The sequence below is a fragment of the Duganella sp. CT11-25 genome (assembly GCF_047302815.1).
Classification (GTDB): domain Bacteria; phylum Pseudomonadota; class Gammaproteobacteria; order Burkholderiales; family Burkholderiaceae_D; genus Rugamonas.
In genome coordinates this window covers 1151208-1379089 of the sequence record NZ_JBKBFD010000001.1, presented here as the reverse complement: position 1 = coordinate 1379089, position 227882 = coordinate 1151208, and the positions used below count along the sequence as shown (strand labels likewise).

Annotated in this window: 209 protein-coding genes, 2 tRNA genes and 2 riboswitches (2 of these 213 cut by a window edge); of the genes, 110 read left to right on the top strand and 101 right to left on the bottom strand. The window is 64.6% G+C overall.

Annotation, left to right across the window (positions count from 1 at the left end; genetic code table 11):
* A protein-coding gene (locus ACEN9F_RS05570; protein WP_413418642.1) for a putative bifunctional diguanylate cyclase/phosphodiesterase crosses the window boundary here: on the bottom strand, positions 1-1767 show its 5' portion. Its footprint begins 126 nt before the window's first position; the window shows 1767 of its 1893 coding nt (coding positions 1-1767); the start codon lies at positions 1765-1767; its stop codon lies off the left edge, out of view.
* A 200-nt stretch (positions 1768-1967) separates the two neighbouring features.
* The gene (locus tag ACEN9F_RS05565) at positions 1968-3533 is read right to left on the bottom strand and encodes a CehA/McbA family metallohydrolase (RefSeq protein WP_413418640.1); all 1566 of its coding nucleotides are present in this window, start codon (positions 3531-3533) and stop codon (positions 1968-1970) included.
* A gap of 181 nt (positions 3534-3714) precedes the next feature.
* Between ACEN9F_RS05565 and ACEN9F_RS05560 the strand changes: the two genes are divergently transcribed.
* The 4 genes from ACEN9F_RS05560 to recD are packed head-to-tail and all read left to right on the top strand — an operon-like array spanning position 3715 to position 15972.
* On the top strand, positions 3715-6864 hold the full coding sequence (locus tag ACEN9F_RS05560; RefSeq protein ID WP_413418638.1) for a CHASE domain-containing protein: 3150 nt from the start codon (positions 3715-3717) through the stop codon (positions 6862-6864).
* A 36-nt stretch (positions 6865-6900) separates the two neighbouring features.
* The gene (gene recC, locus ACEN9F_RS05555; RefSeq protein WP_413418636.1) at positions 6901-10308 is read left to right on the top strand and encodes an exodeoxyribonuclease V subunit gamma; all 3408 of its coding nucleotides are present in this window, start codon (positions 6901-6903) and stop codon (positions 10306-10308) included.
* Entirely contained in the window at positions 10305-14015 is a 3711-nt protein-coding gene (recB, locus tag ACEN9F_RS05550; protein ID WP_413418634.1) for an exodeoxyribonuclease V subunit beta, read from the top strand. Before recC ends, recB begins: the two co-directional genes overlap by 4 nt.
* Positions 14008-15972: an exodeoxyribonuclease V subunit alpha gene (recD, locus tag ACEN9F_RS05545; protein ID WP_413418632.1), complete on the top strand. Its 1965-nt coding sequence runs from the start codon at positions 14008-14010 to the stop codon at positions 15970-15972. Before recB ends, recD begins: the two co-directional genes overlap by 8 nt.
* 218 nt (positions 15973-16190) lie before the next feature.
* Here the strand turns inward: recD and ACEN9F_RS05540 are convergent, their stop codons facing one another.
* The 3 genes from ACEN9F_RS05540 to ACEN9F_RS05530 all read right to left on the bottom strand — a co-directional run bounded on the left by ACEN9F_RS05540 (position 16191) and on the right by ACEN9F_RS05530 (position 18665).
* Positions 16191-17063: a serine hydrolase gene (locus ACEN9F_RS05540; RefSeq protein ID WP_413418630.1), complete on the bottom strand. Its 873-nt coding sequence runs from the start codon at positions 17061-17063 to the stop codon at positions 16191-16193.
* 230 nt (positions 17064-17293) lie between these two features.
* A complete protein-coding gene (locus tag ACEN9F_RS05535; protein WP_019919846.1) occupies positions 17294-17515 on the bottom strand; it encodes a TOBE domain-containing protein in 222 nt (73 codons plus the stop codon).
* A gap of 118 nt (positions 17516-17633) precedes the next feature.
* Positions 17634-18665 (bottom strand): sulfate ABC transporter substrate-binding protein, encoded by a 1032-nt coding sequence (locus tag ACEN9F_RS05530; protein ID WP_413418628.1) that lies wholly within the window; start codon positions 18663-18665, stop codon positions 17634-17636.
* A 290-nt stretch (positions 18666-18955) separates the two neighbouring features.
* Between ACEN9F_RS05530 and ACEN9F_RS05525 the strand changes: the two genes are divergently transcribed.
* Positions 18956-19486, top strand: coding sequence for a GNAT family N-acetyltransferase (locus ACEN9F_RS05525; protein WP_413418626.1), 531 nt, complete (start codon positions 18956-18958; stop codon positions 19484-19486).
* Here the strand turns inward: ACEN9F_RS05525 and ACEN9F_RS05520 are convergent.
* Positions 19483-20289, bottom strand: coding sequence for a class II glutamine amidotransferase (locus tag ACEN9F_RS05520; RefSeq protein ID WP_413418624.1), 807 nt, complete (start codon positions 20287-20289; stop codon positions 19483-19485). The genes ACEN9F_RS05525 and ACEN9F_RS05520 overlap by 4 nt on opposite strands.
* A 155-nt stretch (positions 20290-20444) precedes the next feature.
* Here ACEN9F_RS05520 and ACEN9F_RS05515 point away from each other — a divergent pair, with 155 nt between their 5' ends.
* Positions 20445-21272 (top strand): EAL domain-containing protein, encoded by an 828-nt coding sequence (locus ACEN9F_RS05515; protein WP_413418622.1) that lies wholly within the window; start codon positions 20445-20447, stop codon positions 21270-21272.
* A gap of 15 nt (positions 21273-21287) precedes the next feature.
* Here ACEN9F_RS05515 and ACEN9F_RS05510 read toward each other — a convergent pair whose 3' ends face one another.
* Complete coding sequence (locus tag ACEN9F_RS05510) at positions 21288-21644, bottom strand: energy transducer TonB (RefSeq protein ID WP_413418620.1); 357 nt, start codon at positions 21642-21644, stop codon at positions 21288-21290.
* A 325-nt stretch (positions 21645-21969) separates the two neighbouring features.
* On the opposite strand from ACEN9F_RS05510, the gene ACEN9F_RS05505 reads away from it, so the two are divergent.
* Both ACEN9F_RS05505 and ACEN9F_RS05500 read left to right on the top strand, forming a co-directional pair.
* On the top strand, positions 21970-22401 hold the full coding sequence (locus tag ACEN9F_RS05505) for a hypothetical protein (protein ID WP_413418618.1): 432 nt from the start codon (positions 21970-21972) through the stop codon (positions 22399-22401).
* Between the two features lie 57 nt (positions 22402-22458).
* Positions 22459-23208 (top strand): YcbK family protein, encoded by a 750-nt coding sequence (locus tag ACEN9F_RS05500; RefSeq protein WP_413418616.1) that lies wholly within the window; start codon positions 22459-22461, stop codon positions 23206-23208.
* A 13-nt stretch (positions 23209-23221) separates the two neighbouring features.
* Here ACEN9F_RS05500 and ACEN9F_RS05495 read toward each other — a convergent pair whose 3' ends face one another.
* Complete coding sequence (locus tag ACEN9F_RS05495) at positions 23222-23440, bottom strand: DUF3460 family protein (protein ID WP_413418614.1); 219 nt, start codon at positions 23438-23440, stop codon at positions 23222-23224.
* A gap of 63 nt (positions 23441-23503) precedes the next feature.
* Between ACEN9F_RS05495 and ACEN9F_RS05490 the strand changes: the two genes are divergently transcribed.
* The 4 genes from ACEN9F_RS05490 to ACEN9F_RS05475 all read left to right on the top strand — a co-directional run bounded on the left by ACEN9F_RS05490 (position 23504) and on the right by ACEN9F_RS05475 (position 27675).
* The gene (locus tag ACEN9F_RS05490; protein ID WP_413418612.1) at positions 23504-23914 is read left to right on the top strand and encodes a hypothetical protein; all 411 of its coding nucleotides are present in this window, start codon (positions 23504-23506) and stop codon (positions 23912-23914) included.
* 23 nt (positions 23915-23937) lie between these two features.
* Positions 23938-24726, top strand: a complete 789-nt coding sequence (locus ACEN9F_RS05485) for a transporter substrate-binding domain-containing protein (RefSeq protein WP_413418610.1) — start codon at positions 23938-23940, stop codon at positions 24724-24726.
* Between the two features lie 2 nt (positions 24727-24728).
* A complete protein-coding gene (locus ACEN9F_RS05480; RefSeq protein ID WP_413418608.1) occupies positions 24729-25385 on the top strand; it encodes an amino acid ABC transporter permease in 657 nt (218 codons plus the stop codon).
* 100 nt (positions 25386-25485) lie between these two features.
* The gene (locus ACEN9F_RS05475) at positions 25486-27675 is read left to right on the top strand and encodes a putative bifunctional diguanylate cyclase/phosphodiesterase (protein ID WP_413418606.1); all 2190 of its coding nucleotides are present in this window, start codon (positions 25486-25488) and stop codon (positions 27673-27675) included.
* Positions 27676-27688: 13 nt separating this feature from the next.
* Here ACEN9F_RS05475 and ACEN9F_RS05470 read toward each other — a convergent pair whose 3' ends face one another.
* The 12 genes from ACEN9F_RS05470 to flgB all read right to left on the bottom strand — a co-directional run bounded on the left by ACEN9F_RS05470 (position 27689) and on the right by flgB (position 37722).
* On the bottom strand, positions 27689-28732 hold the full coding sequence (locus ACEN9F_RS05470) for a hypothetical protein (RefSeq protein WP_413418604.1): 1044 nt from the start codon (positions 28730-28732) through the stop codon (positions 27689-27691).
* Between the two features lie 20 nt (positions 28733-28752).
* Complete coding sequence (flgL, locus tag ACEN9F_RS05465; RefSeq protein ID WP_413418602.1) at positions 28753-29664, bottom strand: flagellar hook-associated protein FlgL; 912 nt, start codon at positions 29662-29664, stop codon at positions 28753-28755.
* A gap of 11 nt (positions 29665-29675) precedes the next feature.
* Entirely contained in the window at positions 29676-31046 is a 1371-nt protein-coding gene (flgK, locus tag ACEN9F_RS05460) for a flagellar hook-associated protein FlgK (RefSeq protein WP_413418600.1), read from the bottom strand.
* A 92-nt stretch (positions 31047-31138) separates the two neighbouring features.
* Entirely contained in the window at positions 31139-31561 is a 423-nt protein-coding gene (locus tag ACEN9F_RS05455; RefSeq protein WP_413418598.1) for a hypothetical protein, read from the bottom strand.
* A 9-nt stretch (positions 31562-31570) separates the two neighbouring features.
* Positions 31571-32692, bottom strand: a complete 1122-nt coding sequence (locus ACEN9F_RS05450; protein ID WP_413418596.1) for a flagellar basal body P-ring protein FlgI — start codon at positions 32690-32692, stop codon at positions 31571-31573.
* A gap of 35 nt (positions 32693-32727) precedes the next feature.
* Entirely contained in the window at positions 32728-33396 is a 669-nt protein-coding gene (flgH, locus tag ACEN9F_RS05445; RefSeq protein WP_413418594.1) for a flagellar basal body L-ring protein FlgH, read from the bottom strand.
* The gene (gene flgG, locus ACEN9F_RS05440) at positions 33396-34187 is read right to left on the bottom strand and encodes a flagellar basal-body rod protein FlgG (protein WP_413418592.1); all 792 of its coding nucleotides are present in this window, start codon (positions 34185-34187) and stop codon (positions 33396-33398) included. The genes flgH and flgG overlap by 1 nt, the downstream gene beginning before the upstream one ends.
* A 33-nt stretch (positions 34188-34220) precedes the next feature.
* Entirely contained in the window at positions 34221-34946 is a 726-nt protein-coding gene (gene flgF, locus ACEN9F_RS05435) for a flagellar basal-body rod protein FlgF (protein ID WP_413418590.1), read from the bottom strand.
* A gap of 27 nt (positions 34947-34973) precedes the next feature.
* Positions 34974-36236: a flagellar hook protein FlgE gene (locus tag ACEN9F_RS05430; RefSeq protein ID WP_413418588.1), complete on the bottom strand. Its 1263-nt coding sequence runs from the start codon at positions 36234-36236 to the stop codon at positions 34974-34976.
* Positions 36237-36250: 14 nt separating this feature from the next.
* A complete protein-coding gene (locus tag ACEN9F_RS05425) occupies positions 36251-36922 on the bottom strand; it encodes a flagellar hook capping FlgD N-terminal domain-containing protein (protein WP_413418586.1) in 672 nt (223 codons plus the stop codon).
* A gap of 3 nt (positions 36923-36925) precedes the next feature.
* Complete coding sequence (gene flgC / locus ACEN9F_RS05420) at positions 36926-37348, bottom strand: flagellar basal body rod protein FlgC (RefSeq protein WP_413418584.1); 423 nt, start codon at positions 37346-37348, stop codon at positions 36926-36928.
* Between the two features lie 11 nt (positions 37349-37359).
* Positions 37360-37722 carry a flagellar basal body rod protein FlgB gene (gene flgB, locus ACEN9F_RS05415; protein ID WP_413418582.1) on the bottom strand — a complete coding sequence of 121 codons (363 nt, stop codon included), beginning with the start codon at positions 37720-37722 and terminating at the stop codon, positions 37360-37362.
* Positions 37723-37961: 239 nt separating this feature from the next.
* Between flgB and flgA the strand changes: the two genes are divergently transcribed.
* Entirely contained in the window at positions 37962-38609 is a 648-nt protein-coding gene (gene flgA, locus ACEN9F_RS05410) for a flagellar basal body P-ring formation chaperone FlgA (protein ID WP_413418580.1), read from the top strand.
* Here flgA and ACEN9F_RS05405 read toward each other — a convergent pair.
* The 17 genes from ACEN9F_RS05405 to ACEN9F_RS05325 all read right to left on the bottom strand — a co-directional run bounded on the left by ACEN9F_RS05405 (position 38590) and on the right by ACEN9F_RS05325 (position 52755).
* Complete coding sequence (locus ACEN9F_RS05405; RefSeq protein ID WP_413418578.1) at positions 38590-39360, bottom strand: glycoside hydrolase family 73 protein; 771 nt, start codon at positions 39358-39360, stop codon at positions 38590-38592. The genes flgA and ACEN9F_RS05405 overlap by 20 nt on opposite strands.
* A complete protein-coding gene (gene flgN, locus ACEN9F_RS05400) occupies positions 39347-39793 on the bottom strand; it encodes a flagellar export chaperone FlgN (protein ID WP_413418576.1) in 447 nt (148 codons plus the stop codon). Before flgN ends, ACEN9F_RS05405 begins: the two co-directional genes overlap by 14 nt.
* Positions 39790-40074, bottom strand: coding sequence for a flagellar biosynthesis anti-sigma factor FlgM (gene flgM / locus ACEN9F_RS05395; RefSeq protein ID WP_413418574.1), 285 nt, complete (start codon positions 40072-40074; stop codon positions 39790-39792). The genes flgN and flgM overlap by 4 nt, the downstream gene beginning before the upstream one ends.
* Before the next feature lie 39 nt (positions 40075-40113).
* Positions 40114-41142, bottom strand: coding sequence for a flagellar motor protein MotB (locus ACEN9F_RS05390; RefSeq protein ID WP_413418572.1), 1029 nt, complete (start codon positions 41140-41142; stop codon positions 40114-40116).
* The gene (gene motA, locus ACEN9F_RS05385) at positions 41126-42046 is read right to left on the bottom strand and encodes a flagellar motor stator protein MotA (RefSeq protein ID WP_413418571.1); all 921 of its coding nucleotides are present in this window, start codon (positions 42044-42046) and stop codon (positions 41126-41128) included. The genes ACEN9F_RS05390 and motA overlap by 17 nt, the downstream gene beginning before the upstream one ends.
* Before the next feature lie 57 nt (positions 42047-42103).
* Positions 42104-42841 (bottom strand): FliA/WhiG family RNA polymerase sigma factor, encoded by a 738-nt coding sequence (locus tag ACEN9F_RS05380; protein ID WP_413418569.1) that lies wholly within the window; start codon positions 42839-42841, stop codon positions 42104-42106.
* A 41-nt stretch (positions 42842-42882) separates the two neighbouring features.
* On the bottom strand, positions 42883-43371 hold the full coding sequence (locus ACEN9F_RS05375) for a flagellar basal body-associated FliL family protein (protein WP_413418567.1): 489 nt from the start codon (positions 43369-43371) through the stop codon (positions 42883-42885).
* A gap of 8 nt (positions 43372-43379) precedes the next feature.
* Complete coding sequence (locus ACEN9F_RS05370) at positions 43380-44876, bottom strand: flagellar hook-length control protein FliK (RefSeq protein WP_413418565.1); 1497 nt, start codon at positions 44874-44876, stop codon at positions 43380-43382.
* Complete coding sequence (locus ACEN9F_RS05365; protein ID WP_413418563.1) at positions 44873-45151, bottom strand: hypothetical protein; 279 nt, start codon at positions 45149-45151, stop codon at positions 44873-44875. Before ACEN9F_RS05365 ends, ACEN9F_RS05370 begins: the two co-directional genes overlap by 4 nt.
* Positions 45152-45182: 31 nt before the next feature.
* On the bottom strand, positions 45183-45572 hold the full coding sequence (gene fliS, locus ACEN9F_RS05360) for a flagellar export chaperone FliS (protein ID WP_413418561.1): 390 nt from the start codon (positions 45570-45572) through the stop codon (positions 45183-45185).
* Positions 45573-45625: 53 nt separating this feature from the next.
* Positions 45626-47050, bottom strand: coding sequence for a flagellar filament capping protein FliD (gene fliD, locus ACEN9F_RS05355; protein ID WP_413418559.1), 1425 nt, complete (start codon positions 47048-47050; stop codon positions 45626-45628).
* Between the two features lie 100 nt (positions 47051-47150).
* Positions 47151-47582, bottom strand: coding sequence for a flagellar export protein FliJ (fliJ, locus tag ACEN9F_RS05350; protein ID WP_413418557.1), 432 nt, complete (start codon positions 47580-47582; stop codon positions 47151-47153).
* Positions 47579-48889: a flagellar protein export ATPase FliI gene (fliI, locus tag ACEN9F_RS05345; RefSeq protein WP_413418555.1), complete on the bottom strand. Its 1311-nt coding sequence runs from the start codon at positions 48887-48889 to the stop codon at positions 47579-47581. Before fliI ends, fliJ begins: the two co-directional genes overlap by 4 nt.
* Positions 48886-49596, bottom strand: coding sequence for a flagellar assembly protein FliH (fliH, locus tag ACEN9F_RS05340; protein ID WP_413418553.1), 711 nt, complete (start codon positions 49594-49596; stop codon positions 48886-48888). Before fliH ends, fliI begins: the two co-directional genes overlap by 4 nt.
* Positions 49593-50636, bottom strand: coding sequence for a flagellar motor switch protein FliG (locus ACEN9F_RS05335; RefSeq protein WP_413418551.1), 1044 nt, complete (start codon positions 50634-50636; stop codon positions 49593-49595). The genes fliH and ACEN9F_RS05335 overlap by 4 nt, the downstream gene beginning before the upstream one ends.
* On the bottom strand, positions 50620-52383 hold the full coding sequence (fliF, locus tag ACEN9F_RS05330; protein WP_413418549.1) for a flagellar basal-body MS-ring/collar protein FliF: 1764 nt from the start codon (positions 52381-52383) through the stop codon (positions 50620-50622). Before fliF ends, ACEN9F_RS05335 begins: the two co-directional genes overlap by 17 nt.
* 21 nt (positions 52384-52404) lie before the next feature.
* Positions 52405-52755, bottom strand: a complete 351-nt coding sequence (locus tag ACEN9F_RS05325) for a flagellar hook-basal body complex protein FliE (RefSeq protein ID WP_413418547.1) — start codon at positions 52753-52755, stop codon at positions 52405-52407.
* A 189-nt stretch (positions 52756-52944) separates the two neighbouring features.
* Here ACEN9F_RS05325 and ACEN9F_RS05320 point away from each other — a divergent pair, with 189 nt between their 5' ends.
* The 7 genes from ACEN9F_RS05320 (at position 52945) to ACEN9F_RS05290 (ending at position 57602) form a co-directional block, all read left to right on the top strand.
* Positions 52945-53127, top strand: coding sequence for a hypothetical protein (locus ACEN9F_RS05320; protein ID WP_413418546.1), 183 nt, complete (start codon positions 52945-52947; stop codon positions 53125-53127).
* Between the two features lie 222 nt (positions 53128-53349).
* Positions 53350-54231 carry a FliM/FliN family flagellar motor switch protein gene (locus tag ACEN9F_RS05315; RefSeq protein ID WP_413418544.1) on the top strand — a complete coding sequence of 294 codons (882 nt, stop codon included), beginning with the start codon at positions 53350-53352 and terminating at the stop codon, positions 54229-54231.
* Positions 54232-54233: 2 nt separating this feature from the next.
* Positions 54234-54605 carry a FliM/FliN family flagellar motor switch protein gene (locus ACEN9F_RS05310; RefSeq protein ID WP_413418542.1) on the top strand — a complete coding sequence of 124 codons (372 nt, stop codon included), beginning with the start codon at positions 54234-54236 and terminating at the stop codon, positions 54603-54605.
* Positions 54602-55372, top strand: a complete 771-nt coding sequence (fliP, locus tag ACEN9F_RS05305) for a flagellar type III secretion system pore protein FliP (RefSeq protein ID WP_413418540.1) — start codon at positions 54602-54604, stop codon at positions 55370-55372. Before ACEN9F_RS05310 ends, fliP begins: the two co-directional genes overlap by 4 nt.
* A 20-nt stretch (positions 55373-55392) precedes the next feature.
* The gene (locus ACEN9F_RS05300; RefSeq protein WP_413418538.1) at positions 55393-55665 is read left to right on the top strand and encodes a flagellar biosynthetic protein FliQ; all 273 of its coding nucleotides are present in this window, start codon (positions 55393-55395) and stop codon (positions 55663-55665) included.
* A gap of 10 nt (positions 55666-55675) precedes the next feature.
* On the top strand, positions 55676-56470 hold the full coding sequence (locus ACEN9F_RS05295) for a flagellar biosynthetic protein FliR (protein WP_413418536.1): 795 nt from the start codon (positions 55676-55678) through the stop codon (positions 56468-56470).
* Complete coding sequence (locus ACEN9F_RS05290; RefSeq protein ID WP_413418534.1) at positions 56463-57602, top strand: flagellar biosynthesis protein FlhB; 1140 nt, start codon at positions 56463-56465, stop codon at positions 57600-57602. The genes ACEN9F_RS05295 and ACEN9F_RS05290 overlap by 8 nt, the downstream gene beginning before the upstream one ends.
* Here ACEN9F_RS05290 and ACEN9F_RS05285 read toward each other — a convergent pair.
* A complete protein-coding gene (locus tag ACEN9F_RS05285; protein WP_413418532.1) occupies positions 57589-58662 on the bottom strand; it encodes an RNA-guided endonuclease InsQ/TnpB family protein in 1074 nt (357 codons plus the stop codon). The two genes, ACEN9F_RS05290 and ACEN9F_RS05285, sit on opposite strands and share 14 nt — an antisense overlap.
* Before the next feature lie 122 nt (positions 58663-58784).
* Here ACEN9F_RS05285 and ACEN9F_RS05280 point away from each other — a divergent pair, with 122 nt between their 5' ends.
* Entirely contained in the window at positions 58785-60872 is a 2088-nt protein-coding gene (locus ACEN9F_RS05280; RefSeq protein WP_413418530.1) for a flagellar biosynthesis protein FlhA, read from the top strand.
* 29 nt (positions 60873-60901) lie between these two features.
* Here the strand turns inward: ACEN9F_RS05280 and ACEN9F_RS05275 are convergent, their stop codons facing one another.
* The 5 genes from ACEN9F_RS05275 to ACEN9F_RS05255 all read right to left on the bottom strand — a co-directional run bounded on the left by ACEN9F_RS05275 (position 60902) and on the right by ACEN9F_RS05255 (position 65619).
* Positions 60902-61237, bottom strand: a complete 336-nt coding sequence (locus ACEN9F_RS05275) for a hypothetical protein (protein ID WP_413418528.1) — start codon at positions 61235-61237, stop codon at positions 60902-60904.
* Positions 61234-61641, bottom strand: coding sequence for a hypothetical protein (locus tag ACEN9F_RS05270; RefSeq protein WP_413418526.1), 408 nt, complete (start codon positions 61639-61641; stop codon positions 61234-61236). Before ACEN9F_RS05270 ends, ACEN9F_RS05275 begins: the two co-directional genes overlap by 4 nt.
* A gap of 66 nt (positions 61642-61707) precedes the next feature.
* On the bottom strand, positions 61708-62673 hold the full coding sequence (locus ACEN9F_RS05265; protein WP_413418524.1) for a hypothetical protein: 966 nt from the start codon (positions 62671-62673) through the stop codon (positions 61708-61710).
* A 102-nt stretch (positions 62674-62775) separates the two neighbouring features.
* On the bottom strand, positions 62776-63678 hold the full coding sequence (locus tag ACEN9F_RS05260) for a flagellin (RefSeq protein WP_413418522.1): 903 nt from the start codon (positions 63676-63678) through the stop codon (positions 62776-62778).
* 264 nt (positions 63679-63942) lie between these two features.
* Positions 63943-65619, bottom strand: coding sequence for an electron transfer flavoprotein-ubiquinone oxidoreductase (locus ACEN9F_RS05255; RefSeq protein WP_413418520.1), 1677 nt, complete (start codon positions 65617-65619; stop codon positions 63943-63945).
* A gap of 203 nt (positions 65620-65822) precedes the next feature.
* On the opposite strand from ACEN9F_RS05255, the gene ACEN9F_RS05250 reads away from it, so the two are divergent.
* A complete protein-coding gene (locus tag ACEN9F_RS05250) occupies positions 65823-66599 on the top strand; it encodes an SDR family oxidoreductase (RefSeq protein ID WP_413418518.1) in 777 nt (258 codons plus the stop codon).
* Between the two features lie 98 nt (positions 66600-66697).
* Here ACEN9F_RS05250 and ACEN9F_RS05245 read toward each other — a convergent pair whose 3' ends face one another.
* A complete protein-coding gene (locus ACEN9F_RS05245) occupies positions 66698-67258 on the bottom strand; it encodes a LuxR C-terminal-related transcriptional regulator (RefSeq protein ID WP_413418516.1) in 561 nt (186 codons plus the stop codon).
* 128 nt (positions 67259-67386) lie between these two features.
* On the opposite strand from ACEN9F_RS05245, the gene ACEN9F_RS05240 reads away from it, so the two are divergent.
* Both ACEN9F_RS05240 and ACEN9F_RS05235 read left to right on the top strand, forming a co-directional pair.
* Positions 67387-68085, top strand: a complete 699-nt coding sequence (locus tag ACEN9F_RS05240) for a CoA transferase subunit A (protein ID WP_413418514.1) — start codon at positions 67387-67389, stop codon at positions 68083-68085.
* Between the two features lie 18 nt (positions 68086-68103).
* Positions 68104-68754 carry a CoA transferase subunit B gene (locus ACEN9F_RS05235; protein WP_413418512.1) on the top strand — a complete coding sequence of 217 codons (651 nt, stop codon included), beginning with the start codon at positions 68104-68106 and terminating at the stop codon, positions 68752-68754.
* A gap of 48 nt (positions 68755-68802) precedes the next feature.
* Here ACEN9F_RS05235 and ACEN9F_RS05230 read toward each other — a convergent pair whose 3' ends face one another.
* Positions 68803-69843 (bottom strand): HAF repeat-containing protein, encoded by a 1041-nt coding sequence (locus tag ACEN9F_RS05230; protein WP_413418510.1) that lies wholly within the window; start codon positions 69841-69843, stop codon positions 68803-68805.
* A 224-nt stretch (positions 69844-70067) separates the two neighbouring features.
* On the opposite strand from ACEN9F_RS05230, the gene ACEN9F_RS05225 reads away from it, so the two are divergent.
* A complete protein-coding gene (locus ACEN9F_RS05225) occupies positions 70068-72476 on the top strand; it encodes a DUF3857 domain-containing transglutaminase family protein (RefSeq protein WP_413418508.1) in 2409 nt (802 codons plus the stop codon).
* Here the strand turns inward: ACEN9F_RS05225 and ACEN9F_RS05220 are convergent.
* The 6 genes from ACEN9F_RS05220 to tssK all read right to left on the bottom strand — a co-directional run bounded on the left by ACEN9F_RS05220 (position 72466) and on the right by tssK (position 79850).
* Entirely contained in the window at positions 72466-73008 is a 543-nt protein-coding gene (locus tag ACEN9F_RS05220; protein WP_413418506.1) for a PEP-CTERM sorting domain-containing protein, read from the bottom strand. The two genes, ACEN9F_RS05225 and ACEN9F_RS05220, sit on opposite strands and share 11 nt — an antisense overlap.
* A gap of 83 nt (positions 73009-73091) precedes the next feature.
* Entirely contained in the window at positions 73092-73586 is a 495-nt protein-coding gene (locus ACEN9F_RS05215) for a hypothetical protein (RefSeq protein ID WP_413418504.1), read from the bottom strand.
* A complete protein-coding gene (locus ACEN9F_RS05210; protein WP_413418502.1) occupies positions 73583-74905 on the bottom strand; it encodes a hypothetical protein in 1323 nt (440 codons plus the stop codon). Before ACEN9F_RS05210 ends, ACEN9F_RS05215 begins: the two co-directional genes overlap by 4 nt.
* Before the next feature lies 1 nt (position 74906).
* Positions 74907-77720, bottom strand: a complete 2814-nt coding sequence (locus ACEN9F_RS05205) for a type VI secretion system Vgr family protein (RefSeq protein WP_413418500.1) — start codon at positions 77718-77720, stop codon at positions 74907-74909.
* Entirely contained in the window at positions 77720-78484 is a 765-nt protein-coding gene (gene icmH / locus ACEN9F_RS05200) for a type IVB secretion system protein IcmH/DotU (protein ID WP_413418498.1), read from the bottom strand. The genes ACEN9F_RS05205 and icmH overlap by 1 nt, the downstream gene beginning before the upstream one ends.
* Before the next feature lie 16 nt (positions 78485-78500).
* A complete protein-coding gene (tssK, locus tag ACEN9F_RS05195; RefSeq protein WP_413418496.1) occupies positions 78501-79850 on the bottom strand; it encodes a type VI secretion system baseplate subunit TssK in 1350 nt (449 codons plus the stop codon).
* A 255-nt stretch (positions 79851-80105) separates the two neighbouring features.
* Between tssK and ACEN9F_RS05190 the strand changes: the two genes are divergently transcribed.
* Genes ACEN9F_RS05190 through tssH form a run of 8 tightly spaced genes read left to right on the top strand, consistent with a single transcriptional unit; the run spans position 80106 to position 89408 of the window.
* Positions 80106-80708 (top strand): tetratricopeptide repeat protein, encoded by a 603-nt coding sequence (locus ACEN9F_RS05190; RefSeq protein ID WP_413418495.1) that lies wholly within the window; start codon positions 80106-80108, stop codon positions 80706-80708.
* Between the two features lie 35 nt (positions 80709-80743).
* Complete coding sequence (gene tssB, locus ACEN9F_RS05185; RefSeq protein WP_413418493.1) at positions 80744-81250, top strand: type VI secretion system contractile sheath small subunit; 507 nt, start codon at positions 80744-80746, stop codon at positions 81248-81250.
* Position 81251: 1 nt separating this feature from the next.
* On the top strand, positions 81252-82736 hold the full coding sequence (tssC, locus tag ACEN9F_RS05180; RefSeq protein WP_413418491.1) for a type VI secretion system contractile sheath large subunit: 1485 nt from the start codon (positions 81252-81254) through the stop codon (positions 82734-82736).
* Positions 82737-82791: 55 nt separating this feature from the next.
* Positions 82792-83283, top strand: coding sequence for an Hcp family type VI secretion system effector (locus tag ACEN9F_RS05175; protein ID WP_413418489.1), 492 nt, complete (start codon positions 82792-82794; stop codon positions 83281-83283).
* Between the two features lie 15 nt (positions 83284-83298).
* Positions 83299-83790 carry a type VI secretion system baseplate subunit TssE gene (gene tssE, locus ACEN9F_RS05170; RefSeq protein WP_413418487.1) on the top strand — a complete coding sequence of 164 codons (492 nt, stop codon included), beginning with the start codon at positions 83299-83301 and terminating at the stop codon, positions 83788-83790.
* 2 nt (positions 83791-83792) lie between these two features.
* Positions 83793-85637: a type VI secretion system baseplate subunit TssF gene (gene tssF, locus ACEN9F_RS05165; RefSeq protein ID WP_413418485.1), complete on the top strand. Its 1845-nt coding sequence runs from the start codon at positions 83793-83795 to the stop codon at positions 85635-85637.
* Positions 85601-86689 (top strand): type VI secretion system baseplate subunit TssG, encoded by a 1089-nt coding sequence (gene tssG, locus ACEN9F_RS05160; RefSeq protein ID WP_413418483.1) that lies wholly within the window; start codon positions 85601-85603, stop codon positions 86687-86689. Before tssF ends, tssG begins: the two co-directional genes overlap by 37 nt.
* Before the next feature lie 25 nt (positions 86690-86714).
* Positions 86715-89408 carry a type VI secretion system ATPase TssH gene (gene tssH, locus ACEN9F_RS05155; RefSeq protein WP_413418481.1) on the top strand — a complete coding sequence of 898 codons (2694 nt, stop codon included), beginning with the start codon at positions 86715-86717 and terminating at the stop codon, positions 89406-89408.
* On the opposite strand, the gene tssA is transcribed toward tssH, so the two are convergent.
* The 6 genes from tssA to ACEN9F_RS05125 are packed head-to-tail and all read right to left on the bottom strand — an operon-like array spanning position 89409 to position 98458.
* The gene (gene tssA / locus ACEN9F_RS05150; protein ID WP_413418479.1) at positions 89409-90455 is read right to left on the bottom strand and encodes a type VI secretion system protein TssA; all 1047 of its coding nucleotides are present in this window, start codon (positions 90453-90455) and stop codon (positions 89409-89411) included. It lies immediately after the preceding gene.
* 9 nt (positions 90456-90464) lie between these two features.
* Complete coding sequence (locus ACEN9F_RS05145; RefSeq protein ID WP_413418477.1) at positions 90465-91229, bottom strand: OmpA family protein; 765 nt, start codon at positions 91227-91229, stop codon at positions 90465-90467.
* Positions 91230-91232: 3 nt separating this feature from the next.
* Positions 91233-92219, bottom strand: a complete 987-nt coding sequence (gene tagF / locus ACEN9F_RS05140; RefSeq protein WP_413418475.1) for a type VI secretion system-associated protein TagF — start codon at positions 92217-92219, stop codon at positions 91233-91235.
* Positions 92216-96115, bottom strand: a complete 3900-nt coding sequence (gene tssM / locus ACEN9F_RS05135) for a type VI secretion system membrane subunit TssM (RefSeq protein WP_413426974.1) — start codon at positions 96113-96115, stop codon at positions 92216-92218. Before tssM ends, tagF begins: the two co-directional genes overlap by 4 nt.
* 40 nt (positions 96116-96155) lie before the next feature.
* The gene (locus ACEN9F_RS05130; protein ID WP_413418474.1) at positions 96156-97604 is read right to left on the bottom strand and encodes a hypothetical protein; all 1449 of its coding nucleotides are present in this window, start codon (positions 97602-97604) and stop codon (positions 96156-96158) included.
* A gap of 14 nt (positions 97605-97618) precedes the next feature.
* Positions 97619-98458: a M15 family metallopeptidase gene (locus ACEN9F_RS05125; RefSeq protein ID WP_413418472.1), complete on the bottom strand. Its 840-nt coding sequence runs from the start codon at positions 98456-98458 to the stop codon at positions 97619-97621.
* A 208-nt stretch (positions 98459-98666) separates the two neighbouring features.
* Between ACEN9F_RS05125 and ACEN9F_RS05120 the strand changes: the two genes are divergently transcribed.
* From ACEN9F_RS05120 to ACEN9F_RS05095, 6 genes are read left to right on the top strand one after another with little or no spacing between them, the layout of a single operon-like run.
* Positions 98667-99482, top strand: a complete 816-nt coding sequence (locus ACEN9F_RS05120; protein WP_413418470.1) for a hypothetical protein — start codon at positions 98667-98669, stop codon at positions 99480-99482.
* Positions 99479-102346, top strand: a complete 2868-nt coding sequence (locus ACEN9F_RS05115) for a type VI secretion system Vgr family protein (RefSeq protein ID WP_413418468.1) — start codon at positions 99479-99481, stop codon at positions 102344-102346. Before ACEN9F_RS05120 ends, ACEN9F_RS05115 begins: the two co-directional genes overlap by 4 nt.
* 2 nt (positions 102347-102348) lie before the next feature.
* Positions 102349-103233: a DUF4123 domain-containing protein gene (locus tag ACEN9F_RS05110; protein WP_413418466.1), complete on the top strand. Its 885-nt coding sequence runs from the start codon at positions 102349-102351 to the stop codon at positions 103231-103233.
* 15 nt (positions 103234-103248) lie between these two features.
* Entirely contained in the window at positions 103249-103716 is a 468-nt protein-coding gene (locus tag ACEN9F_RS05105) for a hypothetical protein (RefSeq protein WP_413418464.1), read from the top strand.
* A gap of 19 nt (positions 103717-103735) precedes the next feature.
* Positions 103736-105784 (top strand): T6SS phospholipase effector Tle1-like catalytic domain-containing protein, encoded by a 2049-nt coding sequence (locus ACEN9F_RS05100; RefSeq protein ID WP_413418462.1) that lies wholly within the window; start codon positions 103736-103738, stop codon positions 105782-105784.
* A 9-nt stretch (positions 105785-105793) separates the two neighbouring features.
* Positions 105794-106315 carry a hypothetical protein gene (locus ACEN9F_RS05095; protein ID WP_413418460.1) on the top strand — a complete coding sequence of 174 codons (522 nt, stop codon included), beginning with the start codon at positions 105794-105796 and terminating at the stop codon, positions 106313-106315.
* A 54-nt stretch (positions 106316-106369) separates the two neighbouring features.
* Here ACEN9F_RS05095 and ACEN9F_RS05090 read toward each other — a convergent pair whose 3' ends face one another.
* Both ACEN9F_RS05090 and ACEN9F_RS05085 read right to left on the bottom strand, forming a co-directional pair.
* Entirely contained in the window at positions 106370-107677 is a 1308-nt protein-coding gene (locus ACEN9F_RS05090) for a dicarboxylate/amino acid:cation symporter (RefSeq protein WP_413418459.1), read from the bottom strand.
* A gap of 125 nt (positions 107678-107802) precedes the next feature.
* Positions 107803-108597: a 3-hydroxybutyrate dehydrogenase gene (locus tag ACEN9F_RS05085; RefSeq protein ID WP_413418458.1), complete on the bottom strand. Its 795-nt coding sequence runs from the start codon at positions 108595-108597 to the stop codon at positions 107803-107805.
* Positions 108598-108732: 135 nt separating this feature from the next.
* On the opposite strand from ACEN9F_RS05085, the gene ACEN9F_RS05080 reads away from it, so the two are divergent.
* From ACEN9F_RS05080 to ACEN9F_RS05070, 3 genes are read left to right on the top strand one after another with little or no spacing between them, the layout of a single operon-like run.
* Positions 108733-109611 carry an alpha/beta fold hydrolase gene (locus ACEN9F_RS05080; protein ID WP_413418456.1) on the top strand — a complete coding sequence of 293 codons (879 nt, stop codon included), beginning with the start codon at positions 108733-108735 and terminating at the stop codon, positions 109609-109611.
* Positions 109612-109637: 26 nt separating this feature from the next.
* On the top strand, positions 109638-109988 hold the full coding sequence (locus tag ACEN9F_RS05075) for a RidA family protein (protein ID WP_413418454.1): 351 nt from the start codon (positions 109638-109640) through the stop codon (positions 109986-109988).
* 7 nt (positions 109989-109995) lie between these two features.
* Entirely contained in the window at positions 109996-112245 is a 2250-nt protein-coding gene (locus ACEN9F_RS05070; protein ID WP_413418452.1) for a RelA/SpoT family protein, read from the top strand.
* Here the strand turns inward: ACEN9F_RS05070 and gstA are convergent.
* Entirely contained in the window at positions 112242-112841 is a 600-nt protein-coding gene (gstA, locus tag ACEN9F_RS05065) for a glutathione transferase GstA (protein ID WP_413418450.1), read from the bottom strand. The genes ACEN9F_RS05070 and gstA overlap by 4 nt on opposite strands.
* A gap of 92 nt (positions 112842-112933) precedes the next feature.
* On the opposite strand from gstA, the gene ACEN9F_RS05060 reads away from it, so the two are divergent.
* A complete protein-coding gene (locus ACEN9F_RS05060) occupies positions 112934-113797 on the top strand; it encodes a LysR family transcriptional regulator (protein WP_413418448.1) in 864 nt (287 codons plus the stop codon).
* On the opposite strand, the gene ACEN9F_RS05055 is transcribed toward ACEN9F_RS05060, so the two are convergent.
* Both ACEN9F_RS05055 and ACEN9F_RS05050 read right to left on the bottom strand, forming a co-directional pair.
* Entirely contained in the window at positions 113792-114436 is a 645-nt protein-coding gene (locus tag ACEN9F_RS05055; RefSeq protein ID WP_413418446.1) for a CatA-like O-acetyltransferase, read from the bottom strand. The genes ACEN9F_RS05060 and ACEN9F_RS05055 overlap by 6 nt on opposite strands.
* Positions 114437-114463: 27 nt before the next feature.
* Complete coding sequence (locus tag ACEN9F_RS05050; RefSeq protein WP_413418444.1) at positions 114464-115399, bottom strand: cation diffusion facilitator family transporter; 936 nt, start codon at positions 115397-115399, stop codon at positions 114464-114466.
* Positions 115400-115539: 140 nt separating this feature from the next.
* On the opposite strand from ACEN9F_RS05050, the gene ACEN9F_RS05045 reads away from it, so the two are divergent.
* The 12 genes from ACEN9F_RS05045 to ACEN9F_RS04990 all read left to right on the top strand — a co-directional run bounded on the left by ACEN9F_RS05045 (position 115540) and on the right by ACEN9F_RS04990 (position 126315).
* Positions 115540-115616: transfer RNA gene (locus tag ACEN9F_RS05045), tRNA-Val, on the top strand.
* 46 nt (positions 115617-115662) lie between these two features.
* Positions 115663-115739: transfer RNA gene (locus ACEN9F_RS05040), tRNA-Val, on the top strand.
* Between the two features lie 206 nt (positions 115740-115945).
* A complete protein-coding gene (gene thrS, locus ACEN9F_RS05035) occupies positions 115946-117853 on the top strand; it encodes a threonine--tRNA ligase (RefSeq protein ID WP_413418442.1) in 1908 nt (635 codons plus the stop codon).
* A gap of 20 nt (positions 117854-117873) precedes the next feature.
* Complete coding sequence (gene infC, locus ACEN9F_RS05030; RefSeq protein ID WP_071658961.1) at positions 117874-118413, top strand: translation initiation factor IF-3; 540 nt, start codon at positions 117874-117876, stop codon at positions 118411-118413.
* A gap of 213 nt (positions 118414-118626) precedes the next feature.
* Positions 118627-118824 (top strand): 50S ribosomal protein L35, encoded by a 198-nt coding sequence (gene rpmI, locus ACEN9F_RS05025; protein WP_363496604.1) that lies wholly within the window; start codon positions 118627-118629, stop codon positions 118822-118824.
* 26 nt (positions 118825-118850) lie between these two features.
* Complete coding sequence (gene rplT, locus ACEN9F_RS05020; RefSeq protein WP_056156032.1) at positions 118851-119210, top strand: 50S ribosomal protein L20; 360 nt, start codon at positions 118851-118853, stop codon at positions 119208-119210.
* 109 nt (positions 119211-119319) lie between these two features.
* A complete protein-coding gene (gene pheS, locus ACEN9F_RS05015; protein ID WP_413418439.1) occupies positions 119320-120339 on the top strand; it encodes a phenylalanine--tRNA ligase subunit alpha in 1020 nt (339 codons plus the stop codon).
* Between the two features lie 124 nt (positions 120340-120463).
* A complete protein-coding gene (gene pheT / locus ACEN9F_RS05010) occupies positions 120464-122890 on the top strand; it encodes a phenylalanine--tRNA ligase subunit beta (protein WP_413418437.1) in 2427 nt (808 codons plus the stop codon).
* A gap of 152 nt (positions 122891-123042) precedes the next feature.
* Positions 123043-123390, top strand: a complete 348-nt coding sequence (locus ACEN9F_RS05005) for an integration host factor subunit alpha (protein WP_019919772.1) — start codon at positions 123043-123045, stop codon at positions 123388-123390.
* A 17-nt stretch (positions 123391-123407) separates the two neighbouring features.
* Entirely contained in the window at positions 123408-123824 is a 417-nt protein-coding gene (locus ACEN9F_RS05000; protein ID WP_413418435.1) for a MerR family transcriptional regulator, read from the top strand.
* A 133-nt stretch (positions 123825-123957) separates the two neighbouring features.
* Positions 123958-124590 carry a response regulator transcription factor gene (locus ACEN9F_RS04995; protein WP_092271760.1) on the top strand — a complete coding sequence of 211 codons (633 nt, stop codon included), beginning with the start codon at positions 123958-123960 and terminating at the stop codon, positions 124588-124590.
* Positions 124591-124707: 117 nt separating this feature from the next.
* Positions 124708-126315: a CHASE3 domain-containing protein gene (locus ACEN9F_RS04990; RefSeq protein WP_413418432.1), complete on the top strand. Its 1608-nt coding sequence runs from the start codon at positions 124708-124710 to the stop codon at positions 126313-126315.
* Here ACEN9F_RS04990 and ACEN9F_RS04985 read toward each other — a convergent pair.
* Entirely contained in the window at positions 126212-127021 is an 810-nt protein-coding gene (locus tag ACEN9F_RS04985) for a Crp/Fnr family transcriptional regulator (RefSeq protein WP_413418430.1), read from the bottom strand. The two genes, ACEN9F_RS04990 and ACEN9F_RS04985, sit on opposite strands and share 104 nt — an antisense overlap.
* 227 nt (positions 127022-127248) lie before the next feature.
* Between ACEN9F_RS04985 and ACEN9F_RS04980 the strand changes: the two genes are divergently transcribed.
* The 9 genes from ACEN9F_RS04980 (at position 127249) to ACEN9F_RS04940 (ending at position 138774) form a co-directional block, all read left to right on the top strand.
* Entirely contained in the window at positions 127249-127929 is a 681-nt protein-coding gene (locus ACEN9F_RS04980; RefSeq protein WP_413418428.1) for a response regulator transcription factor, read from the top strand.
* Positions 127922-128962 (top strand): sensor histidine kinase, encoded by a 1041-nt coding sequence (locus tag ACEN9F_RS04975; protein ID WP_413418426.1) that lies wholly within the window; start codon positions 127922-127924, stop codon positions 128960-128962. The genes ACEN9F_RS04980 and ACEN9F_RS04975 overlap by 8 nt, the downstream gene beginning before the upstream one ends.
* Before the next feature lie 109 nt (positions 128963-129071).
* Positions 129072-129497: a type IV pilin protein gene (locus tag ACEN9F_RS04970; RefSeq protein ID WP_413418424.1), complete on the top strand. Its 426-nt coding sequence runs from the start codon at positions 129072-129074 to the stop codon at positions 129495-129497.
* A complete protein-coding gene (locus ACEN9F_RS04965) occupies positions 129485-130138 on the top strand; it encodes a Tfp pilus assembly protein FimT/FimU (RefSeq protein WP_413418422.1) in 654 nt (217 codons plus the stop codon). The genes ACEN9F_RS04970 and ACEN9F_RS04965 overlap by 13 nt, the downstream gene beginning before the upstream one ends.
* Positions 130135-130572 (top strand): type IV pilus modification PilV family protein, encoded by a 438-nt coding sequence (locus ACEN9F_RS04960; RefSeq protein ID WP_413418420.1) that lies wholly within the window; start codon positions 130135-130137, stop codon positions 130570-130572. Before ACEN9F_RS04965 ends, ACEN9F_RS04960 begins: the two co-directional genes overlap by 4 nt.
* Positions 130573-130585: 13 nt before the next feature.
* Entirely contained in the window at positions 130586-131800 is a 1215-nt protein-coding gene (locus ACEN9F_RS04955; RefSeq protein WP_413418418.1) for a PilW family protein, read from the top strand.
* A 2-nt stretch (positions 131801-131802) separates the two neighbouring features.
* Complete coding sequence (locus ACEN9F_RS04950; RefSeq protein ID WP_413418416.1) at positions 131803-132387, top strand: hypothetical protein; 585 nt, start codon at positions 131803-131805, stop codon at positions 132385-132387.
* Between the two features lie 28 nt (positions 132388-132415).
* Positions 132416-137002, top strand: a complete 4587-nt coding sequence (locus tag ACEN9F_RS04945) for a PilC/PilY family type IV pilus protein (protein ID WP_413418414.1) — start codon at positions 132416-132418, stop codon at positions 137000-137002.
* Positions 137003-137106: 104 nt separating this feature from the next.
* Positions 137107-138774 (top strand): peptide chain release factor 3, encoded by a 1668-nt coding sequence (locus tag ACEN9F_RS04940; protein WP_413418412.1) that lies wholly within the window; start codon positions 137107-137109, stop codon positions 138772-138774.
* Here the strand turns inward: ACEN9F_RS04940 and xth are convergent.
* Complete coding sequence (gene xth / locus ACEN9F_RS04935) at positions 138771-139556, bottom strand: exodeoxyribonuclease III (RefSeq protein WP_413418410.1); 786 nt, start codon at positions 139554-139556, stop codon at positions 138771-138773. The genes ACEN9F_RS04940 and xth overlap by 4 nt on opposite strands.
* A 249-nt stretch (positions 139557-139805) precedes the next feature.
* Between xth and ACEN9F_RS04930 the strand changes: the two genes are divergently transcribed.
* Genes ACEN9F_RS04930 through ACEN9F_RS04920 form a run of 3 tightly spaced genes read left to right on the top strand, consistent with a single transcriptional unit; the run spans position 139806 to position 142518 of the window.
* Positions 139806-140198, top strand: coding sequence for a GntR family transcriptional regulator (locus tag ACEN9F_RS04930; protein WP_413418408.1), 393 nt, complete (start codon positions 139806-139808; stop codon positions 140196-140198).
* Entirely contained in the window at positions 140195-141070 is an 876-nt protein-coding gene (locus tag ACEN9F_RS04925) for an ABC transporter ATP-binding protein (protein WP_413418406.1), read from the top strand. Before ACEN9F_RS04930 ends, ACEN9F_RS04925 begins: the two co-directional genes overlap by 4 nt.
* Positions 141067-142518, top strand: coding sequence for a hypothetical protein (locus ACEN9F_RS04920; protein ID WP_413418405.1), 1452 nt, complete (start codon positions 141067-141069; stop codon positions 142516-142518). The genes ACEN9F_RS04925 and ACEN9F_RS04920 overlap by 4 nt, the downstream gene beginning before the upstream one ends.
* Here ACEN9F_RS04920 and ACEN9F_RS04915 read toward each other — a convergent pair.
* The 3 genes from ACEN9F_RS04915 to ACEN9F_RS04905 all read right to left on the bottom strand — a co-directional run bounded on the left by ACEN9F_RS04915 (position 142515) and on the right by ACEN9F_RS04905 (position 144030).
* Positions 142515-143201 carry a hypothetical protein gene (locus ACEN9F_RS04915; RefSeq protein ID WP_413418403.1) on the bottom strand — a complete coding sequence of 229 codons (687 nt, stop codon included), beginning with the start codon at positions 143199-143201 and terminating at the stop codon, positions 142515-142517. The genes ACEN9F_RS04920 and ACEN9F_RS04915 overlap by 4 nt on opposite strands.
* A gap of 74 nt (positions 143202-143275) precedes the next feature.
* Positions 143276-143662: a cupin domain-containing protein gene (locus ACEN9F_RS04910; RefSeq protein ID WP_413418401.1), complete on the bottom strand. Its 387-nt coding sequence runs from the start codon at positions 143660-143662 to the stop codon at positions 143276-143278.
* Positions 143663-143694: 32 nt separating this feature from the next.
* A complete protein-coding gene (locus tag ACEN9F_RS04905; RefSeq protein WP_413418399.1) occupies positions 143695-144030 on the bottom strand; it encodes a hypothetical protein in 336 nt (111 codons plus the stop codon).
* Positions 144031-144136: 106 nt separating this feature from the next.
* Here ACEN9F_RS04905 and ACEN9F_RS04900 point away from each other — a divergent pair, with 106 nt between their 5' ends.
* Together ACEN9F_RS04900 and ACEN9F_RS04895 are read left to right on the top strand one after the other, a co-directional pair.
* Entirely contained in the window at positions 144137-144574 is a 438-nt protein-coding gene (locus tag ACEN9F_RS04900) for a cache domain-containing protein (protein WP_413418397.1), read from the top strand.
* Between the two features lie 21 nt (positions 144575-144595).
* A complete protein-coding gene (locus tag ACEN9F_RS04895; RefSeq protein ID WP_413418395.1) occupies positions 144596-146227 on the top strand; it encodes a methyl-accepting chemotaxis protein in 1632 nt (543 codons plus the stop codon).
* On the opposite strand, the gene ACEN9F_RS04890 is transcribed toward ACEN9F_RS04895, so the two are convergent.
* The 6 genes from ACEN9F_RS04890 to gcvT all read right to left on the bottom strand — a co-directional run bounded on the left by ACEN9F_RS04890 (position 146213) and on the right by gcvT (position 151884).
* Positions 146213-146629 (bottom strand): hypothetical protein, encoded by a 417-nt coding sequence (locus ACEN9F_RS04890; RefSeq protein WP_413418393.1) that lies wholly within the window; start codon positions 146627-146629, stop codon positions 146213-146215. The two genes, ACEN9F_RS04895 and ACEN9F_RS04890, sit on opposite strands and share 15 nt — an antisense overlap.
* A 21-nt stretch (positions 146630-146650) precedes the next feature.
* Complete coding sequence (locus ACEN9F_RS04885; RefSeq protein ID WP_413418391.1) at positions 146651-146887, bottom strand: hypothetical protein; 237 nt, start codon at positions 146885-146887, stop codon at positions 146651-146653.
* Positions 146888-146895: 8 nt separating this feature from the next.
* Positions 146896-147228: an ArsR/SmtB family transcription factor gene (locus tag ACEN9F_RS04880; protein WP_413418389.1), complete on the bottom strand. Its 333-nt coding sequence runs from the start codon at positions 147226-147228 to the stop codon at positions 146896-146898.
* A gap of 92 nt (positions 147229-147320) precedes the next feature.
* Positions 147321-150215 (bottom strand): aminomethyl-transferring glycine dehydrogenase, encoded by a 2895-nt coding sequence (gene gcvP / locus ACEN9F_RS04875; RefSeq protein ID WP_413418387.1) that lies wholly within the window; start codon positions 150213-150215, stop codon positions 147321-147323.
* Between the two features lie 121 nt (positions 150216-150336).
* Positions 150337-150717, bottom strand: coding sequence for a glycine cleavage system protein GcvH (gene gcvH / locus ACEN9F_RS04870; protein WP_413418385.1), 381 nt, complete (start codon positions 150715-150717; stop codon positions 150337-150339).
* A gap of 45 nt (positions 150718-150762) precedes the next feature.
* Positions 150763-151884 carry a glycine cleavage system aminomethyltransferase GcvT gene (gene gcvT / locus ACEN9F_RS04865; protein WP_413418383.1) on the bottom strand — a complete coding sequence of 374 codons (1122 nt, stop codon included), beginning with the start codon at positions 151882-151884 and terminating at the stop codon, positions 150763-150765.
* A gap of 75 nt (positions 151885-151959) precedes the next feature.
* A riboswitch (glycine riboswitch) is annotated at positions 151960-152079 on the bottom strand.
* A gap of 4 nt (positions 152080-152083) precedes the next feature.
* Positions 152084-152182: riboswitch (glycine riboswitch) on the bottom strand.
* A gap of 129 nt (positions 152183-152311) precedes the next feature.
* Here gcvT and ACEN9F_RS04860 point away from each other — a divergent pair.
* Positions 152312-152872, top strand: a complete 561-nt coding sequence (locus tag ACEN9F_RS04860) for an ATP-dependent Clp protease proteolytic subunit (RefSeq protein WP_413418381.1) — start codon at positions 152312-152314, stop codon at positions 152870-152872.
* A gap of 49 nt (positions 152873-152921) precedes the next feature.
* Here ACEN9F_RS04860 and ACEN9F_RS04855 read toward each other — a convergent pair whose 3' ends face one another.
* Both ACEN9F_RS04855 and ACEN9F_RS04850 read right to left on the bottom strand, forming a co-directional pair.
* The gene (locus ACEN9F_RS04855) at positions 152922-153125 is read right to left on the bottom strand and encodes a hypothetical protein (protein ID WP_413418379.1); all 204 of its coding nucleotides are present in this window, start codon (positions 153123-153125) and stop codon (positions 152922-152924) included.
* 157 nt (positions 153126-153282) lie between these two features.
* Positions 153283-154965, bottom strand: coding sequence for a methyl-accepting chemotaxis protein (locus ACEN9F_RS04850; protein ID WP_413418377.1), 1683 nt, complete (start codon positions 154963-154965; stop codon positions 153283-153285).
* Between the two features lie 227 nt (positions 154966-155192).
* On the opposite strand from ACEN9F_RS04850, the gene ACEN9F_RS04845 reads away from it, so the two are divergent.
* Positions 155193-157811 (top strand): DUF1631 family protein, encoded by a 2619-nt coding sequence (locus ACEN9F_RS04845; RefSeq protein WP_413418375.1) that lies wholly within the window; start codon positions 155193-155195, stop codon positions 157809-157811.
* 2 nt (positions 157812-157813) lie between these two features.
* On the opposite strand, the gene ACEN9F_RS04840 is transcribed toward ACEN9F_RS04845, so the two are convergent.
* Positions 157814-158479: a LysE family translocator gene (locus tag ACEN9F_RS04840; protein ID WP_413418373.1), complete on the bottom strand. Its 666-nt coding sequence runs from the start codon at positions 158477-158479 to the stop codon at positions 157814-157816.
* 21 nt (positions 158480-158500) lie between these two features.
* Positions 158501-159124, bottom strand: coding sequence for a glutathione S-transferase family protein (locus ACEN9F_RS04835; RefSeq protein ID WP_413418371.1), 624 nt, complete (start codon positions 159122-159124; stop codon positions 158501-158503).
* 120 nt (positions 159125-159244) lie between these two features.
* On the opposite strand from ACEN9F_RS04835, the gene ACEN9F_RS04830 reads away from it, so the two are divergent.
* From ACEN9F_RS04830 to ACEN9F_RS04800, 7 genes are all read left to right on the top strand, one after another.
* Complete coding sequence (locus tag ACEN9F_RS04830) at positions 159245-159868, top strand: phosphatase PAP2 family protein (protein ID WP_413418369.1); 624 nt, start codon at positions 159245-159247, stop codon at positions 159866-159868.
* Between the two features lie 72 nt (positions 159869-159940).
* Positions 159941-163468 (top strand): chromosome segregation protein SMC, encoded by a 3528-nt coding sequence (smc, locus tag ACEN9F_RS04825; RefSeq protein ID WP_413418367.1) that lies wholly within the window; start codon positions 159941-159943, stop codon positions 163466-163468.
* The gene (locus tag ACEN9F_RS04820; protein ID WP_413418365.1) at positions 163465-164613 is read left to right on the top strand and encodes a cell division protein ZipA C-terminal FtsZ-binding domain-containing protein; all 1149 of its coding nucleotides are present in this window, start codon (positions 163465-163467) and stop codon (positions 164611-164613) included. The genes smc and ACEN9F_RS04820 overlap by 4 nt, the downstream gene beginning before the upstream one ends.
* 14 nt (positions 164614-164627) lie before the next feature.
* Entirely contained in the window at positions 164628-166961 is a 2334-nt protein-coding gene (ligA, locus tag ACEN9F_RS04815) for an NAD-dependent DNA ligase LigA (protein ID WP_413418363.1), read from the top strand.
* 3 nt (positions 166962-166964) lie between these two features.
* A complete protein-coding gene (gene galU / locus ACEN9F_RS04810) occupies positions 166965-167861 on the top strand; it encodes a UTP--glucose-1-phosphate uridylyltransferase GalU (RefSeq protein ID WP_413418361.1) in 897 nt (298 codons plus the stop codon).
* Between the two features lie 2 nt (positions 167862-167863).
* The gene (def, locus tag ACEN9F_RS04805) at positions 167864-168400 is read left to right on the top strand and encodes a peptide deformylase (RefSeq protein WP_413426971.1); all 537 of its coding nucleotides are present in this window, start codon (positions 167864-167866) and stop codon (positions 168398-168400) included.
* 3 nt (positions 168401-168403) lie between these two features.
* Positions 168404-169369: an ion channel gene (locus tag ACEN9F_RS04800; protein WP_413418359.1), complete on the top strand. Its 966-nt coding sequence runs from the start codon at positions 168404-168406 to the stop codon at positions 169367-169369.
* Here the strand turns inward: ACEN9F_RS04800 and ACEN9F_RS04795 are convergent.
* From ACEN9F_RS04795 to ACEN9F_RS04785, 3 genes are all read right to left on the bottom strand, one after another.
* Positions 169366-169791: a hypothetical protein gene (locus ACEN9F_RS04795; protein WP_413418357.1), complete on the bottom strand. Its 426-nt coding sequence runs from the start codon at positions 169789-169791 to the stop codon at positions 169366-169368. The two genes, ACEN9F_RS04800 and ACEN9F_RS04795, sit on opposite strands and share 4 nt — an antisense overlap.
* A gap of 46 nt (positions 169792-169837) precedes the next feature.
* Entirely contained in the window at positions 169838-170935 is a 1098-nt protein-coding gene (locus ACEN9F_RS04790) for a DNA topoisomerase IB (protein ID WP_413418355.1), read from the bottom strand.
* A gap of 73 nt (positions 170936-171008) precedes the next feature.
* Positions 171009-171236, bottom strand: a complete 228-nt coding sequence (locus tag ACEN9F_RS04785; RefSeq protein ID WP_413418353.1) for a hypothetical protein — start codon at positions 171234-171236, stop codon at positions 171009-171011.
* A 185-nt stretch (positions 171237-171421) separates the two neighbouring features.
* On the opposite strand from ACEN9F_RS04785, the gene ACEN9F_RS04780 reads away from it, so the two are divergent.
* The 6 genes from ACEN9F_RS04780 to urtE all read left to right on the top strand — a co-directional run bounded on the left by ACEN9F_RS04780 (position 171422) and on the right by urtE (position 178184).
* Positions 171422-172543 carry a porin gene (locus ACEN9F_RS04780; RefSeq protein ID WP_413418352.1) on the top strand — a complete coding sequence of 374 codons (1122 nt, stop codon included), beginning with the start codon at positions 171422-171424 and terminating at the stop codon, positions 172541-172543.
* Positions 172544-172635: 92 nt separating this feature from the next.
* Positions 172636-173835 carry an urea ABC transporter substrate-binding protein gene (gene urtA, locus ACEN9F_RS04775; RefSeq protein ID WP_413426969.1) on the top strand — a complete coding sequence of 400 codons (1200 nt, stop codon included), beginning with the start codon at positions 172636-172638 and terminating at the stop codon, positions 173833-173835.
* Positions 173836-173939: 104 nt separating this feature from the next.
* On the top strand, positions 173940-175547 hold the full coding sequence (gene urtB / locus ACEN9F_RS04770; RefSeq protein WP_413418350.1) for an urea ABC transporter permease subunit UrtB: 1608 nt from the start codon (positions 173940-173942) through the stop codon (positions 175545-175547).
* Entirely contained in the window at positions 175544-176626 is a 1083-nt protein-coding gene (gene urtC, locus ACEN9F_RS04765; RefSeq protein ID WP_413418348.1) for an urea ABC transporter permease subunit UrtC, read from the top strand. Before urtB ends, urtC begins: the two co-directional genes overlap by 4 nt.
* Positions 176623-177480: an urea ABC transporter ATP-binding protein UrtD gene (urtD, locus tag ACEN9F_RS04760; protein WP_413418346.1), complete on the top strand. Its 858-nt coding sequence runs from the start codon at positions 176623-176625 to the stop codon at positions 177478-177480. Before urtC ends, urtD begins: the two co-directional genes overlap by 4 nt.
* Before the next feature lie 5 nt (positions 177481-177485).
* The gene (urtE, locus tag ACEN9F_RS04755) at positions 177486-178184 is read left to right on the top strand and encodes an urea ABC transporter ATP-binding subunit UrtE (protein ID WP_413418344.1); all 699 of its coding nucleotides are present in this window, start codon (positions 177486-177488) and stop codon (positions 178182-178184) included.
* On the opposite strand, the gene ACEN9F_RS04750 is transcribed toward urtE, so the two are convergent.
* A complete protein-coding gene (locus tag ACEN9F_RS04750; RefSeq protein ID WP_413418342.1) occupies positions 178181-178963 on the bottom strand; it encodes a substrate-binding periplasmic protein in 783 nt (260 codons plus the stop codon). The genes urtE and ACEN9F_RS04750 overlap by 4 nt on opposite strands.
* Before the next feature lie 75 nt (positions 178964-179038).
* Positions 179039-180322 (bottom strand): DUF445 domain-containing protein, encoded by a 1284-nt coding sequence (locus tag ACEN9F_RS04745; RefSeq protein ID WP_413418340.1) that lies wholly within the window; start codon positions 180320-180322, stop codon positions 179039-179041.
* A 139-nt stretch (positions 180323-180461) separates the two neighbouring features.
* Here ACEN9F_RS04745 and ACEN9F_RS04740 point away from each other — a divergent pair, with 139 nt between their 5' ends.
* On the top strand, positions 180462-181313 hold the full coding sequence (locus tag ACEN9F_RS04740; protein WP_413418338.1) for a hypothetical protein: 852 nt from the start codon (positions 180462-180464) through the stop codon (positions 181311-181313).
* 6 nt (positions 181314-181319) lie between these two features.
* Here the strand turns inward: ACEN9F_RS04740 and ACEN9F_RS04735 are convergent, their stop codons facing one another.
* The 7 genes from ACEN9F_RS04735 to ACEN9F_RS04705 all read right to left on the bottom strand — a co-directional run bounded on the left by ACEN9F_RS04735 (position 181320) and on the right by ACEN9F_RS04705 (position 191736).
* A complete protein-coding gene (locus tag ACEN9F_RS04735; protein ID WP_413418336.1) occupies positions 181320-182243 on the bottom strand; it encodes a response regulator in 924 nt (307 codons plus the stop codon).
* Complete coding sequence (locus tag ACEN9F_RS04730) at positions 182227-185634, bottom strand: ATP-binding protein (protein ID WP_413418334.1); 3408 nt, start codon at positions 185632-185634, stop codon at positions 182227-182229. Before ACEN9F_RS04730 ends, ACEN9F_RS04735 begins: the two co-directional genes overlap by 17 nt.
* A gap of 76 nt (positions 185635-185710) precedes the next feature.
* Positions 185711-186385, bottom strand: a complete 675-nt coding sequence (locus ACEN9F_RS04725; RefSeq protein ID WP_413418332.1) for a flagellar brake protein — start codon at positions 186383-186385, stop codon at positions 185711-185713.
* A 204-nt stretch (positions 186386-186589) separates the two neighbouring features.
* Positions 186590-187339 (bottom strand): pseudouridine synthase, encoded by a 750-nt coding sequence (locus tag ACEN9F_RS04720; RefSeq protein WP_413418330.1) that lies wholly within the window; start codon positions 187337-187339, stop codon positions 186590-186592.
* A 43-nt stretch (positions 187340-187382) separates the two neighbouring features.
* A complete protein-coding gene (locus ACEN9F_RS04715; protein ID WP_413418328.1) occupies positions 187383-189950 on the bottom strand; it encodes a [protein-PII] uridylyltransferase in 2568 nt (855 codons plus the stop codon).
* Between the two features lie 22 nt (positions 189951-189972).
* Positions 189973-190794, bottom strand: a complete 822-nt coding sequence (map, locus tag ACEN9F_RS04710; RefSeq protein ID WP_413418326.1) for a type I methionyl aminopeptidase — start codon at positions 190792-190794, stop codon at positions 189973-189975.
* A 132-nt stretch (positions 190795-190926) separates the two neighbouring features.
* Positions 190927-191736 (bottom strand): MHFG family PEP-CTERM protein, encoded by an 810-nt coding sequence (locus tag ACEN9F_RS04705; RefSeq protein WP_413418324.1) that lies wholly within the window; start codon positions 191734-191736, stop codon positions 190927-190929.
* Positions 191737-192102: 366 nt separating this feature from the next.
* Between ACEN9F_RS04705 and rpsB the strand changes: the two genes are divergently transcribed.
* The 17 genes from rpsB (at position 192103) to ACEN9F_RS04620 (ending at position 208838) form a co-directional block, all read left to right on the top strand.
* Positions 192103-192855 carry a 30S ribosomal protein S2 gene (gene rpsB, locus ACEN9F_RS04700; protein ID WP_413418322.1) on the top strand — a complete coding sequence of 251 codons (753 nt, stop codon included), beginning with the start codon at positions 192103-192105 and terminating at the stop codon, positions 192853-192855.
* Between the two features lie 109 nt (positions 192856-192964).
* Complete coding sequence (gene tsf / locus ACEN9F_RS04695) at positions 192965-193882, top strand: translation elongation factor Ts (RefSeq protein ID WP_413418320.1); 918 nt, start codon at positions 192965-192967, stop codon at positions 193880-193882.
* 125 nt (positions 193883-194007) lie between these two features.
* The gene (gene pyrH, locus ACEN9F_RS04690) at positions 194008-194724 is read left to right on the top strand and encodes a UMP kinase (RefSeq protein ID WP_413418318.1); all 717 of its coding nucleotides are present in this window, start codon (positions 194008-194010) and stop codon (positions 194722-194724) included.
* 27 nt (positions 194725-194751) lie between these two features.
* Positions 194752-195312, top strand: a complete 561-nt coding sequence (frr, locus tag ACEN9F_RS04685) for a ribosome recycling factor (RefSeq protein ID WP_413418316.1) — start codon at positions 194752-194754, stop codon at positions 195310-195312.
* A 165-nt stretch (positions 195313-195477) separates the two neighbouring features.
* Positions 195478-196230 carry a polyprenyl diphosphate synthase gene (gene uppS, locus ACEN9F_RS04680; protein WP_413418314.1) on the top strand — a complete coding sequence of 251 codons (753 nt, stop codon included), beginning with the start codon at positions 195478-195480 and terminating at the stop codon, positions 196228-196230.
* Complete coding sequence (locus ACEN9F_RS04675) at positions 196230-197072, top strand: phosphatidate cytidylyltransferase (RefSeq protein WP_413418312.1); 843 nt, start codon at positions 196230-196232, stop codon at positions 197070-197072. Before uppS ends, ACEN9F_RS04675 begins: the two co-directional genes overlap by 1 nt.
* A 23-nt stretch (positions 197073-197095) precedes the next feature.
* Positions 197096-198277 carry a 1-deoxy-D-xylulose-5-phosphate reductoisomerase gene (gene ispC / locus ACEN9F_RS04670; protein WP_413418310.1) on the top strand — a complete coding sequence of 394 codons (1182 nt, stop codon included), beginning with the start codon at positions 197096-197098 and terminating at the stop codon, positions 198275-198277.
* Entirely contained in the window at positions 198274-199662 is a 1389-nt protein-coding gene (rseP, locus tag ACEN9F_RS04665) for an RIP metalloprotease RseP (protein WP_413418308.1), read from the top strand. Before ispC ends, rseP begins: the two co-directional genes overlap by 4 nt.
* A gap of 44 nt (positions 199663-199706) precedes the next feature.
* Complete coding sequence (gene bamA, locus ACEN9F_RS04660) at positions 199707-202043, top strand: outer membrane protein assembly factor BamA (RefSeq protein WP_413418306.1); 2337 nt, start codon at positions 199707-199709, stop codon at positions 202041-202043.
* Between the two features lie 70 nt (positions 202044-202113).
* Positions 202114-202617 (top strand): OmpH family outer membrane protein, encoded by a 504-nt coding sequence (locus ACEN9F_RS04655; RefSeq protein WP_413418304.1) that lies wholly within the window; start codon positions 202114-202116, stop codon positions 202615-202617.
* 17 nt (positions 202618-202634) lie between these two features.
* Positions 202635-203687 (top strand): UDP-3-O-(3-hydroxymyristoyl)glucosamine N-acyltransferase, encoded by a 1053-nt coding sequence (lpxD, locus tag ACEN9F_RS04650; RefSeq protein WP_413418302.1) that lies wholly within the window; start codon positions 202635-202637, stop codon positions 203685-203687.
* Positions 203684-204169: a 3-hydroxyacyl-ACP dehydratase FabZ gene (fabZ, locus tag ACEN9F_RS04645; RefSeq protein ID WP_413418300.1), complete on the top strand. Its 486-nt coding sequence runs from the start codon at positions 203684-203686 to the stop codon at positions 204167-204169. The genes lpxD and fabZ overlap by 4 nt, the downstream gene beginning before the upstream one ends.
* 2 nt (positions 204170-204171) lie before the next feature.
* Positions 204172-204963: an acyl-ACP--UDP-N-acetylglucosamine O-acyltransferase gene (gene lpxA / locus ACEN9F_RS04640; RefSeq protein WP_413418298.1), complete on the top strand. Its 792-nt coding sequence runs from the start codon at positions 204172-204174 to the stop codon at positions 204961-204963.
* A complete protein-coding gene (lpxB, locus tag ACEN9F_RS04635; RefSeq protein WP_413418296.1) occupies positions 204947-206101 on the top strand; it encodes a lipid-A-disaccharide synthase in 1155 nt (384 codons plus the stop codon). The genes lpxA and lpxB overlap by 17 nt, the downstream gene beginning before the upstream one ends.
* A 106-nt stretch (positions 206102-206207) precedes the next feature.
* On the top strand, positions 206208-206828 hold the full coding sequence (gene rnhB, locus ACEN9F_RS04630) for a ribonuclease HII (RefSeq protein ID WP_413418294.1): 621 nt from the start codon (positions 206208-206210) through the stop codon (positions 206826-206828).
* Entirely contained in the window at positions 206825-207610 is a 786-nt protein-coding gene (locus ACEN9F_RS04625) for a TrmH family RNA methyltransferase (RefSeq protein ID WP_413418292.1), read from the top strand. Before rnhB ends, ACEN9F_RS04625 begins: the two co-directional genes overlap by 4 nt.
* 31 nt (positions 207611-207641) lie before the next feature.
* The gene (locus ACEN9F_RS04620; RefSeq protein WP_413418290.1) at positions 207642-208838 is read left to right on the top strand and encodes an EAL domain-containing protein; all 1197 of its coding nucleotides are present in this window, start codon (positions 207642-207644) and stop codon (positions 208836-208838) included.
* Between the two features lies 1 nt (position 208839).
* Here ACEN9F_RS04620 and ACEN9F_RS04615 read toward each other — a convergent pair whose 3' ends face one another.
* Entirely contained in the window at positions 208840-210165 is a 1326-nt protein-coding gene (locus tag ACEN9F_RS04615) for an amidohydrolase family protein (protein ID WP_413418288.1), read from the bottom strand.
* A gap of 1 nt (position 210166) precedes the next feature.
* Positions 210167-211015 (bottom strand): pyruvate, water dikinase regulatory protein, encoded by an 849-nt coding sequence (locus tag ACEN9F_RS04610; RefSeq protein WP_413418286.1) that lies wholly within the window; start codon positions 211013-211015, stop codon positions 210167-210169.
* Positions 211016-211168: 153 nt separating this feature from the next.
* Between ACEN9F_RS04610 and ppsA the strand changes: the two genes are divergently transcribed.
* From ppsA to ACEN9F_RS04590, 4 genes are all read left to right on the top strand, one after another.
* Positions 211169-213610 (top strand): phosphoenolpyruvate synthase, encoded by a 2442-nt coding sequence (gene ppsA, locus ACEN9F_RS04605; RefSeq protein ID WP_413426967.1) that lies wholly within the window; start codon positions 211169-211171, stop codon positions 213608-213610.
* A 165-nt stretch (positions 213611-213775) separates the two neighbouring features.
* Complete coding sequence (locus ACEN9F_RS04600; RefSeq protein WP_413418284.1) at positions 213776-214213, top strand: NfeD family protein; 438 nt, start codon at positions 213776-213778, stop codon at positions 214211-214213.
* Positions 214214-214236: 23 nt separating this feature from the next.
* Positions 214237-215187 carry an SPFH domain-containing protein gene (locus tag ACEN9F_RS04595; protein ID WP_413418282.1) on the top strand — a complete coding sequence of 317 codons (951 nt, stop codon included), beginning with the start codon at positions 214237-214239 and terminating at the stop codon, positions 215185-215187.
* 9 nt (positions 215188-215196) lie between these two features.
* Complete coding sequence (locus ACEN9F_RS04590) at positions 215197-215607, top strand: DUF4259 domain-containing protein (protein WP_413418280.1); 411 nt, start codon at positions 215197-215199, stop codon at positions 215605-215607.
* Between the two features lie 99 nt (positions 215608-215706).
* On the opposite strand, the gene ACEN9F_RS04585 is transcribed toward ACEN9F_RS04590, so the two are convergent.
* The 5 genes from ACEN9F_RS04585 to ACEN9F_RS04565 all read right to left on the bottom strand — a co-directional run bounded on the left by ACEN9F_RS04585 (position 215707) and on the right by ACEN9F_RS04565 (position 220056).
* A complete protein-coding gene (locus ACEN9F_RS04585; RefSeq protein WP_413418278.1) occupies positions 215707-216783 on the bottom strand; it encodes a TIGR03118 family protein in 1077 nt (358 codons plus the stop codon).
* A gap of 69 nt (positions 216784-216852) precedes the next feature.
* Complete coding sequence (locus ACEN9F_RS04580; RefSeq protein ID WP_413418276.1) at positions 216853-217548, bottom strand: TorF family putative porin; 696 nt, start codon at positions 217546-217548, stop codon at positions 216853-216855.
* Complete coding sequence (locus tag ACEN9F_RS04575; protein ID WP_413418274.1) at positions 217545-218858, bottom strand: S8 family serine peptidase; 1314 nt, start codon at positions 218856-218858, stop codon at positions 217545-217547. Before ACEN9F_RS04575 ends, ACEN9F_RS04580 begins: the two co-directional genes overlap by 4 nt.
* The gene (locus ACEN9F_RS04570; protein WP_413418272.1) at positions 218855-219517 is read right to left on the bottom strand and encodes a zf-HC2 domain-containing protein; all 663 of its coding nucleotides are present in this window, start codon (positions 219515-219517) and stop codon (positions 218855-218857) included. Before ACEN9F_RS04570 ends, ACEN9F_RS04575 begins: the two co-directional genes overlap by 4 nt.
* Positions 219514-220056, bottom strand: a complete 543-nt coding sequence (locus tag ACEN9F_RS04565; protein ID WP_413418270.1) for an RNA polymerase sigma factor — start codon at positions 220054-220056, stop codon at positions 219514-219516. The genes ACEN9F_RS04570 and ACEN9F_RS04565 overlap by 4 nt, the downstream gene beginning before the upstream one ends.
* Before the next feature lie 133 nt (positions 220057-220189).
* On the opposite strand from ACEN9F_RS04565, the gene ACEN9F_RS04560 reads away from it, so the two are divergent.
* Entirely contained in the window at positions 220190-221026 is an 837-nt protein-coding gene (locus ACEN9F_RS04560; RefSeq protein ID WP_413418268.1) for an NAD-dependent protein deacetylase, read from the top strand.
* A gap of 6 nt (positions 221027-221032) precedes the next feature.
* Here the strand turns inward: ACEN9F_RS04560 and ACEN9F_RS04555 are convergent, their stop codons facing one another.
* The 3 genes from ACEN9F_RS04555 to smpB all read right to left on the bottom strand — a co-directional run bounded on the left by ACEN9F_RS04555 (position 221033) and on the right by smpB (position 222896).
* Positions 221033-221587: a FlgO family outer membrane protein gene (locus ACEN9F_RS04555; protein WP_413418266.1), complete on the bottom strand. Its 555-nt coding sequence runs from the start codon at positions 221585-221587 to the stop codon at positions 221033-221035.
* Positions 221588-222280, bottom strand: coding sequence for a hypothetical protein (locus tag ACEN9F_RS04550; RefSeq protein WP_413418264.1), 693 nt, complete (start codon positions 222278-222280; stop codon positions 221588-221590).
* Positions 222281-222446: 166 nt separating this feature from the next.
* On the bottom strand, positions 222447-222896 hold the full coding sequence (gene smpB, locus ACEN9F_RS04545) for an SsrA-binding protein SmpB (RefSeq protein ID WP_413418262.1): 450 nt from the start codon (positions 222894-222896) through the stop codon (positions 222447-222449).
* Positions 222897-222970: 74 nt separating this feature from the next.
* Here smpB and ACEN9F_RS04540 point away from each other — a divergent pair, with 74 nt between their 5' ends.
* Complete coding sequence (locus tag ACEN9F_RS04540; protein WP_413418260.1) at positions 222971-223405, top strand: type II toxin-antitoxin system RatA family toxin; 435 nt, start codon at positions 222971-222973, stop codon at positions 223403-223405.
* A complete protein-coding gene (locus tag ACEN9F_RS04535; protein WP_413418258.1) occupies positions 223395-223673 on the top strand; it encodes an RnfH family protein in 279 nt (92 codons plus the stop codon). The genes ACEN9F_RS04540 and ACEN9F_RS04535 overlap by 11 nt, the downstream gene beginning before the upstream one ends.
* On the opposite strand, the gene ACEN9F_RS04530 is transcribed toward ACEN9F_RS04535, so the two are convergent.
* Positions 223670-224887, bottom strand: coding sequence for an esterase/lipase family protein (locus ACEN9F_RS04530; protein WP_413418256.1), 1218 nt, complete (start codon positions 224885-224887; stop codon positions 223670-223672). The genes ACEN9F_RS04535 and ACEN9F_RS04530 overlap by 4 nt on opposite strands.
* A gap of 188 nt (positions 224888-225075) precedes the next feature.
* Here ACEN9F_RS04530 and ACEN9F_RS04525 point away from each other — a divergent pair, with 188 nt between their 5' ends.
* Positions 225076-225891 (top strand): substrate-binding periplasmic protein, encoded by an 816-nt coding sequence (locus ACEN9F_RS04525; protein WP_413418254.1) that lies wholly within the window; start codon positions 225076-225078, stop codon positions 225889-225891.
* Between the two features lie 17 nt (positions 225892-225908).
* Here ACEN9F_RS04525 and ACEN9F_RS04520 read toward each other — a convergent pair whose 3' ends face one another.
* Positions 225909-227882: the 3' portion of a beta-glucosidase gene (locus ACEN9F_RS04520; RefSeq protein WP_413418252.1), read on the bottom strand. The gene runs 285 nt beyond the window's last position; the window shows 1974 of its 2259 coding nt (coding positions 286-2259); its start codon lies beyond the right edge, outside the window — the gene reads right to left on this strand; its stop codon occupies positions 225909-225911.

Here is a 227882-nt window from a genome sequence, read left to right as displayed (position 1 = left end):
GCAGCCCAGTTCCTGCAGCACTTCCAGCTGCAGGCGCTCGTCGACGCCCAGCGCGACCACGCGCATGGACAGCGCGCGCGCAAAGTGGATGACGGCGGCGACGATGTCGGTGCCGCCGTCGTCGTTGCCGATGGCGTGGACAAAGGCGCGGTCTATCTTCAGGACGTCGAGCTGCCAGCGTTTGCAGGCGGCCAGCGACGAGCGCGCGCTGCCGAAATCGTCCAGCGCGGCGCGCACGCCGGATGCCTGCAGCTGCGCCAGCAGTTGCGCCAGCGGTTCGGCGGCGCCCAGCAGCAGCTTTTCATTCAGTTCGATGCCGATGCTGCCCGGCGCCAGCTTGTGCTTGCGCATGGCCGGCAGCAGCATCTGCAGCAGGTCGGCGTGCAACTGCGGCGCCGCCAGGTTGATCCAGATGCACAGCGGGTCGCCGGCCGGATCGCCGGCGTGACCGGCGACGCCCTGCCACAACGCGGCCTGCGCACAGCTTTGCGCGATCACCCAGGCGTCGACGCGGTCCAGCAGCGCGCGCTCCTGCACGTGCGGGAGGAAGCGTGCCGCGTCCAGCAGGCCGTGGATGGGATGGTGCCAATACAGCAGCGCTTCGGCGGCGACGATGGCGTTGGTCTTGATGTCGGTCTGCGGCTGGTAGCGCAATTCCAGCTGATCGGCCGCCAGCGCCTTGCGCAGTTCCAGCGTCCATTGCTCGCGTTCGCGCTCGCGCACATTCAGCGCCTCATGGAAGAACTGCACCGGCGCCGCCGCATTCTGCTTGGCGTGGTACATCGCGGTATCGGCATTGCGCATCAGCGCCTGGGCGTTGACGCCGTCCTGCGGATAGATGGCGATGCCGATGCTGGCCGCCGTCTTGATGCGGTGGCTGCCGATGTCGAAGGGCAGGGCGCAGGCCAGTTCGATCTTGCGGCCCACGCGCGCGGCGTTGGCGGCGGCGGCACGGCCTTCGATCAGCACCACGAATTCGTCGCCGCCCAGCCGGGCGACGATGTCGGCCACCCGTACCGCCGCCGTCAGGCGCGCCGCCACCTGGCGCAGCAGCTCGTCGCCGGCCTCGTGGCCGTAGTTGTCGTTGATCTGCTTGAACTTGTCGAGGTCGAGGAACAGCAGCCCGAAGCCGACGCCGCTGCGGTCGGACGTGGCGACCGCGTGCTCCAGCGCCTGGATCAGCGCGCGCCGGTTGAGCAGGTTGGTCAGCGCGTCGCGCGTGGACAGTTCGTGGGCGCGCTGCTCGGCCAGCTTGCGGTCCTTGATTTCCTGCGCCATCTCGGCGTTGATGCGTTCCAGGTCCTGCAGGCGCTGCACACGCAGGTCCTGGTTCAGGCGGGCCAGTTGTTCGCTCTTTTGGCGCAGCTCGATATTCCGCTTCGTCATTTCGACGAACACCGCCACCTTGGCTTGCAGGATCTGCGGGATCACCGGCGTGAACAGGTAGTCGGCCGCGCCTTTCTGATAGCCCTTGAGCCGGTTGATTTCATCGGCGTAATGGGCGGTGATGAAGATGATGGGCACGCCGGCCGAGCGGGGATGGGAATGGATCGCCTCGGCCGTCTCGAACCCGTCCATGCCGGGCATGCTGACATCCAGCAAGATCACGGCGAAGTCATGCAGCAGCACCTGGCGCAGCGCCTCCTTGCCCGAAGCGGCGACGATCAGCTCATACAAGTGCTGATCGGCCGCGTCCAGCAGCAGGCTCTCCAGCGCATACAAGCTGGCCGGATCGTCGTTGACGAGGAGAACTTTGGGGATCTGCACGGCGGCTGATGGGTTGAAGATAGCGGTCTCTAGGAAGGTAAAAGATACTCCTGTGCCTGCTGGAGTCAAGCAATATTGTGCATTGCCACAAGTTGACGGCGAGTATCATTTTAACTATTTAATAACTGCATTTCTAGTTTTTCTATCCTAAAAAATATTATCGGAACTAAATTTTCCACAGCGCACGATTGACTCCCTGTTCAGCGCGGTAATTGGCTCACCCAAACCGGCGCGCTCCACAGCATTTTGCCGTCGTCCTGGGTCACGCGCGCATAGTAAAAGTGCTCGCCCGGCTTGGGGGTGATGGCGCTGCTGGCCTTGTTGCTGAGGATGGACACCTGGCCGTTGCGGCCCGGCACGCCCTGGAAGATGGTCACCGCCGCCGCGCTGCGGCCGTTGGCGCTGGCGTAGGCGGCCTTGAGCGTCAGCTTGCCCTGGTTGCTGAAACGCTCGCCCATGACGCGGCCGTTGGCGGTCAGGATCAGTTGCGCCTGCTTGTCCATCGTGGCGTAGACGCGACGGGCCCGGAGCGCGGCGAGGAAATGCTCGGAGGTCAGCGGCACGCCCTTGGGCAACAGCACGGCCGTGCGATTGGTGTAGGACGCGCCCCAGTTGGCGCAGTGGTTGTCCTGGTTGCTGCTGAAGGCGAGGTGGTAGCCCGCCTCCAGCAAGGCATTGCATGCGGCCTCGAAGTTGCTGCGGCGCGGTTCGCTTTCATCGGTGCTGCTGGAAAAGGCGTTGCTGTTGACCACCTCGCACAGCAGCATGGCCTCGTCGCCGTCGGCGCTCCACGCCAGCGGCTGGCCGGCGATGGCGAACTGGCCTTTCTGCGGATGGTTGAACTGGCCCAGCCAGCCGCGCTGGCGCATCAGCGCGTACAGGCCGGCGTAGTCGTTTTTCGGCGTCTCGGTGTCGGCCAGCAAGGCGTGTTGCGCGTTGCGCTCCCAGCCCAGCAGTTCGCCGCTGTTGAGGATGTTGAGGTGGCCGCCGTTGCTGATGACGCCCCATTCCTGGCCGTACAGCGCGAGAAAGCCGGCGTGCGCCAGGTTCCAGGTGTCGGCCTGGTGCAGGCCGTTCTGGAACAGGGCGCGCACGGCGGCCGGATCGGCGTCGGCGTTGGTGCCGTCCGAGCCGTCGTACAGATGGTTGTGCTCGGACGTCATCAGGAAATCGAGGCGCCGCTGTTGCGCGTAGGCATAGGCGTCCGTCGGCCCCAGCGGTGTGCTTTGCGGCGCCTGCGCGCCGCTGCACTGGCCCAGCGCGCCGCCGCCGTCGCTGTGGCCGGTCTGGCTGTGCAGGTTGCCGAGGTAGATGTCGTAGGGCGCGGCCTCGGCCAGGGGCGCGGCGGGTTGTAACGGCGCGACCGATGGCGCGACGGTCGCCGCCGTGCCCACCGCCACCGGCCAGGCTTGTTCCGTGTGCTGATCGTCATCCAGGCTGGCGCGCAGGCGCAGCCGGTACATGCCGCTGGGCGTCGCCGCGCCCGCCTGCCAGCGCAATGTAACCGTGCCGCCAAGCGCGCGCTCGCCACGCCAGCGCCGGATGACGGTATCGCTGCCCGCGGCCAGCAGGTCCAGCTGCCAGCGTATGCGGCCCTCTTGCTGCGAGAAATACAAGGCCACGAGACGCGCGCCGCTGCTGTCGGCATGGAAAGGTGCTTGCAGGACGGCATCGAATTCCTGATGGTCAACAGTTGTCGCACCACTGGCCGGCGCCATGGCGCAGACTGCGGCCAGGGCCGCCTTGATCAAAGAATGTGCACGCATGATGGCTCCAAAATACAAACTCATCATTTAGAGCGTGCCTTGCTGTATAAGGTTCCCTTCTCATCCGCAAGCCGTTGACCCGAATTCTCTCCAATTCTTTCTCTGGTTCCCGCGCGGCATTAATAGTATGCTGCTGTGATGCAAGAATTTCCGTTTTTTAAAGTCCAAAAAGTGATGGCGCATGCTCAAACCGGGTAACACGAAAAAGGCAGTCAGAAGATCGCGCTTGCTGTTCTGGAGTGCGGGCTGCGCCGTGGCCCTGGGCGTGGGGGCGCTGCTGTACGGCGCCGCCGCCAAGACCGTCGACGACGACGCCGGCCAGCGCTTCGAGAACCTGGCGCGCAGCACGCAATACGGCATCTCGGCCCGCATCAAGTCCTATTCCGATCTGACGCGCGGCCTGGTCGCGCTGTTCCAGGCCAGCGACGTGGTGACCCGGCTGCAGTTTCACCAGTACGTCGCCAGCCTGGATATTCCGCGCTACTTCCCGGCCATCGAGGCGCTGACCTGGGCGCCGCACGTGACGGACGCCCAGCGCGACGCCTTTGTGGCCGCCGTGCGCGCCGACCGCGGCCTGGAGGCGGGCGGTTATCCGCAATTCGACATCACGCCGCCGGGCCGCCGCGATCATTACGCGGTGCTGACCTACCTGGAGCCGGCGCCGATGCTGCAGGAGCGGCTGGGCGTGGACATCGCCGTCAATCCGCTGGTGGACAAGCTGATGGCGGCCTCGCGCGACAACGGCCAGGTCAGCGCTTCCAGCCTGCCCATCGTGGTCAAGCTGCCGACGCCGCACTTCGGCCTGGGCGTGCGCCTGCCGGTGTACCGCCGCAACGCGCCGGTCGACGATGTGGCCCAGCGCCGCGCCGCCTATCTCGGCACGGTGGGGGCGGGCTTCAGCATTCCCAAGCTGGTGCAGGGCGCGATCGACGAGATGACGGTGCGCCAGGTGCACCTGATGCTGTACGCGGACGGCAGCGCCGATGTCGAACAGCGCCGCCTGGTGATCGAGAAGACCGACCGGCTGCTGTTCAACGACAACGGCTCGATGACGGCCACGCCGCTGCCGGCGGCGCGGCGCGCCGACTATTTCGAGACGGTGCTGCCGATCGATTTCAACGGCAGCCTGTGGAAGGCGCAGTTCCAGGTGCGGAAGGCGGATCTGCTGACCGGCTTCGACCTGTACTTCCCGTGGATCGCCGCGCTGACCGGGTTTGCCGGCACGCTGCTGTTGTACAGCTATGTGTTCGTGCTGTATGCGTCGCGCCGGCGCGCCATCAAGCAGGGGGTGCTGCTCGATACGGTGCTCAACAACGTCGATGCCCACGTCTACATGAAGGACCAGCACAGGCGCTACATCTACGTCAACGCCAAGATGGCCCAGTCGATGGGATTGCCGGTGCACGAGATCGTCGGCAAGCTGGATCGCGAACTGATGCCGGCGCCCGCCGCCGATGCCGCGTGGGCGCTGGAGCGGCCGGTGTTTGCCGATAAGGTCAATCGCTCTGGCGAGACGCAGTCCGTCGGCAGCGACGGCGTGGTGCGGCATTTGTGGACCGTCAAGGTGCCGGTGGAGATCGACCGCGCCGTCACCGCCGTGATCGGGTTGTCGACCGACGTCACCGAGCTGCACCAGTTGAAGGACGAGGCGGATGCGGCCAACCAGGCCAAGAGCGACTTCCTGTCCAATATGAGCCACGAGATCCGCACGCCGATGAACAGCATCATCGGCATGGCGCACCTGGCGCTGAAATCGGTCACGCATCCGAAGCAGCGCGACTACCTGCAGAAGATTTATCACTCCGGCCAGCATCTGCTGGGCATCATCAACGACATCCTGGACTTCTCCAAGATCGAAGCGGGCAAGATGGACCTGGAGGTGCTGGACTTTACGCTCGACGCGCTGCTGGCCAATATCTCCAGCCAGCTGGGCGAGAGCGCGCAGGCCAAGGGGCTGGAGCTGGTGTACGAAATCTGGCCCGGCCTGTCGCACCAGCTGCGCGGCGATCCGCTGCGGCTGGAGCAGGTGCTGCTGAACTTCGCCAGCAATGCGATCAAATTCTCCGAAAACGGCAAGGTGACGATACGCGCGCGGCCGCTGGAAGACCGCGACAACTACATCATGGTGCGCTTCGAGGTGGTCGACCACGGCATCGGCATGACGGTGGACCAGGTGGCGCAGCTGTTCCAATCCTTCCACCAGGCCGACACCTCGACCACGCGCCGCTACGGCGGCACCGGCCTGGGACTGGTGATCAGCAAGCAGCTGGCCGAGCTGATGGGCGGCGGCGTCGGCGTCGACAGCAAGCCTGGCGCGGGCAGCACCTTCTGGTTCACCGCGCGGCTGGCCAAGGGCGTGCAGTTCCTGCAGGCGCGCGACGAGTCGGTGCAGCCGGATGTGCTGGACAGCATACGCGGCGCGTCCATCCTGCTGGTCGAAGACAATATCTTCAGCCAGCAGGTGGGGCAGGAGTTGCTGGAGGATGCCGGGGCGACGGTGTGCGTGGCCAACAACGGCAAGGAGGCGATCGACCTGCTGCTCAAGGAGCGTTTCGATTGCGTGCTGATGGACGTGCAGATGCCGGTGATGGACGGTTACGAGACCACGCGCCTGATCCGCGCGCATCCCAAACTGTCGGCGACGCTGATTATCGCGATGACCGCGAACGCGGGCCGCGACGACCAGGAACGCTGCCTGGACGCCGGCATGGACGAATTTGTCACCAAGCCGATCGCGCCCAAGCTGCTGTTCAACATGCTGGCCAAGTGGATGAGCCAGCGGGCCAGGGCGGCCAGCATGGAGCGCAAGGTGGCGCCTCCGCCGCCCTCGTATTTCACGATGGCCGATGGCGGCACGCCGCCGGCGGCGCTGAAGATGTACGCGGCACGGGTGGCGGTGCCGCCAGGGCCTGTGGTGGCGCCGCCCGCTATCGTTTCCCGGTCCACCGCCGCACCGGAAGCGGCGCCGGCGCCCGCGCCGGTCGAGCTGTTCGACGTGGCGGCGCTGGCGCTGACCTTCAGCGGCAAACCTGACAAGATGCGCAAGTACGCGCTGCTGTTCCTGCAGTCGGCCCGCGACGGCATGAAGGAAGTCGACGCCGCGCTGGCGCGGGATGACCTGGCGCAGCTGTCCGAGCTGGGGCATCGCATCAAATCCTCGGCGCGCGCGGTGGGCGCGATGCAGTTCGGGAACCTGTGCCTGGGGCTGGAGCACCTGCGCAAGGATCCGGACATCGGCAAGGCGCGCCAGCTGGTGCAGCAGATGCACGCCATGCTGGCCGTACTGGATGAGCACATCGAACAGGAACTGCTGGCTTACGACCCGGGCTAGAGCGATAATACGGCTTCGATCTTAACGAAGAGCCCTATGCACCCGAGCATCACCCCCGGCCTGCTGATTTTGCACGGTAATCAAATGGAGCAGTTGCGCGCCGCCGTGTTCCAGTGGCTGCGCAACCACCCGCTCGGGGCGCTGGAATCGGACATCTTCCTGGTGCAGTCGAACGGCGTGGCCGAGTGGCTGAAGATCGCGCTGGCCGAGGAAATGCGCATCTGCGCCGCCGCCCGCGTGGCGCTGCCGGCGCGCTTTCTGTGGGAAACCTATCGCGGCATGCTGGGCCGCGACCGCGTGCCGGTGCGCTCGGCCTTCGACAAGGGGCCGCTGACCTGGCGTTTGATGCGCTTGCTGCCCACCTTGCTGGCCGATCCCGTGTTCACGCCGCTGCGCCACTTCCTGGCCGACGGCGAAGCCGAGCGCCGCCTGCAATTGGCCGAACGGCTGGCCGACTTGTTCGACCAGTACCAGGTGTACCGGGCCGACTGGCTGGACGACTGGGAGCACGGCCGCGACCAGATGCGCAACGCGCGCGGCGAAGCGGTGCCGTTGCCGGAAGACCAGCGCTGGCAAGGCCAGCTATGGCGCGCCGTGCACGCCGACGTCGAACCGCACGAGCGTGGCCTGGGCCGCGCCACCGTGCACACCGAATTCGTGCGCGCCAGCGCCGCCGGCGAGGAACCGCTGGGCCGCCTGCCGCGCCGCATCGTGATCTTTGGCGTGTCCGCGCTGCCGTACCAGAGTTTGCAGGCGCTGGCTTCGCTGGCGCGCTACACGCAGGTGGTGCTGGCGGTGCCGAATCCGTGCCAGTTCTACTGGGGCGACATCATCGAAGGACGCGACCTGCTGCGTTCCGCGCATCGCCGCCAGCAGCTGCGCAACGGCCAGGACCTCGGCGCCATCCCGCTGGAAGAGCTGCACGCGCACAGCCATCCGCTGCTGGCCAGCTGGGGACGCCAGGGGCGCGACTTCATCCGCATGCTGGACGAATTCGACGAGGCCTCGGCCGCAGCCGCCGCCAGCGAAGACGACAGCGTCGCGCCGCTGCGGATCGACCTGTTCAGCGAAGGCGAGGGCGATACGCTGCTGTCGCAGGTGCAGGCCGCCGTGCGCGACCTGCTGCCGCTGTCCGAGCATCCGCAGGCCGCGCCGCCGGACGACGACCGCTCGATCGAATTCCACGTCACCCACAGCGTGCAGCGCGAGGTCGAGGTGCTGCACGACCAGCTGCTGAAGATGTTCGCCGACGACGGCAAGCTGCGTCCGCGCGACGTGGTGGTGATGGTGCCGGATATCGACACCTTCTCGGCCGCCATCCACGCGGTGTTCGCGCAGCACCGCCGCAGCGATCCGCGCTACATCCCGTTCGAGATCGGCGACGTCAACGACCGCAGCGTCAATCCCTTGCTGGTGGCGCTGGAATGGCTGTTGCGATTGCCGCAGCAGCGCTGCCGCCAGAGCGAAGTACGCGACCTGCTGGACGTGCCGGCGCTGGCCGCGCGTTTCGGCCTGTATCCGGAAGACCTGCCGACGCTGGGCCTGTGGATCGAGGGCGCGGGCGTGCGCTGGGGCCTGGACCAGGAGCACCGCAGCGGCCTGGGCCTCGGCCCGGCTGGCGAACAGAATGCCTGGATCTTCGGCGTGCGCCGCATGCTGCTCGGTTATGCCAGCGGCGACGGTGAAAGCTTTGCCGGCATCGAGCCGTTCTCCGAGGTCGGCGGGCTGGATGCCGCGCTGGCCGGCTCGCTGGCGCAACTGGTCGAAGCGCTGCTGCATTGGCGCGGCGTGCTGGCAAAATCGCGCACGCCGGCCGAGTGGGGCGTGCAGGCGCGCGCGCTGCTGGCGGCCTTCTTCAAAGCCAACGAGGAGGGCGACCGCCTGACCTTGGCGCAGCTCGACGATGCGCTCAACAACTGGCTGGAAACCTGCGAAGGCGCGGCCTTCGAGGAGGCGGTGCCGCTGGCGGTGCTGCGCGAAGCCTGGCTTGGCCTGCTGGACGAGCCGACGCTGAACCACCAATTCGTCTCCGGCGGCGTGACCTTCTGCACGCTGATGCCGATGCGCGCCGTGCCGTTCCGCGTGGTCTGCCTGCTGGGCATGAACGACGGCGACTTCCCGCGCCGCGCGCCCAAGGCCGACTTCGACCTGCTGGCGCAACCGGGACAGGCACGTCCCGGCGACCGCTCGCGCCGCGACGACGACCGCTATCTGATGCTGGAGGCATTGCTGGCCGCGCGCGACAAGCTGTATATCAGCTGGGTCGGCCGCAATGTGCGCGACAACAGCGAGCAGCCGGCGTCGGTGCTGGTGTCGCAGCTGCGCGATTACCTGGTCAACGGCTGGAAGCTGGACCTGCATGCGCGCACCACCGAACACGCGCTGCAGCCGTTCAGCCGGCGCTATTTCGAGGAGGGCGGCCTGCTGACCTATGCGCGCGAATGGCGCGAGGCGCACGGCGAGGAAGCCGCAACGGGGGAAGACGCCGAGCTGCCGTCGTACGAAATCGACGATAAATTCCGCCTCAAGCTGGCCGGCCTGACCAACTTCATGCGTCAGCCTGCGCGTTTCTTCTTCCGCCAGCGCCTGGGCGTGATGTTCGGCGAATCGGCGCTGGTCGGCGAGGATGAAGAACCTTTTTCGCTCAACGGGCTGGAACGCTATCAGCTGGAAGACGAGATGCTCGGCGGCGATGCGCAGGAAGAGGAGCTCGAACAGGTCTACGACAAATTGGACGAACGCGCGGAGGAACTGGTACGCAAGGGCGTGTTGCCGATCGGCCTGATCGGCCAGCAGTATCGGCATCAACTGGTGGAAGCGCTGGCGCCGGTGCGCAGCGCCTGGCTGACCTTGCGCGCGCACTATCCGCTGGCCGCCCCCAAGGTGGCGCTGAACCTGGTGCTGGCCGGCGTGCCGCTGGACGACTGGATCGATCAGCTGCGCAGCAACGGCGGCGAGACCGTATGGCTGATGCAGATGTCGTCCAAGGTCACGGACAAGCAGGGCAAGCCGCGCGGCGACAAGCTGATCGCCATGTGGCTGCGCCAGTTGGCGGTGGCGGCGGCGGGCATGCCGGTCACCGGCTACCTGGTCGCGCGCGACGCCATCGTCACCATGAAGCCGCTGGACCAGACGCAGGCGCAAGAAGCCTTGCGCGAGCTGGTCTGCCTGTGGCGCGACGGCATGAACCGCCCGCTGCCGACCGCCTGCAAGACCGCGTTGGCGCTGGCGCAGGGCGGCGATGCGCGCGCGGTCTACGATGGCGGCTTCGAGATCTCAGGCGAGAACGAGGACTTGTGCCTGGCGCGCCTGTGGCCTGACTTCGCGGCACTCAGCGCGCAGCCGGACTTCGCCGACGTCTCGGGCGCGCTGTATGGCCCGCTGGCGGACTGGCTGGAACAAGACATCACGATAGCCGCGATCAGCGGCGAGGACGCAGCATGAGCACCACCGCAAACCAGCTGGCCCCGCTGACTTTCCCGCTGCACGGCTCGCGCCTGATCGAGGCCAGCGCCGGCACGGGCAAGACCTGGACCATCGCCGCACTGTATGTGCGGCTGGTGCTGGGCCACGGCGGCGAGAACGGCTACCGCCGGCCGCTGCTGCCCGCCGATATCCTGGTGATGACCTTCACCCGCGCCGCCACGCGCGAACTGTCCAACCGCGTGCGCGAGCGGCTGGTGGAGGCGGCGGCTTACTTCCGCGGCCACGAAGAGCGCGAGCAGCGCGACGAGTACCTGGACGAGATCCTCGAATCCTACCCGGACCACAGCGCGCAGCAGCAAGCCGCGCACCGTCTGCAGTTGGCGGCCGAGACGATGGACGAAGCGGCCATCTTCACCATCGACGCCTGGTGCCAGCGCATGTTGCGCGAGCACGCGTTCGACAGCGGCAGCCTGTTCGACGAAGAACTGGTCAGCGACGAACAGGCCTTGTTCGAGGACGCGGCCCACGATTACTGGCGCCAGCAGGTCTACCCGCTGAACGCCGTGTCGCTGGATGCGCTGCTGTCATGCTGGGGCGACGTCGGCGCGCTGAAGAAATCCATACGCGAACTGGTCAAGCGCGCCGACATCATCGGCGACATCGATCCGTCGCAATCGCTGGCGGCGCTGATCGCCGCCGTCCAGCGTGCGCAGCAGGCGCAGCTCGCCGCATTGAAGGAAGGCTGGGTACAGCGCGCCGACCGCATGGAGCAATGGATCGCCAAGGAGCGGGTGCTCTCGCCCAAATGCTTCAATGGGAACAAAATGCGTCCCGACTCGCTGGCCAGCTGGTTCAACGGCCTGCGCGATTGGGCGCAAAATCCGGCCGCCGTCATGCCCGACATCTCTGACACCGCCTGGAAGCGCCTGACGCCTCACGGCCTTGAAGACGCTTTCTCCAAAGGCTATACCGCCACCGTGCCGGATGACTTCGACGCCATCGAGCCGCTGAAAAAAGCGCTCGACGACATCGAGCCGCTGTCGCACGCGCTGTACCGCCATGCCGCCGCCGCCGTCGCGCTGCGCATGGCCGAGTTGAAAAAGCGCAGCCGCCAGTTCGGCTTCGCCGACATGCTGGACCGCTTGAACGCAGCGCTGCAAGGCGAGAACGCCGCCGCGCTGCGCAAGCGCATCACCGACCAGTACCCGGTGGCGATGGTCGATGAGTTCCAGGATACGGCACCCAACCAGTACCAGATCTTCAACCTGCTGTACCGCGTGGCGGACAACGATCCCGAGACAGGCCTGTTCCTGATCGGCGATCCCAAGCAGTCGATCTACGGCTTCCGTGGCGCCGACATCCACAGCTACCTGTCGGCGCGCAAGGCCACCGCCGGCCGCCACTACCAGCTGGGCACCAACTACCGCTCGACCAAACCGGTGGTGGAAGCGGTCAACCGCTTGTTCCTGCACGCGGAAGGCGAGCCGGCGCAAGGCGGTTTCCCGCGCGGCGCGTTCCGCTTCCGCGATGTGATGACGCGCGAGAATCCGTTGCCGTTCGAGGCGGTCGGCGCCAAGGGCCGCAAGGAGCACATGGTCGATGCCGACGGCGATGCGCCCGCGCTGGTGCTCGCCTGCAGCGCGGCGCAGGAACTGAAAGCCGACGGCTACCGCGAATTCTTCGCGCATCACTGCGCCGAGGACATCGTCGCCAGGCTGAACGACGAGCGCGCCGGCTTTGCCGGTGGCCCGGATGGCTTTGTGCGCCTGAAGCCCGCCGATGTGGCCGTGCTGGTGCGCGACCGCAAGGAGGCTGCGGCCATACGCCGCGCGCTGCAGCGGCGCGGCATCCCCAGCGTGTATTTGTCGGACAAGGACTCCGTCACCGACAGCGAGGAAGCGGCCGACGTGCTGCGCTGGCTGTCGGCCGTCGCCAATCCGCTGGACGGCGGCCTGGCGCGCGCGGCCTACGCGACACGTACCAGCGGCTTGCCGCTGGCCGAGCTGGCGCGCCTGTCGTCGGACGAACTGGCGTGGGAAGAGCGCGTCGAACAACTGAAGGCGCTGCACATCGTCTGGCAGCGGCAGGGCGTACTGGCCATGCTGCGCCGCTTCATCCACGAACTGCAACTGCCCGCGGCCTTGCTGCAGCAAGCCGGCGGCGAGCGCCGCCTGACCAATCTGCTGCACCTGGCGGAACTGCTGCAATCGGCCAGCCGCCAGCTCGATGGCGAGCAGGCGCTTATACGCTGGCTCGCGGAGCAGATCGAAGGCGGCGAGGGCGCCGGCGACGAGCGCGTGCTGCGCCTGGAAAGCGATGCGGAGCTGGTGAAGGTCGTCACCGTCCACAAATCGAAAGGCCTGGAGTATCCGCTGGTGTACCTGCCGTTCGCGGTCACCGCGCGCAAGGTGGAGCGCCGGAACCGCAGCTTCTTTGAGTTCAGCGATGACGACGGCGTGCGCCGGATCGATATGGCGCTGACCGACACCGCGATGGAACTGGTCGAACGCGCGCGCCTGCAGGAGGACCTGCGCCTGATGTATGTGGCGCTGACGCGCGCGCGCCATTTCCTGTGGCTGGGCGTGACCGCGCTGTCCAGTCGCAAGGCGGGCGACAATACGCTGCACGAATCCGCGCTGGGCTATCTGCTGACCGGCGGCGCGCCGCTGCCGTCGGAGTTGATGATGGAGCGCTGGGAGCACGCCTGCCAGGGCTGCGACGCGATCAGCATCGCCACGCTGGATATGGGCATGCAGCAGTTCACCCGGTTGAGCCGTGTCGAACAGCGTCCGCCGTTGCTGGACACCCCTCAATACAACGGCCGCTTCGAGCGCGATTGGTCGGTGGGCAGTTTCAGTTCGCTGGCGCGGCGCACCGGGCCGACCGGCACGATAGGCGCGGCCGGCCCGGCGCCGGTGCCGCGCGACGCCGCGCAGGAAAAGCTGCTGGAGGGCGCCGGCCTGCCAGCGAGCGCGCTGCCTGGCCGCGTCGAGGACGCGCCATGGCATCGTTTCCCGCGCGGCTCGGTGCCGGGTAACTTCCTGCACGAGCAGCTAGAGTGGATGGGGCAGGAGGGCTTTGCCATCGTCGAGCAGGAGAATTTCGAATCGCGGCTGACGCGCCGCGTCGAGCGCGCCGGCTGGGGCAACCGCCTGGACGATACGCTGGCCTGGCTGCGCGAGATCGCCACCACGCCGCTGCCGCAGCTGAACGCGCCGCTGAGCCGGATCGCATCTCCGCTGCCGGAAATGGAATTCTGGTTCCCGAGCGAGCGTCTGAGCACCGGCGCGCTGGACAGCCTGTGCGCCTCGCACTTGCTGGGCGGCGTCGCGCGGCCCGCTTTGCCGGAACGGCAACTGCACGGCATGCTGAAAGGTTTCGCCGACCTGGTGTTCGAGCACGAGGGGCGTTACTGGGTGCTGGATTACAAATCGAACGCGCTGGGCGCGGGCGACGCCGCTTACCACCAGCCGGCGCTGGTCGCGGCGATGGCCGAGCATCGCTACGATATCCAGGGCGCTATTTATATGTTGGCGCTGCACCGGCTGTTGCAGAGCCGCCTGGGCGAGCGCTACGATCCGTCCGCGCATCTGGGCGGCGCGATCTTCCTGTTCCTGCGCGGCATCGCCAACACGCAGACGCGCGGCTGTTACTGGATGGAACCGGATCCAGAGCTGCTGGACGGGCTGGACCGCTTGCTGGACACCGAGGCACACCATGAGTAATGCATTGCTGGCGCAGGTCGACGCCTTGACTGAAAACGGCCAGCTGCGCCGCCTGAGTGGTGCTTTTGCGCGTTTTATCGCGACCGTTGGCGGCAGTTCGCCGCAGTTGATGGTGGCTTGCGTATTGCTATCGGAGCTGGAAGGGCGTGGGCACAGCTGCCTGATGCTCGACGAGTTGTCTGGCGATCCCGCCGCCCTGCTGGGCTGGAGCGCCGACGAATGGCGCGATCTGCGCGACACGGTCGGCGCCTGGCCGAAGAACGCCGCCGCCTGGCGCACCTTGCTGGCGGCTTGCGACCAGGTCTGGCCGGTCGGCGACCTGGATTTCCAGCAGCCGCTGGTGCTGGACGGCGAACGCCTCTACCTGCGCCGCTACTGGCGCGACGAAACGCAGGTCGCCATCGCCGTCCGCAGCCGGGCGCTGGGCGGCGTGCTGCCCGTCGATGCGGACGATGACACCGCCGAAGTGCGCCGCTGGCTGGATATTCTGTTCCCGCACCCGGCGCGGGGCGGCGCCACCGACTGGCAAAAAGTCGCTTGCGCGGTCGCCATGCGCGGCAAGCTGGGCATCATCACCGGCGGTCCCGGCACCGGCAAGACCTACACGGTCGCCCGTTTGCTGGCCCTGTTGTTCGCCACCGCCGGCGAGCGCCAGTCCGGCTTGCGGGTGGCGCTGGCCGCGCCGACCGGCAAGGCGGCGGCCCGCCTCAAGCAATCGATCGACGTGGCGCTGGACGACCTGGCGGAAAAAGTCGGCTCGGCCTTGCCGCTGCGCGAGCTGGCCAGCCGCATGGGCGCGGCCCGCACGTTGCACAGTTTGCTTGGCGCGCGGCCGACTACCCGGGCCTTCCAGCATCACGCCGGCAATCCCCTGGATGTCGATGTGTTGATTGTTGATGAAGCGTCAATGATTCACCTGGAAATGATGTCGGCGCTGCTGGCGGCCTTGCCGGCCAGCGCCACGCTGATCCTGCTCGGTGACAAAGACCAGCTGGCGTCGGTGGAGGCGGGCGCGGTGCTGGGCGACCTGTGCCACAACGCCGAGGCTGGCGCCTATCTGCCGGAAACCTTGTCGTATGTGCAAGCCAGCACCGGCCAGGATATCCCGGACGGCTACGCCGGCGATGGCGGCCCGATCTCGCAGCAGACGGTGATGCTGCGCGAAAGCCGCCGTTTTGGCGGGCCGATCGGCGCCCTGGCGCTGGCGGTCAACGCCGGCGATGCGGCAAGCTCGGTTGAAGTGTTGCGTGCAGGACAAGACGGCAAGGTCGCCTGGATCGATCCGGCGCAGTCCTGGGACCTGTTGCAACTGGCTTTGGCCGGCCGCGCCGGCGCCGCCGGCGGCTACCAGGCTTACCTCAAAATGATCAAGGCCGGACCGCCGGAAGGCGAGGAGATCGTACATCTTGCTTGGGTGAAATCCGTGCTGGAAAGCTTCGAAAGCTTCCGCATCTTGTGCGCGGTGCGCGAAGGCGAGTGGGGCGTCGGCGGATTGAATGATGCTATTGAGAAAAGATTGCAATCGGCGGGTTTGCTCAAGCGCAGCGGCGAATGGTATGCCGGGCGGCCGGTCATGGTCACCCGCAACGATTACGGCACCGGTGTTTTCAACGGCGATATCGGCCTGACCCTGCCCGATCCGGCGCGTCCGGGAGCGTTGCGCGTCTACTTCTCGGAGGGGGAAAAGGTCCGCAGCGTGCTTGCCACAAGATTAAGAAACGTCGAAACCGCCTTCGCCATGACGGTGCATAAATCACAAGGTTCCGAGTTCCTGCACACGGTGCTGGTGCTGCCTAAAGAGAAGGGCGGCATGCTGGCCAGGGAACTGATTTATACCGGCATCACCCGCGCCCGCGACTACTTTACGTTACTCACTCCGAACGGCCAGGTGCTGCTCGACGCCATCGCCCTGCGCACCCAGCGCGCCAGCGGGTTGCGCAGCCTGCTCGGCAACTAGACCCGCACCGCCAATCCGGGGTCAGATCCCGTACCGGGCCTGGCCCCGCCTTTCCGGGTTCTTGCGCGCCTTAATCATGCCGGAAATTGGCATGTTGCTACTAATTCTTGGCTTGCAGGCACGGTGGAATGCGGGCTGGCGGGGCGGCGGCTCAAACCGCTGGACGAAAAAAAAACCGGACCCTCAGGTCCGGTTTTTGGTGCCGACAGCAGCGTCTATTACATCGCGCGGCGATTGCGTTTGCTTTGCTTGACGGCTTTTTTCTTGCTGCTGACCGAAGCTTTCATGACTTTCGGTTTCTCGTCCGGGCCGGCGACGAAGCGGCGGATGTTGAACGCATCCATCAAGCGGGCCGAGTTGGCCTTGGCGTTCAGCAGCACCAACGTGGCATTTTTGCCGGCGGATTTGAAGCGCATGATCAGGCAGCGGCCGGCTTCTTCGGTGTAGCCGGTCTTGGACAGGCCGACGTCCCAACCCTTGGCGCCGACCAGGCGGTTGGTGTTGTGGTACTCGACTTTGCGGCCCTTGATGTTGATCACATCCTTGGTGTCGGTGGTGATGCGGCGAATGTCCGGATAGGCGGCTGCGGCGCTTGCCATTTTGATCAGGTCGGTCGCGGTGGACTTGTTATGCGGCGACAGGCCGGTCGGTTCTTCGATCACGGTCTGGGTCAAACCCAGCGCGCGGATCTTGGCGTTGACGGCGGCCTTGAAGCTGGCCTGGCCGCCCGGATAGGTGCGCGCCAGCGATGCGGCGGCACGGTTGTCTGATGACATCAGGGCCAGTTGCAGCACATCGCGGCGGGCAATCTCGGCGCCGACCGGCACCCGCGAGGTGCTGTGCTTGAGCATGTCGACGTCGGACTGGTCGATGCTGATCGGCTCGTCCATGTTCTGTTTGGAGTCCAGCACCACCATCGCGGTCATCAGCTTGGTCAGCGAGGCGATCGGGACTTGGACATTGGCATTCTTTTCCAGCAGCACCTTGCCGGTGTCGTCTTCGACGACCAGCACGGACTGCGAGCCGAGCGGTACTGCGAACGCGGCCGCAGTAAACGTACTCAGCAATACAGCAACAATTTTCTTGAGCATGGCAGGTATTCAGTTGGGGTCTGGAGTCTATCGGGCGTCTTGGGCGACGCGGCGCAAAGTAATCTAGCTATGCGGCAATATTTCCTAAGGATAGACAATAACATTAAAGTGGTTTCTCGTCTATTGAATGTAACTCCGCGATTCCATTATTTTGTTTCTGAACTACGTCGCACGCAAAAAAGCCCTGAGACGGCGGTTCTCAGGGCTTCGGGAGGGGGCGGGCGTGTTGTTTAGCTGCTGATCTTGGCGATCGAGACCTCGGTGGATTTGACCAGGGCGATCACTTCGCTGCCCACCTTCAGGTCCAGGTCGTGGATCGAGCGCGAGGTGATCACCGAGGTGACGATGCCGTGCTGGGTTTCCACATCGACTTCCGAGACGACTGGCCCAAAGATGATTTCCTTGATTTTGCCGCGGAACTGGTTACGTACGTTAATTTCAGAAATGGCCATCGTGCTTCCTTTATCTGGTTGAGTTGCTACATTTCCAGATTACGGGCACGGCGGCCATTTGCAAACGAATCGATACGTATATCCTTATTTGCTGCTTATTTGCCGCCTGTTTCCCGGGTTATTTCTGGTAGATCTTGTCGAACTCGCCGCCGTCGTCAAAGTGCTTCTTCTGGGCCGCTTTCCAGCCGCCGAAGACGTCGTCCACCGAGAACAGGCTGATCTGGCGGAAATTGGCGTTGTACTTCTTGAAGGCCTTTTCCGAGCGCGGGCGCAGCGAATGCTTGGCGATGATTTCCTGGCCTTCTTCGCTGTACAGGAAGTTCAGGTAGGCGGTGGCTTGCTTGCGCAGGCCGCGGCGGTCGACCACCTTGTCGACCACGGCGACCGGCGATTCGGCCAGGATGGAGACGGCGGGGTAGACCACGTCGAACTTGTCGCCGAATTCCGTGCGCACCAGGTTGACTTCGTTCTCGAAAGTCACCAGCACGTCGCCGATTTCACGCTGGGTGAAGGTGGTGGTGGCGCCGCGGCCGCCGGCGTCCAGCACCGGCACGTTCTTGAATATCTTGCCGACCAACTCGCGCGCCTGCGCCTCGTTGCCGCCTTTTTTCAGCACCGAGCCCCAGGCCGCCAGATAGGTGTAGCGGCCGTTGCCCGAGGTTTTAGGATTGGGAATGATGACCTGCACGCCAGGCCTGGCCAGGTCGTCCCAGCTTTTGATCTGCTTCGGATTGCCCTTGCGCACCAGGTACACAACGGTGGAATAGAACGGCGCGGCGCCGTTCGGGAATTTCTTGGCCCAATCGGCCGTCACCACGCCGCGATCGACCAGGATGTCGATGTCGTTGGCCTGGTTCATGGTCACCACGGCCGCTTCCATGCCGTCCGCCACCGAACGGGCCTGCTTGGACGAACCGCCGTGCGATTGGTTGACATCGACGGTCTCGCCGGTGGCTTTCTTGTATTGGGCGACGAAGGCCGGGTTGATGTCCTTGAACAGTTCGCGCGTGACGTCATACGAAGCGTTCAGCAGCACGGTGTCGGCGGCGCTGGCTTGCAGCGGCAGGCCCAGCATGGCGGCCGATGCGGCCAAGAACCAGGAGAGAAGCAGGGAGGTAGTCAGTGCGCGGCGTTGTTTTTTGTTGGTCATAATGAGCTTTCGTAATAACAGACGTCCATGGTGTAAAATTTCGCCCGGAAAAGATACGAATTTTTCGTAATATGCTTAGAAGCTATGTTTGACACGAGGTTTTCAGTAAAAACCGCATATCGATTTTTGAAAACATTCGTGGGCAAAAGTGGTGCCAGACCCTAGCCTGTCATAGCGCGATACGGTCACCAAGGGTGTGCCCGTACCGGTTTCGGCGGCTTAGTGTATAGTCGGTTTGAGGCACTGAGGAGGCGACTTCCTTTTGCTATCGGGAATATTTGTGAGCGTACATGAGTCTTGAAATTCGTATTGCTGCTTCGACAGATGCGGAGGCGGCGTGCAAGGTGTTGCGCCGCTCGATTACGGAATGCTGCGAACTGGATCATAAGAACGATCCCGCCATTCTGGACGCCTGGCTGGGCAACAAAACACCGCAGATGGTGGCTAACTGGTTTAGTTCGCCGACCAATTTTTCGCTGATCGCCGTCAGCGAAGGCGAAGTCGTCGGCGTGGCGCTGCTGACCGGCGCCGGCAAGCTGGCGCTGTGCTATTTGCTGCCGGAAGCGCGCGGCCAGGGTGTCGGCAAGGCCTTGCTGACGCGGATGGAGGAACAGGCTTGCGGCTGGGGCGTCAAGGCGTTGCAGCTGCACAGCACGGCCACCGGCAAGGATTTCTTCGCGCAGCGCGGCTATATCGACGCCGGCAAGGTGCGCTCGCCCTACGGCGTGGAGACGGTGTTCTTCTGGAAACAGCTGGATGCCGACGCCGAGGCGCCGGACGGCGCCAAGCGCAAGCGCTTCTGCAACTGCAATTCAATCTAGCAGCACACTTCCAGCTGCCATTGCTGGCGCGCCACGGGCGCCGATCCCACTTCCTTCCCGCCGGCGAACAGTTTCAGTTCGCCCGGCGCAAACCTGGTCCAGGCCTCGTTCGAGGTCAGCGGCTCGGTCGCGATCACCGCGATGCGGTCGTCCAGATGGTTGTGCTTGCTGAAATCGATGCTCAGGTCGCAATCGATCAGCTTGGCCACCGAAAACGGATACTCCCTCACCACCACATGCAAGTCGGTACTGCAATGGGCGAACAGCAGCTCGCCGTTGGAGAGGATGAAATTGAAGGTGCCGTGGCCGGCGATCTCGCCGGCCAGCGTTTCCAGCGCCGCATACAGGAGGTGCCGCTCCGGCTGGGCGTCGAAGCGCAGCGCCAGGCCGGACAGCAGATGGCAGAAGGCGCGCTCGCTGTCGGTGTCGCCCCACGGCGAGTACAGGCTGGGATTCGGATCGAACAGTTTCAGGTCGCCGTTGTGGGCGAAGGACCAGGTCTGGCCCCACAGCTCGCGCGTGAACGGATGGCTGTTTTCCAGCGAGATGCGGCCCTGCGTCGCCTTGCGGATGTGGGCCACGACGTTCCTGGCCTTGATCGGGTTTTGCTTGAGCTGCGCCGCCAGCGGCGAATCGGCCGAGGGCAGGTAGTCGGTGTACAAGCGGCAGCCGCTGGCGGTGTGCAGGGCGATGCCCCAGCCGTCCCGGTGTTCGCCGGTGCGGCCGCCGCGTTCGGAAAAGCCGGCGAAGGAAAAATCGACGGCGGCGGGTTTGCTGCTGCTCATAGCAAGTAATTGGCACATGGCGTAGGCGACATAGTTAAACGATGTCCCACGATAACGGCCGCACTGCCATGGCGGAACGAATGTTTTGGCATAACCATAGGCGAAAGCATTCCTTCTGCTTTGGCGTCCACGGGCATACGCTGTCGACATTCTCAGTACCCATCGAGGAGTATATGTCATTCCCCATCCTGCAAAAGTACCTGGCGCGCTTATCCGACGCGACCGGCGCCGCTTCCAGCATCTGGCTCGATCACGAGGGCAAGGCGCAGGGGCGGTTTTTCAATTGCACCATGAGCAGCGCGTTCCAGCCCATCCGGCAACTGGACAGCTCCGCGGTGCAGGCCTACGAAGGGCTGGCGCGCAGCGTCTCGGCCCAGGACCTGGGCCTGTCGCTGTGGAAGCTGCTCGACCATGCGGCCAGCGACGACGAGTCCATCGAGCTGGACCGGCTGTGCCGCATGCTGCACTCGATTAATTTCTTCCGCCAGGCCGAGGCCGCGCCGAACGCGCATGCCGACCTCTACCTGAACGTGCACGACCGCCTGCTGAGCGCGGTCAGCAGCAACCATGGCCATGCCTTCCGCCGCATCCTCGATGCGCTGGAATTGCCGCTGGAGCGCGTGGTGCTGCAATTGCCGGCGGCGACGCCGCAGCAGGGCTGGCTATTGAACTATGTGTCGGACAACTACCGGCGCAACGGTTTCCGCTTCGCGGTCAATGTGGCGGGCCCGCGCGACGCGCTGCACGTGCTGGGGCGCTTGCGGCCGGACGTGTTCAAGCTGGACGCGCGCGACTTGCATGAGGAACCGGCCTTGCTGGAATTGCTGCAGCGTTGCGCTGCCGACAAGGTGGCGGTGGTGTTCAAGCGGCTGGAGACCCAGCAGCAGTTGACGGCGCTGCGCCAGCTGGGCGACACGGCGGGCGTGCCGCTGCTGGTGCAGGGCTATCTGCTCGATGAGCCGCGTGCCGCGCTGCTGGAGCCGGCACGCCGCGCCGCATGAGCGGGATGGCGGGGATCAGTTCAGAACCCAGTTGTACTGCACTTGTGCCCAGACTGGCGCGTTGCCGCTCTCTTTGCCGACCGGCTTGAACTTGCAGGTGGCGCCGGCGCGCAGGGAAGCCTTGTCCAGCGCCAGGTGGCCGCTCGACGAGATCACTTTGGTTTCTTGCACATTGCCGCTGGCATCGACCAGCACGGCCAGCTTGACCGCGCCCTGGATGTCATCTTCCAGCCAGGAATTGCGGTAGTTAGGGACGTCGCAATCGGCGGCTGCCAGGCGGGTTGGGGCGCTGACGGCGCCGGCGGCGAAGGCTGGGCCGGCGAAGGCGGACAGCAGCAGGACGGTAGCGGCGGCGAGGGTACGAGTGTTCATGGTGGGCTCCAGGTAGGTTCGGTTAAGTGTCAAAAGACAGCTGGTACGAAGCCAATATACTGCGCCGCATCATATATTGAAAATTTATTGTTGGAATAGCAGCCATGCGCCAGTCGCATAACTTATCCGTTTTCATAGACAAAACTAGTTGCCCATAGGCACCATCATGTTACCGCTAACTTTTTGCGATACAGATATTTTGACTCGCATGTGCATCCGCATCATTTTTCAAACGCAGAGGCCTGCCGCGCTGCGATAACGATATTGAATTTGTATTTTCTGGTGCGGCTGCTTAAATATAAACCTCAGGTTTAAGGAGATCATCATGAAGATAATCCATTTGGCAGCGGTGGCGGGCATGCTTACGGTTGTGCCCGCTATACAGGCGCAGGAGGACACGGTTTCTGTACCGGTCAGGGCAAACGAGGTGCGCATCGACTTACCGGACAATCATAAAAAGATGTGGCCGGCCGATTATGACGACTATAAACGCGACTATAGCCTGTCGAATGGACAAACACTGTCCATCATCAGCCGCGGAACCAATATGTACGCTTATGTCGGCAATGACAAATGGCATAAGATCGCCGCCGTCGCGCCGAATACTTTTGTCGCGCTGGACCGGAAATTAAAAATGGAAATCAACCTGCTGGGCGAGGAGCAGGCGAACGGCTGGGTCACCATGGTGGTGCCGGCGCAGCAGCTTTCCAGCGGCGAGATTGTGCCGGAAAAGATCGTGTATTTTGCAATGCACTAGTTTTTCATTTCCCTCCGCATAGGCTATAGTATCCATATTGTTTTAGACGGATGGGCTATGGCATCGCGCAGAGATTTTATACAGCAGGGTTTAGGCCTGACGGCCGCAAGCTTTTTGTCGGTGCCGCTGATCGGCTGCTCGTCCGGCAGTCCGGTGCGGCAGGCCGGCACGGCGGCCAAGCCGGCTCCGCATCCGGCGCCGGTGCTGGCGCAAGCCAGGCCCGCCGCCAGCATGCCGCGCGCATCGGAACAGCCGGCGCCGTCCATCGCCAGGGGCGAACCGGAGCCGCCGCCCGATATCTTCGACGCCCAGGCGCTGGACCTGGAATTCTGGCTCAAGCCGCGCACCATCGAGGTGTTCCGCCCGGCCAGCAACGAGCGCGCCAAGCTGCTGTACTGGCGCGACGGCGAGATCATCGAATCGGCCTACCAGGACTTGTGCCATTTGCTGCGCGACGTCAACGGCAAGGAAACCGCGCGCATCGATCCCAAGCTGTTTGAAACGCTGTGGGGCACGCAAGCCTTCGTGCAGCGCTACGGCATCGATACGCCGCTGGAAATCCTGTCCGGCTACCGTACCTCCGCCTCCAACAACAAGCTGCGCGAAGCCGGCGTGCCGGCCGCGCGCCAGTCGCTGCACATCGAGGGCCGCGCCGCCGACATCCGCATCGCCAACCTGAATTCCGAAGTGCTGGGCGGCTTGGTCAAGAGCTTCCGCCAGGGCGGCGTCGGCTTCTATTACCGTGCCGGCGCGCGCGGCGGCTGGATCCACGCGGACACCGGCCTCAAACGCACCTGGAAGGGCTGAGCGCCGCTCCGGCCTACTCGTAATAGTAGGAGTGGTAGGGCAGGCGGGTCAGGTTGGCCTCGATCTGCCGGTCTATCTCCTGCGCGTTGACGTAGCGTTCCCACCAGATGCGCCATCCCAGCATCTGGTCGCGCCGCACGTCGGGATGCTCGCGCAGGTAGCCGTCCATGAATCGCGTGAATTCCGAGACGTATTCCTTGCGCCCCGGCCCGGGGCCATAGAGATATTTCATGGTAAGACCTCCCATCGATTACACTGGCGGCTTGGCCAGGCAAGATCAGGAAACAGGATTTGTATGCAAGACAATAACGAGCCGCCGCGCTTCCGTCCGGTGCCGTGGAGCGGGCTGGAAACGCCCGCCGATGTGGAACTGTGGATCGCGGAACATAATCTCAGCCTGCAGGAAAACATCGGCAAGCATGAAACCGGTTATGGCGTCTGTTTCACGCTGGCCGAGGGCGGCGAGATCTATATGCAGACCACGCAGGACGGCGCCTTGATCCTCGATGTTACGCCGGAAGCGGCATGGGTGGCGCCGCTGATCATGGCGGCGGCCCGCATCGACGAAGCGCCGCAGGGTTCGCTGTGGGTGTTGCCGGACGATAAACTGATACAGTTGATGATAGGACTGAGCAGCCTGATCGCCAGTTCGATGCTGGTCGTGGGCCACCATTTCGGCCTGCGCCGGCGGATGGGCGCCTGGTAGGACCAACCAATACAAGGAATTTCATGCACAAACGCGATTTCACGTTCAAGGTGGCCCTGCTGGCCATCGCTTTGGCGGCGTTGCCGGCCGCCGCCGCCGACCTGCTGGCCAGCGTCAAGGCGCGCGGCACGCTCAAGGTGGCGCTGGAAGGCACGTATCCGCCGTTCAACTACAAAGACCAGAAGAGCGGCGAGCTGGCCGGCTACGATGTCGACGTGGCGCGCCTGATCGCGGGCAAGCTGGGCGTGAAAGTGGAATTCGTCAGCAGCGAGTGGGCCAGCATCCTGGCCGGGCTGTCGGCCAACAAGTACGACGTGATCATTTCCCAGGTCGGCATCAATCCCAAGCGCGAGCAAGCCTTCGATTTTTCCGTGCCGTACATTTACTCGATGCCGCAGCTGATCGTGCGCAAGGACGACAAGGCCGCGTATAAAACGCTGGCCGACCTCAAGGGCAAGAAGCTGGGCGTGGGACAGGGCAGCGTCTACGAGCAGCAGGCCAAGGCGGTGCCGGGCATCGAGGTGCGCAGCTATGCGGCGGCGCCCGACACCATGTCGGACCTGGCCAGCGGCCGCCTCGATGCGGCGCTGAACGACAGCCTGATGTCGGCCTACCTGCTGAAGATCTCGAAATTGCCGATCAAGGCCGGCGCCCAGGTGGGCGCGGTCGAGCGCATGGGCATTCCTTTCCAGAAGGGCAATCCGCAATTCAAGGACGCGCTCAACAAGGCGCTGGCCGCCGCCGCCGCCGATGGCAGCCTGAAAGCCATTTCGCTGAAATGGTTCGGCACCGACGTCAGCAAGGCGCCGTAAGCATGGAGTTGCTGGAGCTGTTGCGCGAGGCCGCGCCGGTGATGCTGCGCGGCGCCGGCTATACCGTGCTGTTCGCGCTGGCCGCCATGCTGGGCGGGCTGCTGATCGGCTTCCCGGTGGCGGTGATGCGCATCCTGCCGTACCGATTGCTGCGCTGGCCGGCCGGCGTGTATGTCAGCCTGATGCGCGGCACGCCGCTGCTGGTGCAGATGTTCGTCATCTACTACGGCCTGCCCAGCGTCGGCGTCGAATTCACGCCGGTGACGGCCGGCATCCTGGCGCTGAGCCTGAACTCGGGCGCCTTCCTGTCGGAAAGCCTGCGCGGCGCCATCGGCGCGGTCAGCAAGGGCCAGTGGGCGGCCAGCTACAGCCTCGGGCTCGGTTATTGGGCCACGCTGCGCCATGTGGTGATGCCGCAGGCCTTGCGCATCGCCGTGCCAGCCATGAGCAACACCCTGATCAGCCTGATCAAGGATACCTCGCTGGTCTCGGTCATCACGCTGACCGAGCTGATGCTGTCGACCAAGGAAGTGATCGCCACCACCTTCCAGCCGCTGCCGCTGTACCTGGCCGCCGCCGCCATCTATTGGGTGCTGAGTTTGCTGTTCGAGGCGCTGCAACGGCGCGCCGAACAACGCTTGAACCGCGCGCACCGCTGAAGCGCCGCCCATTGCTCGACATCGCCAGGCTTAAATGTTAGTCTGAAGACATCAGCAAAGGGGTGGTATGGAGAAGCCAGCGCAATCATCCAGGACCGAATTGCAATCCCGCAGGCAGCCGATCTCCGAGGCGCGCCTGGACGGGCTTGCCGGCATCGCGCTGGTGGCCGAGGCGGCCGCGATGGCGCCTTACGAAGCCATGATGGCCACCATGGGCGACAGCGGCGCCCCGGACCACGAGGCCGTGATGGCCGACCAGGACTATTTCAACGATATCTACCTGCTGGCGCCGGTCGGCTATTTCGTGCTCGGCTTCGACACCGCCATCCTGCAGATGAACGTGGTCGGCGCCGACTTGCTGGGCCTGCCACGCAACAACCCCGAGCATGTGCCGTTCCGCCAGTTCATCGCGCCGCGCTTCTTCGAGGACTTCGACCGTTTCCTGCGGCGCGCCGTCAACAGCAGCCAGCCCGAGCATTGCGACCTGCAGATGGTGCGCGCCCGCAACCAGCAGGGCTTCCCGGTGACGCTGCGCGCCAGCGCCGACAGCAGCGGCCAGGCGATCCGGGTGGTGCTGGAGCTGGCCGAGGGCAAGCTGGCGGCGCTGGAGCGCAGCGAGGAGCGTTTCCGCCGCATCGTCCACAGCGCCGAGGAAGGCATCTGGGAAATCGATGGCGCCGCGCGCACCAGCTTTGTCAATCCGAAAATGGCCCACATGCTGGGCTACGGCATCGAGGAGATGCTGGACCAGCCGCTGGTGGCCTTCATGGACGACGAGGGCCGCGCCATCCTCGAACGCAATATCGCGCGCCGCCAGCAGGGCGCGGCCGAGCGCCACGAATTCAAGTTCCTGCGCAAGGACGGCGGCGAGCTGTGGGCCACGCTGGTCACCAATCCCATCTTCGACGCCGACGGCGGCTACCTGGGGGCGCTGGCGCTGGTGACCGACATCACGGCCACCCGCGCCTCGGCCGACCTGATCTGGCAGCAAGCCAATTTCGACACGCTGACGGCGCTGCCCAACCGCCATATGTTCCAGGACCGGCTGGGGCAGGAGGTCAAGAAGGCGCGCCGCGAGGGCCTGCTGCTGGCGCTGCTGTTCATCGACCTGGACGGCTTCAAGCAGGTCAACGACACGCTGGGCCACGAGCAGGGCGACGCCCTGCTGGTGGAGGCGGCGCGCCGCATCGGCGCCTGCGTGCGCGCCTCGGACACGGTGGCGCGGCTGGGCGGCGACGAGTTCACGGTGATCTTGTCCGGGCTGGACCAGATGACCGGCATCGACCGCATCACGCAAACCATGCTGGCGCTGCTGAACCGGCCGTTCGCGCTGGGCGCGGCCACGCCGTCGATCTCGGCCAGCGTCGGCATCGCGCTGTTCCCGTCGGACGCGGTGACGCCGGAAGAGCTGCTGCGCCACGCCGACCAGGCCATGTACGCGGCCAAGCAGGGCGGACGCAACCGCTACAGCTATTTCACGCCCGACCTGCAGCTGGCGGCGCAGGCGCGCCAGCAAGTCACGCTGGACCTGCGCTCGGCGCTGTCCGGCCAGCAGTTCGAGCTGTACTACCAGCCCATCGTCAATCTGCAGACCGGCCAGATCGAGCGGGCCGAGGCGCTGCTGCGCTGGCGCCATCCGCAGCGCGGCCTGCTGGGGCCGGCCGATTTCCTGCCGTTCGCCGAGTCCGGCGGGCTGATGATGGAGATCGGCGACTGGGTGTTCCGCCAGGCGGCGCGGCAGGCGCGCCTGTGGCAGGACGAGTTGGGGCCGGGCTTCCAGGTCGGCATCAACCAGTCGCCGGCGCAGTTCCGCGGCGACACCGCGCTGTACGTCGGCTGGCTGAACTACGCCACCCAGCTGGGGCTGCCGCCGCGCAGCATCGTCATCGAAATCACCGAGGGCGTGCTGATGGACGGCACGGCCCAGGTGGCGGACCGGTTGCGCGACCTGCGCGAGATGGGGGTGCAGGTGGCGCTGGACAACTTCGGCACCGGTTATTCGTCGCTGGCCCACCTCAAACACTTCGGCATCGACCTGCTCAAGCTGGACCACAGCTTCATCCAGCACCTGGCCAGCGACAGCGGCGACCTGGCCATGTGCGAGGCGCTGATCGTCATGGCCCACAAGCTGGGACTGCGGGTGGTGGCGGAGGGCGTGGAAACGCCGGCGCAAAGCGGCTTGCTGGCGATGGCCGGCTGCGATTTTGCCCAGGGATATGTGTTTGCGCAGCCGATGCCGGCCGCCGAATTCAGCGCGCTGGCCAGGCGCGGCCTGATGCTGCCGAACTAGGCCGGGTTGGCGTTCAGCGCAAGCTCAGCAGGGAGATCACGCGCTCGCGGCTGATGCCGGCCAGCGCCGAGGTGATCGACAGCAGCGACTGGTAGCCGGGCTGCCTGGTGGTGGAGACGAAATTCTGCGCGACCTGGTCCATGCCGGCCTTGCTGGCGCTGGGCGCCGCGCTTTGCACGCGCGCGCTGACCTGGTTCAGCGCCAGGTGCACGGCGGCGATCGACTGCTCGACCTGCGCCAGCGCCTGCACCACTTGCTGCAGCGTGGCGCGGATCGCTTCCATGTCGGTGGTTTGCCAGTTGTCCGGATCGATCGCCGGCGTCTCGGCCTCGGCCTTCACGCGGTTCAGCTGGCCGGTCGGGAAGCGGATGCCGCTGCCCTGCACGGCGATGGTGTCGCGCACGTTCGACCATTGCGCTTCCGGGGTGGAGAATTCCAGCTGGCCGTCGTCGTTCAGCTTGGCGCGCACGCCGGCCGGCGCCAGCGCGTCGTCGAAGCGCTGGGCGATCTGGTCGTCGCTCAGGCCCGGCTCCAGCACCACCGAGCGCAGGTTCTGGCCGCCGCCGATGGAGATGGCCAGCACTTCGCGGCCGCCGGTGCGCAGGTTGGGCAAGTTCATGCCGCGCACCGTGAAGTTGGTGCTGGTGCCCTTGTTGCTGAACTTGAGGCGGGCGTCGAGCGTGCCGCCGGAGGCGTTGCTGCGGTTGCGCCAGCTGTTGCTGAACTGGCGCACGCGGGCGTCCAGCGTGCCGTCGGCGCGCTGGCGCGCGGCCAGGCGCGCGCTCAGGTCGGCCTTCAGGTTGCGCAGCTGGGCCGCGCTTTGCTCCAGGAAATCGAGCGCCTGCTGGGCGCCGGAGATGTCGCCCTGCAGCGGCTGGTCCCAGTTGCCCAGGCCGCGGCGCAGCGGCGCCGCCGAGTTCGGCGTCGGATTGACCGGCGTGGCCGTGGCCGCATTCTCTCCATTCAACCCCAGAGAGGTGCCGTCCACCGCGCTGGCATTGCCGGCGTTGGCGCCGGGAACAATGACGGGTGGCGTGGAAGTGGAAGAGATCTGCATGCTATGGACTGGTCAGGGGATTACAGCATGTTAAACAGCGACAGGTTGCTGATCTTCGAGTACGCCTTGTACGACGCCTGCAGCGCCAGGTTGTAGCCGTTCAGTTCGGTCGCGGCCTCGCCCATGTCCAGCGAACCGAGGTCGATCAGCGCGGTCGAGTTCGACAGGCTGACGTTGGCGTGGTTGTTGTCCAGCGTTTCCATGACGTTTTGCGCGCCGCCGAAGTTGGCGATCTTGCTGGCGACCAGGTCCAGCGTCGCGGTGGCGCCATCCATGTTGGCGCCCAGCGCGTCGCGCAGGCTCTGCGTGCTCGACGTCACGCCCGGCTGCGACAGCTCGAAGATGGTGGTGTCCATCTGGTTGAGCAGTTTTTCCATGCCGGACACGTCGACGTTGACGGTCTGCGTGATGCCGTTGCCGACCACCGATTTTTGCTCGTTGGTGTTGCCGGTGAAGGTGTAGCGCGAACCCATGGCGGCGGTGGCGTCGTAGGTGATCGACGGCGTGCTGGTCAGCGTGCCCGAGAAGATGTAGCGGCCTTCCTGGTCCTTCTCGTTGCTGCTGTAGTAGAGACTGTCGCGCAGCGAGCTCATGGTCTGGACCATGGACTTCAGGTCGTCCGGCGTGTTGCTGCCGTCGGCCGCCCAGACCAGCAGGTCCTTGCTCTGGGTGATGTCGGCCACCATGCTGCTCAGGTAGGTCTCGTTGGTCGACAGGCGGATCTTGATGGCGGAGATGTTGCTGCGGTACTGGCCGATGATGGCTTCCTCGCGGGTCAGGCGCGACAGGCGCACATTGGTGACCGGATCGTCCGACGGCACCTGGATCTTCTTGCCGTTGGCCATGGCGGCGGTGATGGCCGCCAGGTGGCTTTGGTTGTCTTGCAGGCCGCGGTTCATGGTGGCCTGGAACTGGCTGGTAGCGATGCGCATTCAGGCTCTCCTTAACCGAACATTTGCAGTGTCGAGTCGAACAGGGTGTTGGCGACCGCGATCACCTTCATGTTCGCCTGGTACATATTCTGGAACTCCACCAGGTTGATCGCTTCCTCGTCGGTGTTGACGGCGCTGGTCGATTTCCAGTCGTCTTCCGATTGCTGGCGGATGGTGGTGGCGGTGTTCAGCTGCGACTGGTTCTGCTGGCTGTCGATGCCCAGCTTGCCCACCAGCTGGGTGTCGGCGTCGCCCAGCAGCACATTGCCCAGCGTGGTCAGCGCGATCGGCTGGCCCTTGATATCGATCAGTTTCTGCAGGTTGCCGCTGTCGCCGGGCGTGCCGTCGCTGGAGAACGCCAGGTCGGTGGTCTGGAAGCCGTCGGTGATCTGCAGCAGGCCGGTGGCGCTGGCCGGATTGAATTTCAGCAAGTCGGTGCCGGCCGTGGTGCCATCCTTGAAGCCGAGCGCCAGTTGGGCGTTGACCTTGTCCGCCATCTGCTCGGCGATCTCGGCGATCGACTTTTGCAGCGGCAGCAGGGTGTTTTTCTTGTAGTCGCCCAGGCCGCCGAGCTGGCCGCCGATCTTGGTGTCGTCCAGCTTGAACTTGGAGCCGGCGAAGGCGGCGGTCAGGATCGGGGTGCCGCTCGAGGTGTCGTAGCTCAGCTTGGCCGACAGGTTGCCCACCACCAGCGGCTGGCCGCTCTTCATCGAGACCGTCGAGGTGCCGTCGGGATTGTTGATGACTTCGATCGCCACCTGCGAGGCGACGCCGTCGATCAGCTGTTCGCGCTTGTCGATCAGGGCCGAGGTGTTGGTGCCGGCCGAGCCGACTTCGATGATCTTCTGGTTCAGCGCGGCGATGTCGGCCAGCGACTGGTTGAGCGAGGGCAGGATCGCCGATTGCTGCTGCTGGACCGAAATCAGCTGGTTGGCGGTGACGTTGTAGATGCTGTTGAACTGCTGCGACATCGAGTCGGCGGCGGTGATCACCTGCTGGCGCAGCGGGCTCGAGGTCGGATCGACGCCGGCCGCGTTGAGCGCCTTGAAGAAATTGTCGATGCCGTAGCTCAGGCTCGACTTGTCGTCGCTCATGACCTTTTCCAGCTGCGTCAGATACGGCTGGGTCTGCGAGTGCGAACCCAGGTCGGACGCCGCGCGCCACATCTGCTGCGACTTGTAGGAATCGCTGAAACGCAGCAGCGAGCCGACCTGCACGCCGTTGCCGGGCGATTTGGTGCCGGGATCGGACGCCATCGCCACCAGCAGCGCGCCTTGGCGGGTATAGCCCTTGGTTTGCGAGTTGGCGATATTCTGGCTGACGGTGTTCAGTGCGGCCTGGGCGGCCAGGGCGCCCGACAGTGCGTTGTAAGTGATGGTCATGTAGCGGGTCTTTCCTGGTGAAGGCCGGAGGACCAGTTGCTCGCAGCGTCTAGGCTACCGCCACCGGTCCGTTATCTGTAGAAGGCGACCGCTTACTTGGAGCGATTAAGCGTTCCGGATAAATTTTGCGTTGAGGCAACTGCGGCGCCGGCGGGCGCGCTGGCCGGCGGCAACAGCTGGCGCAGGATGGCGTCGGCCACGCCGAAGGCGCGCTTGCCGGCCAGCTGGTCGGCCACCAGGTTGTCGGCCATGTCCAGCATGTCCTGGTTGATGCGGTCCTTGCTCGGGCTGTCGTCGGCGGCCAGCGCGCGGGCGCCGTCGCGCATCTGGTGCAGCATGTGGCCGATGAAGAAACTCTCGAACTTGACCGCCGCCTCGGTGGCCTTGGCGCGGTAGGCCGGATCGACCGTGTCGCCGGGGGCGGCCGGGGCCGGCACGGCGTAGCTGTCGCTGAGCTTGTCGGCCACGCCCAGGCGCAGCTTGCTCGGATCGAATTCGGTGGGAAGGAGGCTCATGGGGATTCCTTAGATGACAAGCAGTTCGCCTTCGATGGCGCCGGCCTGGTCCAGCGCCTGCAGGATGGCCATGATATCGTCGGGCGAGGCGCCCAGGCTGTTGACCACGTCGATGATGGATTGCAGCTTGGCGCCGGCCGGCCACTTGAACATCTGCGCCGCGCCCTGGTCGGCGCTGACCTGGGATTGCGGCGTGGCCACGGTGGTGCCGCCGGCCAGCGCGTTCGGCTGGCTGACCTTGGTGCTTTCGGAAATCACCACCTTGAGCGAGCCGTGGGTGACGGCGGCGGCGCGCACCCGCAAGCCTTCGGCGATCACCACGGTGCCGGTGCGGGAATTGAACACCACTTTCGGGGCGTCGTCGCCGACGTCGATGTTCAGCGATTCGAGCTTGGCCATGAAGGCCACGCGCTGGGTCGGATTGGCCGGCGCCACCACGTCGACGCTGGTGGCGTCGCTGGCGGTGGCGATGTCGCCGAAGCGCTTGTTGATCGAGTCGACGATGTTGATCGCGGTCTGGAAATGCGGATGGCGCAGCGACAGGCGCACGGTGGGCTTGCTGGCGAAGTCGGTGGCGATCTCGCGCTCGATCGCGGCGCCGCTCGGGATGCGGCCGGAAGTGGGGGTGTTGACGGTGATCGAGGAGCCGCTCTTGCCTTGGGCGCTGAAGCCGCCGACCACCACGTTGCCCTGGGCCAGCGCGTAGACTTCATTGTCGGCCGCGCGCAGCGGGGTCAGCAGCAGGGCGCCGCCGCGCAGGCTCTTGGCGTCGCCCATCGACGAGACCACGACATCGATGCTCTGGCCCTTGCGGTAGCCGGGCGGGAACACCGCCGACACCATCACGGTGGCGACGTTTTTCGATTTGGCGTCGGTGCCGTCGGGCACCTTGACGCCGAACTGCTTGAGCATATTGATCACCGACTGGCTGGAGAACTTGACCTGGGTCGAGTCGCCGCTGCCGTTGAGGCCGACCACCAGGCCGTAGCCGACCAGCGGATTGTCGCGCATGCCCTCGACGGCGACCAGGTTGCGCAGCACTTGCGCCGCCTGCGCCGGCACGGCGGCCGTCAGCGTGAAGCACAGGGCGAAGGGCAAGGCCAGGAGACGGGACAGCTTGCGGAAATTCATGAGATTCACCCGAAAAAGAAGGACAACAGGACTGCTTAAAACGGCATGAACGGGCCGTTGAAGAAGCGCGACAGCCAGCCGGCCGATTGCGTATCGGCCAGCGTGCCCTGGGCCGAATAGGCGATGCGGGCGTTGGCGATGCGCAGCGACGACACCTGGTTGTCGGCGTCGATGTCGGCCGCGCGCAGGTAGCCGCGCAGGCGCACGAATTCCTCGCCCTGGTTCAGGGTCAGGGTTTTCTCGCCGGACACCCGCAGCAGGCCGTTCGGCAGCACTTCCTGCACGATCACGGTGATGGCGCCGGTCAGCGCGTTCTGCTGGGTGCTGGTGGCGTCGCCGGTGAAGGTGTTGGAGGCGCCCAAGCCGACGGCGGCCTTGCCGAAGGTCTTGCCCAGCAGGTTGGGGGCGTTGATGGTGTCGCTGGAATCCTTGGAATAGCTGGTGCCGGCCTTCTTGCTGGCCTGGGTGGTTTCCTGCAGGTTGACGGTGACGATGTCGCCGACCCGGAAGGCGCGGCTGTCCGACGTCAGCGACAGGCCGAGGTCGGAGCTGAAGACGCCGCCGGAACTGCCTTTCGGGCCGATGACGCGCGACACCGTGGGCGGCTCGTCGGACGGGCCGGGGCGCACGGCGGGCGGCTGCAACGCGGCACAGCCGGCCAACGACAAGGTCGCCAGGACCAGGGCGGGCAGTGCGGTTTTCATCAGCGTGCTGCCTGCGACAGGTATTGCAGCATATTGTCGGCGGCCGACAGCACCTTGGTGTTCATTTCATAGGTGCGCTGGGCGGCGATCATGTCGACCATTTCCTCGACCACCTGGACGTTGGAGCCCTCCAGCGTGCCTTGCTTGAGCTTGCCCCACTGGGCGGTGCCCGGCGTGCCTTCGGTCGGCGTGCCGCTCGACGGCGTCTCGGCGAACAGGTTCTCGCCCAGGGCCAGCAGGCCGGTCGGGTTGATGAAGCTGGTCAGGGTCAGCTGGCCCAGCTGCTGCGGCGTGGTGTTGTCGGCGATCTTGGCCGAGACGGTGCCGTCCTCGCCGATGGTCAGCGCGGTGGCGTTGGCCGGCACGGTGATCTGCGGGATCAGCGGCAGGCCGTGGGCGTTGACCAGGATGCCGTTGGCGTCGACCTGCAACTGGCCGGCGCGGGTGTAGGCGGTGGTGCCGTCGGGCTGGCGCACCGACAGGAAGCCGTTGCCCATGACCGACACGTCCATCTGGTTGCCGGTGGTCTGCAGCGTGCCCTGGGTGAACACCTTCTGGGTGCCGACCATGTGCACGCCGTTACCCAGCTGCACGCCGGACGGCGCCAGCGTGTTGTTGTCGGCGCGCTGCGCGCCCGGCTGCTGTTCCACCGAGTAGAACAGGTCTTCGAACACCACGCGGTCGCGCTTGAAGCCGACGGTGTTGGCGTTGGCCAGGTTGTTGGCGATCGCCTGCAGTTTCTCGTCCTGTGCCTGGACGCCGGTTTTGCTGATCCACATTGCTGGATTCATGAATTTCTCCCTGTTGGTGTAACGTGGACCGGCTTAGCCGCCGACCAGGCGGTTACCGGATTCGGCCATCGAATCGGTGGCCTTGAACAACTTCATCTGGATTTCAAACGTGCGGTTCAAGCTCATGGTGGCGACCATTTCCTCCACCGCCGAGACATTGCTGCCCTCGAGGTGGCCGGGGCGCACCGTCACCGTGGCGTCGGTCGCCAGCGGCTGGCCGTTGCGCGCCACCAGCAGGCCCGCTTCGTTCTTGGTCAGCTCCGAGGCTTCGGCCTTGACCAGGCGCAGCTTGTCGATGGTTTGCATGGTGGTGGTGCCGGGCGCCTGGATCGAGATGGTGCCGTCGTTGCCGATGTCGATCTTGCTGTACTCGGGGATCACGATCGGCCCGCCTTCGCCCATCACCACATTGCCGTTGATGCGCAGCGTGCCGGTTTCATCGAGCGCCATGGCGCCGGCGCGGGTGTAGGCCTCGCCGGCCGGTCCCTGCACGGTCAGGAAGCCGGCGCCGGACACCGCGACGTCGAGGTCGCGCCCGGTGGATTTCAGCGTGCCCTGGCGGGTCGACACCGAATTGGCCTGCAATTGCGACATATGGCGGTCGTCGTAGCCGTAACCGTTGACGGTCTGGGCGGTCGACAGTTCCATATTGGCGCGGAAGCCGCCGGTGTCGATGTTGGCCAGGTTGTTGGCGTGCACCTGTTGGCCGCGCAGGGCCCGTTCGGCCCCGCTCATGGCAGTGTAGATCAGCGCGTCCATAGCTTGGTCTTATCCCTCGGTCTGGCCTTAGATCGCTTGCATCAGCGATTGCAGCATGGTGCTTTCGGTCTGGATGACCTTGGAGTTGGCCTGGTAGTTGCGCTGCGACGTCATCAGGCCGACCAGCTCGGAGGTGATGTCGACGTTCGACTGTTCCAGCGAGCTGACGTTGATGGTGCCGCCCATGCCCACGCCCGGCGCGTTGACCAGCGGCTCGCCCGAGTCGATCGAGGAAGTCCAGCTGGTGTCGCTGATCGAGGTCAGCGCGCCTTCGTTCGGGAAGGTGGCGATCGCCAGGCGGCCGACGGTCTGCTTCTGGCCGTTGCTGTAGCTGGCGATGACGGAACCGTCGGAACCGATGGCGACGCCGGAATAGGTGCCCGAGCTGTAGCCGTCGGCGTTGTTGGCCGAGGTGGTCGCCTCGCCGGCGAAACCGGTGGTGCCGGTGTAGTCGATCACCACGTCCTTGAGCACGGCGCCGTTGGCGCCGGCCGCCAGGCCCGACAGGGCCAGCGTGTTGGTGCCGGCGGTGGTCGCGTCCGGGGTCAGCATGTGGCCGTCGACGGCGGTGTCGAAGGTCATCGTCAGCGGCGTGCCGAGGTCGGCGCCGTCCAGCAGGTAATGGACGTCGACGCTGCCGGCCACGCCCGGGACGCTGCCGTCCGGGGTGCGCGAGAAGTACTGCGTCAGCGTGTGCTTGCCGCCCAGCGTGTCGTACAGGATGGTGGCCTTGGACATGCTGAAGGTCTGCGGGTCTGGCGGGTTGGCGGCGTCGATCGGCGGCGTGCCCCAGGTGCCGGTCGGCGCTTCCCAGTCGGCCGACAGGTTGCCGACGTAGGTCATGTCCTTCGAGGCGACGGCCGGGATCGCGCCGGTCGGGATCGCCAGGTCGCCCAGCGCGCCCAGCGTGGTGGTGCCCGGGCTGACCGCATAGCCCTGCACCTTGCGGCCGGAGGCGTCGATCAGGAAGCCGTCCTTGGACGAGTCGAAGATGCCGACGCGGGTGTATTCGGTCTGGCCCGACTGCGCATCCTTGGCGATGAAGAAGCCGCGGCCGTTGATCGAGGCGTCCAGCGAGCGGCCGGTGTTCAGGATGCCGCCGGACAGGCCGACGTTCTGCGTGGTCGAACCGACCATCACGCCGGTCAGCTGGCTGCCCGCCACCAGGGTCGAGAAGTTGGCGCGGCTGGACTTGTAACCGTAAGTGCCGGCGTTGGCGATGTTGTGGCTGGTGACGTCCAGCGAATCGTTAATGGCCTGAATGCCAGACAATGCGATATCGAAACTCATGATGGATACCTTCCTTAGAGAGTGGCGGTGGACTTACCGTTGAAAGCGGTGATGGCGGTGGTGGCGGCTTCGCCGATGTTGGCGATGTTCAGCACCACGCTGCCGCCGGGCGACAGGCGCACGCTGTTCAGGCGGCCCTGGATGTCGATCGCCGGGGTTTCCTTGGTGCTGGTCTCGACCGACATCGTGTAGGTGCCGGCCGGCAGCTTCAGCTTGGCCGGGTCGATCGAGAACGCGACCTCGCCCGGCGCCTGCGTGCCGAGGCCGATTTCGTGCTTCTCGCCGTCGGCGCCGGTCAGGATCAGCTTGGTGCTGGTGCTGGACGCTTCCAGCGTGACCTGGCCGCTGACCTTGGTGCTGCCGTCCAGCGTGACGCTCTTGGTCTCGGCCATGACGTCGGAACCGACCTGCGCGCCCAGCGCCAGCACCTGCATGCTCTGCAGCACGCTGGCGTTGTTGCTGGTCAGGTTGGCCAGGTTTTGCAGCGATTCGGTTTGCGACAGCTGGGTCAGCTGCTGCACGAAGGCGGCCGGATCGGTCGGCGACAGCGGATCCTGGTTCTGGATCTGGGCCACCAGCAGCTTGGTGAACATTTGCGACGTCTCGCTCGCGGTGTTGCCGACGATGCTGGACGTGGAGCTGTTGTTGGTGCTGCTGCTGTTGTTATCGAGGAGACTGACTGTCATGGCTTAACCTTCACCGAGTTTAAGGAGGGACTGCTGCATCGTGCGGATGCGGCCGAGGACTTCGACATTGGTCTCGAAGGCGCGCGAGGCCGACATCATGTCGGTCATCTCGGCCACCTGGTTGACGTTGGGGTAGTACACCATGCCGTCGGCGTCGGCCATCGGATGGCCGGGCTCGTAGACCTTGCGCAGCGGCTCGGCCGATTCGACCACGTCCAGCACCTGCACCTTGCCGCCGGCCGAATTCATGCCGTCCGGGCTGTCGCTCATGACGGCGGCGAACACCGGCTTGCGCGCGCGGTAGGTCTCGGCCTCGGTGCCGGCCACGGAATCGGCGTTGGCCAGGTTGCTGGCGATGGTGTTGAGGCGGACCGACTGCGCCGCCATCGCCGAGCCGGCGATTTCTGAAATATTCTTGAACGACATGCGGGCTCTCCTTACTGACCGTTGATGGCTTTCGCCAGGCCCTTGAGTTTCAGGTTGACGAAGGTCAGGCTGGTCTGGAAGTCGGTGGCGTTCTGCGAGAAGGCGGCCTGTTCGACGCCGATCTCGACCGTGTTGCCGTCGCGGGTGGGATGGTAGGGCACGCGGTACATCAGCGCGCTGTCGCCGCCGTCGCCGATGTCGCCCATGCCCTCGGCCTGGGTGTTGGCCAGCGTGGCGGCGAAATCCATGTCCTGGGCCTGGAAGCCGGGCGTGTTTTCATTGGCGATATTGGCCGCCAGGATGCGCGTGCGATCGGACCGCAAATGCAGCGCATCGGCGTGTACGCCCGCCGCGTCTTTGAAGTTAATGCCCATAATCTTCCCCTGTGGTGACATTGCGGTAAAACCGGTATTCCGTTATTGCATGAGTGCAAACCGCTACGCCCAATGTAGAATGGCGGCCGAGTGCATTACGCGCCGCCGCTCTCGGCATCATAGTAGAGGTATTGCTCATGTTCAACAAATGTATTGTAACTGGTTTGGGTGGAATGTTGCTGTTTTGCACTTCATTTTCTCCCGTCTTTTCCGCCCCGGTTGCCATAGCGGCGGAGCAGGTGCCGGGCATCGTCGAAGCGGCCGCGCGCCAGCACGTGCAGCGCTGGGCCGACAGCAGCGGCCTGGTCGAGCCGACCTTTAGCGTCAGCGTGGTGCGCGGCAGCAGGCCGCTAGCCCCGTGCGGGCGCGCCGTCACGGTCGAGGCGGCCGATACGCGGCAGCCGGCCCGCATGCGCTTTGTCGCCGTCTGCGCCGGCGCCGACGGCTGGCGGTATGAATTCATCGTGCGCGCGCAAGTGTCGGCGCGGATTGCCGTCATGGCATCGGATGTGCCCGCAGGAAAAATACTGGCAGATGAAGATGTGTTGCTGGAGCGCCACGACATCTCTGGCATCGCCGACAGCATTGCCGATCCGCAAGACGCGGTGGGCATGAGCGGCAAGCGCGTCTTGCGTAGCGGCGAGGTGCTGCGCGCCACGCTGCTGACGTCGCCGACCATGGTCAAGCGCGGCGAACCGGTGCGCATCGTCGCGCGCCGCGACCAGATCGAGGTCAGCATGGCGGGCGAGGCGCTCGACAGCGGCGCCCGCGGCGCCGGGGTCAGGGTGCGCAACGCCAACGGCACCGTGATCCGCGCCCGCGTGACGGGCGCGGCAACGGTGGAACCTGTCGACATGCCCGTTTCCACTAGTCCGCCGACGGAGTGACGCCGGCCAGGCCGCCGCCGCGTTGCAACTGCGCGGCCAGCTTGCTGAGCTTGTCGGCGTAGTTGGGATCGGTGGCGTAGCCGCCTTGCGCCAGGCCGCTGGCGAAGGCGCGCGCGTCGCTGCCGGTGTTCAGCGCCGCCTGGTAGCGCGGGTTGCTGGTCAACAGGTTGGCGTAGTCGCGGAAGGCGCTGGCGGTGTCCGGATAGCTGCGGAAGCGCTCGGTCTTCCTCAGCATCGCGCCGTGCTCGTATTCGGTGGTGCTGGCGGCGGCCACCGCGCCTTGCCAGCCGCTGCCGGCCTTGATGCCGAACAGGTTGTTGGTGCTGGCGGCGCCGCTGCGCACCGGTTGCCGGCCCCAGGCCGATTCCAGCGCCGCATGGGCGGCCACCACATCGGCCGAGACGCCCAGCCGGGCGCCGGTTTCCTCCGCCCACGGCTTGATCGACGCCAGGAACTGCTGCTGGAGCTCGCTGTCGGCGCCTTCGCCGTCGCCGTTGACGGCGCCGCCGGCGCGGTTGCGCAAGGCCATGGCCTGCAGGCTCATGGCCTGGGAAGAGGGGGCTTCGCCGCGCAGGCCGCCGTCGCCCTTGGCGATGTAGGCGGCGACGTCGTTCTGCACTTGCTGGAAGGTCGCGCTGAAGTTGCCGGACGACGCCATGGCGCCGGTCGCCGCGGCGGGGCGGCTGGCGCTCATATTCGATACGGTTGCGGCAGTGGGTGCGGTCGGCTGCATCCCGTTAAGCTGGCGCATAAATCTGCTCCTCGCCATGCAGCACGCGCTGCATGATGCTGTATTGCTCCACCAGCAAGTCGCCGTTGCGCTTGCTCAAACGCTTGCATTCAATTACCGACTGTTCCAGCGTTTTCCAGTCCGCCTCCATTCTCTCCCGCGCCGTATTTTTCAGCAAGGCAAAAGCCTGCATCATGGTGGCCGTTGGCCCCAATAAACGTTGTACCAGCGCCACGCGCTGCTGGCGCCGCAGCTGCAGCACGTCCACCAGCGCGGAAATCGATTCGGCGACGGCGCCCAGCTCGGCCGCGCGGTGGCGCAGGGCGGCCTCGAATTGCTGCTGCAGCATGCCTTGCAAGCTGCGATAGGCGAGCAGGTCTTCCGCGATGCCGCCCAGCAGCTGACGCATGGCGTCCTGGCGGGTCATGCCCGCCGTGCCTGCCGCTTCGCTCACTGCTCGCTCCCGTGGAAACGCTGGATCAGGCCGGCAAGCTTGGCCGGATCGAACGGCAATTCGCCCTTGGCCAGCGCGTCGCGCAGCATGTCGACTTTTTCCTGGTCGATTTCCGGCATCTCGCGCATCGCCTGCAGCGCGGGTTGCATCACGGCCGACTGCAGCGGGGCCGGGGCCGAGGCCGGGGCGGGCGCGGCGGCGGCTTCGGCGCCATCCGCCGCGCCGCTGTCGGCCACCTGCTGGACGGCCATGCCGCCCGGGTTCGATGTCGGGATTCTCATACGTGTGCCTCTGGTTGGCTTGGTTTCCATACGAATATCTTATTTGTTGCGGCGCGGGTCGCGCAGCGGGCTGTCGCCGCCGCCGTTGAGCTGGTTGCGCAGTTTCTGCAGCAGGCCGGCGTCCGGCAGCGCGGTATCGACATCCTGGATCAGCATATTGCTGTTTTCCGGCATGCCGAACATGGCGGCGACGGTCTTGGCCTGGGCCGTGGTCAAGATCAGCAGTTCGATGCGGCGGTTGATGCCGGCGTCGGCGCGCTTGGTGTCGAGCGGCGCGCGGTCGGCCATGCCGACCACCTGCAGCACCGATTCCGCATTCATGGTGCCGGCCAGCAGCTGGGCGCGGGCCGACATGGCGCGGTTGGCCGACAGCGTCCAGTTGGAGAAGGCGGCGTAGCTGGTGTCGGCGTACTGCAGCGAATCGGTGTGGCCGACGATCAGCATCTGGTTTTCCATTTGCCGGAACAGCGGACCCATCTTGCGCAGCAGGGCGCGGAACTTGTCGGTCGGCACGGCGCTGCCGCGCACGAACATGCCCTGGCGGTCGGTGTCGTGCAACATCACGCGCAAGCCGTAGGGCGTGATGATGGCCTCCAGGTTGCTGGTCAGGCCGAAGTCCGAGCTCATCTTGGTCAGCGCCTTGGACAGCGCTTCCAGGTCGGACGGCGTGTCGTACTTGACCTTGGCGTCCTGCGCCACCTCTTCCTTGTCGCCGGTGGTGCGGGTGTTGGCCTCGCCGCGCGCCTTCTTGTCGCCCGGCTCCTCGGTGCTGCCGGTGTGCGGCATCGGGAAGCGGTCGATCAGGCTGCCGCGCGGACCGCCGACCTGCTCGGGCATGACGCCCTTGCCCTGGTCGGTCTTGGCGCCGTCGGCCTCGGTCAGGATCTGCTGCAGCGACTCGGTATTGCGCGCCGCCATCAGCCACAGCACCAGGAATAGGCACATCAGCGCCAGGCAGAAGTCGGCGAAGGCTACCTTCCAGGCGCCGCCGTGGTCGTCGTGCTTGTGCTTGCCGCCACCGCGCTTGACGATGGTCTGGTCATGGGCCTTGTCATGCGACTTTAGCACCGCGGCCTCCTCTGCGTGAGCTGTCCTCGGCCGGCGCGCTGTCGCGGCCTTCCAGGTCGTTGATCCAGCGTTCCAGCTGGGCGAAGCTTGGCTTGATGTTCAGCGGCACCAGGCGGCGGCCGGCGTCGATCGCCAGCAGCGGCGGCTTGCCGGCCACGTGGGTGACCAGCACCACCTTGACGCATTCCTTGTTGGACGCTTCTTGGTTGACCAGTTGCTTCATCATGTTGGAAATCGGGTCCAGGATGCCGTAGCAGAAGAAAATACCGATGAAGGTACCGACCATCGCCGCGCCGACGTGCTCGGCGATCTCGCCCGAGGTCGCGCCTTCGCTGACGGTGTTCATGGTGATCACGATGCCCAGCACGGCGGCCAGGATGCCGAAGCCCGGCATCGCCTCGCCGATCTTGGCCAGCGACTTGGCCGGCTGGTTCAGCTCTTCATGGATGGCTTCCAGTTCCTGCTCCAGCACGCCTTCGAGCTCGTGGGCGTTGATCTTGCCCATCGCCATCAGGCGGAAGTTGTCGACGATGAAGGCCAGCAGTTTCGGCTCTTCCAGCACGCGCGGGTAGCGCTGGAACAGCGGGCTGTCCTTGGGCGCCTCGACGTGGGCGTCGAGCGCCTTCAGGCCGCCGGCGGCCAGTTGCAGCAGTTCGTACATCAGCAGCAGCAACTGGCGCTGGAATTCGGAATCGTATTTCTTGCGGAACACGATCTTCTTGATCTGCGTGATGGTTTCCTTCAGCACGTGGGGCGGGTTGCCGATCACCAGCGCGCCGAGGCCGGCGCCGGCGATCACGATCAGCTCGATCGGCTGCCAGATCTGATGGAAGGCCCCGCCCATCATGAAGAAGCCGCCGAAGACGCTGCCCAAAACGATAATGATGCCGACTATTTGCTGCATGATGATTCCCTTTTACGCGTCATTTTTCAATCCCTGCCGCCCAGCGCCCGTTCTGGATCAGGCGCTTTGCAGTACTGCCTTCATCTTGCCCAGCGCCGCCTTGTTGAGCTGGCAGACGCGGGCGTCGGTCAGGTCCAGCACGGCGGCGATTTCCTTGTAGCTCAGCTCGAATTCGTAATACATTTGCACCACCCGCTGTTCGCGCTCGTCGAGGCCGCGCAGCGCCTGCTCCAGGCTGCGCCTGACCATCAGCTGGTCTTCGGGGCTGGGCGCGCTGTCGTTGCTGACGCTCTCCTGCAGCACTTCGTCGAAGCTGGCGATCAGTTCGGCGTTCTCGTCCATCTGGTAAGCCTGGTAGGCTTCCGGCGTCAGCGCCAGGCCGGCCATGATCTCCGCCTCGCTCGGCTCGTGGCCCAGCTTGCGGGTCAGCGCGCGCACGGCGTCGCGCAGCTTGTGGCTCTGCTGGCGCACCGCGCGCGGACGCCAGTCCTGGCGCCGCAGTTCGTCGAGGATGGCGCCGCGGATGCGCAGGCTGGCGTAGCTGCCGAAGGCGCCGTCGGGCTCGCCGTAGCGGCGCAGCGCTTCGAGCAGGCCCATCAGGCCGATCTGTTCCATGTCGTCGCGGTCGATGGCGCCGGCGATCTGCGAATTGAGCTGGCGCACGATGCGCTTGACCAACGGCGCATAGGCCATCAGATGCTTTTGTTCGTCGGCTACGCTGTGCGCGGCCGGCGCCAGGCCGTTCGCGCCGTAGCTTTCGGCATAAGCGTCTGCGAATTCCTCTACGTATCCCATGCCCGCTCCACTGGTATTCATGCTTGCTTGCTCAATGGCGCCTACTCGATGATGAGTTTGCCAATCATGACCTCGGTAAATGGCTTTTCCCGGCCCTCGTGCTCAAACGTGACGTCGTATGCCTTGTTCAGCTCGGCCGCGAACTGGTCGATGGTCATCACCTGCGCGGTCGCCATCGGCAGGTTGGACAGCGTGCGCACCGCCACGCTGCGCAGCAGCGGCAGGTTTTCCTTGGCTTCCTTTTCCAGCTTGGCGTCGGTGGTGATCACCAGGTCGGCCGACAGGTAATGGGTCAAGGTATCGCCGGGCTGGCGCTTGAGCATGATGACCACCTTGTCCACCGTCAGGTACTTGGGCGGCAGGCCGTCGTCTTTCTTTTCCTTCTTGGCGACCTTCTTGGCCGCCTTGCCGTCCTTGGCTTCGGCCGCCGGCTCGTCGCCCTTGGACATATACCAGACTGCACCGCCCGCAACCGCGGCGCCGACCACGGCGACCAGTGCAAACGCGATGATGATTTTCATGTTCTTCATTTAACAGATTACTCCCGCTCGTTCATGGCAAAGGTGGACGTGGTCTCATCTTCGGTCAGGGCGCGGCCCGGCGTGCGGCCCTCATCCTGGTTGCGCTGCTGGCCGCCGCGGCCGGCGGCACCGCCGTCCGATTGGGCCTGGGCCTGGGCGCGCGACGACGAGACGGTCACCGCGACATCGGCGAACTGGCGGGTCGACAAGTCCTGGCGCACGCTGTCGCCGATGGTGTTGAGCTGGCGTACCACTTCGCTGTTGCTGGCCGTCAGGTTCACCTGCAGCGCGCCGGCGCTGTGGCGGATCGAGATCTCGATGCTGCCCATATTGGGCGGTTCCAGGCGGATCACGGCATGGTCGTTATTGCGCTGCAGCTGGACTTGCAGGCGGTCGCCCAGCGCTTCGCGCAGCGGCTGCTGCCATTGCTCCGGCGCGCCGGCCAGCTTGACGGTGGCGGCGGCCGGCGTGGCGGCCGGGGCCGCCGGCGCGAAGCCGACCGTGTTGCCGGTGCCGCCGGCGGTGGCGGTGGCGCGGCTGTCGTCCTTGGCCGTGGCGATGGTGGCCGGCGTGGCGGCGGTGTAGTCGGGCGCATTGCCGGCGGCGCTGTCGGCCGCGCGCACCTGGACCCGCGGCGCGGCCGCGACGGCGGCGGCCGGCAGCGCCGGTGCCGCCTCCGCCACTGGCGCGGCGGCAGCCGGCTGGACGGTGGCATCGGCCTCGGCCGCCGGGGCCTCGGCCGGCTGGTTCTTGGCCAGCGCGGCCAGCGCCGCATTGGCGGCCTGGTTGTACACGCCTTGCGGCGCGGCCGCTTGGGCACTGGTGGTGGCCAGCGCGGCGGCGGCCTGGGTCGCGGCCGCGGCGGACTCGGCGGTTTCGGCGGCGCCTGGCTGCGCGGCCGGCGTCACGGCGACACCGACGGCCGCCAGGTTCAGGCGGGTGGCCGAGGCGTTCAGCGTCGACACGGCGCTGACGGCGTCGCTGCGCGCGCCGCTCTCGTAGCCGGGGGCGTTGAAGGAGGTCAGCGGCGCGTTGAGCATGCCTTGCGTCATGGCCGGCAGCGCGTCGGCGGCGCTGACCGCGGCGGTGCCGTTGCCGGCATCGCTGGCGTCGCTCTCGGCCTGGCCGTCGGCGGCGCTGTCGGCGCCGTTCTGGCCGGCTGCGGCCAGGTCGGCCAGCGTCAGCAATTGGGCGAACAGCGGGGCGGCCGTCACGGCGTCCTCGGCGGCGTCCTCGGTGCTGTGGCCGGCCTGCTCGCCGGCGGCGGCCTTGCCGGCTTTGCCGGTCTGGGCGGCCTGGCTGGCCGGGGCGCTGCGTGCCGGGGCCGGGGCGGGCGCGCTGCGCTTCGGCGCCTCGGCCTGCGGCTGGCTGTTGCGGACCGGCTGTTTGGCTTGCTGGGCGGCGCGGCTGTCGGCGGCGCTCTCGGCCTGGCCATTGTTGCCGGCCACCGGAGCGGTCAGGTCGGCTTTTGCCGCTTTGGCCGCAGCCGCGGCGCTGGAGAGTGTCATGCTCATGCTTGGATTCCGGTTTCTGCGTGTTCGCTCTCGAGGGCGTAAGCCAGCCAACCCTCTTTGTTTGCCTGCATTTCGTGCAACCGGCGCCCCAGGTCCCGGGTCGCGAGGTCGCAGCGCTTGACTGCTTCGTTGTGCATCTGGTGCAGGGCCGACAGCGCGGCGCGCTCGGCGCTGCTCCATGCGCCTTGCGCCGCCATCTGCGGCAGCGCGGTGGCCATTAACGTGTTAATCGCCGCCAGCATCTTCCAGTCCTCGGAAGCGATGGCGGCGCTCATTTTTTGCGCCATCTGCAGCAAGGTGCGTTGCCTATCCATTTTTGGCCTGTACGCCCAGCCAGCCTTTCTTGATCGTGGTGAGCAGGGTCGTCACTTCATCGATGATGGCGGGGTCGAGGCTGACGCCGGCCGTGTACAGGCGGCCGGCGCAGTATTCGTACAGCCGGCCGAGGTTTTCCACCACTTCGCCGCCGTTGTCGAAATCAAGCGAGCTCGACAGGCCGTTGATGATGTCGGTGCACTTGTTCAGGCTGATGGCCTTGAGCTCGTAGCGCTTGCCGACGATGTGGCCGCGGGCGCGCGCCAGCTCTTCGAGCAGGCCGTCGGTGAGCACCAGCACCAGTTCGATCGGCGACGCCCGTGCCACCTGGGCGTCCAGATTGGTGGAGTGGTAACTGCTGTAGGCTTCCTGGTTCAACATGGTGTTCACCGTACTGGTAATAAAACGTGGAGCGATTGCTGGGGACTGCGGGTTTAACTGTCGCTGCTGGACGAGAACATCGCCGTGAACATATTCGAGGTGCTGGTCATCGACGCCTGCAGCGACTGCAGCAGGGTAAATTGCGTCAGATAACGCTTGTAGGCGTTGTCGAACTGGTTCTTGACCGCGACCTGGCGGTCGGCCAGGTCGCTTTGCAGGCGGCTGTTCTGTTCCTTGCGGGTGCTGATGTAGCCGTTGGCGCCCGAGGTCCAGGAGCTGACCAGCTTGTTCATCGCGCCCAGCGCGCCGGAGTCGACGCCGATGCCGGCGCGGCCGAACAGGGTGTCGATCTTGCCCGGGTTGCTGGCGATGGTCTTGTTCAGGCGCGCGCTGTCCAGCGTCAGCGTGCCATCCTTGGCGGCCGTGATGCCAAAGCTGATCAGCGAGACGCCGCCGGTCACCGAGCGCAGCGTGGCGGCCAGGCGGTCGCGCAGGCCGGTGACGCCGGCGTCGTTGTAGAAGGCGGCGTCGCTGGAGGTCGGCTTCACATTGCCGTCGGCGTCGGTCGGCTCGACCACCGTATGGTCGCCGGGCGCGGTCAGCGTGTTGAGCGCGGTCAGCAGGGTGTTGTAGGCGGTGATGAAGGATTGCACATTGGCCGCGGTGCCGGTGTTGTCGGCGGCCACCGTCATCGTCACCGGCGTGGCGCCGCTGGCCTGCGCCTGGGTGATGGTGAACTTGACGTCGTCGACCACCGAGAAGGTGTTGGAGGCTTGCTTGACCTCTTCGCCGCCCTCTGCGCCGAGGTTGATGATGGCGTCCTTGGCGGCCGTCACCACGGTCTGGCTCGACAGGTCCGAGGCCAGCGAGGCGCTGCCCAGGCCGGCGACGCCGATCGAGGCGACCGCGTTGTCGGCGCCGGTGTCGGCCGAGGTCAGCACCAGCTTGGAGACGCCGTTGACGGTCATGGTCGAGGCGGTGATCTGCGAATTGTTGGCGGCGGCGACGTTGATGGCGGCGGCGATTTCCTTGGCGGTCAGGGTGCCGTCGCCGTTGCTGTCGGCGTTGGCCAGGTCGACCTGGAACGAGGTGCCGTCAGCCAGCACGATGTTCATGGCGCCGGCGCCGGTGGCCGAGCTGTCGGCGACGTTGTACGAAACCTGGCCGGCGGTGGCCAGCTGCTGGACATAGAACGAATAGGTGCCGGCCACGGCCTTGGAGCTGGCGGTGGCGGTGGCGACCGCGGTGTTGCTGAAGGTGGCGGTGTTGGCGGTGACCGACTTGGTGCCGGTCGCCAGCGACGACAGTGCGGTCTGGAAGGCGCCCAGCGCCGAACCCAGCGTGGTCAGGCCGGTGGCGACCGCGGTCGCCTTGGCGTCGCGCGCGTCGATGATGGCCTTGGTCCCCGCGACATAGGCGTTGGCCAGGTTTTCCGCGGTGGTTTTCGGGTCGTAGACCGGACTGCTGATGACTGCCATGATCGTGCTCCTGGAAAGGATGAATGAAGTGTACCCTGTTATAGGGCGACCTTAATCGTTTCCGTATGAAAATATTTCTAACTATTTTTTGTAACCGCGCTTATTTCTGGCCGCGCAACCACAATTGCGTCGCCAGGTCGTCGTGCTGCTTGCGTTCCTTGGCGTTTTGTTCTTTTACCACGATTTTTTGTTGCTTATCCAACACCTTGCCCAGCACTTCGCGCTTGGCCCAGGCCGCGTTGAGCGCCTGCTGCGACACCGCCATGTCGGCCTCGTGCATGTGCAGGTCGAGCCGGTGGTTGTCCGCCATCTGCATCACGGCCTGCTTGTAGTCGCCGCAATTGCCGGCCAGGGCGGGGTGCAGGTTGCCGCTGGCGCCGCTGTTGGTGTACAGCCCGGTCAGGCGCTCCAGGTTCTTCTGGTAGCGCTCGCGCACATTGGCCTTTTCCGCCATCTCGGTCTGCAGGCGCTCGACTTCCGTGTTGCGCAGGGATACCAGGGTGGTCAGGTTGCGGATATTGTTTTGGCTCATGTCATCAGCTTTTCAAGTTGCGCGACGCAGGGGGCGTAGGGCGCCTCTTCCTTGGTGCCCTGGCAGAGGAAATCTTCGACGCGGGGATGCAGTTGCACCGCCTTGTCGGTGACCGGATCGGCGCCCGGCACGTAGGCGCCGAGCGGGATCAGGTCGCGCACGCGGTCGTGGCGCGCCATGCTGGCCTTGAGCGCGCGCGCCGCCAGCATGTGCTCGTGCGTGATGACCTGGCTCATGCAGCGGCTGATCGAGGCGGCGACGTCGATCGCCGGATAATGGCCGCGCTCGGCCAGCTCGCGCGTCAGCACGATGTGGCCGTCGAGGATGGCGCGGGCGGTGTCGACCACCGGATCCTGCTGGTCGTCGCCCTCGGCCAGCACGGTGTAGATGGCGCTCATGCTGCCGGACTGGTTCTCGCCGTTGCCGGCCGATTCGACCAGCTGCGGCAGCGCCGAGAACACCGACGGCGGATAGCCCTTGGTGGCCGGCGGCTCGCCCAGCGCCAGCGCCACTTCGCGCAGCGCCATCGCATAGCGGGTCAGCGAATCGACCAGCAGCAGCACGTTCTTGCCCTGGTCGCGGTAGTGCGCCGCGATCGAGTGGCACAGCTCGGTGGCCATGATGCGCATCAGCGGGCTCTCGTCGGCCGGCGCGATCACCAGCACGGCCTTCGACAAGCCTTCCTTGCCCAGCGACATGTCGACGAATTCGCGCACCTCGCGCGAGCGTTCGCCGATCAGGCCGACCACCACCACGTCGGCCACGGTCTGGCGCGTCATGATGCCCAGCAAAACGGATTTGCCGACGCCGGAGCCGGCCATCAGGCCGACGCGCTGGCCCTTGCCCAGGGTCAGCATGGAATTGATGGCGCGCACGCCGACGTCGAGCGCCTCGGTGACCGGTTTTTTCTTCAGCGGATGGATGCGCGGCGGCTGCGGTTCCAGCGGGAAGTCGCCGCCCAGCTTGCCGAGGCCGTCGATCGGCTCGCCGAGGCCGTTGACCATGCGGCCCAGCCAGCCCGAGCCGATCTGCAGGCTGACTTTTTCCGGTGTGGGCAGCACGCGGGCGCCGGTGGTCAGGCCGATGGCCTTTTTGAACGGCATCAGAAAGGAAAGCTTGTCACGGAAGCCAACCACCTGGGCGTCCAGCCATTCGCCGCCGACTGTCTCTATCTGGCAACGCTGGCCCGTGTGCAAAGGGCAACCTACGGCCTCAAGCAACAAACCGGACGCACCCACCAGGCGGCCCGTCGGGGTCGCCATGGGTACGGAACCCAGTTCGAGATTGCGTAAGGCATCTGCGATCACTCTTCGATCTCCGGTTCGTCGCCGCCATCGGCAGCCTGCAATTGATTATCGACCTGTTCCATGACAGCCGCAAGACGTTGATGACATCCGGCATCAACTTCATTGTCGCCGGCCTTGATGCGGCATTCGCCGGCGTCGAGGCGGGCGTCCGGGATCAGGTTCCAGCGCTTGGAGCGTTTCGGATCCAGCTCGGCGATGCGTTTCAGTTCTTCCGGGTTCAGGAAGACGTCGATTTCCTCGCGCGTCGGCGGCATCGACGCCAGCGTTTCCTCGACCAGGGCCATCAGCTGCACCGGCTGCAAGGCCAGTTCGGCGCGGATCACCTGGCGCGCCACCTTGGCCACCAGGTCGACCACTTCCTTGCGCTGCGCGGCGCGGTAGTCCGAGCGCAGCTTCTTCAGGCTTTTCAGCATGGCGTCGACCGGGCGCGCCATCTGGTCGTAGGCCACCAGGGTTTCATGGCGGCCTTCTTCGCGGCCCTGTTCCTGGCCGGACGCCCGGCCCGCTTCGAAGCCGTCTTCCTGGCCGCGCGCGAGGCCGATCTCGTAGCCGTCGCGCTGGCCCTGTTCGAACCCCTCGCTGACCGAGGCGGCCCACTGGGCGCCGCCGTCGCCGCCGTTGCCGTGGCTGTGCGCCGCGGCGCGCTGGTGCGCCAGGTTGGTGAACTGCGCCAGCGGCGGGAAGCGGTAGGGGCGGAACTGCTTCATTCGACCACCTGTTCGGCGAACAGCTGGATCTCGATTTCGCCGACGTCGGCCAGCGCCTTGACGGTGGCCATGATTTCCTGGCGGGTTTGCTCGATGCGCGACATCGGGATCGGGCCGGCGCGCCGCATCATGTCCTCGAAGGCCTGGGCCTGGCGTTTCGGCATGGTCTTGAGGATGGCGTCGCGGATCGACACTTCGGCGCCCTTGAGCGCGATCGCCCATTGCTCCAGCGGCACTTCCTCGATGATGCGGGTGATCGCCACTTCGGACTGGTTGCCGAGGATGAAGAAGTCGTACATCGACAGCTCGATCTGCGCCACCACTTCCGGGTCATGGGCGCGCAGCAGCTCGACCATCTGCGCGCGGTTGCTCGGCAGGCGGTTGAGGATCTCGGCGGCCTGGCGGATGCCTTCGACGCTGGTGCTTTGCGAATCGAAGGAACTCAGGCAGCGCACCACCAGCTCGTCGAGCTCCTGCAGCAGGTCGCGGTCGATCTCGTCCAGGCGCGCCAGGTTCAACAGCACCAGGTCGCGGCCCTCCTGCGGCAGGGCGTCGATGATCTGGCCGGCCAGCGCGGCCGGCAGGAAGGCCAGGAACACCGCCTGCATCTGCACGTGTTCGTTGGAAATGTATTCGGCCAGCCACTTCGGCGAAGCCCACTGCAGGCGCGCCATTTTCGGCCGCAGCTCGTCGCCGTAGATGTTGTTGAGCACGGTGTTCGCGAGATCGCCGCCCAGCGCCAGGTCCAGCGAGCGCTTCAGGTAGCTGCGCGAGGCGCCATGCACGCCGGACTGCTGGCGGTAGTCGTCGAAGAAGGTCTGCATCGCCGATTTGACGGACTCGACCTTGATGCCGCTCATGCGCGACATCACCTGCGTCACCTCCAGCAATTCCTCGCGCGACAGGCAACGCAGCACGGCCGCGGCCGGTTCCTCGCCTATGCTCAGCAGGACGATGGCTGCCTGCTCGACCGGCGTCAGCTTTGCCGGCGCGTGGTTGTATTCGGACGACTCGTCGTCCATGTTATTGGGTTCGGCCATTTTTCTGCATCCATTGTTTGACGACTTCGGCGACACGTTCCGGTTCTTTCGCGGCCAGGACTTTCAGATGGTCGACCATGACGTCGACGGCCGAGCCTGGTGGCGGCAGATCGTAGTTTTCCAGCAGCGGCACCACCGGCATGCCCGGCTGGGCCGCGCCCGGCAGGGCAGGGGCGCCGGCCGCGCCCGGCGTACCGGCCAGCGCCGGGTTTTCCTTGGCGGCGGCCTCCTTGGCTTCCTTGGCGGCGGCCACGGCGGCCGCCTCGGCGGCGCGGCGCTCGGCGGCGACGCGCGCCACTTCCTTCGGATCCGGGGTGAAGCGCACGGTGACCAGGCGCATCAGCGGACGCAGCAGCAACAGGTAGCCGAGCAGGGCGGCCACCGCGTAGATCGCGTAGGTGCTCATGTCGACGATGTTGTCGCGCTCTTCCCACCACTGCGGCACGGCGGCCTTCGGCGGGAAGTTCATGGCCGACACCACCAGCTGGTCGCCGCGCTCGGCGTTGATGCCCAGGCCGTTGCGCAGGATCTTGTCGATGTTGGCGATTTCGTTGGCGCTCCAGCCGGTCTTGGGCGTCGGCGCGGCGGCGTGCGCCAGCACCACGGCCACGCTCAGCTTTTCAAGGCGGCCACGGCTGCGCTTGGTCTGGGTGATGCTGCGGTCGTAGGCGTACTGGCGGGTGGTGGCGTTCTTGCGCGCGGTGCCGTCCGGCAGCGCGTTTGGATCGGTGGCGCCGCCGGCGGTCGGCGTGGCGGCGGCGGCCGGGTTGGCGGCGGCCGGCGGCGGCCGGTTCGACAGCGTGCCCGGCACGCCCATCACCATGCGGTTGCGGTCCTGCTCCTCGCGCATCGCCTCACTGGTGACCTTGGGATCGGCGCCGTATTTCTCGACCGTTTCCTCGACCTTGTCGTTGTCGACCGCGGCCGCGACCGACATGCGGAAGTTGTCCTCGCCGATCACCGGACCGAGCAGATTCTTGACGTTGGCCTTGACCTCTTCCTGGAAGCGCTTGCTGGCATCGTTGCCGTTGGTGCCGGCGTCGAAGCCGTCGGCCAGGTCGATGTGGGCCGACAGCAGGTTGCCGGCCTGGTCGACCAGGCTGACGCGCTGCGGGCTCAGGCTGGCGACGCTGCCCGACACCATGTTGATCACGGCGGCGATGGCTTCCGGCGACATCGTGTGGCCCGGTTTCAGCGCGACCACCACCGAGGCCGACGATTTTTCGCCGTCGGAGGAGACGAACGAGGTCGACTTGGCGATCGACAGGTGCACGCGCGCATGCGAGATTGCATCCAGAGTCATGATCGATTGCGCCAGCTCGCCCTCCAGGCCGCGGCGGAAACGCACGTCCTGGACGAACTGCGACACGCCCAGCGGGTCGTTCTTGTCCATCAATTCCAGACCCGCCGGCAACTGCGCAGTCACGCCTTTGGCGGCAAGCAGCATGCGTACCTTACCGAGCATCGATTGCGGCACCAGCACCTGGCCGCTTTCCGGGTGCAGGCGGTAAGGGATGTGGTCGGTGTCCAGCACGGCCATCATGTCCGGCGCCGAGACTTTTTCGCGCGCGCCAAACACCGGCTTGTAGCCGGACTGGTCGCTCCACAGATACATCAGCACCATCGCCGTCACGCCGATCGCCAGCAACAGCAGCGGGTACAGGTTCTTCAGCAGATTGGGAGGCAGCGACAGGGCGGCCGGACTCGCGCGCCAACGCTCGAAGGCGGACTTGATGGTGTTGATCACTTTGTTGGCTTTCGCGGTGGCTTACAGCGGTAATTTGATGAGTTCGTCCAGGCCGCCCATCACTTTGTTGCGCACTTGCATCAACATCGAGAAAGACAGGCCGGCTTCCTGGCTGGACAGCATGGCGCCGACCAGGTCGTCGCTCTTGCCGGAATCGACATCGGCCATCAATTGGCCGGCCTCGACGTCCTGGCCGTTGACCTTGCCGACCGCGTCCTTCATCGACTGCGCGAAGGAGAACGCCGGCTGCGCGTCCTGGGTGCCGAACTGGTTGGCGGCGGCGATGGTGCCGCTGCTGTTGGCCAGCGTTTGCGCCGCATTGGTCAGCGACGCCAGGTCGGCCTGTATCAGGCTGGAGAATCCGTTACTCATTGCTACCCCCGTTATTGCGACGTTAGTCCCATCTACCATATCCAGATTGCCGGAAAGCAGCAAGCCCTCCGTTGTATATCTGCTGGCGGCTTATTGCTATCGTGCTACACCCCCGTCATCCATGTCACAGTCTTGTAAGAAAGATAGTGTAGGAATGTCGGTCAAACGCTGACGCCGAAAGGTGAGCACATGCTCGGCGAGCGGGTTTTTTCTTTGCTGGAAGTAAATTTATTGCGCTGTGCGGCAACGAAGCCGCAGGAACTGTTTTATTTAAGCAAATCTCGTTACGAATCATTCACTAAGCGCCATTTGTTCATGTTTGTTGCGGAGCAGCGTAGCCCGGTGACAGGCTGGGTGAAGCTTACCGGCTAGCAACATTCTTGTAAAGTGGAATTTGCCGCCAGTAAATTTACAATCCAAAATATTGTTGAATAGCAATAATGTGAATTTTGATGTATCCTGTGCTACCGATATCGTCCTTCTTTACGTTACGATAGGGTACAGAGCCAAAAAATTGCGCTGGAAGTAACCAGTTTTTAGCTGGATAGTGCGATGATGGAGGAGTAGCGAAGAATTATCCGACATGGCCCATACATGACAACGACAAAACAGACGCAACATCAAGTTCTGGATCCATGCCTGCTGGGGCGACCGGTGCACCTGCTGCATATCTTTGCGGCGCAGCTGCGCGACGACCTGGCGCAGGCCATGCGACTGAATATGAACCGCCGCTACTGGGGCGGGTTCCGGGTCGATGATGTTGTATTCAGCCGGCTCGACGGCGGCGAAACCCGCAGCCGCTGGCTCAGCTTTGCGGCGCCGGCCGGCCAGATCGCCTTCTCGCTGGAACGCAAGGTGCTGCTCAGCGTACTCAATTTCCGCTACGGCCGCACCAAGGCCGGCGACAGCGCCGACGCCGTGGACGAGAATACGGTGCGCGTGACCGCCACCGAAGAGCGCCTGGCTGTGGTGCTGGGGCAACAGTTGGCCGGCACCCTGGCCGGCCGCATCGAACTTAACCTTCCCGTCATCGACAAGGTCGCGCCCGCCGAAGGCGAGCAGGAAGCGGCCGACACCGAATTCAAGCCAGCCCCCGGCTCGCCGCCGCCCAAGGGCACCTGGACCATCGCCGTCACGCTGGCCGACATCGCCAGCGGCGTCACCGGCCAGTTCTGGTTCGCGCTCGACAAGCAACTGATGGCCAGCGTGCTGCGCGGCCTGCTGCGCGACCGCGACGCCGGCAAGAAGGCCAAGCCCGCCGCGCCGCTGGCGCAGCGCCTGCAGGTCGGCCTGATCGGCCGCCTGGCCAGCAAGGAAGTGCAGCTGGGCAGCTTGTACGATTTGCAGGTTGGCGACGTGATCCCGATCAGCCTTGCCAGGGCAGACGTCTTGCTCGAGGATTCCCGCCTGTTTACGGCCGCGGTGACCGAGCACAAAGGCAAACTCTGTTTAACCTCTTTTGAAGACGCTGAATAATGATGAACATGAACGTAGCCAACCCTAGCGACGCCCTGCTGGAAGACCTGTCCGAAGAGATGATCATCGACCAGGTCAGCACCGAGCTGACCGACGTGCCGGCCGCCGCGCCGCGCCGCGACCTGCCGGCCATGATGCGCAAGATTCCGGTGACGCTGACCCTGGAGGTCGGCTCGGCCCGCATCTCGCTGCAGGACTTGATGGCGATCGGCCCCGACAGCGTGGTCGAGCTCGACGTGCTGGCCGGCGAACCGCTGGTCATCAAGGTCAACGGCACCGCCATCGGCCGCGCCGAAGTGGTGGTGGCGGGGGAAAACTACGGCCTGAAAGTAATCGACCTGGACGGCCTGAATCTCGACATGATGACTCCATGACCTGGAGCGTGAACCTGCGGTGGCGCAAGCGCCTGCTGGTGGGCGCGCCGGCCGCCGCGATGTTGCTGGGACTGGCCATGGCGCCGGCCCAGGCGGTCGACCTGCTGGCCAACGTGGTGCCGGGGGCGAAGACGGAATTGACGGTCAAGATGCAAATCCTGATCATCATGACCTTGCTGGGACTGCTCCCGGTGATGGTCATGATGATGACCAGCTTCACCCGCTTCGTCATCGTGCTGTCGCTGCTGCGCCAGGCCCTGGGCCTGCAGCAGGGCCTGCCCAACCGGGTGATCACCGGCGTCGCCCTGATCCTGACCCTGCTGGTGATGCGCCCGATCGGCGACCAGATCTGGACCGAGGCCTTCGTGCCCTACGACCAGGACAAGATCGGCCTGGAAACCGCGCTGCAGATCGCCGAGAAGCCGGTGTCGCGCTTCATGCTGGCCCAGACCAGCAAGGCCGCGCTGCAGCAGATCGCCCACCTGGCCGGCGAAGACAAGATCACCACGCCGTCCGAGCACGCCTTCACCGTCAAGCTGGCGGCGTTCGTGCTGTCGGAGCTGAAGACCGCTTTCCAGATCGGCTGCATGCTGTTCATCCCCTTCCTGGTGATCGACCTGGTGGTGTCGTCGGTGCTGATGGCGATGGGCATGATGATGCTGTCGCCGCTGGTGATCTCGCTGCCGTTCAAGCTGCTGCTGTTCGTGCTGGTGGATGGCTGGACCCTGACCGTCAATACGCTCGTCACGAGCGTGCAGGCGTACTGAAGAACTGATAGGCGAGCCGTATGCTGACTCCTGAAATAGCCGTCGACCTGGTGGTCGAATCGCTGCACATCGTCATGCTGCTGGTGGTGATCCTGGTCGTGCCGGGCCTGATCATGGGCCTGGTGGTGGCGCTGGTGCAGGCCGCCACGCAGATCAACGAGCAGACGCTGAGTTTCCTGCCCAGGCTGCTGGTCACCTTGCTGGCCATCATCCTGATGGGGCGCTGGATGGCCACCTACCTGATGGACTTCTGCGTCTCCATCTTCACCCGCGCCGCCACCCTGGTCGGCTAGCCGTCCCGCCATGGAATCCGTCCTCGCCCAGCTGCTGCCGATGCTCACCGCGATCTGGTGGCCGTTCTGCCGCATCCTGGCGATGTTCATCGGCGCCCCGGTGCTGGGCGAGGCCGTCACGCCGGTGACGGTGCGCATCCTGATCGCGCTGGTGCTGGCGATCCTGATGCTGCCGCTGACCAGCGGCGCCGACTGGGGGCCGGCCGCGATCAACCCGTTCTCGATGGCCGGCGTGGTGGCGACCATGGAGCAGGCCATCATCGGCTTCGTGCTGGGCCTGGCCTTCCATTTCGCCATGTCGGTGATCGGCGTGCTGGGCTTCATGGTGTCGTCGCAGATGGGCTTTTCGATGGCGGTGATGAACGACCCGATGAACGGCCAGTCGTCGGACGTGGTGTCGGCGCTGCTGTCGACGCTGGCCATCATCGTCTTCTTCGCCATCGACGGCCACCTGGTGATCGCCAACGTCATCGGCCAGAGCTTCAAGGCCTGGCCGCTGGGCCACGGCTACAGCCGCATGCTGCTGGAGGCGGTGGCCTACAACATCGCCTGGATCTTCTCGGCCGCCATGCTGCTGGCGATCCCGGTGGTGTTCTCCACGCTGGTGGTGCAGCTCGGCTTCGGCTTCCTGAACCGCGTCGCGCCCAGCCTGAACCTGTTCGCGCTGGGCTTTTCCGTGATCACCATCTTCGGCCTGATGATGCTGGCCCAGGTGGTGCGCTTCATTCCCGAGCACTATGTGCGCATGACCAATATGGTGCTGGAGCTGATACGCCAGCAGATGCAGGTGGCCGCCCATGGCTGACCAGGATTCGGGCGACAAAACAGAAAAGGCTTCACAACAGAAGCTCAAGAAGTCGCGCCAGGAAGGGCAGGTGGTGCGTTCGCGCGACCTGTCGACCGCGATCGGCATCCTGGTCAGCCTGAAGCTGTTCGTCTACCTGCTGCCGAGCTACCTGGCCGAGTTCAACGAGCTGTTCCACCAGAGCTTCGCGCCGTTCGACAGCGACGGCGCGATCGACAACGCCATGTCCACCGTGTTCAGCAGCTCGATGTGGCTGCTGATCAAGATGGTGCTGCCGCTGTTCGTGGTGCCGCTGTTCATCGTGCTGGGCGCGATGGTGCCGGGCGGCTGGGTCGCCAGCACCAAGAACATGGAACCCAAGCTGTCGCGCCTGAGCCCGGCGGCCAACCTCGGCCGGCTGTTCACCAGCAAGCACGCGTTCGAGTTGCTGGTGTCGATCGGCAAGGCCGGCGTGCTGATCGCGGTGCTGATCCATGTGGCGCGCTCGACCGTCAAGGATTACACCCAGCTGCAGAACATGCCGATGGGACAGGCCATCCTGTCCGGCTCGCACCTGATGCTGGACGGCTTGATGTCGCTGGTGGCGGTGTTCATCATCTTCGCCCTGATCGACGTGCCGGCGCAGGCGTATTTCTTCGCCAAGAACCAGCGCATGTCCAAGCAGGACCAGAAGGAAGAGCACAAGTCCTCGGAAGGCCGGCCGGAAGTGAAGAACCGCATCCGCCAGCTGCAGCGGGCGATGGCGCGGCGCAGCGCGCGCAAGACGGTGCCGACCGCCGACGTGGTGATCGTCAACCCGGAGCACTACGCGGTGGCGCTCAAGTATGACCTGAGCCGTGCCGAAGCGCCGTACGTGATCGCCAAGGGCGTCGACGAGATGGCGCTGTACATCCGCCAGATCGCGGTCGAATTCAAGATCGAAGTGATGGAGCTGGCGCCGCTGGCGCGCGCCATCTATAACACCAGCCAGGTCAACCAGCAGATCCCGGTGCAGCTGTACCAGGCCGTCTCGCAGGTGCTGAACTATGTGCTGCAGTTGCAAGCATTCCGTACCGGGCGGCGCGCCGCCCAGCCGGATTATCCGAAAGAAGTCGTTGTGCCCACATCCATGAGCGAGGTTAAGCAGTCTTGACGTCCTCTCCGCCGGCAAGGGTGGAGATTCCTACAGCCAGCGTCGCACGTCCGCGACGGAGAATGTTTAACGCAGCATTGAGATCACGATCATGTACCGCACCGCACTCACCGCATCGCCATTCCCTTACTCCAAGGTCTGCGATACCTCTCGGCCGCGAATCGGGCAAGGTGCCGCAATTCGAGCAGACTTGGGTGGTGAAACGTTCGTCGACTTCCTCGAACCATGCGCCATGCTTAATAGCCTTGTACGCCAGTTGCGATCGGAAGGACGACCAGCCGACATCGAGTACCGACTTGGCCATGCTGGTTTTGGCCATTGCGGCGGAGTTGATATTGCCCGCAACAATATAATCAAAATTATGCACGATGGCTGTTGTGGATTTGTGCAAAAAATCCCGTCTTCGATTGGCTATCGCTATATGAATCGCCTTGATTCGTCGCTTTTTGGCAGCGCGTTGCGCCATCGCCAGCGCCGCTTCGGCTTCGCGATAAATATGCGGCGCGGCGATCTTGCCGCCATTCGACAGCGTGGCAAGATCTTTCAGGCCCAGATCAATGCCGATGCCACTGAGTGGTGTTCTCGCCACGGGCGCCACTATTTCAAGAACAATGTTCAGGAACCAGTTGCCGCGCCGATCCCGGGAAAAATTCGTTCCGTCGGTGATTTTTCCTTCTGGCAGTGGGCGAGAGTAGAACACTCTGAATGTGTTGCCAGCGAAACGGAAGGCCTCGCCCTCCCGTTTCAGTGCGCGTCCCTTGATCGGTATCCAGCCCAAGGATTTGCGGCCGCGGTATCGCAAATATGGACGATGCGTTTGGTAGCGCGATTTGGCATACTGCTGGCAGACGTCGTTAACCGTTCCGGAGTGCAGCCCCAACTCCTTACTACACCCAGTGGTGAGTTTGATCAGGTCGAAACCGGAATGCCAGCGGCGGTTGAGTCGCAACGCATCTCGCTGCCTGTCGTTACAGTAGTTCCACACGAAGTTAACCGTCAGCGCTTGCTGGTTCAGCAGGCCGGTCAAAGACTTCACGCGGTATCGGTAGGTCAGTCTCATGCTTGTTTGACCAGTAGAGCTGGAATCAGTTCCTCTTTTAATCGGAAGATACGTCGACTCCATGGTGGGCGGCGTCTTTCACTTTTCGTCCTGATGGACAAGGTTTCGCGGAGTAAAAACAGATGAATTTTTTGAACAGGCTGGTCGCAGAAGCGCGTCGCCACAAGTTCGCCACGCCGGCATTCCTGCTGGTGATCTTGGCGATGATCATCCTGCCATTGCCACCGGTATTGCTGGACGTGATGTTCACGTTCAACATCGTGCTGGCGCTGATCGTGATCATGGTCTCGGTCTCGGCCAAGCGGCCGCTGGACTTCTCGGTGTTCCCGACCGTGATCCTGGCCACCACCATGATGCGGCTGACGCTGAACGTGGCGTCGACCCGGGTGGTGCTACTGCACGGCCACGAGGGCACGGCCGCGGCCGGCCAGGTGATCGAGGCCTTCGGTAAGGTCGTCATCGGCGGCAACTACGTGGTCGGTATCGTGGTGTTCGTGATCCTGATGATCATCAACTTCATGGTGGTGACCAAGGGCGCGGAGCGCATCTCCGAGGTGTCGGCGCGCTTCACGCTGGACGCCTTGCCGGGCAAGCAGATGGCGATCGACGCCGACCTCAACGCCGGCCTGATCAACCAGGAAAAAGCCCAGGCCCGGCGCCTGGACGTGGCCGCCGAGGCCGACTTCTACGGCGCCATGGACGGCGCCTCCAAGTTCGTGCGCGGCGATGCGGTCGCCAGTATCCTGATCCTGATCATCAACATGGTCGGCGGCGTCGCCATCGGCGCGCTGATGCAGGACATGTCGTTCGGCGACGCCTTCAAGCAATACGCGCTGCTGACCATCGGTGACGGCCTGGTGGCGCAGATCCCGGCGTTGCTGTTGTCGGCCGCGGCCGCGATCCTGGTCACCCGTATCTCGGATTCGGGCGACTTCGAACAGCAAGTCGGCAGCCAGGTCCTGACCTCGCCGCAGGTGATGCTGAGCGCCGCCGGCATGATGATGATCCTGGCGCTGGTGCCGGGCATGCCATGGCAGATGTTCGGTCCGTTCGCGCTGGTGCTGGCGTATGTGGGATGGAAGCTGCTGGGCAGGGTGAGCAAACCCGACACGGCCAACCTGGACGCCATCGAAGCGGCGCTGCGCGACGACCGCGCGCCGGACCTGGACTGGCACAGCCTGCCGGCGGTGCAGCAGTTGCAGGTGGCGCTGGGCTACAAGCTGGTCGGCCTGATCGACAAGGCGCATGGCGAACCGCTGACCAAGCGCGTCAAGGGTGTGCGGCAGAGCCTGTCGGAAGCGATGGGATTGCTGCTGCCGCCGATCGTCGTGCGCGACGACCTGGGGCTCAAGCCGTCGCAGTATTCGGTCATGCTGTCGGGCAGCGTGGTGGCGCAGGCCGAGGTGTTTGCCGACCGCCTGATGGCGATCCCGTCGCCCAACGTCTACGGCCAGATCGACGGCATCCCGGGCATCGAGCCGGCGTACGGCATGCCGGTGACCTGGATCGAAACCAGCGAGAAGGCCAACGCGCTGGGGCTGGGCTACCAGGTGGTGGAAGCGCCGAGCGCGATCGCCACCCACTTGTCCAAGCTGATCCGCGAATACCTGCCGGAACTGTTCCGCCACGAAGACGTGCCGGCGCTGATGGACCGTTTGTCGGCGCTGTCGCCCAAGCTGGCGGGCTCGCTGGACAAGGCGCTGACGCACACGCAGATGCTGCGGGTGTTCCGCGTGCTGCTGGCGGAAAACGTCTCGCTGAAAGATATCGTACCGATCGCCACCACGCTGGTCGACAGTTCGGAAACCACCAAGGACCCGATCCTGCTGGCGGCCGAAGTGCGCTGTGCGCTGCGGCGCCAGATCGTCACCGGCCTGTTCGGGCAAAAGACCGAGATGCAGGCCTTCAACCTGGGCGGCGACCTGGAGAACATGTTGCTGGGGTCCTTGAACCAGGCGCGCCAGAGCGGCAAAGTGGTACTGGACAACTATCCGATCGACCCGCATTTGCTGGCGCAGCTGCAAGTCAACATGCCGGTCGCGCGCGAGCAGATGAAGCAGCAGGCCACGCCGCCGCTGTTGCTGGTGCTGCCGCAGATCCGGCCGCTGCTGGCGCGCTACGCCCGCCTGTTCGCGCCCGGCCTGCACGTCCTCTCCTACAACGAAATCCCCGAGAACCGCGAAGTCAGCATCATCGGCACCGTCGGCTAACCCCCGGTGTCGGCACTGACACCGGTGTGTTATCGCATGAGGACGCTGAGCGTGATCTGTCGCGTGGAGGCGCCTTCGACCTGAATTGGGAGCGGCGATGCCTGGTTGATGGCCCGGAGCACGGCGGCATCGTAGTCCGGGTGGCGCTGCTGAGCAGTTGTTCGATCGCGGGAATCTCGCCATCCCTGAAGATGGTGCCGACAAGCTCTCCATTTCCTTGGGCCGCTGCGGCCCGCAGTGGCGCCAGCAGGCGCCTTGCGTAAGGCGGCCTTGTCGCTGGCCAGTTGCGCGATGCTCTGGCCCGGCTGGGCCATGGCTGCCGCACACGACGCGCTCATGGCGGCCAGCATGGCCAGCCGCTTCATCGGCCGGCGTTGACGGCCTGGCATGCCTGCGTGCGGTAGAAGTAGAAATTGCCGACGCCGACGAACGGTGTCGATGGCGTCACTGTATAGGCCAACTCGCGGCGCTGTTCGTTGTAGGCGGCCAGCGCGCCGACCTTGGCGTGCAACTGTTCTTTGGCGGCATCGGCAGGGAAGGGCTGGTCGCCGCCCAGCGTAATCGTCAGCCGGACGGCATCCTGCCGCCACTTGCCCGGATTGTAGAATTGGAAGCCGCCCTTGAAGGTCAGCGTGCCGTCGTCCTGCAGCAGCATGCAGATGGCGGGGAACTCCGCGGCCGGGCTCTCCCATGACTGGACGATGCGCGGCGCCGGCGCCCGGGTGGCGCAGCCGGCCAGCAATAGCAGGGGGATCAGCTTTGATTTCATGGCGCGCATTTCAAGTAAGGGCGTTCACGCCGCCGGCCGAGGGCGCGCCGAAGCCAGCCGGCGGCCTCATGCGCTTTCGGAGAACAGGTCGTCCGGCGGCATCGGCTGCGACAGCAGGACGGCCAGTTCGGCCATCGCCTTGAAGATCGCCTGCGTCAGCGCCGCCGTGTGCATGCGGGTGGGGTAGGCGTGCTCGCCGCTGGACGGCGGCAGTTCGCGCCGCAGGCGGCAGCGCAGGATGGTCAGGCCGCAGCGGCTGACCGTGGCCGCCAGTTGCGGCAGCATTTCGCGCATGTGTTGCATGGCCGAGGTCTGGGCCGCGCCCACTTCCATCACGACGCCGTTGCCGCCGGCCGGTTCCATCTGGATCACCACCCGGCCTACGCCGGGCAGCATCAATTCGAGCCGCAACGCCACGCGCGTGCGTCGTCGGCGGTCGCGTTCGTATTCGTCGTCGTCCTTGACGATGACCTTGAGCACCAGGCGCTCGGCGCCCCAGGCGTAGACGGCAAAGCGCCACGGTTCCATTTCCGTCACCAGCGGCAGGCCGGGGCGGCCGTCGCGCATGGCGGCCGGGGTGTGGTCGGCCATGAACAGGCTGGACGGCATGTGCTGGCCGCTGGCCTGTTCCAGCCAGGCGGCGCGCTGCTCGCCGTAGGTGCGCACCATCACTTGCCAGGAGGCGGCCATCATGGCCGTGTCGGGCGGTTGCCAGACCAGCTGGCGCGATAAAAACACTTGATTGGGGCGCATCGCGGCCGGATCGGCGCCGTTGGGCACTTCGGCCAGCGCGGCCGCCAGCGCTTCGACGCCCGATTGCGGCAGCGGCAGGCCGTCCGGGCCATCGTAGATGACGCCGACCGCGCCGGGGCCGTTGGTGCTGTTGGGGCCGGCGGGGGCGAGCGGGCCGACCGGATAGTCGGCATCGAGCGGCGCCTGGCCCGGCACGCGCGCGGCCGGTCCTGGCTGCGCGGGCTGCCGGTCCGGGATGCCCACGGGGCGCGATGTAGGTCCGATGCGTTCTAAAGCCATCAGGCTCGCTCTCAAAAAAAGCCGATGAAAAAAAAGCCAACCGAAAACTCCGGTTGGCTCCTTGTGTTCCGGATCCGCAAGCGAATCCGGACATTGCTACGATTATTGCAGCAAGGACATAACCAGGGACGAGGTGCTGTTCGACTGCTTCAGCATCGCGGTACCAGCTTGCAGCAGCATCTGGTTCGAGGTCATGCTCGACGATTCAGCAGCGAAGTCGGTATCCATGATACGGCCAGTTGCAGCTTTCGTGTTGGTCGAAATGTTCGACAAGTTGTTGTAGACGTGGTCCAGACGGTTCGAGATCGCACCCAGTTTCGAGCGCAGGGCGCCGACGGAGTCGATCGCGGTGGTCAGGGTGCCGATGGTGCCGTTGGCGGCGGTAGCGCCGGCAGCAGCGTCAGCGCCGCTGACTTCGGTACCTGCGGTCGAAGGAACACCGGTGGTGCTGTCGAAGGTCAGCGCGGCCAGCAGAATGTCGCCATTCATCTTGGTCAGCTCGGCGGTTACGTCGCCTTTCATGGTTTCGCTCTTGTCGGCGCCGATCTGGAAGGTCACTGCTGCAGCCAGTTTGCCTTTGGTCGCGTCGGAATTCAGCAGCGCGGTGCCGCCGAACTTGGTGTTCGAGACGATGTTGCTCAGTTCGCTAGCCAGCGAATCGAATTCAGCTTGAATTGCGGTTTGGTCATCTTTGGTCGACGAACCGTCAGCTGCCTGGGTGGCCAGATCTTTCATGCGGACCAGGATGTTGGTGGTTTCGTCCAGCGCGCCTTCGGCGGTCTGCAGCATCGAGATCGAGTTCTGGGTGTTGCGCATAGCCATGGCCATGCCGCTGGTTTGTGCTTTCAGGCGGGTTGCAATTTGCAGGCCTGCAGCATCGTCCATGGCCGAATTGACACGGAAGCCGGTGCTCAGACGGGTCTGCGAGGTCGACAGGGCCGACTGGGTGCGGGAGATCGAGTTCTGTGCGGAAAGGGCCGCAGAATTAGTGTGAAGGCTCAGCATGAAATAACTCCTGGTAGGTGGATTCAGTTCGGAGCAACGGATCCTTTGTGCTCTCCCAAGTACAAGACGACCGTATCTGGAAGGACATTAAATGCTTTGTGGAAATTTATAAAAATATTTGTAACAGAGCGCCGGATACCGCTGTTGATGCCGCTTTCCACCCGTCGATTATGAGCCTGTTTGCCCTTGCATAGCAAGAAATCATGCCTTGGATAAAAAAACAGCGCGGTTGTCAGGCCGCGCTGTTTTTAAATTGTTGCTTTTTTACATATTCGGATAGTTCGGGCCGCCGCCGCCTTCCGGCGTGATCCAGACGATGTTCTGGGTCGGGTCCTTGATATCGCAGGTTTTGCAGTGCACGCAGTTTTGCGCGTTGATCTGCAGGCGGTCGGCGCCGTCGTCGGTCTTGACGAATTCGTAGACCCCGGCCGGACAGTAGCGCGCCTCCGGGCCGGCGTACTGGGCCAGGTTGACGTCGACCGGCACGCTCGGGTTCTTCAGCGTCAGGTGGATCGGCTGGTCTTCCGCGTGGTTGGTGTTGGAGATGAACACCGACGACAGGCGGTCGAAGGTCAGCTTGCCGTCCGGCTTGGGATAGCTGATCGGCGCGAACTGCGAGGCCGGCTTCAGGCATTCGTGGTCGGCGTGCGCGTGGTGCAGGGTCCAAGGCGCCTTGCCGCGGAACACCAGTTGGTCGATGCCGGTCATCAGCGAGCCCAGGTACAGGCCCTTGTTCAGCCATGGCTTGACGTTGCGCGCCACGTGCAGTTCCTCGTGCAGCCAGGATTTCTCGAAGGCGGCAGGGTAGCTCGCCAGTTCGTCGTGCTGGCGGCCGGCGCCCAGCGCTTCAAACGCCGATTCGGCGGCCAGCATGCCGGACTTGATGGCGGCGTGGCTGCCCTTGATGCGGCTCATATTCAGGAAACCGGCGTCGCAGCCGATCAGCGCGCCGCCCGGGAACACCAGCTTCGGCAGCGACTGCAGGCCGCCGGCGGTGATCGCGCGGGCGCCGTAGGAAATCCGCTTGGCGCCGTCGAAGAAGCCCTTGATGGCCGGGTGGGTCTTGTAGCGCTGGAATTCCTCGTACGGCGACAAATAAGGATTTTCATAGTTCAGGCCGACCACGTAGCCGACCATGACCTGGTTGTTTTCCAGGTGATACAGGAAGGAGCCGCCGTAGGTCTTGCTGTCCAGCGGCCAGCCGGTGGTGTGGATCACCAGGCCGGGCTGGTGCTTGGCCGGGTCGATCTCCCACAGTTCCTTGATGCCGATGCCGTAGGATTGCGGGTCCTTGCCCTTGTTCAGGTCATATTTGGCCATCAGCTGCTTGCCGAGGTGGCCGCGCGCGCCTTCGGCGAACAGCGTGTACTTGCCGTGCAGTTCCATGCCCAGCTGGAAGTCGGAGCCGGCTTCGCCGTCGCGCTTGACGCCCATATTGCCGGTGGCCACGCCCTTGACCGAGCCGTCGTCGTTGTACAGGACCTCGGCGGCGGCGAAGCCGGGGAAGATTTCCACGCCGAGCGCCTCGGCCTGCTGGCCCAGCCAGCGCACCACGTTGCCCAGCGAGATCACGTAGTTGCCGTGGTTCTCGAAGCAGGCCGGCAGCAGGAAGTTCGGGGTCTTGATGGCCTTGGTTTCGGTCAGGAACAGCACGCGGTCCTCGCTGACCTCGGTGTTCAGCGGTGCGCCTTTTTCCTTCCAGTCGGGAATCAGCTCGGTCAGCGCCTTCGGATCCATCACGGCGCCGGACAGGATGTGCGCGCCCAGCTCGCCGCCTTTTTCCAGCACGACGACGGACACTTCCTGGCCCTTTTCGGCCGCCAGCTGCTTGATCTTGATCGCTGCCGACAAGCCCGCAGGGCCGCCGCCGACGATCACGACGTCATACTCCATCGCGTCGCGTGGGCCGTACTGTTCTACTAGATTTTGTGGCTGTGTCATGGTCTGTTCTTATAGTGATAAAGGAGGACGAAGAAAATTTAAGCACGAGTGTGCTTCTTTTTCGTCCGGAATGCAATGTGGGCGCCATTTTGAGGGACATTATTAGACACTGCAATCTAATACTGGCGATTTGTGTAATCATAACGATTAGGCAGCCAGGCTGTCGGATAATCATCACCCAATACCAATACTAGGAGCAGCCCGTGGGCATAGAAGTCAACTTTGAGGGAAAAATTGCGCTGATCACCGGCGCCTCCAGCGGTCTCGGAGCCCGGTTTGCCAAAGTGCTGGCCCAGGCCGGCGCCCAGGTGGTGCTGGCCTCGCGCCGCACCGAGCGCCTGAAGGAGTTGCGCGCCGAGATCGAGGCGGACGGCGGCGCGGCCCACGTGGTCAGCCTGGACGTGACCGATTACGCCAGCATCAAGTCGGCCATCGCCCACGCGGAGACGGAGGCGGGGCCGATCGACATCCTGGTCAATAATTCCGGCGTCTCCACCACGCAACGCCTGGTCGACGTGTCGCCGGAGGATTATGCCTTTGTCATGGATACCAACCTGCGCGGCGCCTTCTTTGTGGCGCAGCAGACCGCCAAGCGCATGATCGCGCGCGCCAAGGGCGACCCGAGCAAGAAGCACCGCATCATCAATATCGCCTCGGTGGCGGGCTTGCGGGTGCTGCCGCAGATCGGCGTGTATTGCATGAGCAAGGCCGGCGTGGTGCAGATGACCAAGGCGATGGCGGTGGAATGGGGCAAGTATGGCATCAACACCAACGCCATCTGCCCCGGCTATATCTCGACCGAGATCAACGAGGATTATTTCGCCAGCGAGCAGGGCCAGAAGCTGATCGAGATGCTGCCGCGCAAGCGTCCGGGCAAGCCGGAAGACCTGGACGGCCTGTTGCTGCTGCTGGCGGGCGAGGATTCCAACTTCATCAACGGCGCCATCATCTCGGCCGACGACGGCATGACCGCCATGTAGCAGCACTTCAATGCGGCCATGGCGTCGTTGCAGCGCCTTGCCGTGCTAACGCACTGTCTTCGGCGCCGCGCCTAGCCATGGCCGCGTTGAAGCACTGCTTATAATTGCAGGCCGACCAGCTTGTGGACCAGTTCCGACGAGGTGGCGGCCGAGAATTTACGCATCAGCTTGGCGCGGTGCATTTCCACCGTGCGCGGGCTGAGGTCGACCTGGCGCGCGATAGCCTTGCTGGTCTTGCCTTCGACCAGCAGGGCGGCGATTTCCCGCTCGCGCGGCGTCAGCTCGGCGGTGACGGGACGTTTTTCGCTGACATCCTCGAAGGTCCAGATGCCGGGCCCCAGCGGTTCCAGCGCCTTCATCGCGTGGCCGGTGACGTGGCACCAGAACAGTTCGCCGTTCGCGCGGCGCATGATGCGCTCGTCCGAATAGCGGCCCTTGGCGTTCATGATGGGGATGATGCGGTCGCCGGTGCGCAGGAACTCGTCCATCGTCGGATACAGCACCACGAAGGACAGGCCTTCGAGCTGCGCCCGCGTGTAGCCGAACATCGAGGCCAGCGCCTCGTTGCAGGACTGAATGACGCGGTTTTCCGAGATGCACATGCCGACGGGTGCGTGCAGGAAAATGGATTCGTAATCGATGACTGGCTGAGCGCTCATGTGGTCCGGTAAGCAGGTATTTCTACGGTATTGTGCTTTTGATTTGCGTATTCTATGCTGACTCGCCGCATCGCTAATGCACATACAACGTTAGCAATGCATTACGCAACATAACATAAGGGACACCCATGAACAAAATTTATCCGGACGCCGCCGCTGCGCTGGCTGGCGTCGTGCAAAACGGGCAAACCATCGCCGTCGGCGGCTTCGGGCTGTGCGGCATCCCGGAAGCGCTGATCGGCGCGCTGCGCGATTCCGGCGTGACCGGCCTGACCGCCATCTCCAACAACGCCGGCGTCGACGGCTTCGGCCTCGGCCAGCTGCTGGAAACCCGCCAGATCAAGAAAATGATCGCTTCCTACGTGGGCGAGAACAAGGAGTTCGCGCGCCAGTACCTGGCCGGCGAGCTGGAACTGGAATTCACGCCGCAGGGCACGCTGGCCGAGAAGCTGCGCGCCGGCGGCGCCGGCATCCCGGCCTTCTTCACCAAGACCGGCGTCGGCACCATCGTCGCCGACGGCAAGGAAATCCGCGAATTCGACGGCGAACAGTATGTGATGGAACGCAGCCTGGTGGCCGACGTGGCGCTGGTCAAGGCCTGGAAGGCCGACAAGGCCGGCAACCTGGTGTTCCGCAAGACCGCGCGCAACTTCAATCCGAATGCCGCGATGGCCGGCAAGATCACCATCGTCGAAGTCGAACAGCTGGTGGAAACCGGCGAGATCGACCCGGACGCCGTGCACCTGCCGAGCATTTTCGTGCACCGCATCGTGGTCAACGCCACGCCGGAAAAACGCATCGAGCAGCGCACCCTGCGCGCCAACTAAGAAATATCGGAGATTACTATGGCATGGACTCGTGATGAAATGGCCGCGCGCGCGGCAAAGGAATTGCAGGACGGTTACTACGTCAACCTGGGCATCGGCTTGCCGACCCTGGTGGCGAACTACGTACCGGCCGGCATGGAAGTCTTCCTGCAATCGGAAAACGGTTTGCTGGGCATCGGCCCGTTCCCGACCGAAGATGAAATCGACGCGGACCTGATCAACGCCGGCAAGCAGACCGTGACGGCGCTGCCGGGCGCGGCCTACTTCAGCTCGGCCGACTCGTTCGGCATGATCCGCGGCGGCAAGATCAACCTGGCGATCCTGGGCGCGATGCAGGTGTCGGAGCAGGGCGACCTGGCCAACTGGATGATCCCGGGCAAAATGGTCAAGGGCATGGGCGGCGCGATGGACCTGGTGGCCGGCGTCAAGAAAGTGGTGGTGCTGATGGAGCACGTGGCCACCGCCAAGGATGGCTCGACCTCGCACAAGCTGCTGAAGAAATGCGACCTGCCGCTGACCGGCGTCGGCGTGGTCGACCTGGTCATCACCGACCTCGGCGTCATGGAAGTGACCGACAAGGGCTTGAAGGTCACCGAGCTGGCGCCCGGCGTCAGCAAGGACCAGATCGAGGCCGCCACCGGCGTCGAGCTGGACCTGTCGGCCGTGTAAGTTCGACCCGGCGACAAGCGACGGCACGCTGCGGCGTGCCGTTTTTATTTACGCCGACGATAGCCGGATGCCGCGGTAGCGGCGGCGGTACAGCATCAGGCCCACGGCCGCCGTCACGACGACGGCGATCAAGCCCAGCAAATCCTGGCCGCCGTGCGTGACGGCCGCCGGCTGGCTGGACTTCATGGTCGAGGCGGCGAACTTCTTGCCGACGTACTGGGCGCCGATGACCAGCTCGTCCGCATTGATGGCGTTCACCAGATACAGGCCGTAGCCGCCCGGATGCACGGTCATCTTGCCGTCGCGGTAAACGAAGGAGCGGCGCTCGTCGCCGATGCGGATGCTGCCGACCACATGGCCGGCGTTGTTGACGGCGGTGGCGAAGCTGTCGCCGTAGCCGATCAGCGCGCCCAGGTCGGTCATCTTGCCCTGGTCCCAGGCGAAGGCATGCCAGCGGCGGCCTGCCGTTTCCGATGCGCCCACCACCATGCCACTGTCGTTGATGGCGCTGGCCGCGCTGGAGCGCCCGCCCAGCGTCCCGAGGTCGCGCATGCCGCCATCCGGTTGATACAGGAACGCGCGGCGATAGCCGTCCGCCAGCGCGGCGGTACCGACGACGGCGCCGTGGTTGTTGACGCCGGCCGCATAGCTGATCTTGCCGCCGAGCGTGCCCAGATCGATCGCTGCACGGTTGCTGTCGCTGCTGAAGGCGTGGAAGTAGCCATCGCTGGTATCGGCAAAGCCGACCACCTGGCCGGCGTCGTTGATGGCGGCGCCGTAGCTGCTGTTGCCGCCCAGCGTGCCGAGGTCGCGCATCTTGTCGCCGGCGCGGACCACGAAAGCGCGCCAGTGGCCGCTGGCGTCCTGGGCTGTGCCGACCACATCGCCGGCCTCGTTGATATCCTTGGTGTAGCTGTCGCTGCCGCCCAGCGTGCCCAGTTCGATCGGGCGCTTGTCGTACAGGACGGCGCGCTGGCGGCCGCTGTCTTCCTCGATGATGCCGGCCATCTGGCCGTTGGCGTTGATATCGACGGCGATGCTGGCCTCGTCGCCCCGCGCGCCCAGTGTCAAAGTAGTCAGTCCCGGCATGGCGTCTCCTTTTAATGATGCATGGAGATCTGCAAATCCCGTGCCTAACCGATTTCAGCCCGCCGGCCGGGGGAAGTGTGCGGAAATGAACGCGGGCGCTGTTCGTTTCCGGACATTCGGGCCGCCGCCATTCTTTCAGCCGCGCTTGATCTTGTTGCTTGCACTGAGGAAATTACCGCTCTACACTGTTGAGATATTTGCTACTTTCTTAATGGATTGCCCTCATGCGTGCTGTGCTTGTTGCTTTGCTGGGTCTGCTGTTCTGCTGCGCCGCCGCGCAGGCCGGGCAGGGCGCTTATAAAACCGGCCCGGCGCCGGCCTGGGTGCAGCCGGTTTCGCCGATTCATCCGGCGCCCGCCACGCCGCTGCCGACGCGCGGCAGCGTGGCCTACCTGCTGCGCGATATGCAAACCCGGGTCGACCCGCGCGGCAAGGTCGCGTACTTTCACACGGCCAGCAAGGCGCTCGACGGCGGCGGCGTGGAGAAGGTCGCCAACATCAGCATCAACTTCGATCCGTCCTACCAGGCCTTGACGCTGCACGCGATCAATGTGGTGCGCGATGGCGTCTCGACCCCGAGGCTGCAGGGCGCGCGCATCCATGTGCTGCAGCGCGAGACCGAGCTTGACTACCTGATCTACGACGGCAGCATGACCGCCAGCGTGCTGCTGGACGATATCCGCATCGGCGACATCGTCGAATATGCGTTCAGCGTGGACGGCAACAACCCTGTCTTCCAGGGCAAGATCACCGGCCGCGCCGAACTGGAGTGGGCGGTGCCGGTCGAGCATTCGCTGGTGCGCCTGTTGATGCCGGCCCAGCGGCCGCTGCGCATCGCCGCGCGCAACACCAGGCAGGAGCCGGAAATACGCGAGGTCCCCGGCTACCGCGAATATCGCTGGGAACAGCGCAATATCCCGGCGCTGAAGGTCGACCGCGGCGCGCCCGAATGGTTTGATCCCTACGGATCGGTGCAGTGGAGCGAGTTCCCCGACTGGGCATCCGTGGTGCAATGGGCCTTGCCGCTGTACCAGCCGCCGCGCGATCCGGGCCCGGCGCTGCAGCGGGAAATCGCCCGCATCGGCCGCGAGCATGCCGATGCAGCCGGCCGCGTCGCCGCCGTGCTGAAGATGGTGCAGCGTGACATACGCTATCTCGGCATCGAAGTCGGCCCCGGCTCGCATGCGCCGACGCCGCCTGCCCAGGTCTACCAGCGCCGCTTCGGCGATTGCAAGGACAAGACGCTGCTGACCATCACCATGCTGCGGGCGCTCGGCATCGACGCCGCGCCGGCGCTGGTCAACACCAGCGTGACCAGGCAGGTGGCCAGCTGGGCGGCGGCGCCGACCGCCTTCAATCACGTGCTGGTGCGCGTGCTGCTGGACGGCAAGCCGTACTGGCTGGACCCGACCCGCGCCCTGCAGCACGGCGAGCTCGATCATCTGTACCAGCCGGACTACGGTTACGCGCTGGTGCTGGCGCCGGACAGCAAGGCACTGGCGGCGATGACGTCCAAGTCCGGCCCGCACAAGATGGTGAGCGCGGTGTTCGATTCGACGGCCGGCGTCGACAAGCCGGTCGACTACACGGTGACCACCACCGTGCACGGCCAGAACGCCGACAACCTGCGCACGCAACTGACCAACAACAAGGCCGACATGGCCACGCAGTACCAGAGTTTCTACGCGCGGCGCTATGCGGAGATCCGCCAGAACGGCGAGCTGGACGTCAAGGACGATGGGGCGCGCAATGCGCTGACGGTGGTGGAATCCTATGTGATTCCCAACTTCTGGGCGCGCAGCAAGAAGGGCGACCGGCGCGAGGCCAGCGTGGAAGCGTCGGAAATCGATGCGCCGTTGAAGACGCCCGACGATATCGGCCGCAACGCGCCGCTGCGGCTGGACTATCCGTACGAGGTGACCGAGGTGACCGAGGTGCGCCTGCCCGAGCGCTGGAACATCAAGACCAGCAGTACCGAGGTGCATGACCCGGCTTTCGATTTTTCCTACAAGGTCGACAAGGGCCCGGATGCGAAGAGCGTCATCATCACGGCGCACTACAAGGCGCTGCGCGATTCCGTCGAACCCGGCGACATGGGCCGCTACGCGGCGCGGCTGAAGGAGGCCAGGGAGGCGATCGGCTACACCCTGTACACCGGGGCCGGGGCTGTGCCGGAGGAAGCGGCGCCGGCCGACGCCGAGCCATCCTCGCGGCTGGCGCGCTGGCTGAACAGCTTCCTGCCGCTGGTGGTGATGATGGCGCTGATGGCGGCTTGGTCGTGGCTGGCCGTGCGCATGCAGCGCTCGCCGTCCTCGCATGGCGAAGTCAACAAGCGCCTGCTGCTGGCGGCGGTGATCGTCAGCGGTACCATCGCGCTGTGCTTCCTGCCGGGCGTGCAGCTGCCGACGGCCTTGCCGGCGGCGCTGGTGGTGCTGGCGATCATGACGCAGTACCTGTGGCATACGGTGCCGCAGGTGCCGGCCAGCCATATCGCCTACAAATGGGCGGTGCGCTGCTACCGCGCGCGCAGCGAGACCGCGCCGGTGGTGCTGCGCTCCTTCCTGCGCAAGGTGCCGCCGCTGATCGGCTGGTTCGCGATCGGCACCGTGCTGGCCAAGCTGCTCAGGGGCTGACGCGCTTGCGGCGGCGGGCCACCGCGCCCATCAGCGCCAGGCCGCCCAGCAGCATGGCATAGGTTTCCGGTTCCGGTACCGCAACGGCCACATGCCAGCGCGACGCCGAATAATCGCCATTGCCTTCGCCGCCATTGCCGGCCGGCGTGTTGTAGTTGACGGCGTCGGTGGCGCCGCCGTTAAAGGCGCCGATCAGCAGCAAGGCCTGGGCGCCGCCGCCAAACAGATCGGCGTCCGCGATGGCGATATTGGTGGCCAGACCGTTGAACGATATGACGCCCGCGCCGGCGGCAAACCCGGTCGATGGGCCGCCATAGGTATACAAATTGCCATTGTTGGCGAACGCCGCGCCATCGATGAACACTGAGAATTTGCTCAGTCCCAGGATCAGGTTGCCGAAGCCGTTGCCGTCAAAGGTGCCGCTGATGACGGTGTTGTCCAATTGCGTGTAGGAAAATTCGTAGGTGGTCGCCTGGGCGGCGCCGGCGGTAAGCATGCCGGCGCAGGCCAGGATGCGGAGAAGTTTGTTCATTGAGTCATCCCATGTAGACAAAATATCATTGTCTCATGAATTATTGACAATGGATGTAGCCTTTTTGTGCTACATGGACTTCATCAATCGCAGGCTTCGCCGAGCTCGGTGATTTTCCAGGTGTTGTTGCTCAATTGAAGGGTGCGGCTGCGAACGCACGCTTCGTTGGGCATGAACTTGACGACAATCTCGGTCTTGCCGACGGTCAGGTCCGCATCCCAGGCCGCGCCTTCGCTCAGCAGCGAATCGATCAACTCGGCGTTGACCGCCGTCTTTTTCGTTTGGTCGGCACTTCCGGTCTCGGCGAGCGCGTGCTTGACGGTCTTGCCGATGTGGGCGGCGATATAGGCTTTGCTGCCGGCCGACTTTTTTTCGCACAGCAGCGTTTCAACCAGGGGCCAGGCGTCCGCCGTCAGCTGCGCCTGCAGCGCGGTTTTGTTTTGCGGGGTGCAGGCGCTGGCGTATTCATCGCCCTGGACCTTCAGGGTGCGCAGGGCCGGCGCCGCTTTCTGGGCGCAGGCGATGCCGGAAAACGCCAGGGCGCACAGCGCCAGGGAGGAAAGATAGAATTTTTTCATAGTATTTTAGGATCATAGACCGTGATGTGCAGGTGGTGCGCGTGCAGCTTCTCATTCGCCGACACCTGCATGTTCGGGACGTGCCCATCGTCGTCCCGGTTGTCCTGATCCATGAACCATGGATCGAACAGCTGCGACACGCAGGTGCATTTCATGAGCGAGCCGCGGAACAGCCGCACGCCGTCCGGCTCGTTCTTGTCGCGTTCCGCGTTCCAGGCCGTCTCCGCGCTCTTGCGGTCCTCGCCGGCCTTGGTGGCGGCGTCCTTGGCCGCTTTCTCCGCTTCGATCGCCTCCGGCGCCTTGGCCGGATCGCCCTTGGTTTTTTTCACCAGCGCGGAGGCCGCTGCCAGCTTCTGGGCCGCCGCCGTCTGGTCTTTCTTGGACTGCTCGAATTTGGTCAGCAGCGTTTTCTCGTCTTCGCTGACATTGGTGGTATCCGGTGCGGTTTTCTTGCGCAACTCTTGCCGGTTGATGCGCGTGCCGCCGACGTAGTTGACGTCCAGTCCGAGGCCGGAGCGATGCGCGATCGAACCCAGCGACGGGCGCCATGCCGAGCTCATCGTGATCTTGCTGACGCCGGCGGCGATAGCGGCATTGAACAGCGCAGCATAGCCGGCCGGATGCACGCGCGTCAAACCTTCACCCAGCAGCGTGTAGCCGGTATTAATATTCTCGTTCGGGTTTTCCGAATCGGCAAAGGAGACGGTCACCGTCTTGTCCGCCACGGTGAAACTCACGCTCGCGCTTTTGAGGACGTTGTAAATGCTTTCGATGGCGGTTTGCACCTCGGTACTGGTATCGGCGGGCAGCAGTGCCGCCACCTCGGATGCCGCATACTTGTGCGATACCTTCATCCAGATGTCGCCGGTCAGCGGCGCCGTATAGGTGTCGGCTTTCTTCGCGGTTTCCTTGGCCGCGTCCTTGTCGACGCTCTGCACCGGCGTATCGGTATCGCTGGACTTGCCTTCTTTCTCGGTAATGGTCACGGTCACGTCCCTGTCGTTGGGCGTGACCTTGTAGACCGGATTCTTGCGGTAGGACGGATGGGCATCACTGTTGAGAAACAGCGTCACGCTGGAGCCCGGCTTGACGTTGCCAACGGTGATCGTGCCCATTTTTCCGCTGACACGCTTGGGTTTTGTTTTATAGGCGTCCTGGGCCACGCCGTCTATCGCGACGGCATAGGGTAGGTTGAGATTGTCCGAGGTGACGATATGCAGGATGTATTTGACGGTACGGGTGGTCTCGACCTTGACGTCCTTCACCGCCGTGTTATCGAGCTTGGTTTGCGTGACCAGCGAGGGTTGTTGACCTGCCATGTCAGCAGCCCTCCGATACGCCGATATCTTCGTCGGCTGCCGCATCATGCGGGGTATTCCAGAATACTTTGACGGTTTGCATATCGGCTGTTTTTATCTGTTCGGTTTGTCCCAGGTCGTCGGTGACGCCTTTGATCTCGCTGCCGTCGGCCAACTGCAGGGTATAGGGCAGGCCAGTCACCGGCTTGCCGCTGACCGAGTCCACCGCGCGCAGCCGTTCCTGGTAGATCTTCAGGCGGCTGTCGGGCAGGTTGACGAAATTCGCCGACTGCGACGCGCCGCCCTCAAACACATGCTGCCCACCCTTGACCGTGAAGTTGCCGGGGCAGGCGAAGGTGATGTCGCCGCCTTCGAGCGTGATCGACGACTGGCCGGCCTGCAGCACGATCTTCTGGTTGGCCTTGATCTCGATGCTGTCGTTGACCGAGATGACCTTGATCGATTTGTCGGCCAGGATTTCCAGCTGGTCGGTGTGCGCCTGCAGCGATACCGGGCCGTTGGCGGCGATCGCCTGGACGCCGCCGGCGTGGCTGAAGTAGCCGGCGGCGTTGGCCGCCACCGACGACAAGGTGTAGGCCGCCGCCATGTGCATATCGCCCTGCGTGGTCCAGTGCAGGTGCTCGCCGGCGAACAGCACGGTCGATGCCGGCGTGGCCCAGTTGATGCCGGCCGGCGCGTCCATCAGCACCAGCGCGTCGGCGAATTTTTCCACCGGCTGTCCGGCGTCGAGGTCGCGCGCGCCGCTTTGCGCCTTGCTGGCTTCCTGGCCGTTGACGGCGCCGTCATGCTTGCCTTTTTCCTTGGGATCGAGGCGGGCGGTCAGGTCTTGCTGCGCCTTGGCCGCGTCCGTGCTGTTGAGCGCTTTCTGCTCGGCGGCGGCATTGCCCAGCGTCTTGGTCAGTTCCTGCGCCGCCTTCAGCGATCCGACCGCTTCCGCCGCATCCATCTGCGTCGAGGTGACGCCGCTGCCTTCGGCGCCACGGGCGCTGGTGGTCAGCAGCACGCCTTCGCCGCCGCGCACCACGCTCCAGGCGTCGGTGCGCAGTTCGAAGCCGCTGCCGCGATAGGCACCGCGTTGCGAGGAGGAGGGCGCCTGCTGGATCAAGTATCCCAGGTTGAGCTGGGTGGCGGCGCTGCTGGTGGCCAGCCGCGTGCGCACCTGGCCCGGCGTGTCGTCCAGCTGCCACTGGTTGTAGCCGCCGCCGTCGAAGTTGTGGCTGTGGATGCCGGACAGCGTGCCGGCGTGGTTGGCGCCGGAATCCTCGCCGGCCGCGTACGGCGGCTGGTCCGAGCCGGTGTACAACTGGGCCACGACCAGCGGCCGGTCCATGTCGTTGTCGATGAAGTCGACCAATACCTCGGTGCCGATGCGCGGCGTGAATTGCGAGCCCCAGTTGGGGCCCGCCAGCGCTTCGGCCACGCGCACCCAGGTGCCGCTGCTGTCGTCGCCGGGCGCGCTGCCCTTGGCGTCGGTGTCGTGCGAGATGCCGCCGGCGTTGGCGCCCTGGCCGCGCTGCCAGGCGAACTGGATCCGTACCTGGTGGTCGCGGGTGGTGGTGGCGACCGCGTCGCCGGCGCCGACGATGATGGCGGTCTGCGGCCCCAGCGCGGTGGCGGCCTGCGGCGCGGCGGTGGCGCGTGGCACGATGGCGACCGCTGCGCGCGCGCAGCCGAACTGGTTGCGGTAGGTGCCCGGCTCCAGCGCGGTGAACGGGTTGCTCACGCCGGTCAGCACGTTGTTGCGCGCCTCGTGCCGCACCCACAGCACGGTGAAGCGGTTGTCGTCCGCATAGCGCTCGTGTTGCGTCAGCGCGAAGGCGTGGCCGGCGGCCAGCTGGCGCACCGCGCCTTCACCTTCGAAGATCTTGTTGTCCAGTTCCAGCGCCTGCAGCATCAACTGGCTGTACTGGTCAGGCTCGCCGCTGGCGCTGGCGATCCGTTCGCCGCCGCCGTCGTAGACAGCCAGCGTCGGCAGTTCGCCGGCGTCCAGCGACGATTGCTGCTCGGCGCCGGGCGCCAGCAACTGCGCCGGATCCCAGCTGCTGATGCCGACCGCGTTGGCCTGCACCTGGCGCCGCGCCGTGAAGCGGTCGATGGCGTCCTCGCTGTCGGTGGCGCGCACGCCGTGGAAGCGGATCTCGGCGGCGCCCGGCATATCGGGCGCCTTGGCCTTGCTGTCGAAGATCACCAGCTTGTGCCTGGCCTGGCCGTCGCCGCCGTCCTGCTGGTCGTCTGCCTGGTCATGCTCGAAACGCCAGCTCAGGCCCTCGGAGGCCAGCAGCCGCTGGAAGAATTCCAGGTCGCTTTCGCGGTATTGGGTGCAAATGGCGCGCGGCGCCAGCGTTTGCGTGACGTCGAATTCAAAGCGCAGCTGAGGATAGTCGGCCAGCAGTTCGGTGACGATGTCCTGCGCGTTCTTGTCCTGGAAGATGTAGCTGTCGCGGCGTAGCCGCAGCAGCGCCAGCGCCGGTTCCAGCAGCAGCCGGTAGCGCGCGGTGCCGCCGTCGGCGCCCAGCCATGCGGCCTCGGTGCAGATGCCGTGCCAGGCGCGCTTGCCGCCGTCCGCCTGCAGCAGCGTGATGGTCAGCTCTTCGCCGATGAACTGGTTCAGGTCCAGGTCGGTCGAGGTGCTGAGTGCGTCGACTTCGAACGCGTACAGTTCGTTGACGGCTTCGCGTCCGATGAAGCGTTCGGCCATCAGCGCTTCCGGCAGCGACGCGTCCTGCGCGCTGGCCAGCGTGACCAGGCGCGCGTGCTGGCTCAAGCCGGTGCCGAACAGCCCGAGCGCCGAGGGGATCAGCGAGGCGGTATCCATCAGGGCAGCGTGATCGTCAGGTTGGCCTGGCGCGGCGCCAGTTTGACCACATCGTTATAGGCGGCGATGCGTTCCTCGGTGCCGCGGCCCAGCGAGGTGCGCAGGCCGATGTAGCCCAGCACGCAGATCAGGCCGAATACGGAGCACAGCACCCACACCGGCAAGTCGCTGCGCAGCTTGTGGACGATCTGGTCGGGCCGTTCCGCGTGCGGCGCGAAGCCGCCGCGCTTGCCCTTCATGTTGGCGATTTCATCACCGAGGCGCGCGGTCAGGTAGTTGAGCTTTTCCGAGCCTTCGAGGATGTAGCGCCCCTGGAAGCCCAGCAGCAGGCACATATGGAACACCTCCAGCGCCTGCAGGTGGGCGCTGCCGCGCGCGCGCAGCGCTTCCAGCCGGTGGAAGAAGTTCTCGCCAGCCAGCTGTTCGCCGAACAGCACCAGTTGCAGCGGGCGCCGCTCCCAGGCGTCGCGGATCGGGAAGGTGGAGCGCAGGATGATTTCGTCGACCGCCGCGCAGAACGCATATTTGGCGGCGTCGATATCATCGGGCGAAGCGCCGTGCTTCCTGGCGCCGCGTCCGAAGTCGTCGAGGAACTGCGTCATCTTGTGCGCGAATTCGGCGTTCTCCTGCGGGCCGCTGCCGTTCTTCAGCATGAACAGCGCGTAGAAGCCGTCGTACATCAGGTCGAGCAGGGTTTGCGGTGCGTTGCTGGCGGCCGATGCCGGCGCGGCGCCCATCAGGGAAGGTGCGGTTACGGTATTCATGTCGTTGAGCCTCGGTTCAGGATGTGACGGCGACCAGTTCCAGCTTCAGGTCGTGCATGCCGCCAGGGACATAGATGGAGATCGATTGCGCCTGCAGCATGCGCTCGTACATCTGGCCCTTGGCCTCGATGGCGAAGTAACAGGCGTCCGGACGCACCGGCACGGCGGCCGGCACCTGCGGCGCGTGCTGCAGGCGCACGCCCGGCATCGCCGACAGCACGAATTTCTCAACGTCGTCCGGCGCGCCGACCTTGAAGCGCAGCGGCACCACGTCCACCAGTTCGCTGGCCGGCATCGCTGCCGATACCGCGATGTAGAAGGTGGTCTTGTCGTCGATCTTGCCGGAGTCCAGCATGCCGTGGTGATACGACGGCTTGACTTCGCGCAGCGCGATGGCGAAGTAGCGCGACGAGATCACGGTGTCGAGCAGCTCGCGGATGATCTGGTGCAGCGTGGCGAAGGCGGGGCCGGGATCGTTGTGCTGGTACGGCGGCAGGTCGGCCAGGGTCCAGCTCTTGGAGAAGGTCATCAACGCGCCGGCCAGGCCGAGCAGCGCTTCGTACAGCCGTTCCGGATGCAGCGACGGGTGCTGGAAATAGTGCGTCAGCGAGGCGAAGGCGGAGCTGGCCGTGTGCAGCAGCCAGAACGAGGACATATCGCCGGAGCGGAATTCGATCACATGCTTGCTCGGCTCGCGGTGGTGGCCGTACAGCGCGCTGACCTTGGCCTGCAGCGCGTCGATCAGGCGGCGCAGCTGCAGGAACAGCAACGGCGCGCTGCGGATCGCCAGGCTAGGGGGCACGAAGGCGGCGTCCAGCTCGAAGCCGCCGGTCGCCGCGCGGCGCAGGCGCAGCAACGGGAAGTGGGTGTAGGAATCGCGCGGCTCGAACTCGGAGACCAGGCGCAGCGTCTTTTTCAGGTAGCTCAGCTGGGCCGGCGCGGCATGCGTGTACAGGTCCGGCGTGTCCTGGTTGTTTTGCAGGTAGCGCACCGCGCTGGCGCCGGCCGCCGGCTGGCTGCCGTCGCCGAAATTGCCGCCGAACGGCTTGAAGGCCGGCAGCGCCGCATAGTAAGTAATGGCCTGCTGCGATTGCGGCAGCTGGCTCAGCTCGACCGCGTCCGGCAAGTCGTCGGCGCCGGGCGCATCGTAGAACTCGCCATCCTGGAAGCGCAGCGACAGCTCCATCACCCGCAGGCTGTTGTTGGCCAGCGCGTCGCGGTCGACCTGGATCTGGTTGACGCCCCAGGCGTACGGGTGCAGCGCCTGCACGCTCTGGTGCAGCCGCTGCTCATGGTAGCGGTCCTGCTGCTGGAAGTGTTGTGGCCGAAGAAACAGGCCTTCTCCCCATAAAATTTTGCTGCTCATGCTGTGGGCTATCCCTTATCGCTGGTTTGGTGCATAGATGCCATTCCGTAAAGTAGCAGAACAATAACATTTCTTTTCAAAAATTGTCGCGCCGGTGATTTCTATCGTGCGCGCGCTCCGGAAAGGTGCATTTTGTCAGGTGATGCACCATTGAATTCAATTGAACGCCGTCAATAATAAATTTCTGATAACGTGGCGCCAGTTGCAGAAATTGTTATTTAAATATTGTTTTTTGATATCGAATTTGAGGAAAGCATGACAACCAAAAATACCCTCAGCCGCACCAGCCAGCTGTTAGGCGCCATCGTCTGCGTGGCGACGCTGAGCGCCTGTGCCACTGCACCGCAGACGACACAGGCGTTGGCCAAACCTAGTCTCCAATCCATGCTGGCCCAGGCCGGCACCGCTTCCGGCTCCGGCCAGAAGGAACAAGCCGTCACCCTGTGGAAGCAGGCCGCCGTCGCTTATCCGTCCGATAAGTCGCCGTGGCTGAGCATTGCCCAGACCCGCTACGAAGCCGGGCAGTACGGCGACGCCATCGTCAACGCCCAAGAGGTGCTGGTGCGCGATCCGAACGACACGCTGGCCAACAGCATTATCGCCATCAGCGGCCTGCGCCTGTCGACCCGCTCGCTGTCGGACCTGAGCCGGCAGAACAACCTGTCCGGCTCGATCCGTACCGAATCGCAGGACCTGGCCAAGCTGCTGCGCGAGAGCCTGGGCGAGACCGTGCTGGTGCCGCCGGCGCCGCCGCCGGTGCAACCCGTCGCGCCGGCCCGCGGCAAGGTGGCCGCCAAGAAAAGCAAGGCCAAGCAAGCCGACGATTCCAGCGCCAATCCATTCGACGCTTTGAAATAACTGCTTGCCCGCGCAAGCCAAACCAGGGGAATGCCATGTCCAAAAGTGTAAGTGTGCAGAAGAAGCTGCAAAAAATCCGTCCGCCGCGCGTGCAGATGACCTATGACGTCGAAATCGGCGACGCCATCGAGAACAAGGAACTGCCGTTCGTGATGGGCGTCGTCGGCGATTTCGGCGGCAACTCGGAAGTCGAGCAGAAGCGCCTCAAGGAGCGCAAGTTCGTCAACGTCGACCGCGACAACTTCGACGAGGTGATGAAGGGCGTCGAGCCGCGCGCGGCCTACCGCGTCAAGAACGAATTGAGCGAGGGCGGCGGCGAATTCGCCGTCGACCTGAAGTTCAAGTCGATGGAAGACTTCCGTCCGGAGGCGGTGGTGCAGCAGGTCGACCCGCTGCGCAAGCTGCTCGAGGCGCGCACCAAGCTGGCCGACCTGCGCAACAAGCTGGCGGGCAACGACAAGCTGGAAGACATCCTGAACGATGTCCTGCACAGCACCGAGAAACTGGCCGAGCTGGGCCAGCAAAACAAGAAGGAAGACTGATATGTCCGCACAACTGACCCCCGGCGGCGCGCCAGCCGCCGCTTCGGAACTGAGCCTGCTGGACCAGATCGTCGAGCAAAGCAAGGTCGCCAAATCGAGCGTCGAGCACGCGCGCGCCAAGGACCTGATCTCCGAACTGGTGAGCCAGGTCATGGAAGGCACCGTGGTGGTGTCCGATAACCTGGCCGCCACCATCGACGCCCGCGTGGCGGAACTGGACCGCCTGATTTCGGCCCAGCTGTCGGCCGTGATGCACTCGCCGGAATTCCAGAAGCTGGAAAGCAGCTGGACCGGCCTGAATTACCTGGTCAAGAACAGCGCCACCGGCCAGAACCTGAAGATCAAGATGCTCAATGCGACCAAGAAGGAATTGGTCAAGGATTTCCAGAGCGCGCTGGAATTCGACCAGAGCACCATGTTCAAGAAGGTCTACGAAGAGGAATTCGGCACCTTCGGCGGCGCGCCGTTCGGCGCCTTGCTGGGCGATTTCGAGATCACCCGCCAGCCGGAGGATATGTACTTCGTCGAGCAGATGTCGCACATCGCCGCCGCCGCGCACGCGCCGTTCATCTCGGCCGCCTCGCCGGAGCTGTTCGGCCTGGAGACCTACAGCGACCTCGGAAAGCCGCGCGACCTGTCGAAAGTCTTCGACACCGTCGAATACGCCAAGTGGAAGTCGTTCCGCGAATCAGAGGATTCGCGCTACGTCGGCCTGACCTTGCCGCGCTTCCTGGGCCGCCTGCCGTTCAATCCGGCCGATGGCGCCACGGTCGAAGGCTTCAATTTCGTCGAGGATGTCGACGGCACCGATCACCAGAAATACCTGTGGTGTAACGCCGCCTATGCGTTCGGCACCAAGCTGACCGCGGCCTTCGAGGACTTCGGCTGGTGCGCGGCGATCCGCGGCGTGGAGGGCGGCGGCCTGGTGGAAGACCTGCCGACCCACACCTTCAAGACCGACGAAGGCGAAGTGGCGCTCAAGTGCCCGACCGAGATCGCCATCACCGACCGCCGCGAGAAGGAGTTGAGCGACCTCGGTTTCATCTCGCTGGTCCATTGCAAGAACACCGACTACGCCGCCTTCTTCGGCGCGCAGTCGGCGCAGAAGGCCAAGAAGTACAACACCGACGCCGCCAACGCCAACGCCGTGCTGTCGGCGCAGCTGCAGTACATCTTCGCCGTGTCGCGCATCGCCCACTACATGAAGGCCATGATGCGCGACAAGATCGGCAGCTTCGCCGCCGCTTCCAACGTCGAGGACTTCCTCAATCGCTGGCTGACCCAGTACGTGCTGCTGGACGATAACGCCAGCCAGGAGCAGAAGGCGCAGTTCCCGCTGCGCGAAGCGTCGGTGCAGGTGTCCGAAGTGCCGGGCCGTCCCGGCGTGTACCGCGCGGTGTCGTTCCTGCGTCCGCATTTCCAGCTCGACGAGCTGTCCGTTTCTCTCCGTTTGGTCGCGGAGCTCCCAGCATCGACCAAGAACTAACAGCAATAAAGCAGCAATAAAACAGCAATAACTTTAACCAACTGAAAGGATTAACATGGCAATCGACGTCTATCTGCAAATCGACGGTATCAAAGGCGAATCGGCGGACACCACCCATAAAGACTGGATCGAAGTCAAATCGGTACAGTGGGAAGTGCTGCAGCCGAAATCGGCGACCGCGTCGACCGGCGGTGGCCACACCGCCGAACGCACCGAGCACAAAGACATTGTTGTCAGCAAGCTGGCCGACCTGGCCACGCCGCTGCTGCTGCAAAATTGCTCGTCGGGTAAAACCCTGCCGAAGGCAAAGCTGGAGTTCCTGCGCGCCGACGGCCAGGGCGACCGCGTCAAGTACTTCGAGATCGAACTGGAAAACGTGCTGATCTCCAGCGTGGCGCCTTCGGTTGAGCAGGGCAACATCCTGACCGAAGACCTGTCGCTGAAATATTCGAAGGTCAAGTGGAAGTACACCCAGCAAAAAGTGGGCGGCGGCTCCGGTGGCAACACCTCGGGCGGCTGGGATCTGTCGGCCAACAAGACGGCTTGATAGCGTAAGGCGGCAATGAAAGGATTTACTCCGGGCTTGTTCGACCGTCTGATGGATGTGCCGGTCAACGGCGCCTCCAGCGGCACGGTGTCGCGCTTGTCGATCGAGGACTTGAAGGACTCGGTGGCGCGCGATCTTGAAGCGCTGCTCAACACGCGCGCCGTCATCCCGGAGGATCTCCTGAAGCGCTTTCCCGAATGCGGCCGCTCGATCGCGACATACGGCCTGAACGATTTTGCCGGCTTGTCGCTGTCGAGCACCGACGATCGCGCCTATATTTGCCGCTGCCTGGAGAAAGCCATCGCCAGGCACGAGCCGCGCCTGCGCAATGTGCAGGCGTCGCTGGAGTTGCGGGCCGACTCCATCAACCGTTTGAATTTCGCCATTACCGCGTTGCTGGTCGTCAGCAGCGCCCACGAACCTGTCAATTTCGACGCGGTTCTGCAGCCCTCAAGCCTGCATTACACAATCAGCAAAGCGCGTCGCGCTACACCGCTGGGAGCCTGAGATTGGAACAATTACTGCCGTACTACGAAAGGGAGCTGGGATTCCTGCGCCGCTACTCGCGCGAGTTCTCCGAACGCTACCCGAAGATCGCCGGCCGCCTGCTGATCGGCGGCGAGGTGTGCGAGGATCCGCACATCGAGCGCATGATCGAGTCCTTCGCGCTGCTCAATTCGCGCATCGCCAAGCGTCTTGACGACGATTACCCCGAATTTACCGAAGCGCTGTTCGAAGTGCTGTATCCGCATTACCTGCGGCCGTTTCCCTCGTGCTCGATCGCGCGCATGGACTTCAGCGGCGCCGCCGCGCAGCTGACCACCGCCAGCGAGATCGCGCGCGGCACGCAGCTGACCACGCGCCCGGTGCGCGGCGCCACCTGCACCTTCCGCACCGCTTATCCGGTCACGGTGGCGCCGCTGGCGCTGAGCGCGGCCGCGTTCTCGCCCATCATCGCCGCCCCGGAAGCGGTGCGGCTGCCGCCGCAGGCCACGTCCGGCATCAGCATCACCTTGTCCAGCACCTCGGAGCAGGTCGCCGTGGGCCAGCTGGGACTGGGCAGGCTGCGCGTGTTCATCGACGGCGAGCCATCGTTCTGCGCCGCGCTGCGCGATGCGCTGTTCACCCGCTGCGTCTCCGCCTACGTCGAAGCCGAGGGCAACGGACGCTGGCTGCAGCTGCAAAAAGTGCCGGTGGCGGCGGTCGGCTTCGAGGACGATGAGGCGCTGATCGACTTTTCCGCGCGCTCGCACACCGCCTACCGGCTGCTGACCGAATACTTCTGCTTCCCTGAAAAATTCAACTTCTTCGACATCGACCTGCACGCCATCGCCGGCGTGCTGCCGGCCGGCTGCAAGGAAGTCACGCTGCACCTGGCGCTGTCCGGCCTGCGCACCGATTCCAACCTGGCGCGCATGCTGGCGACGCTGTCGACCAATAACGTGCTGCTGGGCTGCACGCCGGTGGTCAACCTGTTCCGCCAGCGCGGCGAGCCGATACGCCTGACCCACACCTCGGCCAGCTATCCGGTGCTGGCCGACGCCCGGCGCGCGTTTGCCTATGAGGTGCAGGGCATCGAGTCGGTCAAGCTGGTGCGCCAGACGCCGCAGGGCGAGTCGATCCAGGAATTCCGGCCGTTCTATTCGCTGCGCCATGGCCAGACGCCGGAGAAAAACGGCCACTACTGGGTGATGCGCCGCGACGAGACCATCGCCACGAAAAGCCCAGGCTACGAAACCCAGATCTCCATCGTCGATATCGACTTCGATCCGGCCGAGGTGGAAACCGATACCCTGAGCCTGGAGCTGAGCTGCACCAACCGCGATCTACCTGCCTCGCTGAGCTACGGCATGCGCGGCGGCGATTTGTTCCTGGAAGGCGGATCGAGCGTGCGCGCGATCAGCTTCCTGCGCAAGCCGACGCAGTCGCACCGCTTCGAACGCGGCCGTGGCGCGCACTGGCGCCTGATCTCGCACCTGTCGCTGAACCACCTGTCGCTGACCGGCGGTGGGCTGGACGCCTTCCGCGAGATGCTGACGTTGTACGACCTGCCGCGTTCGGCCTCGTCGCAGCGGCAGATCGGCGGCATCGTCGCCGTCGCCCACAAGGCGGCCAACACCTGGCTGCCGGGGAATCCCTTCGCCTGCCTGGTGCGCGGCATCGAGGTGGCGCTGACGGTCGATGAAGAGGCCTTCGTCGGCAGCGGCATCCACGCCTTCGCGCAGATCGTTGAACGTTTCCTCGGCCTGTACGTGCACGCCAACAGCTTCACGCAGCTGGTCATCAAATCGAATAAAAACGGAGAGGAACTGCTGCGATGCACCCCACGAAGCGGCGATTTGAGCCTGCTGTAATCGAGCGGCTGTTCGCGCAGCCGTATCGTTTTGAATACTTCCAGGCGGTGCGCATGTTGGAGCTCTGGCTCAAGCGCCATGGCTCGGCGCAGGACGGCGCGGTGGCGAACTTCCTGCGCTTCCAGAATTCGACCTCGCTCAGCTTCCCGGCCAGCCAGCTGGAGGCGCTGCATCCGGAGCCGCGCGACACGGCGACCGACGCGCGCGGCTTGGGCGAGGCGCTGAAGTCGGCGCAGCTGCGCTACATCCGCATCACGCCGGCCTTCATGGGTTTCCTCGGCAGCAGCGGCACCTTGCCGGCGCATTACACGGAGCGGATCGCCGCCCATACGCTGTACCAGAAGGATGAGGGCCCGCGCGCCTTCCTCGACGCCTTTTCCAACCGCGCGCTGGCGCTGTTCTATGAAGCCTGGCGCAAGTACCGGCTGGAGCTGAAGTACCAGATCGACGGCAAGGATGAATTCCTGCCCTTGCTGCTGTCGCTGGCCGGCATGCACAACCCGTCGCTGCGGCGCCGCCTGTCGGACGGCGGCGACGGCGTGCTCGATGAATCGATAGGCTACTTCGCGACCGCCATGTCGCAACGGCCGGCGTCGGCGGTGCAGATCGCGCGCGTGCTGTCGGAGTATTTTTGCAAGCCGGTGCGCGCCGAGCAGTTCATCGGCTGCTGGTACGACGTGCCGGAAGGCCAGCAGACCATGCTGGGCATGGCCAACGCGGCGCTGGGGAGCGGTGCGATGGCGGGCGCACGCGTGTGGCAGCGCGACCTGCGTATGCGGCTGGTGATCGGCCCGCTGGACCTGGAAGGCTACGAATCCTTCCTGCCCGGCGGCAAGGCGGCGCGCGCGCTGGAGAGCATGCTGACCATGTTCACCGGGCTGACGCTGGAGTATGAAGTGCAGCTGGTGCTGCGCGCAGAAGACGTGCAGGGCGCGCGGCTGGACGACGACCGAGGCGGAGGGCGGCTGGGCTGGGACAGTTTCCTTGTCACCGAGGCGCAGCAGCAGGACCGCAGCGACGTCTGCTACGAGATACACGCATTGACATCATAGTTCAGTATAAAAAAGAGGACAAATCATGAGCATCAACCTGAAGACGCTGATCGGAAAATTGAACGACACCAGCCGCGCCGCCGCCACCCGCGCCGCCAGCCTGTGCGTGTCGCTGGGCCAGTATGAAGTCGATATCGAACACCTGTTCCTGGCGCTGCTGGAGCAGCCCAAGAGCGACGTGGCGCTGATCGCGCGCCAGAACGACATCAGCGTCGGCCAGCTGGAGGCCGACCTGCGCGCCGAGGTGGCGCGCTTCAAGAACGGTAACGCGCGCACGCCGGTGTTCTCGCCGCGCCTGCCCAAGCTGTTCGAGAACGCCTGGCTGATCGCCTCGCTGGATCTGCAGGACGATGCGCAGGCGCAGATCCGCAGCGGCCACTTGCTGCAGGCGCTGCTGACGGAACCCGAATTGTCGCAACTGGCCGCGCGCGGTTCCAAGCTGTTCGCGCGCTTCGACCTGGAACAGATCAAGCACAAGCTGGACAAGATCACCGCCGGTTCGGATGAAACGCCGGTGGCCGGCGGCTCGGCTTCCGCTGCGGGCGAGGGCAGCGATCCGGTCGGCGAGCTGGCCGCGCGCGCCGCCACCAAGACGCCGGCGCTGGACCAGTTCACCACCAACCTGACGCAGCGCGCGCGCGACGGTAAGGTCGATCCGGTGATCGGCCGGGATCAGGAAATCCGCCAGGCGATCGACATCCTGATGCGCCGCCGCCAGAACAATCCGATCCTGACCGGCGAGGCCGGCGTCGGCAAGACCGCCGTGGTGGAAGGGCTGGCGCTGCGCATCGCGCAGGACGACGTGCCGGATGTGCTCAAGGGCGTGGAGATCCACACGCTGGACATGGGCCTGTTGCAGGCCGGTGCCAGCGTCAAGGGCGAGTTCGAGAACCGCCTGAAGAACGTCATCGACGAGGTGAAAAAAAGCCCGCACGCCATCATCCTGTTCATCGACGAGGCGCACACGATGATCGGTGCCGGCGGCCAGGCCGGCCAGAACGACGCGGCCAACCTGCTCAAGCCCGCGCTGGCGCGCGGCGAGTTGCGCACCATCGCCGCCACCACCTGGGGCGAGTACAAGAAATACTTTGAGAAGGACGCCGCGCTGGCGCGCCGCTTCCAGGTGGTCAAGGTCGAGGAACCAAGCGAAGAACTGGCCTGCGCCATGTTGCGCGGCATGGCGCCGCTGATGGAGAAACACTTCGGCGTGCGTGTGTACGACGAGGCGATCACCGAGGCGGTACGCCTGTCGCACCGCTATATCATGGGCCGCCAGCTGCCGGACAAGGCGATCAGCGTGCTCGATACGGCCTGCGCCAAGGTGGCGCTGGGTCAGAATGCGACGCCGTCGCTGATTGAAAACCTGGCGCGCCGGATCGAGCGCATCGATGCCGAGTCTTCCTCGCTCGAACGCGAACAGGCCGAGGGCGGTGCGTCGCAAAAGGCGCGCTTGCAGGAATTGCGCGAAAGCCGCGCCGCCGCTGAAGAGCAGCACCTGGCGCTGGCCGCGCGCTGGGAAAAGGAAAAAGCGCTGACGGCGCATATTATCGCCGCGCGCGCGGCGGCGTCCGGCGCTACCGGCGACGCGGGCGGGGAGGCCGGCGGCGGCCGGGAGGCTGGGCAGGGCGGCCAGGGCCGCGACATCCAGGCCATGGTGGCCGAGCTGCGCGAACTGCAGGGCGAGACGCCGATGGTGCCGGTGCAGGTGGATGGCCACGTGGTGGCTGAAATCGTCGCCGGCTGGACCGGAATCCCTCTCGGGAAAATGGTCAAGGATGAAATCAAGACCGTGCTGCGCCTGAAGGAGATGCTGGAGCAGCGCGTGCTGGGCCAGCCGAATGCGATCGAGGCGGTGGCGCAGCGCGTGCGCACTTCGCGCGCCAACCTGGACGATCCGAACAAGCCGAAGGGCGTGTTCCTGTTCGTCGGCCCGTCCGGCATCGGCAAGACCGAGACCGCGTTGGCGCTGGCCGATACGCTGTATGGCGGCGAGCGCAAACTCATCACCATCAACATGAGCGAGTACCAGGAGGCGCACAGCGTCTCGGGCCTGAAAGGTTCGCCGCCCGGCTATGTGGGCTATGGCGAGGGCGGCGTGCTGACCGAGGCGGTGCGCCGCAATCCGTACAGCGTGGTGCTGCTGGACGAGGTGGAGAAGGCCCACCCGGATGTGATGGAGCTGTTCTTCCAGGTGTTCGACAAGGGCGTGATGGACGATGCGGAAGGGCGCGAGATCGACTTCAAGAACACCATCATCATCCTGACTTCCAACGTGGCCTCGGCCGCGATGATGCAGGCTTGCCTGAACAAGCCGCCGGAAGAGATGCCGTCGCCGGAGGCGCTGGAGCAGTTGATCCGCGGCCAGTTGATGAAGCAGTTCAAGCCGGCCTTCCTGGGCCGCCTGAAGGTGATTCCGTATTATCCGATTCCGGACGACGTGCTGGTGCAGATCATCAAGCTCAAACTGGGCAAGATCCAACAGCGCATCGCGGTCAACCACAAGGCGGAGTTCAGCTACGACGAGGCGCTGGTGGAAGCGGTGCTGGCGCGCTGCACGGAAGTCGACTCCGGCGCGCGTAATGTGGACAATATCCTCAATGGCACGCTGCTGCCGGAGATCGCCGAATCGGTGCTGACCCGCATGGCGGAAGGCGCTGCGATCGCGAAGATCAAGGTCAGCGCCAGCAAGCAGGGTCAGTTCAAGTACACCGTCAAGTAGTCAGGATTGCTGCTGGACTCCCAGCAGCTCTTCGATGTGTGCCAGCGATGCCTGGTCCTTGACGACGGAACGCAGCCAGGTGTGCAGATCCTGCTCGCCTGCCGCCGCGGCCTTGTCGGCAAAGTAGGAAGCAGGGCTGTGCGGCTCCGTGCGGCGGAAGAACTCAGCCACGGCGCGCAGCTGCGCCACCGCCTGCGCGCGGTTCTGCACCACGCCGGGGCGCGATGGCGCTGCCGGCGTGCCAGTTGCCGCGTGCTCCTGGGCCGGCGTCGCGCTGGTGTCAGGCGCAACGCCCCCCAGCGTGCCATAAGCCCCGCCGCTGTCGATGCCGGCCGCCGGCAGCGTATGCAGCAAGGTCTGCAACGCATCGCGCGCCGTGGCGAAGCCGGGACTGTCGTCGCCCAGCCGCGTATCGGCCACGCGCTCCAGCTGCTGCAGCGCATCGATACAGAACTGGGCGTCGGCGCGCATGGCGGCCTTGAACTGCGCCGAGTTGTTGCGCTTGGCGGCTTCCATGTCCGCCAGTTTGGGCGCGCGGTTTTGCAGTTCCTCGTTGCCGCTGGACGCACGCTTGCGCGCCGCCTCGAAATCGATGGTCGAATAATCGCCGTTCTCGGTCAGCCCGATCTCGCGCACCAACCCGGGTGTACGCGCCAGTATCCAACTCAAATTGCCGATACGCTGGTCGTTGTCGCCGTCCTCGGCCAGCGGATACAGGCCGCGCTCCCAGTATTGATCGCACAATCCCGCCAGCAGCAGGTAGCCTTCACCCAGGCCGCGCAGGTCGTGGCAGCGGGCGCCGGCCTCGGTCAGCCAGACCGCCAGCCGCAGATCCTTGCTCTTGTCCGTCAACAGCGCGCCGCAGCGCGCGACCACGAACGGCCAGTCGGCTTCCTTCAGGTCGGTGACCCATTCGCCCTGGTCCAACGACGGATCGTCGAATTTTCGGGCCTGGGCGATGGCGTCGAGATCGGGTGAAAACGACAGGTCGGCGCCCGCAGGCTGGGCGTCGCTGATCGGTTGTAGCAGTTCTTGTGCTGAATACATGATGTCCTCTTACTGTGCCATGCGGAACTCGATGCGGCGGTTGCGCGCGCGGCCGTCGGCGGTGTCGTTGCTGGCCACCGGACGGTCCGGTCCCTGGCCGCTGGCGGTCAGCAGGTCGCCGTTGATGCCGTGGCTCGCCAGATAGCCCTTGACGGCTTCGGCGCGCGCCTGGCTCAGGCCCTGGTTGGTGGCGCGCAGGCCGGCGCTGTCGGTGTGGCCGATGATCTCGACCTTGCGGTCCTTGAGCTTCTGCAGCGCGGCCGTCATTTCATCGAGGATCTTGCGGCCGGCCGGCGTCAGCTCGGCCTTGCCGCTTTCGAATTCGACGATGCGGTTGGCCAGCGTGGTGTCCAGGATAGCCTGGTCGGCAGCCGATACGCGCAGGCCGTTGTTGACGGTGTAGGTCGGGTTCAGCGTGGTGGCGATATTGCTGGCCAGCTTCTGGCGCGTGGCTTCGTTATTGACTTCGCCGCGCAGGCTGACCGTGCTACCGTCGATCTTGAGCTGGCCGCGGCTGATCTGCTTCAGGTCCGGCGTGATCAGCTTTTGCACGTAGTTGTTCCAGTTGGCCGGCGTCGACACCTTGTCGATCGAGATCTGGTCGACCACCTTGTCGGCGCCGTACACGTCGCGCAGCTTGCCGAGGACGGCGGCCTTGCTGGCTTCGTCGGGCAGGGTGCCGCTGGCCAGCACCTGGCCTGGCTGCGGCGCGTTGGCCTGGGCGCCGGCGGCGCCTGCGGCCAGCAGCAGCGTGGTAAAGAGGAGGGTGCGCATGGTTCAGGTTCCGATAAATGCCGCGCTGACGGAATCGAGCGCGGACTTCAATGACAATGAGGGCTGGGCCAGGTAGGTGGACAGTTTCTTGGTGCCGTAGTCGGCGACCGCCTGTTCTTCCACCCATTCCAGCTCGTCGAAAGCGATATGCGTTTCCAGCGCCGCCTGCGGATCCATGATCGCGTGCAGGGTCTTCGGCGAGGCGCCGCTGAAACCGACCAGCAGCACCGGCTTGCCGTGCAGGCGGGTGACGAACAGGGCCAACTCGAAATCGGCGCGCGCCAGGAATGGCGTGATCAGGTGCATCCAGAACGCCGCCACCAGGTTGCGGTACATCGGGTCTTGCGGCAGCGGCAGCAGCAGGGTCTTGTCCAGGCGGCTGGAGCTGCTGGCCAGTACCGGCTGCAACAGCATGCCCAGCGCCATCAGCACTTGCCGCACCGAGCCTTTGAAGCCGGCATGCGCCAGCATGTCATCGAGCCCGCCGACGGTCTGCAGCTCGAGGAAGTCGTCGAAGGTGGCCTGGTACGCGGCGCTGCGCAGATCCAGCTCGATCGCTTCGCTGGCGGCCACTTGCAGCGCGGCGGTCGGATCGCCGGCGCCGACCACGCTGCCGCTCAAGGTGGCCAGGCGTGTCCACAAACGGTTGAACACCAGCGGTGCGGTCGGCACGAAGCTGGCCGGCTCCTGCACTTCGACGCTGCTGATCATCAGGAACGGGAAGCGACGCGACGACTGGTCGCTGCTGGCGACGATGTGGCCGGCGATCGCATGGCGGCGGCGCGGACCGACGAAGGCGAAGTGCAGCGGCGCGAGGGCGTCGTAGTTCAGCTTCCAGCGGGCGTCGGCGCTCATCAGGTCCATGGCCTGGGCCAGCCAGTCGTCCAGCACCTTGATCAGCGCCGGACTGTCGCTGGCCTTGACGAAGTCGCCCCGGCCAGGCACCTTGCCGAAATAGCCGATGGTGGCGGTGGTGGCGCCGCGGCTCATGGCTGCGCTCCCGCGGTGCGGATCACGCCTGGCGCCGCAGGCGCCGGCATGGTGGCGGGCGCCGGCGCCGCCGGTGCTGCGGGAGCCGATGGCGCGATAGGTGCCGCAGGCGCGACCGGTGCGGCCGGCGCAGCGCTGGTGATCGCGTCCGGCAGGCGCAGGCGCTTGAAGCCTGCCCCCGATTGCGCCGCCACCGGCGCGGGTGGCGGTGGCGCCGTCGTGCCGACGATTTTCAGATTGGCGGTGACGGTCACGCCGGCATTGTTCCAGCTCAGTTCAAACACGCCGTTGTCCTTGCGTTTGCGCTGGGCGGCATCGACCATTTTCTTCAGGCCGAAGTGGCCGGTCTCGTTGAGCAGCACCACGCTGCGGCCTTCCGGCGTGATGGCGGTGATGCGCGCGCCCGGCACGCCTTGCGGGTTAGGCCACACCATGTGCACCCATGGCTGCGGCTGGCCGCGCCAGCGCAGCGCCTGGCCGTCGATCTCGATGGTGAACTCGGTGGCGCTGATCGCGCCCAGTGCCTGCAGGTCGAAGTTGGTCTGCGCCTCGCCGCCGCTGGAGGCGGCTGCATTGGCGACGCCGCCCGCGTTCAACGGTGCCACCCAGCCGGGGAAACTGGCTACCACGGGCTGCGCCAGGTTGATGCCCATATTGGCCCAGGTCTTGGCGCTCAGCGTGTCGCCGCGACGCACCACCAGCGGTCCGATGGTGGTGTTGAAGAACTGGGCGATGGCGCCGTCCGGCCCGAACACGACGCCGATTTCGGCGTTGGTCGCCTCGGCGCGCGATTCGGTGGCGAACGGGTACTTCAGCGCCAGCGACTGGCGGAACGGCTGCACCACCTGCGCCGCCCAGACCTTGTTGATCTCGGCCTCGGTCGGCTGCACGATGACGGCAAAAGTCTGCATCAGCGGCCGCACCAGCAGCGGACGGATGGCCTGCTTCTGCGGATCGGTCATGCCGATCAGCATCTGCTCATCGACATATTTCAGCGCATCGGCCAGCTCGGAACCGCTGCCGTCCAGCGTCTGCTGCATCAGCTGCTTGGCGCCGGGGCCGGGGTCGCCCTGGTTCTTGATCTGGTTGAAGCGGCTGCGCAGCTTGGACAACTGGTCCATATAGCCGCGCATCAGCGACGCGTCCTTGTCCTTGGCCACCACCAGCCGCGCCACGCCGGCGAACTCTCGGCCGACGGGGCCCAGCGGCAGCGCCGCGTTCTGCGCGTTGCCGCCGGAGGGGAGGTTGACGTTCAGCTGCGACGGTTTCTGGCGCAGGATGGTTTCCCTGAACCAGCCACCGACGCCGCGTTGGGCGCGCTGCAGGCCGGCGTCCAGCAGCGATGGGTTGTCCCACGAGGTTTGTTCGTAAACGGTGTTGATCAACTTGTTCAGCGGCGAGGTTTGCGGATCGCCCAGGCGATTCATCGCGCCGGCGGCGGTGTCGAAATTACCCAGCTCGCGGATGGTCACGCCCTGCACGAACTTCTGCCATTCCCTCGCATAGTCGTTCTTGTACAGCTCCACCAGCGATTTCTGGATTTGTTCCGGGCTGCCTTCCAGGGTCAGGTCATCCTTGGAGGAGGTCTTCAGCACCCAGTCCGCGCTCTGCAGTTCGCGGTTGGCGGCATCGCGGAAGGCATCCTGCACAAAGCCCTGCCACGCCTGGCGCGTGAAGCTGCCCGGCACCGCATAGCTGCCCAGCACCAGTTCCTTGTCCTGGTCGCCGACGATGGAGGCCACCGTCATCGCCGGGAAGCGGGTCGCCGCGCGGGCCTTGACGTCGGCGTAGACGCGCTCGCGCGCCGGCATGCCGCGCACCACGCGCCGCAGGTTGTCGCGGGTCTGGTCGACCAGCGCCAGGCGGGTGTCGATCTGCGGCCACGAGGTGTCGTTGACCTGCGCCAGGTAGAACGAGATCATGCGTTCGGCGCTGCGTATCATCTGCTCGCGCGACATGGTGCCGCGATTGCTGTCCAGCCAGACGCGCCAGAAGCGGGTCAGCTGGTCGTTCAGGTGGCCGGCTTCGGCGCGCGATTTATCGCCCAGCATCAGGTAGGTCTTCAACGCGTTGTAGGCGTCTTCCGCATTGGCGGGCGAAGCATCCTTGAACTGCTGGGCGCCGTTGTTGATGGCGGCTGCGGCTTCGGCCTGCGTGGCGTTCGGCGGCGCGGAATTGCTGCCGCCGGTGGCGGTCAGCGGCTTGGCCATCGGCTGCAGCTGGGCGGCGCCGTTGTTGACCTCCGCCAGGAAGGCTTCCAGCGACTGTCCGACCGGCTTGAGCATCACTTCGCGCACGCCGTTGAAGTATTCCTCGCGCAGCTTGCGGTCCAGCAGGGTGCCCTGGTACAGGCCCATGCTGAGCGACAGCGGGCGGCTGTCTTCATATTTGTCCAGCTGCTCGATGCGGTCCTGCAGGATCTCCAGCGCTTTGAAGCGCGACTGCAGGTCCATGCTCTTTTCCTGCACCTTGATGGCTTGCTGCAGGTCCGCCTCGACGTTGGCCGCCAGCTGGCGGTTGTTCATGTAGGACCAGCTCCAGCCGGCCAGCGCCAGGCCGACCAGCGCCGTGGCGCCGAAGAAGGCGGCGTAGCGCACGCGCGTCTTGGCCGGGCTGGCGTATTGCGCCACCAGGTCCTTGTCGGCGAAGATCACCTTGCGGAACAGGTTAAGCAGGAAGTAGCCTTGCTGCTGGTGCGATTCCTCGTGATCGGCCGGTTTCAGGTTCAGGTCGAAGCGGCGCGCCACGCGCTGCGACGAGGCGGATACCGATTCGCCTTCCTGCAGCGCGCTGGTGAAGTAGAAGCCGCGGAATACTGGCTTGAACTGGAACGGGTTTTCCTCGAACAGTGTGGCGATGAAGGTGCGCAGCGGCGCCTTGATCGAACTGAATTCCAGAGGGAAGGTGAAGACGCCAGGTGGCATGCGCTCGCGCCACTGCAGCGCCATATTGGCGGCGCTCAGGTCCTTCAGGCCTTCGTACAGCTCATCGAAGCGGGCATCGAACTGGTCCAGTACCTGTTCGCTGCTGGTGCTGCGGCTGTAGGGCAGGGTGGCGCCCCAGACTTTGTCGCGTTCTCCGCGCTCGCTGTCCTGGAAGAATTCGTTGAAGCCGGTGATCAGGTCGGCCTTGGTGAACAGCACGTACACCGGCGCGTGCACGGCCAGGCGTTCGGTCAGTTCCTGTACGCGCTGGCGCAGGTTCTTGGCCAGGTTGATGGCGAACTCCGGCCGGTTGACGGTCAGTTCCGCCACGCTGACGGCGATGATGATGCCGTTGATCGGCGCCTTCTTGCGGTATTTTTTCAGCAGATCGAGGAAGCCGAACCACTCGCCGCGATCTTCATCGACCACCGAGTAACGGCCGGCCGTATCGAGCAGGATGCCGTCGGTGGTGAAGAACCAGTCGCAGTTGCGGGTGCCGCCCACGCCCTGGACGATCTTGCTGTCGGCGAAAGGGAACTGCAACCCGGAGCTGGCGATGGCCGTGCTCTTGCCGGCCGCCGGATTACCGATCACCATATACCACGGCAGTTCGTACAGCGCGGCGTTGCCGGAGGTCTGGCCCAGCTTGGAGCCCTTGATGGTGCCGATCGCTTCCAGCATACGGGTGCGGATCGCCTCTGTCTCCTGGCGTTGGGCCGGGTCGGCCTTGACCGGCTTGGCGGCTTGCTGCTCCAGCATGTCGCCCAGATTGCCGACGGCGCGCTGGTGCTTGCGGCGGCGCCAGTACCAGACGGCGGCGCCGAAGGCCAGCGCCACGGCCAGCACGATCCATGGGAACGCGGACGGCAGCTGCAGCAGCGCTGTGAGCAGGAACAGCAGCGCGGCAAAGGCCAGCCAGCCGATAATGATCAGCGTGCGGCGTTGAATCAGGAACAGCCAGAATTTTTGCATCATCATTGGACTCGATTGCTCAGATAATCGTGGAAAGTATTCATGCCGCTGCCGCCGGCGTGATCAACGCGGCGCAGCGGCGGTAAGGGTCTTCGTTGCTGATGCAGAGCACCGGTCCGGCGCGGTCCTGTGCTTCCGCGTCGGCCAGTGCCAGCGCCGTCATGAAGGTGACCGCGCCACAGCTGCCGCAACTGGCGGCGACGCCGATCACGTCCGCGCCGGGATCCAGCTGTGGCGTGGACGCCGTCACGATGCTCATTAGTTCCATCACGCGGCTGGTGCGGTGGCCGGTATCGGCGGTGACCAGCGCCACCTGGGCGGCTTCGGCATGGCTGTCGCGCAGTACCTGGGCCGTCAGGTCGGCAAGGCTGGTGTCGGTGTCGCGCTTGACGCCGTCGGCGGATGCGGCGCGGCGGCCGGCGCCGATCGCCTGCAGCACGTTGCGGGCGGCGGCATCCAGCAGCCTGGCCTGCGCGGCGTCGGCCAGCACCAGGCCGGCGGCGCCTTCGCCAGGAATCAGGCCTTGCGCGTTGGACGCCGTGAACAACGCGGCATGGCCGGACAGGCGGCTGACACCCGCCTCGCTGAGATGAGACCCGGCGGCGATCACGATGGCGAGGCAGGGGCGCTGCGCATCGGCGCCGCGTTTCAGTAGTGCGGCCAGCACCTGGCCCGCGTCGTCCGCGCCGTGGTCCAGCGATGGCGCGGCGGTCGGCGCCAGGCGCTCCCTTGGCCAGCCAGATTGGATGATCAGATGGCGTAGCCACTGTTGCGCGACCTCGCGCTGTTCCGGACGCCACTCGGCCGGCCAAACCGCCAGCAGTTGCAGGGCGGGCGGCTCGGCGGCGGCGGGCGTGTTGGGCGGCAGGCGGCCTTGCAGGCGATCCTGCTGCTGTTCCAGCCATGGCCGCAGATGTTCGTGCAGGCCGGCCTGCGCGGCCAGTTCGCTGACGACGGCGCTGCCCGCGGCCAGCGCGCGCCATTGGTCATCTTCAAAATGCGGATCGGCCTGCATGCTGGCGCCCAGCCATTGATTGAATTCCTCTTTCAGCATGTCGGCGCCGGCATCGGCCAAACGCGCGCTCATGATCGGATAGCCGCCGTCGTCATACAGCTCGCTGTCCAGGGCGGGGCGGGCGCCATTGCCGGCCAATGCGGCGCGCAGTTCCGCCACCGATTCGCCATGCGGTGCGCGCACCGCAGCTGCCGCAATCGACAGGCCCGGCAAGCGTGGCGGCGCGGCCGGCGCCTGCGTTTCGGCGGCGCCCGCGCCGGCGGTGGCACCGGCGGCGGCAGGCATCGTGATGCGCGTCCACGCCTTGCGGCCCAGCCACCACGCGGTCAGCAGCAGGACCGGCAGCACCAGCATGTACAGCACCAGGTCCCCGGTGCCCGGCATGCGGTTGGTCTCGCGCCAAAACCAGATCGCGCCGCCCCAGCTGCCGCCAAAGGCGGCCGTTGTGAGCGCGGCATTTCTCAACCAGATCATCGTTCAGGGTACTCCTATCGTTTCATCACGCCGGGCTGGCGCAGTTCTGTGTGCCCGAAATCCATCATCTTCCAGCGGCCGCCCCAGGTCAGGCCCAGCGATTCGGCCACTTCGCCGTACAACTGGTAGCCGCGCATGGCCCACGGATCGCGTTCCGAGATCACCAGCCTGCCGTCGCGCACAAACGCGCAGTCAGCGGCCAGGCCGTATTGGTGCCAGCTCTGGAAGGCCGCCGCGTTGGTGACGCCGGAACCCATCGCCGCCAGCGTGTTCTGGCGCTCGGGGCTGCGGTAGCCTTCCAGCAGCGCCATGTCATAGCCGTATTTCTCCTTCATGATCTTGAACGCCATCAGCAGCCGCTGCGCATAGACGCTGTCGAGCAGCGCCCAGTCGCGGCTGGCCGAGACCAGCATCGGCCGCTCCAGCTGCACTTCCGCCGTACTGAATACCAGTGGCGGCAGCGCCGGCGGCGGCACCAGCTGCTCGCCTTCCAGCAGGCCGGCCACCTGGGTATTGATCTCCCGCGTAGGCGCATCGAAGCCGCTCAGCGCCGGCTTGCCGGCCAACAGCAGCGCCAGCGATGGCGGCACGCACAGCAGCGCCAGGCCGCCCAGGCACAGCAGGTAGTGCTCGCGCAGGAAGGCGCCCAGGCCGCTCACCGACGCCCGTCCCGATTGGGTCAGCGCGCCAAGGTTCTGGCGGCGTCGTTGCGCCGCGCGGTCGAGCCGATGCTGCAGCCGCTGGCCGGCGCCGGCCAGCGCGGCCAGCACGAACTCGCGGCCGGACGGGAACAGCACCATCCAGCTGATCAGGCATGCCAACAAAAAATAAATAGTTACCGCCAATAAAAACACGATTACCTCAGTGCACCGTTTGGGGATGAATGGTGATGTCTAAAAAGCATTGCTCTGAGTATATATTAGAGTTATGGCAAGCCCGCGCACGATTGAACAGCCCGCCTGAAACACCGCCGGCACAGGGGGCTGCACGGTTGAATGCTACTTTGCGGCACGTTTTTCTTGAATGTCGTAAAGTAATGCGAAATTAATAAGGGAGTCTATTTTGCAACGTGACGATGAACGCCCGCCGTCGACCGGCCGTCCCAGCCTGCTGTCTAAAGAGCAGCCGGCGGACGTCGACCGTACCAATATCCTGACCGGACTGGAGAGCAAGCCCGCCAGGCCCGCACGCATCGTCGCGCCGGCGCCGGCCGCGAAGGGGCGCGGCAAGCTTGTCGTGGGCGCGGTCGCCGGCATGGGCGTGCTGGCCCTCGTCGTTGCGGCGGTTTGGATGAGCAGCGAGCCCGACAAGGAGTCGGCGCTTGCCCAGGTCATCGCGCCGCCGCCGGTGACGCCTGCGCCGGCGACGGAGCCCATTATTGAGCCGGCCACCGCGACCATCGTCGAAGAAACCGCCGCAGTCAGCCCGGCGGCCGACAACACGCGCTCGCTGAAGGAGATGCTGAACGACACCCCGGCAGCGGCCAAGCCGCCGCGCGACGAACTGACCGCGGCGCTCGAGCGGCCGCACACGGCGGCCAAACCGAAGCCGAAGCTGGCCCAGGCCGCCGAGCATAAAACCGAGAAGCCGCAGGCCAAGGCCACCCGGGTGGCGCAGAAGACCGAGCAGCCGGTCAAGGCCAAAGCCAAGGCCGCCGTACCGGACAGCGATGTCGCCTTGCTGGCCGCATTGATGGCGCATGTGCAGGCGGGCCAGCCGTCGAAAACGCCGTCGACGCCGGCCTATCTGCTCAAGCAGTGCGGCCTGCAGAACGAGGCCGGCGCCGCACAATGCCGCGCACATTTGTGCGCGAACGCCGCCCGCAAGGAGCCGGAATGTAAGAACCCGGCGCCGGTGAAGACCGCGTCCGAGTCATGAGCGTCGCGCTGATAGAGCAGATCACCACCGCGTTGGCCCAGTTTTCCAGCGCGACGCGCCTGTACGAGCTGACGTTGGACGAGGAGGGGGACGAGCTGGGCTCGGGCGGCCTGCTGGTCGAAGCGTTTGCCGCCGACGACAGCGTGCAGGGTGTCGGCGCGCGCGACATCATCGTGCTATCGACCAATGCACATATCGAACTGGCGCCGTTGCTGGGCCAGCAGGCCAGCCTCGCCGTCAGCCTGGCGGACGGCAGCCGCACCGCGTTTTATGGCGATATCACGCAGGCGGCCATGCTGGGCAGCGAAGGCGGCCTGGCGCGCTTCCGCCTGCGCCTGACGCCATGGCTGTGGCGCCTGGGCCAGGTGCGCAACAGCCGCGTATGGCAGGACAAGACCGTGATCGAGATCGTCGACGAGGTGTTCGACGGTTACGCGCCGCTGGCGCAATGGCGCTGGAGCGAAGAGGCCGAGCCGTTCATGGCCGATGCGGTGGCGCGCAGCTACTGTTGCCAGTACCGCGAATCCGACTTGGATTTCGTGCAGCGGCTGCTGACCGAGGAAGGCCTGGCGTGGCGCTACGAGCAGCTGGAGGAGGGCGTCGGCGTGGTGCTGTTCGCCGACAGCAGCCAGCTCGGCGCGACGCCGGAGGATGCCAGCAGCGAGGCCGGGGGCGGCATCCGCTTCCACGGCGTGCGCGCGGGCGAAGCGTCGGACACCATCCAGGCGCTGCAGGCGCGCCGCAGCGTGGCGGCCTCGCTGACCACCTTGCTCAGCTACGATTACAAGGCCAAGCAGGCGGTCAACGCCAGCACGCCGTCCAGCCTCGGCTCGGGCAAGCTGCCGGCGCTGGAAAGCTACGACGTGCCCGGCCAATATGCCTACGCCAACGGCGCGCAGGCGCAGCGCTACGCGGATATCCAGATGCAGGGCCGCGAGGCGGCAGCACAGGGCTGGCGTGGCCGCTCGACGGTGCGCACGCTGGCGGCCGGCACGCGCGTCAATGTCACGCAGGGGCCGCTGCAATCGGCGTCCGAGGTGCCGCCGGCGTATGTGCTGCTGCGGGTGCGCAGCGTCGGCGTCAACAATTTGCCGTCGCCCGCCCAGCAGGCGCTGGCGGAATTGTTCGGACCGATACCGGAGCTGCTGCAGGAAATCGTCGCCGACGTGCCGGACGACTTTGCGCAGACCGTTGCGCAGGCACGCCAGACCGGTTACGCCAATAGTTTCGAGGCGGTGGCGGCCGATGTCGTCTGGCGTCCGCAACTGGCGGGCAGCGACGGCCGCAGCCATCCGAAGCCGACCGCACGCGGCGCCCAGAGCGCCATCGTCATCGGCGCCGACGGCATCGACCAGCCGGCTGGCGCCGACGAGCTGTATTGCGACCGGCTGGGCCGCGTGCGCATCCGCTACCACTGGCAGGACAACGGCGACGCCACCTGCTGGGTGCGGGTGGCGCAGCGCTCGGCCGGCGGCGGCATGGGCAGCCAGTTCCTGCCGCGCATCGGCCAGGAAGTGCTGGTGCAATTCATCGAGAACGATATCGACCGGCCGATCATCATCGGCGCGCTGTACAACGGCCAGGGCGAGGGCGGCGTGGCGCCGACCCCGGCCGGCCAGACCGACGCCGCCAGCGAGGACAAGCCATTCGATCAGGCCGCCGATCATGCGCCGTCGGCGCAGGGCAACCTGGCCGGCGGCAACAGTCCGCTGTGGCATGGCGCGGCGGCCGACAGCGCCGGGCACCGCAACGCCGCCGCGCAGTGGGGCGTGCGCAGCAAGGAGTTCGGCGGCACCGGCTACAACCAGCTGCTGTTCGACGATACCGATGCGCAGGGCCGCGTGCAGCTGCGTTCTACGCATGCGGCCAGCGAGTTGAGCCTTGGTCACCTGATCCACAGCGCGGACAATTATCGCGGCAGCCTGCGTGGGCAGGGCGCCGAATTGCGCACCGATGCCTACGGCGCCGTGCGCGGCGGCGCGGGCCTGCTGATCAGCAGCTACAAGATCAACCACGGCGCCGACGCGCGCGATCCGGCCGGCGACAACGCCGCCGGCATCGCACTGCTCAAGCAGGCGGCCAAGCTGGGTGAGACATTCAGCGACGCGGCCAAGACGCATGAGACGGTCGCGCTGGCCGGACATGTCGGCGCGGCCAAGGCCAATGCCAGCACGCTGGATGACACCTCGGCGCCGCTGAAGGCCTTGCTTACCGCCGTCTCCGGCATGGTCGGCAACGCCAGCCTCGATGCGGCCAAGTCCGATGCCGGTGAGAAGAAAACCGCGCCTGGCGATGATCAATTGCCGCATGCCAGTTCGCCGGTCATCGCCGTCAGCGGCAGGTCCGGCATCGGCGTGACGGCGGGACAGGCGATGCAGCTGGCCAACGGCGAGACGATCTCGCTGATGAGCGGCAGCGACACCCAGTTCGTCACCGCCGGCCAGTTGCGCGCGCATAGCGGCCAGGCCATCGGTGTGCTGGGGGGCGCGGTCAAGCCGGGCGAGGGCGGCGTCGGCGTGCAGCTGATCGCGGCCAAGGACGCCATCGACATCCAGGCGCAGGCCGATGTGCTGAAGGTGCAGGCGCGCGATGAGGTCAACGTCATCAGCGCCAATGCGGAGGTGGATTGGGCTGCGGCCAAGAGCATCACGCTGTCGACGGCGGGGGGCGCCAGCATCACTATCGACGGCGGCAACATCACGGTACAGTGCCCGGGCAAGATCACCATTCATGCCGGTAAGAAGAGCTTTGGCGGCCAGCAGCAGAAAAATTACAAGCTGCCGTTCCTGCCCCAATCGGTATGTATTGAGTGCCTGACAAAACGTGCCGCCCAGCGCTCCGCATTTGTTAACAAGGGAACCTGATCATGCCTATCGGTTCCGAAGTCCGCTTTTTTATCGAGAACGCCGCCGGGCACCCGCAATGGCAGTGGTATGCGATAGCTGACAGCGCGCAGTCGCGGCAGTTGCCTGCGGCATTGCTTGACGCCGGCGGCCAGGCGCGCTGTTTGCTCGGCGCGAGCCAGGGAACGCCGCTGGCTGCTGAATCGCCGCATCTGGTGCCGCTGTGCGCGCCGGATGCGTCAAACGCTGCGTGGCAATGGATCGACCTGTATGCCCGGCGTGGCCCGAGCGTGACGGTGATCGCCTCGCTGGCGGGGTTTGATGCGCTCTTCCTGCACTTGCAGAAGTTTGCGGAGGTGCGCCTGCCTGATGGCGATACGATGTTTTTTGCGTTTTGGGATCCGGCGATCCTGGGGGCGCTGATCGGGCAGGCCGATGACCCGACCTTGCACGTGCGAGGCCCGATCTTTACCCGGGAGCAGGGAAGCGCAATGTTCGAGCACGTCGAAGGCTGGTGGTATTGGGATCGCGAAGGCGGGCGCCGCAGCTGTGCTGCGCCGCCCCCTCTGGCTGCCGATATCGTGTTGCCCTTGCAATTGGCGCAAACGCAGGTGGATGACCTGGTCGAAGCGAGCGTGCCGGACCATGTCTTGTACTATCTGGATTTGAACCAGCCGCTGCTGCTGGCCGAGGTGCCCCCGCCGCAACGTTATGCCGTCGTCCGTTCCGCCATACAGGAAGCACGTGATATCGGACTCGAAGGGATGAAAGACCTGGTCAACTACGTCTGCGCCGCGCTGGTTTACAAGGACCGGATGCGGCAGGACGCGCAAATCAGAAAATTGCTGGAAGCCGTGAAGCACGGTAGTTTGAGCTTCACTGCGGCGCTGAATGAAATGCCTGGATAGTCAATACGAAAGCATATGAATACCAAACCCATCGCTCTTTCTAGCCGCCGCCGCGTCGTATGCGCCGCTGGCTTGATGTTTTTTCTTTTACCCGCTTGTAAGGCGAAATCCATGACCATCCTTGCCGAGGCAGTCCTGTTCAGCTATCTGGACCGACCTATTTTTGACGTTATCGTCGGCGCCACCGACCTAGGTGTGTCGGGGGTATATCCGAATACCGGGGGCGGGACCATGTCCGGCGCCCGCTTTTCCAGTGGCGCGCAATCGGTGCGCTGGACGCTGGACGGCCCATCAGGCGCTCTCCGCAACGGGGAGGTGGTGCAGGCGAAAAACCGCCCGGAACTTGCGCCGGCTTTGCATGGTGAGCAATACCTCTCGGTGCATATCTATCCGGATGACACCGTGGAACTCATCTATTCGAAAAACTATCCGCAATTTTCACCGCGAGGATTGAAATTTGTGGAATCGCGCCGCCCAGTGTAAATGCGAGGAGATGTGAAATATGGCAAGCGAAGCTCTTCAGGCGGCGGCAGCGGCAAATCAGGATGTCCCAGCGGAGAAGCCGGGACCGTTCCAGGACTGTCGTGATGTGGTGCATATCTCCATTTTTTTCGACGGCACGGGAAACAATAAGGATGATGACAATGCCACCACGCGGTGGAGCAACGTAGCGCGCATATACTTTTCCGCTCAGACACTGGCTTCGCCGGCCAAAGCTGTTTATACGATTTATGTCAGCGGCGTCGGTACCCCTTATAACGGCGATGCCGCCGGCTGGATGAGCTCGACCGGGGTCTGGCTTGAGGATAATGTGGGGGGCATGGCTGCGGGCGCCGGCGGTGACCGCCGTCTGGACCAGGGCGACGACCGGGTCAGTGCGCGCCTGCGCGATGTGTTGATCAACAATGCCAAGGCATTGGGAGGCGCCGTCGCCAAGTACGCGGCGACGGCGGAGGACAAAAGCTTCAGCGAGGTTAATGCGAAGTTGAGCGCGCACAGGCTGATCAAGAAGATCAACCTGTCGATTTTTGGTTTCTCGCGCGGAGCGGCACTGGCGCGCGCTTTCTCAAACCGGGTCATCTCCCAATGCGTAAAGAAGGAAAACGATCTGGAATACGCGGGTTATCCCTTGGAGATCAACTTCCTCGGATTGTTCGATACGGTGGCCTCGTTTGGCGTGCCCTCGCAAAACGTCCGGTTGCCATTCCAGGAGCGGGATTTAATCGTCTCGCCCCTGGTCAAGCGCTGTGTGCATTTTGTCGCGGCCCACGAGGTGCGCTTCTCTTTTCCTGTCGATTTGATCAGGAAGGATGGCAAGCTTGCCGGCGATTGGATCGAGATCACCTACCCGGGTGTGCACTCGGACGTAGGCGGCGGCTACGAACCATTGGCCCAGGAGATCGACAACAACTACGCGCGCATCCCGATGAAAGATATGATGCGCGAGTCACTGATCAGCGGTGTTCGCTTGATCAGCTACGAGGATCTGAAGCATTTTCGCGCGGCTTTGTTCAAGGCGCGACATGAATGCACGCCCGCAACATTGCAGGCATATAGCGACTACATGGCGGCGGTGGGGACCCTCGGTGGTACGATAGAAAGCCAGATGCAGCGCCACATGAAAGTTTTCTTCAGTGCTAACGGTACCATGAGCCGTTCAGGTATCCAGAGTCCGGGCGATCGCAGCCGCGGCGACTCGACGATCAAATCGCTGGGCCCAAAGGGCATGGCTTGGGAGGTCAACACCTACCGCAACGCGCAAAACTTGGGTAAATGGACGCGCATAGGCGGCGGTGTCGTGAATGCCTATGCGCAATACATCAAACCGCAGGACTGGCAGCTGGAGGCATGGGACCGCACCGCGTCCGCCGCTGTGGTTCAATTCGTCTCGCACTATGTCCACGATTCCAAGGTGGACTTCATCATGAACGTCGAACCGTTCAGCTATTTCAAGGCACGCGGTGTGCAGGAGTCGAGCATCAGTATCTGGCAGGAGGGCGGCAACTGGATCTACGACAAGGCCGAGGTTGTCAGTGAGGCCAGCAAGGCCGCCTATGAGGCCGGCAAGAGCAAGGCTGAGGCGGCGGTCGATGCGACCACCAAGGCCGCCCAGGAAGCGGCCGATGCGGCCCAGCGCAAGGCCAGGCAGGCAGCCGACTACGCCCAGGAAAAAGCCGCGCAGGCTGCCGACGCGGCCAACCGGGCGTATGACGCGACGGCGAAGGCGGCGCGCGAAGCCGCTGATGAAGCCAAGCGTAAGGCGGAGGAGATCGCGACCGCCGCGCAACACAAGGCCCAGCAAGCCGCCGAGTTCGCAAGGCGCAAGGCTCAGGAAGCGGAAGCGGCGGCCGGACGCGCGTACGATGCGACCAAGAAGGGCGTGAGCAAGGCCGCCGCTGCGGGCGCCAGGAAAGTCGATGAAGTTGAAGAGGGCGCCGAGCGTATTTACGATCACGGAATCAACTGGATCAAGCACGTCGCTAAAGATGCAGGTAGCGAGATATCGGACGCTGCCAAGCGCGTTAAAAAGAAACTATCTTTTTCTGAGTGAACGGACTTGATGTCTCCGCATAATGCCGGTGAAATGACGTGGTGGGCGGCAGAAAAAAAACAGCACATGAATATCCCAGTCATCGATCTTCCAAATCGCCGCCGTTTGGTATGCGCTGCTGGCTTACTTTTTCTTTTGCCCGCTTGCAAAGCGAAATCAATGGCCATCCTTGCCGAGGCAGTGCTGTTCAGCTATCTGGACAGGCCTATTTTTGACGTGGCGGCGGGTACCACCGAGCTCGGTGTTTCGGGTGCATACCCGGATACCGGTGGCGGGACCATGTCCGGCGCACGCTTCTCCAGCGGCGCGCAATCGGTGCAATGGACGCTGGGCGGGCCGCCGGGCACGCCCCGTAACGGCGACGTCGTCCGAGCTAAAAACCACCCTGATCTTGCGCCGCCTTTGCACGGTGAAAAATACTTGGCGGTGCATATCTATCCGGATGACACCGTGGAACTCATCTACTCCAAAAACTACCCGCAATTTTCGCCGCGTGGGCTGAAGTTTGTCGAGGCGCGCAATTCGCGATGAGCCAAAAAAAGCCCCGGGCATCGCTGCGCGGGGCTTTGAACTGCTGGGGTTGGTTTAGTGTGCCGGTGCCGGGGCTTTCGCCAGCGACAGCTCGGTCTCCACAACGGTCGAGCCTGGATTGTCCAGCTCGGCGCGCATCTTTTCGTGATCCAGTTCCTTCTCCCAGTGGGAGACCACCACCGTCGCCACGCCGTTGCCGACGAAGTTGGTCAGCGCGCGGCATTCGCTCATGAAGCGGTCGATGCCCAGGATCAGCGCCATGCCGGCCACTGGAATCGTCGGTACCACGGCCAAGGTCGCGGCCAGGGTGATGAAGCCGGCGCCGGTGATGCCCGACGCGCCCTTGGAGGTCAGCATCGCCACGCCCAGGATGGTCAGTTCCTGCAGCAGCGTCAGCTCGGTGTTGGTTGCCTGGGCAACGAACAGCGCGGCCATCGTCATGTAGATGTTGGTGCCGTCCAGGTTGAACGAGTAGCCGGTCGGGACCACCAGGCCCACCACCGGTTTGGCGCAACCGAGGCGTTCCAGCTTGGTCATCAGCGAAGGCAGCGCGCTTTCCGACGAGCTGGTGCCCAGCACGATCAGCAGTTCTTCCTTGATGTACTTGATGAACTTGAAGATCGAGAAGCCGGTGTAGCGGGCGATCGCGCCCAGCACGACGAACACGAACAGGCCGCAAGTCAGGTAGAACGAACCCATCAGCTTGGCCAGCGGGATCAGCGAGGCCAGGCCGTATTTGCCGATGGTGAAGGCCATCGCGCCGAACGCGCCGATCGGAGCGGCTTTCATGATGATGTTCACGATGCCGAAGATGACGTGCGACAGTTCGTCGATCAGCTTGGTGATCGGGCGGCCGCGCTCACCCAGCAGCGACAGCGAGAAGCCGAACAGGATGGCGATCAGCAGCACCTGCAGGATGTCGCCCTTGGCGAAGGCGTCGACGAAGGTCTTCGGGATGATGTTCATGATGAAGTCGACCGTGGTCAAGCCTTCTGCATGCGTGTACTGCGCGATCGACTTGGCGTCCAGGTGGGCCGGATCGGCGTTGAAGCCGGCGCCCGGTTTCAGGACGTTGGCGACGATCAGGCCGATGGCCAGCGCGAAGGTCGAGACGATCTCGAAGTAGAGCAGGGCCTTGCCGCCGACGCGGCCGATTTTCTTGACGTCCTGCATGCCGGCGATGCCGGAGACCACAGTACAGAAGATCACCGGGGCGATGATCATCTTGATCAGCTTGATGAAGCCGTCGCCCAGCGGTTTCATGGCGACCGCGTCGGTCGGCAGGAAGATGCCCAGCAGGATGCCGCAGGCGATGGCGAACAGTACCTGTACGTACAGTACTTTATAGAATGGTTTTTTCACGGGGTCTCCTCGTGTTCGGGTGTGAGGAGTGCATCATCGCGCAACCGGGCAGTTATCACTATTGTGGAAAACCGCAAATCACCCGTGGTGATAACTGCCGGGCATGAGGGATTATACGTAGCCGCTTATTGCGCGACCCAGCCACCGTCCATGTTCCAGGCCACGCCGCGCACCTGCTTGGCGGCGTCCGAGCACAGGAATACCGCCAGCGCGCCCAGTTCTTCCGGCGTGACGAACTCGCCGGACGGCTGCTTGTCGGCCAGCAGCGCCTTCTTGGCTTCGTCGTTGCTGATGCCGTCCTTGGCCGCGCGGGCGTCGACCTGCTTTTGCACCAGCGGCGTCAGCACGAAGCCGGGGCAGATGGCGTTGACGGTGACGCCGGTGGTGGCGGTTTCCAGCGCGTTGGCCTTGGTCAGGCCCAGCAGGCCGTGCTTGGCCGCGACATAGGCCGATTTGCCGGCCGAGGCCACCAGGCCGTGGGTCGACGCCAGGTTGATGATGCGGCCCCAGTTATTGGCGCGCATGCGCGGCAGCACCAGGCGCGAGGTGTGGAAGGCCGAGGTCAGGTTGATGGCGATGATGGCGTCCCATTTCTCCACCGGGAAGTCTTCCACGTTCGCCACGTACTGGATGCCGGCGTTGTTGACCAGCACGTCGACGCCGCCGAACTTCTCGCCGGCGAAGGCGATCATGGCCTCGATCTCGGCCGGCTTGGTCATGTCGGCGTTGTGGTACGCCACCTTGACGCCGAATTCCCTGGCCAGCTCGGCTTGCAGTTGTTCGATCTCGGCGGCGTCGCCGAAGCCGTTCAACAGCACGTTGGCGCCTTCGCCGGCCAGCGTGCGCGCGATGCCGAGGCCAATGCCGGACGTGGAGCCGGTAACCAACGCGGTTTTACCGCTCAAAGTCTTGTTTGCCATAGTGTCCTCTGTAAGGTTGGAGATGGGTTGGTGATAAGGGGCGTGCTGCGCTACACTTCGGTAGGATTTTAATCATAACGCCCGGTAAAATGGTATTTCTAAACATAATTACATAAAAACCATCGAGGAAGCCGCATGTTCGAAGCAAAAATAAAGTCTGTTCAATGCCTGTCGCTGGCGGGCTTGCATCGCATGTCCTACAAGGAATGGGGCGATGAAAACAATCCCAACGTGCTGGTGTGCGTGCATGGCGTGACCCGCGTGGCCGACGATTTCGACAGCATGGCGCAGGCGCTGGCCGGCGACTACCGCGTGATCGCGCCGGACATCGTCGGCCGCGGCCGCTCCGGTTGGCTCAAGAACCCGCAGCTGTACCGCATTCCGCAGTATGTCAGCGATATCGTCACCTTGCTGGCGCGCGTATTGCCAGACGGCGAAAGACAGAGCGTGGACTGGTTCGGCACCTCGATGGGCGGCCTGATCGGCCTGGGCCTGGCTTCGCTGCCGGACAATCCGATCCGCAAGCTGATCCTCAACGATATCGGCCCGGTGCTGGCGCCGATGGCGCTGCAGCGCATCGGCGACTACATCGGCCAGGACCTGCGCTTCGACAGCTTTGAAGCCGGCGCCCAGTTCATCCGCGACGTGTCGCTGACCTTCGGCCAGCATACCGAGGAGGAATGGCGTAAACTTGCAACCGATGTCCTGCGCCAGGACAAGGACGGCAAATGGGTGCGCCACTACGATATGGGATTGGCCTTGCCGTTCCGTTCCGCCACGCCGGAATCGGCGGAGGCCGACGAAGCGATGCTGTGGGCGGCGTACGACGCCGTCAAATGCCCGACCCTGCTGATCCGCGGCGCCGAGTCCGATCTGCTGTCGCCGGAGACGGCGGCGGTGATGACGCAGCGCGGCCCGAAGGCGACGCTGGTGGAAATCCCGGATGTCGGCCATGCGCCGACCTTCATCCATGACGACCAGATCGCGATAGTAAAGAAATTCCTGTTGGCTTAATTGAGTAAGAGTTAAAGAAGAAAAGTATGGAAATCAAACGACTGCATGTAGGCAAGCGCCTGTCCGAAGTGGCAATTCACAATGGCACCGTGTACCTGGCGGGCCAGATCGCCGAGGACACCTCGGCCGACATCAACGGCCAGACCCGCGAGGTGCTGGGCCACGTCGACCGCCTGCTGGCCGAATCGGGCAGCGACAAGACCTGCATCCTGAGCTGCCAGATCTACATCAAGGACCTGAAGGACTTCGACGGCATGAACGAGGAGTGGGACGCCTGGGTGCCGGGCGGCCACACGCCGCCGCGCGCCACGGTCGAAGCCCGGCTGGCCAACCCGGAAGTATTGGTCGAGATCGTTATCGTCGCAGCGCAGCGTTAGGGGCATCATGGTTTCCATCACCGCGCTTAACAGCGCAACGTCCGAGCAGCTGGTCCAGGGCCTGACGCCCGACGACGGCGCGCGCATGCTGTCCGCGCTGGACTTCGCCAGCACCGCCTATGGCGACAAGGTCGGCACCAGCGGCCAGCCGGCGCTGGAATTCTCGGTGGGCGTGGCCGGCACGCTGGCCTTCCTGCGCACCGACGTCGAGACCCGCATCGCCGGCCTGATGTTCGAATTGACCCTGCTGGACACCACGCAGGCGGCCGTCATCGAACCGCGCTTCGGCCAGGAGGTGAGCGACCTGGTGGCCGGCGTGCGCCAGCTGATCCGCCTGCGCGAGCTGACCCAGACGCAAGGCAGCCCGAGCGCGGGGCGCGGCCGCAACGCCGCGCAACTGGCGGTGGCGCAAGTCGAAACGCTGCGCAAGATGCTGCTGGCGATGGCCTCCGACATGCGCGTGGTGCTGGTGCGCCTGGCGTCGTGCGTGACCACCTTGCGCTACTTCGCCGACATCAAGCTGTTCAACGACATGACCTGCGCCTACGGCCGCGAGACGCTGGACCTGTACGCGCCGCTGGCCAACCGGCTGGGGATCTGGCAGCTGAAGTGGGAGCTGGAGGACTTGTCGTTCCGCTTCATCGAGCCGGATACCTACAAGCGCATCGCCAAGATGCTGGAAGAAAAGCGCATGATGCGCGAAGGCTTCGTCACCAACGCCATCGCGCGGCTGCAATCGGAGATGGCCTCGGCCGGCATCCAGGCCGAAGTGTTCGGCCGGCCCAAGCACATCTACTCGATCTGGAGCAAGATGAAGGGCAAGGAGCTGGACTTCACCGACCTGTACGATGTGCGCGCCTTCCGCGTGATCGTGGCCGACGTCAAGACCTGCTACACGGTGCTGGGCGTGGTGCACAACATCTGGACCCCGATTCCGAAGGAATTCGACGACTACATCTCGCGCCCGAAGCCGAACGGCTACCAGTCGCTACACACGGTGGTGACGGCGGAAGACGGCCGGCCGCTGGAAGTGCAGATCCGCACGCAGGAAATGCACAGCTTTGCCGAATACGGCGTGGCCGCGCACTGGCGCTACAAGGAAGAGGGCGGCTCCAACTTCGCGGGCCAGAAGTACGACGAGAAAATCGCCTGGCTGCGCCAGCTGCTGGCGTGGAAGACCGATGTCGCCGATGCGGTGGTCGGGCAGGAAGACCAGCAGCGCGAGTGGGTCGAGAAGCTCAAGGCCGCCGCGCTGGACGACCGCATCTTCGTGCTGACGCCGCAGGCGCGCGTGCTGGAGTTGCCGGTCGGCGCGACGCCGGTGGACTTCGCCTACCACCTGCACAGCGACGTCGGCCACCGCTGCCGCGGCGCCCGCGTGGACGGCGTCATGGTGCCGCTGAATACGCCGCTGAAAAACGGCCAGACCTGCGAAATCATCACGGCCAAGGGTGCGCCGGGCACGGCGGGGCCGTCGCGCGACTGGCTCAGCGACGAGTACACGGTCGCGACCCGCACGCGCTCCAAGATCCGCGCCTGGTTCCACGCGATCGACATGCAGGAAACGCTGTCGCATGGCCGGGCGATGGTGGAGAAATCGCTGCAGCGCGAAGGCAAGACGGCGGTCAACCTGGAAGCGCTGGCCAACAAGTTGGGCTTCGCCAAGGTCGACGATCTGTTCCTGTCGGTGGGCAAGGATGAATTCAGCCTGCGCCAGGTCGAGCATGCTTTGCACGACACGGGCGAGCCGGTCGAGCCGGAGGACGCGGTGGTGCTGGGCAAGAGCCGTGCATCGAGCGTGGAGCAGGGCGCCAAGTCCGGCGTGCTGGTGGTCGGCACCGACGGGCTGATGACGCAGCTGGCCAAGTGCTGCAAGCCGGCGCCGCCGGACGGCATCGTCGGCTTCGTCACGCGCGGCAAGGGCGTGTCGATCCACCGCACCACGTGCAAGAACTTCGCCGAGATGCGCGCCAAGGCGCCGGAGCGGGTGATCGTCACGGAATGGGGGCGTGCCGGGTCGGATACGGTGTACCCGGTCGACATCTTCATTCTGGCGGGCGACCGCCAGGGCCTGCTGCGCGATATTTCCGAGATCTTCTCGCGCGAGAAGATCAACGTCATCGGCGTCAACACGCAAAGCGCCAAGGGCTTCGCGCGCATGACCTTTACGGCAGAAATCGGCGCCACGGCGCAACTGCAAAAAGCCCTGAACGCCATCACCGAGGTGAGCGGCGTCCAGGAAGCGCGCCGCGCTTAAGCTTCCGCCAGCATCGCGGCCCGCACCGAGGGGCGGGCTGCGATGCGTTTCTCATAGGCCGCCACGGCCGGCCAGTTGTTCAGGTCTATCGCAAGGAATGTAAACCAGCCAAGGACTGTGTACAGGTAGGCGTCGGCGACGCTGAAGCAGGCGCCCAGCAGATGGTCTTGTTGTTGCAGCGTGCTTTCCAGCAGCGCCATGCGGCGCTGGAGCTTGTCGCGGAAGATGGTGTGCGCCGCTTCCGGCAAGGCCTTGTTGAACAGCGGTGCGGCGCCGGCGTGGATTTCGCTGGTAATGAAGTTCAGCCACTCCTGCAGCCGCACGCGCTGCCAGCTGCCTGGCGGCGGCGCCAACTGCGCTTCCGGTTTCAAATCCGCCAGGTATTGCACGATGGCCGGTCCTTCGGTCAGCACTTCTCCATTATCCAGTTCCAGCGCCGCGACATAGCCTTTCGGGTTGATGTTGCGGAAGTCGCGGCCGTCGGCGGTCAGCTTGGTTTGATTATCGACCCTTACCAATTCATGCGCCAGCCCCAACTCTTGCAGCACGATATGCGGGGAGAGCGAGCAGGTGTGCGGTGCGAAATATAGCTTCATGACAGATTCCCGTAAAAGATGAGCCCTTACTGTAGGCATCCGGTTATCGGCTGTAAAATTAATGCTCCATGATCCAGGTAGTAGATTTTCTAATGATGAATTTGACCCATTGGCGTTTGCTGGTAGCGGTGGCGGATGCACGCAACATTTCGCGGGCGGCGGAGCAGGTCGGCATCACGCAGTCCGGCGCCAGCCAGGCGGTCGCGCAAATTGAGGCCTCACTCGGGGCGCAACTGTTCATCCGCGAACGACGCGATATCGGCATCACCGCGTTTGGCGAGCAAGTGCTGCTGCATGCGCGTGCGATGCTGGCGCAGTTCGATGCGATCCGTGTGCTGGCCGATTCGGCACAGGGCTTGCATGCCGGCCGGATCCGTCTGGCGTGCTTCCCATCGGTGCTGGCGAGGGTGCTGCCGTCTTTGCTGTCCGCCTTCAAGCGCCGCCATCCCGGCGTCGACGTGGTTGCGCTGGAGGGGACGGATGAGGAAGTGGAGGAGTGGCTGGCGGAAGACACGATAGAGCTGGGCGTGGTGCTGAATCCGGCGCCGGAGCGGCAAGCCATCGTCATCGGCCGCGATGCATGGGTGGCCGTCGTGCCGGTCAATCATCCGCTGGGCCGCCGATCCAGCGAACAAGGCGTGGCGTTGAGTGAACTGGTTGACGAACCATTCGTGCTGGCGACCGGCGGCTGCTCGATTCACGCGCAGAGCCTGGCCGGGCAGGTCGGCCTGCAATTGAGCGATATCCGCGTCACGGTGCGCGATCTGGCGAGTGCCGCGGTGCTGGTGAGGGAAGGGCTGGGCGTCGCCGTCATTCCGGAGTCGGCGCTGCCCGACGACCAGCGCGGGCTGCGTGTGATGCAGCTGCAGCCGCGCGCGTACCGGGAGTTTGGACTGGTGTGCTCGCGGGCCGGGCGCGACTCCGCTGCGGTACAGGCTTTCCTGCGGGAGTTATGACGCCATCGTTTGCGCGATGCGTGCGCCGATCGCTTCGGCCAGCAGGTGCACGTGGTAGCCGTCGACGAAGCCGTGGTGGGCCTGCACCGACATGGTCATCGCCAGCTTGCCATCGGCGCGCGGCTCGCTGAAGCGGCCCCAGGCCAGCGAGGGGATGTCGTAGCTCTTGTGTTCGTAGATCGGATGCTCGATCGAGGCCAGTTTCAGCCACGGCATGCAGGTGATGTGGATGTTGCGCCGCTGGTCGTATTCGCTGAGGGCTTCGCTGGTGTTGATGATCTTCGTGCTGGCTTCAGCGATCTGCTTGGACGCCACGCTGCGCGCAATGAACTCGTTTAGATCCGACGACATCTCAAAGCGCGCAAAGTTCAGGTTCTGGTCCTGATTGATGACGGTATATGACGCCATGAAGTCCTCGATCTTGATGACCTCGCCCCGGTGGACGCGGTACATATAATTATCGATGCCCTTGATCGCATGCAGCACGTGATACAGGAAGAAATGGAACGGCGGCAGCTGGTGTTGCTTGCAGTAGGGGCGGAAATCCGGCACGGTCAATTCAAAGCTCAGATTGACCAGTGGGTTTTCAAACGACGCAAAAGCATTGTATCGGTCGCGGCGTTTTTCAAAATTATGCATGTGAAGCCTGGTTAGGTGAATTAAGTGTCATGCCTGCGCCTGCGCCGCCACTTCCGCCTGCAGTGTGATGTGGTCGATGCCGTGCTTTTCCAGCAGCATGGCTTTGATCGCGTGCAGGATGTCGGGCCAGCGGCCGAGATCGATGATCTCCACGTGGCCGATCAGCGCCGGCTGGCCGGGCGACATATCCCAGACGTGCAGGTCGTGCACCGAGCAGACGCCGTCTATCCTTTCCAGATCCTCGCCGACCTTCAGGTAATCAATCTGGTCCGGCACGCCTTCCATCAGGAAGTGATAGGACTCGCGCAGCACGCTGATGGTGGATTTTAAAATCAGCAACGCGACAAACAGCGACAGCAGCGGGTCGATCTGCATCCAGCCGGTGAAGTAGATGACGGCGCCGGCCACCAGCGCAGCGACCGAGCCGAGCAAGTCGCCGATCACATTGACCAGCGCGGCGCGCGTGTTCATGTTGCTGTCGCCGCGCGACAATATATAAGCCAGCACCAGGTTGATGAGCAGGCCGATGCCGGCCACCACGAACACGGTCGCGCCTTGTACTTCCTCGGGCTGCGAGAAGCGCTGCACCGCTTCAAAGCCGATCCAGCCGACCAGCAGCAACAGCACCAGGCTGTTGACGAAGGCGGCCAGCGCTTCGGCGCGCCCGAAGCCGAACGAGTGGCGCGCCGACGGCGGGCGCTTGGCGATCAGCTGCGCCAGCAAGGCCAGGCCCAGCGCGGCGGCGTCGGTGACCATGTGGCCGGCGTCCGAGATCAGCGCCAGCGAATTGGACATGAAACCGGTGACGACTTCGACCACCGCGAAGCCCAGGGTCAGCGCCAGCGACCACGCCAGCACCGATTGGCTGCGCTGGACCGTGTAGTGCGCGTGCTTGGCGTCGCCGTCGCGATGTTCGTGCAAATGGGCGGAGGGCGAGGGCTGGACTGGGGTTTCGGCTTGCATGGGCTTCTTATTGGGTGGCGATGCCTGTAGTTTAATGTATGCCGGGCAAGGCCGCTTTGCATCGTCATAGTGCATTTTGTAAATGTTTCCTATGAATGCCCTTGTTTTTCTCCAAATCGCTCTCTATAATGCTGGTCTTCGGGCGGTTAGTTCAGCTGGTTAGAATACTTGGTCGACATCCAAGGGGTCGGGGATTCGAATTCCTCACCGCCCACCAGATTACGTAGTAAAGCGGTAAAGGCAGTAAAATTGAGCAGTACCACGGGCGGTTAGTTCAGCTGGTTAGAATACTTGGTCGACATCCAAGGGGTCGGGGATTCGAATTCCTCACCGCCCACCAGAACATATGTAAGAGCGAGAAAGGCAATCCGGTTATGACACCGCGAACTACTACCAAGCTTTGGGAGTGACGCTAGTCGATCGGGATTCTTTTTGCTCAAAAAAAGAGAAAACGCGGCTAGCCCGCGTTTTTTTTCGTCCGCGTTTTTGTTTCATCTAAACTATTGTTGTACTACACCTGGCCCCTGTGCCGATATGGAGATCGCTATGCTTTCAGTTCGCCTTCCTGATGGTTCTGCCCGTGAATTCGACGGCCCAGTCACCGTTGCTCAAGTGGCGACCAGCATCGCTACCAGCCTGGGCAAAGCCGCACTGGCCGGCAAGGTTGATGGCAAAGTGGTGGATACCTCTTTCCTGATCGAGAAAGATTCCGACCTGGCCATCATCACCGACAAGGACCCGGAGGGCCTGGACGTGATCCGCCATTCGACCGCCCACTTGCTGGCCTACGCCGTCAAGGAGCTGTTCCCCGACGCGCAAGTGACCATCGGCCCGGTCATCGAAAACGGTTTCTACTACGACTTCTCGTACAAGCGCCCGTTCACGCCTGACGACCTGGTCGCGATCGAAAAGAAAATGGCCGAGCTGGCCAAGAAGGACGAGCCGGTCACCCGCAAGGTGTTGCCGCGCGACGAGGCCGTGGCCTACTTCAAGTCGATCGGCGAAGCCTACAAGGCCGAGATCATCGCGTCGATTCCTGCCGACCAGGATGTGTCGCTGTACTCGGAAGGCAATTTCACCGACTTGTGCCGCGGCCCGCACGTGCCATCGACCGGCAAGCTGAAAGTATTCAAGCTGATGAAGCTGGCCGGCGCCTACTGGCGCGGCGACAGCAAGAACGAAATGCTGCAGCGTGTCTACGGCACCGCCTGGACCAAGAAGGAAGACCAGGAGCAGTACCTGTTCCAACTGGAAGAGGCGGAAAAGCGCGACCACCGCAAGCTGGGCAAGCAGCTGGACTTCTTCCACTTCCAGGACGAGGCGCCGGGTCTGGTGTTCTGGCATCCGAAGGGCTGGACCATCTGGCAGCAGGTCGAGCAGTACATGCGCAACAAGTACCAGGTGAATGGCTATCAGGAAGTCAAGGCGCCGCAGATCCTGGACTCCAGCCTGTGGGGCAAGACCGGCCACTGGGACAACTACCGCGAAAACATGTTCGTGACCGAGTCGGAAAACCGCTCCTACGCGCTGAAGCCGATGAACTGCCCGGGCCACGTGCAGATCTTCAACAGCAATATGCGCAGCTACCGCGACCTGCCGCTGCGCTACGGCGAGTTCGGCCAGTGCCACCGCAACGAGCCTTCGGGCGCGCTGCACGGCATCATGCGCGTGCGCGGCTTTACCCAGGATGACGGCCACATCTTCTGCACCGAAGAGCAGATCGAGCCGGAAGTCGTGTCTTTCCATACGCAAGCGATGGAAGTCTACAAGGACTTCGACTTCCACAACATCGACGTCAAGCTGGCGCTGCGCCCGGACAACCGCATCGGCACCGACGAAGTCTGGGACGAGGCCGAGGACGCGCTGCGTTCCGGCCTGCGCGCCTGCGGCGTGACCTGGACCGAATTGCCGGGCGAGGGCGCGTTCTACGGTCCGAAGATCGAATACCACCTGAAGGATTCGCTGGGCCGCCCATGGCAGGTCGGCACCATGCAGGTCGACTTCTTCATGCCGGAGCGCCTCGGCGCGGAATATGTCGCGGCCGACAACAGCCGCCAGGTGCCGGTCATGCTGCACCGTGCGATCGTCGGCTCGATGGAGCGCTTCATCGGCATCCTGATCGAAAACTATGCGGGCGCGCTGCCGGCATGGCTGGCGCCGGTGCAAGTTTCGGTGCTGAACATCTCCGATGCGCAGGCCGAATATGTGGCGCAAGTGGCTGAAAAGCTGCGCCGGAGCGGGTTCCGCGTGCAGACCGATTTGCGCAACGAGAAAATAACCTATAAAATACGCGAACATTCCGTCCAAAAACTGCCCTACATCCTTGTGGTTGGCGATAAAGAGCGGGATGCCAACACCGTCGCCGTGCGGGCACGGGGTAATGTCGATTTGGGCGTCATGTCCGTCGATGCCCTGATAGAGCGACTCCAGCAAGACGTCGCCAATAAAGCCTGATCGCACTGGCCTTTCATTAGATTTTAAAAGGAATCACCATAGCTACTGACAAGTCGCATCGCATCAATGGCGAAATCACTGCCCCTGAAATGCGTTTATCCGGGGTCGATAACGAGCCGCTCGGTATCGTGAGTTTGGCCGAAGCCTTCCGCCTGGCGGAAGAAGCAAACGTCGACCTGGTCGAGATCGCGCCTACCGCGGTCCCGCCGGTCTGCCGTTTGATGGACTACGGCAAGTTCAAGTATTCGGAGCAGAAGAAGGCTCACGAAGCGAAATTGAAGCAGAAAATCATCGCCGTGAAGGAAGTCAAGTTCCGTCCGGGTACCGATGACGGCGACTACAATATCAAGCTGCGCAACCTCATCAAGTTCCTCGATGAAGGCGATAAAACCAAGATCACGCTGCGTTTCCGCGGCCGTGAGATGGCGCACCAGGATATTGGCTTCCGCATGCTGGAACGCCTGAAGGCCGACCTGGAGCCGTATGGCCAGGTTGAGCAGTTCCCGAAGATGGAAGGCCGCCAGATGATTATGGTGCTGTCTCCTAAGAAGAAAAAGTAAGTTGCTTAACTTGCAAGCTAAAGCGGGCGCCTCCGGGCGCCCGCTTTATTTTTCGTGCAGATTTGCTGTAAGTCGGCTATAATCGCCGGCTGTAGTAAATGTAGTGGACTCGCATCTGCTGCAAAAACAAGTGAGAGCAGGCATCTAAGCGCAGCGTAGTGTTGCCACCTGTAATCCTGTTTGATATGGAGCTACCCAAAAGGGTAGATTGCTATGCCAAAAATGAAAACCAAAAGCTCCGCGAAGAAACGTTTTCGCGTGCGTCCAGGTGGTACCGTTAAGAGTGGTCACGCTTTCAAGCGTCACATTCTGACCAAGAAGACCACCAAATCGAAGCGCCAACTGCGCGGTATCACGAACGTTGATGCGTCTGACGTGAAATCCGTCCTGCGCATGATGCCAACCGCTTAATCTCACACTCAATTTAAGGAGTTACTATGCCTAGAGTAAAACGTGGGGTTACAGCTCGTGCCCGTCATAAAAAAGTATTAAACCTGGCCAAAGGCTACCGCGGTCGTCGTAGCAAGGTATACCGTATTGCCAAGCAAGCAGTGATGCGCGCTGGCCAGTACGCTTACCGCGACCGTCGTAACAAGAAGCGCGTCTTCCGCCGCCTGTGGATCGCTCGTATCAACGCTGCTTCCCGTGAGCATGGCGTTACCTACAGCGTCTTCATGAATGGTCTGAAGAAAGCTGCTATCGAACTGGACCGTAAAGTCCTGGCCGATATGGCTGTGATGGACAAGCCAGCGTTCGCTGCGATTGTCAACGTCGTGAAAGCAAAAATCGCTGCTTAATGCATTGATTTACGATACGTCCGCGCGCTGCTGCTAGCGCGCCGGCGGCAAAGAACGGGGCAAAGGTTGATACCTGTGCCCCGTTTTTGATTGAGGATAAGAAAAACGCATGGACTCCCTGGAACAACTCGTCGCCTCAGCAGTGCAGGATTTCATGGCCGCGCAAGATGACGCCGCCGCACTGGAAAATGCCAAAGCAAAATATCTGGGCAAGACCGGCCAGATCACCGAATTGATGAAGGGCCTGGGCAAGCTCGACCCTGAAGCGCGCAAGGCGCAGGGCGCGCTGATCAACGCCGCCAAGGGCCGGATCGAAGCCGCGCTGACGGCCCGGCGCGACGCGCTGGCCGAAGCCCAGCTGCAGACACGTTTGAACGCCGAGGCCATCGATGTCTCGCTGCCTGGCCGCGGACGCGCCGGCGGCGGCATCCACCCGGTGATGCGCACCTGGGAACGCGTGGAAGAGATCTTCCGCTCCATCGGTTTCGACGTGGCCGACGGCCCGGAAATCGAAAATGACTGGACCAACTTCACCGCACTGAACAGCCCGGAAAACCATCCGGCGCGTTCGATGCAGGACACCTTCTACATCGAAGGCAACGACAGCGAAGGCAAGCCGCTGCTGCTGCGCACGCATACCTCGCCGATGCAGGTGCGCTATGCCCGTAGCCACACGCCGCCGATCAAGGTGATCGCGCCGGGCCGCACCTACCGCGTCGACAGCGACGCCACCCACTCGCCGATGTTCCACCAGGTCGAAGGCCTGTGGATCGCCGAGAACATCAGCTTTGCCGACCTCAAGGGCGTGTACCTGAACTTCGTCAAGGCCTTCTTCGAGACCGACGACCTGCAGGTGCGCTTCCGTCCGTCGTACTTCCCGTTCACCGAACCGTCGGCCGAGATCGACATCGCCTTCGGTTCCGGTCCGCTGAAGGGCCGCTGGCTGGAAGTGTCCGGCTCGGGCCAGGTGCACCCGTCGGTGGTGCGCAACTTCGGCCTGGATCCGGAAAAGTACATCGGCTTCGCCTTCGGTTCCGGCCTCGAGCGCCTGACCATGCTGCGCTACGGGATCAACGACCTGCGCCTGTTCTACGAAGGCGACCTGCGTTTCCTGAAGCAGTTCAACTAATACGAGACCCCGGCACCGTCATTCCCGCGCAGGCGGGAATCCATAGAACGCAGGCTCCGCCGCTTCCGCATGGATGCTCGCTTTCGCGGGAACGACGGGCTAGCGATAACTAGAAAGCTTGATTATGCAATTCTCCGAAAACTGGCTCCGTACCATGGTCGATCCGAAGATGACTTCGGACGAACTGGCCCACCTGCTGACGATGTCCGGCCTGGAAGTGGAAGAAGTCGAAGCCGTGGCGCCGCCATTCTCCAACGTGGTCGTCGGCCATGTGCGCGAAATCGCCAAGCATCCGAACGCCGACCGCTTGAACGTTTGCCAGGTCGACGTCGGCACCGGCACCTTGCTCAACATCGTCTGCGGCGCGCCCAACGTGCGCCCGGGCCTGAAAGTCGTGTGCGCGATGGCCGGCGCCGTGCTGCCGCCTGGCGCCGATGGCAAGCCGTTTGAAATCAAGGTTGGCCAGCTGCGCGGCGTCGAGTCGCAGGGCATGCTGTGCTCGGCCAAGGAACTGAAGCTGTCGGAAGAGGGCAGCGGCCTGATGGAGCTGCCGGACGATGCGCCGGTCGGCAAGAATTTCCGCGACTACTATGCGCTCAACGACCTCAAGTTCACCATCAAGCTGACCCCGAACAAGGCGGACTGCCTGTCGGTGCTGGGCGTGGCGCGCGAAGTATCGGCGCTGACTGGCGTGGCGCTGACCGTGCCGTCGTTCCGTGCGGTCGCCGTCAACAGCGCCGAAGTGCTGCCGGTGAAGATCTCGGCGCCGGACCTGTGCGGCCGTTTCTCCGGCCGCGTGATCCGCAACCTGAACGCCAAGGCCGCCACGCCGGACTGGATGAAGCAGCGCCTCGAGCGCAGCGGCCAGCGCTCGGTGTCGGCGCTGGTGGACATCTCCAACTATGTGATGCTGGAGCTGGGCCGTCCTACCCACGTGTTCGACCTGGCCAAGATCCATGGCGGCCTGAATGTCCGCTGGGGCAAGCAGGGCGAATCGCTCAAGCTCTTGAACGGCAACACCGTTGATGTCGACGAATGGGTCGGCGTGATCTCGGACGACAAGGAAATCGAATCGCTGGCCGGCATCATGGGCGGCGACGCCACCGCCGTCTCGCTGGAGACCGAGGCGATCTACCTGGAAGCCGCATTCTGGTGGCCGAACGCCATCCAGGGCCGCGCCCGCAAGTACAACTTCTCGACCGACGCGGCGCACCGCTTCGAACGCGGCGTCGACTACGCGACCACGGTCGAGCACATCGAGCGCATCACCTCGCTGCTGATCGAAATCTGCGGCACCGCCACCACCCAGGTGGGCCCGGTCGACGACCAGATCGTCAACGTGCCGAAGCGCGAGCCGGTCAAGCTGCGCACCGCGCGCGCGCAGAAGGTCATCGGAGTGGCGCTGGACGACCAGGTCATCGCCGACATCTTCACCCGCCTGGCGCTGCCGTTCAGCCTGGCTGACGGCGTGTTCGCGGTCACGGCGCCGTCGTACCGTTTCGACATCGAGATCGAGGAAGACTTGATCGAGGAAGTCGCGCGCGTCTACGGTTTCGAGAACATCCCGACCGTGGCGCCGGTGGCCGCCAACACGATGATCATCGCGCCGGAAAACACCCGTTCGCTGTTCGCGGTGCGCCACCAGCTGGCCGACCTGGGCTTCCAGGAAGTGGTCAACATGAGTTTCGTGGAAGCGGCCTGGGAACAGGACTTCGCCGACAACGCCAACCCGATCAAGCTGCAGAACCCGATCGCCAGCCAGATGAGCGTGATGCGCTCGACGCTGATCGGCAGCCTGGTGGCCAATGTGCGCTACAACCTGAACCGCAAGACCAACCGCGTACGCGTGTTCGAAACCGGCGCCATCTACCTGCGCGACGACAGCGTGGCCGACGGCCCACTGACCGTGGGCGGCTACCGCCAGCCGAAGCGCGTGGCGGCGATGGCCTATGGCGGCGCGGCGGACGAGCAGTGGGGCCAGGACAGCCGCGCGGTCGATTTCTTCGACCTCAAGGCCGACCTGGAGCATTTGTTCGCGCCACTGGCGCTGCGGTTCGTCAAGGCCGGGCATCCGGCGCTGCATCCAGGCCGTTCGGCCCATGTGCTGCTGGACGGCGAGGTCATCGGTTTCATCGGTGAATTGCACCCGCGCTGGCTGCAGAAATACGAGCTGCCGCATGCGCCTGTGGTATTCGAGGTCGACGCGGTTGCTTTGCAGCAACGCCCTGTGCCAAAATACGCGGAGATTTCCAAGTTCCCGGGCGCGACCCGCGACCTGGCCGTTGTCGTCAAGCAGGACGTTCCGGTACAGCATTTGCTGGATGCATTTAATGCTGCTGTGCAAGCAAGTCCGCAGGGCAATATCGTGCAAGCCATTGTTTTGTTTGATGAATATCGGGGTAAAGGTTTGGAAGTAGACGAAAAATCGCTTGCTTTCCGCTTTAGCTTGCAAGATACTCAAAACACGCTGCAAGACGATGTGGTGGAAGCCGTGATGGCCGCCGTCGGCGATGCGGCGAAGCAAAAACACGGCGCTCGCCTGCGCACGTAATTGCACTCAATCCGTTTCTTTTTTGATCACTCGGGAGTCCGGCAAAAGCCGGACTCATTCGTTCTTAGATAAGGCAGGGCAGGAAAATTAATAACAACGACGTTGATTCCGCCGTACTCCAATCCGCATTGGCTGCCGATTTGCACCGGGCCATGCAGGTTGCCAAAGTACGCCAGGATGCAGAAAAAGATTTGCCTACGCTGACCAAGGCGGAGCTGGCCGAACTGTTGTTCGAGCAGGTCGGCCTGAACAAGCGCGAGGCCAAGGACATGGTGGAGACCTTCTTCGACGAGATCCGCAATGCGCTGGAGCGCGGCGAGGCCGTCAAGCTGTCCGGTTTCGGCAACTTCCAGCTGCGCGACAAGCCGCAGCGCCCGGGCCGCAACCCGAAGACCGGCGAAGAAATCCCGATCACGGCGCGGCGCGTCGTGACTTTCCATGCCAGCCAAAAACTCAAGGGCATGGTCGAAGAGAGCAATCCGATGGCGCGCGCCGCCTGAGTGGGAGCTGAGCTGTGATGAACGATCGTCTCGCCAAGTCCGAACTGGTCGTCCTGCCGCCGATACCGGCCAAACGCTACTTCACCATCGGCGAGGTCAGCGAGCTGTGCGGCGTGAAGCCCCATGTGCTGCGCTATTGGGAGCAGGAGTTCACGCAGCTCAAGCCGGTCAAACGGCGCGGCAACCGCCGCTACTACCAGCACCACGAAGTGCTGCTGATACGCCGCATCCGCGAACTGCTGTACGAGCAGGGCTTCACCATCAGCGGCGCCCGCAATAAACTGGACAGCCGTGCCTACGATGGCGCCGCCGCGGAGTATGATGGCGGATCGGCTGTCAACGGCGCGCGGGCGTCGGCCGTTGCTGCTCCGTTGGATCGCGAAATGATACGCGGCGAGCTACTGTCCATCCTGCGCCTGCTGCAGCCGGAGTAGGAGCGCGCACTGCTGCGCAAAGCGCGGCTGGCTGAATGATTGCTGCTATACTTTCAATATTATTTTATTATCAGCGACGCTGATGCGCGGTGGCGTAAGTCCGGGCGTAGGCCGGGCACGACGAGAGGAAACAATGATACGCGTTGCCATTTGTGACGACCATCAAATAGTAAGAGCAGGCTTTAAACAGATTTTTTCATCGTCGGACGATTTCGACGTGGTGGCGGAAGCCGGTACCGGGCGCGAAGCGCTGGACATCGCCCGCCGCGAAATTTGCGACGTACTGCTGCTGGATATCGCCATGCCCGATCAAAGCGGCATCGATACCTTGCGCACCATCCGCCAGGGGCAGCCGGATTTGCCGGTGCTGATCCTGTCCGGCTATCCGGCGCAGCAATATGCGCTGAACCTGTTCAAGATGGGCGCCAACGGTTACCTGAACAAGGAGTGCGAGGCGGACGAGCTGATCACCGCTGTGCGCACCGTGTACCAGGGCCGGCGCTACGTCAGCTCGACCGTCGGCGAGCTGCTGGCGCAAAGTTTCGACCGCGACCCGAACACGGCGCTGCATACCGAGCTGTCGGACCGCGAATTCCAGGTGTTTTTGCGGCTGGCGCGCGGCGCCACGGTGTCCGACATCGGCGTGGCGTTGTCGCTGAGCATCAAAACCGTCAGCACCTACCGCACCCGCATCATGGAAAAAATGGGCATGCAGTCGAATTCCGACCTGACCTATTACGCCATGAAAAATAATCTATTGGATTAATGCAAAGGCGCGCACTCTTGAGGTGCGCGGCTGAGGCGTCTCTTTTCCTTCCGGTCTATAATTTGGCTAGCATGGCCCATCCGCGCCCGGCTTAACCAATGAAGGAAGCTCATCAGGATGTATTTCACCGTCGAAACAGCGCCGCATCATCGCCTGCCGCTGTACAAGACCGTCTTGTGCGTGACCTGTGCGTTGCTGCTGATCGTCAACGGATTCAGCCTGTTTCACAATTTGCAAGCGTTGCGCGGCGCGCAGGTCCTGCTGGGCCAGACTGCGCGCGTCGCCGACCGCCTGCAATACCTGAACGTGCTGGTACTCGATGCCGAGAGCAGCATGCGCAGCTATTTCCTGTCCGGCCGCGATTCCTATCTTGGCCCCACCAAGACCGTGCTGGCCGACTCCGAGATGGAATTCAAGGAGCTGGAAAAGCTGCTGGCCGATAATCCCACGCAACTGAAAAACCTGTCCCAGCTGCAGACGCTGGTGCGCCGCCGCCTCAGCATCATGAGCCAGGCCATCGATGTCTACCGCGAGGGCGGGCTGGAGGAGATCGTCAAGATCGCCAAGCTCAGCGACGATCGCGCCAGCATGGACGAGATCCGCTTGCTGGTGGTCATCATGGAGCAGGAGCAGAACGAAACGCTGGCCGCGCGCAGCGCCATGTTCTACCAGGAGTATCAGAAGGCCGTGCTGCTCGGCATGAGCATCAACGCCGTCGCCATCGTGGTGCTGATCATGTTCTACCAGCTGGTGCGGCGCAGCTTCGCCAACCGCGCGCAGGTCGAGCATGCGCTGCAAAGCGCCAACGAAAACCTCGAATCGACGGTGCAGCAGCGTACCGAGCAACTGTCGGTCTTGTCGCGCCATTTGATTTCCATCAGCGAAGAGGAGAAGGTCAGGTTGTCGCGCGAATTGCACGACGAACTGGGCGCCAACCTGACCTCGATCAGCATGGATATCGCCGCCGTCACCCAGCAGTTGCGCAAGACCCACCCGGAACTGGCCGAGCAGCTCAAGCGCGCGCGCGGCACCCTGGTCGAGACGGTCGAGATGAAGCGCCGCATCGTTGAAAACCTGCGGCCCAGCCTGCTCGACAATTTGGGCCTGTGCGCCGCCATCGAGAGTTATTGCGACGAGTTCAGCCGCTTGGCGCAGGTGCGCTGCGACTGCAATGTCGGCGCCGATATCGAGCACGCCGCGCGCCAGTCGGCCCAGGCCGGCGACCTGTCGATCGCCTTGTTCCGCATCGTGCAGGAATCGCTGACCAATATCCGCAAGTACGCCAAGGCGAGCCGCGTCACCGTCACCCTGAGCCGCGGCGGCGACGGCCTGATGCTGCGCATTATCGATGATGGCATCGGCATCGCCTCCGACACCATCGTCAAGCCCATGTCGCACGGCCTGCTGGGCATGCGCGAACGGGCGTTGCTGCTGGGCGGTTCGTTGACCATCCGCCGCGGCCGCAACGATGCGGGCACCTGCATCGAAGTGGCGATCCCGCTGCGCCTGCGGGACAACCAGGCGCCGCCCGAAGAACGCCGCGCCCCGGTCGCGATGCCGGTGGTGGAAGGTTCGGCGCCATCGCCGACGCCGACCTTGCCGCCCGCCATCAGCGACGTGCTTAGCAGCGTGCTACGTCCAGCAGCAGACGGTCATACTCCGTCTTCGCAACCTTATAGCACTCACCCGCATACGCCTCCAAGCCTGACCGATCAAGCACAGTGATGTTGCCGCGGCGGTAGGTGATCAAGCCTTCCTCCTGCAGCTTGCCGGCGGCGGCGGTGATGCTTTCGCGGCGCACGCCGAGCATGATGGAAATCATTTCCTGGGTCACCTTCAGTTCGTTCGATGGCGAGCGGTCCAGGCGGTCCAGCAGCCAGCGGCACAGCTTTTGTTCGATCGAGCTGTGGCGGCCGCCGACGGCGTTCTGCGCCATCTGCGCGAACAGCGCGGTGTTGTAGCGCATCAGCAGCGCGGGCAGGGCGCCGCCCTGGTTGAAGGCGTCGCGCAGGTGCTGGGCCTTCATGCGGTAGCCGTAGCCGGCCGCCTGCGTGACGGCGCTGCACATGGCGCGTTCGCCGTCGAACAGCGAGACGCCGACCACGCCTTCGTGGCCCACCACGGCGATCTCGGTGGTGGCGCCGTCTTCCATCACATACAGCAGCGAGACGATGGCCGTGGTCGGGAAATACACGTAGTCCATCGCGCCGCCGAACTCGAACAATTCTTTGCCGAAGGGCAGGGTCACCAGCTCCAGGTGATCGAACAGGGATGCCAGTACTTCGCGCGGCAGGGCCGCCAGCAATTCGTTCTGCTGGGTGCCGCTGAAGGTCACAACAGGCCGGGACGCAACTTTGAATTCCTTGGAACCCACCGGCATGCTGCGCGATACGGTGGTTTTGTCGGTTGCGGTACGTTGGGTGTTGTTCATTTGTTTCCTCACAATCTCTGGCTATACACGGTCGCGCAACAGGCCGAAGTGGCTGTTGCGCGTTGGTATAACTTTATGGGCATTGTTAGTTCGCGAACATAAGAGGAGCAGACGCACAAATGTAGGCTTGCAACATGGGGCCTTGTAGTCCTGGTCCTACGCGGCCACTGTTCTTCTCTGAAATGGGCGTGCATAATGCACAAATCCTGACGACGTGGCGCACGAACATGCATGTACTGGTAGTGGAAGACGACGCCGTCCTGGCCGACGGCTTGAGCCGCGTGTTGAGCGGGCACGGCATGGCGGTCGAGGTGGTCGGCAACGGCACCCAGGCCGATGCGCTGCTGCAGCGCGCCGAGCAGACCGAGGTGGTGGTGCTCGACATCGGCCTGCCCGGCATGGACGGCTTCGAGGTCGTGCGGCGCCTGCGCGCGCGCGGCAGCCAGGTGCCGGTGCTGCTGTTGACGGCGCGCGACGCCATCGAGGACCGGGTGCGCGGACTGGAGCTGGGCGCCGACGATTACCTGGTCAAGCCGTTCGCCACCGCCGAGCTGGTGGCGCGGCTGAAGGCGCTGGTCCGGCGCAACACGCCCAAGCCGGCGCTGCTGGCGCTGGGCGACCTGTCGCTGGACGTGGCCGCCAAGCGGGCGCGGGTCGGCGACAAGACCATCGAACTGTCGGTGCGCGAGTGGGCGGTGCTGGAGTACCTGCTGCAGCACGGCGCGCGCGTGGTGTCCAAGCAGCAGATCATCGACGCCATCCTGCCGTGGGGCGACGACCTGACCTTGAACGCGGTGGAAGTGTATATCTCGCGGCTGCGGCTGAAGATCGCCGACGCCGGCGTCTCGATCCGCACCATCCGCGGCTTCGGCTACATGCTGGAACAGACCCCGGCCACCCATGACTAGCATCCGGCTGCGCCTGCTCAAATGGCTGATCGTGCCGGTCTTGCTGATCAACCTGGCCGGCGGCGCGCTGACCTATATGCTGGCCTGGGCGCCGGCCGGCGCGGCCGGCGCCAGCGTCCAGCAGCGCGACCAGATGCGGCAGGCCACGCTGCGCGCGCTGGTGCTGCTGGAAGTGGCGTTGACGGTGGCCTCGGTGGGCCTGGTCTGGTTTTGCGTCAGCAGCGCGCTGCGGCCGCTGAACCGGCTGCGCTCCGGCCTGAACGCGCGCGACGGCGACGACCTGGCGCCGATCGCCGCCGCCGATGTGCCGTATGAACTGGAGCCGGTGGTGTCGGCCTTCAACGGCTTGCTGGACAAGGTGGGCGAGGGCGCCAAGGCGCGCCAGGATTTCCTAGCCAACGTGGCGCACCAGCTGCGCACGCCGCTGGCCGGCCTCAAGACCCAGCTCGAATGGCTGGGCGCGCGCCACGCCGAGCCGGAGACCGCGCATTCGCTCAGGCTGATGCTGTCGGCCACCGAGCGCATGATACGGCAGACCAACCAGCTGCTGGCCCTGGCGCGCGCCGAGCCCAACCACTTCGAGAAGACCCGGCTGGAGCCGCTGGCGCTGAACGCACTGGTGGAGGACGCGATCCAGTCCTTCGTCGACCAGGCATCGCTGAAGTCGATCGACATCGGCTTCGACCTGCAGCCGGTGAGCATCAGCGGCGACCGCTTCCTGCTGCGCGACCTGATCGACAACCTGATCGACAACGCCATCCGCTACACGCCGCCGCACGGCGCGGTCACCGTCAGCTGCCGCCCGGAAGGCATGGACGGCGGCCTGCTGGCCGTCGAGGACAACGGCCCCGGCATCCCGCCGGCCAAACGCGAGCAAGTATTCAACCGCTACGTGCGGCTGGACGACAAGACCCACGGCAGCGGCCTGGGCCTGGCCATCGTGCGCGATATCGCCGCCGTGCACGGCGCGCGATTGTCGATCGCCGACGGCGCCGGCGGCCGCGGCGCCCTGTTTTCTGTGCGGTTTTCCTAGTTATTTGCGGTTTTTCCTGTTTGTCAGGAATTTGTCAGGGTTTCCTCAGGGAAATGCAAGCTTGCCCGGCTACACTCCACCCAACAGATAATATATGGGGAGTGGGACGATGAAACGCACGCAACGAGGCTTTACCCTGATCGAGGTCATGATCACCGTGGCGATCGTCGGCCTGCTGACGGCCGTGGCGGTGCCGGCCTACTCGGATTATGTGGTGCGCAGCCGCCTCAGCGAAGCGTTCACCGCGCTGGGCGGCGCCCAGCCGGCCGCCGAACAGTTCTGGTCCAACCGCCGCACCTACGCCGGTTTCGACAGCACCAACGGCTTTCCCGCCGCCACCATCAACTTCAGCTATGCGCTGAGCAACGCCACCACGTCCAGCTATACCATCACCGCCACCGGCACCGGCAAGATGACCGGCTTTGTCTACACGATCGACCAGAGCGGCACCCGCACCACCACCGGCAGCCCGACCGACTGGGGCACCAGCACCAGCTGCTGGGTCGATCACAAGGGTGGCACATGTTCCAACTGATCCCGTCCCCCGGTCGCCGCGCGCCCGCGCCGGCGGCGGGCTTCACGCTGATCGAACTGCTGGTGACGATCGCCATTTTCGCCATCATGCTGGCGATCGGCATCCCGAACGCCAGCAACTGGCTGCTGGCCAACCGCGCCCGCAGCGCCAGCGAGTTCTACGCCGAAGGCTTTGCGCTGGCGCGGCGCGAGGCCGTGTCGTTTAACACCCTCAGCCGCATCTCGCTGACGCCCAACGTCAACAACGGCCAGCTGGACTGGCAGGTCGACATCTGCTTCGTTTCGCTGGCCACGGCGTGCGGTCCGGACGAGGAGGGCTGGTCCACCACCACCACGCCGGCCGCCAACGACCCGCAGGGCGCGGCCGGCTACCTGTCGGTGTTCCGCGCCGCCGATCCGCTGCCGCCGGTCGAGGTGTTGCAGCCGAGTACGTTACCGTTGAACAGCTCGCAGGTGTATTACACCTCGCTCGGCTGGGTCAACACCAATTTCGCCGCCAACCTGACGCAGCTGCGCCTGGATCCGGCCGCCCGCTACGCCGGCGAAGTGCCGGTGGTGGCGCTCACCATCACGCTGGCCGGCATGCCCAGCAAATGCGATCCGACCCTGCCGGCCAGCGACAACCGGGCCTGTCCGCCATGAAACCCGCGCTGAAACCCTTGTCCGCTGTCCGCCGCCAGGGCGGCGTCGCGCTGCTGGAGGTGATGATCGCCATCGTCATCCTCGGCATCGGCCTGCTGGGCACCATCGGCTTGCAGGCGCGCGCCTATTCGGCGCTGTCGGACGCCGGCATGCGCGCCGAGGCCACGCTGGCCGCCGAAAAACTGATCGGCACCATCAGCGCCGACATTCCGAATGTGCTGGCCTACAACCTGCCGGCGGGCAGCAAGCCGAGCGATCTGCTCGAACCCTGGGTGACCGAAACCCAGACCAATATCCCCGGCGCCGCGCTGTCGGTGAACGTGGTGTCGCAGCCGGCCGCGAACCGCGCGCAGGTCAACATCGTGATCCAGTGGCAGCGCAAGGCCGGCGCCGATCCCAACACCCATCGGGTAACCGCATATGTGGCGATGTGACATGAAGACAGACATGACGAAACCGGCCCGGCGCCGCAGCGGCGGCTTCTCGCTGGTGGAACTGATGGTCAGCGTGGTGATCGGCCTGCTGGCGCTGTTGTTCGCCACCCGCCTGGTCATCAGCGGCGAGGCCAACAAGGACGCCGCGCTGGGCGGTTCCGACTCGATGCAGAACGGCATGCTGGCGCTGTTTTCGCTCAGCGGCGACGCCAGCATCGCCGGCTGGGGCCTGAACGACCGCACCGTGTCCGGCTGCGACACCACGTTCACCGACAAGCGCGGCTACGAGCTGCTGGCGGCCAAGCGCAACGGCGCCGACATCACGCCGCTGGCGGCGGTGGTGATCCAGTCCAACGGCGCCAACCCGGATGTGATTTCGTTCAACAGCGGCACCTCCAACGCCGGCATCGGCTCGACCCTGATGACGGCCGACTACGGCGGCGAGGGCTACGTGGTCGGCGGCGAGCGTTCGCCCTACGGCTACTCGCCCGGCGACGTGCTGGTGGTGGCGCCGCAGGCGCCGGACCGGCCGTGCACGCTGATGCAGATCTCCGGCTTCAGCCCGCCGCCCCTCGACGCCCAGATGACGCTCAGCACCGGCGGCGTCTACCGCTACAACGCCAACGCCAGCATGGTCCAGGCTTATAAGAAAAGCGTCACCTATATGTACAACCTGGGCCAGCCGGACCGGCTGCACTTCCACACCTGGTCGGTCAGCAACGGCATCCTGCTGCTGCGTGCCACCGACCTGGCCGGCGCCGAGCCGGCCGGCGTGTCGGTGGTGGACAACGTGGTGTCGATCAAGGCCCAGTACGGCTTCGATACGCGCCTGGTGTCCGACTGGGACCCCAATCCCGCCGGCAACAGCAAGGACCGCTCCAAGCCCAATCCGATCGGCGGCATGCAGGTCGGGCAGTGGAGCGGCGACATGATCAACGCCGACGGCGACGCCGACACCGGCGGCCTGGGCGACTATCAGCGCATCGCCGCCGTGCGCATCGCCGTGGTGGCGCGCAGCAAGACGGCGGAAAAGCCGGACCGCACCGGCGCCTGCAACGCCACCACCGAGCAGCCGACCGTGTTCGCCACCGCCGCGCCGGCCGGCGTGGCGGCCGTGCCGGTGCAGGTCAACGTCGCGGTGGCTGGCGACACCCTGAGCTGGAAGTGCTACCGCTACCGGGTGTTCGAGACCATCGTGCCCATCCTTAACTCGCAATACAGGCCATGACGATGCGCTCCCTTTTCCCCCGCCGCCAGCGCGGCATCGCCCTGCCCATCATGCTGATCATGCTGACGGTGATGATGGTCAGCAGCATCTACCTGCTGCGCTCCAGCACGTCGACCACGATGACCACCTCCAACCTGGCGTACGACGCGGCGCTGAGCAAGGCGGCCGACGCCGGCCTGCATACCGCCTTCACCTATCTGCGCACGGTGGTCAACAAGAACGACCTGCTGGTCAACCAGTCGGCGTTCGGCTATGTGGCGACGCTGCCGCAGAACTGGACCGCGAGCAACCCGAACTTCTGGCTCGGCGCGGTGACGATGGCGCCCGACGCCGACGGCAACCGCATCCAGTACGTGATCCACCGCATGTGCAACCTGACCGGCTCCTACGACGTGCCGCCCAATAAATGCCAGACCACGGCGCCGCGCCCGGACCTGGCCGCCCCGCGCCAGCTGGGCGAAACCCTGAAGCGCGACGCCAACAACCTGGCCAGCGCGGCGCAGATTCATTATGTGGTGACGGCGCGCGTGTTCGGTTTGCGCGGCGGCAATGTGGTGACGCAGGGCGTCGTCATGAAAGGGCCGTGAGGCCGCAGTCTCTTTGAATGGAACCATCATGAACAAGCTACTTTCCACGCTGGCCTTGCTGGCGCTGCTGCCTTCGCTGCCGGCCCAGGCCGCGCCGACCCAGATCGCCCAGGTGCCGCTGCTGAACATCACCGGCACCGGCACCGTCAAGCCCAACCTGATGCTGCTGTTCGATAACTCCGGCTCGATGGACCAGACCTACACGCCGGACTACGTGAACGACAACCTGTGCCGCAGCAACGTCACGCTGGCGGCCGGCATCACGGCCTGCGTGGTCGGCCACCCGCCGTTCATGAGCCCGGACTTCAACAAGCAATACTACAATCCCAAGATCCACTACATGGTGCCGATCAAGTCGGACGGCAGCTTCTATCCGGAGCAGAACTCGGCCAACACCAGTGCCTGGACCTCGGTCAGCGGCGACGGCTTCGGCGCGCACAAGACCGACCTGTCCGGCGCCAGCGTCACCAGCAATATCAACCTGGTGACCGGCTTCCCCGACCTCAAGTGGTGCACCTCCAGCAGCAGCGGCGACTGCAAGTTCAACAGCTCGACCTATAGCTACCCGGACGCCAGCTACCGCACCGCGGTGGACATCGTCACCGGCCCGTACTACTACACCATCGGCGTCGGCCAGTACTGCGCCGACGACACCATGAAGAACTGCAAGTCGACCACGATAGGGGCGTCGGCGCCGACCGGTTATCCGGTGCCGGTCAAGGTGCGCTGGTGCAGCGACAAGCTGTTGACCACCTGCCAGGGCAAGCGCGTCGGTACCTTCATCTACCCCAGCTATTCGGCGCCGACCGGCGCCATCGCCTCCTTCGGCACCATCGCCATCGGCGCGTCGGTGGGCACCAGCCCGCTGACCATCACCGGCATCGCCATCGCCGAGTCCGGCGGCAGCGTCAACATCACCAGCGGCACCATGACCGCCAGCACCGGCACCAACACCGCGATCAAGCAGCAGGCCCTGGCCAGCACGGTGGCCGCCAACATCATCGCCCGCAGCACCACCAACCAGTACTATGCCTGCGTGAAAACCCCGACCGGCCAGGCCAGCGTGCCGGCCTGCAGCGTGTTCGGCATCACCCTGAGCGCCGACAACGTTGTCGCCGTGGTGCCGGTGACCTGCAGCGGCACCAAGAACCTGACCAATTGCGTCACCGTCAACGACAACTCGCGCGCGGGCTGGGGCTTTACCGTCACCGCGCCGGCGGCGCGCATCGCGCCCGCCTACATCTCGTTTACCGGCACCACCTCCGGCAGCGGCACGCCATCGGTCGGCACCTTCAAGTACAACAACGGCTCGAATACCGACCTGTTCAGCAGCCTGAACGTCGGCAAGTCGCAGACCGCGATCCAGGTCGCCAGCACCGTGGTCGGCAAGATCGGCACCGGCGGCACCTACAAGGCCTATGTCGGCGACAATGCGGCCTGCGTGCGCAGCGGCCTGGGCACCGCCGCCGTATGCGTGGTCGATAGCGGCTCGGTGGCCAACTCGGGCGCCATCACGCTGGCCGCCGGCAACAACGGCGGCACGCTGGCCTGGACCTACACCCCGGCGCAGATGGACAGCATCCCGATCACCACGGCGGCGCTGTCGGCCGGTTCCAGCGGGCCGAATCCCTTCGTGCGGGTCAACATCGTCACTGGCCAGACCTATCCGAAGTCCACCGAGCGCACCGATTGCGCCGGCGCCACCTGCACCTACAGCGAAGAGATGACCAACTTCGCCAACTGGTATGTGTACTACAAGAGCCGCCTGCAAATGATGAAGACCTCGGTCGGCATCGCGTTTTCGCCGATCACCGCCAACTACAAGGTCGGCTATGTCAAGCTGTCCGCCGCCGGCGCCGGCGGCGCCATCGACATGAAACCGGCCGACTTCACCGGCAGTTCGCGCGCCACCTGGTATACCACCTTGTACAACACCACCACCTCGGGCTCGACGCCGATCCGCACGGCGATGGACAACGTCGGCCGCATGTTCGCCAACCTGACGCCGTATAACTATGCGGCCGGGCAGGAAGTGGTGCAGTACCCGTGCCAGCCTAACTTCATGATATTGACCACCGACGGCTACTGGAACGGCAGCAGCACCAGCAACGTCGTCAACAACGACAACGTGGAAAACGCCTCGCGTTTCTGCACCGTGTCGTCCGGTTGCGTCGACGCCCGCGCCCAGACCCAGCCGTCGATCTCGGACGTGGCGCTGCACTGGTACAACGGCGGTTCCAGCACCGGCACCGTGTCGCTGCGGCCGTCGCTGGAGCCGGACATGACCAAGCCCGGCTCGGTACCGGCCGGCAACGGCGAGAACACCCACCTGCACATGAACACCTACACGCTGGGCTTGGGCGTGGACGGCGTCATGACCTACGAGGCCAACTACGACACCGCGCCCAAGAGCGGCGGCGACTTCTACAACCTGATCACGCAGGCGCCGAGCGGCTGCCCGTGGAACAACAACAACGCCTACGTCTGGCCGAATCCGGACACCACCAACGCCGCCAACACGGTGCAGGAGCGGGTGGACGACCTGTGGCACGCCGCCATCAACGGCCACGGCAAGTATTTCAGCGCCCAGGATCCGAACGATGTGGTGAGTGGCCTGCGCGAAGCGCTGTCGAACATGCAGGTGCGGATCGGCTCGGCCGCCGCCGCCGCGACCTCGACGCCGAACATCACGCTGACCGACAACGACATCTTCTCGGCCACCTTCACCACGGTGCGCTGGTACGGCGAGCTGACCGACAAGAAGATCGACCCGAGCACCGGCAACGTCTCCGCCACGACGACCTGGAACACCAGCAACACCGTCGGCAAGCAGACCGCGCGCACGATCCTGATGATGCAGCCGGGCGCGGGGGCGAGCTCCGATCCGGTGGACTTCACCTTCGCCAACCTCAGCGGCGACACCGTCGCCAAGGGCTGGTTCGAAAACAAATGCAGCGTGCTGTCGCAATGCACGCTGCTGTCGGCGGCCGACAAGGCCACCGTCAACAGCGGCGTCAACATGGTCAACTGGCTGCGCGGCGTCCAGACCTACGCCGACGACACCCTGTTCCGCGCCTACAGCACCACGACCGACTCGGCCGGCAACAACGTGCCGATCCTGATCGGCGACATCGCTTCGTCCAAGCCGGCGTTCGTGCGCGCCTCCACCAACAACTATGCGGATACCGATTACGCGATCTTCAAGGACAAGAGCACCGAACGCGAGGGCACCGTCTACGTGGCGGCCAACGACGGCATGCTGCACGCCTTCCACGCCGGCACCGGCGTCGAACGCTGGGCCTATGTGCCGCGCATCACCATGAGCAAGTTGCCGGCGCTGGCCAGCACCACCTACGGCACCAACCACCAGTTCACGGCGGACGGTTCGCCCGAGGTGGCCGACGTCAAGTTCTCGAGCGGTTGGCGCACCGTGCTGGTGGGCGGCCTGAACGCCGGCGGGCGCGGCTTCTATGCGCTCGACGTGACCGAGGAGAAAGCGCCCAAGGTGCTGTGGGAATTCTGCGCCGACCCGGCGGTGTGCCCGGCGCACAATGACGAGGACCTGGGCCTGAGTTTCGGCAATCCCCAGTTCGGCACCTGGAAGAATTCCTCCGGCGTGGAGAAGTGGGTGGTGTTCCTGACCTCCGGCTACAACAATATTCCCGGCACGGACGGCTTCGGCAAAGGCTCGGGCAAGGGCATGCTCTACATCGTCGAGGTGGAAACCGGCATTGTGCTGGCCTCGAAATCCACCGATTCGGGCGACACCACCACGCCGTCGGGCCTGGCCAAGATCACCGCCATCAGCGACGATCCGCTGGCCGACGCCAGGGTGACCTATGTGTACGGCGGCGACAACATGGGCAAGATGTGGCGTTTCGACCTGACCAGCGACAGCGGCGTCATCACCCGCCTGCAGATGGGCGACGCCGGCCTGAAAAAGCCGATCACCACGCGCCCGGACGTGACGCAGTGCGGCGTGCCCGTCACCACCACGGACGCCAGCGGCACCGCCACCACCAAGGTCACGGCCTCGCGCGTGGTGCTGTTCGGCACCGGCCGCCTGCTGGACGTGACCGACACCAGCAACACCGACGTCCAGAGCCTGTATGTGCTCAAGGACGACGGCAGGGCGATCGGCACGGTTCCCGCCAGCACCATGGTGGAGCAGACCTTGAGCATCCAGGGTTCGGCCAGCAACGTCGTCACCTATGCGGTCAGCAACAACCAGGTCGACCTGACGCAGAAGCAGGGCTGGTATTTCGACTGGAAGCTCAATCCCGGCGAGCGCATGAACCTGGACCCGCAAATCGTCAGCGGCGTGGCCAATGTGATCACCAACGTGCCGTCGTCGTCGTCGGCGTGTTCGGTGGGCGGCACCAGTAATCTGTACCAGATCGACGTGTGCAACGGCCAGGGCGTGAACGGCGACCCGGCCGGCAGCACGCTGTCGAACACCTCGGCGGCGGTCGGCTTCATCATCGTGCGCCTGCCGAGCGGCCAGCTGAAACTGATCACCACCTTCGCCGATGGCAGCAACTCGACCGTCAAGACCAAGGAGCAGTTGACGGCGGATGCGCACCGGGTCGGCTGGCGCCGCGTCAAGGGCGAATGAAGACGGGCGGCGGCGCCCCCCGCGCCGCCGCTAAACAGTTCCAACGGCAGGGCCAACTGCCGGTATAATCGAGGGTTTGCAGAAACGCCTCAGATCGCGAACAAATGGTCAACGATACCGAAAACACAATCCCCGACAATAACGATGACGCGGCCACCGCGTCCAGCGGCAAGACGCCGGCGCTGATCGCGCGCGAAGTGCAGCGCCGCCGCACCTTCGGCATCATTTCCCACCCGGATGCGGGTAAAACCACGCTGACCGAAAAACTGCTGCTGTTCTCGGGCGCGATCCAGATGGCCGGCACCGTCAAGGCCCGCAAATCGGGCCGCCACGCGACCTCGGACTGGATGGAAATCGAGAAGCAGCGCGGCATTTCGGTCGCCTCCTCGGTGATGCAGTTCGAATTCCGCGACCACGTGGTCAACCTGCTCGATACCCCGGGCCACCAGGACTTCTCGGAAGACACCTACCGCGTGCTGACGGCGGTCGACTCGGCGCTGATGGTGATCGACGCCGCCAAGGGCGTGGAAGCGCAGACCATCAAGCTGCTCGACGTTTGCCGCATGCGCAACACGCCGATCGTGACGTTCATGAACAAGATGGACCGCGAAACCCGCGATCCGCTGGAACTGCTCGACGAGCTGGAATCGGTGCTGAAGATCCAGTGCGCGCCGGTGACCTGGCCTATCGGCATGGGCAAGAACTTTCGCGGCGTGTACCACCTGCTGAATGACGAGATCATGCTGTTCAAGGCCGGCGAAGAGAAGGCCGACGGCGCCTTCGAGATCATCAAGGGCATAGCCAACCCGCGCCTGCAGGAAATGTTCCCGCTGGAGATGGACCAGTTGCGCATGGAAGTGGAGCTGGTCAACGGTGCTTCCCACCCGTTCGACCTGGAGCAGTTCCTGGCCGGCGTGCAGACGCCGGTGTTCTTCGGCTCGGCGATCAACAACTTCGGCGTGCGCGAGATCCTGTCGGCGCTGGTCGACTGGGCGCCGGCGCCGCGCGAGCGCGACGCCACGGTGCGCGCGGTCGATCCGAAGGAAGAGCCGTTCACCGGCTTCGTGTTCAAGATCCAGGCCAATATGGATCCGGCGCACCGCGACCGCATCGCCTTCCTGCGCGTGTGCTCGGGCCGTTTCGAGCGCGGCATGAAGGTCAAGCACCTGCGCCTGGGGCGTGAAATCAAGGTGTCGTCGGTGGTGACCTTCATGGCATCGTCGCGCGAACAGGTGGAAGAAGCGTACGCCGGCGACATCATCGGCCTGCCGAACCACGGCAACATGCAGATCGGCGATTCCTTCTCCGAAGGCGAAATGCTGACCTTCACCGGCATTCCATACTTCGCGCCGGACTTCTTCCGCTCGGTGCGCATCCGCAATCCGTTGAAAATCAAGCAACTCCACAAGGGTTTGCAGCAGCTGGGCGAAGAGGGCGCGGTACAGGTCTTCAAGCCGGTGCAGGGCGGCGAGCTGGTGTTGGGCGCGGTCGGCGTGCTGCAGTTTGAAGTGGTCGCCAGCCGCCTGATGAACGAATACGGCGTCGACGCCGTCTTCGAAGGCACCAGCATCAGCAGCGCGCGCTGGGTGTCCAGCGACGACAAGAAAGCCCTGTCGGACTTCGAAGACGCGCTGGGCCACAACGTCGCCTACGACGCCGCCGGCAACCTCGCCTATCTGGCGACCTCGGGCGTCAACCTGCGCCTGACGCAGGAGCGCTGGCCGAAGCTGCAATTCCACGCCACGCGCGAGCACTCGGCCAAGCTCGTCTAAAACTCCGGGGTAAGGTCCAATTCCACCCAGACCGGCGCGTGGTCGCTCGGTTTTTCCCTGCCGCGCACGTCGCGGTCGACCTCGGCGGCTTTCAGCGCCGGGGCAAGGGCGGGACTGAGCAGCAGATGGTCGATGCGCAGCCCGGCGTCGCGGCCGTAGGCGTTCCTGAAATAGTCCCAGAAGGTGTAAATCGTTTCGCCCGGATGCATGGCGCGCAGCGCGTCGGTCCAGCCCTGCGCCAGCAACCGGTGGAACGCGGCCCGCACTTCGGGCCGGAACAGGGCGTCATCGACCCATCGCTCCGGCTTGTAGACGTCGAGCTCGGTCGGCATGACATTGAAGTCGCCGGCCAGGACCACCGGGGCGCCGCTGTCCAGCAAGCCGGCCGCATGCCGGATCAGCCGTTCAAACCACTGCAGCTTATAGTCGAATTTGGGACCGGGCGCGGGATTGCCATTCGGCAGATATAAGCCGGCGATTAATACGCCATTAACCACCGCCTCGATATAGCGGCTTTGCACATCCTCCGGATCCCCCGGTAGTCCGCGCCCGGTTTCGATAGGCATCGTTCCGCGGGCAAGAATAGCGACACCATTCCAGCTCTTCTGACCATGCCATATCGCCTGATAACCCACATCACGCATGGCGGCCTCGGGAAACTTTTCTTGCGGTGCTTTTAATTCTTGCAGACAAACCGCATCCGGCCGGGTTTCATCCAGCCATTGCAATAAAGCAGGCAGGCGGCTGCCAATACCATTGACATTGAATGTGGCGATGCGCATGGTGCTCCTTCAGGCGATGACCCCATTATAGGCAAGCGCCATCCGGCGGACGTGCGGTGACGCACCCTGGCCGCGCAATCGCCGGCATCTGCGCAGGCGATCGCTCTGCGGCCATGCCAATGTTTGGCACGTTCCCGCCAGCTTCTGGCAGGGATGCCTGGCCAGTGCTGTCCGCTCGACATTCGTCGCTTGACAGCTCACGTATTTTTGAATACTGTATTACTCAACTAATACACAAATAAAAATTTCATGGCAACCCACACTGCTACATTATTCTCGATAGCGACCGGCTCGTCCGATCCTATCTACCGTCAATTAATCGAGCAGGTTCGCCGATTAATCGCGGCCGCCGTTTTAAAACCCGGCGATATATTGCCGTCTGTGCGAGACGTGGCATTGGCGCTGGCCGTCAATCCGATGACGGTTTCCAAGGCTTATAACATGCTGGAAACCGAAGGCTTGTTAAGCCGGGCGCGCGGAATAGGAATGCTGGTGGCCGAACGCCGCTCGCCAATTAAACAGGACCGCGAGCATCTGCTGCGTCCTGTCCTGGAACGCGCCGCTGCCGAAGCCCGCCAGTTGGAACTCGATCCCGAAGCCGTAATTACTCTTTTTGCAAAGATTCTTGAGGAAAATAAATGAAGCCATCCATCGTCGAGGTAAGTGGTTTGCACAAAGCATTTGGCAAACAGCAGGTGTTGCAGGGAGTTAACTGGAGCATCGAACCGGGCAAGGTGATAGGCTTGCTTGGACGCAATGGTGCCGGAAAATCAACCTTGCTGGAATGCCTGCTCGGACTGCGCGAAGCGGATACCGGCGCGAGCATGCTGTTCGGCGAGCCGGTGACCGCGCTGAACGATCAGGTTCGCGCCAACATCGGTTACGTGCCACAAAAAGCCGAATTGTTTGAATGGTTGACTCCATTGCAACTCCTGGATTATTTCAAGGCGCTGTATCCGCGCTGGAATACCGCCAAGGTGGATGGCCTGATGCAGCGCTGGGGTTTCAGCGGCGACATGGCGAATAAGCAAATCGGCAAGCTTTCCGGCGGCGAGAAGCAGCGCCTTTCCATCATCCGCGCGCTGGCGCACGATCCCAAACTGCTGGTGCTCGACGAACCGGTCGCCAGCCTGGACCCGGTCGGCCGCCGCGAATTCCTGCATGAACTGATCGACAGCGTCATCGAGCGCGACACGACGGTGATCTTTTCCACCCACATCCTGTCCGACCTGGAGCGGGTGGCGCTGGACGTGGCGTTCTTGCAAGGAGGCAAGATCACGCTGCAGGCGCCATTGGATGAGCTGCTGGAAAGCGCGCACCGCATCACCGGCACCGGCGCGGCGCTGGCCCGGCTGACCTTCAGCGACGAGATCCGCCGCCAGCAGGATACGGCGGGCGGCGTCAGCATCCTGGCGCGCTTGAGCGGTGCGGAGGCGGCGGCGTTGCGCGCCGGTCCCGATCTGCGCGTGGAAACGCTGAGCCTGGAAGACTTGTTCGTCGAGGTGACCAAATGAGCGCCGCCTGGCCTTGGCGTGCCTATCTTCAGTTGCTGACGCAGGTCATGCGCGACCGCGCCGCCAGCGGCCTGATTGTCCGGCTGACCTGGTTCCTCGGCGTTTGCGGGCTTGGGGCGCTGGTGTTCGGCTGGTATGTCGGCAAGCCGGCGCTTGGCCATATGCTGTTTATCGGGCTGGCCATTGGATCGGCCTACCTGTGGTGCGGCGCCGTCCTGAAAAGCGCGGTGCAGCAAAATCAACCTGCCTATGCCTGCCTGGTTCCGCAATTGCGAGGCCGGCTGGTGACGCTGACGGCTGTGCTCTACGGTGCATGCACGGCGGCGGCGGCCGTCATGGTGGCGGTCGTGGTCGGCCATCCCGGCTATGCGCTGGTGGCCGGTGGAATGTTCAGCGCGTATGTGCTGTTTGCCCAGCGCTACACGCTGCTGGCTTTCTTGCCCTCGGCGGTCATCCTGGCGTCGGTGTCGATGAATAACGCGCCGCTCAAGGCGCTGATGGCCACGATGGAAGGTATCGGCGAACCGGTCGTGACCGGCGTGGGCTTGATCGTTATTATCTTGCTTTGTGGGCAAGGATTGCGGGCCGCCTTCCCGCAGGGCGGAGACCGCCACTGGGCGTGGCGCCATCGGTACAATCAACGCCAGTTGGCGTTGCGCGGCAAGCAGCCGGAGGACGCCGGCGTGTCGTCCATCGAACAGCGCTGGCAATCGATGTGGCGGGCCGGTTATACGGCCGCACTTCGGCGCGACAGCCGGGGTGGCGCCGCGCAGGGCCGCCTGATGATGCATGTGCTGGGCCCCGGGGCGCACGAAGCCGGCTACATCGGCTTTGCGTTGATCACCACGGTGCTGACGATCTTGGCCATGCGCTACTTCGGTGGCAGGGGCGACCTGGTGGTCGGGCTGCTGAGCGGTTCGCTGATGCAGTGGTGCGTGATGCTGGCGTGCCTGATGTATGTCGTGGGCGTGGCGGGCAACGTCGCGCGCTACAGCGTCGAACAGCGCCTCTATTGCCTGACGCCCGGCGCACCGACTGCCGACCAGGTCAACCGCGTGCTGGCCACGACGCTGCTGCGCCGCTTCCTGCGCGTGTGGCTGGTGTCGCTGGCGTGCGTGGCGTGCATCGACTTCGCGATCCTGGGCCAGTGGGAAGTGCGCGGCGTCACCTATGGCTTGGTGATGCTCATGGCGCCGTTGTCCGTCGCGATGCTGCGTAACTACGCCGCCATGCCGGCAACGCAAAACGAGCTAGGTCCCGTCATCATCACTGTGCTGATCGTCACGGCATGCATGATGGCTTTGATACTGTCCCACGTCGAGCCGGCATTCCCGTGGTACTGGATCGGCAGCGGCATCGCGCTGGCGACGGCGATCGGCTTGTGCTGGCGCTGGAAGCGCATGATGGCGCTGCCGCCCGTCATACCGGCCGGCCGGTTGGCCGCCTAGTTCGTTTGCAGCACCAGTCCCAGCGTGACGATGGTCTCGCTGGTGTTGCGCGCCAGGCGCCGGCTCCACGAGGTGTCGATCTGCAGGCGGTCCGGAATCAGCGCGTGGGCATAGCCGAATTGATAGCGCGAGCCGGCGCGTTGCTGGCCGTAGACTTCCGCCGTCAGCGAGTTGCGCTGGTCCAGTTTGAATTCGGCGCCCATGCCCCAGGTGGCGTCGGTGTTACGGGTTGCCTGCGTGCGCATCATGCCGGCGTTGAAGTGTGCCAGCACCGTGTCGCCGGCCAGCGATACGCTCAGCGGCACATTGGCCGACAGGTCGCCGTCAAGTCCGCGCCCGCTGCGGAACTGGTCGGCCAGTACCAGGCCGATGCCCCAGCCGTCCGCCTCCAGCGGCCTGAACACGGTCTTGGCCTGCAGGCGGCCGTAGTGCGTGGCGCCGCCCCACGAAGCGCCGGCCGCCAGCTCCCACGCGCCGCCGGCATTGCAGGCGGGCGTGGCCCAGTATTCGGTGCGCCGGTCCGCGCGCAGGGCGTAGGTCTCCAGCTGGCATTGGCCGGGCGCGACGATGGCGGCGTCGTCCACCGTCATCGGACGGCCCGCGCGAGCGTTGAGGGAGGTGAGTGCAAGCGCCAATGCGCAAGCGGCGCCGGTCGCTGCGCGCGACCGGACCAGGATATTCATCAGGATCATCGTGTATCACATTTTCATTTGGCGCCGCCAATGTAGCGCCATCAGATGAAACTGTGATGACACGGTTATTTGGCGGGTGTGGCCAGCGGCTTGCCTTTTTCAACCACGTAGACGCCGACCAGCTTGAGCGTGCCGCTACCTACGTTGACGGCGTCGTGGACGGTGCCGGCCGGGATGACGAAGGATTCGCCGGCCTTGACGCGGCGCGGGTCTTCGCCCTCGATGCGCAGCTCGCCTTCGCCTTCCAATATATAGCTGATTTCATCGCCGGGATGGGAATGTCGGCCTGCGGCCACGCCCGCGTCCAGTTCGACTTTGGCGACGACAGCCTCACGGCCCGGGACGGACACGTCGGCTTTCTGGATCACGGTGCGCCGGATTGTACCAGTTTGCGCCAGCGCGGTGCCGGCGGCGAGTATCAAAACGAGGAAGAAAAACCGAGGCTGTCTCATGGTGCATCCTTTCTGGTTATCGAACGCCGATTCTATCCCGCTTTCTGCCGTCCCAGCCACAAAGCGTCGGCGATGCTGCCGACCCAGCACAGGAGGCAGACCAGCGACGCCAGGTTGGTCATGGGACTGTCGATGCCGGAGGCGTGCACCCGTTCCAGTATCATGACCGGATCGAGCGCCAGCGCACCGCTGTTGATCTCGGCCACAAGCTGGTCCATCAACTGCAGCACGGAGCGCAGCAGGTAAATCACGGCGACCGCCGCCGGCACCAGGAACAGCAAACCGCGTACTCCTTTGCGTAACACCAGGTGGCCCAGTCCGGGGAAAACCAGTGCCGAGATCAGTGCTGCCTTGGTCGATGCTTTCATGTTGCTCCTGTTGTTTCTTGATGACGGGCGGCGTGGCTTGAGCCAGCGCAATATTGCACTGGGGCAGCCAGCGTAGATTACAACATCTTACCTGCCGGGGGGAATCATGCGCGCCTTGATTGGAATCGCCTTGCTGCTGTGCTGCTGGTCCGCCCATGCCGCGCCCGCCGAAAAAGACGCGATCGCGCTGGCGGAGAAGGGCGCGCAGTTCGTGCGCACGCACGGCAAGGCCGAGATGATCGCGCGCATCAACAACAAGGACCCGGAATTCAACCAGGGCTCGCTGTATCTGGCGATGCGCGACCTGCAGGGCATCACCGTGGCCCATCCGACCACCGCGCTGATCGGCAAGAACCTGCTCGACGTGCCGGATGCCGACGGCAAGCCGTTCCGCCAGGAGATGCTGGCCGTGGCCAAGGGTTCCGGCAAGGGCTGGGTCGACTACAAATTCCGCAACCCCGCATCGGGCAAGGTCGAGGCCAAGCGCACCTATGTGCTCCGGGTCGGCGACGTTGCGCTGGAAGCCGGCATTTACAAGCCTTGAGCCTTGAACGCCGTGCGCGACATGCTCAGTAAACTGCGGATCGGCCCCAAGCTGCTGCTGGCGCCGGGCATGGTGCTGATCCTGCTGATCGTGCTGTCGGCCGGGGCCTATCTCGGGCTGCTGCGGCAGAACCAGTCGCTCGACAACATGGTGCAGCAGCGCGCCACGCGCCTGAAGGCCGCAGCCGACCTGGTGATCGGCGCCAACCGCGCGCATGCCGAAATCTACCAGCTGCTCACCTGGATCAACGCCAGCTTCTCGCCGCCGCGCGTCGATGCGCTGGTGCGCGACATCCACATGCGCCACGCGGCGCTGGACCGCCAGTTCGCGCAACTGGAAATGGCGGTGCAGTCCGATCCGGCCGAGCGGCGCTTCGTGGCGCAGTCGCAGGCCGCGCACGCGGTGTACGTCAAGGCCATCGCCGACGTGATCGAGCTGGCGATGGCCGACCAGTCGATGGCGGCCAACGCCATGTCCAAGGCCGAGCGGGCGTTCGACGTGGCGGCGCAGCGGCTGGAGGAACTATCGCGGCTGGAGCAAAGCCTGAGCGAACTCGCCTACGCGGATGCCGAGACCGACTTCGGCGTGCTGTCGACCTGGATGCCGATCGTGGTGGCGTTGTCGATCGCCTTGTCGTTGCTGGTGACGATGGCGGTGCGTAACGCCATGCTGAATGAAGTGCGCGAGATCGGCGCCGCCGCCGTCGATCTGGCCGAGGGTAATCTGACGGTACGCCCGCGCGTCTATGGCAAGGATGAAATCGGCGAGACGGCGCGCGCGCTCGACACCAGCATCCGCAATTTGAATACCACGCTGAAAACCATCCTGGCTTCGGCGCAATCGATAGACCATGCCTCGCGCGAGATCGCACAGGGTAGCGCGGGACTGGCGCGGCACGCCAGGGCGCAAGCGGGCACGCTGGAGGAAGCCGGCAGCTCGATGCGGGAATTGAGCGCCACCGTCGAGCAAACCGTGAACCACGCGCAGCTGGCCAGCCAGCTGGCGCTGTGCGCCAACAGCTTCGCGGTGCGTGGCGGCAGCGTGGTGCAGCGGCTGGTGGTGACGATGGCGTCGATACGCGGCAGCTCGCGCAGGGTGGTGGAGATCGTCGGCGTGATCGACGGACTGGCCATCCAGACCAATGTGCTGGCGCTGAGCGCCGCGGTGGAGGCGGCGCGCGCGGGCGAGCATGGCATCGGCTTCGCGGTGGTGGCGGGCGAGGTGCGCACGCTGGCGCAGCGTTCGGCCAGCGCGGCGCAGGAAATCAAGACGCTGATCGCCGAGTCGGCGGCGGAGATCGAAGGCGGCAGCCTTTCGGTCGAGGAGGCCGGCGCCAGCATGGCGGAAATCGTCGCCTCGGTGCGGCGGATGGGCGATGTCCTCGGCCAGATCGGCGACGCCGGCGCGGAGCAGGTCCAGGGACTGCACGGCGTGCGCCAGGCCATCGTCGGCATGGATCATGTGACGCGGCAGAACCTGGCCCTGGTGGCGCAGGCGGCGGCCGCCGCCAGCAGCCTGCAGCGGCAAGCGCTGTATCTATCCCAGGCGGTCGCGATATTCAAGCTGGACGAAGGCATCGAACCACCAGCGCCGCGCCGCCCCGGCGAATCGGCGCGCGTGGTGCGGCTGCGGCTGGCCTCAGTGCGAAGCTAGGCCGCTCCAGCGATCGCTGGGCTGTTTCAGGTATTTGTTGTAGACGTAGCCCCATGGCATGGCGATCGGGATGATGACCACCAGGCTGATCGCAAACAGTTCCTCCATCATCGCTTGGTCCAGCGGGCCGGCCAGCCAGGCCGGCAGCGCGACGACGATCAGCCAGATCGTCTTCCAGAGCACTTCCCACAGCAGCACCGGCAGCATCTGCAGCGGGTAGCGGACGCCGAGCGCGCACAGCAGGCCGAAGGCGGCCAGCATGCAGTTGACGAAGCCCTGCATCAGGCCCCACGGCTTGTCGTGATGGATCACGCCGGGCCAGATCACCAGGCCAAGGCCGACGGCGATGATCAGGTACACGGTGCGCAGCATGTATAAGCGGGTCAGCGATACTGGTTGCATGATGAAGCTCCTATAAGTGGATTACTCGACTTCTTTCAGTATTTTTTCAATCGCGACGATGCGCGTCTTCAGGTCCGCCAGCGCGGCCGCCGTTTCAGCTTGCGCGGCGATGCTGCGTTCCGCCAGCTGACGATATGCCTCGTCGTTCTGGTGGCGCAGTTTTGTCTGCTGCAGCTGCGCCACGAAGCGCATGCCGAAGATCAGCAGCACCGTCACTGGCAGCAGGAAGATCGTTAGCAGGTAAATGGGTTCAGACATAACGGCCTCTATGGTTCAGGATTGGTAGACAGGGACTGCACCGCTTCGGCGATCATCGCTGGGGTCAGCTCCACGCTAAAGTCGGGTACTTCAAAGTAGTTCAGCGCCTTGCCGTCGGCGGACAGTTCCAGCTTGCTGGCGACCAGGCCCGCATCCTCCAGCTTCTGCAGATGGAGATGCAGCAGGGGGCGGCTGATGCCCATTTCCCGCGCCAGCTGGCTGACGTAGTTGCGGCCGCCGGACTCCAGCGCCGCCACGATGCGCAACCGGTGCGGATTCGACAGCGCCGCCAGCATGGCCAGCAACTGGTCTCCGGTTGGGGATGGCGTTTTCGATTTCATATGTAAAGAATATCTGACAGGTGTAAGCATGTCAAACACTTTAGGCGAAAAAAAAGCCCGGCGCGTGCCGGGCTTCCTGTGGACTGTCTGGGTTACTCGTAATCGCTCATCGGCGCGCAGCCGCAGAACAGGTTACGGTCGCCGTAGACGTTGTCGGCGCGGCCGACCGGCGGCCAGTACTTCTGCTTGCGCAGCGACGGTACCGGATAGGCCGCCACTTCGCGGCTGTACTTGCGCTCCCAGACGTCGGCGGTCAGCACCTCGGCGGTGTGCGGCGCGAATTTCAGCGGGTTGTCCAGCTTGTCGAATTCGCCGCTTTCCACCTTGGCGATCTCGCCGCGGATGGTGACCATGGCGTCGATGAAGCGGTCCATCTCGGCTTTCGATTCGCTTTCGGTCGGCTCGATCATCAGCGTGCCCGGTACCGGGAAGCTCATGGTCGGCGCGTGGAAGCCGAAGTCCATCAGGCGCTTGGCGACGTCTTCGTTGCTGATGCCGGTGGCGTCCTGCAGCGGACGCAGGTCGATGATGCACTCGTGCGCGACCAGGCCGTCGTGGCCCGAATACAGCACAGGGTAGTGCGGCGACAGCTTGCGCGCCATGTAGTTGGCGTTCAGGATCGCGGTTTCGGTGGCGGCGGTCAGGCCTTCCGCGCCCATCATCGCGATGTACATCCACGAGATAGGCAGGATGCTGGCCGAGCCGAACGGCGCGGCGCTGACCGAGCCGATGCCGGCGTTGTCGCGGATATAGCCGTTCGAGCGCTGGTTAGGCAGGAACTTGGCCAGGTGCGCGCCGACGCCGATAGGACCGACGCCAGGACCGCCACCGCCGTGAGGAATGCAGAAGGTCTTGTGCAGGTTCAGGTGCGAGACGTCGCCGCCGAACGAGCCAGGGGCCGCCACGCCGACCAGCGCGTTCATGTTGGCGCCGTCGATGTAGACCTGGCCGCCGTGGCCGTGGATGATTTCGCACAGTTCCTGGATGCCTTCCTCGAACACGCCGTGGGTCGATGGGTAGGTCACCATCACGCAAGCCAGGTTCTTCGAGTGCAGTTCGGCCTTGGCTTTCAGGTCGGCCAGGTCGACGTTGCCGCTGGCGTCGCAGGCGGTGACGACCACCTGCATGCCGACCATGTTGGCCGACGCCGGGTTGGTGCCGTGCGCCGACGATGGAATCAGGCAGATGTTGCGGTGGCCTTCGCCACGCGACTGGTGGTAGGCCTGGATCACCAGCAGGCCGGCGTACTCGCCCTGCGAGCCGGCGTTGGGCTGCAGCGAGACGGCGGCGTAGCCGGTCAGCGCGCACAGCATCTCTTCCAACTGCGCGATCATTTCGCGGTAGCCGACGGTCTGGCTGTCCGGCGCGAACGGGTGGATGTTCGAGAACTCAGGCCAGGTGACCGGGATCATTTCCGAGGTCGCGTTCAGCTTCATGGTGCACGAACCCAACGGGATCATGGTGCGGTCCAGCGCCAGGTCCTTGTCCGCCAGGCCGCGCAGATAGCGCAGCATCTCGGTTTCGGAGTGGTAGCGGTTGAAGACCGGGTGCGACAGGTACTCGCTGGTGCGGGCCAGCGATTCCGGGAACGAGCGCGCGACGGTTGCTTCGACGGTGTCGAAGTCTGGGCCGTGGGCAGGGCCGCCGACCGGGTGCGAGAACACGGTCCACAGCAGCGCGATATCTTCGCGGGTGGTGGTCTCGTCCAGCGAGACGCCAACGTGCGAAGCGTCGATCACGCGCAGGTTGACACCGTGCGAATGGGCCGATGCGTGCAGCTGTTCGGCGTTCTTCACGGCGATGGTCAGCGTGTCGAAGTAGCTGTCGTTGGTGACGGTGTAGCCCAGCGTCTTCAGGTTCGACGCCAGCACGCCGGTGAAGCGGTGCACGCGCTTGGCGATCTGCAGCAGGCCCTTGGGACCATGGTAGACGGCGTACATCGAGGCCATCACGGCCAGCAGCACCTGCGCGGTGCAGATGTTGGAGGTGGCTTTTTCGCGGCGGATGTGCTGCTCGCGGGTTTGCAGCGCCAGGCGGTAGGCCTTGTTGCCCTGGGCGTCGATGGTGACGCCGACCAGGCGGCCGGACATGCTGCGCTTGAATTCGTCGCGCGTCGACAGGTAGCCTGCGTGCGGGCCGCCGAAGCCCAGCGGTACGCCGAAGCGCTGGCTGTTGCCGACAACGACGTCGGCGCCCCATTCGCCTGGCGGCGTGAGCATGGTCAGCGCCAGCAGGTCGGCGGCGACGACGACCATCGCGCCCTTGGCCTTGACGGCGTCAACGCCTGCCTTGTAGTCGCGCACCACGCCGTTCACGCCCGGGTATTGCAGCAGCACGCCGAAGGCGTCGCCGATGCTGGACAGTTCGGCCGGGTTGAAGGTCTTGACTTCGATGTTCAGCGGCTTGGCGCGGGTCTCGACCACTTCGCGGGTTTGCGGCAGCACGTCGTCGGCGACGTAGAACACTTGCGAGTTCGATTTGCCGACGCGCTGGATCAGCGTCATCGCTTCGGCGGCGGCGGTGCCTTCGTCCAGCATCGAGGCGTTGGCGATGCCCATGCCGGTCAGGTCGGTGATGGTTTGCTGGAAGTTCAGGATCGCTTCCAGGCGGCCTTGCGAGATCTCCGGCTGATACGGCGTGTAGGCGGTGTACCAGGCCGGGTTTTCGAAGATGTTGCGCAGGATGACGCCAGGCGTCAGCGTGTTGTAGTAGCCCTGGCCGATCAGCGACTTGAGCACCTTGTTTTTCGAAGCGATCTTTTTCAGCTTGGTCAGCGCTTCCTGTTCCGGCATCGGCTGCGAGTACTGGCCGAGGGCCAGCGCGCCCTGGTTGCGGATGTTGGCGGGAACCAGGGCGTCGATCAGGGCGGCGCGCGAGGCGTAGCCGAGGACGGACAGCATGGCGTCCTGTTCTGCGGCGTCAGGGCCGATGTGGCGGGCGATGAAGGCGTCGCGCGCTTCGAGTTGGGTCAGGCTGGTGCGGGTCATGATATGGGCGAGGGCAGTATGAGGAATGAGGCGATACGTCGTCCCCGCGCAGGCAGGGACCCATGCCGAGGCGATTGCGCGCGCTCGGCATGGATTCCCGCTTGCGCGGGAATGACGGTGATTACGCTGCGGTGGTCTTGCCGTAGGCGGCTGCGTCCAGCAGGCCGTCGATCGCGGCCGCATCGGCCGGCTTGATCTTGAACAGCCACGCCGCATAGGCGTCGGCGTTGATCGATTCCGGCGCGCCGGCCACGTCTTCGTTGACGGCGATGACTTCGCCCGACACCGGAGCGTAGATGTCGCTGGCTGCCTTGACCGATTCCACCACGGCGGCGTCGTCGCCGGCGGTGTAGCTCTTGCCGACTTTCGGCAGCTCGACGAAGACGATATCGCCCAGCGCATCCTGTGCGTACTCGGTGATGCCGACGGTGACGGTGCCGTCAGCCTCGGCGCGTACCCACTCGTGGGATTCGGTGTACTTCAGGTCTGCAGGGATATTCATGTGAGGCTCCAGATGGTAGGTGTCAGGGTATTAAACTAAATCGAATTAAACAGCCAGGATTTTACCGTTGCGCACGAACGGCAGCTTGACGACGGACGCCGCCAGCTTCTTGTCGCGGATTTCCACGTGCACGGTATCGCCGACGTTCACGCCGTTCGGCACGCGCGCCAGCGCGATCGCCTGCTGCATGCTCGGGCTGAAGGTGCCGCTGGTGATCTCGCCGGCGGCATCGGTACCGGCCACGATCACCTTCTGGTGCGCGCGCAGCACGCCGCCTTTTTCGCGCAGGATCAGGCCCACGAACTGGGCGTTCTGGCCCATCGCCTGCAGCGCGGCCTTGCCGATAAAATCGCGCTCGGAGACCAGGTCGATGGTCCATGCCAGGCCGGCGTCCAGCGGGTTGACGGTTTCGTCCATGTCCTGGCCGTACAGGTTCATTCCGGCCTCCAGGCGCAGCGTGTCGCGCGCGCCCAGGCCGGCCGGCTTGACGCCCGCCGCGACCAGCGCGTTCCACAGGTTCTCGGCCTGCCCGGCGGCGACGCCGATCTCGAAGCCGTCTTCGCCGGTGTAGCCGGTGCGGGCGATCATCGCCTCGCCGAAGACCGGGCTTTGCGCGAAGGCGACGTTGAACGGCTTCATGTCGGCGGTGCCGGCTTTCGATTCAGGAATCACGTCCCACACCTTGGCGCGGGCGTTCGGGCCCTGGACGGCGATCAGCGCCATCGCATTGGCGCCGTCGCGGCGCTGGGTGATGGTCAGGCCGCTGTTGGTGGCGGCGTTTTGCTGCTGCATCCAGGCCACGTCTTTTTCGGCGGTGCCGGCGTTGACCACCAGGCGGAACCAGCTCTCGCTGATGAAGTAGACGATCAGGTCGTCGATGACGAAGCCTTGCGGATTGAGCATGCAGGAGTAGAGCGCCTTGCCCGATACCTGCAGCTTGTCGACGTTGTTGGCCAGCAGGCCGCGCAGGAAGGCGCGCGCGTTGTCGCCCTTGATGTCGACCACGCACATGTGGGCGACGTCGAACATGCCGACGTCGGTGCGCACGGCGTTGTGTTCTTCGATCTGCGAACCGTAGTTGACCGGCATGTCCCAGCCGCCGAAATCGACCATCTTGGCGCCGGCGGCGCGGTGGGCATTGTTGAGTGGGGTGGCTTTGAGCGTCATGATTCCTCGGTCCAAATCGAATAGGGGTTAACAGAACATACAAGGAACGGCTAAAAAGCAGATTCCACAATGATCGCAGACCCCTCTGTCCTTGGTACCTGAGAGATTACGGAGCGAGTTTGCACTCGATTTTCTCCGCGCGCCCCTTCGGTGGGCCGCCGGCGTATGCCGCGGCCGCTCTCCAGAGTTGAGCCAATTGGCCCCTTGATCGGTCCTTTTGCCTGAGAGTTTTTGGGTAGTGCCCCTTCGGCGGCTGCGCTGGCGAATTCGCCCGGCAACCCTCTCCCGATCAAGACTCGGGAATATATGTCAGAAGAGCCTTATTGTCAATCTTGGCGGCAAGGGGCGCGCACGAATGGATTGCAACAAAAAGGCCCGAAAATCAACTATTTGCTAGAATAAATCACACTTATTCGAGAGCCCAGCCATGAGCCAAGACCAAACCAATTCCGAGGGCCACGCGTGGTTCACCCTGTCCGGCGACGTAAACAGCGATATGGTCCGCCGCGTCTTCGACGCCGTCGCGGACATGACCGAGGACCGCATCACCACGGCCCACATCCTGATCCAGTCCAACGGCGGCTACGTCAGCGATGGCATCTGCCTGTACAACTACCTGAGCAAATTGCCGATCAAGATCATCACCTACAACGCCGGCGCGGTGGCGTCGATCGCGGTGGTGCTGTTCCTGGCCGGCGCCGAGCGCTACGCCAGCGACACGGCGCGCTTCATGGTGCACAAGTCGCATGCCAGCGCGCCGCACGGCGCCCGTCCGGACGCCTTGCGCATCATCGTCGAGGGCTTGCAGGCGGACGACGCCCGCACCGAGCAGATCCTGCGCCAGCATGTGCGGCTGAGCGAAGACCACTGGCGCACGCACGAGTATTCGGACCTGCACCTGACGGCGAGCGAGGGCTTGAAAGTGGGAATGATCACGCAGGTGAGGGACTTCGTGCCGCCGAGCGGCGAGCGGGTCACCAACATCTAGGAAGGCGATGCGGCGCCGGCAGGACGCCGCATGACCGCTGCTTGTCTACCTAGCGGTTTTTGTCGCCCGATTGCTTGTTGCCGTCGTTTTTGTGGCTTTGACGGCCGGCTTCCACGTGCTGCTCATGGGTGCCGCCTTGCGTACCGCTGCCGCTGCGCGACGTGCCGCTGGACGAGCCCTGGCTGCCCGATTGCTTGCTGCTGCCTTGGTTAGAGCCCTGCTTGCTACTGCCACCTTTTTGATTCGCGTTCATTTTGATTCCTTTACGAAAGTGAAAGAACGTACTCGCCAGGAGCGCACCGGTATTGGATACCCGACGCGTTTCAGCAGTGGCAATGATGCGATTTCGTTCTCGCTATCGGTATCGGAATTCTCCTTGGTGGCTTGTAGGAGCATGCCTTGCTGGTCTCCTAAAACTCTTCCCATTCGACTTCCTTGCTCTTGCGGGCGCTTGCCGGCGACAACGCCGGCGCGTTGCGCGGCGTTTTGGCGGCACGCGCCGAGCGTGGTTCGGCAATGTTGTCCGCCAGCGGCGCCGCTGCCGGCGCCGTTCCCGGCGCCACGAAGGCGCCGATGGCCTGGCTGAGCTTGCCGGTCTCGCTGCGCATCGAGGCTGCCGCCGCAGCAGCCTGCTCCACCAGCGCGGCGTTTTGCTGGGTGGCCTGATCCATCGCCGAGATCGCCTGATTGACTTGCTCCAGCCCGGCGGTCTGCTCGGCGCTGGCGTCGGCGATCTCGCCGATCAGGCCGGTCACGCGCTTGACGCTGCCGACCACTTCCTCCATCGTGTTGCGGGCCTGGTCGGCCAGCTGCGTGCCGAGCACCACCTTGTCGACCGAATCGTCGATCAGCTCCTTGATCTCCTTGGCCGCCGCCGCACTGCGCTGGGCCAGGTTGCGCACCTCGGACGCCACCACCGCGAAGCCGCGTCCCTGTTCGCCGGCGCGGGCCGCTTCCACCGCAGCGTTCAGCGCCAGGATATTGGTCTGGAAGGCGATGCCGTCGATGACGCCGATGATTTCGGCGATCTTCTTCGAGCTCTCGTTAATCGAGGCCATCGTGCCCACCACCTGCGCCACGTCGCCGCCGCCGCGCACCGCCACGGCCGACGCCGACAGCGCCAGCTGGTTGGCCTGCACCGCGTGCTCGGCGTTCTGCTTGACGGTCGCGGTCAGCTGTTCCATCGACGATGCGGTTTCCTCCAGCGCGCCGGCCTGCTGTTCGGTGCGGGCCGACAGATCGAGGTTGCCGTCGGCGATTTCCGACGCCGCGCCGCCGAGGGCGCGGGCGCCGTCCTGCACCTGGCCGATGATGGCCAGCAGGTTGTCGTTCATTTGCTGCATCGCCTGCAGCAACTTGCCGGTCTGGTTGCTGGAATGCACCTCGATGCGTGTGCTGAGGTCGCCGCCGGCAATGCGCTGGGCCACCAGCATGGCCTGCTGCAGAGGCGCGGAGATCGAGCGCGCCAGCCACAAGGCCAGCAGCGCGCCGCCGGCGATGGCCATGGCGAGCAGGCTGAAGGTGATGACGCTGGCGCCGGCGTAGAGCGTATCCGCCACGCGCGCCGCCTCCTGGCTGGCTTGCATGCCGCCGGCCAGCAGCTTGCCGAGTTGGCCGTTCAGGCTGTCCAGCAATTGCTGCGAACTGCCCTTGAGGACGGCCCTGGCTTCGTCCTGCTTGCCGTCGCGGGCGAATGCGGCCAGCTTGTCGTGCTCCGCCAGATAGGCGGTCGCCAGCCGCTGCAGTTCCTCCGCCTGGGGCTGCGCCGGCCCTTCGCCCAGCACGCGGGCCAGTTGTTCGCTGTTGCCGCGAAAAGCCGAGGCGGCATTGTTCAGTTTTTGCGCGGCGTCGTCGATACTATCCTTGTCACCGGCGATAACGTGGTCCAGCTTGCGCAGTTCCAGCAAATCGTTGCGCAGCGACAGCACGGCGATGGTCTGCGGCAGCCATTTGCCGGACAATTCGGATGACGCATGGTTGATGGCGCTCATGCGCGACAGCGCGCTCAGGCCCAGCAGCGCCGTCAGGCTGAGCACGATGGCGAAGGCGGCCAGCAGTTTGCTGGACGTTTCGAGCTGATGCAGGAATTTCATGGGGCATCCTTGGTGGCTAGGGCGGTCGGGCAGGCTGAGTTTGTTATGTTAAGGAAACTTCAACCTTGCCCATTGAGCCCCATCAACACCGGGCTTGCGCCAAAAGCAGTTGCTGGAAATCAGTAAAATACGCGAAAAATTGCACATTCTTAGTTTCCTTGTATTGCCTTATGGAAAGACTGTGTAAGAATGCGGTATACGGAACACTTTATCTCTTCAGGTCAGACATGGTTGCCACTCCTACAACGCCCGCATCGCCGAAAAAGACGGTTACGCCGCGGCATGCCTTGCTGGAGGATTTGATCGGCATCGCGCTCAAGCATGCGGGCGACCAGTATCTGGACCTGGCCACCAAGCTGGCCGGGGCGCTGATCGATGCCACCGACGGCGACACGCGCGCCATCCAGGCCCGGCTGCGCGCCGGCAACCAGTTGCGCAACCGGAATTTTGCCTTCCTGCATTTGGCCACCAGCACGCTGGAAAAGGCGCTGCGGCGCGAGATCGCCGAGCTGGCGCCGGCCGCCAAGGGCAAAGGCACGGGGGGCGAGAGCGGGCCGTTGTCGCTGGTGCCGTTCGAGGAAATGGATACCAAGGTGGCGCTGGGCGGCGTCAGCAAGCCGTTCGAAACGTTGTATGCCGATCAATTGCAGACGCTGAATGTGCGGCTGGCTTTCCTGCTGGACCGCGACATCTTGCGCGGCAGCCAGAACCCGTTCCGGCCAGAGGTGTTCCTGGTCGCCCTGCAGCAGGCCTGGGCCGAGTTCGATACCGAGCCGGAATCCGCGCCGCTGCTGCAGCCGATGATCAAGCCGGGCATGTTCATTGAACTGGGCCCGATGCTGGATGCCTTGAACCTGGCTTTGCAGAGCAAGGGCGTGCTGCCGGGCTCGGTCGATGGCTACAAGGGCCGCAAGGCGGATGCCTCCAAGGCCGCGCCGTCGCGCGCGCGCAGCAACCAGGCGGCGCTGGCGCAGCAGTTGCGGCAATTCTTCGCCTCCAGCGACGTGGCCGGGTCGGCCGCCGGCGAGATCGTCGACGGCATCGCCGGCGGCATCATCCAGAGCGCAGGCGGCAATATCGACCTGAGTATTCCGGATTTGCCGATGTCGGCGCTGACGGCGGGCAGCACCTGGGTGCCGAACGGCGCGCAGGCGGGCGCCCCGGCGGCGGGCGCTCATGTGGCAGGCGCTCAGTCGGTGGCGGCAGCGCAGCAGGTGGCTGGCGCCGTGCCGGCCGGCATGGTCATGGTGGCAGGAGCGCCGGGCGCGGTCGGCGTGGCGGGCGGATTCGTGCCGGCGGCTGGCGTGCTGATGCCTGCCGGCGCGGTGCAAGGCGAAGGCGGCGTATGGGTGCAAGGTCCGGCACAAGGCTTCCAGGGCGGCGTCATGAGCAATGAAGACGCGCAACGCCTGTCGCAGATCGGCGGCAAGCAACCGCTGCTGGCATATCTGGCGCAGCTGCAAAAGGCCGTGCCGTATGAATCGATCGGCAGCCTGGGCGCAATGGCTGGCACCGCCGGAGTCGTCGGCGCCGCCGCACCGGCCGGCGAGACGGCAGAATCGGCCAAGGTCTTCTACCTGCCGAACATCAAGCAGAGCATGCCGCAAGGCAGCTTGTCGCGTAACGACGAAAGCACCATCGACCTGCTGTCGGCGGTGTTCGACACGGTGTTCCGCGACCAGAACATCTCGCAGGAAATCCGCGACCTGATCCGCTTCCTGCAAATCCCGGTGCTGAAGGCCGCGCTGGTCGACAAGGATTTCTTCTTCCAAGATGCCCATCCTGCGCGCCGCCTGATCGACCTGCTGTCGCGCATGGGCTGGGAGCAGCGCAAGGGGCCGGACGATCCGCTGTTCCAGGCCATGCAGCGCAGCGTCGACCGTGTCGGCCGCGACTACGATCATGAACTGTCGGTGTTCACCGAAGCCGTCAGCGAACTGGAAGCGTCGATCCAGGCCGAGGAGCGCGCCGCCGCGACCGCCATCTCCGCGCCGATCGCCGCCGCGCTGAAGCAGGAAAAGATGGCGGAGTCGACCAAGCTGGCCAAGAACGCCGTAGCCTTGCGCATCGGCACCGGCGAGGTGATCGCCGTGGTCGAGGCTTTCCTGGAGCAGCGCTGGGTATCGGTGCTGACCGTGGCCTACAGCATCGAGGACGACAAGCCGGGCGCCGTCAACAACGCCACCAAGACCATGGACGAACTGATCTGGAGCGTGCGACCGAAGCTGAACGCCGACGACCGCAAGCAGCTGATCGCCAAGCTGCCGGGGCTGCTATCCCAGCTGAACAAATGGCTGGACGTCATCAAGTGGCAGGACGCCGACCGTTTGCAATTCTTTGCCGAGCTGGCCGAATGCCACGCCTCGATCGTGCGCGCGCCGATCGAGATGTCGCCGGAACGCCAGCTGGAGATCTCGATGCAGGTAGCGCAGCAGGCCGCCGAACGCCGCCTGGAATTGCAGGCCAAGGCCGAGGCCGAGGAAAAGGCCGCCGCCGAAGCGCGCGCCCAGCAGCAATCCGCGCCGGATCCCGATGAGGAAGACGCCATCATCGAAGTCGACGGCCTGGCGCGCGGCATGTGGCTGGAGTTCGAGCAGGAGGACGGCAGCAGCCGCAAGGTCAAGTTGGCGTGGATCAGTCCGTTGCGCACGCTGTACATCTTCTCGACCGCAGCGCGGCAGGAAGCGTTCTCGATGTCCGGCGAGCAGCTGGCCCAGCGCTTCCGCGAGCACACCGCGCAAGTGGTGCGCAACGAAGGCGTGGTCGCCGTCGCCCTGTCCCAGGCCCTGGCCCGCGCCGCCGACAACGACGCCTCCATCGACCCTCCGGCCTCCGCCTTCGGCTAAATCTATTTGGAATGCGTCAAGCTGAGCAGGGCGCCGCCCATGCCGACGAAGATGACGGCGGTGCCGCGCTTGGCCAGGCGCGAGCGGGCCGCGCTGTGCTTGACGCTGCGCTTGAGCCATGCGGCGCAGGCGACGTAGAAGAAGTGCGAAATCAGCGTGCAGGCGGTGAAGGTCGAGGTCAGCAGCAGGAACCGCACCGGATCGATATGGTCCGGCGGCATGAACTGCGGGAACACCGCCGTGAAGAACAAAATCGCCTTCGGATTGCTGACCGCGACCAGCAGGCCGCTGCGGAAAGTGCTGAAACGGCTGGCTTCCACCGGCTTCGCGGCCGGGACATCGGCAGTGGCAGCGGCCGCAGCATCGGCTGGCGCGACGGCGACCGAGGCTTGGCGCCAAGTCTTGATGCCGAGGTAGACCAGGTAGGCGGCGCCGGCCAGCTTCAGCGCGCCGAAGGCGATGGCCGATGTCTTCAGCACCAGGCCGAGCCCGGCCACCGCCGTCGTGGCGACGATAAACACGCCCAGCGCATTGCCGGCCGAACTGTAAAACGCCCGCCGCGCTCCCTGTGTCGTGGCGGTGGAGATCGCCATGAGCACGCCCGGCCCCGGACTGAACGCCGCCGCCAGTGAAACCGATAAGAACAACAGCCAGGTCGATACAGTCATTGCAACATCTCCAGGTTAAGGTCAGGGCAGGCCGTTGCGGCCATGGGCGAGAAAGCCGGGGCGCTCGCTCAAACGTTCAAAATAGGCGGACACGGCAGGCAGCGCGGGGCGCTCCATCGGCACCGACAGCCAGCGGTTGACCGACAGGCCGAGCACGATATCGGCCAGGGTCAAGGTCTGGCCGCAAACATAGGCGCCGGTGGCGGCCAGTTGCGCATCGAGCATGGCCATCAGCCGGTTCCATTCCGCCGTGCTGGAAGCGATGGCGGCCGGATCGGCATGCGCCGGGCTGCACCGCACCAGTGCCATGAAGGCGTAGCGCCAGGAATTGTTCAGCTCCGTGGCTTGCCAATCCATCCACTTTTCCACTTGCGCCCGCGCCATCGGCTCGGCCGGCAGCAAGTCCGCGCGGCCATACTTGCCCGCCAGGTAGCGGCAGATGGTGTTCGATTCCCACAGGCTGCGGCCGTCGTCAACGATGACCGGCACCATGGCGTTGGGATTCATGCGCAGGAACTCCGGTGTGGCCGTCGGCAGGAATCCGGTGCCATACTGTTCCAGGGCGTAGGGCGCGCCGATTTCGGCGCACGTCCACAATACCTTGCGGACGTTGATCGAGGACGATTTTCCAAGTACGGTGAGCATGGCCAAGAGTATGCCACGGCGGAAAAACCGCCGCTGGAGGCCCCTTAATTCAGTTCTAACTGTTGTTGTTCGGCAATACTCGCTAGAATGCGGGTACACAGACTTAGAGGCGGCGAAACAATGATGTGGTGGCACGGTTTGGGCGTGTTGGGCAGTTTGGCGGTCACCGGTCCGATCGGGCTGGCGATTGCGATCTGGCTATTGGCCGGCAAGTCCTGGCGGCTGACGCTGACCTGGAGCCTGCTGTTCGGCGTCGGCATGGCGCTGGTGGTGGCGACCAAGATCGCCTTCATCGGTTGGGGCGTGGGCGTCGAGTCGGTGGCGTTCGCCGGCATCAGCGGCCATGCGATGCGGGCCGCGGCGGTGTTTCCGGTGGCGCTGTACCTGCTGGTCTACGGCGCAAGCAGGCCGGTGCGGCTGGCGGCGCTGGCGGCCGGCGGCGGGCTGACGGTGCTGATCGCGATCTCCCGCGTGAAGATCAACGCCCATTCGGTGTCGGAAGTGGTGACCGGCTGCCTGCTGGGCTTTACGGTGGCGGCGGCCTTCATCTGGTACGCCCGCTCCGGACGCGAGCTGGTGTTGAGCCGGGTGCTCGGCTTGCTGTGCCTGCCGGCCCTGCTGATTGCCCCGCGCATCGAACCGATTCCCACGGAATTATGGATTACCAAGGCCGCGCTGTATCTGGCTGGACACGAGCAGCCGCATATTCCCTACATCTGGCGCGCTCCACGCCCGTTAGACTAGCGTTTTTGGCCAGATTCCATGCGCAAAATGGTATTATTGTGAACTTTTACAGCCCACTATCCAGATAACAACGTGCGTTTATCTTCCATCAAATTGTCGGGATTTAAGTCTTTCGTCGATCCCACCAATTTCCAGGTGCCGGGTCAGTTGGTTGGCGTGGTTGGTCCCAATGGTTGCGGCAAGTCGAACATCATCGACGCCGTGCGCTGGGTGCTGGGCGAATCCAAGGCTTCCGAGCTGCGCGGCGAGTCCATGCAGGACGTCATTTTCAACGGCTCGACCCACCGCAAGCCGGCCGGGCGCGCGTCCGTGGAGCTGGTGTTCGACAACAACGACGGCAAGGCGTCCGGCCAGTGGGGCCAGTACGCCGAGATCGCGGTCAAGCGCACGTTGACGCGCGACGGCACGTCGACCTACTACATCAACGGCCAGCCGGTGCGCCGGCGCGACATCCAGGACATCTTCCTCGGCACCGGCCTCGGTCCGCGCGCCTACGCGATTATCGGCCAGGGCATGATCAGCCGTATCATCGAATCGCGGCCGGAAGAGTTGCGCGTGTTCCTGGAAGAGGCCGCTGGCGTCTCGAAGTACAAGGAGCGCCGCCGCGAGACGGAAAACCGCCTGCACGACACCCGCGAGAACCTGCTGCGCGTGGACGACATCCTGCGCGAGCTGAACTCCAACCTGGAGAAGCTGGAAGGCCAGGCCGCCGTGGCGACCAAGTTCCACCAGCTGCAATCGGACCAGGAAGAAAAGCAGAAGCTGCTCTGGCTGCTGCGCAAGGTCGAGGCCGAGACCGAGCAGAAGAAGTACTTCCGCGAAGTCGAGCAGGCCCAGAACGACCTGGAAGAACAAACCGCCAAGCTGCGCAACGTCGAGCTGTCGCTGGAACAGATGCGCCAGGCGCATTTTGCCGCCGGCGACCGCCTGCACACGGCGCAGGGCAGCCTGTACCAGACCAACGCCGAAATCGGCAGCCTGGAAGCGCAGATCAAGTTCGTCATCGAATCGCGCAGCCGCCTGCAGCAGCAGCTGGCCGCGCTGAGCGCGCAGCGCGACCAGTGGCAGCAGCAGGCCACCGAATACGGCGGCCAGATCGAGGAAGCCGAGTTCACGCTGGAAGAGCTGTCGGCCAAGGTCGAGCAGTCGCAGATGATGGCCGAGCAAAAGGCCGAGTCGCTGCCGATGCTGGAGCAGTCGTGGCGCGAGGCGCAGACCAGGAGCACCGAGTCGCGCGCCCGCATCATGCAGGCGCAGCAGCAACTGGAACTGGAATCGGCACACCAGCGCAACGCCAACAACATCCTCAACGGCCTGGCCGTGCGGCGCGAGCGCCTGCAGCAGGAGAAGAGCGGCTTGAGCCTGCCGGACAGTACGCATCTGGGCAATCTGCGCATGCAGCTGGAAGAGAAGCAGCAGGCGCTGGAAGAGCAGGGCTTCCTGCTGGAAGAGGCGCAGGAGCAGCAGCCGAAGCTGGAAGATGAGCGCCAGGCCGCGCAGCAGCAGGTCAACGCCGAGACGGCGGCCAACGCCCAGCTGGAAGCGCGCCTGAACGCGCTGCGCCAGATGCAGGAGCGCGTGCAGACGCAGGGCAAGGTCACGCCGTGGCTGCAAAAGCACGAGCTGGACTCGCTGCCGCGCCTGTGGCAAAAACTGAATATCGAATCCGGCTGGGAGACCGCGCTGGAATCCGTGCTGCGCGAGCGCACCTCGGCGCTGCAGATGTCGAACATCGAGTGGGCCAAGGCCTTCTTCAACGATGCGCCGCCGGCCAAGCTGGCGCTGTTCGCGCCGTCGACCGCGGTGCCGCCGGCGCCGGTGGAAGTGGCGGGTTTGAAGCCGTTCCTGAATCTGCTGAAGCTGAACGATCCCGGCCTGCGCGGTTTGCTGCAGGATTGGCTGCACAACGTCTACATCGCCGAAGACACGGCCGAAGCCTTCGCCGAACGCGCCAAGCTGCCGCCCGGCGCTTGCTTCGTCACGCGCCAGGGCCATGCCGTCACGCAGGGCAGCGTGCGTTTCTACGCCGCCGATTCCGAGCAGGACGGCATGCTGGGCCGCCAGCAGGAAATTGACAACATCACCAAGCAGCTGCGCGCGCAGCAGATGCTGGCCGACGAAGCGCGCGCCCGTTCGGTGCGCGCCGATGCCGCCGTCTCCGAATCGACGCGCCGGCTGACCGAATACCGCGCCAAGCTGCAAAGCCTGCAGTCGTCGGTGCATACGCTGCAACTGGATGTGGTCAAGCTGTCCGAGATCGAGGCGCGCTTCAACCAGCGCAGCAACCAGATCGAGACCGACCTGGCCGAAATCGGCGCGCAGGAAGAGGAGCAAACGCAGATCAAGATGGAGTCCGAGGAGAAGTTCGAGCAGCTCGATATGGAACTCGGCAATCTGCAGGGCGAGCATGAAGACGGCCAGACCGAATTCATGCAAAAGGAACAGCGCCTGGCCGATGCGCGCGAATCCTTGCGCGACCTGGAACGCACGGCGCAGGAAGTGCAGTTCGCGGAGAAATCCCAGCGCAGCAAGATCGAGGAATTCCGCCGCAGTATCGCCACCGCGACCGCGCAGGTGGTGCAGGTGACGGACAGCCTGGAAGCGGGCCGCATGGAGCTGGAGGGCCTGGAACAGGGCACCGCCAACGAGGGCCTGCAGGAGTTGCTGGACCGCCGCACCGAACAGGAGAAAGCGCTGTCCGACGCGCGCCACGAACTCGATCAGATCGCGCAGCAGCTGCGCATGTTCGAGGAAGGCCGCATGTCGACCGAGCGCGCGCTGCAGCCGCAGCGCGACAAGATCATGGAAATGCAGCTGAAGGAACAGGCCGCGCGCCTGAACCAGGAACAGTTCGCGGCCCAGTTGGCCGAAGTGCAGGCCGACGAGGCGGCGCTGTCCGAGAAGCTGCATCCCGATATGAAGGCCTCTTACCTGCAGGGCGAGGTGACGCGCCTGACCAATGCGATTTCGGCACTGGGCGCGGTCAACCTGGCGGCCCTGGACGAACTGGCGACCGCTTCCGAACGCAAGAACTTCCTCGATTCGCAGAACGCGGATTTGACCGAGGCGATCAACACGCTGGAAGACGCCATCGCCAGGATCGACAAGGAAACGCGCGATCTGCTGCAAGACACTTTCGACCGCGTCAACGGTCACTTCTCCGAGCTGTTCCCGATCCTGTTCGGCGGCGGCCAGGCGAAGCTGATCATGACCGGCGATGAAATTCTCGACTCCGGCGTGCAGGTCATGGCCCAGCCGCCGGGCAAGAAGAACGCCACCATTCACCTGCTGTCCGGCGGTGAGAAAGCGCTGACCGCAACGGCGCTGGTGTTCTCCATGTTCAGACTGAACCCGGCGCCGTTCTGCCTGCTCGACGAGGTCGACGCACCGCTGGACGACGCCAATACCGAACGATTCTGCCGGATGGTCAAGCGCATGTCCGACCATACCCAATTCCTCTTCATCTCGCACAACAAGATTGCGATGGAGATGGCCAACCAACTGATCGGTGTGACGATGCAAGAGCAGGGCGTATCGCGCATCGTGGCGGTGGATATGGAATCCGCCGCAAACTTCGCTTCCGAGGCACAAGCAGCATGACAGACCTTCAAATGAGTTTGATCGGAATCGCCGGCGTATTCGTCGCCGGCGTTTTCACGTACAACAAGATTCAGGAATACAAGGCCAAGAAAAGCGTGGAACGCGCCTTCTCGACCGATCATGACGATGTGCTGATGCGCACCGGCGATGCGCCGGCCGCCCGGCACGAGCCGGCGCGTCACGAGCCGAGCTTCTCGCTCGACAGCGCCACGCCAGGCCTGGCCGGCGGCGAAGCCTCGGCCGCGGCTGCCGCGCTGGGCGCGGTGGCGGCGGAATTCAGTACCGGCGACGCCGCCGATGAAGCGCTGACCGCGCGCGCCAACGCCGCCTCCGTGGCGGCGGCCGAACAGGCCACCGCGCTGGTCGATCCCTTGATCGATTGCCTGTTGCCGCTGGCGCTGGAAGGCGCGGCGCGCGGCGACAAGCTGCTGCCGGTGCTGCAGACGTTGCGCATGGTCGGCAACAAGCCGGTGCACTACATCGGCCTGGCCGTCAGCGGCGATTGGGAACCGATCGCGCACGGCGGCGTCTACACACGGCTGCAGGGCGGCGTGCAGCTGGCCAGCCGCAGCACCGCGCTGAACGAACTGGAATACTCGGAACTGGTGACCCGCCTGCGCGCGATGGCCGACGAAATCGGCGCCGAGCCGGAAATCCCGGACATGATCGAAGTGATGGCCGAAGCGCGCAACCTGCACCGCTTCGTCGCCGGCCACGACGCGCAGCTGGGCGTCAACCTGCAAACCAACGGCGCGCCGTGGGCGATCACGACGCTGCTGGGCGCACTGGAAAAACAAGGCTTCGACGTGCGTCCGGACGGCCGCTACGTGATGCCGGACGGCGACGGCGGCTTCCTGTTCTCGCTGTCGACCAACGTCACGCTGGCCGAGGAAACCACGCCGCGCCTGACGCTGCTGCTGGACGTGCCATGCGTGGCGCCGTCGCGCGACGGTTTCGGCGCGATGGTGGCCTGCGCCAAATCGCTGGTGGGCCGCCTCGACGCGACCATCGTCGACGATTACAACCAGCCCTTGTCGGATGCCGCACTGGGCGAGATCGCCGGCCAGGTGCAGGATTTCTATGCCGAGATGAACGACGCCGATATCCCGGCCGGTTCCACCCGCGCATTGCGTTTGTTTAGCTGATCCAGGAAGTAGCAATGACAGAAGTGGATTACAAAGCGCGCATCGTATCGTTGAGCGCTGAGCTGAACAAGCACCTGCACGCCTATCACGTTGAAGACGCGCCCACCATCCCGGACGCGGAGTACGACAAGCTGTTTATCGAGCTGCAAAAGCTCGAGGAAGAACACCCGGAGCTGGCGCTCGACGACTCGCCGACCAGGCGCGTGGGCGCGGCGCCGCTGCCGCAGTTCGACCAGGTCACGCATACGGTGCCGATGCTGTCGCTGAACAACGGCTTCACCGAAGAGGATATCGAGAACTTCGACCGCCGCGTGCGCGAAGGCCTCGACGCGGCGGCCGCCGTGGAATACGCGGCCGAAGTCAAATACGACGGCCTGGCGATCAACCTGCGCTATGTGAACGGCTTGCTGGTGCAGGCCGCCACGCGCGGCGACGGCTATACCGGCGAGGACGTCACCGCCAATATCCGCACCATCCGTTCGCTTCCGCTGCGCCTGAAGACCGACACGCCGCCGTCCATCCTCGATGTGCGCGGCGAAGTGCTGATGTTCAAGAGCGACTTCGAAGCAATGAACGCGCGCCAGCGCGAAGCCGGCCAGAAGGAGTTCGTCAATCCGCGCAACGCGGCGGCGGGCAGCCTGCGCCAGCTCGATTCGCGCATCACCGCTTCGCGCAAGCTGAGCTTCTTCGCATATGGCGTCGGTGCGCTGGAAGGCGCGGAGATGCCGCTGTCGCATTCCGCGCTGCTGGGCTGGTATCGCGAGCTCGGCCTGCCGGTGGCGAAAGAGGCCAGCGTGGTGCGCGGCTACGACGGCCTGATGGCGTACTACAAGGCGATCGGCGAAGCCCGCCCGACGATGCCGTACGAGATCGACGGCGTGGTCTACAAGGCCAATTCGCTGCAGGACCAGCGCACGCTGGGCTTCGTGTCGCGCGCGCCGCGTTTCGCGCTGGCGCACAAGTTCCCGGCCGAAGAGGCGCTGACCACCGTGCTGGCGATCGAGGTGCAGGTCGGCCGTACCGGCGCGATCACGCCGGTGGCGCGGCTGGCGTCGGTGTTCGTCGGCGGCGTCAACGTCACCAACGCCACGCTGCATAACGAAGATGAGGTGCGCCGCAAGGATGTACGCATCGGCGACACGGTGATCGTGCGCCGCGCCGGCGACGTGATCCCGGAAGTGCTGGCCGTGGTGCTGGAGCGCCGGCCGTCGCCGGAGCCGGAATCCTATGTGCTGCCCAAGACCTGCCCGGTGTGCGGCTCGCACGTGGTGCGGGAAGAGGGCGAGGCGATCGCGCGCTGCTCCGGCGGCTTGTTCTGCTCGGCGCAACGCAAGGAGGCGATACGCCACTTCGCCGGCCGCCGCATGATGGACATCGAAGGCCTGGGCGACCGCTATATCGATAACCTGGTCGAACACGGCAAGGTGCAGCGCGTGGCCGATCTGTACGCGCTGAAGCTGGACGACCTGCTGGAAATGAAGCGCCTGGCCGATGAACGTGACGGCACGACGCCGGAGACTGTCGCGCAGGGCAAGATCGCCACCAAGTGGGCGGACAACCTGCTGGAGGCCATCGCCGCCAGCAAGAATCCGCCGCTGGAGCGCATGCTGTTCGCGCTCGGCATTCGCCACGTCGGCGAATCGACCGCGAAGACGCTGGCCGAATGGCTGGGCCGCTTCGACCTGATACGCCGCGTGCCGGCGGCGCTGCTGCGCGTGCTGCCCGATATCGGCGGCACGGTGGCGGAATCGATCGCCGACTTCTTCGCCGAGCCGAAGAACCAGGAAGCCATCGACGCGCTGCTGGCTGCCGGCGTGGCGCCGCAAGGCGAACACGCGCCGAGCGCCAAGCTGCGCGAGAAGCTGGACATGGTCAAGCTGATGGCCGCGCTGGCGATCCCGAAACTGACCGAGCCTCGCAGCAAGCAGTTGTTCGAGCAGGACGTGACGCTGGAAGTGCTGGCGCACCTGCCGGTGTTCACGGTATTCGGTCTGCCTGCCGCCGTGGCGGAATCGCTGGAAGCCTGGATGGCGCAGCCCGGCCACAAGCAACAGCTGATCGCCCTGCACAAGCTGCGCGAGGACCTGCTGGCGCAGTTGCCGGAACAGGCGGCGGAAGGCCCGCAGACCGGCAAGACCTTTGTGCTGACCGGTACGCTGCCGAACCTGAGCCGCGACCAGGCAGCCGCCATGATCGAAGCGCAGGGCGGCAAGGTCTCCGGCTCGGTGTCCAAGAAAACCCATTACCTGGTCGCCGGCGCCGACGCCGGCAGCAAGCTGGCCAAGGCGCAGGAACTCGAAGTCACCATCCTTGACGAAGCAGGTCTGCTGGCGCTGTTGGAAAAGTAGAACATGTCAAAAATCAGAAAAGCCGTATTCCCGGTGGCCGGTTTCGGCAGCCGTTTCCTGCCCGCGACCAAGGCGCAGCCGAAGGAGATGCTGCCCATCGTCGACAAGCCGCTGATCCAATATGCGGTGGAGGAGGCGGTGGCTGCCGGCATCACCGACATGGTGTTCATCACCGGCCGCAACAAGCGCGCCATCGAGGACCATTTCGACAAAGCCTACGAGCTGGAGTCGGAACTGGAAGCGGCCAACAAGCAGCATCTGCTGGAGCTGGTGCGGACCGTCATCCCGAAAAACATCAACTGCATCTACATCCGCCAGTCCGAGCCGCTGGGCCTGGGCCATGCGGTGCTGTGCGCGCGCCCGGTGATCGGCGACGAGCCGTTCGCCGTGCTGCTGGCCGACGACTTCATGGACACCGACGACGGCGTCAAGCCGGTGCTGGCGCAGATGACCGAGCTGTATGAGCGTGAGCGCAGCAGCATCCTGGCGGTGCAGGAAGTGGCCCGCGAAGCGACGCGCCAGTACGGCATCGTCAGCGCCTCGCCGTATCTGCCCAAGCTGGAGACGGTGCATGGCATCGTCGAGAAACCTGCGCCGGACCAGGCGCCGTCCACGCTGGCCGTGGTGGGGCGCTATGTGCTGACCGGCCGCATCTTCGATTACCTGGAAAACCTCGGCAGCGGCGCCGGTGGCGAGATCCAGCTGACCGACGGCATCGCCGCGCTGATGCGCGACGAGCGCGTGCTGGCCTACCGCTACGATGGCACGCGCTACGATTGCGGCTCCAAGCTGGGCTACCTGAAGGCGACGACGGCGATGGGCCTCAAGCACCTGGAAACCGGCGAGGAGTATTGCCAGTTCCTGCGCGAGATACAATGCGAGACGAATAAAGGAGGCTGATGATGGCTGTACGTGAAATCCTGAAGATGGGCGATCCGCGCCTGCTGCGCGTGGCGGAGCCGGTGACCGAGTTCGATACGCCGGCCATGCGCGAGCTGATCGCCGATATGTTCGACACCATGCACGCGGCCAATGGCGCGGGCCTGGCGGCGCCGCAGATCGGCGTCAACCTGCAACTGGTGATCTACGGTTTCAAGCAGAACCCGCGCTACCCGGATGCGCCCCAGGTGCCGGAAACGGTATTGATCAATCCTGTGCTGACGCCGCTGTCGGACGAAAAGGAAGAGGGCTTCGAAGGCTGCTTGTCGGTGCCCGGGCTGCGCGGCAGCGTGCCGCGCTGGACCCGGTTGCGCTACGAAGGCGTGGACCAGTTCAACCAGCCGATCGCGCGCGACGTGGACGGCTTCCATGCGCGCGTGGTGCAGCACGAGGTGGATCATCTGCTCGGCATGCTGTATCCGATGCGCATCACCGACTTCTCCAGGTTCGGCTTTACCGAGGTGATGTTCCCCGACCTCGATCCCAACGACGACGATTAACATATGAGCGACCACCCGGTGCGCCAGCCCGCGCAGACCAGCAAGCGGCCCAAGGTGGGTAATGTGCGCGGTGTGTTCCAGATGGGTACGTCGCAGATCCAGCGGGTCGGCATCAGCCGCTGGCACTGGGGCGACATCTACCATTGGATGCTGACCGTCAGCTGGCCGCGCTTCCTGCTGCTGATCGGCGCGCTGTACTTCGTCACCAACCTGCTGTTCGCGCTGGCGTTCTTCGTGGTGCCGGGATCGATCTCCAATGCGCGTCCCGGCTACTTCCCGGACTGCGTGTTCTTCTCGATCGAGACGCTGGCCACCGTCGGCTACGGCTATATGAATCCGGCGACCACTTACGGCCATATCGTGGCGTCCACCGAAATCCTGCTCGGGATGGTGGAGGTGGCTGCGGTGACCGGCCTGTTGTTCGCGCGCTTCTCGCGGCCGACGTCGCGCATTGTGTTTTCCGATGTCGCCGTGGTGACGCCGTTCAACGGCGTGCCGACCCTGATGCTGCGTACCGGGAACGAGCGCGCCAACCTGATACTGGAGGCCTCGGTGCGGGCTTCGCTGGTGCGGCGCGAGACCACGCTGGAAGGCCAGATATTCACGCGCTTTTATGATCTGAAGCTGGAGCGCGAAAACTCCGGCGTGTTCGCGCTGACCTGGACCATCATGCATAAGATCGACGAATCCAGCCCGCTGTTCGGCAAGACGCAGGAGGATTTGCAGCGGGAGGGGACGACCTTGGCGGTGGCCATGTCCGGTACCGACGACACGCTCAACGACTTCGTGCACGCGCGCCAGACGTACGCGGCGGAACATATCTTCTTTAACCATCACTTTGCCGACATCATGTCGGACAAGCTGGAAGGGAATGTGCGCATCCTCGACTACCGGAAATTCCACGACATCTACCCGGATGGCAGCGCCGGCGGCGCCATGCCCGGCGCGGCGCTGGCGCACCCTGCCTAGGTTTCCGCGCCCAGCAGGTCGCGGGCGTTCAGCAGCGCGTAGACGATATCGGGATTCCTGCGGAAGCAGCGGCGCACGGCGGCTGGCAGGTTCTCGCGCGTGCGGCGGCACAGGCCGGGCTGTTCGACCAGCTTGATCGACAAGCCCATGACGGTGCTGACGCCGTGCGCGCTGGGCGTGATCGTCAGCTTGATGCCCAACTGTTCAAGGATGCGCTGCTCGATGCGGCCCAGTTCCTCGTAGGTGGCGATGGCTTCGATGCGTTCGATCAGCACCTTCTCCTGATCGCGCGTCAGGCGCAGCACGCGAATGTCGGTGTCGTCGGGCGCGCTGTCCCAGGCCTCCAGCAAATCCTCGCGCCCGCACTCGCAGGCGCCGGGCGGGCACTCTTTACGAATCGGAAAAGGCAGGGCTTGGGGCATGGCGCGGCTGTTGGCGGTCGATGGCGGACCTAAATTCTACTCCTATTTACTTCGCCGAGGCTGATTGCAGACGATGTTGCAGCAGCGCCAGCACGGCGGCTTCCTCGGGATGCAGGGAGTGGACTTCTTCCTGCAACTGCTGCCGGGCGCGGCGGCGCAGGGCTTTGAGCATGGTGCCGTCGAGGTAGGATTCGATCACCGCCGGATGCACATAGCATTTGCGGCAGATGGTGGGTGTGTTGCCCAGCTTTTTCGCTACCGATTCGATCGCCTGCACCACGTTCTTCTTGGCCTGTGCCTCCGAATCGAACTTCTCATATTCCAGCAGGGCGACCGCCGCCAGCACCGTGCCGGACCAGGTGCGGAAGTCCTTGGCCGTGTAGTCCTCGCCGGCGATCGCCTGCAGATATTCGTTGACGTCGGCCGAGCCTACGGTATGCGGGTTGCCGTCATCGTCGATGTACTGGAACAGGTCCTGGCCCGGCAGGTCCAGCGTGCGGCGGATGATGTTGGCCAGCCGCCGGTCCTGCACCTCTACCTCATGATTGACGCCGCTCTTGCCGCGGAAATGGAACCGTACCTTGCTGCCGTCCAGCCGCACATGGCGCTCGCGCAGCGTGGTCAGGCCGAACGACTTGTTGTCGCGCGCGTATTCCTGGTTGCCGATCCGCATCATGGTCGCTTCCAGCAGATAGACGATGGTGGCCAGCACCTTCTCGCGCGGCAGGCCGGGCTGCCTGAGGGCGGCGTCGACCGCGCGCCGTATCGACGGCAGCGCCTTGCCGAAGCTGAGCATGCGTTCATACTTGGATTCGTCGCGCAGCGCGCGCCAGCGCGGATGATAGCGGTATTGCTTGCGGCCGCGCGCGTCGCGGCCCGTGGCTTGCAGGTGGCCCAGCGGTTGCCGGCAGATCCAGACATCGACCCATGCCGGCGGGATCACCAGCGACTTGATGCGCGCCAGCGTCTCGATGTCCGTGACGGCGCGGCCGTCGGCATCGAGGTAGTGAAAGTGCTGGCCGCGCTTGCGGCGGGCGATGCCGGGCTGGTCGTCGTGCACGTAGCGCAGGCCGGCCGTTTTGGCGGCGGCGGGGCCGTCGTGCGTGGCGTCCGCCGCGGCGGCTGATGGTAAATCGCGCTTCATCGTTGTCCTCGTTGAGCTGGCTACGATGGATCGTACCCGGCCGCCGAGGACGACGATGTGCGCTAGCGCACGATCAGTCCATGCGCTTGAGGCGCTGGCCGACGATGCTCCATTTGCAGGCTTCGCCGTCGACGGTGCCGGTCAGGACCCAGCCGGTGCCCAGCTTCTCGACGCCGATCTCGCATGCGAGTTCCTTGGCCAGCTTTTCGGCCCAGCCCTTGGCGGCGCCCTGGCCCTTGAACAGCTCATTGCCTTCATAGATCACGGTGGCGTCGAAAACGGAGGCGGCGAATATGGTCATGATGGTCTTCCTGAAAATGAAGGCGTTATTGTGCCATCAATTATGCAGGGCCGGCGGCTTGCGCTAGCGCAGGCGGCGCGCAGTCTGCCCCCGTTTGTCCCTCCCGCGCCACTACGTCATTCGACGTATTCCTCGTTCCTTACCCTCTGGATAATCTTGCAACATCCAAAACAAAGGGGGATGTGATGAGTCTTACACGGGGAAGCAAGCTGCTGATGGCGGCGGCGGTGGCGGCGGCGATGAGCAATGCCTGGGCCGGGGCGACGATCAATGTAGGCGAGGACAAGTCGGTCAGCGTCGGCTTCGGCCTGCGCGAGAGCTATACCAGCGCCGAAGGCGGCGCGCCGGATGGCGGCCGTTCCAGCGACTTCAACCTCGACAGCGCGCGCCTGTTCTTCGGCGCCTCGCTCAACAAGAACATCAAGGGCATGCTCAACACCGAGTGGGACGGCGACAAGATCCGCATCCTCGACGCGGCCGGGCAGTTCGCCATTTCGCCGGAGCTGAACATCTGGGCCGGCCGCCTGCTGTCGCCGTCGGACCGCGCCAACATGGCGGGCCCGTACTACTCGCTGGGCGGCGGCTACTGGGCCGGCGTGGCTTCGCGCTACGGCTACAACGGCGGCATCTTCCGCGGCCGCGACGACGGCGTGGTCGTCTGGGGCAACGTGGGCGACGGCGGCAAGCTGGGTTACTCGTTCGGCGTGTTCGAGGGCCATACCTTCGGCATCGGCTCGCTGACGCAGTCGCAGGCCAAGGCGGCCGGGATCAAGGCCGACGACGCGCTGATGTACGCGGGCCGCTTGCAGTACGACTTCTGGGATGCGGAGCCGGGCTACTACGGCACCGGCAACTACCTGGGCGGCGCCGACATCCTGGCCATCGGCGTGGCCGGGCGCCAGCAGAAGGACGGCATCCTGACCGTGGGCGCGGTCGGCAAGTACAGCTCCTACAACGTCGACTTCCTGCTGGAGAAGCGCATCAAGGGCGCGGGCGCGTTCGCGATCGAGGCGGCCTGGTACAACTACGACACCGACGACATCATCAAGTCCGAGCAGGGCAAGGCGTATTCGGCCGGCGCTTCCTACATCTTCGAGCAGAAGGCCGGCTGGGGCAAGTTCCAGCCCTTCGTGCGCTGGCAGAAGTTCGCCGCCGACACCAACATCGACACCAAACAGTTCGACGCTGGCGTGAACTACATCATCGACGGCTATAACGCGCAGATCAGCGCGGTGTACTCGAAGACCAGGATCACCAGCGCGGCCGACAACGACAAGTTCTCCGTCGCGCTGCAACTGCAATACTAATCCTTCACTCACGGAGCTATCACATGCAAAATCGTCGCAACGATCGTCGTACATTCATTGGCACCCTGAGCCGCATCGCCGCCGCTACCGCCATGCTGGCGGCCGGCGCCTCGGCCCATGCCGCCGACACCATCAAGGTCGGCATCCTGCACTCGCTGTCGGGCACGATGGCGATTTCCGAAACGTCGCTGAAGGACGTGGCGTTGATGACCATCGACGAGATCAACGCCAAGGGCGGCGTGTTGGGCAAGAAGCTGGAGGCGGTGGTGGTCGACCCGGCTTCCAACTGGCCGCTGTTCGCGGAAAAGGCGCGCGGCCTGATCGCGCAGGACAAGGTATCGGTGGTGTTCGGCTGCTGGACCTCGGTGTCGCGCAAGTCGGTGCTGCCGGTGTTCAAGGAGCTCAATAGCCTGCTGTTCTACCCGGTGCAGTACGAGGGCGAGGAGCTGGAGAAGAACGTGTTCTACACCGGCGCGGCGCCCAACCAGCAGGCGATTCCGGCGGTGCAGTACCTGATGAGCAAGGAGGGCGGCGGCGCCAAGCGCTTCGTGCTGCTGGGGACCGACTACGTTTATCCGCGCACCACCAACAAGATCCTGCGCGCCTATCTGAAGAGCAAGGGCGTGAAGGACAGCGATATCGACGAGGTGTACACCCCGTTCGGCCATTCGGATTACCAGACCATCGTCGCCAACATCAAGAAGTTCTCGGCCGGCGGCAAGACGGCGGTGATCTCGACCATCAACGGCGACTCGAACGTGCCGTTCTATAAGGAGCTGGGCAACGCGGGCCTGAAGGCGACCGACGTGCCGGTGGTGGCGTTCTCGGTGGGCGAAGAGGAACTGCGCGGCGTCGACACCAAGCCGCTGCTGGGCCACCTGGCGGCCTGGAACTACTTCGAGTCGGTGAAGAACCCGGTGAATACGGAGTTCATCAAGAAGTGGAAGGCGTATGCCGTCGCCAAGAAGCTGCCGAATGCGAATACCGTGGTGACCAACGATCCGATGGAAGCGACCTACGTCGGCATCCATATGTGGGCGCAGGCGGTGGAGAAGGCCAAGTCGACCGATACCGACAAGGTGATCGCGGCGATGGGCGGCCAGACCTTCAAGGCCCCTTCGGGCTTTACGCTGACCATGGATCCGACCAATCACCACTTGCACAAGCCGGTGTTTATCGGCGAGATCCGTCCGGATGGACAGTTCAGCGTGGTGTGGAAGACGCCGGGTCCGGTGCGCGCCAATCCGTGGAGCCCGTTCATTCCGGGTAACGAGGGCAAGCAGAAGCTGTAAGTACGCCTCGTCAGCATGGGTTCCCGCGTGCGCGGGAACGACGGCCGATCCCGAGTGCGTCGTCCCCGCGCAAGCGGGGATCCATGCCGAGTCTCAAGCTTCAAATGAGGAACCGTATCTTGAAAAAACTCCTGCTCATCGCATGCCTGTGCTTCGCTTCGGCGGCGCGGGCGGCCATCGATCCAGCCTTGCTGGCGCAGCTCGCCGGCGACGATCCCGACGCCCGTGTCGAGGCCATCGTCAAGATCGGCGCGCTGGCCAACGACGACGCCACGCGCCTGCTGACGGCGCTGAAGAACGACGCGCTGTACGCGACGCCCGATGGCCGCATACTGATCGTCACCGACGACAAGGCCTACGATCCATCCACCGGCGCCACCGGCCCGCTGCCGGAAGGCCTGGACGGCCTGATGGTCAACAACCGCCTGCGCGGCGCGGCGGACGATGCGCTGTCCGCGCTTAAACTGTTTTCCACCGACCGCGCGGCGCGCCTTGCCGCCGCCACCGAGCTGCAAAAGAGCGTGACGCTGGCGCAGGCGCCGCTGATCGAGAAGGCCCTCGCCACGGAAACCGACGCCGAGATCCGCCCCATGCTGCAGCTGGTCGCCGCCACCGCCAACCTGCAGTCGCCTGACGCCTTCAAGCGCAAGGCCGCCGTCGAGGCGCTGGCCGCCAGCAGCAACGCCAACCTGCGTCCGCTGCTGCAAGCCATGCAGACCGATAATCCGGACGGCAGCCACATGGAGCCGGACGAGGGCGTGCGCGTGGCCGCCGCCCATACGCTGGCGGCGCTGGACAGCCGCCTGGCGCGCACTGAATTCATCGGCAATGTCTTCTACGGCATCTCGCTGGGCAGCGTGCTGCTGCTGACGGCGCTGGGCCTGGCGATCACCTTCGGCCTGATGGGCATCATCAACATGGCGCACGGCGAATTGCTGATGATAGGCGCTTATACGACTTATCTGTGCCAGGTGGCGTTCCGCCGCTACCTGCCGGAGTCACTGGACTGGTACCTGGTCGCCGCGCTGCCGGCCGCCTTCGTCGTGACGGCGGCGGTGGGCATCGCGCTGGAACGCACGGTGATCCGCTGGCTCTACGGCCGTCCGCTGGAAACGCTGCTGGCCACCTGGGGCATCTCGCTGATCCTGATGCAGGCGGTGCGCACCATCTTCGGCGCACAGAACGTCGAGGTGGCGAATCCGGCCTGGATGTCGGGCGGCGTGACGGTGCTTGGCTCGCTGGTGCTGGCGTACAACCGCATCGCCATCATCATCTTCGCGTTGCTGGTGGTCACCGGCGTGTGGCTGATCCTGAACAAGACGCGCCTCGGCCTGTTCGTGCGCGCCGTGATGCAGAACCGCCGCATGGCCGGCTGCGTCGGCGTCTCCACCGCGAAGATCGACATGATGACCTTTGGCCTCGGCTCCGGCATCGCCGGCCTTGGCGGCGTGGCGTTGTCGCAGCTGGGGAATGTGGGGCCGGACCTGGGCCAGAGCTATATCGTCGATTCCTTCATGGTGGTGGTGCTGGGCGGCGTCGGCCAGCTGGCCGGCACGGTCATCGCCGCGCTGGGGCTGGGCGAGGCGAACAAATTCCTGGAACCGGTGGCGGGCGCGGTACTGGCCAAGATCGCGATCCTGATCTTCATCATCATCTTCATCCAGAAGCGGCCGCAGGGCCTGTTCGCGATGAAAGGCAGGAGCGCAGAATGACCCATCCCTCCTTGTTTTCCCGCCGCGCGTGGAGCGGCATCGTGGCCTGCGTGCTGCTGCTGGCGGCGCTGCCCTTGCTGAACCTGTTCTTCGCCGACGGCCATGCGCTGCATGTGCCGAGCTACATGGTGAGCCTGATCGGAAAATTCATGTGTTACGCGCTGGCCGCGCTGGCGCTCGACATGGTGTGGGGCTACGCCGGCATCCTGTCGCTGGGCCACGGCGTGTTCTTCGCGCTGGGCGCCTATGCGCACGGCATGTACCTGATGCGCGCCATCGGCCGCGAGGGCGTGTACCAAAGCGACCTGCCGGACTTCATGGTGTTCCTGGACTGGAAAACCTATCCGTGGTTCTGGACCGCGACCGACAGCTTCTGGTACTGCCTGGCGCTGGTGGTGCTGGTGCCGGGCGTGCTGGCCTTCGTGTTCGGCTTCTTCGCCTTCCGTTCGCGCATCAAGGGCGTGTACTTCTCGATCATCACCCAGGCCATGACCTATGCCTTCATGCTGCTGTTCTTCCGCAATAACACCGGCTTTGGCGGCAATAACGGCTTCACGGATTTCAAGCGGATACTGGGCTATTCGATCAGCGCGCCCGGCACCAAGGCCACGCTGTACCTGGTGACGCTGGCGGTGCTGGCGGGATCGCTGGTGCTGTGCCGCTGGATCGTCAAGTCCAAGCTGGGCCGCGTGCTGCAGGCGGTGCGCGATTCGGAGTCGCGGTTGATGTTCATCGGCTACAACCCGCTGTGGTTCAAACTGTTCGTGTGGACGCTGTCGGCGGTGCTGTGCGGGATCGCCGGCGCGCTGTATGTGCCGCAGGTCGGCATCATCAACCCGTCCGAAATGTCGCCGGCCAATTCGATCGAGATGGTGATCTGGGCGGCGGTCGGCGGGCGCGGCACGCTGCTGGGGCCCATCATCGGCGCGTTCTCGGTCAACGGCTTGAAGAGCTGGTTCACCGGCGCTTTCCCTAACCTGTGGCTGTTCGCGCTGGGCTTGATCTTCATCTTGGTGACGCGCTATCTGCCGCAGGGCATAGCGGGACTGGCGGCGCGCATGCGCAAGGAGCAGGCATGAGTGCCAACGAACATCTGGAACAGCGCCTGGACAAGGAAACCGGCCCGGACGCAATCGGCGCGCAGGGCCCGTCCTACGGCCGCGTGGCCGGCGAGGGACTGGACACGACCCACGGCGCGATCCTGTACCTGGAAGAGATCACGGTGTCGTTCGACGGCTTCCGGGCGCTGAATAAACTGAGCCTGGATATCTCGGTGGGTGAACTGCGCTGCATCATCGGGCCCAACGGCGCCGGCAAGACGACCATGATGGACGTCATCACCGGCAAGACGCGGCCGACCTCGGGCACGGCGTTCTTCGGCCAGACCATGGACCTGAGCCGCATGACCGAGTACCAGATCGCGCATGCGGGCATAGGCCGCAAGTTCCAGCGCCCGACCATTTTCGAGCAGCACACGGTGTTCGAGAACCTGGAGCTAGCGATGAAGACCGACAAGCGCGTGCGGCCTACGCTGTTTGCGCGGTTGTCGTCCGAGCAGCGCGGCAAGATCGACGAGATCCTCAAGCTGATACGCCTGAACGGCAGCGAGCGGCGCCTGGCCGGCTTGCTGTCGCACGGGCAGAAGCAGTGGCTGGAGATCGGCATGCTGCTGATGCAGGAGCCGCAGCTGATCCTGCTGGACGAACCGGTGGCCGGCATGTCCGATGCCGAGACGGCGCGCACGGCGGAGCTGTTGAACGAATTGCGCGGCAAGCACTCGATCATGGTGGTGGAGCACGACATGGCGTTCGTGACGGAGATCGCGCAGCAGGGCGTGGTGACGGTGCTGCATGAAGGCTCGGTACTGGCGCAGGACACGATGGCGCAGGTGCAGGCCGACGAGCGGGTGATTGAAGTCTATCTGGGACGCTGACAAATATGCTGCAAGTCGAAAAAATCAACCAGTACTACGGTTCCTCGCACACCTTGCGCGGCGTGTCGCTGGAGCTGGAACGGGGCAAGTGCATGGCGCTGTTGGGGCGCAACGGCGTGGGCAAGACCACGCTGCTGAAGTGCTTGACGGGCGTGCTGCCGGTATCGGCCGGCAGCGTCAAGCTGGAAGGCCGCGACATCACGCGCATGGCGACGCACCAGCGGGCGCGTGCCGGCATTGCCTACGTGCCGCAGGGGCGCGAGATCTTCGCGCGCTTGACGGTGGAGGAGAACCTGTTGATGGGGCTCGCCACGCACAGCGGCAAGAAGGCGTCGACCATCAAGGGCGAAGTGTACGAGCTGTTCCCGGTGCTGAAGGACATGCTGCACCGGCGCGGCGGCGATCTGTCGGGGGGCCAGCAGCAGCAGCTGGCGATCGCGCGCGCCTTGCTGGCCGAGCCCAAGCTGATCATCCTGGACGAGCCGACCGAGGGCATCCAGCCGTCCATCATCAAGGACATCGGCAACGTGATCCGGCTGCTGCGCCAGCGCGGCGACATGGCGATCCTGCTGTGTGAACAGTACTTCGACTTCGCCCACGAGCTGGCCGACCAGTTCATCGTACTCTCGCGCGGCGAGGTGGTGGCGTCGGGCGCCCAGGCCGCAATGAACGACCCGGACGTCAAGCGCCACCTGGCGGTCTAGTGCGGCTTGAAGAAATTGCGGGCGATGGCGTCGATTTCGCCATTGTGTTTCATTTGCTGGATGGCGCTGTCGAACTGTTTGGCGAAGTCTGATTTGTAGGCGTACTTGCCGTTGTCGCGGTCGGTGTAGCCAAGGTAGCCCTGCTTGACCGCGATCTGCGCCGCTTCGGCCAGTTCGGCATGGGCGCCGCCTTCGTCGTACTTGCCTTCGGCCTTGAGCTGGTTGCGGGTCCACTGGATCGAGATGCGGTCGTTGATGTAGCAGTCGATGCGCTTCATGCCCAGCTTGAGGATGTTGGTCTCGCTGTCCTTGCCTTCTTCCATGCGCAGCCTGCCGGCTTGCACGGCCTTGTCGAAGGCGTCGCCGCCGACGATGAAGCCGGCGTTGTTGCCGATGGTGAGGCCGAAGAAGTCTTCCGGCCAGCGCTTGCGCGGCTTGGCCGCCAATACATCCTTGCGGCACACCGCCACCACGCGCTCTTCATACAGCGGCAATGAGTATGGCCAGGTCCACGGCTCGTCCCTGGTGTTCATATAGGGCGGATACAGCGCGAAGCCGGTACCGGACCTGAGCAGCGCCATGCCGCGCTTCCAGGGCACGGCCTGCACGTCGATCTTGTAGCCATGCATATGGGAGAAGGCGGCGCGCGTGATCTCGTAATACAGGCCGGCGGGCTTGCCGTCTTTTTCGTAGGAGTAGGGAGGGTAGCCGGCGTCGGCGTAGATCGTGACCGGAATGTCGGCCGCGTGCACGGTGGCGCACAGTGCGGAAATCAACAAGGTAAGCCAGGATTTAGCCACGCCGCATGTCTGAGTCGTTGATCGGAAGTCGGAAATTCCATGCTATCACGATAGTCAGTGATACAGATAAGTTCCGAACACTTCCATCGCCTGGGCGCTGGCATAAAGCAGCAGGCCGATCAAGCCGCCGACCAGCGTGCCGTTGACGCGGATGAACTGCAGGTCCTTGCCGATGTTGAGCTCTATCTGGCGCGACATGTCCTTTTCGTCCCAGGCTTTGACGGTATCGCTGATATGGCGGGTCAGGAAGCTGGAGAAGGCCGGCGCCAGCGTGCGCGCCATGCCGGCCATGTGCTGGTTCAGCGAGGCCCGCATCTCTGGGTGGGCGAGCAGCTCTTCGCTGAGCCACTGGCCGGCCTTGATGACGCCTTCGTTGAGCCGCGAGTCGCTGGTGGCGATATCGGCCTTGATCCAGTCGCGCACGCTGCCCCACAAGTCGGCGATATAGGTGTTGAAGGTGTCGCCGTCGCGCAGGTAGCGCTTGAGGTCTTCGCCCTTGGCGATGAAGGCCGGATCGGATTCCAGCCGCACGACGAAATTCCGCACCATCTCGTCGAATTTTCCCCGCAATTTGTGGTCCCTGTCGGCGGCGATGTTTTCCATGATGTTCTTGATCGTATTGGCGATCATGACTGCGCCGCTTTCGCTGATCCATTCGGTCGGCAGCACCAGCGACATGGTGGCGTGTTCGCGTTTGAGCCAGGCGGCGATCTGGCCGGCGATCATCTCGCGGGTGGTGGGACGGTTCATGACGCCGATCAGGGCGACCATGCCGTCGTCCAGCAGCTCTTGATGGCGGCCGTCCTTGGTCAGGCCGGCGAGCAGGGCGCCCAGCGCGGGCGACAGTTCCAGCTTGCCGATGGCGGTGTGGAGCGCGTCGCGCAGCAGTTGCTGGATGCGCGCATCGTCGACGGTGGACAGGATTTCGGGCACCAGCTTGAGCAGGTGGCCGGCCAGGTAGCCGCGGTTGGCGGGTTCCTTGAGCCATTCGGCGACATTGGTGGCCGGATCGGTCTTCAGGATCACCGTCGCCAGCGATTCGGGCTTGAGGAATTTGTCGTCGACGAAGGCGGCCAGGTTGTCGGCGATCTTGTTCTTGTTGCTGGGGATGATGGCGGTGTGGCGGGAGACGAATGGAATCGGTACCTTGCGGAACAGCGCCACCACCGCAAACCAGTCGGCCAGCGCGCCGACCATGGCGGCCTCCGAGATCGCCCGCACGCCGTCCACCCAGAAGCCGCGCGGCAGCAACGAGGTGATGATGAAGACGAGTGTCGCCACGGCCAGCAGCGACAGCGCCAGTTGCTTGGCGCGTTTCAGTTCCTCTTCCTTGCTCATGCCTGCCCGCCGTCATCGAGTGGATGATGATGGCAGTGTATGTCAAAAAGCGGGGCGGGCACGCTCAGGTGACAATCCACGCATTTCCTGCGTTGTTCTCCATGCTACATTGCATGTCCGTTCATCCTTTGCTTACTTCATGAAATTCAAAGCTGCGCTGCTTGGCTTGCCGCTACTGATCCTGCTGTTGTACTGGCATTCCAGTCGGCCGGATGCCGCCAACGTGGCGCCGCCACCGCAGCCAAAGCCGGCGCGCGCCGGCGCCGATGCGTGGCTTGCGGGCCCGCGCGCGATGCCGCAGGCGCCGCAGGCCGATCCTGACGTGCCGCTGGCGCTGCAGCTCGAACGCCTGATCGCGGCCGATGGGGCGGCCGGTGCTTTCCAGGCATATCTGCTGGTGCAATCCTGCGTGGATTTTGCGGCCAAGGGCGACGTGGACAAGTTCGATATGCTGCCGGAGCCGCACATGCGCGGCCTGACCGACGAGGAGCGCAAGGCGCAGAAGATCGTTTGCAGCGGCATGACCGAACGGATCAAGATGTCGCGCATCGAGCATCTGGCGATGGCTGCCAAGGCAGGCGTCAGAAGTGCCGATGGGGCGTTCCTGCGCGCGGGGCCGTTCGGCGATCCCAGCGCCTTGAAGACGCGGCCGGATGATCCGCTGGTGGTGGCGTGGCGCCAGCAGGCGTCGGAGCAATTGGCGGCAGGCGCGCGGGCTGGCGATGTGTCCAGCATCGTCGTGCTGATGAGCGAGTACAGCGGCTATGGGAAATCACTGGTAGCCGATCCGGTGCTGGCGCTGCGCTATGCCTATGCAATGGGCCAGATATTCGAGGATATGCAGCGCAAGTCCAACACGGCGACAATCCCGAACCCCTTTGGTCCGATCGTGGATCGCGCCAAGGGCGGCCTGACGCCGGAGGCGGTCGCGGCGGCACAGGCCGCAGGCAAGGCGCTGGCGGACAATGTCAACCAACAGTCCAGGCGCTGACACCGCCTACGCATGCTCCTCGTTGCGGCCGCCGGGGCGCAGTTTGCCGAGGGCGACCGAGGCGGCGGAGGTGCGGGTTTCCACGCCCAGTTTGACGAACACGTGTTCCAGGTGCTTGTTGACCGTGCGCGGACTGGTGCCGAGGATATCGCCGATGTCGCGGTTGGTCTTGCCCTTGATGACCCAGTTCAGCACCTCCGATTCGCGCTGCGTCAGTTTGAAGGACGCCATCAGCTTCTCGATCTGCGCGGCGTCCGACTCTTCGCGCAGCACGATCATCCATTGCTCGTCCTCGCTGAACTCCGCCGCCGAGAAGATCAGCCGCCGGCTGCCGCGCGCCAGCGTCAGCGGCGGATGCGACTGGCCCTGGCTGTGGGCCGACTGCGTCGCCTGCAGCCACGTGGTCAGTTCGGAATCCACCAGGTAGCCCTGCATCAGCGTGCGCGCGAGCGGCGTTTGCCAGACGATGCGGCCATCGCGCGGCGACATCGCGATCACCGCGTTGCCGAAGGCGTCGAGCGCGCTGCGGGCCTGGTCCACCAGCCGCGCGGTCTGCATGTGCGCGGCGATGCGCGCCAATACCTCGCTGGTGCGCAGCGGCTTGGTGACGTAGTCGTTGCCGCCGGCGTCGAAGGCGGCCACCACGTGCTCGGCCTCCGTCAGTCCCGTCATGAAGACCACCGGAATGTGGCGCGTGGCCAGGCTGGCCTTCAGGCGGCGGCAGGTCTCGAAACCGTCCATGCCGGGCATGATCGCATCCAGCAGTATGATGTGCGGCTGCGCCTCGGCGGCGCGCTGCAGCGCGGTTTCGCCGTTGTTCGCGACCAGCACGGTGAAGCCCGATTCGTCCAGCGCGTCGTGCAGCACGGCCAGGTTTTCGGGCACGTCGTCCACCACCAGCACCAGGCCGGCTTCAGTGTTGAAGTTCATCGCTCTTGTTCTTTCTGACAAAGTCGGCCATCGCGTCCAGCTGGAAGCGCGCCGCGAAATTGCGCATGGTTTGCGTGAAGTGCAGATAGCGCGGGTCGAGCGCGCCGATTTCATCGAGTTTGTTCTGGATGCCGCGCACATAGCCGATGCGTATCAGCTCGCGCAGCGCTTCCATCGCCGCTTCCGGCGGATAGACCAGCTGCGTGGCCGGCGCCGGCATCTCGCTGCGGACACCTTCGGCGCGCGCCTGCGTGATCCATTCCAGCGACAGGCGCTGGCCGATCCAGTCCAGCAGCTCGCCGACGTTGACCGGCTTGATGATGAAGTCCGCCGCGCGGATGCCGGCCGGATTCTCCATGCCCTTGTCGAAGGCGTTGGCCGAGACGATGGCGATCGGCACCGCCGACAGCTGGCGGCGGCGCAGGATGTAGCTGGCCTCCCAGCCGTCCATGCCAGGCATGGCCAGGTCCATCAAGATCACGTCCGGCTGGAAGGCGGCGTACAGGTCCAGGCACTCCAGTCCCGATGCCGCCTGCGCCACTTCGAAGCCGAGCGGGGTCAGGATATTCAGCAGCAGCTCGCGGTCGACGCGCTCGTTGTCGACCACCAGCACACGGCGGCGCGGGCCGCGATAGCCGGTGCGCTGCTGCTCGGGTGATTCCAGCTCGCGCAGCTCCTTGCCCGAGACGTGCACGCTGGGCAGGAACAGGCGGATGTGGAACAGGCTGCCCTGCTGCGGTTGCCGATCCAGCGGGCTGCGGATTTTCAGCTCGCCGCCCATCAGCTGCGTCAGCATCTTGGAGATCGGCAGGCCAAGCCCGGTGCCGCTGGCGTTGGCGTGCGCGCTGGCGCTGCCGCGCGAGAAGGGCTCGAAGATATGGTCGATCTCCTCCTGCAGGATGCCGGGGCCGGTGTCCTCGATCTCGAACGAGGCCATCTCGCGCGCGTACTGCAGGCGCAGCACGATGCCGCCATGGCTGGTGAATTTCACCGCGTTGCCGAGGATGTTGATCAGGATCTGCCCCAGCCGCTTGCGGTCGGCGCGGACGATGCGCGGCAGGGTGCCGGTCAGTTCGTAGCGGAAGCTCAGGCCCTTGTTGGCCGCCTGCAGCTCGAACATGCGCACGATCTGGCCGATGAAGTCGGGGAAGTTCAGCTCCTTCATGTCGAAGTTGAACTTGCCGCCTTCGATGCGGGCGATGTCCAGCGTGCCTTCGATCAGCGACAGCAGGTGTTCGCCGCTGCTGCGGATCACGCGGATCGCCTGCTGGCGGTGCTCGGGTATCGACGGATCGTTGTCCAGCAGCTGGGCATAGCCGAGTATCGAGTTGAGCGGCGTGCGGATCTCGTGGCTGATGCCGGCGATGTAGCGGCTCTTGGCCTGGTTGGCCAGGTCGGCGGTCTTCTTGGCTTGCTGCAGCTGGGCGTCGGTCTGCGAGTGCAGCTCGATCTCGCGCGTCAGCAGGCCGGTCTGGCGGTTCGATTCCTCCTGCGCCACGCGGCGGCTTTCGCTGGTCAGCACCAGCCACCAGGCGACGATGCCGCTGGTGAGCAGCAGCGCCGCGAAGATCTTGAAGAACACCAGCTGCAGCTGCGGCAGCAGCGCGCCGGCGCCGGCCGGCAGCACCGATTGCTCGTGATAGTAGATCAGGCCGAGGAGCGCGCCGAGGAACATCACCGTGACGATCATCAGCAACAGGTAGTGTCCCAGGCCGCTGCTCAGGTAGCGCCACAGCGACTTGGGCAGCATGGCCTGCATCGCGTCCTGCCACTGCACCGACACCCGCGCGTGCGGCTTGCAGACGTCGTTGCAGCGGGCGTCGAGGCAGCAGCACAGCGAACAGATCGAACCTTGATAGGCCGGGCAGTGCGCCATGTCGTCGGCTTCGTATTCCTTTTCGCAGATCACGCAAGTCTTGCCGTGCACGTGTTCGGGCTTGCGCGCGATGTAGTACCTGCCCTTGGTGGCGATGGCGATCAGCGGCGACGTCACCAGCGCCGTCAGCAGCGCGATGAAGGCCGAGAAAGCCTGCGCCTGCGCGCCGAACACACCCATGAAGGCCGCCACCGACAGGGCCGACGCCAGCAGCATGGCGCCGACGCCGACCGGATTGATGTCGTACAGGTAGGCGCGGCGGAACTCGATGCCTTTCGGGCTCAGGCCCAGCGGCTTGTTGATCACCAGGTCGGCCACCACCGCCGTGATCCACGAGATGGCGATGTTGGAGTACAGGCCCAGCACCTGGTCCAGCGCCTGGAACACGTCCAGCTCCATCAGCAGCACGGCGATCAGCGCGTTGAACACGGCCCACACCACGCGGCCCGGATGGCTGTGCGTCAGGCGCGCGAAGAAGTTGGACCACGCCAGCGAACCGGCATAGGCGTTGGTCATGTTGATCTTGACCTGCGAGATCACCACCAGCAGCGCGGTGGCCAGCAGCGCGATCCGCGGCGACGAGAACACCTGGCCGAAGCCGATCAGATACATCTGCGTCGGATTGACGGCCTGCTCCAGCGGCACCGCGCTGCTGATGGCGAGATAGGCCAGCAGCGCGCCGCCCAGCATCTTGGCGATGCCCAGGAAAATCCAGCCCGGCCCGGCGACCAGCACGCCGAAGTGCCAGCGCAGGCGGTTGGCCGCGGTCTTGGGCGGCATGAAGCGCAGGAAGTCGACCTGTTCGCCGATCTGCGTGATCAGCGCCACGCCGACCGCCGTGGCGGCGCCGAACATCAGCACGTTGAAGTGGCCGTTCTGGCCGGAGCGGCCGGCGTAGGCCATCAGCTGCGACGGCAGCTCCGGCTGCTTGTACAGGATGGCGATGAAGGGCAGGGCCATCAGCACCAGCCATACCGGCTGCGTCAGCATCTGGATGCGGCTGATCAGGGTGACGCCGTGCGTGACCAGCGGGATCACCACCAGCGCGCTGACCATGTAGCCGAGATAGAGCGGCAGATGGAAGTACAGCTCCAGCGCGTAGGCCATGATGGCCGCCTCCAGCGCGAACAGGATGAACGTGAACGAGGCGTAGACGAAGGACGAGATCGTCGAGCCGATGTAGCCGAAGCCGGCGCCGCGCGTCAGCAGGTCCATGTCGACGCCGTACTGGGCGGCGTAGTAGCTGATCGGCAGGCCGGTCAGGAAGATGATCAGGCCGACCGCCATGATGGCCCACAGCGCGTTGATGAAGCCGTAGTTGACGGTGATGGTGCCGCCGATCGCCTCCAGCACCAGGAAGGAGATCGCGCCGAAGGCGGTGTTCGAGACGCGGAACACCGACCACCTGCGGAAGGAACGGGGCGTGAAGCGCAGCGCGTAGTCCTCGATGGTTTCGTTGGCCACCCAGGTGTTGTAGTCGCGCCGTATCTTGACGATGCGCTGTGTTGTAGTCATGCCGGGCCCGTAAATAAAAAAAGCAGCTAGTGTCTCTAGCTGCTTTCTTAAGCAATTTACATGCCGACTGTGACGCTCAACGCTGCATCTTGTTGTTGCTCAGCTTGTCCAGCAGGCGCGCCAGTTCTTCCTGCATCACCGGCGACAGGTTGATGAACTGGCAGCCGATCTGCACCTGCTCGCCCAGCAGGAAGGAGCGGAAAGTACGCTGCAGGCGCACTTCCAGGTCGGCGATCATCACCGAGTCCGGGCCCAGCTCCAGCCGCACGCGCTGCAGCTTGCGGCCCACGTGCAGGCCGACGCAATCGCGCGGCGGCGCGCGCATGCCGACGCCGCCCGACGAGAAGTCATACAGCTGCAATTCATACGGCTTGCCGTTCAGCACGAACGAGGCCATGTAGTAGATGCCCAGCGGGGTTTCCAGGCGGGTCGAGGAGCGACGGTTCAGCACCAGGCACTTGAGCGGGAACTCCAGCGGGATCAGGGTCGGCTCGCCCGGCTGGCTGGCCCAGTCCGGCGACGCCAGCTTGAACTGGATCTTGGCCGAACGCAGCCAGGCCACGAAGGTGGCCTCGCCGGGCGGGATGAATTCGCCCTCGTTCAATTCCAGCACAAAATACGGGTTTTCAGGGTCGACCGACTTGATGCGCGCCATCACCACGTTGGTGGTGCTGGCGGGATAAATCGAGATCGGATCGCCGTTTTCGGCGAGCAGGGTCAGCGAATCGCCGATGTCATGCTCATCGGCCATATCGTGCGGTTTCGAACCCGCCGGAATTGGTTCCACAGCATCTTTTAGGCTGGGAGGACCGCGGCGAAATTCATTTGGTATAGGATCGTTCACGACGGCATATCTCTTTGATAATGACTTCTGTAATGCGAGGTCGATCTGCACAGTTTACAAGTTATTCGCGCTCTTGGCTTGCAAAATAGCAAGAATATTTCGCGAACTGTCTCAGAACTGCTCTTCCGGCCGCAGATAGCGCCATTGACCGACCGGCAGGTCGCCCAGCTTGACCTTGCCGATGCGCACTCGTTTCAGTCCGACAACTTTCAAGCCCACCATGTCGCACATGCGGCGGATCTGGCGCTTCTTGCCTTCGCGCAGCGTGAAGCTGAGCTGGTCGTCGTTTTGCCAGCGCACCTTGGCCGGCAGCAGCGGCTTGCCGTCCATCCACAGGCCGTGGTTGAGTTTTTTCAGGTCGCTGTCGGGCAGCTTGCCCGGCTTGGTGTACTCGACGCGCACCAGGTATTCCTTGTCGACGTCGGTGGTCTCGCCGATCAGGTGCTTGGCCACGCGGCCGTCCTGGGTCAGCACCAGCAGGCCGACCGAATCGATGTCCAGGCGGCCGGCCGGCACCAGCGAGCGCAACTGGGTGGGGTGGAAGATTTCCGGCGACGGATCGTCCGGCCAGCGGTTTTCCGGCTTGACCAGCACCACGGCCGGCTGGTAGCCGTCCTCGGCCTGGCCGCTGACATAGCCCATCGGCTTGTTGATCAGCACCGTGACGCGCTTGGACTGCTCGGCGGCGGCCTGGCGCTCGACGGTGACTTTCTGGCTCGGGTAGATCTTGGTGCCCAGTTCGGAGATGACCTGGCCATCGACCCGTACCCAGCCGCGCGCTATCCACTCGTCGGCTTCGCGGCGCGAGCACAGGCCCAGTTCGGACATGCGTTTGGATAGGCGTAATAATTCTTCGGACATGGTGCTTTTCTTGTAAAGGAGGGATGCTGCTTAAAAACGGAGTTTATACCTTGATGGCGTCCAGCAGGTCGGTTTCGAGCTGGATCTGGCTGCGGGCGTTGCTCAGCGCGGCGCCGTCGATCAGGAACACGTCTTCCACGCGCTCGCCCAGGGTCATGACCTTGGCCGTGTGCAGGTTGATCTTGTACTTGGTTAGCACATTGGCGATCGAGTAGAGCAGGCCGGTGCGGTCGTTGGCCGCCACCGACAGCAGGTAGTACTGGCCGCGCTCGTCCGGCCGCAGATCGACCGTCGGCTGGATCGGGAAGGTGCGCGACAGCCGCGACAAGCGCCCCTGGCTGGGCGGCGGCAGCGCCTCGGGCGTGGTCAGCAGCGCGCACAGCTCGTGCTCGATCAGGCTGATGATGTCGCGGTAGCTGTTGGCGAAGCTCTGCTCGGTGACCAGGAAGGTGTCGAGCGCGTAGCCGTGGCGCGTGGTGTGGATCTTGGCGTCGAGGATGCTGAAGTTCTTGCGGTCGAAATAGCCGCAGATGCGCGCGAACAGGTCCGGCTGGTCCTTGATGTAGACGGCGATCTGCAAGCCTTCGCCGATCGGCGCCAGGCGGCACTTGACCACCGGCTTGTCGCTGTTAAAGCGGTCATACAGCGCGCGGGTCTGCCAGGCGATGTCGGAGGCGTCGTGGCGCAGGAAGTAGGCGACGTCGAGCTGCTTCCACAGGTCTTCATGCGCATCGTGCGGCAGGCCGTACAGGCGCAGCGTCGCCAGCGCCTCCTGCTGGCGGTTCTTCAATTCATGGTCGGCGCTGTGCGGCTCGCCGCCCAGCACGCGCAGCGTGATGCGGTACAGGTCTTCCAGCAGCTTGGCCTTCCAGGCGTTCCACACCTTGGGGCTGGTGCCGCGGATGTCGGCCACCGTCAGCAGGTACAGCGCGGTCAGGTGGCGCTCGTCGCCGACCAGCTTGGCGAAGGCCTGGATCACGTCCGGGTCCGACAGGTCCTGCTTCTGCGCGACCTGCGACATGGTCAGGTGGTTCTCGACCAGGAACACCACCAGTTCGGTGTCCTCGGCGCTCATGCCGTGCTCGCGGCAGAACTGCTCGGCGTCGGCCATGCCCAGCTTGGAGTGGTCGCCGCCGCGGCCCTTGGCGATGTCGTGGAACAGCGCGGCCAGGTACAGCACCCACGGCTGCGGGAAGTTGGCCATCAGCTGGCTGCAGAACGGGTATTCGTGCGCATGCTCGGCCATCGAGAAGCGGCGCATATTGCGCACCACCATCAGGATGTGCTGGTCTACGGTGTAGACGTGGAACAGGTCGTGCTGCATCTGGCCGACGATCTTGCGGAAGTTGGGCAGGTAGCGGCCCAGGATCGACAGGTCGTTCATGCGGCGCAGCGCGTGGATGATGCCGACCGGCGCCTGCAGGATGCGCAGGAACAGCGCGCGGTTGGCCGGATCGGCGCGGAACTGGGCGTCGATCAGGAAGCGCTCGTGCCACAGCGCGCGCATGGTGCGCGAGGTCATGCCCTTGAGCGACGGCCGTTCGGTCATCAGCACGAAGATTTCCAGCATCGCCGACGGCGTCTTGAGGAAGGTGTCGTCCTCGGCGATGTCGATCAGGCCGTTCAAGTCGTTGAAGCGGGCGTTGATGGGCACCGCGACGTCGGCTTTCGGGAACAGCCGTTCCTCGATGTTCTGGATCAGGATGGTGTTCAGCTGCGTGACGGTCTTGGCGGCCCAGTAGTAGCGCTGCATCAGGTATTCGCTGGCGCGGCGCATGTGGACGCCGCTGCCGGTGGCGCTCAGGCCCAGCGACTCGGCGATCGCGGTCTGGACGTCGAACACCAGCCGGTCTTCGCGGCGGCCGGCGTGCAGGTGCAGGCGCACGCGGATGTCCTTGAAGGCGCGCTCTTTCTCCATCAGCTGCTTGGCTTCGGTCTGGGTGATCAGGCCGGAGGTGGCCAAGGTGCGCCACGAGTTGGCCAGGCCGGCGGCCTTGACCATCCACAGGATCACCTGCAGGTCGCGCAGGCCGCCCGGGCTTTCCTTGCAGTTCGGCTCCAGGCTGAAGGCGGTGTCCTCGTACTTGGCGTGGCGCTGCTTCATCTCCAGCATCTTGGCGTGGTAGAAGGCGCGCGGATCCATCGCCGCGTCGTAGCGGCGCTGCAGTTCGGCGAACAGCTGCTCGTCGCCGCAGATGACGCGCGCTTCCAGCAGGCTGGTTTGCACCGTGATGTCGGCGGCCGACTCGCTCAGGCACTCGTCCACCGTGCGGATGCTGTGGCCGATCTCCAGGCCCAGGTCCCACAGCAGCTGCACCAGTTCCTCCAGCTTGGCCGTGGTGGCGGCGTCGGGCGCCTGTTCCAGCAGGATCAGGAGGTCGACGTCGGAATAGGGGAACAGTTCGCCGCGGCCGTAGCCGCCGACGCCGACCAGCGCCGTGCTGGCCGGCAGCCGGGCCGCGTGCCAGGCCGTGGTCAGCACCGCGTCGACGCTCTGGCGCAGGCTGCGCAGCAGCTTTTCCGGCATGCCGTCTTCGCGGAAGCCGGCGATCACCACCTGGCGGTCGGCCTTCAGCTGGCGCTTGAGCTGTTCGCGCAGTTCCTTTTGCATCGCGGCCGCGGACATCGGTGGCTTAGGCCGCAGCGGTGGCGGTATCGGTGATAAACGCCGGCGGCGGCGGGCTGCCGGCCGACAGCGTTAGCACCTCATAGCCGGTCTCGGTGACCAGGATCATGTGCTCCCACTGCGCCGACAGGCTGCGGTCCTTGGTTTTGATGGTCCAGCCGTCGCCCATTTCGCGGATCTCGCGCTTGCCGGCGTTGATCATCGGCTCGATGGTGAAGATCATGCCGGGCTTCAGCTCTTCCAGCGTGCCGGGGCGGCCGTAGTGCAGCACCTGCGGCTCTTCGTGGAACACCTTGCCGATGCCGTGGCCGCAGAATTCGCGCACCACGCTGTAGCCGGCTTTTTCCGCGTGCTGCTGGATCACGTGGCCGATGTCGCCCAGGTGGGCGCCCGGCTTGACCTTGGAAATGCCCAGCCACATGCACTCGTAGGTGATCTCGGACAGGCGCTTGGCCAGGATCGACGGCTCGCCGATGAAGAACATGCGGCTGTTGTCGCCGTGGTAGCCGTCCTTGATGACGGTGATGTCGAGGTTGACCACGTCGCCGTTCTTCAGCACCTTGTCGCCCGGGATGCCGTGGCAGATGACGTCGTTGACCGAGGTGCAGATGGCCTTGGGGTAGGGCGTGTAGCCCGGCGGGCAGTAGTTCAGCGGCGCCGGGATGGTGCCCTGGACGTTGCTCATGTATTCGTGGCAGAGGCGATCCAGTTCACCGGTGGTGACGCCGGCCTTGACGAAGGGCGTGATGTAGTCGAGCACTTCGGAGCCCAGGCGGCCGGCAATGCGCATGCCTTCGATGTCTTCGGCGGTTTTGATGGAAATGGACATAGTGGATCGCAATCAGCAAGGTAAACGGTAAAAACGCCTGGCGAGCGGAAGGACCTGCTCGCGGCGTGCAATATGTTGAAATTATAAACGACGCGGAGGGCTCCGCGTGCGTTGCCTGTGCGACGATCGCCGTCAGGCGCCGCGGACGGCGGCGCGGCGGCGGCCGAACCAGCCCACCAGCCCCAGTCCGCCCAGCAGCATGGCCCAGGTGTCCGCTTCCGGCACGGCGGTGTGGATCGCGCCGTCGCCCTCGCCGTTGGCGCCCAGGCCGAAGGCGATGCGGCGCGCGTATTCGCTGGCCAGGTCGTCCAGGTTCAGCTCCTGCTCCATGACGAATTCCTCGACGCCGCCCTCGGTGGCGCCGGCCGAGGCCAGGCCGCCCGGCAGGCGGCGGGCCTGGTGCCGGCCTTCCTGGTCCAGGTCGTCGAACTGGTCCAGTTTCGTCTCGTCGTCGCGCGGCTCGGCGTCGGCCAGGCCCATGTCGGCGAATTCCACCGTGCCTTCCAGCTCGCGGCTTTGCTCCTGGGGCGCGGCGGCCACGGCCGGGGCGGTGCGCGCGATGCGGCTGACGTTGCCGCAGATCTTGGGCACCAGGATGCAGTGCTCGCCCACGCAGTAGACCGCGCCCGGCTCGATGCGGTCGGCCGCCCACTTGCCGCGGGTGACCGTGTTGCACAGCGAGGCGCTGCCGAAGTGCATGTCGCGGATGTCCGGGTTGTACTGGTTCTTGCCGATGATGCCGTCGCGGGTGATGCTGACCGTGTCGTCCGACTGGCCTTCCTCCATGCGGCGCTTGAGCGTGCCGCGCACGGCGGCCGGGATGTCGGCGTAGTGGTCGATGGCGGCGGCGGCGGTGCCGGTGTAGGGGTTGTGTCCAGGTCGATCCCAGGAACAGGCGGGCTGGACGGCGGCGGCGAGTGTCACGGCAAACAGGAAGGGCATGACGGCTGTCTTTCGTTCTGGACGGTTGAAATCAATAGTTATTAATATGGTGGAACTAATGTTTTCGAGATGATATTACAATTTCGATATCTTGGGGATATCCGCGGGAATTTATTCATGCTGCGCGCCATCTTGGTGCGGGTGTGTTGTGTTTTTGCTAGCAATGCACCAGCGCGGAGCGCGCGCGATAGGGCGACAGTGCTTGCCTAAGTGGCTGTTTTCAGGGTAGAATCTCGGGTTGCTTGAATTCGGTTTGAGCAATGTTGTTAATTTGGCTGTTAATTTTGTTTAATAAACGCGAATCCGGTCGACAAGGGTGCCTCTATGGTGACTGATCGGATTCCAGACCCAACCCTGGAGTTTAATATGTCCGTAACTATGCGCGAAATGCTGGAAGCCGGTGTCCACTTCGGTCACCAAACCCGTTTCTGGAACCCAAAGATGGCACCGTTCATCTTCGGTCACCGCAACAAGATCCATATCATCAACTTGGAAAAGACGATGGCCATGTATCAAGATGCGATGAAGCACGTGAAACAGGTCGCTTCGAACCGCGGCACCATCCTGATGGTCGGCACCAAGCGTCAAGCACGCGAAATCATTGCAGCTGAAGCGGCACGCGCAGGCGTTCCTTTCGTCGACCAGCGTTGGCTGGGCGGCATGCTGACCAACTTCAAGACCATCAAGACCTCGATCAAGCGCCTGAAAGACATGGAAGCAACGATCGAAGACGGTTCGGTTGAGAAGCTGTCGAAAAAAGAAGCGCTGATGTTCCAACGCGAAATGATCAAGCTGCAAAAATCGATCGGCGGTATCAAGGACATGGGCGGCGTTCCTGACGCCATCTTCGTCGTTGACGTTGGCTACCACAAGGGCGCCATCACCGAAGCCGCTAAACTGGGTATCCCGGTTATCGGCGTGGTCGATACCAACCACTCGCCAGAAGGCGTTCAGTTCGTTATTCCAGGCAACGACGACTCGTCGAAAGCCATCACTCTGTACGCCCGCGGCGTGGCAGATGCGATCCTGGAAGGCCGTGCTGCTGCCGGTAACGAAGTAGTTGAAATGGTCAAAGCCGCAGCTGGCGACGAATTCGTCGAAGTTAACGAACAGGCTTAATCGTTCGTAGCAAGCTGTAAGAAAAAGGGGTGGCCAACAGCTCCCCCTTTTTTTTAACGTAAATGGTTAGAGCACCGCTCACCACCCCCACCGAATACAGGAGAAACACATGGCAGCTATTACTGCAGCAATGGTAGGCGAACTGCGCGCGAAGACTGACGCGCCTATGATGGAATGCAAAAAGGCACTGACCGAAGCCGAAGGCGACATGGGTCGCGCGGAAGAGATCCTGCGCGTCAAGCTGGGCGGCAAGGCTGGTAAGGCAGCAAGCCGCATCACCGCCGAAGGCGTGGTCGCCACCTACATCGCCAACGGCGTAGGCGCACTGATCGAAGTGAACTCGGAAACCGACTTCGTCGCTAAAAACGACGACTTCCTGAACCTGGCCAACACCGCCGCCCGTCTGGTGGCTGAAAAGAACCCGGCCGACGTCGCAGCCCTGCTGGCCCTGCCAGCAGGCGACGACGGCAAGACCCTGGACGAAGTGCGCGCTGCACTGATCGGCAAAATCGGCGAAAACATGTCGATCCGCCGCTTCCAGCGTTTCGAAACCAGCAGCAAGCTGGCGTCGTACCTGCACGGCACCCGCATCGGCGTGATGGTTGAATTCGACGGCGCCGACGAGCAAGTCGGTAAAGACGTGGCCATGCACATCGCCGCGATGAAGCCGGTGTCGCTGTCGGCTGACCAGGTTCCTGCCGAACTGATCGAAAAAGAGCGCTCGGTCGCCAAGCTGAAGGCCGACGAAGACGCTGCCGCCGCGGTTGCCGCCGGCAAGCCGGTGCAGCCTGCCGACATCGTCGCCAAGCGCCTGGAAGGCTCGGTACAGAAGTACCTGAAGGAAGTGTCGCTGCTGAACCAGGCTTTCGTGAAAAACGACAAGCAATCGATCGAGCAGATGCTGAAAGAAAAATCGACCGCCGTGAAAGCCTTTGCCATGTACGTGGTGGGCGAGGGCATCGAGAAGAAGGTGGACGACTTCGCCGCAGAAGTGGCCGCCCAGGTGGCCGCTTCCAAAGGAGCGTAATATCAAGAAAACGGGCCGAGAGGCCCGTTTTTTTAAGCCCGCAGCAGTGCCCGGCGCCGGGCGAGGTATCATAGGCGCCGGCAGCCTTACCCGAATAAACCCCACTTAGTTAGGAGCCCCGTCTCATGTCCAAACCAGCCTACAAGCGCGTCCTCCTCAAATTGTCCGGCGAAGCGCTGATGGGAGATGATCCTTACGGCATCAACCGCGGCACGATCGAGCGGATGGTGGCCGATGTGGCCGAGGTCGCGAAACTGGGCGTGGAACTGGCGATCGTCATCGGCGGCGGCAATATCTTCCGCGGCGTCGCGCCCGGCGCCCAAGGCATGGACCGCGCCACCGCCGACTACATGGGCATGCTGGCCACCGTGATGAACGCGCTGGCCCTGGCCGACGCCATGCGCCATGTCGGCATCACCGCCCGCGTCATGTCGGCGATCGGCATCGAGCAGGTCGTCGAGCCGTATGTGCGCCCGAAAGCGCTGCAGTACCTCGAAGAAGGCAAGGTGGTCGTCTTCGCCGCCGGCACCGGCAACCCGTTCTTCACCACCGACACCGCCGCCGCGCTGCGCGGTTCGGAAATGAGCGCCGAGATCGTGCTGAAGGCCACCAAGGTCGACGGCGTCTACACCGCCGATCCGAAGAAAGACCCGAACGCCACGCTGTACCACTCGATCAGCTTCGATGAAGCCATCGCCAAGCATTTGCAAGTGATGGACGCCACCGCCTTCGCGCTGTGCCGCGACCAGAAACTGCCGATCAAAGTGTTCTCCATCACCAAGCCGGGCGCGCTGATGCGCGTCATCATGGGCGAGGATGAGGGTACACTGGTTCACGTTTAAACAATATTCCGATACAGGAGAGCAGCAATGTCCGTAGCTGACGTTAAAAAGAATGCGCAAGAGCGCATGACCAAATCGCTGGAAACCTTGCGCGCCGATCTGGCCAAGGTCCGTACCGGCCGCGCCCACACCGGCATCCTGGACCACGTGATGGTCGAGTACTACGGTTCGCCGACCGCGCTGACCCAGGTGGCCAACGTGACCCTGATGGACGCCCGCACCATCGGCGTGCAGCCGTTCGAGAAGAAAATGGCCGCGACCATTGAAAAGGCCATCCGCGACGCCGACCTGGGCCTGAACCCGTCGTCGCAGGGCGACATGATCCGCGTGCCGACCCCGCCGCTGACCGAAGAGCGCCGCAAGGAGATGGTCAAGCTGGTCAAGAGCGAAGCCGAGGACGCGAAGATTGCCGTGCGCAACATCCGCCGCGACGGCAACGAAACCCTGAAAAAGCTGGTCAAGGACAAGTCGATCTCGGAGGACGACGAGCGCCGCGCGTCGGACGACGTGCAGAAGCTGACCGACAAGTTCATCGCCGACATCGATAAGATGGTTGTGGAGAAAGAAAAAGAAGTCCTGACGGTTTAACAAGCTGCTGCATCACGTCATTCCCGCGCCGGCGGGAATCCATGGGCCGCGTGGCGATACGCTCAGCATGGATTCCCGCTTGCGCGGGAATGACGTTTCTGCGGGGTGCGTCTTGTCTTTTTGCGTCACAACTGCAATACTTTATACTTTGGCACCGAAGTTTTCATGAAATATACGAGTTCGACTACCGAGGTTCCCGAAGCGCCCAGCGTACCGCGCCATGTCGCCATCATCATGGACGGCAATGGCCGCTGGGCGACCAAGCGCTTCCTGCCGCGCGTGGCCGGACACGTCAAGGGCGTGGAAGCCGTGCGCACCGTGGTCGAGGCCTGCGCCCGCCGCGGCGTCGAATACCTGACCGTGTTCGCCTTCAGCTCGGAAAACTGGCGCCGCCCCGAAGAGGAAGTCTCGCTGCTGATGCGCCTGTTCGTGACGGCGCTGGACCGCGAAGTGGCCAAGTTGCACGCCAACAATATCCGCTTGAAAGTCGTGGGCGACCTGTCCCGCTTCGACGCCAAACTGCAAAACATGATCGCCGCCGCCGAGCGCAAGACCGCCGGCAACACCCGCATGACCGTCACCGTCTGCGCCAACTACGGCGGCCGCTGGGACATCATGCAGGCGGTGGCGAAGATGGTGGCGGCGCACCCGGGCGCCACCGACTTCTCCGAGGAGCAGCTGGCGCCGCACCTGGCGATGGCCTACGCGCCCGAGCCCGACCTGTTCATCCGCACCGGCGGCGAGCAGCGCATCTCCAACTTCCTGCTGTGGCAACTGGCCTACACGGAACTGTTCTTCACCGACACCTACTGGCCCGATTTTTCCATCGAGTGCCTTGACGAGGCGATCGCCTCCTACCAGCACCGCGAGCGCCGCTTCGGCCGCACCGGGGCGCAACTGGCCGAGAAGACAAGCTAATGCTGAAAACGAGGATTATTACCGCTGTGCTCTTACTGGCGGTGTTGCTGCCGGTCCTGTTCTTCAACTACTTCCCCGCGTTTGGCTTCGTGGTCACGCTGTTTGTCGGCGCCGCCATCTGGGAGGGCGCGCGCCTGTTCGGCCTGGGCGCCAGCGCCGCCCGCGTGGCCGGCCTGGCGGCCGTGGTGCTGTTCGTGGCGCTGCTGAACTACCAGGGCCAGCCGGGCGGCGCCCGGTCGCTGTTCGCCGTGGCGTCGCTGCTGTGGCTGATCCGCTACGCGCCTTCGCTGGGCCTCGGCCTGCCGCCGCTCAAGGGCGCGGCCAACTGGGCGCTGTCGGTGACCTTCAGCTTCGCCGTCTTCGCCTGCTTCTTCGCGATCGTCGAGCTGTACCGCCATTCGCCGCTGTACCTGCTGTCGGTGATGGTGCTGGTGTGGATCGCCGACATCGGCGCCTATTTCTCCGGCAAGGCCTTCGGCAAGCGCAAGCTGGCGCCGTCCATCTCGCCGGGCAAGTCGTGGGAGGGCGCCATCGGCGGCGCCGTCGCCGTGCTGGCCATCGCCGCGCTGTCGATCGTGCTGGCGGGCGACGCCGCGCCCTGGCTGCGGGATACCTTCGCCTACAAGCTGCAGGCCCGCTTCGGCTGGGCGCTGACCTTGCTGGCGCTGCTGGCCGTGGTCGCCGCCTCGGTGGTCGGCGACCTGTTTGAATCCCAACTCAAGCGCCGCGCCGCGATGAAGGACAGCAGCAACCTGCTGCCCGGCCACGGCGGCGTGCTTGACCGTATCGACGCCTTGATCCCCGTGCTGCCGCTGGCGGCCCTGATCGGCGCCTGGCTCTGATACCCGGCTCTGAAAGAATAACTATGCAACGTATCACCATCCTTGGCGCCACCGGTTCGGTCGGCGTGTCCACGCTGGACGTGCTCGCCCGCCATCCCGAGCGCTATTCCGTCTACGCCCTGTCCGCGCATAGCCGCGTCGAAGAACTGGCCGCGCAGTGCGTGCGCTTCCGTCCCGCGCGCGCGGTGGTCGGCAGCGCCGCCGCCGCCGACCAGCTGGCCGCGCTGCTGCGCTCGGCCGGCGTCGACACCGAGGTCGAATACGGCGAGGCCGCGCTGTGCGGCATCGCCAGCGCGGCCGAAGTCGACAGCGTGATGGCCGCCATCGTCGGCGCCGCCGGCCTGGCGCCGACCCTGGCCGCGGCCCGCGCCGGCAAGAAGGTCCTGCTGGCCAACAAGGAAGCGCTGGTGATGTCGGGCCAGCTGTTCATCGACGCCGCCCACGCGGCCGGCGCGGTGCTGCTGCCGATCGACAGCGAGCACAATGCGATCTTCCAGTGCCTGCCGCAGTCCTACGGCCGTTCGCCTGAGGGCAGCGGCGTCGCCAAGATCCTGCTGACCGCTTCCGGCGGCCCGTTCCTGGCGCGCGCGGTCGAGACGCTGGACGCGGTGACGCCCGACCAGGCCTGCAAGCATCCGACCTGGTCGATGGGCCGCAAGATCTCGGTCGACTCGGCCACCATGATGAACAAGGGACTTGAAGTGATCGAGGCGCACTGGCTGTTCGGCGCGCCGGCCGGGCAGATCGAAGTGGTGATCCATCCGCAGTCGGTGATCCATTCGATGGTGTCGTATGTCGACGGTTCGGTGCTGGCGCAGCTGGGCAACCCCGACATGCGCACGCCGATCGCCCACGCGCTGGCCTACCCGGAGCGCATCGCCTCCGGCGTCGCCCAGCTGGACCTGACGCAGATCGCCACGCTGCAGTTCGAGCGCCCCGACTTCAACCGTTTCCCATGCCTGGCGCTGGCCTTCGAGGCGCTGCGCGCCGGCGGCACCGCGCCGGCCCTGCTGAACGCGGCCAATGAAATCGCGGTCCAAGCCTTTTTGGACTTGAAGATCGGCTTCCGCCAGATCGACCGCGTCATTGCGCACGTGATGGAGGCGCTGCCGCACGGCGCCGCCGACAGCATCGCCGCCGTGATGGCGCAGGACGCCGCCGCGCGCGCCGCCGCTGAAACCTATATCGCCGGACTGGTCAAATGAACTTCCTGCACACCGTACTGGCGTTCGTCGTCTGCCTCGGTTCCCTGATCGTTTTCCACGAGCTGGGGCACTACCTGGTGGCGCGCTGGTGCGGCGTCAAGGTGCTGCGGTTTTCGGTCGGCATGGGCAAGGTGGTGTGGTCGCGCCGTTTCGGCCCCGACCAGACCGAGTGGGCCGTGTCGGCGCTGCCGCTGGGCGGCTACGTCAAGATGCTGGACGCGCGCGAGGGCGAGCTGGCCGGCCTGCCGCCGGAAGACCTGGCGCGCGAGTTCACGCGCCAGAACGTCTGGAAGCGCATCGCCATCGTGGCCGCCGGCCCGCTGGCCAACTTCCTGATCGCGATCGTGCTGTTCGCCGGCCTGTACATGCATGGCGTCGAGGAGCCGAGCAGCAAGATCGGGATGCACGGCGTGGGCGCGCTGGGCGAGACGGTCGCGGTGGAATCCACGCCGGCCTGGCAGGCGGGCCTGCGCGGCGGCGACCTGGTCACCGCCATCAACGACCAGCCGGTGGCCGTCTGGTCCGAGCTGCGCTGGCAGCTGATCCAGGCCGCGATCGACAAGACCGAGGCCCGCATCGCCGTCGAGCGCGCGGGGCAGGGGCGCTTTACCTTCGTGCTGCCGCCGTCGGCGATGGCGGCGCTGAACCTGGAGGGCGACGTGCCGTCCGAGCTGGGCATCGGCGTCGCGCGCCCGGCGCCGGTGGTGCAGCAGGTGGTGGCGGGCGGCCCGGCCGAGCGCGCCGGCCTGCAGCCGGGCGACCTGCTGCTGTCGGTGGACGGCTCGGCCGTGGCCGACGGCATCGCCTTCATCGACATCATGCGCGCCTCGGCCGGCAAGACCGTGCAGGTGGCGCTGCAGCGCGCCGGCCGGCAGCTGGCGCTGGACGTGGCGCCGCAGGCGGAACAGGTAAAAACGCGCACCGGAACTGTAACAGTCGGTAAGATCGGCGCGTATGTCGCTCTGCAGCCGGATATGATCAGCGTGCCATCGTCCCCCGTGGCGGCGGTCGGCAAGGCGCTGGTCCGGGTATGGGATACCTGCAGCATGACGCTGAAGATGATCGGCAAGATGATCACCGGCGAGGCCTCGCTGAAGAACGTCACCGGCCCGATCACGATTGCCGACTATGCCGGCCAGACCGCAAGGATGGGCGCGGCCAGCTATTTGAGCTTCATCGCCTTCATCAGCATCAGTTTGGGGGTGATGAATTTACTACCGATTCCGGTTCTGGATGGGGGGCATTTGCTGTATTATTCGCTGGAAGTTTTAACTGGGCGTTCTGTGCCGGAGCGCGTAGGCGAAATTGCGCAGCGCCTGGGCATGGGTTTATTACTGACCTTGATGCTGCTGGCGGTGTTTAATGACGTCGCCCGGCTGCTGTAGCAGTACTGTGTAGTTCTCGTTGATTTAGCCATTGAATAACCCCAATGAAATTATATTCTGACCGTATTACTTCACCTTCCTTTCGCCGTAGCCTGATCGGCGCCGCTGTCCTGGCGCTCTGCGCCGGCAGCGCAATGGCCGTCGAGCCCTTCGTCATCAAAGACATCCGCGTAGAAGGGATTCAGCGTACGGAAGCCGGTACGGTGTTCAGCTATCTGCCGGTGCGCGTCGGCGAGACCTTCAACGACGACAAGTCCATCACCGCCATCAAGGCGCTGTATGCGACCGGTTTCTTCAAGGACGTCAAGCTGGAAGCCGATGGCGGCGTGCTGGTGGTGCTGGTCGAGGAACGCCCGGCCATCGCCAAGGTGGAGTTCACCGGCACCAAGGAATTTGAAAAAGACACGCTGGTCAAGGCGCTGAAGGACATCGGCGTCGGCGAGACCAAGATCTTCGACAAGGCTTCGGTCGACCGCGCCGAGCAGGAGCTCAAGCGCCAGTACCTGTCGCACGGCCTGTACGGCGTCAAGGTGGTCACCACCGTCACGCCGATCGAGCGTAACCGCGTCAACATCACCTTCGCGGTGGACGAGGGCGACGTCGCCAAGATCAAGCAGATCAACATCGTCGGCAACAAGGTGTTCTCGGACAAGGAGCTGAAGGAAAACCTGGCGCTCAACACCGGCGGCTGGTTCAGCTGGTACACCAAGGCCGACCAGTACTCCAAGACCAAGCTGACCGGCGACATCGAGTCGCTCAAGTCCTTCTACCTGAACCGCGGCTACATCGAGATGAACATCGAGTCGACCCAGGTGTCGATCACGCCCGACAAGAAGGACATCTACATCACCATCAACATCACCGAGGGCGAGAAGTACAAGGTCTCCGGCATCAAGTTCGAAGGCGAGACCTTCGGCCGCGAAGAGGAACTGCGCTCGCTGGTGTTGCTGCGCCAGGGCGAGACCTATTCGGGCGAGCGCCTGACCGCGACCAACAAGCTGATCTCGGACCGCCTGGGCACCTTCGGCTACGCCTTCGCCAACGTCAACGCCAACCCGGACATCGACCGCGCCAAGCGCGAGGTGGCCTTCACCTTCTTCATCGATCCGGGCAAGCGCGCCTACGTGCGCCACATGAACATCGCCGGCAACACCAGCACCCGCGACGAAGTGATACGCCGCGAGTTCCGCCAGTTCGAGTCCTCGTGGTACGACGCCAACAAGATCAAGCTGTCGCGCGACCGCGTCGACCGCCTCGGCTACTTCAAGGACGTCACCGTCGATACGCCGGAAGCCCAGGGCACGTCCGACCAGGTCGACGTCAACCTGACCGTGGTCGAGAAGCCGACCGGTAACTTCCAGATCGGCGGCGCGTTCTCGCAGTCGGAGAAGTTCTCGTTCCAGGCGGCGATCCAGCAGGCCAACTTCGCCGGTTCGGGCACCACCGTCGGCATCGAGCTGAATACCTCGAAGTACAGCCGCACGATCTCGTTCTCGCAGACCGACCCTTACTACACCGACGACGGCGTCTCGCGCGGCTACGAGATCTATCTGCGCACGCAGCAGCCGCCGGCGCTGAACATCGGTTCCTACACCATCAAGCAGCAGGGCGGCCGCATCAACTACGGCGTGCCGTTCTCGGAAGTCGACACCGTGTTCTTCGGCATCGGCCTGGAACGCTCGAAGATCACCACCGACACGACTTCGCCGATCCGCTTCCAGGAATACGTGAACACCATCAACGGCACCACCTCCGGTGTCGGCACCGCCTCGACCAACGCCGTGCCGCTGACGGCGGCGTGGGCGCGCGACAGCCGCGACTCGGCGCTGACGCCGACCGTGGGCCGCTACCAGCGCGCCAACATCGAGCTGGACCTGATCGGCGCGCAGAAGTACTACCGCGCCGTCTACGAGCAGCAGTGGTACAAGCCGCTGTTCTCCAAGGTCACGCTGGCCCTGAAGGGCGAGATCGACTACGGCCATGGCCTGGGCGACAGCAGCTATCCGGTGTTCAAGAACTTCTACGGCGGCGGCATCGGTTCGGTGCGCGGCTACCTGAGCTCCTCGCTGGGCGCGGTCGACACCCAATACGGCGACGCGCTGGGCGGCGCCTCGCGCCTGATCGGCAATGCCGAGCTGCAGATGCCGTTCCCGGGCTCCGGCCAGGACCGCAGCCTGCGCTGGTTCGGCTTCGTCGACGGCGGCCAGGTCTACCAGGAAGGCCAGAAAATGCGCTATTCCGAGCTGCGCTACGCGGCCGGCCTGGGCATCAGCTGGATTTCCCCGGTGGGTCCGCTCAAGTTGAGTTATGCTAAGCCCCTGAACGCCAAGCCGGGCGACCGCCTGGAACGCTTCCAGTTCCAGATGGGCAGCGGCTTCTGATGCGGGTTTTGTTGGCATTGAGTATTAATTTTTACCTCGGAGAAACAAGTTGAAGATTGCATCCGCTAACGTGACCAAATATCTCGCCGTGCTTGCACTGGGCTGGTGTGCATTGGCGCCGGTGCAGGCCCAGACCTCGGCCTCGCGCATCGCGTGGCTGAGCCCAGAGCGCATCTACAACGAATCGAAGCTGGCCAAGCTGGCCGGCGAGAAGCTGGCCGAGGAATTCAAGAGCCGCGAGAAAGCCATGCAGGATATGGCCTTGCGCCTGAAGACGGCGTCGGAAAAGCTGGACAAGGATGCGCCGACGCTGGCCGAGGCCGACCGCATCAAGCGCCAGCGCGATGTGTTCGAGCTGGACAAGGAATACCAGCGCCGCCAGCGCGAGTTCCGCGAAGACCTGAACCAGCGCACCAACGAGGAACGCCAGGCGATTTCGGAAAAGGCCACCAAGATCATCAAGCAGATGGCCAACGTGGAAGGCTTCGATATCGTGCTGCAGGATGCGGTATGGGCCAGCCCGCGCATCGACATCACCGACAAGGTCCTGGCGGCCCTGGACAAAGACAAATAAATTAGATTGGACCCCCGATGGGCACTCGACTAGGAGCATTGGTCGAACGCTTGGGCGGGCAGTTGATGGGGGACGCGAACCTGGAAGTGACCGGGATCGCGCCATTGACGGACGCCGGCGTTTCGCACATCAGCTTTCTCAGCAATAGCAAATTGCGCGCGCAGGCGCTGCAAAGCCAGGCGGCGGCACTCATCGTGTCGGCCGCCGATGACGCTTATATCGCCGCCGGCTACGCCGGCGCGCGCATCGTCGCCAACAACCCCTATGTGTATTTCGCCCGCGCGGCGCAGTATTTCGAATCGCTGACGGCCATCGTGCCGGCCGCCGGCGTGCACGCCAGCGCCGTCGTCGCGGCCAGCGCGCAGGTCGCGGCCAGCGCCCATGTGGGCCCGCAGGTGGTGATCGAGGACGGCGCCGTGATCGGCGAGGGCGCGGTGATCGGCGCCGGCTGCTACGTCGGCCGCGAGGCGGTGATCGGCGAGGGCACGAAGCTGTTCGCCAACGTCACCTTCCACGCTTACTGCCAGATCGGCGCGCGCGGCATCATCCATTCCGGCGCCGTGATCGGCACCGACGGTTTCGGCTTCGCCAACGAGGGCGGCGTCTACATCAAGATCCCGCAGACCGGGCGCGTGATGATCGGCGACGACGTCGACATCGGCGCCAACACGACGATCGACCGCGGCGCGCTGGCCGACACCATCATCGAGGACGGCGTGAAGCTGGACAACCAGATCCAGATCGGCCACAACTGCCATATCGGCGCGCACACGGCGATGGCCGGCTGCGTCGGCGTGGCGGGCAGCGCAAAGATCGGCAAGTACTGCACCTTCGGCGGCGCCGCCATGGTGCTCGGCCATCTGACCATCGTCGACAAGGTGCACGTCGGCTCGGCCAGCATGGTGTCGCGCTCCATCCTTGAGCCGGGACAGTACACGGGCTTCTATCCGCTGGCGAAAAACGCCGAGTGGGAAAAATCGGCGGCCATCGTCCGCAACCTGCCGGCGATGCGCGACAAAATCCGCACGCTTGAAAAAACCATTAAAACACGAACTGAAGACGAATCATGACCACTACTGAAAACAAGACCATGGACATCTGCGAGATCAAGTCCTACCTGCCGCACCGCTATCCGCTGCTGCTGGTGGACCGTGTGCTCGCGTACGAAGAGAACAAGTCCATCACCGCCATCAAGAACGTGACCGTCAATGAAGAGTTCTTCAACGGCCACTTCCCGCACAAGCCGGTCATGCCGGGCGTGCTGATGATCGAGGCTATGGCGCAGACGGCGGCGCTGCTGTCGTTCAAGACCATGGGCATCAAGCCGGACGAGAATTCGGTGGTGTACTTCGTCGGCATCGACAATGCGCGCTTCAAGCGCCCGGTCGGCCCCGGCGACCAGTTGAAGATGGATATCGAGATCGTGCGCGTGTCGCGCGGCATCTGGAAGTACAAGGCGGTCGGCACGGTCGACGGCCAGGTCGCGGTCGAGGCGGACCTGATGTGCACCATCCGCAACGCCGCCGACGCCAGCCAGCCGGCAGGGAAGTAACCATGTCCCGGATCCACGCCACCGCCATCGTCGACCCCAAGGCCGAGCTGCACGAGAGTGTGGAAGTCGGTCCGTATTCGGTCATCGGTCCCCACGTCGCCATCGGCTCGGGCACGGTGGTCGGCCCGCATGTGGTCATCGAAGGCCATACGACCATCGGCAGCGACAACAAGTTCTTCCAGTTCTCGTCGATCGGCGCCGCGCCGCAGGACAAGAAGTGGGCCGGCGAAGCGACCCGCCTGACCATCGGCGACCGCAACACCATCCGCGAATTCTGCACCTTCAACACCGGTACGGTGCAGGACAAGGGCGTGACTTCGCTGGGCAACGACAACTGGATTTCGGCCTACGTCCACCTGGCGCACGATTGCCAGGTCGGCAGCAACACCATCTTCTCGAACAACGCGCAGATCGCCGGCCACGTCGAGATCGGCGATTGGGTGATCATGAGCGGCTTCGCCAATGTGCACCAGTTCTGCAAGATCGGCGCGCATGCGTTTGTCGGCATGAGCACCTCGCTGACCCAGGACGTGCCGCCGTTCGTGCTGTTGAACGGTAACCCGGCCCAGGCCCACGGCGTCAATATCGAGGGCCTGAAACGGCGCGGCTTTACGCGCGAGCAGATCAACGGCATCCGCGCCGCGTACAAGATCATCTACCGCTCCGGCCTGACGCTGGAAGAGGCCAAGGCCGCGCTGCAGGCCGAAGAGGAGGGCAGCCCGGCCGACGTGGCGCTTCACATCCGCGCCATGCGCGACTTCCTCGGCACCGCCAGCCGTGGCATCGTCCGCTGACCTCTCGCTGGCCCTGGTGGCCGGCGAGCCGTCCGGCGACGTGCTGGCGGCGCGGCTGCTGTCGGGCCTGAGGCCGCACCTGCCGGAGGCGCGCTTCCACGGCATCGGCGGCGAGCACATGATCGCGCAGGGCTTCGAGTCGCACTATCCGATGGACAAGCTGACGGTGCGCGGCCTGCTGGCCGTGATTCCGCGCTACCGCGAGATCAAGGGCATCCAGAACCAACTGCGCGACCGCTTGCTGGCAGAGCGGCCGGCGGCCTTCATCGGCGCCGACTACCCTGGCTTCAACCTCGGGCTGGAAGAGCAGCTCAAGGCGGCCGGGATCCCGACCATCCACTACATCGGGCCGCAGATCTGGGCCTGGCGCGGCGGCCGCATCAAGAAAATCATCAAGGCGGTGTCGCACATGCTGGTGGTCTTCCCGTTCGAGGAAGAGATCTACCGCCAGGCCGGCGTGCCGGTCAGCTATGTCGGCCATCCGCTGGCCGAGCTGGTGCCGATGACGCCGGACGAGGCGGGCGCGCGCACGGCGCTGGGCCTGCCGCAGGACGCCAGCGTGGTGGCCATCATGCCGGGCAGCCGCATGTCCGAGCTCAAGTACAACACGGCGGCCTTCGTCGGCGCGGCCAAGCTGCTGAAGCAGCGCGACCGCTCGCTGAAGTTCGTCGCGCCGATGGCGGGCGAGCGCCAGCGCGCCTACTTCCTGGAACTGGTGGCGCAGGCCGGGCTGCAGGACGTGGAGATCCAGCTGCTCGACGGCCAGTCGCACACGGCGATCGCGGCGGCCGATGCGGTGCTGGTGGCGTCCGGCACGGCTTCGCTGGAGGTGGCGCTGTTCAAGAAACCGATGGTGATAGCCTATCGGATGATGGAGCTGGAATGGCAGATCCTGCGTCATTTCGGCTACCAGCCGTGGATCGGCCTGCCGAACATCCTGGCGCGCGAGTTCCTGGTGCCGGAGCTGCTGCAGAACGCCGCCAGCCCGCAGGCGCTGTGCGACGCCATGTGGAAGCAGCTGAGCGACGCGCCGCACCGCCTGAAGCTGGCGCAGCGCTTCACCGACATGCATCACAGCCTGCTGCGCAATACCGCGGTGGAGAGCGCCGCCGCGGTGCTGAGAGTTATCAAGGCTTGACCGCCCGCGTCATTCCCGCGGACGCGGGAATCCATGCTGGGCATCATGGCCGCTGTACGATGGATTCCCGCTTTCGCGGGAACGACGATTTTAGTGAGTAATCAACGTGAAAAACCAACAATCCGGCCTGTTTGACGACCTGCCGACGTCGCTCGAAGAGATCATCTGCGGCGTCGACGAGGCGGGACGCGGGCCGCTGGCCGGCCCGGTGTTCGCGGCCGCCGTCATCCTCGACGCCTCGCGCCCCATCGAGGGACTGCGCGATTCCAAGAAACTGACCGAGGCCAGGCGCGACATGCTGGCGCCGCTGATCAAGGCGCAGGCGCTGGCTTGGGCCATCGCCGAGGCGTCGGAAGAAGAGATCGACAAGCACAACATCCTGCAGGCGTCGATGCTGGCGATGCGGCGCGCGGTGGAAGCGCTGAAGACCGTGCCGACGCTGGCCCTGATCGACGGCAACCGCTGCCCCGTGATGAAGATCCAGAGCATCGCCATCATCGGCGGCGACGACAAGATCGATGCGATTTCGGCCGCGTCGATCCTGGCCAAGACCGCGCGCGACGCCGCGCTGGTGACCTTGCACGCGCAATATCCGCAGTACTGCTTCGACCAGCACAAGGGCTACGGCACCGCGCTGCACCTGGAACGCCTGCGCGAGCACGGACCATCGCCGGTGCACCGCCGCTCCTTCGCGCCGGTGCGCGCCTTGCTGGAGGCCCGCCTGTGAAAACCATTACCTCGCGCGACAACGCGCAGTACAAGGAGCTGGTCAAGCTGGCCGGCAGTTCGTCGGCGCGCCGCAAGGCCGGCCGCACCCTGCTCGACGGCGTGCACCTGTGCCAGTCCTATTTGCAGCTGCGCGGCGTGCCGGAGCAGTGCGTGGTCAGCGAATCGGCGCTGCTCAATCCTGAAGTGATGGAGATCGTCGGCCGGCTGGAGGCGAAACACGCGCACGTGCTGGGATTGCCGGACGCGCTGTACAACGCCGTCAGCCAGGTCGAACATGGCGTCGGCGTGATGTTTTTGGTCGCCACGCCGGAGCGCGCGGTGACGGCGCCGCTGTCGGTGTCGGCGGTGCTGCTGGACGGCGTGCAGGATCCCGGCAACGTCGGCTCCATCCTGCGCAGCGCGGCGGCGGCCGGCATCACCCAGGTCTACTGCAGCGCCGGCACGGCGTTCTGCTGGTCGCCCAAGGTGCTGCGGGCGGCGATGGGCGCGCACTTTGTGCTGGATATTTTCGAGAACGTCGACCTGGCGGCGCTGGTGTCGGGGGCCAAAGTGGCGACGCTGGCGACCAGCGGCTACGCTACCCGGCGCCTGTACGACGTGGACCTGCGCCAGCCTGTGGCCTGGCTGTTCGGCCACGAAGGGCAGGGCGTGGCGGACGATCTGCTGTCGATGGCGACCCACCAGGTGGTGATTCCCCACCTGGGCCAGGTCGAGTCGCTGAACGTCGCCGCATGCGCCGCAGTATGCTTTTTCGAACAAGTAAGGCAGAATCAAGCTTAGAATCAGGCTTAACGAATCACGGGAGCCGTACATGGATATCGCGCAGTTGCACTTTCTGGTGGCAGAGGGAGATCAGGTTCAACGCCATGCACTGGCGGATATCCTGGTGCATCTCGGCGTCGGCCGGATCACGCAGGCACCGGATGGCCACACCGCATTGCGCCACTTCAGCGCCGGCATCACGCCTCCCGTGGATATCGCCATCATCGACCTGGCCCTGCCGGGCATGGATGCGCTGGAGCTGATACGCCGCCTGGCCGATGCGCACTGCCGCGCCGGCATCATCGTGGTCGGCGCGCAGACCAACGCGGTGCTGTTCTCGGTCGAGACCATGGCGGACGCCTATGGCATCAATGTGCTGGGCGCGATCGGCAAGCCGGTGATCGGCAGCCGCCTGGAGTCGCTGGTCGCCAACTACCAGCCGTCCGAGTCGCAGGCGGTGCGCGAGCAGACGCCGTCGCTGTCCTTCGCCGAAGTCGGGCAGGGCTTGCAGGCGCGCGAGTTCGACCCCTTCTTCCAGCCCAAGATCGAGCTGGAGACCGGCCAGGTCAAGGGCCTGGAGATGTTCGCGCGCTGGCGCCATCCGCTGTACGGCGTGCTCGGACCGGCGTCGTTCATGCAGGCGCTGGAAGAGAACCGCCGCATCGATTTCCTCGACTGGAGCATGATCGAGAAGTCGGTCGCCGCCTGCCGCCTGCTGCACGACCAGGGAATTCCGATTTCGTTTTCCATCAACGTGGACCAGGGCACGCTGGCGCATCCGCAGTTCATGGACCAGATCTCGGCCTGCCTGGAACGGCATCGCATCATGCCGGACTACATTACCTTCGAGATGACCGAGTCGGCCGTGTTGACCACCGATCCGCATTTCCTTGAGCGCCTGCTGCGCTTGCGGATGAAGGGCTTTGGTCTGGCGATCGACGATTACGGCACCGGCCGCAGCAACCTGCAGCTGCTGGCGCGCATTCCGTTCTCGGAGCTGAAGATCGATCGCAGCTTTGTCGATGGCGCCTCCAAGAAGCAGGCCATCGGCACGGTGCTGCGCTCCTGCCTCGGATTGGCGCGCAGCCTCGATCGGCGCTCGGTCGCGGTCGGCGTCGAGACCAAGCAGGACTGGGATTTCCTCCAGGGGCTGGGCTGTACCTACGCGCAGGGCTATTACATCGCCAAGCCGATGCCGGTCGAGGAGTTCCCGGCATGGCTGGCGGATTGGCAGCACTTCTTCTGATTTAGTCCGGGCGGTAGCTGCGGCGCACGCCAGCCAGCAGTTCGTCCAGCGCCTGCCGGTCGCGCCAGCGGCCCTCTGCCATGACGCCCAAGGGCGCGCGCAAGGTCGACAGCCCCTCCAGCGGATTGTGCCCGGTCAGCACAAGGTCCGCGCGATAACCGGCGACGACCTGGCCAAACGGTACGCCACCCTTGGTGCGCGCAATGAAGGCTCCCGGAGCGCGGGTTGCCGTGGACAGGGCCTGGTAGCGGCTCAACTGCGAGCGCTCCAATTCCGCCAGGTCGTCGTGCAGCGAGTAGCCCGGCGCCAGGCCAGGAATCGAGGGCGCGTCGGTCCCCGCCAGCAGTTCGACGCCGCCATCCGCCATCGCCTTCGCCAGCTTGCGCAGGAACGCCAGCTTGGCCTCCAGCCGCGCCGACTTGCTGGCGTAGCTGCTGCGGCGCCATGTCTGCAGGTCGGCCGGCGACAGATATTCCGTCTCGGGAGCCGCAAGGAAGCCGCGCAGCACTTCGGGATGGCCGATCTGGCTGGCGATGGTTTTGTAGGTTCCAATATCGGCAGTCACCGCCGCGCCGTAGCGCTTGATCAGCGCCACTGCCGCCGGAATGCGTGCTTCATCAGGTGGGGTATCGGTTTCCTGCCCGCCGGCCGGGGTGAAATAGACATAGAAAAATTCTTCCAGGTGCGCCATCATGGCCTGGCCCTGCGCCAGTTGCCGCTCCAGGCGCACCGCCGTGACGCCATGGCCCACCAGCGGCACGCCTTGCGCGCGGCCCGCTTCGGCCAACGCGCTGAATACCTCCGGCGCCAGGCCAACATACACCTTGATGAAATCGTAGCGGTTGGCGGCGGCCAGGTCGACCAGCGCGCGCGCCTGCGCGGGCGTCTTGATGATCAAACCGTTGTAGTCCGGCGTGCCGTCCACCATCAGGCTGGTGTAGACGTGCGGTCCGGGCAGCGCGCCGCGATGCACGGCCGGCACGATGCTGTCGACCAGGTTGGCGCGCGCGCCGCCCATATTCAGTATGGTGGTCACGCCGTTGACCAGATACAAGGCCAGGTCGTTGCGGGTTTCGGAGTGCGTGTGCATGTCGGCCAGCCCCGGCGACAGCCATGCCGTGCCGTGGCCGTCGATGACCTGGTAGCCCGGCGGCGGCGCCAGCTCCGCGCCGATCGCCTCAATGCGGCCGGCGCTGACCAGCACCGTCTGGTCGCGCAGCACGCGCTCGCTGTCCATCGGCGCCACGTTGACATGCACAAAGGCGGTGGACTGCGCCCACGCCGCGACCGGAGCAATCACGGCGAACAACAGTGCGATGAGCCGCACCTCAGTACTCGCGCCGGTTGGGCTTGATCTCTTGCAGGATGGTGGTGGAGATTTCCTCGATCGACTTGGTGGTCGACGACAGCCAGCGTATGCCTTCGCGCTTCATCATCATCTCCGCTTCGTTGACCTCGTAGCGGCAGTTCTCCAGCGCCGCGTACTTGCTGCCCGCGCGCCGCTCGTTGCGGATCTCCGACAGCCGCTCCGGCGTGATCGTCAGCCCGAAGATCTTCGACTTGAACTCGTACAGCGACGACGGCAGCTTGCCGCGCTCGAAGTCGTCCGGGATCAGCGGATAGTTGGCCGCCTTGATCCCGTACTGCATCGCCAGGTACAAGCTGGTCGGCGTCTTGCCCGAGCGCGACACGCCGACCAGGATCACATCCGCCGACGACAGGTTCTTGTGCGACTGCCCGTCATCGTGCGCCAGCGAGAAGTTGATCGCCTCGATGCGGTTCTTGTACTCCTCGCTGTCGACGATGTTGTGCGAACGCCCTATCGTGTGGGTCGACTTGACGCCCAGCTCTTGTTCCAGTGGGGCAACAAAAGTCTGGAACATGTCCATGTACATCCCTTTGCAGTTGCGGATGACGTCAGACAACTCGGTTTTCACCAGCGTCGAGAAGATGATCGGACGTTGACCGTCGGTTGCAAATGCCTCGTTAATCTTGCGCACCGCGTCGTGCGCCTTGTCCAGGGTATCGATGAAAGGCAGCCGCACCTGGCGGAAGCGCAGCTCGAACTGGGTCAGCACGGAGTGACCAAAGGTTTCCGCCGTGATGCCGGTGCCGTCCGAAACAAAAAAGACGGTGCGGGCCGCGGCAGGCAGGGGAGGTCGTTGTTCTTGTGTCATGTAGAAGAGCCAGTCCAGTTTTGTGAATCGTCAATTTGCGCTACAGGCTGTAGAATGATCGCCATAGGTAAGATTGTGCTGCACGACGACCAGAATAACAAGAAACAAGTCTGCGCCTCGCTGGAAGATTTCTATCATCAAAAAGGTGTCATTATGTCCAACGCAGCATTGAAGGAGCAGCAGCAGGGAAATACAAGCGAAGCGGTTTATGTAGCATCGTTTGAACACTTGCGCATGACGGATGTCGAATCCGTCGGCGGCAAGAACGCCTCGCTCGGCGAGATGATCAGCCAACTGGCTGAAGCGGGCGTGCGCGTCCCGGGTGGCTTCGCCACCACCGCGCAAGCCTTCCGCGACTTCCTGTCGTACAGCGTGGCCGGCGGCAAGCCGCTGGCCGAGCGCATCGCCGATCGCCTGGCTGACCTCAACATCGACGACGTGCGCTCGCTGGCGCAGGCCGGCGCCGAGATCCGTCAATGGATCGTCGAAACGCCGTTCCAGCCGCGCCTGGCCGAAGAAATCCAGACCTTCTACGAGAAACTGGTGGCCGATTCGAGCACTGAAATGTCGTTCGCCGTGCGCTCCTCGGCCACCGCCGAAGACTTGCCGGACGCCTCCTTCGCCGGCCAGCAGGAAACCTTCCTCAACGTGGTCGGCATCGACAACGTGCTGGACGCGATGAAGCACGTCTTCGCCTCCCTCTACAACGACCGCGCGATCTCCTACCGCGTGCACAAGGGCTTCACCCACGCCGAAGTCGCACTGTCGGCCGGCGTGCAGCGCATGGTCCGCTCCGACCTCGGCGCGGCCGGCGTCATGTTCACCATCGACACCGAGTCCGGCTTCAAGGACGTGGTGTTCGTCACCTCCAGCTATGGCCTGGGCGAGACCGTGGTGCAGGGCGCGGTCAATCCGGACGAATTCTACGTCCACAAACCGATGCTGGAAAAAGGCAAATCGCCCGTCATCCGCCGCAACATCGGCTCCAAGCTGCTGAAGATGGAATTCACCAACGAAGCCAAGGCCGGCCGTTCCGTGAAGACCGTCGACGTCCCGGTCGAACTGCGCAACCGCTACTCGCTGAACGACGAGGAAGTGGTGGAGCTGGCCAAGTACGCCGTCATCATCGAAAACCACTACGGCCGTCCGATGGACATCGAGTGGGGCAAGGACGGCCGCGACGGCAAGCTGTACATCCTGCAGGCGCGCCCTGAAACCGTCAAGTCGCAGCAAAAGGCCAGCGACGTGCAGCAGCGCTTCAAGCTGAAATCCAGCGGCACCGTGCTGGCCTCCGGCCGCGCCATCGGCCAGAAGATCGGCGCCGGCCCTGTGCGCGTGATCCACGACCCGGCCGACATGGAACGCGTGCAGCCGGGCGACGTGCTGGTCGCCGACATGACCGACCCGAACTGGGAACCGGTCATGAAGCGCGCCTCGGCCATCGTCACCAACCGCGGCGGCCGCACCTGCCACGCGGCGATCATCGCCCGTGAACTGGGCGTGCCTGCGGTTGTGGGCTGCGGCGACGCCACCGACGTGCTGAAAGACGGCACCTTCGTCACCGTCTCCTGCGCCGAAGGCGACGAGGGCAAGATCTACGACGGCCTGCTGGAAACCGAAATCTCGGAAGTCTCGCGCGGCGAACTGCCGAAGCTGGCGACCAAGATCATGCTCAACGTCGGCAATCCGCAGCTGGCGTTCGACTTCCAGTCGGTGCCGAACGCCGGCGTCGGCCTGGCGCGTCTCGAGTTCATCATCAACAACAACATCGGCGTGCACCCGAAGGCGATTCTCGAGTACCCGAACATCGACGCCGACCTGAAGAAAGCGGTGGAGTCGGTCGCGCGCGGCCACGCCTCGCCGAAAGCCTTCTACGTCGACAAGCTGGCCGAGGGCATCGCCACCATCGCCGCCGCGTTCTGGCCGAAGCCGGTCATCGTGCGCCTGTCGGACTTCAAGTCCAACGAGTACAAGAAGCTGATCGGCGGCTCGCGCTACGAACCGGACGAGGAAAACCCGATGCTGGGCTTCCGCGGCGCGGCGCGCTACCTGGCTGCCGACTTTGCCGGCGCGTTTGAAATGGAATGCGCCGCCATGAAGCGCGTGCGCAACGACATGGGCTTGACCAACGTCGAGATCATGGTGCCGTTCGTGCGCACGCTGGGCCAGGCTGAAAAAGTCGTGGGCCTGCTGGCCAAGAACGGCCTGGTGCGCGGCGAAAACGACCTGCGCCTGATCATGATGTGCGAAGTGCCGTCGAACGCCATCCTGGCCGACCAGTTCCTCGACTACTTCGACGGCTTCTCGATCGGCTCCAACGACCTGACCCAGTTGACCCTGGGCCTGGACCGCGATTCCGGCATGGCGCTGCTGGCGGCCGACTTCGACGAGCGCGATCCGGCCGTCAAGGCGCTGCTGTCGTTGGCGATCAAGGCTTGCCGCGAGCGCGGCAAGTACATCGGCATCTGCGGCCAGGGGCCATCGGACCATCCGGACTTCGCGGTCTGGCTGATGGAGCAGGGCATCGAATCGATGTCGCTGAACCCGGACTCGGTGATCGACACCTGGCAGAAGCTTGCTGCCTTGCAGAAATAATAAAGTGTTGACGCGGACTGAAAATGGTTTAGACTGGAGTTATCGAATTTAGTAGCAAATAACTCTATCAATACCATCTGTCCCGCAGTAAAAACCCTCGCAGCCCGCACCGGGAAGCGGGGGTTTTTGCATTTTCGAATGTCCTACACCTGAGAGGAGTACATCATGGCTGACTGGAGCTACTGGCTCGCCGCCGCTGGCGTGACGGTGATCTTGGAACTGTTCACCGGCACCTTCTACCTGCTGATGATCGCCGTCGGCCTGGGCGCCGGCGCGCTGGCCGCGCTGCTCGGCCTGGGCATGGCGCTGCAGACGCTGGTGGCGGCAGCGGTCGGCGTCGCCGCCACCATGCTGCTGCGCCGCAGCCGCTTCGGCAAACTGGTGGCCGAGCGCACCGACGCCGGGCGCGACCCCAACGTCAACCTCGACATCGGCCAGACCGTCAACGTCCCCGCATGGCAGGATGGCGCGGCGCGCGTCATGTACCGCGGCGCGCTGTGGGACGTGGAATTCGACCATGCGCTGGCGGCCGGCGCCACGCCCGCGCCGGGGCAATACACGATACGCGAAGTACGCGGCAGCCGCCTGATCGTCGCTGCCTAAGATTAATCACACGGAGAGCCTCAATGGATATCAGTTTCGGCAACGTCACCTTTGTCATCTTTATTCTCGCGCTGGTGTTTGTCTTCAAGACCATCAACGTCGTACCGCAGCAGCATGCCTGGGTGGTCGAACGGCTCGGCAAATACCACGCCACGCTGGGGCCTGGCCTCAACATCGTGATCCCCTTCGTCGACCGCATCGCCTACAAGCACGTGCTGAAGGAGATACCGCTCGACGTCCCGCCGCAGGTCTGCATCACCAAGGACAACACCCAGCTGCAGGTCGACGGCATCCTGTACTTCCAGATCACCGACGCCATGCGCGCCTCGTACGGCTCGTCGAACTACATCGCCGCCATCACGCAGCTGGCGCAGACCACGCTGCGCTCGGTGATCGGCCGCATGGAGCTGGACAAGACCTTTGAAGAGCGCGACCACATCAACACCGCCATCGTCAACGCCATCGACGAATCGGCCGCCAACTGGGGCGTCAAGGTGCTGCGCTACGAAATCAAGGACCTCACGCCGCCGAAGGAAATCCTGCACGCGATGCAGGCGCAGATCACCGCCGAGCGTGAAAAGCGCGCGCTGATCGCCGCCTCGGAAGGCCGCCAGCAAGAGCAGATCAACATCGCCAACGGCGAACGTTCGGCGCAGATCGCCCGCTCGGAAGGCGACAAGCAGGCCGCGATCAACCGCGCGCAGGGCCAGGCCGCCGCCATCGTCGCGCTGGCCGAAGCCAACGCCTCGGCGCTGCGCCAGGTCGGCGCCGCGATCCGCGAACCGGGCGGCGAGGACGCCGTCAACCTCAAGGTCGCCGAGCAATACGTCGGCGCCTTCGGCCAGCTGGCCAAGACCAACAACTCGATCATCATCCCGGCCAATCTGGGCGAGATGAGCGGCCTGATCGCCACCGCCATGCAAGTGGTGAAAACGCAAAAAGACGCGCCGCTGGTCAAGCCGGCCAAGGCATAAGGAGCGGATATGGGCACATGGGCGGTAGACGCCTTCGGCAACGACTACGCGCAGGACTGGGCGCAGGACTTGCACGAAACGAGCAATCTGGACGCGGTGGAAGACACCCTCGACACCGCGCTGGACACGGCCGCCGGCGAGCTCGACGCGCCGTTCGCGGCCGAAGCGCTGGTCGCGATCGAAGTCCTGGCGCGACTGCAAGGCAAGGGCGGCGCGCGCAGCGACGACAGCGCGGCGGTGGACGAATGGGTGGCCGCACGCAAGCCCAAGGCCAAGCCGCGCGCCGACCTGGCCGACAAAGCCCGGCGCGCGCTGGACCGCATCCTGTCGGACCAATCCGAGCTGCGCGAGCTATGGGAAGACAGCGAGCACTACGAAGAATGGCGCGCCGCGGTCGAAGACCTGCGCGCCCGCCTCTAAAACTCCGGGGTCAGGTCCAAAACCTGGACACGAGCTCTACCGCAGCAGTCGCTACGGTAGAGTTCGTGTCCAGGTTTTGGACCTGACCCCGGATTGTTGTTACATCATATCGATCCGCCCGTACAGACCGTGCGCTTCGTCGCCCGGTCCGGCGGTGAAGAACAGGGTGTTGGTCGGCTGGCTGTTGACGCCGGGGCCGAAGGCGATGCCCCACAGGCCGTCGATCACGACCGCGCTGCCGTCGGCCTTGCTGACCGTGGCCGTCAGCGCGCCGGTGGCGGTGTCGTAGGCGTTGATCTTGCCGTCGCCGAAATTGGCCACCAGCAGCTTGCCGCTGTAGGTGCCGAAGTTGGACGGCGCCAGCGCCATGCCCCACGGCGCGTTCAGCGCGCCGCCCCGAACCAGCTGCTTGACCAGGTTGCCGGCGGTGTCGAAGACGTCGATCGCGCCCAGGCCCGCGCCCTTAACGTCGTCATCGCCGACGGCGGCCCGCTGCGCATAGCTGACGTAGATGCGGTCGCCGATCGCCTGGATGCCGAACGGCGCATAGCCGGCCGGCAGCCCCGTGTCCTGGAAGCCGCCCGGCAGCGTCGCCTTGTTGAAGGCGGCGTCGTACACGTCGATGCGGTTGTTATGGAAGTCGGCCGCATACAGGTAGTTGGCGCTGTTGTAGGTGGCGATCGCCAGGCCCTTGTAGACCGCTTGCGCGCCGGCGCCGTCGACTATCGTCAGCGCATTGTTGCGGTTGACCGTGGGCGACCAGGCCGAGATGCTGCCGTTCTCGCCGGCGAAGATGAACGGGCTGGCCGCCGTCACGCCGTTCTGGGTGATCTTGAAGTCGCTGCTGCCGTTGAAGACGATGCCGGTCGGCGCGGCCGGCACGGCCACCACCAGCGACTGCGGCACGCCGTTGCCGTCATACAGCGTCGAACTGTCGCTGCCATTGTTGGCGACCCATACGAAGCCGGTCGGGTTGAAGGCGATGCCCCAGGGGTTGATCAGCTTGGCGTCGGTATGGGCGGCGCCGCTGCCGCTGTCGGCCACCAGGCTGCTGACCGTGAACAGCGTGTTGCTGACCATGGGCGGCGCTGCCGCCGGCATGTCGCCGCCGCCGTATCCGCCGCCGCCGCAGGCGGCCAGGGTTGCGGTCAGGGTGAGGGAGAGAGCTGTGCGCATGGTAGTTCCTTTCGCATGGACTGGTTGATGCGCTGTTAATTCCAGTCCGCGGCCGCAAGGTTTACATGTTTAGAACGAATAGGTGGCGCTCATGCTCCAGCTCTTGGCCGGATGTATCGGATAGCTGGTGTAGCGGATGCCGTCGTCCTGGCCGAGCTCGCGCGCCAGTTGCAGCGTCCAGTTGCCGAACGGGACGCTGACGCCCAGCCTGGCGTCGTAACGCGAGTTGGCGGGAATGCCCGGCCAGACGCCGTTGCTCAGGCTGTGCAGCAGGCCGGCGTGGGCGAGCAGGTTGAAACTGGGGTGGATCGGGTAGAACAGGTTGACCTCGCCGTACAGCGTGCGCGCCGGATAACCCAGGTAGCGCGGCGCATAGTACAGCCGGGTGCTGAAGCGCTCGCCCGACAGGCCGCCGTAGCATTCCTGGAAATCGTTCACATGCACTTGCGTATAGCCGATGTGGCTGCAACCGAGCTCCCAGCTCCAGCCCGAACGCATCCGCTGCGCATAGCCGGCGTAGGCCTGCAGCTTGTAGCCCTCGAGTTCGCCGATGGTCAAGGCGCTGGCGAAGCCGCCCAGATACCAGCCGCCGGCGGTGTCGAGGTTGAGCGTCAGCTGCGGCACCGGGCCGGTGTCGCCGGGCGTCTGGCCGCGATAGCGGTATTCGGACTGCAGCGAGACGCTGCCGGTCAGGTCGACTTGCGCGCCGGCCTCCCGCAGCGGCAGCAGCATCAGGCAGGCGAGCGCCCGCAACGGCAGGCTCACGGAGCGGCGCCGCTTTGCGAGTAGGCGCGCGCGCAGTTGCAGTTGCGGACGAGGCGGGAGATGGATGCGCATGCATCGATGTTACCAGCGTTGAGCGCTTCCGCGGGCTGAAGCAGGCGGCGCAATTGTGCGGGCGAGACGCCGGGCTGCAATTGGCCGAGCAGGGCCAGCATGCCGGAGACGTGCGCCGCCGCATACGAGCTGCCGTTGACGAAGGACCAGCGGCCGCCGGGCGCGGTGGTGGGGATGTCGTTGCCGGGCGCCAGCAGCGGATGTTCCGGCAGGATGGCGCCGGCCGCGCCGCTGCCGCCGCGCGCCTGCGACGCCACCGCCAGCACGCCGCGATGGCTGGCCGGGAAGGCCGGGCCGCCGGCCTGCGCGTCGATCGCGCCGACCACGCCGATGCCGCGCTCCAGCGCGACGTCGAGCAGACGGTCCAACAGCCTGTCGGGCGGGCCGGACAGGCTGAGGTTGATGACTTTGGCGCCATTCAGTATCGCGTAGTTGATGGCTTTGCCGAGCGTGAAGCTGTTACATCGGGTGGCCTGGTCGGGCAATTGCCAGCAGGCCCGCAAGCCCATCAGCCGCGCCTGCGGCGCCACGCCGACAATGCCGCCGTTGCCCTCCCGCGCGGCAATGATGCCGGCCACCGCCGTGCCATGGTTTTCCGCCGGCGTCGGCCCGGCGTCGACGAAATTGCTGTTGACCGCCAGTTGTCCCTGCAGGTCGGGATGGGTGGCGTCGATGCCGCTGTCGATGACGGCCACCTTGATGTCGCGCCCGGTGGTGTAGCGGTGCAGCTCGGCCACGTGCCAGTAGCGCGCGGCCGGCTGCACCGGGTAGAGCGGATCGGCGGCGCCGCTGCCGGCGGCTGCCGTTGCCGCCTTGGCCGGCTCTTGCGCCATGCCGCTGAAGCGCGCCACCGGCTGCGCCCATTCCACCTGCGGATCGCGCTCCAGCAGGGTGATGATATGTTCGGCGCTTTCGTGGTCCGGATAGCGCATGACGTAGCAATCGAGCCCCAGCACCGGCATCGGCCAGTCGTCCACCAGCGTCAGGCCGTGCTGGCGCGCCAGGTCCTCGGCGCGGCGGTGGCGTGCGGCGCGGCCGCTGTCGTCCAGGTAGCGGCCGCCGTAGCTGGCGTCCGGCCGGTAGTGCGCCGCAGGCAGGCGCAGCATGACCAGCAGCTGGTGCTCGTCCGCCACGTAGCCGGCGCCGGCCGGCGGTGTGTCCTGCGCGCGTGCCGGGCCGACGGCCAGGCAAGCCAGGCAGGCCAGCAGCGCCGCCAGGCGGACGCAGAAGGTGTTCACGGCGCGCTACCTCCATCCAGCGGCTCGACCAGTTTGACGGCGGACTCGGCGCGCAGCGCCTGCAGCGCTTGCGCACGGCCGGCGGCCGGCACGCTGATCAGGTAGGCGTCGGTCACGGTCGGGCCATCGACCACGCGGGCGTTTTGCGCCTGCAGTATGCGGCGCAGATCGCGCTCGCTGGTGTTGGGCTGGAACACCACCACCAGGTTGCCGCCGGCCGCCACGCCCGATCCCAGCACATGGTAGTCGGCCGGGTCGGCGGCGGGACGCAGCAGCAGCGCCGCCAGGCCGGCGATCACCACCCACTGGGCCGCCACCGCCCAGCGCAGCCACGAAGGCTGGTTGGCCGCCGCCGTGCGCCACCACGGCAGTGTGCGCGGCGCGGTCACGGTGCGTTCCTGCGGTCCCAGCGCCGGCAGCAGCCGCGCCAGCGCCCCTTCCATGTCGACGCCTTCCGGCAGGCCATCCGTCGCCGCCGCCGCCTCGGCGCGCAGGCTGTGCTCCCATTCCAGATCCTGGCGGCACTGCGCGCAGCCCTGCAAATGCTCATGCACGCGCCGCGCCTCGTCCGGCGCCAGCTGTCCGCCCGCATACCACGGCAGCAGCTCCTGCACCGCCTGGTGCGCCGGGATATCGATTCTGAAGACGCGCCCGTTCATCGGCTGTTCTCTCTTTCGTTCCACAACAAATCCTTCAATCTGTGCCGCGCATGAAACATGCGGGTCTTGACCGTGTTCAGCGGGCACTCGACGATGTCGGCGATATCGCTGTAGGCCATATCGTGATAATAAGTCAGTACCATCACCGCCCGTTGCGCGACCGGCAACTGGTCCAGCGCATCGGCCACGGTCTGCTGCAGCTGCTGGCGGCTGATCGCCTGTTCCGGCTGGTTGCCGCTGTCATCCTCGTACAGCGCGGCGTCCGACTCGAGCGGCTCGTCGCTCGCTTTCAAGCCCTTGAGCGTCTTGCGGTAGGCAATCGCGAAAATCCAGGTCGACGGCTTGCAGCTGCCGTCGAAGCTGGCCGCCTTTTGCCACACCACCAGCATGGTGTCGTTCACCACTTCCTCGATCAGCGTCGCACTGCGCGCCATGCGCCCGATAAAGCGCGACAAGCGCGGAAAATACGCCCGATACAGCGCCTCGAAGGCGAGCTTGTCCCCGGCAGCAATCTTGCCCAACAGGCCAGCATCATCCATATCTGCACCTACCAACGCCATGCACGTTCTCCATTATTCCCCGTTAATACCTTGCTTATCGAAAACGGTTCTACGGATCGGGAAATTATTTACGCTTGCATGCTAACACCGGCTTTCGGATACCATGCACATCATGAACCTGAACCAACAACTTGAACAGCTGGACGGCTTCCTGCAGCGCCACCGCCGCGTGCTGGTGCTGACCGGCGCCGGCCTGAGCACCGCCTCCGGCATACCCGACTACCGCGACAAGGACGGCGTCCGCCGCGGCCGCACGCCCATCCAGGGGCCGGACTTCCGCAAATCCGAGGCGGTGCGCCGCCGTTACTGGGCGCGCAGCATGGCCGGCTGGCCGACCCTGGCCCAGGCCGCGCCGAACGCCGGTCACCGCGCCTTGGCCGAACTGGAGCAGTCCGGCCGCATCGCCGCCATCATCACCCAGAACGTCGACGGCCTGCACCAGCGCGCCGGCAGCAGCAATTTGATCGAACTGCACGGCAACATCCACGGTGTGATCTGCCTGGATTGCCGCGCCAGCTACCGGCGTGACGCCATCCAGGCGTGGCTGGCGGCCGCCAATCCGGTGCTGGCGGCGACCGATGCCGCAGGCGAGATCGTGCCCGAGGCCCGCCCCGACGGCGACGCCGAAATCGAACTGGACGCCTTGCAGGATTTCCATATGCCCTCGTGCGATGCTTGCGGCGGCACCTTGCAGCCGGACGTCATTTTCTTCGGTGACAACATCCCGCCCGAACGCACCGCCGACGCCCTGCGCATGCAGGAAGAGGCCGACGCCTTGCTGGTGGTCGGATCGTCGTTAATGGTATTTTCCGGCTACCGCTTTTGCAAGCTGGCCGCGCAAGCGAACAAGCCGATCGCGGCCATCAACCTGGGTAAAACCCGGGCGGACGACCTGATCGGCTTGAAAGTGGAGGCGTCGGCAGCGGAAGTGCTGCCGTTGTTGATCTAGCGACGTCTAGTTACGTTGCAACATCGAGCGGACGATGGCTTCCTTGGCCAGCACGTAATCCTGGCCGGCCATGACGAAGTTGGTGTTCGGCTGGATCACCTTGATGTTGATGAACACCATGTCGCTGGTCTCCGCATAGGAGCCGACCACGATCGCCTGCGCATTGTGGGTGGTGGCCACTTCACCGATCTCGCGGGTGAGCATCAGCTCGCCCTGGTTGCGCTTCAGGTAGACGCTGTTGCGCAGCTTCATCTCCAGCATGCTCAGGCCGCCTTGCGCCAGGCGCGTCGACAACTGCTCGGAGATCAGCCGGCCGAGGGTCGTGGTTTGCTCCAGCGCATCGATATTGACGATGGTGGCCATGATCATCGGCTTGTCGGCCAGCAGCTTGCCGCTCAGCTGGTGCATCAGCGAATCGGCCGCCTTGTAGTTGGCTTCGATAAACTGGTTGGAGGAAATGGTGGCGTAATTGCCTTCTTCCTTCTTCGGAGTCGAGGAACAGGCCGCCAGCAGCAGCGGCAATGCCAGCAGGGACGCGCGGGCCAGGGATTTCATCAGCATTTACATATCTCCGCGGACTTTGAAGATCCGGGTCAGTTGAGGTTCTTGCGGCACGGGGTCGATGATGCCATACAGTACGCGGTCGGTGTCGGCCACATAGTAGGCGGAAGTGCTGCGCGCCACGTAGCGGTACTGGTCGGACACCGAAACGGTGACGATGATCTCGGTCTTCGGCGTATCGCCGGGCGCGAACTGGGCGTTGAACCAGTCGTAGGAATCCCAGGCGCCGGCGCCGACCGCCAGGTTCAGCAGGCCGGGCGCTTCGATCTCGCTCAGCAGCCAGACGCCGGTGCCGAGGATCGCGCGCTCGCCGTGATAGCGGTATTGCGGACGGTTGGCGGTGAAGGTCACCGCCTGCACGTCGAGGTCGACCTTGAGCGAGCCGGCCGGGCTGCGCGACACCGTGTGGCCGTCGTTGACCAGCGAGGTGGTCAGCTGGGTGGTCAGCGCGCGCTGGAACGGGCTCGGATCCTTGGGTTCATTGATATAGACCGGGCGCGGCGGGCTCTTCTTGAGCTCGGCCACCACGTGTTTCTCGATATTGTCGGAAATGACGCCCCAGTGGTAAGCGGCCTGCAGCTTGGCCTGCTTGGTGGTGGGGAAGTTGGCCGCCAGCGGCGTCGGCGTGTAGCGCGACGCGCATCCTGCCAGCAGTATTCCGGCCACCAGGGCCGTTGCAGTTTTCAGCGCCATTATTGCCTCGTCGTCAAGAGTCCAGGTCCGATTCGCGGCCACGGCCGGGCCACGAATGTAAAATCATCCAGCGCCCAGTTTAGCATGGATGTTTCTAATTAGAAATTCTCCGGACGATAAAAAACCCGGTGCGGGACCGGGTTTTGTACAGGGGACGCAACAGTTTTTAGCGGGTATGGGTCTTCATCGCCTGGGCGACTTCGCGCTTGCCGTCGCGATCTTTCTCTGTGGCACGTTTGTCATGCATTTTCTTACCTTTGGCCAGGCCGATCTCGCATTTGACGCGGCCGCCCTTGTAATGCAGGTTCAGCGGCACCAGCGTGTAGCCGGAGCGGGTCACCTTGCCGATCAGCTTGTCCATCTCCGCGCGGTGCAGCAGCAGCTTGCGGGTGCGCACCGCTTCCGGGTGGATATGGGTGGAGGCGGTGGGCAGGGCGCTGATGTGGGCGCCGAACAGGAACAGCTCGTCGCCCTTGATGGTGACGTAGGCTTCCTTGATCTGCACGCGGGCGTCGCGGATGGCCTTGACTTCCCAACCCTCCAGCACGATGCCGGCTTCGTAGCGGTCTTCGATGAAGTAGTCAAAAAAGGCTTTTTTGTTATCGGCTATGGTCATGAGAGGGTATCGGTTAAACTATTGCTGCGCGCCCAAAAGGCGAATAATTCAACATCATAGCAAATGGTTAGACAATGGCAGTAGTGCACAAATCAGTTTTCCTCGGATATAGCGCCCAGCAGATGTTCGATCTGGTCGCCGGCATCGAGGAATATCCCAAATTCCTGCCGTGGTGCGGTGGTGTCGAGATCCGTGAACGGGGCGAAAATACGGTGGTGGCGAGCGTCGGCATCAACTACCACGGCGTCAAGCAGAGCTTCACGACGGCCAACGAAAACACACCGTCGACCGCCATCAAGATGAAGCTGGTGGACGGTCCTTTCAAGGCCCTTGACGGCCTGTGGACCTTCAAGCCGCTGCGCGAGGACGCCTGCAAGATCGAATTGGACCTGCACTACGAGTTTTCCAACATGCTGCTGGAACAACTGGTCGGCCCCGTGTTCGGCATGATCGCCAACAGCATGGTCGATTCCTTCTGCAAGCGGGCGGAAACCGTGTATGGCAGCTGAGACCTTCAATATCGAAGTGTGCTACGCCAGCGACGCGGTGCAATTCCTGCGCGCGTTGCGGGTGCCGGCCGGCACCACCATCGAGCAGGCGATCGCGATCAGCGGCGTGCTGCAGGAAGCGCCCGAAGTCGACCTGTCCACGATGCAGGTCGGCATCTACGCCAAGAAGAAAACCCTGGACACGGTGCTGCGCGAGCATGACCGCGTGGAAATCTACCGCCCCCTGATCGCCGACCCCAAGCACGCCCGTCGCCGCCGTAAAACCTAAGCCAGGTGCGCCAGCAGGTAGTTGCGCATCTCCGCCTGCCTGAAGAACTCCGTGTGCCAGACCTCGCTTTGCTTGCGCTGTGGCGTGCCGAAGTTGAGCACATGGTCTTCTGCGGCGGGCGCGGCCGGCAGCAGCACGCCGTCGTAGGGCACCACCACGTCGTTGTCCGTGGCCGCCATCAGCAGGCGGTTGATCAGCGCGCCGGTCTGCTCAAGCATGGACTCGCCGTAGTCGAAATTGGCCCGCGCGTACCAGGTGCCGGCGCTGTCGAGCAGCGTGCCGCCACGGTTCAGCGTGGCGACCAGCGCCGAGCCGCTGGCCAGCGCCTGCACGCTGGGCCGCTCGAAGCCCAGCGACACCACCGCCCGCGCCAGCCCGATCACCACATCCAGCGCCATGCCGCCGCTGAACGAGGCCAGCATCGCCGCCACGTTGAGGAAATGCTGCAACTCATCTTGCGCCGCCAGCGGCGAGCCCTGGTTGGCCGCCGCCACGAAGATCACCTGGCCGACGCCGGCGATGCGGCCCGCACGCTGCCGCGCTACCTGCGCCAGCACCGCATCCTCCGTCGTATCGGCCAGCAACGAGCGCACCACCAGCCCACCACGGCTGTGGCAGACGATGTCCACCTTCCAGCCGGCGTCGGCCGGTATGCATGTCAGCAGGTCCAGCGCGTTCTGCTGTGGCGTTTTGGCGATGGTCCAGTGGTCATAGCCGAATACCTGGCCATCGTAGCGCTGCAGCAGCTGCCGCATGCACGAGCCGCCCGCCTCGCCGGCCAGATCCGCAAACGCGCCTTCGATCGAACTGAATACGCCATGCACCAGCAGCAACACCCTGCGTCCACGCGCCGCCGCCAATTCGGCCGGGGAGGCCGTCTGCCGGAAGCCACGCCGCAGGCTGACCAGCCCCTCGGGCTTGCTATGCTCCTCGATCTCTTCGATGGCTGCCTGCGTAATGCGCTCCCCTGCGCGCAACGTCGCCTGCAGTAGCCATTCGGCGCCGCGCCATGCTTCGGGCAGCAACTGCTGCCGCGTGGCGGGAAAGACAAACTGGATGCAGCCGCTATCCTTGTGCTGGACGATCTTCAGGCTGGCGTCGGCGACCGGCGCGATGTATACCTGCGCCAGGCCCTGCGGCTGCACGACGACCTCGTCGCCGGCGTCGGCCAGCGCGCGCCGCAGTTCGGCTTGCTTTTCGGGAGTCAGTCGCATGGTCGTCTCCTGTACGCTGGCTGGGCAAGTGTACATTGTGCCGCCGCGACCCCGCGCCACCTTGCGTTGTTGCAAAGTGATCTTGCCGGACTACCACTTCCTCGCCCAGGCCCCGCAACCTGGGATACACTCATTCATACCGCCACCAAGAGGCCATGATGAGACGCTGCGAGCGCACCCGGATATTCGTGATTGCCTGTTTGTGGTTCGGTACGTGGACCGCGCCGGTGCGCGCCGCCTGTCCGCAGGTGACGCGCGTCGGCCTGAGCGACCTGGGGTATTCGGCATTTCGCGACGGCGGCAAGATTGGCGGCATTTCGGTCGAGGTGGTCAACGAAATGGCCCGCCGCACCGGCTGCAAGTTCGAGTTCCTGTGGTATCCGCGCCAGCGCCTGTTCGTCGAACTCGAAGCCGGCCGCATCGATATGACGATGGGCGCCTTGCGCACGCCGGAGCGCGACGTCTATGCCCGTTACCTGCCATATGCCTATCTGCAATACGACTTGATTGTATCGGAGCCGCCGGGCGAGCACTACGCCAGCCTGACCGATTTCGTCACGCGCGGCACGGGACGGTTGAACGTTACGCGCGGCATGAACTACGACACCGCCGTCGAAACGCAGCTGGCGCTGCTGGCCTCGGCGGGTCGGCTGGAAGTGGTGAACGATTTTGAAACGGTGTTCGGCAAGATGGAGATGGGACGCGCCGACGGCACGCTGGCCACGGCGCCGATCTACTCCAGGTACCTGAAGAGCGGCAACCTCGGCGAACGGATCTCGGTGATACCGCTGCCGGAAGCGACGCCGCGTTTCAGCGGCGTCTACCTGTCGAAGAAAACCATGCCGGCCGTGGTGCGCCAGCGCTACACGGCCGCCTTGAAAGCGATGGTGGCCGAGCAGGTGGTGCTCGGCATGTACGCCAGATACTTCGACGACGCCACCGTCAAGCGCATCTTCAAGCAGGGCACGGGGCCGTTGCTCACGGCCTTGTCCGCGCCCGACTGAAGCGGCTTATCTGATGCTTACTTCCCGTTGACGTTGACGGTCTTGGCGTCCAGGTGCAGCTTGACGCTGGCGGCCGGCGCCGCGCCCGCCGATTCGGCCAGCGTGACGACGTAGTCGCCGGCGGCGATCTTCCAGGTCTTGCTGGCGCTGTCGTACATGCCCAGCAGGCGCGGATCGATGCGCACGGTCGACTTGCCGCTGGCGCCGGCCTTCAACGCCACCTTGTCCCAGCCGCCCAGGCGCTTCGGCGCTTCCCAGCCGCCGCCGACCTTGGACACGTAGACCTGGCCGACCGCCTTGCCGTCAACCTTGCCGGTGTTCTTGGTGCTGAAGCTGACTTCGACGCCGTCGGCGCCGGCTTTCGCGCTCAGGTCCGAGTAAGCGAAGCTGGTGTACGACAGACCGTAACCGAACGGGAACAGCGGCTTGTGGCCCTTCAGGTCGAACCATTTGTAGCCGACCGCCGCGCCTTCGATGTTGTAGTCGGTGGTGACTTTTTCCAGGATGTTTTCATCCTTGGTCTTGCCGTCGCCGTCGATCACCGGACGCGGCAGCTGCGCCACCGAAGCAGGGAAGGTGGCCGGCAGGCGGCCGGACGGATTGACCTCGCCGCTGATCACGCGCGCGATCGCCGCGCCGCCGCTGGTGCCCGAGTACCAGGCCTCCAGCACCGCGCCGACGTTGTTCAGCCAAGGCATCACGACCGGACCGCCGGTCTGCAGCACCACCACGGTTTTCGGATTGGCCTTGGCCACCGCGGCGATCAGCGCATCCTGCTGGCCCGGCAGGTTCAGGCTGTCGGCATCGAAGCTCTCGGCCAGCCACTGGTTGCCGAATACGATGACGACGTCGCTGGACGCGGCCAGCTTGGCTGCCGCCGCCAGGTCCTTGCCGTCGTTATAGGCCACCTTGGCCTTGGTGCGCGATGCCAGTTCCTGCAGCGGCGACGAGCGGTGATAGACGATAGGACCAGGGAAGTGCGTCGGGCCTTCGTTCGGCACGGCCGAGCCGCCGATCGGGTAGACCTGCGCCGAGCCGCCGCCCGACAGCACGCCCACGTCCGCATGGCCGCCGATGATGGCAATCGAGCGCACGCCGGCGCCCAGCGGCAGCAGGCTGTTATGGTTCTTCAGCAGCACGATGGATTCCTCGGCGTCGGCCTGGGTAACCTTTCCATGCGCGGCGAAATCAATCCCGGCGCTGGCCGAAGTCGGCGTCGCCACCGGATGCTCCACCAGCCCGTTCGCGAACATGGTGCGGGTGATGCGCTTGACCATGTCGTTCAGGCGCGATTCCGGCACGTGGCGGTTGACCACCGCTTCCTTCAGCGACTCATTGAAATAGGCCGCCTTGTCGAACGGATGGCCGGACTGCTGGTCGAGGCCAGTGATCGCCGCAGGAATGGTGGAGTGGGTCGCGCCCCAGTCGGACATGACGTAGCCAGGGAAGGCCCAGTCCTGTTTCAGCACCTGGTTGAGCAGGTAGTCGTTCTCGCAGGCGTAGTCGCCGTTGACGCGGTTGTACGCGCACATGACGGAACCCGGATGGCCGCGCTCGATCGCAAACTGCAGCGCCAGCAGGTCCGACATGCGGCCCGGCGTATCGTCGATCTTGACGTTGACGTGATTGCGGTTGGTCTCCTGGTCGTTGAAGGCGTAGTGCTTGACGGTGGAGATGATGTGGTTGGACTGGATGCCGCGAATCTGCTCGCCGACCATCACGCCGGCCAGCAGCGGATCTTCGCCGCCGTATTCGAAGTTGCGGCCGTTGCGCGGTTCGCGCATCAGGTTGACGCCGCCGGCCAGCAGGATGTTGAAGCCGGTGCTGCGCGCCTCGCTGCCGATCATCGCGCCGCCGGCAAATGCCAGTTGCGGATTCCAGGTCGCGGTGGTGGCCAGGCCGGACGGCAGGGAAGTGCGCTCGTACGGCTTCTTCGACACCGCCTGGGTGGCGACGCCGACGCCGGCGTCCGATTGCCATTGCGGCGGCAG

Coding starts and splice junctions, on each gene's coding strand:
- ACEN9F_RS05565 (WP_413418640.1), bottom strand. CDS start 3,533: ATGCGTGCACATTCTTTGATCAAGGCGGCCCTGGCCGCAGTCTGCGCC.
- ACEN9F_RS05560 (WP_413418638.1), top strand. CDS start 3,715: ATGCTCAAACCGGGTAACACGAAAAAGGCAGTCAGAAGATCGCGCTTG.
- recC (WP_413418636.1), top strand. CDS start 6,901: ATGCACCCGAGCATCACCCCCGGCCTGCTGATTTTGCACGGTAATCAA.
- recB (WP_413418634.1), top strand. CDS start 10,305: ATGAGCACCACCGCAAACCAGCTGGCCCCGCTGACTTTCCCGCTGCAC.
- recD (WP_413418632.1), top strand. CDS start 14,008: ATGAGTAATGCATTGCTGGCGCAGGTCGACGCCTTGACTGAAAACGGC.
- ACEN9F_RS05540 (WP_413418630.1), bottom strand. CDS start 17,063: ATGCTCAAGAAAATTGTTGCTGTATTGCTGAGTACGTTTACTGCGGCC.
- ACEN9F_RS05535 (WP_019919846.1), bottom strand. CDS start 17,515: ATGGCCATTTCTGAAATTAACGTACGTAACCAGTTCCGCGGCAAAATC.
- ACEN9F_RS05530 (WP_413418628.1), bottom strand. CDS start 18,665: ATGACCAACAAAAAACAACGCCGCGCACTGACTACCTCCCTGCTTCTC.
- ACEN9F_RS05525 (WP_413418626.1), top strand. CDS start 18,956: ATGAGTCTTGAAATTCGTATTGCTGCTTCGACAGATGCGGAGGCGGCG.
- ACEN9F_RS05520 (WP_413418624.1), bottom strand. CDS start 20,289: ATGTGCCAATTACTTGCTATGAGCAGCAGCAAACCCGCCGCCGTCGAT.
- ACEN9F_RS05515 (WP_413418622.1), top strand. CDS start 20,445: ATGTCATTCCCCATCCTGCAAAAGTACCTGGCGCGCTTATCCGACGCG.
- ACEN9F_RS05510 (WP_413418620.1), bottom strand. CDS start 21,644: ATGAACACTCGTACCCTCGCCGCCGCTACCGTCCTGCTGCTGTCCGCC.
- ACEN9F_RS05505 (WP_413418618.1), top strand. CDS start 21,970: ATGAAGATAATCCATTTGGCAGCGGTGGCGGGCATGCTTACGGTTGTG.
- ACEN9F_RS05500 (WP_413418616.1), top strand. CDS start 22,459: ATGGCATCGCGCAGAGATTTTATACAGCAGGGTTTAGGCCTGACGGCC.
- ACEN9F_RS05495 (WP_413418614.1), bottom strand. CDS start 23,440: ATGAAATATCTCTATGGCCCCGGGCCGGGGCGCAAGGAATACGTCTCG.
- ACEN9F_RS05490 (WP_413418612.1), top strand. CDS start 23,504: ATGCAAGACAATAACGAGCCGCCGCGCTTCCGTCCGGTGCCGTGGAGC.
- ACEN9F_RS05485 (WP_413418610.1), top strand. CDS start 23,938: ATGCACAAACGCGATTTCACGTTCAAGGTGGCCCTGCTGGCCATCGCT.
- ACEN9F_RS05480 (WP_413418608.1), top strand. CDS start 24,729: ATGGAGTTGCTGGAGCTGTTGCGCGAGGCCGCGCCGGTGATGCTGCGC.
- ACEN9F_RS05470 (WP_413418604.1), bottom strand. CDS start 28,732: ATGCAGATCTCTTCCACTTCCACGCCACCCGTCATTGTTCCCGGCGCC.
- flgL (WP_413418602.1), bottom strand. CDS start 29,664: ATGCGCATCGCTACCAGCCAGTTCCAGGCCACCATGAACCGCGGCCTG.
- flgK (WP_413418600.1), bottom strand. CDS start 31,046: ATGACCATCACTTACAACGCACTGTCGGGCGCCCTGGCCGCCCAGGCC.
- ACEN9F_RS05455 (WP_413418598.1), bottom strand. CDS start 31,561: ATGAGCCTCCTTCCCACCGAATTCGATCCGAGCAAGCTGCGCCTGGGC.
- ACEN9F_RS05450 (WP_413418596.1), bottom strand. CDS start 32,692: ATGAATTTCCGCAAGCTGTCCCGTCTCCTGGCCTTGCCCTTCGCCCTG.
- flgH (WP_413418594.1), bottom strand. CDS start 33,396: ATGAAAACCGCACTGCCCGCCCTGGTCCTGGCGACCTTGTCGTTGGCC.
- flgG (WP_413418592.1), bottom strand. CDS start 34,187: ATGAATCCAGCAATGTGGATCAGCAAAACCGGCGTCCAGGCACAGGAC.
- flgF (WP_413418590.1), bottom strand. CDS start 34,946: ATGGACGCGCTGATCTACACTGCCATGAGCGGGGCCGAACGGGCCCTG.
- ACEN9F_RS05430 (WP_413418588.1), bottom strand. CDS start 36,236: ATGAGTTTCGATATCGCATTGTCTGGCATTCAGGCCATTAACGATTCG.
- ACEN9F_RS05425 (WP_413418586.1), bottom strand. CDS start 36,922: ATGACAGTCAGTCTCCTCGATAACAACAGCAGCAGCACCAACAACAGC.
- flgC (WP_413418584.1), bottom strand. CDS start 37,348: ATGTCGTTCAAGAATATTTCAGAAATCGCCGGCTCGGCGATGGCGGCG.
- flgB (WP_413418582.1), bottom strand. CDS start 37,722: ATGGGCATTAACTTCAAAGACGCGGCGGGCGTACACGCCGATGCGCTG.
- ACEN9F_RS05405 (WP_413418578.1), bottom strand. CDS start 39,360: ATGCGCCAGCTTAACGGGATGCAGCCGACCGCACCCACTGCCGCAACC.
- flgM (WP_413418574.1), bottom strand. CDS start 40,074: ATGAGAATCCCGACATCGAACCCGGGCGGCATGGCCGTCCAGCAGGTG.
- motA (WP_413418571.1), bottom strand. CDS start 42,046: ATGCAGCAAATAGTCGGCATCATTATCGTTTTGGGCAGCGTCTTCGGC.
- ACEN9F_RS05380 (WP_413418569.1), bottom strand. CDS start 42,841: ATGGGATACGTAGAGGAATTCGCAGACGCTTATGCCGAAAGCTACGGC.
- ACEN9F_RS05375 (WP_413418567.1), bottom strand. CDS start 43,371: ATGAAGAACATGAAAATCATCATCGCGTTTGCACTGGTCGCCGTGGTC.
- ACEN9F_RS05370 (WP_413418565.1), bottom strand. CDS start 44,876: ATGAGCATGACACTCTCCAGCGCCGCGGCTGCGGCCAAAGCGGCAAAA.
- ACEN9F_RS05365 (WP_413418563.1), bottom strand. CDS start 45,151: ATGAGCGCCGCCATCGCTTCCGAGGACTGGAAGATGCTGGCGGCGATT.
- fliS (WP_413418561.1), bottom strand. CDS start 45,572: ATGTTGAACCAGGAAGCCTACAGCAGTTACCACTCCACCAATCTGGAC.
- fliD (WP_413418559.1), bottom strand. CDS start 47,050: ATGGCAGTCATCAGCAGTCCGGTCTACGACCCGAAAACCACCGCGGAA.
- fliJ (WP_413418557.1), bottom strand. CDS start 47,582: ATGAGCCAAAACAATATCCGCAACCTGACCACCCTGGTATCCCTGCGC.
- fliH (WP_413418553.1), bottom strand. CDS start 49,596: ATGAAGCAGTTCCGCCCCTACCGCTTCCCGCCGCTGGCGCAGTTCACC.
- ACEN9F_RS05335 (WP_413418551.1), bottom strand. CDS start 50,636: ATGGCCGAACCCAATAACATGGACGACGAGTCGTCCGAATACAACCAC.
- ACEN9F_RS05325 (WP_413418547.1), bottom strand. CDS start 52,755: ATGAGTAACGGATTCTCCAGCCTGATACAGGCCGACCTGGCGTCGCTG.
- ACEN9F_RS05320 (WP_413418546.1), top strand. CDS start 52,945: ATGCTCGGCGAGCGGGTTTTTTCTTTGCTGGAAGTAAATTTATTGCGC.
- ACEN9F_RS05315 (WP_413418544.1), top strand. CDS start 53,350: ATGACAACGACAAAACAGACGCAACATCAAGTTCTGGATCCATGCCTG.
- ACEN9F_RS05310 (WP_413418542.1), top strand. CDS start 54,234: ATGAACATGAACGTAGCCAACCCTAGCGACGCCCTGCTGGAAGACCTG.
- fliP (WP_413418540.1), top strand. CDS start 54,602: ATGACCTGGAGCGTGAACCTGCGGTGGCGCAAGCGCCTGCTGGTGGGC.
- ACEN9F_RS05300 (WP_413418538.1), top strand. CDS start 55,393: ATGCTGACTCCTGAAATAGCCGTCGACCTGGTGGTCGAATCGCTGCAC.
- ACEN9F_RS05295 (WP_413418536.1), top strand. CDS start 55,676: ATGGAATCCGTCCTCGCCCAGCTGCTGCCGATGCTCACCGCGATCTGG.
- ACEN9F_RS05290 (WP_413418534.1), top strand. CDS start 56,463: ATGGCTGACCAGGATTCGGGCGACAAAACAGAAAAGGCTTCACAACAG.
- ACEN9F_RS05285 (WP_413418532.1), bottom strand. CDS start 58,662: ATGAGACTGACCTACCGATACCGCGTGAAGTCTTTGACCGGCCTGCTG.
- ACEN9F_RS05280 (WP_413418530.1), top strand. CDS start 58,785: ATGAATTTTTTGAACAGGCTGGTCGCAGAAGCGCGTCGCCACAAGTTC.
- ACEN9F_RS05275 (WP_413418528.1), bottom strand. CDS start 61,237: ATGAAGCGGCTGGCCATGCTGGCCGCCATGAGCGCGTCGTGTGCGGCA.
- ACEN9F_RS05270 (WP_413418526.1), bottom strand. CDS start 61,641: ATGAAATCAAAGCTGATCCCCCTGCTATTGCTGGCCGGCTGCGCCACC.
- ACEN9F_RS05265 (WP_413418524.1), bottom strand. CDS start 62,673: ATGGCTTTAGAACGCATCGGACCTACATCGCGCCCCGTGGGCATCCCG.
- ACEN9F_RS05260 (WP_413418522.1), bottom strand. CDS start 63,678: ATGCTGAGCCTTCACACTAATTCTGCGGCCCTTTCCGCACAGAACTCG.
- ACEN9F_RS05255 (WP_413418520.1), bottom strand. CDS start 65,619: ATGACACAGCCACAAAATCTAGTAGAACAGTACGGCCCACGCGACGCG.
- ACEN9F_RS05245 (WP_413418516.1), bottom strand. CDS start 67,258: ATGAGCGCTCAGCCAGTCATCGATTACGAATCCATTTTCCTGCACGCA.
- ACEN9F_RS05240 (WP_413418514.1), top strand. CDS start 67,387: ATGAACAAAATTTATCCGGACGCCGCCGCTGCGCTGGCTGGCGTCGTG.
- ACEN9F_RS05235 (WP_413418512.1), top strand. CDS start 68,104: ATGGCATGGACTCGTGATGAAATGGCCGCGCGCGCGGCAAAGGAATTG.
- ACEN9F_RS05230 (WP_413418510.1), bottom strand. CDS start 69,843: ATGCCGGGACTGACTACTTTGACACTGGGCGCGCGGGGCGACGAGGCC.
- ACEN9F_RS05225 (WP_413418508.1), top strand. CDS start 70,068: ATGCGTGCTGTGCTTGTTGCTTTGCTGGGTCTGCTGTTCTGCTGCGCC.
- ACEN9F_RS05220 (WP_413418506.1), bottom strand. CDS start 73,008: ATGAACAAACTTCTCCGCATCCTGGCCTGCGCCGGCATGCTTACCGCC.
- ACEN9F_RS05215 (WP_413418504.1), bottom strand. CDS start 73,586: ATGAAAAAATTCTATCTTTCCTCCCTGGCGCTGTGCGCCCTGGCGTTT.
- ACEN9F_RS05210 (WP_413418502.1), bottom strand. CDS start 74,905: ATGGCAGGTCAACAACCCTCGCTGGTCACGCAAACCAAGCTCGATAAC.
- ACEN9F_RS05205 (WP_413418500.1), bottom strand. CDS start 77,720: ATGGATACCGCCTCGCTGATCCCCTCGGCGCTCGGGCTGTTCGGCACC.
- icmH (WP_413418498.1), bottom strand. CDS start 78,484: ATGAATACCGTAACCGCACCTTCCCTGATGGGCGCCGCGCCGGCATCG.
- tssK (WP_413418496.1), bottom strand. CDS start 79,850: ATGAGCAGCAAAATTTTATGGGGAGAAGGCCTGTTTCTTCGGCCACAA.
- ACEN9F_RS05190 (WP_413418495.1), top strand. CDS start 80,106: ATGACAACCAAAAATACCCTCAGCCGCACCAGCCAGCTGTTAGGCGCC.
- tssB (WP_413418493.1), top strand. CDS start 80,744: ATGTCCAAAAGTGTAAGTGTGCAGAAGAAGCTGCAAAAAATCCGTCCG.
- tssC (WP_413418491.1), top strand. CDS start 81,252: ATGTCCGCACAACTGACCCCCGGCGGCGCGCCAGCCGCCGCTTCGGAA.
- ACEN9F_RS05175 (WP_413418489.1), top strand. CDS start 82,792: ATGGCAATCGACGTCTATCTGCAAATCGACGGTATCAAAGGCGAATCG.
- tssE (WP_413418487.1), top strand. CDS start 83,299: ATGAAAGGATTTACTCCGGGCTTGTTCGACCGTCTGATGGATGTGCCG.
- tssG (WP_413418483.1), top strand. CDS start 85,601: ATGCACCCCACGAAGCGGCGATTTGAGCCTGCTGTAATCGAGCGGCTG.
- tssH (WP_413418481.1), top strand. CDS start 86,715: ATGAGCATCAACCTGAAGACGCTGATCGGAAAATTGAACGACACCAGC.
- tssA (WP_413418479.1), bottom strand. CDS start 90,455: ATGTATTCAGCACAAGAACTGCTACAACCGATCAGCGACGCCCAGCCT.
- ACEN9F_RS05145 (WP_413418477.1), bottom strand. CDS start 91,229: ATGCGCACCCTCCTCTTTACCACGCTGCTGCTGGCCGCAGGCGCCGCC.
- tagF (WP_413418475.1), bottom strand. CDS start 92,219: ATGAGCCGCGGCGCCACCACCGCCACCATCGGCTATTTCGGCAAGGTG.
- tssM (WP_413426974.1), bottom strand. CDS start 96,115: ATGCAAAAATTCTGGCTGTTCCTGATTCAACGCCGCACGCTGATCATT.
- ACEN9F_RS05130 (WP_413418474.1), bottom strand. CDS start 97,604: ATGATCTGGTTGAGAAATGCCGCGCTCACAACGGCCGCCTTTGGCGGC.
- ACEN9F_RS05115 (WP_413418468.1), top strand. CDS start 99,479: ATGAGCGTCGCGCTGATAGAGCAGATCACCACCGCGTTGGCCCAGTTT.
- ACEN9F_RS05110 (WP_413418466.1), top strand. CDS start 102,349: ATGCCTATCGGTTCCGAAGTCCGCTTTTTTATCGAGAACGCCGCCGGG.
- ACEN9F_RS05105 (WP_413418464.1), top strand. CDS start 103,249: ATGAATACCAAACCCATCGCTCTTTCTAGCCGCCGCCGCGTCGTATGC.
- ACEN9F_RS05100 (WP_413418462.1), top strand. CDS start 103,736: ATGGCAAGCGAAGCTCTTCAGGCGGCGGCAGCGGCAAATCAGGATGTC.
- ACEN9F_RS05095 (WP_413418460.1), top strand. CDS start 105,794: ATGTCTCCGCATAATGCCGGTGAAATGACGTGGTGGGCGGCAGAAAAA.
- ACEN9F_RS05085 (WP_413418458.1), bottom strand. CDS start 108,597: ATGGCAAACAAGACTTTGAGCGGTAAAACCGCGTTGGTTACCGGCTCC.
- ACEN9F_RS05080 (WP_413418456.1), top strand. CDS start 108,733: ATGTTCGAAGCAAAAATAAAGTCTGTTCAATGCCTGTCGCTGGCGGGC.
- ACEN9F_RS05075 (WP_413418454.1), top strand. CDS start 109,638: ATGGAAATCAAACGACTGCATGTAGGCAAGCGCCTGTCCGAAGTGGCA.
- ACEN9F_RS05070 (WP_413418452.1), top strand. CDS start 109,996: ATGGTTTCCATCACCGCGCTTAACAGCGCAACGTCCGAGCAGCTGGTC.
- gstA (WP_413418450.1), bottom strand. CDS start 112,841: ATGAAGCTATATTTCGCACCGCACACCTGCTCGCTCTCCCCGCATATC.
- ACEN9F_RS05060 (WP_413418448.1), top strand. CDS start 112,934: ATGATGAATTTGACCCATTGGCGTTTGCTGGTAGCGGTGGCGGATGCA.
- ACEN9F_RS05055 (WP_413418446.1), bottom strand. CDS start 114,436: ATGCATAATTTTGAAAAACGCCGCGACCGATACAATGCTTTTGCGTCG.
- ACEN9F_RS05050 (WP_413418444.1), bottom strand. CDS start 115,399: ATGCAAGCCGAAACCCCAGTCCAGCCCTCGCCCTCCGCCCATTTGCAC.
- thrS (WP_413418442.1), top strand. CDS start 115,946: ATGCTTTCAGTTCGCCTTCCTGATGGTTCTGCCCGTGAATTCGACGGC.
- rpmI (WP_363496604.1), top strand. CDS start 118,627: ATGCCAAAAATGAAAACCAAAAGCTCCGCGAAGAAACGTTTTCGCGTG.
- rplT (WP_056156032.1), top strand. CDS start 118,851: ATGCCTAGAGTAAAACGTGGGGTTACAGCTCGTGCCCGTCATAAAAAA.
- pheS (WP_413418439.1), top strand. CDS start 119,320: ATGGACTCCCTGGAACAACTCGTCGCCTCAGCAGTGCAGGATTTCATG.
- pheT (WP_413418437.1), top strand. CDS start 120,464: ATGCAATTCTCCGAAAACTGGCTCCGTACCATGGTCGATCCGAAGATG.
- ACEN9F_RS05005 (WP_019919772.1), top strand. CDS start 123,043: ATGCAGGTTGCCAAAGTACGCCAGGATGCAGAAAAAGATTTGCCTACG.
- ACEN9F_RS05000 (WP_413418435.1), top strand. CDS start 123,408: ATGAACGATCGTCTCGCCAAGTCCGAACTGGTCGTCCTGCCGCCGATA.
- ACEN9F_RS04995 (WP_092271760.1), top strand. CDS start 123,958: ATGATACGCGTTGCCATTTGTGACGACCATCAAATAGTAAGAGCAGGC.
- ACEN9F_RS04990 (WP_413418432.1), top strand. CDS start 124,708: ATGTATTTCACCGTCGAAACAGCGCCGCATCATCGCCTGCCGCTGTAC.
- ACEN9F_RS04985 (WP_413418430.1), bottom strand. CDS start 127,021: ATGAACAACACCCAACGTACCGCAACCGACAAAACCACCGTATCGCGC.
- ACEN9F_RS04980 (WP_413418428.1), top strand. CDS start 127,249: ATGCATGTACTGGTAGTGGAAGACGACGCCGTCCTGGCCGACGGCTTG.
- ACEN9F_RS04975 (WP_413418426.1), top strand. CDS start 127,922: ATGACTAGCATCCGGCTGCGCCTGCTCAAATGGCTGATCGTGCCGGTC.
- ACEN9F_RS04970 (WP_413418424.1), top strand. CDS start 129,072: ATGAAACGCACGCAACGAGGCTTTACCCTGATCGAGGTCATGATCACC.
- ACEN9F_RS04965 (WP_413418422.1), top strand. CDS start 129,485: ATGTTCCAACTGATCCCGTCCCCCGGTCGCCGCGCGCCCGCGCCGGCG.
- ACEN9F_RS04960 (WP_413418420.1), top strand. CDS start 130,135: ATGAAACCCGCGCTGAAACCCTTGTCCGCTGTCCGCCGCCAGGGCGGC.
- ACEN9F_RS04955 (WP_413418418.1), top strand. CDS start 130,586: ATGACGAAACCGGCCCGGCGCCGCAGCGGCGGCTTCTCGCTGGTGGAA.
- ACEN9F_RS04950 (WP_413418416.1), top strand. CDS start 131,803: ATGCGCTCCCTTTTCCCCCGCCGCCAGCGCGGCATCGCCCTGCCCATC.
- ACEN9F_RS04945 (WP_413418414.1), top strand. CDS start 132,416: ATGAACAAGCTACTTTCCACGCTGGCCTTGCTGGCGCTGCTGCCTTCG.
- ACEN9F_RS04940 (WP_413418412.1), top strand. CDS start 137,107: ATGGTCAACGATACCGAAAACACAATCCCCGACAATAACGATGACGCG.
- xth (WP_413418410.1), bottom strand. CDS start 139,556: ATGCGCATCGCCACATTCAATGTCAATGGTATTGGCAGCCGCCTGCCT.
- ACEN9F_RS04930 (WP_413418408.1), top strand. CDS start 139,806: ATGGCAACCCACACTGCTACATTATTCTCGATAGCGACCGGCTCGTCC.
- ACEN9F_RS04925 (WP_413418406.1), top strand. CDS start 140,195: ATGAAGCCATCCATCGTCGAGGTAAGTGGTTTGCACAAAGCATTTGGC.
- ACEN9F_RS04920 (WP_413418405.1), top strand. CDS start 141,067: ATGAGCGCCGCCTGGCCTTGGCGTGCCTATCTTCAGTTGCTGACGCAG.
- ACEN9F_RS04915 (WP_413418403.1), bottom strand. CDS start 143,201: ATGAATATCCTGGTCCGGTCGCGCGCAGCGACCGGCGCCGCTTGCGCA.
- ACEN9F_RS04910 (WP_413418401.1), bottom strand. CDS start 143,662: ATGAGACAGCCTCGGTTTTTCTTCCTCGTTTTGATACTCGCCGCCGGC.
- ACEN9F_RS04905 (WP_413418399.1), bottom strand. CDS start 144,030: ATGAAAGCATCGACCAAGGCAGCACTGATCTCGGCACTGGTTTTCCCC.
- ACEN9F_RS04900 (WP_413418397.1), top strand. CDS start 144,137: ATGCGCGCCTTGATTGGAATCGCCTTGCTGCTGTGCTGCTGGTCCGCC.
- ACEN9F_RS04895 (WP_413418395.1), top strand. CDS start 144,596: ATGCTCAGTAAACTGCGGATCGGCCCCAAGCTGCTGCTGGCGCCGGGC.
- ACEN9F_RS04890 (WP_413418393.1), bottom strand. CDS start 146,629: ATGCAACCAGTATCGCTGACCCGCTTATACATGCTGCGCACCGTGTAC.
- ACEN9F_RS04885 (WP_413418391.1), bottom strand. CDS start 146,887: ATGTCTGAACCCATTTACCTGCTAACGATCTTCCTGCTGCCAGTGACG.
- ACEN9F_RS04880 (WP_413418389.1), bottom strand. CDS start 147,228: ATGAAATCGAAAACGCCATCCCCAACCGGAGACCAGTTGCTGGCCATG.
- gcvP (WP_413418387.1), bottom strand. CDS start 150,215: ATGACCCGCACCAGCCTGACCCAACTCGAAGCGCGCGACGCCTTCATC.
- gcvH (WP_413418385.1), bottom strand. CDS start 150,717: ATGAATATCCCTGCAGACCTGAAGTACACCGAATCCCACGAGTGGGTA.
- gcvT (WP_413418383.1), bottom strand. CDS start 151,884: ATGACGCTCAAAGCCACCCCACTCAACAATGCCCACCGCGCCGCCGGC.
- ACEN9F_RS04860 (WP_413418381.1), top strand. CDS start 152,312: ATGAGCCAAGACCAAACCAATTCCGAGGGCCACGCGTGGTTCACCCTG.
- ACEN9F_RS04855 (WP_413418379.1), bottom strand. CDS start 153,125: ATGAACGCGAATCAAAAAGGTGGCAGTAGCAAGCAGGGCTCTAACCAA.
- ACEN9F_RS04850 (WP_413418377.1), bottom strand. CDS start 154,965: ATGAAATTCCTGCATCAGCTCGAAACGTCCAGCAAACTGCTGGCCGCC.
- ACEN9F_RS04845 (WP_413418375.1), top strand. CDS start 155,193: ATGGTTGCCACTCCTACAACGCCCGCATCGCCGAAAAAGACGGTTACG.
- ACEN9F_RS04840 (WP_413418373.1), bottom strand. CDS start 158,479: ATGACTGTATCGACCTGGCTGTTGTTCTTATCGGTTTCACTGGCGGCG.
- ACEN9F_RS04835 (WP_413418371.1), bottom strand. CDS start 159,124: ATGCTCACCGTACTTGGAAAATCGTCCTCGATCAACGTCCGCAAGGTA.
- ACEN9F_RS04830 (WP_413418369.1), top strand. CDS start 159,245: ATGATGTGGTGGCACGGTTTGGGCGTGTTGGGCAGTTTGGCGGTCACC.
- ACEN9F_RS04820 (WP_413418365.1), top strand. CDS start 163,465: ATGACAGACCTTCAAATGAGTTTGATCGGAATCGCCGGCGTATTCGTC.
- ligA (WP_413418363.1), top strand. CDS start 164,628: ATGACAGAAGTGGATTACAAAGCGCGCATCGTATCGTTGAGCGCTGAG.
- galU (WP_413418361.1), top strand. CDS start 166,965: ATGTCAAAAATCAGAAAAGCCGTATTCCCGGTGGCCGGTTTCGGCAGC.
- def (WP_413426971.1), top strand. CDS start 167,864: ATGGCTGTACGTGAAATCCTGAAGATGGGCGATCCGCGCCTGCTGCGC.
- ACEN9F_RS04800 (WP_413418359.1), top strand. CDS start 168,404: ATGAGCGACCACCCGGTGCGCCAGCCCGCGCAGACCAGCAAGCGGCCC.
- ACEN9F_RS04795 (WP_413418357.1), bottom strand. CDS start 169,791: ATGCCCCAAGCCCTGCCTTTTCCGATTCGTAAAGAGTGCCCGCCCGGC.
- ACEN9F_RS04790 (WP_413418355.1), bottom strand. CDS start 170,935: ATGAAGCGCGATTTACCATCAGCCGCCGCGGCGGACGCCACGCACGAC.
- ACEN9F_RS04785 (WP_413418353.1), bottom strand. CDS start 171,236: ATGACCATATTCGCCGCCTCCGTTTTCGACGCCACCGTGATCTATGAA.
- ACEN9F_RS04780 (WP_413418352.1), top strand. CDS start 171,422: ATGAGTCTTACACGGGGAAGCAAGCTGCTGATGGCGGCGGCGGTGGCG.
- urtA (WP_413426969.1), top strand. CDS start 172,636: ATGCTGGCGGCCGGCGCCTCGGCCCATGCCGCCGACACCATCAAGGTC.
- urtB (WP_413418350.1), top strand. CDS start 173,940: ATGAGGAACCGTATCTTGAAAAAACTCCTGCTCATCGCATGCCTGTGC.
- urtC (WP_413418348.1), top strand. CDS start 175,544: ATGACCCATCCCTCCTTGTTTTCCCGCCGCGCGTGGAGCGGCATCGTG.
- urtD (WP_413418346.1), top strand. CDS start 176,623: ATGAGTGCCAACGAACATCTGGAACAGCGCCTGGACAAGGAAACCGGC.
- urtE (WP_413418344.1), top strand. CDS start 177,486: ATGCTGCAAGTCGAAAAAATCAACCAGTACTACGGTTCCTCGCACACC.
- ACEN9F_RS04745 (WP_413418340.1), bottom strand. CDS start 180,322: ATGAGCAAGGAAGAGGAACTGAAACGCGCCAAGCAACTGGCGCTGTCG.
- ACEN9F_RS04740 (WP_413418338.1), top strand. CDS start 180,462: ATGAAATTCAAAGCTGCGCTGCTTGGCTTGCCGCTACTGATCCTGCTG.
- ACEN9F_RS04735 (WP_413418336.1), bottom strand. CDS start 182,243: ATGAACTTCAACACTGAAGCCGGCCTGGTGCTGGTGGTGGACGACGTG.
- ACEN9F_RS04730 (WP_413418334.1), bottom strand. CDS start 185,634: ATGACTACAACACAGCGCATCGTCAAGATACGGCGCGACTACAACACC.
- ACEN9F_RS04725 (WP_413418332.1), bottom strand. CDS start 186,385: ATGGCCGATGAGCATGACATCGGCGATTCGCTGACCCTGCTCGCCGAA.
- ACEN9F_RS04720 (WP_413418330.1), bottom strand. CDS start 187,339: ATGTCCGAAGAATTATTACGCCTATCCAAACGCATGTCCGAACTGGGC.
- ACEN9F_RS04715 (WP_413418328.1), bottom strand. CDS start 189,950: ATGCAAAAGGAACTGCGCGAACAGCTCAAGCGCCAGCTGAAGGCCGAC.
- map (WP_413418326.1), bottom strand. CDS start 190,794: ATGTCCATTTCCATCAAAACCGCCGAAGACATCGAAGGCATGCGCATT.
- ACEN9F_RS04705 (WP_413418324.1), bottom strand. CDS start 191,736: ATGCCCTTCCTGTTTGCCGTGACACTCGCCGCCGCCGTCCAGCCCGCC.
- rpsB (WP_413418322.1), top strand. CDS start 192,103: ATGTCCGTAACTATGCGCGAAATGCTGGAAGCCGGTGTCCACTTCGGT.
- tsf (WP_413418320.1), top strand. CDS start 192,965: ATGGCAGCTATTACTGCAGCAATGGTAGGCGAACTGCGCGCGAAGACT.
- pyrH (WP_413418318.1), top strand. CDS start 194,008: ATGTCCAAACCAGCCTACAAGCGCGTCCTCCTCAAATTGTCCGGCGAA.
- frr (WP_413418316.1), top strand. CDS start 194,752: ATGTCCGTAGCTGACGTTAAAAAGAATGCGCAAGAGCGCATGACCAAA.
- uppS (WP_413418314.1), top strand. CDS start 195,478: ATGAAATATACGAGTTCGACTACCGAGGTTCCCGAAGCGCCCAGCGTA.
- ACEN9F_RS04675 (WP_413418312.1), top strand. CDS start 196,230: ATGCTGAAAACGAGGATTATTACCGCTGTGCTCTTACTGGCGGTGTTG.
- ispC (WP_413418310.1), top strand. CDS start 197,096: ATGCAACGTATCACCATCCTTGGCGCCACCGGTTCGGTCGGCGTGTCC.
- rseP (WP_413418308.1), top strand. CDS start 198,274: ATGAACTTCCTGCACACCGTACTGGCGTTCGTCGTCTGCCTCGGTTCC.
- bamA (WP_413418306.1), top strand. CDS start 199,707: ATGAAATTATATTCTGACCGTATTACTTCACCTTCCTTTCGCCGTAGC.
- lpxD (WP_413418302.1), top strand. CDS start 202,635: ATGGGCACTCGACTAGGAGCATTGGTCGAACGCTTGGGCGGGCAGTTG.
- fabZ (WP_413418300.1), top strand. CDS start 203,684: ATGACCACTACTGAAAACAAGACCATGGACATCTGCGAGATCAAGTCC.
- lpxA (WP_413418298.1), top strand. CDS start 204,172: ATGTCCCGGATCCACGCCACCGCCATCGTCGACCCCAAGGCCGAGCTG.
- ACEN9F_RS04620 (WP_413418290.1), top strand. CDS start 207,642: ATGGATATCGCGCAGTTGCACTTTCTGGTGGCAGAGGGAGATCAGGTT.
- ACEN9F_RS04610 (WP_413418286.1), bottom strand. CDS start 211,015: ATGACACAAGAACAACGACCTCCCCTGCCTGCCGCGGCCCGCACCGTC.
- ppsA (WP_413426967.1), top strand. CDS start 211,169: ATGTCCAACGCAGCATTGAAGGAGCAGCAGCAGGGAAATACAAGCGAA.
- ACEN9F_RS04600 (WP_413418284.1), top strand. CDS start 213,776: ATGGCTGACTGGAGCTACTGGCTCGCCGCCGCTGGCGTGACGGTGATC.
- ACEN9F_RS04595 (WP_413418282.1), top strand. CDS start 214,237: ATGGATATCAGTTTCGGCAACGTCACCTTTGTCATCTTTATTCTCGCG.
- ACEN9F_RS04590 (WP_413418280.1), top strand. CDS start 215,197: ATGGGCACATGGGCGGTAGACGCCTTCGGCAACGACTACGCGCAGGAC.
- ACEN9F_RS04585 (WP_413418278.1), bottom strand. CDS start 216,783: ATGCGCACAGCTCTCTCCCTCACCCTGACCGCAACCCTGGCCGCCTGC.
- ACEN9F_RS04570 (WP_413418272.1), bottom strand. CDS start 219,517: ATGAACGGGCGCGTCTTCAGAATCGATATCCCGGCGCACCAGGCGGTG.
- ACEN9F_RS04565 (WP_413418270.1), bottom strand. CDS start 220,056: ATGGATGATGCTGGCCTGTTGGGCAAGATTGCTGCCGGGGACAAGCTC.
- ACEN9F_RS04560 (WP_413418268.1), top strand. CDS start 220,190: ATGAACCTGAACCAACAACTTGAACAGCTGGACGGCTTCCTGCAGCGC.
- ACEN9F_RS04555 (WP_413418266.1), bottom strand. CDS start 221,587: ATGCTGATGAAATCCCTGGCCCGCGCGTCCCTGCTGGCATTGCCGCTG.
- ACEN9F_RS04550 (WP_413418264.1), bottom strand. CDS start 222,280: ATGGCGCTGAAAACTGCAACGGCCCTGGTGGCCGGAATACTGCTGGCA.
- smpB (WP_413418262.1), bottom strand. CDS start 222,896: ATGACCATAGCCGATAACAAAAAAGCCTTTTTTGACTACTTCATCGAA.
- ACEN9F_RS04540 (WP_413418260.1), top strand. CDS start 222,971: ATGGCAGTAGTGCACAAATCAGTTTTCCTCGGATATAGCGCCCAGCAG.
- ACEN9F_RS04535 (WP_413418258.1), top strand. CDS start 223,395: ATGGCAGCTGAGACCTTCAATATCGAAGTGTGCTACGCCAGCGACGCG.
- ACEN9F_RS04530 (WP_413418256.1), bottom strand. CDS start 224,887: ATGCGACTGACTCCCGAAAAGCAAGCCGAACTGCGGCGCGCGCTGGCC.